The sequence below is a fragment of the Rahnella sp. RFA10(1/100) genome (assembly GCF_004195115.1).
In the GTDB taxonomy this organism is placed as follows: Bacteria; Pseudomonadota; Gammaproteobacteria; order Enterobacterales; family Enterobacteriaceae; genus Rahnella; species Rahnella perminowiae.
On record NZ_SEWR01000004.1, the window covers coordinates 172,875 to 403,560 of the forward strand.

Genomic DNA, 230,686 nt, shown 5'->3' on the forward strand with positions numbered 1-230,686 from the left:
TCTGAAAGGCTGCACACTGGAACTGGCACAGCGAAACTCCCAGGCCAGTGTGCCGTTTATGCTTTCGAGTCTGGGGTATGGCATGTTGTGGAACAATCCGGCGATTGGTGAGGCGACATTCGGCAAAAATATTACCCGCTGGGAAGCGCAGATCACGGAGCAGATGGATTACTGGATCACCGCTGGCGATACGCCCGCTGAGATCATGCATCAGTATGGCCGTGCAACCGGCACCGCCCCGCAGATGCCGGAATATGCCACGGGTTTCTGGCAGTGCAAATTGCGTTACCGCACACAGCAGGAGGTGCTGGAAGTCGCGCGTGAATACAAGCGTCGCAACCTGCCTGTTTCGGTTATTGTCATCGACTTCTTCCACTGGCCGAATCAGGGCACCTGGTGTTTTGACCCGGTGGACTGGCCGGATCCGAAAGCGATGGTCGCTGAGCTGAAATCACTGGGTATCGAAACCATGGTGTCGGTCTGGCCGACGGTTGACAGCCGGACAGAAAATTATAAGGAGATGAAATCAAAAGGTTACCTGGTGAACACGGATCGTGGTGTATCGGTGAATCTTGATTTCCTTGGCAACTGCACCTTCTTTGACGCCACACATCCCGGCGCACGTCAGTTTGTCTGGGAGAAAGTAAAGCAAAACTATTACGATCTGGGGATCCGTACCTTCTGGCTGGATGAAGCTGAGCCGGAATACCGCGCCTATGATTTCGATAACTATCGCTATCATCTCGGGCCGGTGCTGGAAGTCGGCAACATTTATCCGCAGAAGTTCGCGCAGGGCTTTTACGAGGGGTTACAGCAGGAAGGCGAGCATGAGATCGTTAATCTGGTGCGCTGCGCCTGGGCGGGCAGTCAGCGATATGGTGTGCTGGCGTGGTCGGGCGATATCCATTCTTCTTTTCACGCGCTGCGTAATCAGATTGTCGCTGGCCTGAATATGGGGCTGGCGGGTATCCCGTGGTGGACGACGGATATCGGCGGGTTCCAGGGCGGGAATGTTAATGATCCGATATTTCAGGAGTTACTGATCCGCTGGTTCCAGTGGGGTGTGTTCTGCCCTGTTATGCGTCTGCATGGTTACCGTGAGCCACAAATTCAGCCGCCGGAACCGTGGCGTGACGGCATTGCGCAATGCAACAGCGGCGCACCAAATGAAGTCTGGAGCTACGGCGAAGAGAATTACACGCTGATGAAGAACGGGTTATTCCTGCGTGAGAAACTGCGTCCGTACATCAGCCATGTGATGCAGGAAGCGCATGAGAAGGGGGATCCTGTAATGCGCACGATGTTCTATCAGTATCCGGCTCAGGCTGAAAGCTGGCAGGTGGAAGATCAGTATATGCTTGGCGCCGATATTCTGGTCGCCCCGGTGTTGTACGCCGGTCAGCGCGAGCGGGAAGTGTGGTTACCGGCGGGAGAAACGTGGGTGGCGCTGAATGGAGAACGCTATGAAGGGGGGAGAGCGATTAGGGTCGCCGCCCCAATGAGTGAAATTCCTGTGTTTGTGCGGGAGGGGGCAGACCCGGCTGCACGGGCGATTTTGTAATCTGGTTGCAGATGGCCGCTGCAACGGGGCGGCTGCCTGGAACAGAAGGGTGACAGTTCCGGTTTTTCAATAGCGGTGATCGCACAACGCGCTGCGCCGAAACCGCCCAAGAGAGGGAAGTGCTTTCCCTCTCTTGGATCTCTCCCCGCTTTTCTACTTCGCGCTCCGCTCGCTGGCGCCGCACAGCGGTAATCTCCTACTTATCACAAAACCGTTAACTCTCCGCGAGGATTCCGTAATCCCTCCCCTTGTAGTCTGATGTCATCGACAGTAACCGCAACGGTGGCAACAATGATTAACAGACGTAATTTCCTGCTGGGCAGTGGTGCGGTCTCGGCCGCTGCGCTGATGGGGTTGGTCCCGTCACTGTTTTCCCGCAGCGCCGACGCACAGGCGAAAACTGCGAAATTCGACATCATGCTCACTGAGGCTCAGTGGCATCAGCGCCTCAGCGATGATCAATACCGCATTTTGCGTGAGGCGGGCACTGAACGGCCTTATTCCAGCCCGTTAAATGACGAACACCGGGTGGGTGAATTTGCCTGTGCAGGCTGCAATCTTGCTCTTTTCTCCTCGGCGACCAAATTCGACAGCCATACCGGCTGGCCAAGTTTCTGGAAACCTCTGGGCAACGCCGCGCAAATCAGCCGGGATACCTCGCTCGGTATGGTTCGCGATGAAGTGCATTGTCGCCGGTGTGGCGGACATCTGGGGCATGTGTTTGATGACGGTCCGCAGCCGACCGGCCTGCGCTATTGCATGAACGGGCTGGCGATGACGTTCACTCCACAAGCTTAATCAGTCAGGAAATTACCCATGAAAATTGCATCGAAAAAAATGCGTCATTACAGTCTGATCGCCGGACTGGTGCTGGCGTCAGCGTTCGCGTTCCAAAATAATGCCTGGTCATGGGGCGGGGGCGCTGAACCGGCGGTGGTAATCCCCGCACCGGCAAAAGATGAACCTGCGGGTACGTCGCACAGCGAGACGGCATTGTTTGCCGGTGGCTGTTTCTGGGGAATTCAGGGCGTGTTTCAACACGTGAAAGGCGTGACCAGCGCGGTGTCCGGTTATGCGGGCGGCGACGCGCGAACGGCGAGTTATGAACAGGTGAGTACCGGCGATACCGGCCACGCAGAATCGGTCAAAATTACCTTTGATCCGTCGCAGGTGACGTATGGCGAACTGCTGCATATTTTCTTCTCGGTGGGGCATAACCCGACAGAGTTAAACCGTCAGGGTCCGGATACCGGCAGTCAGTATCGCTCGGCGGTTTTCCCGCTCAGTCAGGCTCAGGCAGAAGTGGCGAAAGCGTATATCGCTCAGCTCGATGCCAGCCACAGTTACAGCGAGCCGCTGGTGACAAAAGTGGAAAGCAGTGCACACTTTTATCCGGCAGAGGCTTATCACCAGAACTTTTTAAACGATAATCCGGATTATCCGTACATCGTGGTGAACGACCTGCCAAAAATTAACGAATTAAAACAGCATTTCCCGGCGGATTATCGCGAACAGCCGGTGCTGGTGAAGCAATAACGGGGCATGATCGGTTTATCACTCAGCCCGGCAGGCTTCTGGTCTGACCGCCTGATCCGGGCTGAATTCTCTTCAGATTGATGCAATCGGGTGAATTTACTTCGCCAGCAGTTCTTTCCGGACGATTTCTGCACCGGCACTTAACGCATCTAACTTGCCTCTTGCTACGCCACGCGGTAATGGGATCATGCCACAGTTGGTGCAAGGATAGAGCTTGTCGGCGTCAACATATTGCAGTGCTTTTCGAAGCGTAGCGGCGACTTCCTCGGGTGTTTCAATAGTATTGGTTGCCACATCGATAGCACCGACCATCACTTTTTTACCCCGGATCAGCTCCATCAGCTCCATCGGAACATGGGAGTGATGACATTCCAGTGAAATAATATCGATATTAGATTTTTGTAGTTTTGGGAAAATCTCTTCGTATTGTCTCCACTCTGTTCCCAGCGTTTTTTTCCAGTCTGTATTGGCTTTGATACCATAGCCGTAGCAGATGTGGACAGCCGTTTCACATTTCAGCCCTTCAATGGCTCTTTCTAATGTGGCAATACCCCAGTCGTTCACTTCATCGAAGAACACGTTGAATGCCGGTTCATCAAACTGGATAATATCGACACCCACAGCCTCTAATTCCCGGGCTTCTTCATTGAGAATTTTAGCGAATTCCCAGGCGAGTTTTTCGCGACTTTTATAGTGATTATCATAGAGCGTGTCGATCATGGTCATCGGCCCCGGAAGAGCCCATTTGATCGGCTGTGTTGTTTGCTGGCGCAAAAACTTCGCATCTTCGACAAAAACGGCCTTTTGACGACTGACCGGGCCAACAACAGTCGGCACACTGGCTTCATAACGGTTGCGAATCTTAACGATCTCGCGGTTCTCGAAATCAACGCCGTTGAGGTGCTCAATAAAGGTCGTGACGAAATGCTGGCGCGTTTGCTCGCCATCGCTGACGATATCAATACCTGCCTGTTGCTGATCTTCCAGACACAAACGCAGCGCATCTTTTTTGCCGTCGAGTAACTCCTGACCTTCAAGCTTCCAGGGTGACCAGAGTGTCTCCGGCTGCGCAATCCAGGAGGGCTTAGGTAAACTGCCCGCAGTCGATGTCGGTAATAATTTTTTCATCACAGGTGACCTTATATTTTTAGTAAATCAAAGAACGGAATGAGCAGACCATTGTTTAAGAACAGTTTGGTAAGGTTTAATAAAATGTTCCTCGGTAAATTTCCCCTGCTCAACAGCCAGCTGGCTACGTTCTTCCCGGTCATAAACAATCCGGGTTAATGAATAATCCTGGAAATTCAGGCTTGGCTGATACTGTTTCCCGGCCGCGGAGTTAGCATTGTAAATTTCAGGGCGGTATATCTTCTGGAAAGTCTCCATCGTGCTGATGGTACTGATCAGCTCAAGATTGGTGTAATCGCTGAGCAAATCGCCACTGAAGTAAAACGCCAAAGGCGCAACGCTGTTTTCAGGCATGAAGTATCGCGCCCGCAATCCCATCTTGGCGAAATATTCATCAGTCAGGGAAGGTTCGTCCTGCTGATATTCGATGCCTAATACAGGATGTTGATTGCCGGTACGGTAATAAGTGTTTTTACTTGAGACGCTCAGGCAAATAACGGGTGTTTTATTAAAGAATTCTTTGTAAATATCGGAGTTAATGAAACGCTTAAAGATATCACCGTGTAATACACCAAAATCATCCGGCAGGCTAAATCCGGATTTATTCTTATTATGCTCCGGCAGTAAAACGCTAAAATCATAATCCCGTACATAAGAAGAAAAATTATTACCTAAAATACCGTCAAAACGTTCATCGGTTTTTTTATCAACGATAGTGGTTTTTAATACTTCAATCACCGGGAAAACGTCGATCTTCCCTGCAATATTAATGTTTAACTGGGCTGTAATGATATCGAGTTCAACGGAGTAGCGGTCACCCACAGGGTTGTCCCAATGCGCCAGTGAATTGAAACGATTGTCAATCATCACTAAGGTGTTGCGCAGGTTTTCCTGGCGTTTTTCACCCCTTGCCAGATTGGCAAAGTTAGTCGTAATACGCGTATTTTCCGAGGGGTTATAATCTTCGTCAAAACGAAGGCTTTTAAGAGTGAATGTAATTTCTTTTTTCATTTTTATCAGGTGTCCTGGTTGCTGAAAAACCTAAATTATTTCAGTAGCCTTCATATTTTTAAGAGTGAATCGCGATGACTCTTTTATGCCTGAGTCATTGAGTGAAAAAAAGTGATTTAAATTCACTGAACATGAGAAAAATTCATGATCCAGCTTGCGCGTCACCGACATACTTCGGCGCTGACCGAAGCATCCCCTTTTAGCCGGTAATAAGCTGAGCGAAATTCATGAGGGAGCAGAAAGATGATCGCAGTACTTTTTGAGGCAGACGCAGTAGCCGAATCAGACGCTTGTTTTTCGATGCGTCAGAAATATCCCCAAAAAAGGCCCAAGCCTGTCACGAACATCCGCAATAAAAAACGGGTTAAACACAGTGTCTGCAATGAACGAATCGACATATTTTACCCTTCAGCGTTATTAAACAGTTTCATACGCGATGAAGTATAAGCAGGATTTTTTCATCCGGGATGACAGGAATGTTAAAACTCAGGGTGTGGTTTTCAGAGTTGCCGCCCCTCCTTAACGCCTGAAGGGTATTAAGGAGGGGCTGTGGTGAGGTGTAGCCATCAGATTGTTTTATATTACAACTTTCTCAATTTGCCGCTTTCGCACGCTGCTTCAGGGCGTAGAAAAGCACCACGGCGAAGCATACCATCGGCAGCGCGTAGGAAATCGCGGTGTTGTAATGGTCAGCAATCGCACCCATCAGGTATGGCATCACCGCGCCACCCACAATCGCCATGATCATCACAGAGCTGGCGCGTTTGGTCTGTTTGCCCATATTCTTGACACCCATTGCAAAAATGGTCGGGAACATGATCGACATGAAGAAGAAAATCGCCACCAGTGCAATCACCGACACGTTATCAATCCCCGCGACCACCACGCCGCACAGCACAATATTAATGATGGCGTAAACTACCAGCAGCGTGGCCGGACGGACAAAGCCCATCAGCCAGGTACTGAAGAAACGGCCAACCATAAAACTTACCATACCGACGGAAAGCAGGTAAGACGCATTCTGATTCGACAGCGTGTGCCAGTGTTCGGTGGTGTAGTTAATGAAGAACGCGCCGACACCTACCTGGGCCGCGACGTAGAAGAATTGTGCAATCACACCACCGGTGAAATGGGCATGCTGCCATAATCCTTTTCCGCCACCCTGATCCCCGGCCGCGCTTTGCTCACGAATATCCGGCAATTTGGTGCGCCCGAACAGGAAGGCAATCAGAAGCACTAACACGGCGATGGCGACGTAGGTAGTTTTTACAGATGACAAGCCGTCTGCCGTGGTGCCCTGCGTGGCAGAGAAGAACAGCGAACCGCCGATAATCGGGCCGATAAACTGTCCTAAGCCATTGAATGACTGAGAAAGGTTCAGGCGACGTTCTGCTCCGGCCGGATCGCCCAGCACGGTAGCGAACGGGTTAGCGGCGGTTTCGAGACAGCCCAGACCGAGGGCGATCACGAACAGCGCGAACAGGAACATAGCGAAACTGCCTGCGGAGGCGGCAGGCACAAACAACAGCGCGCCCAGTGCATAGAGACATAATCCGACCAGGATCCCGGCTTTATAGCCAAACCTGTCCATGAAGAAACCGGCAGGCAGGGCGATGATAAAATATGCCCCGAAATAGGCGGCCTGTAACAGGCCAGACTGGGCTTTATTAACGTGTAAGACTTCCTGGAAATGTTTATTCAGGACATCCAGCAACCCGTAGGATAAACCCCACAGGAAAAACAGCGTGGTGACCAAAATGAACGCCAGGCGGAAACCGGACGTCGTTTTGCGCTGCGCATAAGCGGGCGCGGCAGTTTTATCGGCGAGCATAGTGTATTCCTCAGTATCTGGTAACGCATGTAGGGGGTCAGCTCAGGTGGCTGATTTTTTATGTCAGATAACGTGAAAAACGTGATGAACTCCCTGAGAGTAGGGAGAGCTTTTGCTCCTCCCACATTCACAGGGTTGAGCGGGTTTTGCTTTGCTCCTCCCCTTCGCAGGGGAGGGAGCCGACCGGGTTTTACTTAATCTGTTCAGCAAGCGAAAAAATCTTCTCCATTTCTACCCACTTTTTACCGGCGGGTGTCCACGGCGTGGGGCGCTGATATTTCCACATCAGGGCTTCCCACTCACACATTTTCGGATCCTCCAGACTGCGGCGTTCGAACAGCCCGCTGTCAAACTCTTCCGTGGTTTCCATCACCATCATCAGCCGGTTGCCCAGCCGGTAAATTTCCATCTCTGCGATGCCATAACGGCGCAGATGCGCGGTAATTTCCGGCCAGATTTTGCGGTGATGACGCTGATATTCTTCGATAAGCGCCGGATCTTCCGCCAGATCCAGTGCCTGACAATAGCGGCGCTTCATGTCAGCGCCCGGTCGAGATGCATATAACCACCGTCCACGGTCAGCCACTGGCCGGTGGTGTGAGACGCGCGGGAAGAGAGCAGGAATACCACGGTGTTGGCGATTTCCTGCGGCGTGGTCATCCGCTGTCCCAGCGGAATATGCGAGGTGATTTGTTGCAACTTTTCGTCGGGATGATCGAAGCTTTTGATCCAGCGTTCGTACAGTGGCGTCATGACTTCTGCCGGGATCACCGCGTTCACGCGGATGCCGTCGCCGAGCAGTGCCGCCGCCCATTCACGGGTCAGCGCCAGAATGCCGCCTTTGGCTGAAGCGTAACCGCTGGTGTTGCCTTGTCCGGTTAAGGCGGTTTTCGAGCTGATATTAACGATCGCCCCGTGGCTTGCGCGCAGGGCTTCCAGGCTCAGGTGTGCCATCAGGTAATAGTGGATCAGGTTTTGTTCTAACGATTGCACAAAGGCTTCCCGACCGGCGTCCAGTCCGACGCTGTCGTTGGCTCCGGCATTGTTCACCAGCCCGTCGATACTGCCGTAGCGGGTAAGCACCTCCTGTACCGCCGCCGTGCAACTGGCTTCGTCGCGCAGTTCGGTCAGCACAAAACTGGCCTGCGGAGAAAGCTGTTGCAGTTTATGCATCAGTTGATTGGCAGGTTCGGTATTGCTGATGATCACCGGAATGGCACCTTCTTCCGCCAGCGTCAGCGAAATCGCCGCGCCAATACCGGACCCGCCGCCGGTGACGATCACCACTTTATTTTGCAGATGCAGATTCATCAGTCATTTCCTGTAATCGGTAAAGGCTGTAATCGGTAAACCGTGCAGGCATTGCCGCCATATATGGCAGCCTGCTCGTCAGAACTGAGTGAGGCCGTGGCCTGTTCACATAAATCCCATGGATTCTCATCGCCGCCAGCCAGTAAGCACACCGGCCAGTCGGAGCCAAACATCAGGCGTCCGGGCCCGAAAACCTCCAGTGCGGCATCGAAATAGGGCAACAGGTCGCGGGCAGACATCCCCGCCGGGCGCGGCTCAGTCAGTAGCCCGGAAAGCTTACAACTGACGTGTTGTAACGCCGCCAGCGGGGCGATTTGTTTCTTCCAGTACGCAGCGCCCAGGCTGAGATCCGGCTTGCCGAGGTGATCGAGCACCAGAAAATGCCCGTCATGCCTTATGGCAAACTGTACGGCTTCGGCAAGATGGCGGTGCGTCACCAGAATTTCATAAACATATTCCTGCTGCTGAAGCTGGCGAATACCGGCATTGATGGCCGGATCTGCCAGCCATTGTGCAGGCGAAGGTTCATCCTGAACCTGATGACGAAAGCCGCGCAGCAGCGGGTGTGAGAGAGCATCCAGCTCCCGTTGCAGCGCGGACGACGACAGATCGACCCAGCCGGTCACGGCGCACACAAAGTCAGTTTTTCCGGCGATATCCAGCAGCCATCGGGTTTCACGGGTGCATGAGCATGCCTGAACCAGTACCGTGCTCTGAATGTTGTGACGTTGTAACGTTGACGTCAGTGTTTCCGGCAAGAAATTCTGTTTCAGCACCGTCATTTCATCGCTTATCCAGCGGTAGTCCTGCGGGGTGTAGCGCCAGAAATGCTGATGGCTGTCGATTCGCATCATCGGCCTCCTCCTTGCTGCTTTTTCGATCATTAAGGTCAGGCGTGATGGCGGTATTTTTCGACCGACGCCTGATGCATCTCGACAGAGAATCCCGGTGCCTGTGGGGGCATATAAGCTGCGCCGCGAATATCGCACGGGTGTACAAAATGCTCGTGAAGATGGTCAACGTATTCAATGACCCGACCGTCGTGCGTACCTGAAATGCACAGGTAATCAATCATGGACAGATGTTGGACGTATTCGCATAACCCGACGCCACCCGCGTGCGGGCACACCGGCAGATTGTATTTGGCGGCCATCAGCATCACGGCCAGCACCTCATTGACGCCGCCCATGCGACAGGCATCAATCTGCACCACGTCGATGGCTTCGCGCATAATGAACTGCTTAAACATGATGCGGTTCTGGCACATTTCGCCGGTGGCGACCTTAACCGGCGCAACGCCCTGACGGATTTTGCGGTGACCTTCGATGTCGTCCGGGCTGGTCGGTTCTTCGATAAACCAGGGTTTGGCAAAGGCGAGGGCATTGACCCACGGGATCGCCTCGTCGGTTTCCCACACCTGGTTGGCGTCGATCATCAGTTTGCGATCCGGGCCGATGACTTCGCGGGCAATGCGCACGCGGCGGATGTCGTCTTCGAGGTCGCGCCCGACTTTGAGTTTCAGATAATCGAAACCGGCGTCGACCGCTTCCTGGCATAAACGGCGCAGTTTGTCATCGGGATAGCCCAGCCAGCCTGCTGACGTGGTGTAGCACGGGTAGCCTTCTGCCAGCAGTTTCTCTCTGCGTTGGGCCTTGTTGTCAGCGCGTTGCCGCAATAAGGTCAGTGCCTCGTGTGGCGTAATGCAGTCGGTGATGTAGCGAAAATCGATGCAGCGCACCAGCTCTTCCGGTGACATGTCGGCCACCAGTTGCCACAGGGGTTTACCGGCGGCTTTGCTCCACAAATCCCACACCGCGTTAACTACCGCGCCGGTCGCCAGATGGATTGCGCCCTTATCCGGACCAATCCAGCGCAACTGACTGTCGCTGGTAAAATCGCGCCAGAATTTACCCATATCGGCGGTGATGTCTGCCAGTTCGCGCCCCACAATCAGGTGTTCCAGCGCCTTGATCGCTACGCAGCAGATTTCGTTGCCGCGCCCGATGGTAAAGGTCAGTCCGTGGCCTTTCAGCGCCGGATTGTCAGTGTCTAAAATCACATAGGCAGCGGAATAATCCGGATCCGGGTTCATGGCATCCGAGCCATCGAGCGCCAGCGAGGTCGGGAAGCGCACATCTTCAACACGTAAAGCCGTAATCGTTGTCATCGCAAAATTCCTTTAGCGTAAAGGGGCTATGCCTGCACTGTCTTCTGACGCTGTTCACCCAAACCTTCAATGCCAAGCCGCATGACCTGACCGGCTTTCAGGTATACCGGTGGTTTTTGCCCCAGTCCGACCCCCGGCGGTGTGCCGGTAGAAATGATGTCGCCGGGTTGCAGGCTCATGAAACGGCTGAGATAACTGATGATTTCGGGGATGCGGAAAATCATGGTGCGCGTATTGCCGTTCTGATAGCGTTTGCCGTCCACTTCCAGCCACAAATTCAGCTGGTGCGGGTCAGGAATTTCATCCGCCGTCACCAGCCACGGGCCGGTCGGACCAAAGGTGTCGCAGCCTTTGCCTTTGTCCCAGGTACCGCCGCGTTCAATCTGAAATTCGCGCTCAGATACATCGTTGATCACGCAGTAACCGGCGATGTGTGACATCGCATCGGTTTCGCTGATATAGCGCCCGCCGGTGCCGATCACGACACCAAGCTCTACTTCCCAGTCGGTTTTAACCGAATCCCGGGGGATCTCTACGTCATCGTTTGGTCCGACAATCGCACTGGTCCATTTGCTAAAAACTACCGGTTCTTGCGGGATTTCTGCGCCGGTTTCGGCCGCATGATCGGCGTAGTTCAGCCCGATACAGATGAATTTCCCCACACTACCCACACAGGCACCCAGACGGGGTTCGCCGCTGACCCGTGGCAGGCTGTGCGGATCGAGCTGGCGCAGCTTATCCAGCGTTTCGGGCTGTAAAAATTCGCCACGGATATCGGCGATATGTGCGCTGAGATCGCGTAACTGGCCGTTGTCATCCACCAGGCCCGGGCGCTCAGAACCCGGATTGCCGTAACGTAATAATTTCATGTGTCAGTATCCTTCTGTGAAAGTCAGATGTTGTTAGCCGCGGTCGACTCAGTTGCTCCAGCCGCCGTCAATAATTTGCACCGTGCCGGTGGTATAAGAACTGGCGTCGGAGGCCAGATACAGTGCCAGCCGGGCGATTTCTTCGGTTTTACCGATGCGCCCGATCGGCTGGCGGGCAACGAACGCGGCGTACACCTCAGCTTCGCTGCGGCCTTCGGCCTGCGCCTGTGCGGCAATACGCTGGCGCAGGGACGGAGATTCCACCGTGCCCGGACAAATCGCGTTACAGCGAATGCCTCGGGTGACGTAATCCGCAGCAACAGAGCGGGTCAGGCCAATCACAGCCGCTTTTGAGGCGCTGTATGCAAAGCGGTTCGGCACACCTTTGATGCTCGAGGCAACGGATGACATGTTGATCACTGAACCGCTGCCGCGCTCAAGCATGGCGGGCAGAAAAGCGCGGATCATGTGAAACATCGCAGTGACATTGAGATCGAGCGCAAACTGCCATTCGTTTTCTGTACAGGCGAGGATATCGCCGCTGTGGACCACCCCGGCGCAGTTGAACAGCACATCGAGCGGGCCGGTTTCTTCTGCCAAAGCAGCAATCGCCCGCGGGTCTGTCACATCAAGTAAGCGCGGGGTAATCCCCGGAATATCCTGTAACGCACCGATATTGATGTCGGTGGCAATTACCTCGGCACCCTCCAGGGCAAAAAGCGTGGCGGTGTTGAAGCCAATACCTTGTCCGGCGGCGGTGATCAGAACTTTTTTCCCTGCCAGGTTCATAACAATTCCCCATCAAATATTGCTTTATAGGTCTAATGGTCAGGCCATTGAAGGTGAAAAAAACGCGTTAAAAGCAGTGCTTTTTGCTAAGATGTCCGGCAAGCTTCTGCTTAAAACGCCATTCCCGTTAACCAATTTTTTACATGCATAAAACAAATCAGCAAGATTTTTGTCCGAAAAATGCTAGCTGAATCACTTAATGAGAATTGACCTCAGGTGTGCGATGCCGATAAAAAAGTTAGAAAATCCCAGAATATACAGGCAGATAGCTGACCAGCTAAAAACGTTGATTGATAATAAAGAATTTCCACCCGGCAGTCGTCTTCCGGCTGAACGTGAACTGGCGAGTCAGTTACAGGTGAGCCGCGCCTCGGTGCGTGAAGCCCTGATTGCGCTGGAAGTGATCGGGCTGGTGGATGTGCGGGTGGGAAATGGTGTAATTGTCCGTCAGCCGCCTGTCGTTGCGGCTACGCCCTCGCTGGAGCCGGTGATGTCTCAGGCGGGACGCAACCAGTGGGCGGACGTGGACGATGAGCTGAATATCGAGCTGGATTTTACTGCTGAATTGCCTCCTTTTTCGCTGTTGCAAACCCGCCGTCTGATAGAACCTGAAACGGCCGCACTGGCGGCAAGAAACGCAACTGACGAGGAACTGGCGGCGATCAGGCAGGCATATGAGCAGAATTGTCGCGATAACCGGCATGGTTCAGCAACGCATCCCGGCGACCGTTTATTTCATATCCGCATCGCTCAGGCCAGCGGTAATCCGGCCTATGCATTTATCATCGCCCACCTGCTTGGCCACCGTTATGGCACCATGTTCCGTAGCCTGCAATTACATTACACCCCGCAGGACATGCCGCACCGTTCTGAGATTGAACACCTTGAGATCCTGACGGCGCTGGAGGCCAGAGACAGTCGCGCCGCCAGGAAGGCGATGAAGGAACATCTGGATGCGGTGATTAAGATTTTTGGGCAAGGGTAAGAAAAGCCGCTGCATGTCATCACTTATTTTTAATGCGATTTCATTCCGGCGGCTGTCATCATCATTCTGAATAAGAATGCCACCACAGCCAGCGATAATACACTTAATGTATAAATGATTATCAGCCAGACGACGCGCTTCCAGAATGGCTGCTTCCTATTGATTGTCTGATCCTGCATCAGGAACCTCCTGTGAAAACCGGGCGAAAATAATGCCGTCACGCCGCCCGGTAATATTCAGATCAATGATAACCCTCGTTTTCCTTGATTTTCCCGCGGAACACGTAATAACTCCAGAAGGTATAAATCAGGATAACGGGAATAATGACCATCGCGCCAACCAGCATAAATGCCAGACTTTTTGGAGACGACGCTGCATCCCAAATTGAGATGGACGGAGGAATAATATTCGGCCAGATACTGATCCCGAGCCCCGAAAATCCGAGGAAAACAAGCGCGAGAGTCAGCAGGAACGGCATATAGTGCGCGTGACTTTTTATCGCCCGCAAAATTCCCCAGGTACAGGCTAAGACCAGGATGGGTACAGGCAGAAATGCGATCAGATTTGGCATGCTGAACCAGCGATGCGCGATATCGGCATGCGTCAGCGGTGTCCAGATACTGATAATACCTATGATCGCCAGCAAGGTGATGACCAGGGGTCTGGCGAGTCTGCACATTTTCTGATGCAGGGAATTTTCGGTTTTCATGATAAGCCAGGTACAGCCGAGCAGCGCGTAGGCGACCACCAGGCCAACGCCACAGAAAAGGGGGAAGGGAGCCAGCCAGCTTAATGCCGGGCCGGTAAACGTCCTGCCCGTGACCTCAAAACCATTGAGCACGGTGCCGACGGCTATCCCCTGACTGAAGGTGGCCACGATCGAGCCTGCAATAAATGATTTGTCCCAGAACGGACGATGCTTCTCCGTGGCTTTGAAACGAAATTCAAACGCCACACCGCGGAATATCAGACCGAAAAGCATCAGGGTTAACGGGACGGAAAGTGCATCGGCGATAACCGAATAGGCCAGCGGGAAGGCACCGTATAAGGCTGCACCGCCCAGTACCAGCCAGGTTTCATTACCGTCCCAGACCGGCGCAACGGTGTTGACCATCATGTCGCGTTCGGTTTTGTCTTTATTGAACGGGAATAAAATGCCAATACCCAGATCAAAGCCATCCATCACGATGTACATCAGGTTCGCAAATACGATAATGGCAAACCATATAACAGTATAATCAATCATGGTTTTTATTTCCCCCGGCGGTGTTCAACCCTTCATGTGCAGCAGACAGCGGACGTGCGGGTGTGCTTTTCTTACCGGGTCCGCCGTGCGAAACCTCATCGCCTTCACCGGTCACCGGCCCTTTCTTAATCAGGCGCATAAGATAGACGTATCCGATACCAAAGACGGATGAATAAACCAGCAGGAAAGCTAACAGGCTGAGGCTCATGTGCATTTCACCGTGTGCGGAAACAGCATCACGGGTGCGCTGAACGCCATAAACGACCCATGGCTGTCGGCCAATTTCAGTGGTAAACCAGCCTGCCAGCAGGGCAATCAGACCGGAAGGCCCCATCAGCAAGGTAAACCAAAGGAAAGGACGGGACTGATAAAGCCTCTTTTTATAACGCAGCCAGGCACCCAGCACACCGGCTGTGATCATCAGCAGACCGAGAGCCACCATCACCCGGAAAGACCAGAAAATGACCGGTGAGAAAGGGCGATCTTCTTTCGGGAAACTTTTCAGCGCGGGCACTTGTTTCTCCAAACTATGCGTGAGGATCAGGCTGCCCAGATAGGGGACCTCAAGCGCATATTTCGTCCGTTCCTGTTGCATATCCGGCATGCCGAACAGAATTAACGGCGTGGACTCTCCGGGCCGGTTTTCCCAGTGGCCTTCGATTGCTGCAATTTTCGCGGGTTGATGTTCCAGAGTATTCAGGCCGTGGGCATCGCCGACCATTGCCTGAATGGGGGCGACGAACAACGCCATCCACAACGCCATGGAAAACATTTTCCGAACCGCTGGCGTATCGTTGCCGCGAAGCAGGTGCCAGGCACCCGAGGCGCCGACAAAGAACGCACTGGCGAGGAATGCCGCGATGGACATATGGAACAGGCGATAAGGAAATGACGGATTAAAAATGATTTTAAACCAGTCCGTTGGCACTACGACGCCATTCACAATTTCATAGCCTTGCGGGGTATGCATCCAGCTGTTCGACGCCAGGATCCAAAAGGTAGAGATAAGGGTGCCCAGCGCCACCATGCAGGTAGCAAAGAAATGCAGGCCCGGTCCGACCCGGTTCCAGCCAAACAACATCACGCCCAGAAAACCCGCTTCCAGGAAGAAGGCGGTGAGTACTTCATAAGTCAGTAAAGGGCCGGTGATACTGCCGGCAAATTGCGAGAACCCGCTCCAGTTAGTGCCGAACTGGTACGCCATGACCAGCCCTGACACAACGCCCATACCAAAGTTAACAGCAAAAATTTTGGACCAGAAATGATAAAGATCCCGATAACTGCGATGGCCAGTTTTCAGCCACATTCCTTCAAGCACAGCCAGAAAACTTGCCAGCCCGATCGTAATGGCAGGAAATATGATGTGAAAAGAAACGGTGAAAGCGAATTGTATTCTTGCCAGGTGAAAAGCATCTAATCCAAACATTGCTTACATCCCCTATAGAGAAAATGGGACAAGTTAATTAAACGTAACATAAATTGTATACTTGCGATTTATACGGATTTTAGTCGAAACGATTGTGCACTGAGATTATTTTTAGAAGTAGATACAGTTTCGTGAAAAAGTACTATAACAGTTCAGGTGGTTTTATTTTTTATATTAATAATTCAATGGTTTGTTATCATGGTTGTTCACGGGTTCAAAATGATTTTATTTCCCGGCTACATTGTATGAAAATTGAAAACATTGTTGCTACCACAATATAATCTATTGATTAATAAGTTTTTATGTCTTATCCGTTTGTTTTACCTACGCCGGGAATAAAACGTACCTCTAAAACGCAGACTCAATTTTAATATAACTGTTATAGCCCTGACCTGTTCACGGAAATAAGCCGGAAACAGTTTTAACATGATGATAAATTGAGTATTTGAACACGATAGCAACAATGTTTGTGTGGAATTAATTTTAGTTATTTTTAGGAATTTACTGAAAGATTGTCAGCGTATTTCCTGACGCTATCCGTGCTGGAAGGACGCGCTTTCTGCACCGTCTCCGGACAGACCGACCCTGACGCACAAGGCAATGATCAGCGCGGCACTTAACATCACAATACCCGCGGTAATAAATACCCCGGAGATCCCCCCCAGTCCGAACATGACACCTCCCAGTGCCGCACCGGCCGCGATAGAAGATTGCACGGCAGCCACCACCATGCCTCCTGCGCTCTCAGCCTGATCGGGCACCGAGCGGGTTACCCAGTTTGACCAGGCGACGGGCACACCGCCGAATGCCAGCCCCCAGAGCAAAACCAGCAGAGTGAGCCCGGTTATCTGAACGGGCAGTAATATCATTCCCAATGCCGCGATGCCGACCAGGCAAGGCATCACAATGAGCGTCAGACGAAGGCTGTAAGTCATTACCCAGCCAGCCAGCAATGTACCTGCAAAATTGGCCACACCGAATCCGAGCAAGAGCAGGGCCAGTCCGCCCGCATCAATATGACTCACGCTTTCCAGAGAAGGGCGAATATACGTAAACAGGGCATACTGACCGGTATGTGCCAGCACGCAACCAAACATCCCCGTTGCAATGCCGGGACGGCGCAGTAAGGTTAAGACTGATTCTGTATGCGTAACCTGACGGGGAGCCATGCGCGGTAATGTGAACCACTGAAAAGCAAGCGTGACCCCTCCCACCAGAGCCGCGGCAATAAACGCGCTGCGCCAGCCATAGAGCTCACCGAGAAAACTTCCCAGCGGCACCGAAACGACGGTTCCTACGGCGATGCCACTGAAGATAACCGACAGGGCTCTCGGCACGAATTTCTCCGGAACCAGCCGCATCGCCACCGCTGCGGCCATACTCCAGAATCCGCCCAGCGCGACGCCAAGAAGGATCCGCATCACCAGCAACACGACAAGGCTTGAGGAAAGGGCGACCAGCAGGTTTGAGGCGATCATCAGCACGGTAAAACTTAACAGGACGGTTCTGCGGTCAAGCTTACGCGTCAGACCCGGAACCAGCAGCCCGGCAAACAGCGCGATAACAGCGGTGACCGTCACCGCCTGACCCGCTAAGGCTTCCGTCACCTGCAGGTCTGAGGCCATGGGCGTTAACAGGCTGGCTGGCAGGTATTCCGCCGTGAGCAAGCCGAACACGCCCATGGTGAGGGAGAAGACGGCCATCCACGCCGGCGGAGCCTGTTGCACATCTCGTTGGATCGCGGGCGCTGAGCCCTGCGTTTTATGATTCATTTCAAACATTCCTGAAAATTAACGTAGCGCAAATTCTAGGCAGGATGGTTGAGATGATCTATGATTCGTAATCCTTGTTTTTTGACTATTACTCCTGAAATGACACAGCACGATCCCTTTGCCCTTTCTTCTGACCTGATCAGTGAACTCCTGACAGGCATGCGTCTGCGCGGTGTGCAATATCGTCGCATCCAGACCGGCCCTGAGTTTGGCATGGCTTTCAAACCGAGGCCCGGCCATGCTTATTTTCACTATCTTGCCGTCGGTTCTGCTGTCCTTAAAACCGGGGATGGCGTGCTTCACCCCTTGTCTGCCGGTGATGTCGTTTTTCTGCCGCATGGAATGGCACATCAGCTTCTTTCTGAACCAGACAATACCGCTCAGGATATTGACGACTTCGATGTCGCGCCCCTGGGAGAAGCGGTGAGTGGTGTGGATACCTGCCCGAGTACGGACACGATACCGGGCGCGATTCTTTTTTATGGCTGCATGGAGTTTGATCTGGGCGGAATGCAAAGTCTGGGCAAACTGATGCCGGATACCATGGTGGCGGATGCCAAAGGCGAACGTTATCCCGGACTGTTGCCGGTAATTGACGCAATGAAACGTGAAATATGCTCCGGCCGCATCGGCTTTGCAGGCATTCTGGCCCGGCTTGCGGAAGTTGCCGCGGCAATGATTGTCCGGGGGTGGGTTGAATGCGGATGTGAAAATGCCTCGGGCATTGCCGCTGCATTGCGGGAGCCACGGCTGGCAAAGGCAATTCTGGCGCTGCACCGGCAGCCGGGCAGGAACTGGACAGTGGCGGAGCTGGCGGCAGAGTCGCACATCTCGCGCTCGGTTTTCGCCGCGCGTTTTCAAACCATGATTGGCGTATCGCCGTTGCGTTACGTGACAGAACTGCGGATGCAACTCGCCACGCAGTGGCTCGCAGACAGCAAGATCCCTATCGAGACCGTCGCGTTTCGTCTGGGTTATACCTCACAGGCCGCTTTTAGCCGGGCTTATAAGCGCATTTCCGGGCAATCGCCCGGTGCCAGCCGTTAATCAATCTGCGAATAACTCCCTTTCAGGCTGCTTCGGCATAATGTCGACGCAGCCTTTAAGCGTTATCAGAGTGAGCCGTGGCTCGCCAAAAATCCTTCCACGCATTTCATACAGGCTTCACGTTCCTCGACGTGTGGCATGTGGCTCGAATTTTCGAAAATCACCCATTCGGCGTCTTTGATGAAATCCGCGAACGGTTGCACCACTTCGGGGGCCGCTTCGTCGTAGCGACCGGAAATCAGCAATACCGGCACATTAATGGCGGGCAGACGGTCGATCACCGTCCAGTTTTTCATGCTGCCGATAACGTGGAATTCGGTCGGGCCGTTCATGGCGAGATACACGGTCGGATCCTGGTCCATTGCCGCAAAAGTGCGTTTTACTTCCTCCGGCCACGGATCGAGGCGGCAGACATGACGGGCATAAAACACCTGCGACGCGGCTTTGTATTCCGCGCTGTCGAGGGTTCCGGCGGCTTCATGTGCCAGTAAGGTTTCCTGAACGTCCGGCGGCAGTTCGCTGCGCAGGCGGGCGGCGGCCTGCAGCCAGAGTGCCATTGAGGCCGGAGAGTTGGCAATGACCAGCGCTTTCAGGCCCGGGGGTTGGGTAACAGCGTGTTCAGCACCGAGCATGCCGCCCCAGGACTGACCGAGCAGCGCGTAATCCTTTTCAATACCCAGATGGCGTAGCAGATTGTCCAGTTCCGCCAGAAAAAATGACGGCTGCCAGAAGTCAGCCGGTTTGTCAGGAAGGTGCGTCGAGCGGCCATTACCAATCTGATCATAATGGATCACCGCGCGGCCGGTTTCGGCGATATCGCGGAAAGCATCGACGTAATCATGGGTGCAGCCGGGGCCGCCGTGGGCAATGACCAGCGGCGTTTTGCCACTGTTTAAATCGCCACAGATGCGATACCAGGTCTGGTATTCCTGAAACGATGCATAGCCTTCAGTGATGTTGTACATTTTGTTTCCCCTGCCGGTGAATAATCTTTACAGGGTAAACATCGGGGCTGCGCTGAACAGCTAGTAAAAAAGATAGAAAACCGGGCAGATCAGCTGTCGAGCAAACGGTAATGCATCGCGCGCACTACCGCCTGCACACGGTTACTGGCACCCAGTTTACGGGTTGCGGTATTAAGATGCAGCGTGACCGTGGCAATTGACCGGCTGAGTTTGCGGGCAATCTCTTTGGCGGTTAACCCTTGCGCGGCCCACGTCAGACATTCGCGTTCGCGCTTGCTTAAATGCACATGGCGGCAGGTGAGAATGCTGCTGTCGAACAGGGGAAACACGCACTCCTGAAAGGTCAGCGCCAGCAGGCTCAGTTCGGCCAGTACATCATGAATATCCAGCTCATGCCCCGCACCGGTATGAATGCCCGTGACGGTCACAAAGCCACCGTTAGGTAAATGCAGTGGCACCGTTGCACCGCTCGGCATGTTGTTATCGCACATGTAATGGGTAACCGGTTTATTGAGCTCACTGAGTCGGTTTTGCAGCGAAGTATTGTCCGGGCGTTGATAAGACCAGACAAAGGGTGCGCAGCTTTCGAGGGCGTAATGCTGTACCGGATCGACCTGATAATACCCGCTCTCCAGCCATAATCTCTGCATATCGCCGGGCACATTGCACATCCTCAACAACGACGGCGTGATCAGCTCGCCCTGGAGCGTTCGCGGTACCGGCGTGTAATCGTAAATCAGGGCATCAAACCCCAGGCGCGAGGTCTGGGCGAAAAGCTGATCAAACGCACCATCAACGGTGGTTTCCCGTAAAGACACTGCACTCTCTTGCACCGCGAGCTTCATGAATTTATCTCCACATCATTTCTTTCCGGGCTAAATAGGCTGATCGGGCATCGATTTTGCTCAACCTCACTTGTTAAAGAAAAGTTATGCAATCGCGGTGCCACATCGCTGCGGGTGCAAACCTAGTATTTTTGCTAACTACCGGGGGAGTCTGGCTGCGGCTAACGTAAAGCCACAGGGGAAAAGACTCTCGCTCTGCACCAGAAACTGCCATTAAGAGGATTGTCATGCACCGTTACCGATTTTTGTTATGGCGACCGCTGCAACTGCTGCCGGTGTTGCTGGGGATAAGTATGCTGACTTTCGCGATGGTGCGTGCCATACCTGGCGATCCGGCGCGGATCCTGCTCGGGGTGCGCAGCACACCGGAAGCTATTGCCCGCATCCGTTTGCAGTACGGGCTGGATCTGCCGGTCTGGCAGCAATATCTCTATTTTCTGCGCAATCTGTTTCATGGCGAGATGGGCAAATCACTGATTTACCGCGTGGATACGCTGAAGCTTATCATGTCGCGTATTGAACCCACGCTGTATCTGGTGCTCGGCAGCGTGGTGCTGGCGATGCTGTTCACCGTGCCGCTGGCGGCCGGGGCGGCGCGACATCGCGGGCGGCTGGCGGATCAGGTGATCCGTTTACTTTCTACTATCGGCCTCGGATTACCGGCGTTCTGGCTGGCGATCATGATGATTTTGCTGTTCAGCCTGTCACTCGGCTGGTTTCCGGTGTCGGGCTATGGCAGCGACTTTGGTGAGCGGGTTCATCATCTGTTTCTGCCGTGCCTGACCGTTGCGCTGGCGCTGTCGGCGGTACTGACCCGTAACCTTCGCGCCAGTCTGCTGATGGAGTTACAGAATGATTACGTTACCGCCGCCCGTGCGCGGGGACAGAACGAAAACCGTATTTTCTGGCGACATGTGATGCCCAACTCGCTGGTGCCGACGGTCAATCTGCTGGCGGTGAATATCGGCTGGCTGATTGGCAGCACGGTGGTGATTGAAAGCGTATTTGCCATTCCCGGCATGGGGCAACTGCTGGTGAAAGCCATTATCAGCCGCGATTACATGGTGGTGCAGGGGGTGGTACTGGTGTTTGCGCTGGCGACGGTCGCAGTGAATTTGCTGGCGGACTTACTGACTGTGGCGCTGGATCCGAGGGTGAAGCTATGAGCATGGCCGAAAAGATTGCGACACAGCGAATGGGATATTTTCATCTGCGCTGGTTGCCGCGCCAGCAGGCGTTACGGCTGGGGATTGTGATGCTCAGTGTCTGGGTTCTGATTGCGCTGCTCAGCCCGTGGATCGCGCCGTTTGACCCGATAGCGCAGGATGCATCAGTGACACTGTCACCGCCATCGTTCACCCATCCTTTCGGCACCGATAACTTTGGCCGCGACATTCTTTCCCGTGTGATGTGGGGCGCACGGATTGATCTGCAAATCTGTCTGATTGGCGTCATTTTTCCGTTTATCTTCGGCACGCTGACCGGCGCGTTTGCGGGGTATCTCGGCGGTGCAGTGGACACCTTTTTCATGCGGGTGATAGACGTGGTGCTGGCGTTTCCTTTTCTGGTGCTGATGCTGTCGATTATTGCCATTCTCGGGCCGGGACTGGGCAGTTTTTATATCGCGATGGCCATGGTCGGCTGGGTGTCGTATGCCCGTCTGGTGCGCTCGCAGGTGCTGACGCTGAAATACCGGGATTTTATTCTGGCCGCGCGCAGCCTGGGCTACAGCCATCCGCGTATCTTACTTTTGCATTTGCTGCCCAATGCGCTGACCAGTTCGCTGGTGTTCTCAATGTCCGACTGCGTGCTGGTGTTACTCAGCGGCGCGTCGGTGAGTTATCTCGGCCTCGGCGTTCAGCCGCCGGTCGCAGAATGGGGTGTGATGGTCGCTGAAGGCCAGAGTTTTATTACCACGGCGTGGTGGATAACAACCTTCCCCGGCCTGGCGATTGTGGTGCTGGCGATGAGTTTCAGCCTGCTGGCGGACGGACTGGGTGACAAACTGGGGGAGCGACCATGACGTTAATGCAGGTTTCCGGCCTGACCATTGAAGACCGGCAGGGTGTGGCGCTGGTAGACAGGCTTTCGCTGACGCTGAATGCGGGGGATATTCTCGGACTGGTTGGCGAAAGCGGTTCCGGTAAAACGCTGAGTTGCCGTGCCATGATGCGCCTGCTGCCGGGCGAAGGGCTGCATATCCGCACCGGCGAAATCCGCCTGAACGGTACCGATTTACTGACCCTGAGCGATAAACGCATGACGGCCATTCGCGGGCGCGAAATTGGCATGATTTTCCAGAATCCGGCCAGTCATCTGAATCCGGTGATGACCATCGGCCAGCAGATTGCCGAAAGCCGCCGTCTGCATTTTGGGGCCAGCCGCCGTGAGGCACAGGGACAGGCAGTGGAACTGCTGCGTCAGGTCGGTATTCCGGACCCACAGCGACGGGCAGATAACTACCCGCATGAGTTTTCCGGCGGCATGCGTCAGCGGGCAATGATCGCCGTGGCGCTGGCCTGCGAACCAAAAATGCTGATTGCCGACGAACCGACCACGGCGCTGGATGTCACCGTACAGATGCAGATTTTGCATCTGCTCCGCGATCTGCGTGACCGGCTGGGTATCGCCATCATTCTGATTACTCATGATCTGGGCGTGGTGGCACAAACCTGTGACCGCATCGCGGTGATGTACGGCGGACGTTTGTGTGAAACCGGTGAAAAACGCCCGGTACTGGCACAGGCACTGCATCCGTACACCCGTGGCCTGATTGACTGCCAGCCGGTCAGCGAAGGTGGCGCCGGACGGCTGATCACGTTACCCGGTCAGCCGCCGGTAGCGGCACGATTCCCGTCCGGTTGCCGTTTTCATCCGCGCTGTGCGCAGGCGACGGCGTTGTGCCGGGACAGCCAGCCCGCGATGCAAACGGGCAGCCACGCCACCGCCTGTCATCATCCGCTGATCCACGGGAGGGGAAATGAATCATTTGCCTGATCTCACTGTGCAACCTTACCCGCTACTCGAAGTGGAAGATCTTTGCGTGACGTTTCCGGTTTCCGGTTTTGGTTTTAAAAAGCGCCACGTTCAGGCTGTGAATGGCGTATCACTGCACATCCGTGCAGGCGAAACGCTGGGGCTGGTTGGTGAATCAGGCAGCGGAAAAAGTACCCTTGGCCGGGCGATGTTGCAGCTGGAAAACACCAGCGCCGGACGGGTTCGCTTTAACGGGCAACTGATTACCGAAGGTATGAAACCCGACATTGCCCGTCTGCGCCGGCAAACCGCCATGATCTTTCAGGATCCGTTTTCCTCACTCAATCCGCGCCAGACGATTGGCGAAAGTATCGGCGAGGTGCTGCGGGTACACAGGAAAGTGACGAAAGCGGAGATTCCCGCGCGGATTAATACGCTGCTGACCCTGGTCGGGCTAAGCCCGGAACATGCCACACGCCGTCCGCAGGCATTGAGCGGCGGGCAATGTCAGCGCGCCGGTATTGCCCGTGCGCTGGCTATCGAACCGCGCCTGATCGTCGCCGATGAATGTGTTGCGGCGCTGGATGTGTCGATTCAGGCGCAGATTATCAATCTGCTGATGGATCTGCGTGAAAGTATGGGTCTGGCGATCCTGTTTATCGCCCATGATCTGGCGATTGTGCGCCGCCTGTGTGACCGCGTAGCGGTGATGTACCTCGGGCGTATTGTCGAAAGCGGGCCGACGCAAACGGTGTTTAGCGCGCCGCGACATCCGTATACCGCCGCGCTGGTGGCGGCCATTCCTGAAATCGACCCCGACCGGCCGCTGCCGGAGCATCCGTTACAGGGTGAACCACCCAGCCCGGTTTCGCTGCCTGCGGGCTGCGCTTTCCATCCACGCTGTGCCTTTGCGCTGCCTGAGTGCAGACAGGGTGCGGCACCCGAAACCCGGCACATTGCCGACCATGCCTTCGCCTGTGTTCTTGAAAACCACAAAAGCGACGGAATTAATCCGATGACTGAAGGAATGTTATATGAAACAAAAGCATTTTAACGTTGTGGCCGCCGGAGTGCTGCTGGCGCTGAGTCTGGTCAGCGAAATGGCGCAAGCGGCGGGGGTGCTGACCATTGGTCGTCGTGAAGACAGCACTACATTTGATCCGATCAGGTCAGCGCAAAACGCCGATAACTGGGTGTTCTCCAATGTCTTTGATCCGCTGGTGCGTGTTGATAACACCGGCACCAAACTGCTGCCGGGTCTGGCGGAAAGCTGGACGATTTCGCCGGACGGCAAAACCTATACGCTGAAAATGCGTGAGGCGAAATTCTCTGATGGCACGCCGGTGACCGCTTCCGATGCGGTGTTCAGCCTGACGCGTATCCGTGATGATGCCGGATCGCTGTGGAAGGATTCGTACAGTATTATCGATACGCTGAAAGCCCCCGACGCTCATACGTTGATCATTACCCTGAAAACACCGTCGGCGGCGTTTCTGTCGCAGCTGGCGCTGCCGAATGCCTCGGTGATTTCGCAACAGGCGCTGACCAAACAGGGTGCGGATGACTTTGCGGAACATCCGGTCGGTTCCGGCGCGTTCAGCGTGAAAGAGTGGACACGCGGCGAGAAAGTTGAACTGGTGAAAAACCCGTATTACTGGGATGCCGCGAAAGTGAAACTCGATGGTGTCGAGTGGCTGACGCTGCCGGATGACAATACCCGCATGCTGAAAGTGCAGGCCGGAGAAATTGACGCGGCGCTGTCGATCCCGTTCTCACGCATTTCATCGCTGCAAAAAGATCCGAAACTGGCGGTCGAACTGGATACCTCTACCCGTGAGGATCACCTGCTGATCAACCATTCCCACGGGGATTTGGGCAAAGTGGAAGTGCGTCAGGCGCTGGATTTCGCCATCGATAAAAAAGCCATTATCGATACCGTGACGTTCGGTTACGGCAAAATCGCCAACTCCTACATTCCTGACGGGGCGCTGTATCATTACGCCGGTAACCTGCAACGCCCGTATGATCCGGAAAAAGCCAAACAACTGCTGGCGGCGGCCGGGGTGAAAAACCTGACCCTGAAATATCTGGTGAATGCCGGTGATGAGGTGGATGAACAGATTGCCGTACTGCTGCAACAGCAACTGGCAAAAGCCGGGATCACTGCCAACTTACAGAAAGTGGATCCGAGCCAGAGCTGGGACATGTTAGTGGCGGGAGATTATGACATTTCGGTGATGTACTGGACTAACGACATTCTCGACCCGGATCAGAAAACCACCTTTACGCTGGGCCACGACTCGAACATGAATTACATGACGCGTTATCACAATGACAAAGTGAAAGCGCTGGTGGCTGCCGCCCGGGTGGAAATGGATCCGAAGAAGCGTGAGCAGATGTACATCGATTTGCAGAAAATGGCGAAAGCCGACGTGAACTGGATTGACCTGTATTACAGCCCGTATCGCAACGTGACGCGTAAAAATATCAAAGATTTCCACCAGAATCCGTTAGGGCGTTTCACGCTTGAGGAGACGGTGAAAGAATAAGAAATCCTGCACCAGGGAGATAATAAGAAAGTTGAGACAAAAGTCTGTTTTGTTGTTTTTAGCCCGCTTCCGAGCGGGCTTTTTGTTGCCGAAATCTGCCATTTCCGGGTTTTGTCCGGCTGCTGCCGGAGAAATAAAAAGGGAGAAGGCAGAGCAGTGTCGTCTGCTAAACCCCCTCCGACTTTCTGCACTTAATGACTTCTCATTCCCGCCGCAAACATCAGCAGATGAAACACCGATGCCACAACAAATAACGCCAGCACGCTGCCGCCCCAGATGACGGCCATCCAGCCGACACGTTTTAAAAACGGGGCTTTAGTAATGTTATTGCCATCCATTTTTCTGATGAGATTCATAATGCGATTCCTCAGTGATAACCCTGATCCGGCGTGACTTTCCCGCGGAACACGTAGTAGCTCCAGAAGGTGTACACCAAAATAATCGGGATGATGAACAGGGCGCCGACCAGGATAAAGCCCTGACTTTGTGGCGGTGAAGCGGCCTCCCAGATAGAAATGGACGGCGGGATGATGTTCGGCCAGATGCTGATCCCCAGGCCGGTATAGCCCAGGAACACCAGCGCCAGTGTCAGCAGGAAGGGCGCATGATGCGCATTTTTACTGATGGCACGGAACATCCACACCGAGACCAGCACCACCAGCACCGGTACCGGCAGGAACCCATAAAGGTTAGGGCGCGAGAACCAGCGGGTGGCGATATCAGTGTGCGTCAGCGGCGTCCACAGGCTGACGGCCAGCGTCACCAGCAGGAATACCACCAGCAGCGGTTTGGCGATTTTGTGCATCGCTTCCTGCAATTCGCCCTGGGTTTTCATGATAAGCCAGGTGCAGCCGAGCAGGGCATAAGCCACCACCAGCGCAAAACCACAGAACAGCGTAAACGGTGTCAGCCAGTCCAGTGCGCCACCAGCGTAAGTGCGATTCACTACCGGAATGCCGTTGATCACAGCACCCAGCACCACGCCCTGACAGAAGGTGGCGATCACCGATCCGCAGATGAAGGATTTATCCCACACGTGACGTTTGGCCGGGCTGGCTTTGAAACGAAATTCAAATGCCACACCACGGAAGATCAGACCAAACAGCATCAGGGTCAGCGGAATAGTCAGTGCATCCAGAATCACCGAGTAGGCCAGCGGGAATGCACCATAAAGCGCCGCACCGCCGAGCACCAGCCAGGTTTCGTTACCATCCCATACCGGCGCAACGGTGTTCATCATTACGTCACGGTCGTGCTCTTTTTTGACCAGCGGGAACAGCAGACCGATGCCCAGGTCGAAGCCGTCCATCACGATATACATCATCACGCCGAAGATGATGATCAAAAACCAGATCAGCGGTAAGTCGATACCCATTATCAAGCTTCCTTATTTTCGTCGGTCAGTGATTCGGAAATAGCAGACAGCGGACGTGCGGGCGTGCGGTGCTGGCCGGGACCTCCGTGATCAACAGCTTCTCCTTCATGCGCCTGCGGACCCTTGCGGATCAGACGCATCATATAGCCGTAACCGACACCAAACACCGAGCAATAGATGACGATGAACAGGATCAGACTGACGCTCATTTGCAGCACATTATGGTTAGAGACCGCATCTTTAGTACGCAGCAGGCCGTAAACCACCCACGGCTGACGCCCCATTTCCGTGGTGATCCACCCCGCCAGTAACGCCAGCAGACCGGAAGGCCCCATCAGGAAAGCAAAGCGCAGGAACGCTTTAGAGGTATACATTTTGCCGCCACGGCGCAGGATCAGGCTCAGTACACCCAGCAAAATCATCAGCATGCCGAGACCGGCCATGATGCGGAAGGTGTAGAAGATAACCGAAGAGTTCGGGCGGTCTTCTTTCGGGAAGGATTTCAGCGCCGGGATCTGATGCGTCAGGCTGTGCGTCAGGATCAGACTGCCCAGATACGGGATTTCAATCGCGTAACGGGTTTCTTCACGGTTCATATCCGGATAACCAATCAGCACCAGCGGGGACGGTTTGTTGTCTTTATTTTCCCAGTGACCTTCAATGGCCGCGATTTTGGCGGGCTGATATTTCAGGGTATTCAGACCGTGGGCATCGCCGAGGAATGCCTGAATGGGCGAGACGATCAGCGCCATCCACATCGCCATCGATAACATGGTGCGGATGGCTGGCGTATCGCGACCGCGCAACAAATGCCAGGCCGCAGCAGACCCGACGAAGAATGCAGAGGCGAGGAACGCGGCAGTGGTCATATGCATTAAGCGGAACGGGAAGGACGGGTTGAAGATAATCTTCATCCAGCTGACCGGAACCACCAGATTATTAACAATTTCATAGCCCTGTGGGGTCTGCATCCAGCTGTTGGAGGCGAGGATCCAGAATGTCGACATCAATGTGCCGAGCGCTACCATACAGGTCGAGAAGAAGTGCAGGCCAGGTCCGACGCGGTTCCAGCCGAACAGCATCACGCCGAGGAAACCGGCTTCCAGGAAGAACGCGGTTAACACCTCGTACGTCAGCAGCGGGCCGGTAATACTGCCCGCAAAGGAGGAGAACATGCTCCAGTTGGTACCAAACTGGTAAGCCATCACCAGACCGGAGACCACGCCCATACCGAAGTTAACGGCAAAGATTTTCGACCAGAAATGATACAGGTCGCGATAAGCCTCTTTCTTTGTTTTCAGCCACATGCCTTCCAGGACAGCCAGAAAACTGGCAAGCCCGATAGTAATAGCGGGAAAAATGATATGAAAAGAGACGGTGAAGGCGAACTGGATACGGGCCAGTTCTAGCGCATCAAGACCAAACATAACAACCTCTTTTTGTGTGTCAGGTTACCCTTCCAAACAGTAATACCGGTACGGGAACCGGCGATGTCTGACATTCGCAGGTGAAGTCTAGAATGAAAGGGGGGACTGCCGGGGTTTCGCGAGAAGCCGATTTAAGCACAGCGTGTGAGGGGATTAACAGGGACGGTTCCGCAGGGAAATTAGTCGTTGAAACACTTTCAGCGCGGTTAAAACGCAAGAGTGGAAAAACTAATTTTGCGGGAAAGCGGCAGCAGGGGAATTAACCCCAAAAACTAAGGGGCCAAGTTGTTGCATTGATCTGGATCAAAAAGTTTTGATGTTTTTCAAATGTAATTTCTCTGCATCGGGTAATGGCTTGTTGTGTGCAAAATTGGTAACAAGAAAGTTAAATCAGCAGTGGCGACAGCGCATTCCTATTTTTAATGCAATGTAAATTTATGTCATCGATTTTGCCCAAAAAAGCAGCCGTAAGGTAATGCTTGTAGCATTTTTTTACATTTGAGCCGCAAGGCGGAATGAATAAAAACAGCAGTGCTCCATGCTTTCGTCCGGAATTAACCGGACGGGTATATAAGAGGTAAGCCGCTGCGGGCGTCAGGGCCGGGCTGGTTTCCGCGCCACCTGTTAGGCCCGGCCCCGGTAAAAAAACGGCCTGAATATCAGCAGCCTGTCTTCACCGTGCAGCTACCGGTAAGGTCTCGATAAGTAAGGCGTACCGGTTCAGTAACTGCGTAAACTGATTGTCGAGTTGCAGTATCAGCTGTGGCGGGATAGCCGTATTCTGTTGCCGCATATCGGCGAGTTTTCTCAGTGATTCCTCAACCGGCGGGGCACTGTTCAGCGCCTGCTGGATAGCGAATACCGACGATTTGAGCTGCGAAACGGTCATGTATTTACCGCGTTGTTCATCCAGCCCGTTGAGTTTGTCCGCCAGTTGCTGCAACTGAGCATTCGCCTGTTGCCAGCCGTTGAGACTTTCCGGCGGCACGGCGCTGGCATTCAGTTGCTGTGTCCAGTTTTTTGCCAGTGCGGCGGTGGCGGGATTATCAGGCCACAGTATCAGTGCCTGGCTGACCAGATGTGACCCGGTATCCTGCGCCCAGTGCGGCGACAAGGCTGCCAGCTGGCGCGTTTGCTGCTGCGCGGCAGCCAGAAACGCCGGTGCTTCACGATGCAACATTTCAGCCTGCTGGTTTTTCATTGTTTCCAGTGTCTGGGCATTCAGGGGCTGTGGTATTACCGGCAGCGTCGCCATCAGTTGCTCACCGGATAGCGGATGATAAAACGCCGTGATAGCTGTGCAGACTCCGCCACCAGCCAGCAACGTTGCCATGATGCCGGCGAGAAAACCTTTCCACTGAACCGGGTGTTTAATCGTCACGTGCGGGGCAACTTTCTCCTGCAGTTCTGCGGGCTCAGTCTGTGCGACATAAACCCACTGCTCGCGGGCTTGCGTAGCCCATTTTTTTTCTGTGTTCTCTGGTGCCGCCGCAGGCAATACGATTGTCGTATCACTGGCCGCGTGCATATTTTCCAGCCTCACGGCAGCCCCGTGCAGAAAACTGCTCAGTGCTTCCAGCTGGCTGATGTGTTTAAGTTCAAGGCGCTGCAAAACATCACACAATGCAGTGATCAGTTTCTCCGCCTCATAAATAGCTGATAAATCATGATATTCCAGCGTCATGCTGCGCAATATCTGCTGCAGGCGCTGGCTCAGACCCGAGAGTATTTCCATCCGCGCGTGAGCCGGATGCGGCCACAATCCCGTCCACTGACGGGAGAGTAATGCCTCGAGGATCGCGAGCCCTTCATTTAATCCTGACATACCCGCTGACCGCGTTCTGGCCTGTGTGTACCACGACGCCGTTTGCAGTTCGATGCCATTTTGCTGGAACAGGTTCAGGCATAACTGCTCCACTTTTTGCCAGTGCACATCCGGGCGTGCCGGATGGGTTAACTTGCTCATTTCTTCGCGTAAAACGGCGTAATCAGCCAGCGCACGCGGGTCACCCCCGGTGCGCAGCTGGCGTTCAATCGACATAATCGTTTTCCTTAACTGACGTAATTCTGCTGTTTCATATGGCGCATCAGCACACGGCCTTCCGGCATAAATTCCGTACCGAAACGCACTAAGCCAAGCTCTTTCAGCTCGGCGTCAATGGCATATTCAAGATGCCCTGGTCTGGATTGTGGCAATAAAATCACGTGCAGCTTTTTGATGCGCGGCTCGTATTTCAGCAGGGTTTCTGACAAGACATCCAGCAGTGAATGTGCCGTGCCGGGCATTCCGTGCAGGATTTTACTCATATCCGGCAGGCCGTAATCCGGCAGATGGCTGAGCGTTCCGGCGCGACAGTTGAGAATGCGCTGCATGTTGTCGAGCACGGAGAGGATCACCTGATTTTCTTCGCTGACGTTGTGCAGATCGAGGCCACCGGCAAAGTTGCCGAGCAGCATTTCGTAGAGTGAGGGTTGTGACATATCACTTGTCCTTCAGCGGCAGCAAACTCATTCCCTGGTTATTGAGTTCAATCTGGCGCGCCTTATCCGGATCCAGATCGTCTCGGCTCAGCACGATACGCCAGGTATTGTTCTTCATATCTGGCGACAGGAACATGCCTGCGACTGCCACATACTGCGCTTTTTCATCCAACGGCGTGTCGATAGTGACAGCCGAACCCGGACGGATCCGAATGTCCTTTCCTGCCAGCAGATCGGCGTTAATTGCCTGACTGTCTTGTGCAAAAAGCGACGGATAATCAGTATCATCAAACACTTTGCGATCTTTTAACTGATAGATGCGCACTACGGTGGAGAGCGGAGCACCGCTGGTATTGTTGTTGATGGCGTCGCGCGCCTTAATATCCAGGTGCAGCGTTTTCACCTGCTTGTAAAAAATGGATTTGGTCATGGCGACGGTGCCGTTGCTGACTTTTTGGGTCAGTCCGCATCCGCCCAGTGTGGATACCATTGCCAGCATCAGTAATGTAAAACGGGTTTTACCAGCGATAGTCGCCATATTCATCAGTCTCCCTTCGATGAAGATTTTCCTGAGCGCGCTGATAGCGGCCCAGATTAATAGTGATCACTTCAGTTTTATTTTGGGCCGCAGATGTAATCCTTAACCTGCGCATCACTGCGGTTCTTCCCAGCAGCACACCGGATTTTTCCGGCTGGCAGGAAAGTTTTGCATCGGGCAGCAGCGCGCGTGACACCGACAGTTGTAAACGGACGTGCAACCGGGAGCCAAGATACACCTGCAACAACGCCAGCAAATCGGTGTAAAGCTGGCCACCCGGAAGCCATTCACGGGCTTCATCCGGATTTTCAGTGGTCAGTTTCAGCAGAACCTGACAGTTCACATCGACGGTCTGGCGCCCCATCACCGGGCTGCTGCTCATACTGACCGGCGCGCTGGCACTCATGGTCAATTGCTTGCGCAGGGGAATAATGCAGCGGTCATGCGCCAGTATCTGCGCCTGTGTATCCGGTGCCAGCAACTGAACCAATGCGATAATGCCTTCGCTGGTGCGTGTCGGCAGCCGCATCATACTGGTGAGCGCCAGAAAGCGGGAAGCCGGCGTGGCAATCTCTTGCGCACATCCTTCTATGCCCAGCCCGCAAAGACTCAGCAGATATTTCGAGGTTTTATCTGTCCCGCCGGGTGTAAAAGTGGCGGGATATGAGTATTTGCGCCAGATTCGGTAATACTGGGTGATCAGCCGGTGGTTGAAAATATCGAGAAAGTCGCTGACCGCTTCGTAACCGTCGCGACGCTGGGTAATGTCGTCGATATACGCGGTTGGCAGCGGTGATTCCACACCATACAGCCCCATAAATGTGGTACGGATAGTCGGCGGAAGATGCGGATGTTCCGGCATTTCCACCCGTTTAAACTCGCTGGCCGGAAATCCCATCCCCGGATGCGGTCGAAAACGCACCGGGTCGTGTCTGACCTGCCACTGGCTGCCCAGCGCCGGGGCATCTGGCTGGCTTTGTTCCAGCAACTGACAAAAACGATAAAACTGGGTATAGGGCAGTTTATCTTGAAGTTGCTCGATCAGCCGGGCAGGCGCTGATTGTGATTCTCTTTCCATCGGATACATTTCCCGGCAGGCTGAACGATAAGGGTTAACTGATTGAATAAATGGATATCAGCATAAAGCGCAAAGAAGCGGTTGAGCATTTCCCCGAACAGATGAATATCGCCTTCACCGGTAAAGCCGTTGCCATCCAGCGTGACTTCGATATCAATGCCGCGCAGCAAAAAACCTTTCTCAAAACGTTGGATCTGGTGGTGTTGTACCCGCTGAATAGCATCCAGGCGGCGGTTGTTCAGCTCATCGCTCTGCCAGTTGTAAAGCTCCAGCGTGCCGCGCAACACTTTCGCGCTGCTCATCAGATTAAGGTAACTGGAGCCCAGGTGGCTGAGCACCCGCCACTGGAAGTGATCTTCCGCCGGAGGATAGGAGGGCAGCGTCGGTTTGCTGAGATTTCGGACTTTCAGTGGTATCTGTAATACGGCTTCACAACGGTCAAGCAAAGTGCTTTGCAACGCTTTGCGTGGCAACTGACCGTTAGTGCCGGTAATTTTCAGGGAGACGGGCTCGCGGGTGAATTCGCGATCGACTTCCCATTGCTGTCCGCCGAGGATCAACCATGTATCATGCAGCCCGGTCACGCCGCGTTTTACGCGAGTGTGGAAATAACGCTCCGGCGCATGGCGTCTTTGCATGCCGCCGCGATGACGGAAGCTGGTGAAGGGCACGTAGGTTGCGTCCGACGTTCGCTGTGAGCCTGTTACAGAATCGACAGAATAAATTTCGGTATGACCGTCCTGTAACCGGCGCGGCCGCAGCAGATATTCATTTTCCATTCCGTTAATAATCAGCGGATCGGCTTCCAGTGTGAACAGGTTGATCACCGGCACACAATGCAGCGCCATGGCTTCATCGGTGACAGGCAGGTCGCTTTGCCACTGACTGTTGAAAACCACCTCCAGATCCAAGTGAGCGATCCCGGCGGGCAAGGTCACTGATTCCAGTCCGTTAAGATGCACGAACATGAATTTTTCGCGGAAGGTGAAATACTCCAGCAGCAACTGATAGCCACTGAACGCACTTTCACCTTTTGGCCACAACAGATCTTCATCCGAAAATCCGCCGGGCGAGAACCAGCCATCCAGTTTGATACGGTCAGCCTGATTAGGCAGGCGTATATACAGCGCCGCCTGACGGCGGGTGAGGGCCAGATGCAGCGCACTGCTGACGGGAGCTTCTCCGGGCAGATAAAAACACAGACGATGTAAATCGACCTGCGACCAGTCAGTCTGCGTGCTGCAGGTTAGTCTTACTCGCAGCACCGAACGCCCGTCCGGCTCGGTCGCCATGACCACTTTCGAAACGGCCAACGGGTTAAGCGTCATGTCGCGCGTAGTGCGGTACTGACAGACGGTATTTTTAGGACCGACAGGGCGGGAATAGATTTCCAAACCTGCGGGCACTGTTTCGGCCATCTTCATCAATGGTACGTCCGGGCTCAGCGACACAATGGAAAGCGACGGTATGGTACGCAGATAGTGCGGCCATAACATGCTCACCAGCCCTTCAGTAAATTCCGGCAGGTCATCATCAATTTTTTCACGCAGCCGTCCCATCGAGAAGGCAAAGCCCTCAAACAGGCGTTCAACATAAGGATCAGGTGTACCGGATTTATCGAGATCAAGCATCGCGGCGCGATCAGGATGAGTTTGTGCAAACTCTTTTGCCGCATCACGCAAATAGCGTAATTCGGCGTCGTAATAATGCAGGGTTTGGTCTTTCATTTTATTCTCTGTGAAAACGTCAATGATGTTTGCTAATTATTGTGAAAAAAACCAGCACCAAATAGAACAATAAATACCATTTGAGACAGTATATTCTGGTCAATGAAGCTCCATAGTTATGATGCATTCATGAAAAATAGACATTGTAATTTCTGAATTAAATATTGCCCAACCACAATCTTTACTAATTAGGTTTTTCTTAGGTTGATAATTATTTCTAAAAAGTTTTTTAAAACTTAACATTTTGCATGCCCAGCATGTCGACATATTTTCTGGAAATTTTGCGTTGATTTTATTTGCGAAGGAAGATAAATCGCTATCAACTTCAGTAATAAAAATAACATCACCTTCTCCGACCATTTGTTACAAGATATGAAAAATATGTGAATCCACCTCCAGAGGTTTAATAAAACTATATCTGAATTCGTTATAATAGCGGGTGTTACCTATTATAATAAATGCGCCTGCTTTTTTAAGGAAATAGTCACTATTGGGTCGCCCGCGTGACTATGGGCAAAACTCTTACCGTAAAGCAGTTCTGATTTCAGCCTTGTGGCAAGCATTTCTTTTTCTGATTTAGATTCTGGGGCGTATATAACGAGGTACTTATACCCTTTAATCCGTTGAGTCATTTTGTTCATCCCTGTTAATTCATCCGTTGCTGCTCTGAATCGCTGATTATTACGTGAAATTACACTGCACCCACAAACCGCCAGTCAACGTGCTGCTCCTGATGGAACAGTTGGTCACTGAGCGGCCAGGGGCGTGAGCGGCAAAACTCCACCCGGTCAGTGGGCATAATCTCGCCTTCCCTGAGTGCAAGAATGGCGTTCTGGCTGAGTCCTTCGCGCGGCAGCCACGCAATCTGCCAGTATCCGCTTTTCGGACAAGGTTCACCGGTTTTACACAGCAGACTTAGTGAGGCACTTTTATCAAAATCCGGTGACGTCGGCAGCGGCCTGCCGGTTTCAGGGTTGAGCTGTTTGTCTTTCGCCAGCTTCTCTATCAGGGCTTCGCTGGGTTTGGTCGGCGGAATGTTCGCTTTGCGATCTTCCAGCCATTTTATCTTGCCATCCCAGGCAGGGAGTGGGGCCGGTGGAAGGGGGACGATATCGTTGATTTCAGGGACGCTGGGGTTAGCATAGGAATAATTACCCAGCATTTCGCCAATTTTCTCATAACGCCGGGCACGTTCAGGATCTTTTTTCTGGTCAAGATAGTACATACTTGTAGATTCAGGCTCACCAAATCCTTTTTGCAGGGCATAAGCTGATATTTCATCACCAGCAGCAATTCCCAACTGAAATGCCTCAAGTGATTCCAGATATAGAGCTCTATTTTTTTGGTTGATTCCTAGGGCTTTTGCTGCTTCCCCCTCTCCCTGTTCGGCAGCACAACGACACATTTGCCGGGAAATATTAGGAGCCATATCTGCCGGGAATAGTTTCTTACCTACATAGGCCTGTGCCTGAGGATTCCCTTCATCAGCGGCTTTACGGTAGTAGCGCAGAGCCAGTTCCTGATCCTCCTTTAAACCGGCTGCGCCGTGCTGCAAGTAGATGGCGGTAAAGTAGTAACCGCTGGCAACTTTAGCGTTTATCAACTGCTGGCTAAGGCGAAAACGCTCATCTGGTGTGAGAGTGAACTGCCCACGGAACGAACCATTTTGCAGGTTAATATTTGCTTTGTAATGACCATTCTCGGCAGCGATGCGATATAAACGTTCAGTTTCAGCATCCACCGTTTTGTCTTGTTTCAGCAGATTATTTTTCTGTAGCCAGCGGGCGTATTTGAATAATATTTCGCTATCGGCAGAAGCTGCTGGAATGATTTCGTGTTTGCAGGTAAAGGCCAGCTTGGCATTAATATTTGAAAGTAAATCCATGGGAACATCCTTTTTTACAGCTTTTATAGCGGTCAGGGCATTGCTCTGGTCACAGGCTGTCAGCAATAGACAGAATGAAAATAATAATTTGCGCATCAGTCCTGATCCTTCAGTGTTACTTTGCTATAAAGAAACTTAATCAGTGACGCTTTGGGGGCATCCTTTTTTGTTCCCTGAAGATCTTCATTATCACCAAGAAGATACCCCCAATCTCTGAAAGCATCAGTAGGATCGTCCTGCATTCCTATTCCATTTGTATGCAACTTCCACAGCCGCTGCCGCAGTGCTTTAGTCACGCTGGCCCAGTCATGAGCAATATTCATTTCGCTGTCGACCTGCATACTACGGGTGTTGATATTGGCGGAACCATGGGTCGTGAATACATCGTTGATGATCATCAGCTTGGAATGCACATAGACTGGCATCCAGTTACCTTCGGGTGAATCGGGTGCGACAAGAGAACAGATATGCACCTTCAGGCCGGGAATGTTGACCTGCAAAATTTCTCTGTTTCTTATTTTTTGAATTTCTTTTTCATATTCGTCCAGTTTTTCCTGCGCTGCCGGGTCGCGCGGATCATAATAAGCCGGGCGCGGGTCATTAACCTCCTCAACCTGCATTTCTTTTGTCACATTAGGGATGGTATCTGCACGCCCAAGGCTTTCGAGCATACGCTGTGTGTTGACGGTTCCGGCTCCGATGCCTTCGTCCGTTACATTAGTAATAACAAAGAGATACAAAGAGCCGTCTTTTTCAGGGACACGGCCCGCTTTAATCTGGGCGGAAATATTATTCTTTATCGCTTCAGCGAGCGGTGGCCAGCGAAAATATTGATTCTCTATATAGATAAACTGTGTCGCGTTATTCACTGTCTTCAGGTAAAGCTTTTCGATATCCCGTTTGCCTTCCTGCGCCTGAGTGCGCAGGAGTTGGGCCATCAGCGGGGTGCCAAAACCAGTTCGCGGCTTAAGTTTCTTAGCGACTTCTTTGGCATTGCGGTGCTTTATCAGGTCTTCCCCGGTCTCTTTACACCATGCGGTGGCGAAATTTTCATGAAGATGTTCAAGAATAGGACCTGTCACCCGGCTGGAAATATCCTGTCGGGGCAGAAACCCGCGCGGGCCTTCGTATGGTTCCCAATGGTCCTGGGCGGAAGGGCGGTGCATAGACGAATGTTTATCAGTATCCCAGTATTCATCAAGCATGTTATGCCCCATGACAAAACCGACAGCATGTTCTGGTAATTCGTAGTCAATCAGCACGGTCTTTTGGTGATGCGTTGCGGCCATGGTTAATGCGAAAACTGTGCCGCCGCTGACACTTTTATCGAGAGCCTGCCGGGAAGCCTGATAGGCGATTTCGGCGCGCTCATTGGCATCAAATCCACGGCCGACGAATATTGGAAACGAATCCTCAGCATTTTTACCAGAGCGAAGTGCCTGAGCAGCCATCCCGCCTGAGTACCAGTGTTTCGAGAACCACTTTTTGTCATAAGCATATTGGTCATCAGAAGAAGTTTGCCCGGCCCGATTTTTTAAATTGATGAGGCCATATCCGGGTAAATTGGCCTCTCCGCCGAGACCTGTTGCATTTAAAAACATCTCCCAGCCTAAAATACGAACCTGAACTTTGTTCTCTTGCGCCAAATTGATGAGTAGCTCACCAATACAAGGTGCCTGACCATCCCGAATAAAATACATGGATGGTTGAAACCCCCAGCAGATGATATCGACGGTCTTCTTGGCATTGGCGATGGCTTCATGAACCGCGCGGAAAGCTTCTTCGCCGTTGACCAAAGGCTTGTAGGTTGCGGGAGCAGGCGGGAATTCAGTGCCTTCCACAAACCAGGGCGGAATGATGGTGCACTGACTGGTATCAACAACAGAGACGGGAGAAACAATATCATTTTGACTCATCAGTACTCTTCCTTATCACCGGCGCCATCCAGGAGTTCTTTATAAAGACTGCGGTGCTCGGTGTGTGAGACTGTGGCTGTGGCAGTCGTGAATACCCATACCCTTTAATACGTTGAGTCATTTTGTTCATCCCTGTTAATTCATCCGTTGCTGCTCTGAATCGCTGATTATTACGTGAAATTACACTGCACCCACAAACCGCCAGTCAACGTGCTGCTCCTGATGGAACAGTTGGTCACTGAGCGGCCAGGGGCGTGAGCGGCAAAACTCCACCCGGTCAGTGGGCATAATCTCGCCTTCCCTGAGTGCAAGAATGGCGTTCTGGCTGAGTCCTTCGCGCGGCAGCCACGCAATCTGCCAGTATCCGCTTTTCGGACAAGGTTCACCGGTTTTACACAGCAGACTTAGTGAGGCACTTTTATCAAAATCCGGTGACGTCGGCAGCGGCCTGCCGGTTTCAGGGTTGAGCTGTTTGTCTTTCGCCAGCTTCTCAATCAGGGCTTCGCTGGGTTTGGTCGGCGGAATGTTCGCTTTGCGATCTTCCAGCCATTTTATCTTGCCATCCCAGGCAGGCAGCGGGGCCGGTGGGAGGGGGACGATATCGTTGATTTCTGGGACGGTGGGTTGAGCATACGAGTAGTTGGCAAGAATTCTCCAGATTGCTTCATATCGTCTGGCGCGCTCAGGGTCTTTCGGCAAGGCTAGGTAATCAAGTTTATTAGAAGGTTCAGGACCATTGAATCCACTTTCTAAAAAGCTGGCAGATGTTGAATCACCAGCCATCACCCCTAACTGGAATGCCTTGACAGCCTCTTGATAAAGACCTTTTACTGCCAGTGCATTACCTAGGTCATTAGCCGCTCCACCATCTCCCTGTTCGGCGGCACAATGGAGCATTTGTCTGGATACATCCGGTGCCATTTGTGCCGGAGATAATTTGTCACCAACATAAGCTTGGGCTTGTTGATTCCCCTCATCGGCAGCTTTGCGGTAGTAACGCAATGCCATTTCAGGATCTTGCTGTAGCCCTGCAGCGCCTCGTTCAAGATAAATAGCAATAAAATAGTAACCAGTCGCTATCTTGGCATCGATCAATTGTTGGCTCATGCGCAGCTGCTCATCACTATTTAGTGAAAACTGTCCACGCATCGCGCTGTTTTGTAGGTTGATGCTAGCTTTATAGTGACCATTGGCTGCTGCAATCCGGTAAAGCCGCTCGGTTTCCACATCCACTGTTTTATCTTGTTTAAGCTGGTTGTTGACCTGTAACCAGCGGGCGTATTTATACAATATATCGGGTTCAGCGGGAGCGTCGGGGATAGCTTCGAGTTTGCAGGTAAAGGCCAGTTTGGCATTAACGTTAGTGAGCGGGTCCATAGCAAAATCCTTTTTTACAGAAGTCGTGTTTTTACCGCCGTCACAGGCCGTTAAAAGAAGACAAGATAACAATAATAATCTGCGCATTAGTCCAGATCCTTCAGAGTAGACTCGTTGTAGCGAAACTTTATCAATGGCGCTGCAGGATTATCTACCCCTGTATCCTGAAGCTTTTTATTTCTATCAAGAAGTTTTTCCCAAGCTTCAAATGCTTTGTCAGGATCATCCTGCGCACCTTGCTTATTCGTATGCAGGTTCCAAAGCTTTTGTCGTAGCGCTTTTGTCACGCTTTTCATCTCATGAGCAATATTCATTTCGCTGTCTACTTGCATACTGCGGGTGTTGATATTGGCGGAGCCATGAGTAGTGAAAACATCATTTATGATCATGAGCTTGGAGTGAATATAAACAGGCATCCATTTCTCTGCAGGTGAATCTTTCGCTACCAGTGAGCAAATATGAACTTTCAGACCGGGAACCGTTTCAGGTTTAATTGTGCTGTCCTGAATTTCCTGAGCCTGTTTTTCAAATTCTGCTGTTTTTCTTAGCAAGTCCTGATACCTTTTATTCGCATCGGCAGGATCGAGATATATAGCAGGCGCCGTGGTGAAAACTTCTTCGCTGGCTTTGCCAATCCTGGTCAATTTTGTCACATTCGGAATTGTGTCGGCGCGGCCGAGAACTTCCAACATGCGTTGGGTATTCACCGTGCCAGCACCAATACCCTGATCAGTAACGTTGGTGACAACGAATAAATGTAATGAACCCTGTTCACCGGGATCCCTGCCCGCTTTGCTTTGAACTTCTGCTGCTTTTTTGATGGCTTCTGCTAATGGAGGCCAGCGAAAATATTGATTCTCTATATATATAAACTGCGTCGCATTATTAACTGTTTTCAAATAGAGTTTTTCTATATCTCGTTTGCCTTCCTGCGCCTGAGTGCGCAAAAGTTGCGCCATGATCGGAGTGCCAAATTCTGAACGCTGTTGAAGCTTTTTAGCGACTTCTCTAGCATTACGCATAATGAGTAAATCTTGTCCCGTTTCCCTCAGCCACGCGGTGGCAAAGTTTTTATGCAAATGTTCCAGAATTGGCCCGGTTACCTGACTGGATATATCTTGTCTTGGCAGATCTCCGCGTGGTCCTGTGTTAGGTCCAACTTTATCTTTGGCAAGACGATTCATGGAAGTGTGAGAGTCCGTGTCCCAATATTCGTCAAGCATGTTATGCCCCATAACGAAACCGATGGCATGCTCAGGTAATTCAAAGTCAATCAGCACAGTTTTTTGATGGTGAGTTACCGTGCCTGCCATTGTCAGCACTGTGTAAGCGCTCAGATTCTTATCAATGCTTTGATATGTTGATCTGTAGGCCAGTTCTGCACGATCTTTCGGATTGAATCCACGACCGGCGAATACCGGAGTTTCAGTAAGAATTTTGTTAATATTGTCTTTATCATGCTTAACTTTAGTAAAGCCAACATTCATTCCCGCCGCACTTACCGCTTGGAGTTTGCTTTCGTATGAGTGTTGTCTAAACCATTCGCCATCATAAGCGTATTGTTCCACAGTTGAGGTTTGTCCTGCTCGTGCCTTAATGCTGATAGGACCTTTATTAGGTAAATTCGCTTCGCCAGCAACTCCAGCTGAATTAAAAGGCATTTCCCAGCCAAGGACACGAACCTGCACCTTATTTTTAAGTGCTATTTGGTTGAGTAACTCACCAATACAAGGTGCCTGACCATCCCGAATAAAATACATGGATGGTTGAAATCCCCAGCAGATGATATCGACGGTCTTCTTGGCATTGGCGATGGCTTCATGCACTGCGCGGAAAGCTTCTTCGCCGTTGACCAAAGGCTTATAGGTCGCGGGAGCAGGCGGGAATTCAGTGCCTTCCACAAACCAGGGCGGAATGATGGTGCACTGATTGGTATCAACAACAGAGACGGGAGAAACAATATCATTTTGACTCATCAGTACTCTTCCTTATCACCGGCGCCATCCAGGAGTTCTTTATAAAGATTGCGGTGCTCGGTGTGTGAGGCTGGCGGGTTAATATCAGCGTCAGGCTGAGAGGTATGATGATGAAAACCCCGGTTCGCCAGTTCGCCTTGTTCCTGATTGCGATAAGCACTCACTACCGGGATCTGATAGTGAATGCCATTCGCCATTTCCAGCCGGTAACTTTGGGTTTGCGGCTTGTGCTCGATGTCGACTTTTCCGCTTTTATCCAGCACGCCTTTTTTCACTTCTGTATCATCGGCATACAGCGTGTACGGCATGCCTGCCCAGCTGGTATCCAGAGCATTAGGTGCCTGCGGTACGTTAATTCGCAAAGTCTGCGGAGGAATTTCGGCCTCTTCTTTATCTGATGGCATTTCAGTGTCAGCACTCGGGAAGCGGGGAAAGAGTTTATTCAAACTTGCCGGTCCCATCTTTTGCCAGTTGGTCGATTTAAACAGGATGTTTTGCGGATCGGCGATTTCAATGTTGCCGTCACCGAGTTTGATGTAGCCGCCGCCGCAGGTCAGGATCAGCTCTCTGGCGGCGGTGATAGTGACGGTGCTTTCCGTGCTGGTCACGGTGATGTCGTTTTTGGCCAGCGCCGATAATTCGTCACCCTGTGCCTGAATGTCGACTTTCCCTTTTCCGGCGAAGAGCTTTATGCCGGATTTTTGAGCAAACAAACTGATGCTTTCGCCTGCGGCGGCGGTAAAGGATTTGCCGCTGCTGATGTCGGTATTGCTACCCGACATAATTCCGACGCTTTGGCTGCCGGAGGCAAGGCGCACCGCAGACGGGCTGACGATACCAATGCCATGTGGTGCGGACATCAGGATGCCCGCGGCTTTCAGCTTTACCAGTGAAGCATTGAGCGCTTTCTGGCTCCCGGTATCGCCCGGTGTGGCTTTGGCGATTTCCGCCATCTTCGCCAGACTGCGTGCCAGCGTCAGCGCCTGTTCAAGCTGGACAATGGCTTCGTCCATCTCCAGTTGTTTACCACTTGCAGCAGGTTGTTCATCGGCGCTGATGAATATCCCTTTTCCGGCCCGAATTGCGCCCCATTCATCGGTGCGCAGTTCGAAGCCTTCACCGCGCAGCGCACGGCTGGCATCGACGCTATGCCCGAGGTTGAGCTGTGTCTTGCTGCCGTATTCCGTGCTGAGCTTGATATGTTCTTCGCCACGTTTGTCTTCCATCCGCAGCTTATTGTTGGCTGGCGTTCGGATGACGTTACGGGTGTTGTTGTGCTCCGTGACGTGGTCGGTGTGGCGTGAGTCATGCAACGCATGCGCGATATACGGCCTGTCCGGATCGCCGTCGTGGAAGGCAATCGCCACTTCCGTGCCCTGTATCAGCGGGAAGTGGATACCATACTCGTCACCGCCATAAGGTCTGGCGAAGCGCACCGGCATACTTTCCTGACCCTGCGCTTTACCATCCTGGTCGGCATCGAATCTGACCCGATACAGCCCTGATGTATCCTGCCAGGCATAAATATCATTGGCTTTGGCGCTGGTGACACGCGCCATCAGGGTGCCGCTGACCACGGGACGGAGCAGCAGAGCAGGGCGCCAGCACAGGGTTTCATTGTAAGGTACCGCGTTGAGCCTGACTTTCAGGGCATTCTGCCGGCTGCCGCTGAAGTGGGTGTGGATCAATACGACCGCGGATGACAGCAATTCCGGCAGCGTTGAAGGGATCGCACTGTCGGTAATCGTCAGCACCTGCGCGGGTTGCAATGTGGCATCGTTACTAAAAAAGGAAAGGATTGTTTGTTGTGACAAAAAGCGTTCGTGGTCGAGGCGTGCCATAAAATTGGCGGTTTCAGCCGCAGGGTCGGTTTTGTCGCCCGTTTCCGGATGGCGCGGTTTGTAGTGATACACCTCTCCGTAAGTGATGCTTTCGCCCGCTCCGCGGGTCATGTCTGCTCTGGCAGACTGTAAAACCCGCTGCGCCTCACGGTAGTTGTAATCTTTACTGGTGACGGATGCCTGAACTACGCTGTGCTGAATATTTACGCCCCAGACGGAGTCCGCACCGCTGTCGCTCATCCCGGACGGACTGTTCAGCGGCAGAGTTTTACCGAAATAGTAAGCACTTTGCTTATCGGCAAAGTGGATGATTTCAGTCTGCGCATCAGGTTGCAGGGTGAAGAAATAAAATATCCCCAGTTCAGAAAGCAGGCGCTCGATAAAGGCCAGATCGCTTTCCTGAAACTGGTTTATCTGTTCGCGCTTCGGGTATACCTGTTTCAGCGAAAATTCATACTCCCAGCCTTTGAGGCCGTGTTCGGTCAGCACCTGTTCAATAACGTCAGGAACGGATTTGTTCACAAAGAAGCGGTGTGTACGAAACTGATTTGCAAGCAGTGCCAGAAAGGGCTCAAGCGTTACCTGATATTGCACCTGATCCGCTGAGCCTGATATCCGGCTAAAATCCGTGATCACACCATGTACGATTTTTTGTGCAGACAGGCTTTCCAGCGGACCTGTGCCCATGGTGAACGTCGCCGGCTGGCGGAGTAGCTGGCGGGGATCGATATCTTTTTCCGTACTGGTAAAGGTGAGGGTGTAGCGATAAAGCTGGCTCATGCCTTCGTTGCCGGTGAAACTCTCCATATCCAGCAAGGCCTGACAGGAAGGTACTGTCAGGCGATAACGGTTCAGGGTGGTTTTCGAGAGCGACAGCAGGTTTTGTGCAATATCCATCATGCGGGTATCTCCTTATATTTATTAGCCACACAACACCGCAGCACGTGCAGGATCAATAGCAATTAACCCCACCAGCAGATTCTCCATTTCAGCATGCAGCCGCGATTTGTCGGTGTCTGCTCGCCCGGATTTCATGCGCAGCAGTTTCAGGCGTCTGGCTTTCACTTCAAACAGCAGTTCAGGTTCCCATTGCGTGAGGGTGAGCGTGGAGCCATTGCTGTCCAGTTCCCCCAGCAGATGCAGCGCCATGTCATTTTTGCCGTATTGCTCGGCAACGCGGGCCATCAGCAGACGTACCAACCATTGATGGCGGGGCGTGCGGGCACCGGGGCGGTTTTGCAGCCAGTTCAGGGCGGCTTCTACGCCGCTACTGTCAGCCTGTGCCAGCGCTTCCGGTTCAAGTTGCAGAATATCGTCATTGCCTGCTGTGGACGCCGATGCAGAGGGTTCGTTACCCCAGCTTTCCTGAGATGTCATGACCTGTTGGTTGATCCAATTCAGTGTGACTTCATCGGCGAACGGGCTGCCATCATCAAATGCCAGCCCTTCGAGACCGGGTAAGCGGGTGAGCATTCCGTTTAAATCCTGCTTAATGATGTCAGCCCAGGCTTCATAGGGTGCGCCCGCTTTGATCAGCGCCTGATGGAGATACCATTGCAAATCCAGCCAGAGATGATTCACGCCCTGAGCGAACAGGCTGTCTGTCTGCTCCAGCAACTCCAGCCAGCTTTGCTGCAGATAAAGTCGCTTGAGCAACGCGCGGTGTTCCGGTTTCGGAGGCGCCAGACGGGTCCGGCCATCAGCGGCAAGGGGAGGCAGTTCATGCACTGTATCCAGGCGGATGCTTTTAATCAGATGATGACCTGAGAGCCAGCCGGATGGCTGATCACGCAGGTATTGCGCCAGCAATCTGGCCTGTTCTAAGAGTTCACGCCCGGAGGTGACCGGCTTCAGTACCGGGGATTCTCCGGTTGCAGCTGAATGCTGAATGCTTGTAGTTCTGCTGTTTTGCGGAATGACAGCGTCAAAACCGCCGGACTGTGCAAGGCGGTTTTCCAGCGCGGCATAGAGTGCCCCAAACTGCGGTCGGGAGGATTGCTCCCACGTACTTAATCCTTGCTCAATTAAAGCCAGTGCGCCCACGATGCGGGAAAAATCAGCCTTATCCACTTCCGGGAACAGCGAGAGACTGTCGAGCATGCGTGAACCCGACAGCCATTCCATCGAGGCTTTCCTGCTGGCTGGCCGCAACGGATGCAGGGTTTCACCAAAGCGTGAGATCAACCCGGCCAGCAGGGAAAGGCCATCGGCCAGCCCGGCTTCACCGTCGCGATGCAAGCGCGCCCAGATGTAATAGGTGGCAACGCGGACGTCCTTGCAGTGCGTGATGAGCAGATTTTCCGCCAGTTCGCAGGTCAGAGAAGTATCCGCGCCGGAAAGTTTGTTTACCTCTTCACGCATCTGCTGGAAGCTATCGTCATAACCCGGGTCTTCGCCAGTTGGCGCTTCTGCGGTTACCGGATGGAGCCAGTTATCCCAAAGCAAGGCTTGCTGTTGTGCCTGTGCTAACAGAGACGAAGTTTCAGCAGAACATGCATTCTGTAGGGTAATTAATGTGGACATTACGGCTCCTCAGCGACAGCGTCGGGATCAAAAGGTTTTTCTACAGAGGCAACCCGTGCCGCCTTAACCTGGAAAATCTGCGCGGGGAGAGTGAAGTTTCGCAATCTCAGCAACGCCAGCGGACCTTCACCCGCCTCCGTGCGCAGGGTGTAATTCAGCCGTCTGCCATCTGGTGCTTTCCAGGTGATGTTAAAGCTGCTGCTCACGCCCTGATACGGCGCAACGGCGGCTTTATCGAGCAGACGTATTAACCCCCAGGCACCCGGCAGATCGGCGAACTGACGTGTGCCTGCCTGTGTGCTTATCCAGCTCAGGCTTGCGCCGGGCGCTTCGGTATCATTCGGCCAGGTGAAGCGTTTCCACGTCGGAAGCTGGTTGTAATAGCTGAGTTTCTGACTGTCGATCACCAGATCTGTCTGCATGACATCTTTGGCTGTCCCCGGACGCAGTTCAAAATGCACACCCGCTTCGCCGTTGGTGAAAACCACGTCAGACAGGTAGCTCAGGGTATCCAGAGCTTTCAGGAAGACAGGACTGAAGGTCAGTCCTTGTGCATTGATACTGTCCGGCACCCAGTGGCTGCCTTCTTTGTGCAGTACGCCGTTCAGACGGGTTTGCAGGAAGCGGGCGATGCGACCGCTGTCGCTGTTGAGATAGCGGGCCATCAGCGGCAGTGACACTTCGCTGCTGGTATTTTTTAACGGATAACGACCACCGAATGCGCTGTTCCAGTCATTGACGATGGCTGTCTGCCATTGCGCGTTCAGACTTTCTGCCGCCGGGGTCAGAACTTGCTGCCATGCCTGCTCCATCGGCCGGACAAATATTGTCTGTCCGAATCCGCTCCATTCCTGACCCAGACTCGCGGCCACCAGACTGCCGTAATCGCGGGTTTCTGTCAGATCAACCGCTTTGCCCTGAAATACTGTCTGTGCCAGTGTTTGCGTCATTGCCTGCGGATCGGCGGCATTCACAACTTGCTGAAGTTTAAGACGCACCTGCGTAACCCGCGTCAGGAAGGTTTGCAGACTGAGACTGGCATTGCCTTGCCCACTGGCTTTCTTGTCCATCAATGTCAGTATCGGACCAAACGTCGCATTCAGCGGACCTTGTGCACCGGCCTGCTGATCTATGGCCGGTTGTTCATCACGGTTTAAGAGATTTTTTGCAGATTTCACCAGCGAGTCAGATAAAGCTTCGCCGCTTTGACCGGTTTTGCCTTGTATGTTAAGGGTATTCATCAGTGCCACCAGTGGCGACTGACGCACGTCCGCCATCAGGGTCAACTGATCGATAGCATCTGACAGTGTTTGTGCCTGTTGCCAGTGCAGACTGTTCAAGAAATCCAGCCAGCTTGCGGAGAAGTCTGCGAAATAGCGTTCTTTCAGGCGTGCCTGAAGTGCTTCAGGTGAATCCTGCTGCAACACGGCGGTTTTGTTGTCACTCAGCACCCAGTCCATTTCTTCACGTCGTCCATTGACCACTTTATCAATCGCCGGTTTGACGGACTCCTCCCAGGCTTTACGGGTGAACATGCCCGGCACCACGGCATCCGTGGTCAATATCTTTTCAGCATCCGTATCGCCAGCCATATCAGCCAGCGTCATATCTGCATACTGGTGAGCGACCTGTAGAAGCATTTTCTGATAAAGCGAGGATTCACTGTTACGGGCACCCATCATGCGAACCAGTAAGGTGCGAACCTGACCGATAAGATTTTCATCTGCAGAAAGTTGCCATTCCGGATGACGGGAAAGGTTACGGCCATAAAAATCCAGAAGGAGAGGACCTTCTCCCTGCCATACACCATCCGGTGCTCCTTTGCGTTGCGGCCAGTCGCTTAATAGCGTTTTGCTGAACCATGCCGCATCCATTTTTTCAGGGCGTGACAGCATCAGGTAGAGCTTTAACTGGTCGTAAGCGGGCTTCACCAATGCATCCCGGCGCAGATCATCCGGTGGAAGACCGGTGAATGTGGTGAGCTTGTCTTCAAGGTACTGAGCGGCGGCGTCACGTAACAGAGGTATCGCACTGGCGGCATACTGTGGCCAAAGTGCAGCCAGCAGAGGATCATTCTGATTCAGTCCGAACCGGCTAAACCAGGGTGCATGCTGCTGGCGGTATTGAAGCCTGTCGAGCGTGTTTTGCAGTTCGCGCTGGGCTTTGAGTCGCGGTGGTAGCGCCTGCTTCACATCCGCAGCCTGTTTCACCTGCGCTTCGCTGGTATTAATCGTCTGGCGGTTAACGATAAAGGACATCACCATTCCCGCGCCCCATAACACCATCATACCTGCTGCAATCATGCCGCACGTTTTACCCCACGCGAACCCGAGCTTTTTGACCGCCAGCCCTGCGGGTAATGACGACAGTGAGCCGAGCAAAACATCCCAACGGTTATCCTTGCCCCAGTGATGTTTTACCGTGCGCTGTGCATTGACAGATGCCGGGCTGAACATGATGCCTGCAAGGGGAGAAGGGCGGTAAGGGTTGAGCAACGCGGCCACAGGTTCAGCAATAAAGTCCGGTTTATGTGCGAGTTGATCAGCAAGCTGCAACAAAAACAGATTCTGCCTGCTGACGCCGATTTGCTGCATGCCTTGTTCGATCAACGTCGGCACCAGCGCGGTAAGTTGTTTTCTCAGTTCATCCGGTTTGCAGGCGGCAGGCAGCAGGCAGCCCACAGGTTGCGTGATACGGGCTTTATTTTGATTTCCCGCTGAATGCAGTGACCACACGTACAACGGCAGTCGCCATCCCAGCAGATCAAAGCGAACTGAAAACGCTTTCGCGGCGCTATCCATCATGTCGGCAGAGAGAGGTGTTTGCGTCTGCAACTGACCATTCTCCGTATGCTGCGCCAGTGCAGATGTCACCCAAACCAGGCCATCCAGCGGGCGGCGGCGCAAATGGCGCAGTGCAACAAGCCATGCGCTGTCGGCCTGCGCGGCCAGATCGCCACCCCACAACAACACGGTGCCGCTGTCTTCCTGCCAGTATTGCGATGTCAGGCCGGGAGTCAGACGCTCAACATCGGCAGCGCTGCCGGTAAGCAGCAAAATACGGACTTTGTGTGACCAGAAGCGGCCGTAAGTCTGGCGCAGGGCTTCGCGGATTTCGGTTACCGTGACGTGGCGCGGCGGTGTTTGCAGCAGACGTTCTTCACTTCCCGGCAGGACGTTCTGCTTTTTTTCTTCTTCGCGGTGCATGAGTTGTTGCACCAGTCGCAGCAGCGCAGGGCCAAAACGCAGCACTGCTCCTAGCAAGCAGATCATCAGGAAGGCTGCGGCTTTTTTGCCGGTAGTATCGAGACCGAGTCGTTCCCCGTGATGCCAGACAGCCCATCCAATGAGGCTGAATACAGCCAGCAGCAGAACCGTCAGGCCCCCAAAACGCCATAGCCTACTTAATACGCTCATCCCCACTCCCTGTTGCGATGGTGTAAACAAAATTTTCTGCTCCTGTTGTGGATAACGCTAACCAAGATTGTTGTCCGATATGAACAAAATCAGCCCCCAGCGCGAGGGTAAACCAGGGAGAGTAAGGTCCCTGAATGCCGCAATATGTTTCGACTGTCAGAATATTTTCTGCCTGCCATCGGGTGCCAACTGCATTTCCGATGGTGATAACTGCGGCGGAGGACGCGGTCCATTTTTGGTGATCACCCAGGACGCTAGTAGTCTGGCAAGCCTGCGTTTGTGTTGTAAGAAGCAATGTCAGCTCTTCGTTGAGATTATCCACATGCAGCGGCATAGGACGCAGTACACGGACGATGTGTGGCAGAGCATATTTTTGCGCGACATCATCACTGGTGAACAACAATGCGGCCAGACCGTCGGAATAACGTGTATCCCCGTGCATCTGCTTCACCAAAATCAACTGCACCGTAGATTCCGGTTGCCCGAGTCTTTCATCAAGTGACCGGAATGAAAGCTGATCGGTGATGTTCAGCGATGCAGGACGAAGGTTTTCAGGCGCACGGGTCTGCCAGCACTCATCAAACAGGGCGAATAATTTCTGCCTGCCTGATTCGGGTTCATCGGTTAATACCGTGACCTGAAGTGCTAACTCAGGGGGGAGTATCTGCAGGGCACTCTGAATACCTTCCAGCAACGTATTAATTACCGACTTGTTATCTTTCAAATAATCAATGTGGCGAACCAACCCCTGTTGCTGCGGTAAACCTCTCAGATTTTGTTGTAACAGTGCTGCTGAAATACTGTCCGGTAGCATCACGCAACTTGCGGATATTGCGATATAACGTTCTGCCCACGCGGTCCATTGTTGCTGAGCGTGTTCAGCCTCACGCTGGAAGAACTGGAAACGCTCCATTTCGCGGCCATAAAGATAACCACAGGTACTGAAAGTCAGTATCCAGAGCACGACGGGAATCAGCGCGAATAACCAGATATTGATCGGTTTCAGCACGCTTAGTGATCCGGAAGCATGTAAAACGAATAGCAACACACTGGCAATCACCGCCAGCACACCACTGATTAACCAGCCGCCGGAAGAAGGAGGTGAGGGTTGTTCAGTCGTAAAGGGTTTTTGACGTTCCCAGCCCATGACTTATCCTATTGCGCAATCCGGAGCACTGGAGATGACCTGACAACCGCAAAGGCATTTACAGCCATCCACCACAATGGCTTTACCGTCTGAGGACCATTCGGGTGAACCTTCTACAATAGGGTTAACACCGTGAAAGGGAACAGGGCAACTGACTTTGTCACCTATTAAGGCGACAGGTTTTCCGTTTACAATCATGGTTGAAGAGGCTGAAATAACAGAGCCACCGTGTGTGGTTTTATCGCCGAGTAATACGAAACCTTTTGGCATGAGAATTCCTTTTATTTGAGGTTTAAGTAATATTGATGAAATAACGTTAAAGGTAATTTAAATATGCGAATTTTAAATTTTGTCTTAATTTTTTTTGTCGGGAGAAATTACGTAATTCTGTTTAATGTTATTGGAGTTTGTTTTTTCGTAAAATATCCATGGCGGTGTTAATCAATATGGTATCCATAAATCCTACCTCTCATTCATACATTTATGAGAAATATATCAGACCTCAAGTGGAAAGGGTTTTTGATTTCCTTTTCTACCCATTGACTATCAGAGGGTGGAGACAGTGTTTTATCCGTTGCTCTGGTGCAACTGCTTAAAATAAGTACTGAATAAGTAATGTTATACCTACCCATGTAATAACTATCTAAAGTAACGGAATGTGTTGGGAGGCTTGCATTGTTTTTAGATATAGCACAGCGTTCACCATACTTTTCTAAGCAGAAATCACCCATTTCGAAAGTGCCGCCTATGACATAAACCATATTTTTTATGGTTTCTTTAAGGAATTGTTCTTTCTGTTCACAACCAGCAATAAGAAATAAACTCAGAGGGATTATTATTATTTTCTGTAGGACATAAGGCGCATTCCTTCGCATTAATTGTTAGCGATACTTTTCTGGTAAGGATTGGGCGTTAATTACGCAGCGGAAGGTAATGTTAGGGAAAAATCCTTGCTCGGCTACTTTGTAAGGATCTATTTTTGGTTCCGATTCAGACGCTTTACGAATATCCCCATTATATTTTATAAGGACATCTACTGGAAAAATTCTTAACAACGGTTCTTTTCCCGTTCTGAACATAGTTGTTGCCGTCGGTGTTGCATCATCTTTACGGCTATCTCCTAGCGGCATTCCCCTCAATACTTTTTCAATACCTAATTGTGGGCCAGTAGGATTATGCGCGGGACTATTTTGATAAAATGTATCGCTGAACCAGTCAAACATCCATTCTTGTCCATTTCCTGCCATATCAAATATTCCTAAGGGCGACGCTGGAAATTTCCCTACTGGGTATAAGCCGGCATAATAACCTGAGTATCCTTTTTCTTGTTCATATGAGGGAACATTAATACCAACTCTAAAATGCCCATCGTTAGTGCCATACTGAGTATCTTGACCGCGATTCCGAGCAGCGTATTCCCATTGAGCTTCTGTTGGTAAGTTAAATGGTAGGCTAGTTTTTTTTGCTAACCACTGACAATAGTCCATACTCAACTGCCAGTTAGCGGTAGCTGGGTAATCATCACCTCGTAACGAAGGGTATTTTTTTAACCATGTTTGATCAATCTTTAGCTTAGGGAGTGATTGGTCATTTGTAAAATGATCATATTCACTGTAAGTGACCTTATACTTAGCCATGTAAAAACTATCAAGTGTTACCGAGTGGACTGGCAGACTTGCATTATTATTGGAAAGAGCACAGTGTGTTCCATATTCTTTGACGCAAAAATCACCCATTTCGAAAGTGCCGCCTTTGACATAAACCATATTTTTCATGGTCTCTTTAAGGAATTGTTTTTTCTGTTCACAACCAGCAATATGAAATAAAATCAGGGGGATGATGATTATTTTTCTGTAGGGCATAAGGCGCATTCCTTCGCATTAATTGTTAGCGATATTTTTCTGGTAAGGATTGGACATTAATTACGCAACGGAAAGTGATTTTCGGAACGAATCCGCGTTCAGCAATCTTATAAGGATCAGTTTCGGTGTCTGCCTCAGTTGCCTTTTCAATATCGCCATTAAATTTATCCCATAAGTCGGGTGGTAAATCTTTTAATAATGGATCTTTGCCAGTTCTAAACATCGTTGTCGCGGTTGGTGTTGCGTCATCATCAACACTATCACCTGCAGGAAAGCCCCTCAGTGATTTTTCATTGCCACTAACAGGACCAACGGGATTTTGTGCAGAGCTATTTTGATAGTAAGTCTTGCTATACCAATCCAGCATCCACTCTTGCCCATTGCCTGCCATATCATATAGCCCTAATGGAGTCGCTGAAAATTGTCCTACTGGGTACAAACCAGCTGCAAAACCAGCATATTGTTTTCTCTGTTCATAGCCAGGAACTGTTTTACCTTGAATAAGGTGTCCGTCTACGGTTCCATATATTATATCTTGTCCGCGATTGCGTGCCGCATACTCCCATTGTGCTTCTGTAGGAAGGCTAAACGGAAGGTTTGTTTTATTGGCTAGCCATTGGCAATAATCACTACTTAGCTGCCAATTTGCAGTCGCTGGATAGTCCGCATTTCTCAAATTAGGATAACGCTTAAGAAAACCTTCTGAGATTTTCAGTTTTGGTATCTTGTTGGCACTTGTATAAAAATCATAATCCCTATACGTGACTTTATACTTTGCCATATAAAATCCATCTAGCGTCACGTCATGAACTGGTAAGCTGGCATTATCGTTATGAATAACACATCTTTGCCCGTATTTTTTAAGGCATACATCTCCCATTTCAAAGGTTCCGCCCTGGACAAATACCATGTTTTGTAATGTTTTCGTAATAAATTCATCACTCCTATCACATCCTATTAAGCTCAAAATTAAGGCTGCAAGTATTGGTGGTTTAAAGTTTCGCATTTCTAAAATCTCCATTTCTATGTTAAAGCTTCATTTTTATAGTAAAGTCTACAAATCATATTTACTGCCAATTTATAATCGTATGTATCATTTGCCATTATTTCATAACCTGCCATTGGCGTGGTGCTAAGTCTCTGATAGATTGATTCAAACGATTCTCCGAAACCATCGCTTATCAAGGTTATAGTACCAAACTCTACTTTTGATCTATCGCCAAAATACATACGACTTGCCAGGCGAGTTTGCTTTTTTTTCCAGTCTGGGTATTTTTTTTCACCTAGTACCAGTGAACAATGCTGAATGACATTTTCGTATTCTGATTTTGATTGAACCCAGCGAAATATATTGATGACTCCCTGTTTAAACTTAGCATTGTTTTCATTCCACATATCTTGTAGGGCATCTACAAAGTCTTCTTCCGTTAACATTGCAAGCATATTGCCTTTTACTTCAGGAGTTGAATATTTGCATAGATTTTTGTCAGGCGATATTTTTTCAATAAAAGCAATCCTTTCGTCTTTTGTCTCTAAATAATTATTAATGGCAGCATCAATGTCTGAAGCGGATTTATATAGTTTTTTAACATTTTCGCTATTATTGATCAGGGTTAATAAATTTATTTTAGCTAAATAGTCAAATGCATCTTTTTTAATTACGACTGCCAATTTCTGATAATCAGCATCTCGTAATAAATAATAAACATATTTTAAAAAATCAAAAAGCATTTCGCCATCTACTTCAAAATCAATGCCACCGCTTGCACCTACACCCCAACATAATCCAGCATGGCAGGCGATATAAAGTTTTCCATCTGATAACTTAATTTCGAACGTCGCTTCAAAACCTGCACCATTAAGGTACGATACGCTTTCACTGATCTTAGCAATCGCTTTATAATCCTCTTCTTTTGTCGAGGACATCTTTTCAGGCTCTTTCCACATAACAGCACCTGAAACCTCGCCTTTTGCTTCGATGCCGGCAAAAGCACGAATACCGCCTCTGACTTCTGAGTTTTCATTAACTTTGGTTAAACTGATTTTTCTTTCGCCAGGTGGCAGAGTGGGTTGGTAGTCTGAACCGCTGCCTCTTATACCAGCCGTTTTGTCTCCATCAGGTTTTTTATTTATTGTGATGCCTAGTTCCGCAGTTAAGGACGCCCCCACACTGCTGGTAGCTACCACTTCCAGATCCAGTCGAAAATATCCCAGTAGACAATCACCTCCGCCACGCTTCGGCACTGAAGGTAACCAGCCTAAACGGTGGGGGAACATCACTTTAAAATTTGCTTTCGCTTCCCAGATGGCGAATTCGGCACTGCCACTTACTTTGGCCTGTGCCTCCATATTGACAGGGTCGAATTCCAGATTAGCGCCGACACCGGCGGTATACCGTAAAAGCTGAGCACCGGCGGAAGCATCGAAATGATCTGATCCTGACTGATCTTTCTCATCATGCAGTTGAAATTTAGCCGCTTTGTTCCATTTATCCGACCAGGCGAATAATGAACCTGTGTGGTCGGCAGGATCGACGATATCCCAGTCTTTTTTAATTTTAACGCTGACGTCTTTAAGCTGATTATGCAGTTCTTCCTTATCAATTTTCCCATCTTTGATAAAGCTGCCTTTTCCGCTTTCTGCCTGTTCCGGAATGTAAGGTTCCCATCTTTTACTGTTCAGGCTCGGGCGAACATAAATAACTTTTCCTTTACCACCAGATTTGCGTATTGGCAGCACCTCGATTAATTTTTCAGTGTTATTGCCAATTTCACTTAGTGAGTGAGGTTTATCTTCAGTATCGTCAGCAGCCTGCATGGGTTCGAGGAAGTTCAGGCCACGTTTCAGATTTTTATTGGCATCAAACAGAGTCTGTTCAAGCTGACTGTATTTCGAACTAAGCGCCGGGTCTTTTGGCGAAGCCAGGCATTGTCCCTGAATATCGGCAAAGGCTTTTGCTGCACTGATTTGTTTCTCAACGAGTCCTTGCAGGCGGTTGTTTTCATCTTCAATGGAAGTGGCTGTTTCACCGTCCACGACATAATAGTATCCGGTTGAAAGCTCGAAATAGACGACACCTTTATCTTTGGACTTGATATGCGCGTCTGTGCCCGTTCCCAGTGCTTTGGTCTGAGCTTCGGCAATGGGTTTGCTTGAATCCGTCATGTTAACTCCCTGTTATTCATCTTCCGTGTAGAGCCTGATACTGCCAGGTGTTGCGCCGTATACCGCTGTTGTCTTCCCTTCAGCATCCGTTCTGCCGTGTATCTCTTCGCCTTCGGCGGTGATTAATTTATACAGATAGTTCGGACGGGGTTTACCGGTGTTTTGATCTCTAATAACAAAAAACTCATTGAAACCTTTGGGAAACTCAACTGGTTGTGAGTGTAAACTTGCGGCCCCTAATTTTTGTACATTTGCAGCTTTGAGCAGGATATTCCCTGGAGCACCCAGTTCAATATTACCGCCGCTGATTTTGATATACGCACCGGCGCAGGTCAGTACGAGTTCGGAAGAGGCTGTAACGGTAACTTTCCCTTCCGCACTGGTCAGCTGAACATCTTTTTTCGCCAGTGCTTCAAGGTTGTCGTCCTGCGCCTGTATTTCCACTTTCCCTTTAGCCGCAAACATTTTCATGCCCTGTTTAGCGGCAAACAGGCTGACATTTTCACCCGCAGAGACAGTGAAGTTCTTCATCGCGCTGATATCGGTATTTTGCTGCGAAATGATGCCCACGCTGGCATCTCCCGATGCCAGTCGCACCGCTTTCGGGCTACTTACGCTGATGCCTTGCGGAGCATTGAGTAAAATACCGGGCTGAACCAGGTTGCTGAGCGACCTGGTCAGCATCTCTTGTGAATCGGTGTCTGAGGGGGTAGCAGTAGCAATCTCAGCTGCAGTTGACATACTTTTCGCCAGCGAAAGGGCATTTTCAAGTTGAGCAATGGCAGCGTCCATGTCCAGCATCTGAGTACTGACACCGGCCTGATCCGCCGTGATAAATAAACCTTTCCCGCCGCGTATCGCTCCCCATTTATCCGTTCTCAGCTCAAACCCTTCACCGCGCTGTCCGCGTTTAGCATCCACATTATGCCCAAGGTTCAGCTGGGTTTTACCCCCATATTCGGTGCTGAGTTTGATGTGTTCTTCGCCGCGCTTATCTTCCATGCGCAGTTTGTTATTTGCAGGCGTGCGGATGACGTTGCGGGTGTTGTTTTTCTCGGTGACGTGATCGGTATGACGTGAATCATGAAGCGCGTGCGCGATATACGGGCGATCAGGGTCACCGTCGTGGAACGCGATCGCCACTTCAGTGCCCTGGATCAGCGGGAAGTGAATACCATAGACATCGCCGCCATAAGGTTTGGCGAGGCGGACGGGCATGCTTTCCTGACCCTGCGCCTTTTCATCCTGATCAGCATCGAATTTGACGCGATATAACCCCGCAGCATCCTGCCAGGCATAGATGTCGTTGGCTTTTGCGCTTGTGATGCGTGCCATCATCGTACCGCTGACTTTAGGACGCGGTTTAAGAGCAGGGCGCCAGCACAGGGTTTCGCTGTAGGGGGCAGCGGTAAAGTTCACCGATAATGAAGTCGCCCTGCTTCCGGCAAAACGTAAACCAGTGATGACGACGGGCGATTGCCAGACTGCCGGAAGGGTAGGTGGCAGAGTGCTTTCCTGGACAGTGAGCACTTGTAGCAGGACCAACGTCGCATCCGTGCTACTTCCACTCAGTTGGGTTTGTGCTGCTAAAAAACGCTCATGCTCAAGACGTGCCCAAAAGTTGCCGCTTTCCGGTGCGGGTGTCATTGCGTCACCGCGAACTAAATGGCGGGGCTGGTACTGGTAGACATCCCCATAAGTGATGCCATCACCGTCACCCCGGCTCATATCTGCCCGTGCGGAAACCAGTGAAAGCTGGGCTTCCCGATGGTTATAATCTTTAGCCAGTACCGACGCCTCGACAACCTGATGGCGCAGTGCCAGACCCCATACCGCTTCGACGCCGTTATCATTCATCCCGGCCGGATTACCCAATGGCAATGTCTTACCAAACTGGTAGCAACTTTGTTTATCGCCAAATACCACTATCTCGGTTTGTGTGTCTTCCTGAAGCGTGAAGGTATAGAAAATCCCTACTTCGGCCAATAAACGCTCGATAAACGCCCGATCACTTTCATCAAATTGGTTAATTTGTTCACGCTTCGGATAGCTCAGCTTTAAATTGAACTGAAACTCCCATCCTTTGAAGTTGTGTTCGCGCAGAATCTGTTCAACAACCTCAGGGATGGATTTTTGGAGAAAGAATCGATGTGAGCGCTTCTGATTACCTAAAAGTGCGAAGAAGGGTTCAACGGTAATCTGGTAATGGGCTTCATCCGCTGAGCCTGTCAGACGGGTGAAATGAGTCACCACGCCATGTACGACTTTTTGCACGTGCGGCATCGTCATACCTGGAACCAAAGCCCCTGCGGTTTGCATCGTCAGCGTTGTGCTACGCCTTAACATCGTTTTCGCATCAATATCTTTATTGGCGCAGGTGAAATCGATTTTGTAACGATACCCGTAACTTATTTCTTCCTGTCCCGTAAAAGACTCCACGTCGAGATACACATCACAGCTCTGAACATCGAGTCGGTAACGATTCAGGCTTCCGGAGAGCGAATTAGCTGTATCGGTTAATGTATCGATAATATTCATTTTGCATCCTTCTGCATTACCCTGAGTCAGCAAATCATGCTCCGGTAATATGTGTCCTTTGAATGAGTAAATTGGCAGGAACTATTTAGCTATAAACGTAGCCGCAAACACTTCTCTACTTCCGTTTTGGGTGTCAATGACTGAAAAGCTCACGTTATATTCATTATTAGCGATAAATGCATAGCCCATTAAAGGTAAGCAGCTATTTCTGGCATATATTTTTTCAGTGAAATTGACAATAAACTCATTCGATTCCCCTGTTTTTTGTATTTTCATCCGTTCGAAGACCGCGTTTTCACCTGTCTCCGAGGAATATACGCACACTTGTCCGTCAGACTGTTCTACTTCAGCGATATCCCAAGGGATCCTGTCACCCAGGCATCCGGTGAGCAGAAAAACAAGCATTAATATTGTTATCTTCATAGTGCCTCCGGTGACTGAAATGAACCCAGAATGCTCTCATACATGCGTATAAGATCGACATCAGCATAATAACTGTCTTTATTAATAAAGTTATTGCCCCACAGTCCTTGCCAGGTGCTATATCCCATATCCCGCAACACATAATAATCTGAGACAATAGAGGCTTGTTGTTCCATGGAATAGTCAGACAGACGGTTTTTAGTTAAATCATAATGATAATTTGCAGCCCAACTGAATAGTCCGCGAAGTTTAACCAGCATGCCATGCTGATACTGCCAGACGTGGCAGAGTTCATGTAAAAAAACATGCCTGCTGTCTATGCTTATTCTGTCTGATGAAAAGTCAGCGTAATAATAGCCTTCCCGCAAATAAACCTCTCCGTTTGGCGTCATGGCGACATTCTTCGCCTGTAAACCGAACGGAAGGTAGCTGCCGCAATGGATCCAGACTGTTGAGTAGTTGATCTGTTCGCCGTAAAGCGTTTGCGCTAATCTGACTTCCCCCGGAGCCATTCTCCTGAGCTGTCCTTCTCCGCCTGACATATACGTTTCCTTTAAAGTGAAAATCATAATACGTATTGGAGTGAAAGCGTTTCCTGGTCGTCAAATTCCAGCGTAATCCCGTCTTCCTCATCCCAGCCCAGTGCCAGCGCGGTGGTGCGCTGTTGCCCGGCTATGCGTTGCAGTAATTGCTGGCTGAGCACCGGCAGGACCTGCTGATTAAGCAGGCTGTCGATGTTGCGCGCACCGGTATCAGGCAGCAGGCAGGCACCGACCAGCGTGTCGTACAGGCTTTCTTCGATGGTGCAGCGCAGGCCGTAATATTTGCTCAGACGTCTGGCGACTTGCGCCAGTTTCATCTCGACGATAGTGCGCATGGCCGCAGCGTTCAGCGGTTTATAAATCAGCGTCTGGAAGCGGGCGAGCAGCGCGGGCTGGAAATGATCGCGCAGGATCGGGCGCAGCAATTCCTGCAAATCGCTGTCGGTCGCTTCCGGCTGTTCATCCAGGAGTTGCATCAGGTGGTCGCTGCCGAGGTTGGCGGTCATCAGGATCACGGTGTTACGGAAGTCGATTTCGCGTCCTTCACCGTCGCGCATAAAACCGCGGTCGAACACCTGATAGAACAGATTGATGACGTCACGGTGCGCTTTTTCCACTTCATCGAGCAGGACGACGCTGTAAGGACGTTTGCGTACGGCTTCCGTTAAAATGCCACCCTGCCCGTAACCGACGTAGCCCGGAGGTGAGCCTTTTAGCTGGGAAACGGTATGTGCTTCCTGATATTCACTGAGGTTGATGGTGATCAGCGATTTTTCGCCGCCGAACAGGCAGTCGGCAAGCGAGAGAGCTGTTTCTGTTTTACCTACGCCGCTCGGGCCGACCAGCAGGAATACGCCCAGCGGGCCGTCCTCAGACGTCAGGCCGGTTTTGGCGGCACGCAGACGTTGTGCCATGCCGGCCAGCGCATGATCCTGGCCTACGACGCGCTTATTGAGATTTTTTTCCAGCTGCAGCAAATCGGTTTGTTCGTCTTTCAGCAGGCTGGTCAGCGGTACGCCGGTCCAGTCTGCAATCACTGTCGCAACGGTACGCACATCAACATCCGGCGATAGCAGCGGGATGTTGCACTGTAAATCAGTGAGTTGCTTTTGCAGGCTGGCAATTTCTTCCTGACGGCTGATGTCCTGACGGGTCTCCAGCAGTTGCTGTGTGAGGTCCTTTTCCGCGTGGTACTGAGCGGTCAGTATATTAAGTTGTTCGTCTAAGCTGTCGGTCTGTTGTTCAATTTGTTCCAGACGTTCACCGTGGGTTTTACTGCCCAGTACGATGTCTTCCAGCAATGCCTGTTCTTCCATTTCCAGCGCGGTGATCTGTGCCTTCAGGCGGGTCAGGTCTTCCGGCAGGGTATCCAGGCTCATGCGCACCCGGGCGGAGGCGGTGTCGAGCAGATCGACGGCTTTGTCGGGTAACTGGCGGCCGGTGATGTAGCGGCGGGATAGACTGACGGCGGCTTTCACCGCGTCGTCAGTAATATGGACACCATGATGTTGGGCGTAACGGGATTTCAGACCGCGCAGCATCAGGCATGCCATCTCGTCATCCGGTTCATCGACTTTGACTATCTGGAAGCGGCGCTCAAGAGCCGCATCACGCTCAAAATACTGCTTATATTCAGACCATGTGGTAGCGGCAATGGTACGCAGTTCGCCGCGGGCGAGGGCAGGTTTAAGCAGATTAGCGGCATCCGCACCACCGGCCTGATTACCTGCTCCGATAATGGTGTGCGCTTCATCGATAAACAACAGTACCGGCGACGGCGACTGTTGCACGGCATTGATGACGTTTTTCAGGCGCTGCTCAAACTCGCCTTTCACACCGGCTCCCGCCTGCAACAGACCCAAATCCAGCGTACGCAGACAGACGGTTTTGAGGCTCTCCGGCACTTTGCCTTCCGCAATGCGTAGGGCCAGGCCTTCGACCAGTGCGGTTTTCCCTACGCCCGGTTCGCCGACCAGAATCGGATTGTTTTTACGGCGGCGGGACAGAATATCCACCATCTGACGAATTTCATTGTCGCGACCAAATACCGGGTCAATCTGACCGGCTTTGGCTTTTGCGGTGACATCCAGCGTAAATTTATCCAGTGCGGCCTGCAGCGCTTCGCTTAATGACTGACCACGCATACCCGCATCATGTTGCGAAATAGCAGCATGATCGGAGAGCGATGACGGCGTACGGTTCAGGCTTTCCTGCTGCTGTAGCGCCGGGCGCTCTTCGGACAAAGTATCCAGCACCGGTTTCAGGCGACGGATATGTTCTTCGCTCAGGCTGAACAGCGGCCATAATCCTTCACAACGCAGCAGGCGCGGCTGCGCCATCAGTGCCTCCAGCAGATGTACACTGCGGATGTTCTCATTGTCATCTTGTAGTGATGCAGCCAGCCAGCCCGCTTTCATCAGCATTTGCAGATCCGGAGAAAGTTGCGGGCGGGAATGTACAGAGCGTGGCAGCGCATCGAGATGTGCCAGCAGGCTTTGCCACAAGGCGTCCATATCCCACTCGTAGCGGCGGGCCAGTACGGTAATGTCACCTTCGCCCAGTTCCAGCAATTTGAGCAGCCAGTGCTCGACAGTGATTTCACTGTGGGCTCGGGTCTGGCAGAGCGTTGCGGCGCCCTCCAGCGCTTTGGCACAATATGGGTTTAAGCGGCGAAGTAATACGGCTGACTGATGTTCCATGCTGAGTTCCTTTTTTGGGTACGCTACCGCCCTTAGCCATTTCCGTTGCAGGAAACCCAGGCCAATAAGGTCGATGTCCGTTTCTGTTTTTGTTTGCTTCATCCTCAGGCAGCGGTTCAGCAAACAAAAACAGCAGACGGTGAACCGTCTGCTGTAAGGTCTTACGCGGTAGTACGTTCGTTCCACGAATCGGAATGAATGATGTTGCCGTCTTTGTAGGTCCAGGTGATTTTTTCGTAACGCAGCTCAATAGCTTCGAGGTGGTTGTGTTTCTCTTTAGCCGGATCTTTTATGTCGTGCATTTTTGGCGCGACTTTCACCAGCTTGACGTTTTCCAGTTTGGTGTTGAAATACTCAACTTCCTGCCCTGCGTCGTTGATGCGATACCACTTGAACTCAGCAGATTTCAGGGTCTGACCGGTGGTCACGGCTTTGTACAGGTAGGGGCTGGAGGAATCGATTTCTTTGGTAAACAGGAACGGGGTGTGAATACGGGTACCTGTCAGTTTGCCGGTGTTGTTATCGGTCGGGATATACAGGTTGTGATCCTGTGCAACGACTTCGATGCTGCCTTCGCGATCTCTTACGTCTACGGAACCTTTAATGTCCGCACCGCCATCATCTTTCAGCCACAGATAAACAGGAATTGCCATGGGTAGTTCTCCTTTCAAGGTTAAGCATTCATCAATCATTTGATGAATGTGGGGTTGCTGTTGCCTGACAGGCATCTGCCTGTGGCACCAGACTGATTTCGACACGGCGATTAGCCGCACGGCCTTCCGGGGTGTCGTTTGTTGCAATCGGGCGGGTTGCGCCGTAGCCCTGTACGGCAAAACAACTTTCCGGAATGTCGCCGGTCTCTCGCATCCAGTTGCGTACTGACTCTGCACGCCGGTACGAGAGGAGTTGGTTGGATTTTTCATCCCCCGTAATATCGGTATGACCCGCTACCACGATCAGCCAACCCGGCTTAGCTTTGATTCCAACCAGCGCGTTGATCAACACTTTGGTGGAACCCGTTTTGAGCTCAGATTTACCTACGTCAAATAGCGACAGGGAATCTAACAGGATAGTTTTCGGTCCCTGCACAATTTGCGTAAGCACTTGCGGTGGTGGCGGAGGTGGTGACCAGCTATTAATCGCGGCTTCAAGCGGCGTAATCAGCCGCATACCCTGATATAAACCCACTGACATGCGCATCGGCGCTCCGCTGCGTAACCATTCATCCAGCAAACTGGCGTCAGCACGGAGTTGCTGCTGTGCAACTGTTTTAGGTGATGGAGGAGTGCCACTGAGGCGGTTATACAGGGCAAGGTGATCGCCCACGCTTTGTACCAGACGCTGGTTATTAACAAACGATGCGAGAAGCGCAAACAGGAGGAAAACACCACACAGCAAACCTGCTAACTGCCAGACCTGCATAAGACGAGAGACGCCATGACGGCGTGGCAGATAAGGCAATAACACTTCCGGCAATGGCAGACATTCCTTCACCTCGTGAACGTGAGGTGTGAGTGTGGTAATGCCACCTATATGACCCTGCCACAGATTGTCCGGGCTACCGGTGACGATGGTAAAACAAGCTCCCCAGACGCAGGGGATCAGGGCAGGGACATCGCCTTGTCGCTGAGTGAGGATGTTGCCTACGTGAGTTTCAAGCCACGGCAACAGGCTCTCCATCCAGAAGACAGCGCTTAACTTTACCTGACTGTTTCGTGCATCTGAGCGCTGGCTCCATTCCACAAGTGATATAACACCGGCGCCGGCTTCCTGGACCTGAACATCTTTAAAGTCAGGCGTGATGGTGAACCAGCGTTCAGTTTCAGTGGCGGATGCCGAGGGAGGCGAGAGCCATGTGCTGACCCAAACGGGAGGAACTCCTGCCAGCCAGCTTTTACATTGCACAATAGCCCGGTGCCAGACATGTAGCCTCTGTGTTAAATCATCCTTTTCCTGATGTTGTTCAGGCAAAATGGCAAGCAACACAGAAACCTGAGCAATAAGCGCCGGACGCTCCGCTGCCAGATGTTTCGCCAGTAACGGCAGATCTCCCGGCAATGCGACCGGCAGATACCACCCCTGACGCGTTTCACGGAAAGGGATGGATACGGAGAACAGCGGCATACTGTCGCCACAAACCAGCACCACAGCGCCTTGAAAACCTTCAGGCGGGAGAATGGCATCTGCGATTTTTACTTGAGCAATTTCATCGCGGTTGTACCCGCGCCACTGAAAATAACCCATGGTGAGGCTAATGATCGACACAAGCATGCTTAGTGCAATACGGCTGACGATACCGAGCGGCCAAAAACCCAGAATGAGCCACAGGGACAAACAGGCAGCCAAAGGCAGCAATGTTAACTGTGTTAATCCGCGCATCCGTCAGTGGTTCCCTGTCAGTTTAGAAACCATGTGCGTCAGCTGTGTGTTTAATACAAACCAGAGTGCAATCAGTATCACGATGCCCGCGACCCATGAGAACCAGTAGCTTTTGCGCCCTGAACGAAGGCGTAGTGAACGCGAAACGATCGGCGTTTCTTGTGCCGAGGCAAAAGGCGGTACTAACTGATTCAGTTTGCGCACAACGTCTTCCCTGCGCTCATCTCCTTGGTCCCGATAACGGCCAGCGAAGCCGAGCATCAGCGCCCGGTAAAAACAGGTTAGCACCGCGATATCCGGTGCTGGTTCCTGGAGTACCTTACGGATGCGTTCCCAAAACTCTTCCCCCGCATTGAACGTATTGAAATAACGTGCCTGCAACGGGTCTTTAATCCACTTCGTGTGGCCGCTGTCCTTTTTCTGACGATTGAGAATACTTTCATCAAGTAAAGCACACTGGGTATACAGCATATGGTCACAGCTGGTTTCGCTAAAACCGGCAGCTGACAGCGTCTCGTGCGCAGTGTCAATCCATTCACAGGCACGACGATAGAGGGCCTCTCCGTCATTAATTTCCTGCCCGTTACGCAACTGGCTGACCATTAGCCAGCAGGGATAAAATACTTCATCAATGAAAGACGTATTTTTTTTGCTCATGAGCGCAGCACCGCAAACAGTTCGAGTTTGATTTCGCCCAGCGAGCCGGGGGTATAAAAGGCACAGTTGCCCGAGTCCAGCATGGTCCGTGCAGCCGGGCTGTTCAGATCCAGGGCAAAATACTGGTTCTCTAGACGCAGCGGGATAGCCGCCGGGACGTGAGACAGCGCCTTCATTACCACTCCGTTCAGCGCCACATTGACTACGTCAGAAACATCCTCAAAGCTGCCTGCTTTACAAAGCAGGGGGAACTGGGTTTGCAACAGGTGGTTAGGAATGGAGGAGCGTACGGAAAGGTAGAAATCTGCACCGTCTCGCAGACGGGCATCGTGCAAGGAACCAGTCCAGAACTGAGCTTCATGTGTCAGCTCAATCGCGACCATACGGGATGGCAAGCTGGCTTCGAGCAAGGCATCCAGCAGGCTGAATAGCGGAGGGAAAACTTTCTCCGGCACATCATGCTGATACATAGGAATATCTTCAGCTTTATGCTCGAGAGAAAACGTTAGCAGACTGCCCGCCAGTCGCACCAGTTCACGATAGAACAGTTCGGGATGGCGGTCCGGAGACTGATAAAGCTCCATCAGAACTGGTTCCGCGCTGTTAAACGCATTCAGCAACCAGAATAAGGACACATCAGCCACTGCAAAGTCAGCCATCCGTTCATTGCTTTCACGGCGCATTTCCATCAGACGGCGACGGCGGATCTGCAGGCGATGGATCAAATCACCCAGTTCGGTCAACACTGTCGGACTGGAAGATAACGAAAGCATCGGCGGGATGAAATTCGCATCCTGCATCCACTGACCCTGCGCATTACGTACAAGACGTACGACAGGGCAGGTCAGATATGCACTGTTTTCCTGATACGCAAAACGCAGCGTGATCGCATGACGCTGGATCGCCAGTTCTGTCCGTTCATGCCCTGATAATTCTTGCACCGTCACCCATTCCTGCTGCCAGCGACGCGGCCGCTCACTGTCCTGACCATCATCAAGATTGCCGCCGTTGGCAGAAAGCAGCGGTAACGCCAGCACCACCTCTACCTGATCACGGTCAGCAATTGCTGACAAATCACACGCAGGGGGGAGATTATCAGCCAGTTCAGTATCCACCAGCGTGCCGTCGGGAAAGCGAACCGCCAGACGAAGGGCATTCAGGCGATACAGCGCCAACGAGCCAGTGTCGAAAGTCGCTTCAATAACACCCCAGGGATGGGCCAGTGTCATATGCGCAACAGTATCGGCGACAAAAGCTTCCCAGCGGGCTTGTTGCTGGAACTGTTGCGGGGCCAGAAAGGCCCCGTCACTCCATAACGGACGATAAATTTTCATCGTTTCTCCGTTTATGCCTTAGCCTTTGGCATCTGAGAAACCAATGACAGGTTCACGTCCATACCTTCCACCTGGAAGTGCGGTACGGCGTAAAGTTTTACGCGGAAGAAGCCCGGGTTGTCCTCGATATCTTCTACGGTCACTTTGGCATCACGCAGCGGGTGAGAAGCCTGCAGATCGTCGCCCGGATCGGTCATTTCAGTCACCAGTGTGCGGACCCAGGTATTCAGCTCCAGTTCCAGCAGACGGCGGTCTTTGGTGGTACCGATATTTTCGCGTTGAATCAGTTTCAGATAGTGCGCAATGCGGGACAGCAGGAAGATATACGGCAGACGGGCATTGATGCGGCTGTTTGCCGTGGCATCCGCAGTGTCATAGAGCGCCGGTTTTTGTGCCGAATTGGCAGAGAAGAAGCAGGAATAATCGCGGTTTTTATAGTAGGACAGCGGGATAAAGCCCAGATTAGCAAATTCAAACTCGCGTGTTTCCGGGATCATTACTTCAGACGGAATTTTCACCTGATTGCCGGTGCCCAGATCGTACAGGTGGATCGGCAGATCAGTCACTGCACCGCCTGCCTGTGGACCACGGATTTGTACACACCAGCCGTTTTTAATGAAGCTTTTCACCATATTGGCGGCAAACGCGAATGCCGCGTTGGTCCAGAGATATTTCTCATGGTCCGGGCCTTTCACTTCTTCAACATAGTTGAAACTGCGTACCGGTACGGTATCCGGACCATAAGGCAGGCGACCCAGCACGCGCGGCATGGTCAGACCGATATAGCGGGAATCATCGGAATCACGGAAGGATTTCCACTTGATGTATTCCGCCCGGTCAAAATAGTTGCCGATATCTTTAATTGCGGCGACTTCTTCCATGGAATCTTTCAGGAAGAATTTAGGGCCGACTGCGCCCACGAACGGCATATGCGCCGCCGCAGAGACTTTAGAAATATTACGCAGCAATGCGACATCTTGAGCTGACGCGTCAAACTCGTAATTGGAAATCACAGAACCGATAGGCTCGCCGCCCGGAGTGTCATATTCCTGAATGTAGGCATGGCGATACAGGCCGCTCTGAATGATTTCAGGGCAATCTTCGAAATCCTGACGCAGGTCGTCTTTGGAAACGTCCAGCAGTTCAATTTTGACGTTTTGGCGGAAATCGGTACGGTCCACCAGGAATTTCAGCCCACGCCAGCCGGATTCAATCTGCTGGAATTCCGGATGATGCATGACCACGTCTAACTGACGACTGATCTGGCTGTCGAGTTCGGCGATGTGATGGTCGAGCAGGGTTTTGTCCAGGCGTTCAACATTCTGGCCGGACAGCTTGAGGCGTTCCAAAAATACCTGTACAGCGGCTGTGACACGCTGATCGGCGGTAACATCGGCCAGTGCAGACGTGTCCTGAAAATCGTTCAGGTCACCCAGTGACGACACAGGCGTCAGGTTAATTTTGTCAAACAGGGAAGCGTATACAGTGCCCGCTTCAGGGCGATCCAGAACGGTTGTCTGGCTGGAAGAAGAATTTTCAGTATTGACTGACATAAGCATTATCTCGCATTAATCCATTAAGTGGAGGCAATTACGCCTTTGGTGCCAGGGCATTCAGCTCACTGCGCAGCTCGTTGCTCAGCGCAGGATCTTTGAGAATGGTTTCGAGCTCTTTTCGGAAGGTGGCGTTGTCAAGCAGATTGGATTTGAGGTCACGTAATAAATTACGCATTGCCAGCATCGCGCGCAGTTGGGGGATCTGACGGGCCACTTGTTCCGGTTCGAAATCTTTCATTTCGTTGAAATTGAGAGAGATATTTTCTTCGCCGTGGTCATCTGCCAGCGTATTTTCTACGGTCAGGTTCAGTGAGGGGCTGAATTCAGCCAATACGCTGTTAAAGTTATTCTTATTAATGTTAACTTTTTCGCGCTCAGATAACGGACGGTTCTCTTTTCCGTTACTGTAATCACCCATTACCATTAATTTTAACGGTAATTCGACTTTCTTCTGCGCGCCACCCGTGTGTAAATCCAGCTTTATGTTAACGCGTGCTTTCGGAATTTCATTTTGGAAACTATTAGACATGCTTATCCCTTACTTATAGAGTGATAAACGCTGCCAATGATTCTTAAAATATAATGTTGGCAACCCTGCCAAAACTGCATCCTTTTCCGAAAATAGATCGGAATAAATCAGGGCCACAAGCGATCAAAATATCCATGAGAAACATTTCGCAGTGTGTTTTGAATTTTTATGAAAAAGTTAAATCGCAGATAAATACCTGTGGCGATATTTTAGATAAATAATGCACAGCATTGACATGCAAATGGTGTAACTGAATGTTTCTGCTATCAAGGCGTGACATTGATGCTAATGCCTTTTTATATATACAAATTTTCCCCGCATTACCGTGCAGCCCTTGCAGGGTGAGGGTTTCACTAAGTCAAATTTTATATAATTTTTTGGTTGCTGCGAAAAGTGACAAAAAAATAAATAATCTAATTTTTTAAAATATTTATCTGAAATGCCAAAGCTTAAATGAGCATCATATTTAATCTATAGGAATAAAGTTATAAAAACTCTAATAATATTCACTCAAATAATGTTTGAGGTGCTTTTTATAAAAATTCTTGTGGAAAACACTTCATTTTCCATTTGAAAATATCTTGTGCTAATGGTGACAGGGATTGAGTGCGTCACCTCTAATCAGTGCTATATATTATTTAAAATAACTGAAATAGATGATTTTTAAGAAAGCCGCTGATTATTTTGAGATGTTTTGGCGGCAGGAAAAGCCTTTTAAGCACGTCCGGAAATTTCTACTATGATCGATCATCTTGCCAATAATTGCAGATAGGGCGCGGGAAATATTAAACATTTGGGCAGAAATGCCGATAAACAGACTCCTGCTTCGTTTTGAGAATCTCCCGATGTCGCTTAAAAAGTCGTCCTTGCTCGTTCTTATGGTTCTTTTCGCCCTCTTTTTCACCAGTATATTGTCGAATGTTTGGCTGCTCACCCAGAGTAACCATTCACTGGATGATGTGAACAAGGAGATCCGTGTAGTGCTTTCTATTATTGACCCCATTAACCACAGCCGGACCTCACGCGTTCGCGTAATGGAATATATGAAAGAAATTGAAAATGGCGACGGCCAGCAGTCAAACTCTGCTCTGGACGGGGTCACTGAAGTTATCGGTAAAGCCGATGCGGCCTTTCAGGCGTATCTTGACGCACCAAAATTGTCTGGTGAAAGCAGGCTTGCCGATGAATACCGCAGCACTTACCAAAATTATCGCCAGAATGGTATCCAGCCATTAATTGATGCGGCTAAGGCCGGTGATCAGGTAGCGTTTAAAGCCCACATCCCGGCTGTAGTGAAACTCGATAGTCAGTATGAAATCGTACTGGATAAAGTATTGGCCCTGCATGAACAGTACGCCAAAAATCTTAACAGCGATGCACAAAGTCATTTCAAATTTGGTATCGGGCTGACGATCGGTTTTGGTTTACTATTTCTGATCATCATTATCAGTGTACTGGTGTTACTGAAGCGTTTTGTTTTGGTGCCACTGCTAAGTTCCCGCGATCACTGCCGTCAGATTGCCGAAGGTCATCTCGATACGCCGGTACCTGTCAAAGCACAATCCCGCAGTGAAATTGAAGAACTGATGCAGTCGATAGAGTATATGCGTCAGTCACTGACCCGGATTATCGGACAGGTCCGTGACACCAGCCATACCGTGGCGCATGCATCCCAGGAAATCTCTGCAGGTAATATTGATCTGGCTTCCCGTACGGAACAACAGGCCGCCGCACTGACACAAACAGCCGCAAGCATGGAAGAACTTGGCGCGACGGTAAAACAAAATACCGAAAATGTCTCCCGTGCAAGCAGTCTGACACGTGAAGCGGTTCAAAATGCACGTGCGGGCGAGAAAGTTGCCCAGGACGTAATTGGTACGATGGGGCGTATTAACAGCAGCTCGAAAAAAATCGAAGATATCACCGGGGTGATCAACAGTATTGCTTTCCAGACGAATATTCTGGCGCTTAATGCCGCAGTTGAAGCAGCGCGTGCGGGTGAGCAGGGCCGCGGATTTGCCGTGGTGGCCAGCGAAGTGCGCAGCCTGGCACAGCGCAGTGCCGTGGCAGCAAAAGAAATCGAAAGCCTGATTTCTGAATCAGTGGTAAATATCCGTGAAGGCTCGGATCAGGTCTCACGTACCGGTGACTCCATCTCTGCGATCATTTCCTCTGTCACTCAGATTAATGTATTGATGGAACATATTTCGACAGCTTCAGATGAACAAAGCCGTGGCATCAGCCAGATTGAACAGGCGGTGACAGAAATCGATGGCGTGACACAACAAAATGCGGCTCTGGTTCAGGAATCAGCGGCAGCAGCGGCCTCGCTGGAAGAACAGGTTCTTCATCTGACCCGCTCAGTCGCCACATTCAGACTGGCAACGGTGTAGCCCTACCGTTGTAATGACATAAGTGATTAAGATAAAGGCGGTGATTAGCCGCCTGTATTTGATCACACGGGGAGTGCGGACTTTATGCGCCCTTTTTGTAGGTTTTATGAACAACGCAGATCTGTATATGTTCACCATAAATCCCTTCACAGACTCATTATTTTTCTTTATTCATCATCTTAATGACTCCAGACTTAATAGGTCTGGAGTCACAAATCTTTTGCCTGCGATCCTCAGACTTGATATAACTCCGGCCTGTGATTTTTAAGGTGATTTAGTGCAGATGAGTAAGATCAAATCCGTGGCTTCAGTTGAAAGAGATTTTGCTGCTGAAAATGTCGGCCAGCATGTTTTGGCTTATCTGCAAAATGTAAAAATGACACCGCTTGCAAAACTGGATGATTTTGATGAAGAGGGCAATGCGACGGTCAGACAGGTGATTAATGTTTGGATCCGGCTTTCGCTGATCCTGACGCGACGTCGGCCAGAAATTGCGGTTTCATCCCTCATGAAACACGTACTGCCGGTGATCGGTGAAGTACCTTTGAATAAAATCACCCGTTTACGACTGAATCGTTTGTTTAATGTCTTGTTGGCGGACGGGAAAATTTCGGAAGCAAAGCGTGTATTCGCCCTCTGTAAGCAATTTTTTGGCTGGGCTGAAACGCAGGGATATCTGGTTCATTCACCGCTAAGTTCCATGAAACGGCGTGATGTTGGCGGCCGCAATACCCCGCCACGTGAGCGGACGTTAACCGATGCCGAAATCTGGATTTTCTGGCATAGTCTGGATTTATGTGACATTTCTGAACAATGTCGCTGGGCATTGAGGTTTTGCCTGCTGACAGCACGGCGGCCAGATGAAGTGGTGCGTGCCAGGAAAGACGAGTTCCATTTGCAAATTGGTATCTGGCGACAGGGTACGCGCAATAAATCGGCTCGTGACCATAGTCTGCCGCTGACGCCATTAATGATCACCTGCATCAATGCTCTTTTGTCGTCCAGTCCGGAAGGCAGTCCCTGGCTGGTGCCATCGCCGCTTGATGCGCAAAAGCCCTTATCACGCGGCGCAGTGACACAGGTGATACGCCGTCTGTTGCGCGCGGAACGTGGCCTGGGAATAGAAGCTTTTACCACCCGTGATTTGCGCCGGACGGCGCGTTCCAAATTATCGTCCCTGAATGTCCCGAACGATGTTGCGCGTAAAATCATGAATCATTCACTGGAGGGTATCGACCGTGTTTATGACACGCACGATTATCTGCCACAGATGAAGCAGGCGCTGGAAGCATTTTCTGACAATATTCAGGGCATCATTGACGCACCCGATTACTATAATTTACGGCATAATTTTGAGGGCGAATCACTGCATGTTTGTGAAAGTTCGCTGCTGTTTATGGAGAGATAGCAAGCGTCGGCCCGATTTAAAGGTTATGTTGATAGCTGACGATGAAGAATATAAACCGGTAAGAACCAGGCCGGGATAAGCCAGAGATGTGACCTGCTACAATTGGTATTGACTTGGCAACCCAAGAAGACAGAGGACTAAGAATGCTTTCCAAACAAAACAAGGCTATCGGGCTGCCAGAACCGACGCAGACAATTTTATTGAGCACCGGTACAGCGGAAGAAAAACGGCAGGAAATACGTGAATATTTTCTTCGCACCTGGGAGTTGTACGAGAGCCTGTTTGATTGCCTCGCTGATGAGCGAGCATATTTCAGTAAGGCTATTTCGCTTCGTCATCCGCTGATCTTTTATTTTGGTCATACCGCGACTTTCTATATCAATAAATTGATGGCTGCCGGGCTGATCCCTCAACGTATTGACTCCCATATCGAAGCTATGCTCGCGATTGGCGTAGATGAAATGAGTTGGGATGATCTTGATGATCAAAACTACAACTGGCCATCGGTCGCCAATTTGCGCCAATATCGCGACAAAGTACGGGAAGAAGTGCTCGGTATAATTGACACTATGGCGCTGAGTTTACCCATCGGCTGGGACAGTCCTGCCTGGGTGATCCTGATGGGTATCGAACATGAACGTATTCATCTTGAAACGTCCAGCGTACTGATCCGTCAGTTACCGGTGCAATGGGTTAAGCCTCAACCTCACTGGCCCGTGTGCGAAATCGCCCGCCATGACCGCAACACTGTACCCGTGAATACAATGCTGGCCGTTAAAGGTGACATTGTCACTTTGGGTAAGCGTGATGATACCTACGGATGGGATAACGAATACGGCACATCTGAACAGAAGATTCAGGCATTTAGGGCCAGTCGGATGCTGGTCAGTAACGCGGAATTTTATACCTTTGTACAGGCCGGTGGCTATGGCGATGCACAGTGGTGGGACGAAGAAGGGGCAGGCTGGCGAAATTTCACACGGGCGGAAATGCCCACTTTTTGGGTGGGTTCGCCTCTTGAACCGGAGCAACTGAAATTACGTCTGATGACGGAAGAAGTGCCGATGCCGTGGGACTGGCCGGCGGAAGTGAATCAACTCGAAGCCGCGGCATTTTGTCGCTGGAAAGCTGTCCAAACCGGCGAATCAGTTCAGTTACCGAGCGAAGCTGAATGGATGATTCTGCGCAATCAGGTGGAAGGCGATCAGCCCGGGTGGAAAACAGCGCCAGGAAATATTAATCTCGCAGGGTGGGCATCATCCTGTCCGGTGGATCATTTTGCTCAGGGTGATTTTTATGATGTGGTAGGCAATGTCTGGCAATGGTCGTCCACGCCGATCAGTGGTTTTGATGGTTTCCGTGTACACCCTTTATATGATGATTTTTCGACGCCAACATTCGATGGTAAACATTCCATGATCAAAGGCGGAAGCTGGATTTCAACCGGCAATGAGGCGCTGAAATCTTCACGTTATGCTTTCCGTCGTCACTTTTTCCAGCATGCTGGTTTCCGCTATGTCATTTCCAGCCATCAGGAAGTGGTGAAAGTAAATCCGTACGAAACTGACGGACTGGTGGCACAGTACCTTGATTTTCAATATGGTCCGCGTCATTTTGATGTAATGAATTATGCTGAGCAACTGGCTGATATTGCGGTTAAAAATACTGTTAACCATGGCAGGGCGTTAGATATAGGGTGTGCTACGGGTCGTGCGAGTTTCGAACTGGCGCGTTATTTCGACTCTGTGGTCGGGATGGATTATTCAGCACGTTTTATTGATGTTGCTCTGTCACTGGCACGTGGTGAAACCCGTCGGTATGTCATGCCGGAGGAGGGCGAACTGGTGGAATATTGTCAGGCTTCGCTCGCCGATGTGAATCTGTCAGCAGAGCTTACGCAGCGGGTGACTTTTGTACAGGGTGATGCCTGTAACCTGAAGCCACAGACGGAGTTATACGATCTCGTTTTGGCTGCTAATTTGCTTGATCGTTTGCGTGAGCCAGCACGTTTTCTGACCGGTATTACACCGATGATCCGTTCTGGTGGTCTGCTCATGCTTTCTTCACCTTATACCTGGCTTGAAGAGTTCACCCCGAAAGAGCACTGGCTGGGCGGGTTCCGCGAAAATGGTGAAGCCGTTACGACCCATCAGGCACTGAAACGTTTACTGGCGCGCGAGTTTGAAGAGGTTCGGACACCAACAGATGTTCCGTTTGTGATCCGTGAAACGGCAAGGAAATTCCAGCATACTGTGGCGGAACTGACGCTGTGGCGTAAGCGGTAAATAGGAATTTCTGCAAACGATTAACGGTCGCTCCGGCGGCCGTTTTTTTTATCTTCTGATTGCGTGTGAAGACGCTTTTTTCTGCCTGAATGCGATAAACACTGAGGTTTAAGTTATCGTTGTTTAAGTTATTTCAAGCAAATGTATGTTGTAACTAAAATGAATGCCATTGTATTTTAAAATGACAGTAACAAAAGGGGAGTGCCGTTAAAGACCACGAATACCCATGACAGATGCCGGACACGAAGGTCCGGCATGGCAAAGCTGAAAACTTATTTCTCTGCAGGGCCACAACCACCGATCATTTTAGAAATTGAAATGGCAGGGTGCAGTAAATAAGTATAATCACAGTTTTTTTCTTTGTTAAAAACACTACCCGTACAGCCGGAAAGCGTTGCAACCACCGCAGCAAGAAGTGTCAATTTAAATAAATTTTTCATATAAATTCCTTTTTAAAATAGATAATTATGTGTATAAGCCGTCATTTGAAATTCAGGCAAGCGCGAATATACGCTTAACCACCGCAACAGGCAAATAAATACCAGTGATTTTACGTGAGGTAATATTTAATTTTCGATCCTCTCCGAAGCATTCATTATTAATATGTTTATAAATTTAATGATATTAATAATTTTATAAGGATTTAATATTCATCACATATATAATTAATATCCCTTATGAACTTTTTCAAAATGCCCTGAACTCAAAAGACTTTTTTCACGGGTCATTTAATGACAAACTGTCCTTACTTAGCCGCCGGAATGAACGTTCTTTGATGAAAGCTTCTCTTTGTCTCTGCCCGCTTGTACTGTTCACCGCCACTGTTTTATCTGCTCCTGACAAAAGCCTCATTCAGGCACAGTGCGTCGCCTTAAAAAATGTGCATATCAGTGCAGCTGCAATCGGACTTCCGACAAGAGGAGCGCGGGTTACCACCGTGGCGATGGCAGGCCATCCGGGTAATCAGCATTGCAAAGTTGAAGGGCAGATAGAGCCTGTCAATACTGATGCTCCCGATATTAATTTTGAGCTTTATCTGCCGCTTGACTGGAACGGTAAAGCCCTGCAATTGGGGGGGAGTGGTTTTGACGGCGCGATTAAAGACGCTGACACAGCACGCCTTGCCCCGGCAGCCACACCCGGAGCAATAAAACAAGGTTATGCCACGTTTGCCAGTGATTCCGGCCATCAGGGCGGGGTGTCCGATGCTTCCTTTACCCTTAATCAGGAAGCCTGGGATAACTTTGCCGGTGCGCAAATCAAGAAAACACACGACGTGGCCGTGGCCTTAATCCGACAAGCTTATGGTCGTAAGCCGGATCGCATGTACTTCCAGGGTAATTCACAAGGTGGCCACGAAGCGCTTGCCGCGATCCAACGCTTCCCGCTCGACTACGACGGTGCGATTGCCATTCATCCCGTTTATAACGTCGTTGAACTGCATCTGGCCGGGATCAGCATCGGAAAGGCAATCTACAACACGCCGGGCGCATGGATTTCGCCAGCAAAAGCCGCGCTGATTGCCAATGCCGTTACCGGCGCTTGCGACAAACTCGATGGTCTGGCTGATGGTGTGGTCGCGGATCCGGATGCCTGCAGTACCACCTTTAAACTGGCACATCTGCGCTGCCCGGAAGGAAAAGATGTGGGTGCCAGCTGTCTTTCAGACCCGCAAATCGCGCTGGTCCGGATGCTTGATAAACCGGTTCCTTTAGGTGTCAGTCTGCTGACGGGTGATCATTTCGCCCCATGGCCCATTTTGCGCGGTGCAGATGCATCCGCATTGGTCAGTGTTTTTGGCTCCGGTGCCAACAGGCCAAAACCAGAAGCCAGCAATATCATTATTTCCTTTCCTTATATGATGGGTGATCAGGCCGTACGCTACGAAGTGATGCGTGATGCCAGTTACGATTCTCTCCGCTTTGATCCCGCAGCTCACGAGACACGGCTGAAAGAACTGGCAGTACAAATCGATAATGATAGTGCCGACATTCACGCTTTTGTGCAGCACGGAGGAAAACTGTTACTGATGCATGGCACGGCGGATATGGCCGTTCCGCCGGGAAACACCGTGGCATATTACGAAAAACTGAAAGCTGAATTTGGTGAGCAAGAACTTCACCGGTTTGCCCGCTTTTACCTGGCCCCCGGTTTCACCCACAGCAGCGGCACTTATCGGGTAAGCTGGGATTCTCTGGGGACACTGGATAAATGGGTCGTACATGGGATCGATCCGGGCCAGCAAGTGATGACTGATACAAACAAAGCGACTGCAGGACGCGAAATGCCTTTATGTGATTATCCGTTGTTTCCGCGATACAACGGGAAGGGTGATCCGAAAGTGGCCTCCAGTTTTACCTGTGCCAGCCGATAATACTCCCCGTCCTAAGTTTTTCCCGATTCGGCGGGTACACATTTACATGAGATTGCAAGGCATTTACCTATATGAATTCACAGGTGAATGAACGTTCTCAAAAAATCTTGAACATCCGTTCAAGTCTTGGCATTATCCTCCTCTGTTTATCCTGCTCCGGATTTTTAGTGGCATATCTTTGTAAAGAAGCACGCAGAACCACCCTTCTGTAAGCCGCCGCCCGAATTGCCCGTCGTGAAGGTCTGGCTGCGACAACCGTCCGTCGGGTCGCACAGGAAGCCGGCGTTGCAACAGGTCAGGTACATCATCATTTTTCCAGTGCGGCTGAACTACGTGCGCAGGCTTATACGCAGGTGATGAAAGTCCTTAAAGACCAGTTACTGGAAAAATCAATCACGCTCACTGCCCGTGAGCAGCTCAATCTTCTATTGGTTGGCCCGCATGGCGACGCGTTGCTCAACGCGATCCCGCTCTGGCACGAAGCGATGCTCCTGACTGAACAGGAGCCGCGGATGAAAGCGGCATTTGCCGTGTCAGTTGCTGACTGGCATGAACTGGTTTCCAACGCTATCACCCTGGGCAGGCAAAAAGGGCAGTTTGTTGAAGGAGAATCTCCTGAGCACATCTCCTGGCGACTGATTGGCCTGAGCAGCAGCATGGATGCCATGTCACGTCTCGAAACCCTCGGGCTAACCGCAGACTGTGCCGAATACAATTTGAACCGTGCCATCGAAAATGAGCTGTATGCCCGGGAACCCGACCGTAAGGAAACGTCTGATGTTTAAAACACGTTAGCCACAGCGCGGATGTTCTCGTCGTAATAAAGGTGATTTCAAAATCTGTCGCGCATTGATAATGATGCGACTTTATAGCAGCACAGGGAGTTCATTTTGCAGAGCGAACAAAAACCTGATTTTCATGATGATTTGATCAAAGAGCTACTCTACTGGATCGAAGTCAACTTAAGTGATCGTCTGACCATGGAAAAAGCCTCGAAAAAAACCGGCTATTCACCGTGGTATCTTCAGCGTTTGTTTAAAAGTAAAACGGGTTACGCACTGGGTAAATACATCCGTGACCGTCGTCTGACGATGGCCGCTATCGCGTTGCGTCTGACTAATATGCCCATCCTCGATATTTCGTTGTATTACTCTTACGATTCGCAGCAAACCTTCACGCGTTCATTCAAAAAGAACTTCGCCGAAACTCCCGGTACGTATCGCCGCAACGCATCATGGACCATGAACGGGATCACCGCGCCGCTGACTGTCGATGAGTTTCCGCAACCGGAATATGAAATCGTTGAACTGCCGGAGATGGCGTTTGAAGGGGAAACAGTCTCACATTCTTACCCTATTGAGGCCTTATTCAACAGTAAGAATCACGTTCACCGCGCGCAGTTGTTGCGTTATCTGGAAACACCGGAATCACTGCTGGCGCCGGTCTGGGGGTTGTCGGACTGCCGGCCTGATACAAATGATGAAGTGGCGAATGCGTTGCAGATGGATTATACCGTGGCGCATCAGGTGCAACCCCGTGACAGCCATAACATCCTGGTTCCGGCCAGTCGTTATCTGAAGATCAACTATCCGTACGATCTTAACCGGCTGAATGATTTTATTCTGTATCTGTATTCCGTTTTTCTGCCAACTCTGGGTCTGGAATTTATTATGCAGCCGGACCTGGAAAAATACTCGCGTGAGTCTGCTCTCAAAGGCGTAACCTGCGAATATTATATTCCGCTGGCCAGGCATTGAACGGCCAGCAAACAGAAACAAAAAGGCCTCTCATCAGGAGAGGCCTGACAGACAGAAAAGCAGATCAGTTAAACACCATACCGCCATCAATCAGCAGCGCCTGACCGGTCATATAATCGGAATCTGGCCCGGCGAGGTAAGCAACGCAAGCCGCAACATCTTCCGGCTCAGAAAGGCGTTTCAGTGTAATATTCTTAGCGAATTCCTGGGTACCATAGCCCACCGGTTTTCCAGCTGCTGCAGACACCTGACGATCTATTTCTTCCCACATCGGTGTTTTCACAATCCCCGGGCAGAAGGCATTGACAGTAATACCCAGCGAGGCCAGATCGCGTGCTGCCGTTTGTGTCAGCCCGCGAACCGCAAATTTACTCGAACTGTAGACGGCAAGTTCAGGGTTACCCACATGCCCGGCTTGTGATGACGCATTAATAATTTTGCCGCCATGTCCGAGTGATTTGAATGCTTTAACCGCGGCCTGAATACCCCAGATGACACCTTTCACATTGATATTATAAACTTTATCAACAATTTCAGGCGTGATGTCTTCAATCAGTGTTGTCGGCGCAATACCGGCATTATTCACAATGACGTCAAACCCACCGAGTTGTTTGGTGGCTGCTTCTACGGCAGCAAAAACCTGTTCCCGGTCAGACACATCCGCCAGCTGTGCAATCGCTTTACCACCGGCATGATTAATTTCTTCAGCGACTTTTTGTGCAGTCTCCCCGTTGAAATCCACCACAGCCACAGCAAAGCCATCCTTCGCCAGACGCAGTGCAATCGCGCGGCCGATCCCCTGACCGCCACCTGTAACTAAAGCCACTTTTCCATTTTTAGACATACGACTATCCTCTATGTATTCGGTATCTTCTTCAGGTGCTGCGCGTAAGACACGGTCTACCCGACCCGGTGCCGTTACGTGAGCTATCCACTGGTTTACGCCTGCGACGCTCAATGTGCAATTGTTAGCCACGGTCATTAACTTTTTCTCACTCACGAGGAAAGGGCGGATGATAAGACTGCAGCTGGGCACAAGCAGTTGCAGGGATATTGTATTATTCCGGCTTTCTATCTCACTTTGCGGCTGTTAAAGTGGCCGTCTGGTTAACCTTTTAAAATCTGCAGAGAGTTTCCCCGGTTATTCATTATGCTGAAGCTATTCACAAGATACTCATCGGTGGGTGTGATTAATACGCTGATACATTGGCTGGTGTTTGCAGGTTTGTACGCCTGCGGAACCCGGCAATCGCTGGCTAATATTCTGGCTTTCGCAGTTGCAGTGACCTTCTCATTTTTTGTTAATGCACGATGGACATTCAAAGCTGAAGCGACAACCCGGCGTTATATGTTTTATGTTTTGTTTATGGGCACTGTGGCGGCTCTTATCGGCTGGACAGCCGATAAGACGCATACAAGCCCGGTCGTAACGCTGATTGTATTTTCCCTCGTCAGTTTGATCTCTGGTTTTATCTACTCACATTATATTGTTTTCAGGGTTAAAAAGTGAAAATCTCATTGGTTGTTCCCGTCTTCAATGAAGAAGAAGCAATTCCCATTTTTTATCATGCCGTAAAGACGACGCTATCTGAATATAATCTCGAAATTATCTTTATTAATGACGGCAGTACAGACGCCACCGAGCACGTTATTCATTCTCTGTCCGTTACGGATCCGTCAGTCAAAGCGATCAGTTTTATCCGCAATTTTGGTAAAGAACCCGCTCTGCTGGCAGGGCTGGAACATGCGACGGGTGACGCGGTTATTCCGATAGACGTTGATCTGCAGGATCCTATTGAAGTTATCCCGCTGATGATTAATAAATGGCGTGAAGGCTCGCAGGTGGTATTAGCTAAACGCAGAGACAGAAGTACCGACAGTCAGTTCAAACGCAAAACAGCAGCATGTTTTTACAGTCTCCACAATAAAATCAGCTCGCCTAAAATAGAAGAAAACGTAGGAGATTTCAGACTCCTTTCGCGCGAAACAGTCGAAAACCTGAAGCTCCTGCAAGAAAGAAACCTTTTTATGAAAGGTATTCTTAGCTGGGTCAGTGGTGAAGTTGCTGTAGTGGAGTACACCCGTCCGGTACGTGCGGCAGGCAAAACGAAGTTCAATGGCTGGAAGCTATGGAATCTGGCTCTCGAAGGTGTGACGAGTTTCTCAACCGTCCCTTTACGGATCTGGACATACATTGGATTTTTTGTGGCCATGCTGTCTTTTTTGTACGGGGTATGGATGATTGTCGATAAACTTATCTGGGGAAATCCTGTTGCAGGTTATCCTTCAATATTAGTATCGATACTCTTCCTTGGAGGGATTCAGTTAATTGGAATTGGTGTGCTGGGTGAGTATATAGGCAGGATTTATATCGAATCCAAAAGAAGACCACGGTACATTATTAAATCAGATTAATCATAAAAATGCTTCACTCTTGACCGCTGAAGTAGAGATAACCCCAGGCTAAACTCACTTAACCTGGGGTGATTTTATATGTTTACTGACAGCGTGTCCGGTTAAAATCAATAACAACTACGCTGTCTTCTTTCCACATTTTATAATCCTGGTTGCTGGCATAAGGATTTGTCTGACAGACATAATGTGCAATGTTGACATTCACTCCCGTTGCAGGCGAAGCCCAGCGTTGTTGCAATCCGTTCATCGTCATATTCCCCACAGGCCAATACCAGTTACTGAAATAATCAGGTACCAGTACCGCCAGCACAGGATAATTGCTCAGTGAGTTTTCATAAACAGGAGAATGCGGAGGCGTTCCGCTGTAAATAAAATATACAGAGTTATAATCCATCTCATGAGTATCCGATTTTATCCGCTGCACGAGATTATCATTAAATTTAGCCTGCTCGCGCAAGGCATTACCATAAGCATAAAAAAACACCAGTGATTGAATTACCGGTATCATTAATAGCCAGGTCAGTGGCTTAAGCCGCTTTGGCAATGCCATCGTCAATAACCAGGCACTCAGCAGCATAAATCCACTTAAACCGACCAGGGAACGTGGAGTCAGTAAGGCATTTTGCAATAGCAGCAAACTGCCGGGGATCATGAAAACTGCAATAAATGGCGCAACAACCGCCGCGAAGCAAAGTAACAATGTCACCGCCCCATGATGTTGACGCAGATAGCGAACAGTAATTGTTAGACCCGCAATAACCGCAACGGCGAGGATCAGCATCAGGAAACGCATACCGCCCTGATGTTTCACCAACGTATCATTGATAAATTGGCTGTAACTGTGCAGGTTATTAATAATTGTCGTGAGAAGATTGTCTGTCGCCAATACAGGATGATTGACTTCACTTTTACCTGAAAATGTTGAGGGCAAAATCAGCTTCAGGTAGATAATTGTACCGGCCATCAGTTCACCGAACCGACGACATAAGGTTATCAGGATCAACCCAGGTGAGAGTTGTCTCTCCATCTGGCGGAAGAACGCCGCAATAACCATGATGACTAAAATGTTAATTACCGTCTGATAGAGACAATAAATCGCCACTATGATCGCGGTGCCGGTGACAAAGCGAATCCATGTTTTACCGTAATCTGTCCAGCAACAGTAAAGCAGGCTGAGACCCAGTGCGGCGCTTAAGGTCAGCACATCAAAGCGATAGGAAAAAATTTCCGCCAGATAGGGATTGCAGAAAAAGGTTAACGTGACCAGTAAAATTGTACTGAGTGGGCGATCAGGTAAAAAATGGCGCGCAAATTGTGTGAGGCTTGCGCTGATGATGAGAACACCCAGGATCAGTGGCAGCGGGAAGATGTCCGATATATGAGCACTGAGGAACAATGCTTTTATCATGATATCGGCCAGCGGCCTGCCATCAGGGCCCCAGTTGGTGTAACCCAAAGCAGCGCGACCATTATCATCAATATAATAAATATTGGCTAGCAACAAAGGCAGAACAAACAGAACAGTACAAACGAGCAGAGAGCGAAAAGAAGACTTCATTTATTTAGCCGAGTTTTTGCGGAATATTGAAAGTCTACCTGCTCTGGTTTCCAAGTAAAAGTTTGAATTGAAATACATTGGAATCATCGGGCTTGATACCACATTCTCGGTTTTACCTTCACGCAACTCCCCATGAAGATCAGGAATATGAAAGATAAAAAAATGTCAGATACAAACCCCGGCGTTTTCCGTGAACACCTGACCACATTGGTACGTTCATTACAGATTGCACCTGACGTGGCCGAAAATCAGGTCCTGGACCGGATGGCGCTCAGCTTTCGTAAACTACTGAATTTTTTCGCAGAAAATAACGAACTGACCCAACAGGTATTTTTGCTGCCGCCCCTGGCACAGGAAACACAGCGTTTACTGGTCAGCCTGATGTCTGAAAATCTCGCCCATAACCAGCAGAGCAAACTTTTTCGCAGTGATATTCCTGCTTGCGTGCTGGCGCAGTGTTTTACGGGCATGCTGGTGCAACTGGCGCAAGATCCGGCTGAACCGGCGCTGCGTCATCAAAATAGTCAGGCATGCGCGAGGTTGTTCTGTGAGGGAGTGTGGTTACGGGAGTCATAGTTCAAAACTTCATATAGAAAGCAAAAATGGTTGGTTCAGTTTGCGATCCATAAAAGGTTAACTGAGTTCATTCCCGGGGCAGACATTGTATGCCCTGTTTTTGAAACCAACGTTAAAGAAGGCTTTGATTTGAAAGCTGCGATTAACCGGAGGCCTGTATGTCAACGACTGTACACACTGCTGAGCACCGTTCGCTATGGCAACGCATCACGCGCCGCAAAGTCAGTAATCCACCAGAGGAAAGGACACATGATACCTACCGCTTGCTGGAAAGCTTTCACGCCACAGGGTGTCTGTACGGTATTGATGTGGGGAACAGTGATCCGACCTGGTTTCGCCGCTCCTGACCGGTATATCCGTTTATTACGGTTCAGCTATTGGAACGAGCTGTGCAATTAGCAAAACCTTCTCCTGATTGTATGTGCTGTACCCTGCATAACCGGTGTTTCCGTTGCGGAAAATGCAACCGTGGCATCTGTTATGTAGGTTGTTGTGGAAAATCTCTCTGACCTCGTCGTAGAAATTTTAGTTCTCTCTCACTTGTTGAGCCCATAACTTTCGCCAGTTATGGGTTTTTTTATGCAAAAAAAACCCCGCAGTCAGGCGGGGCAATATAATAACGCCGTTAACCGGGGCAGAACGGCGATCAAAAACAAATATAAGTAAAACCAAGGAAGGGTAAAAATAAAGCTGCAGTGATGATGCCACAGCTCTGGAAAATAAAGTACCACAAACAACAAGACATTTATAAATATAAATTTCATATGAATTACATTATTATATTCATGGTATATATTAATTACCCCTCCAGAAATAACTAGCAATAAATAATAAAATTAAAAATGATAATTTACCTACTGACCCGCGGAACTCTGTAGGTAATATTAATACGAGTCTGACTCATTGATAATACATATATAATAATTTAAAACATCCAATCAAATGATAAAGGAATGACATCATGAAATTAAAAGCATTGGCACTTATTATCCCGGCATTACTGGTTGCAGGCGCAGCGCATTCTGCTGAGGTCTATAATAAAGACGGCAATAAATTGGATCTGTACGGCAAAGTGGATGGTTTGCATTATTTCTCTGATGATGCAGGCAAAGATGGCGATCAGACCTATGCGCGTGTGGGTTTTAAAGGCGAAACTCAGATTGCTGACCAACTGACCGGATATGGTCAGTGGGAATACAATATTCAGGCTAACAATACAGAGAGCAGCGGTACATCTGGCAACGCAACCCGTCTGGGCTTTGCAGGTCTGAAATTCGGTGATTTCGGCTCATTCGACTACGGCCGTAACTACGGTGTTGTGTATGATATTGAAGCATGGACCGATATGTTGCCAGAGTTCGGTGGTGATACTTACACCACGCCTGATAACTTTATGGTTGGCCGTACCAACGGGGTTGCCACTTACCGCAACACTGACTTCTTCGGCGAAGTAAAAGGCTGGAATTTCGCACTGCAATACCAGGGTGCAAATGATGGCGATAATAACAGCGAAGATTTCCAGTTTGGTGAAGGCACTAACAATGGTCGTGACGTGCGTCATCAGAACGGTGATGGTTTCGGTATTTCTACCACTTATGATTTCGGCATGGGTATTACGGCCGGGGCTGCCTATGCATCTTCTGATCGTACGAATGATCAAATTGCCTATACAAACGCTGATGGCGATAAAGCTGATGTGTGGACAGTGGGCGCGAAATACGATGCAAACAATGTCTATCTGGCTACCATGTATTCTGAAACCCGCAACATGACCCTTTATGGCAGTGACGGCGTGGCAAATAAAACTCAGAACTTTGAAATTACCGCACAATACCAATTCGATTTTGGTCTGCGTCCTGAAGTTTCTTACCTGCAATCCAAAGGTAAGAATCTGAATGAAGATACCAGCCGTACCGATAACGATCATGACTTAGTTAAATATGTTTCTGTGGGTACCAGCTATTACTTCAACAAAAACATGTCTACCTACGTTGATTACAAAATCAACCTGCTTGACAATGATGATGACTTCTATAAAACCAACAATATTTCTACCGATGATATCGTAGCGGTTGGTCTGGTTTATCAGTTCTAATTTCTGAAACTTCTTATTGAATGTTCTGAGTACAAAACCCGTCTTAGGATGGGTTTTTTTGTGCCCAAAAACGTGATTATCTGTGCCTTTGGGAGGTGTCTGCCTTCAATAATGCAACAGTGTTTGTTATATTATTGACCAGATCACGTACGGGGCAATTCCTCTGTGATACGGTGCTTTACCTAAGACTTGGTTTCTCAGGACAATGACATGTTAGATTATCGCTTTCCGACAGCTATGCAGATGGTGTTTTGTATCGCTCAGTCCCAAAAGGCTGGCCAGCGCTGCACCAGTGCGATTTTAGCAACGGGTCTGGAAGCCAACTCCAGTTTTATCCGCAAACTGATGGTGCCGCTGACGCAGCATGGCATCATCGTTTCCACTCTCGGCCGTACCGGTTCGATCACGCTTGGCCGCCCGGCGGAAGAAATCACGCTTCGTGACATTTATTGCGCAGTGATTGAAGATAAACGTCTGTGGGCAGCCCGCCCGGACGTACCCGCCCGCTGCGTTGTCAGTGCCAACGCGTGCACGTATTTCAAAAATATCGTCAGCGAAGCTGAAGAAGCATCATTTCAGGTATTGGCCCGTCATACGGTCGCTGATGCGCTGGCTGAGTTCGAACGCGGTGGCAAGTACAAATGTACCAAAGACCTGGCTTCGCAATACGCCGAAGATTCTCTCTGCTCAAAATAGAGTGCTATAAGCCAGTCCGCGCACATCGCGCTTAAAAAAAACCTGTAAAAAAGCCGGGATATTCTCCCGGCTTTTTGCATTGTGGTTATCTGAAGAGCGTTATGCTACTTGCGTTTCCAGCACCGCTTTCTTACGCGTCACCAGCTTACGCAGCGCGACATAAAATACAGGCGTCAGGAACAGACCGAACAACGTCACTCCCAACATGCCGGAAAATACGGTGATTCCGGTAACGCCTCGCACTTCAGCACCCGCACCGTGACCGAGGATCAACGGGACAGTCCCGGCGATAAACGCAATCGAGGTCATCACGATAGGGCGCAGACGCAGACGACATGCCTCAAGCGCGGATTCGATAATCCCTTTACCTTGCAATTCAAGCTCACGGGCGAACTCAACAATCAGAATCGCATTCTTACATGCCAGCCCCATCAGCACTACCAGGCCGACCTGAACAAACACATTGTTATCGCCCCCCGTCAGCCACACACCGAACAAGGCCGATAGCATGGTCATTGGCACAATCAGGATCACCGCCAGCGGCAGCGTCCAGCTTTCATACAGTGCAGCAAGTACCAGGAACGCCAGTAATACGGACATCGGGAATACAATCAACGCCGCATTACCTTGTGTTGACTGCTGATAGCTCAGATCAGTCCATTCGATATTCATACCATTCGGTAACAGGTTTTTCGACATTGCGGTCAGCTCCGTCATTGCCTGCGTCGAAGAAAGCACACGCGGATCGGCATCACCGATTAAATCTGCTGCCGGATAACCATTATAGCGGATTACCGGGTCAGGGCCGTAAGTGGTGGTAATGTTCAGCATACTGCCGATGGGTACCATTTCACCTTTATCGTTACGGGTACGCAGATTGGCAATGTCTTCCACGGTGTCACGGAACTGTCCATCCGCCTGCGCCATTACTTTCCATGTACGACCGAATCGGTTGAAATCATTGATATAAGACGAGCCGAGATAGACCTGCAACGTGCTGAACAGTTCATCAAGTGATACGCCCTGAGCCTTAGCTTTGTCACGGTCAATATGTGCGTCGAGCTGCGGCACGTTAGCCTGATAGGAGGAAATCGGATACCCCATTCCCGGCGTCTGCATAATAGCGCCCGACATGGTGTTAATCGCGGTTTGCAATGCACCATAACCCAGCCCCGCGCGATCCTGCACATACAGGGAATAACCTGAACCCTGACCTAACCCGAGGATCGGCGGCGGCATAATGGAAAACGCGAACCCTTCCTGAATCTGCGAAATTTTGGCGTTTATTTCCGCATTAATTTCCGCCGCCGTACGGGTACGTTCACTCAGCGGTTTCAACGCAAAGAACACCGTGCCGGTATTCGGCGTATTGGTGAACTGCAGCGCGTTCAACCCGGGGAATGCCACCGCATCAATGACGCCATCGGTACTTAAACCCATTGCGCTGATTTTGCGGATCACCGCATCAGTGCGGGATAATGACGCACCTTCCGGCATTTTCACACCTGCAATCAGGTACAGTTTATCCTGCGTCGGAATAAAGCCCCCCGGCACAGCTTTGAACATAAATGCAGCCGCGCATAACAACAGTACGTAGACCACAAATACCGCGCCACGACGTCCCAACGTTTTAGACACAGCATTCTGATAACGATGTGAACTGGCATTAAAGAACCGGTTGAACGGTCGGAAAATCCAGCCAAAAAGTCGGTCGATGAGCCGCGAGGGCATGTCTTTCGGCGTACCGTGCGATTTCAGCAACAATGCCGCAAGAGCAGGGGACAATGTCAGCGAGTTGATGGCCGAAATCACAGTTGAAATAGCGATAGTCACCGCAAACTGCTTGTAGAACTGACCGGTTACCCCCGACAGAAACGCCATCGGCACAAATACCGCGCACAGCACCAGTGCGATAGCCACGATCGGCCCGGACACCTCCCGCATCGCCTGATGCGCAGCATCCCTTGGCGCAAGTCCTTCCTCAATGTTTCGCTCGACGTTTTCCACCACAACAATGGCGTCATCGACGACTATCCCTATCGCCAGCACCAGTCCGAACAGGCTGAGCGTATTGAGTGAAAATCCGAGCAAATACAGGATGCTGAATGTCCCTATCACTGAGATCGGTACCGCCAGCAGAGGAATGATCGACGCACGCCAGGTTTGGAGGAACAGGATAACAACCAGCACGACCAGCACGACGGCTTCCAGCAATGTGTGAACCACCGCACTGATGGAATCCCGGACAAACACCGTCGGGTCATACGGCGCACGCCAGGTCATGCCTTCCGGGAAACGGGTTGCCAGTTCAGTCATTTTGGCTCGTACCGCATCTGACAAATCAATCGCATTCGCTCCGGGAGACTGGAAGATACCAATCCCGACTGCGTCTTTATTATTAAGCTGCGATCGCAGGGCATAGCTACCGGACCCCATTTCAATACGCGCCACATCACGCAGACGGACAATTTCGCCATTATCACCGCTTTTCAGGATAATTTTGCCGAACTCATCTTCATCTTTCAGACGCCCCTGTGCATTGATGGAAAGCAGATAGTCACTGTCCTTCGGCATCGGTTCAGCGCCCAACTGACCGGCAGAGACCTGCACATTCTGTTCCTGCATGGCTTTCACAATGTCAGAAGCCGTCAGACCTCGGGCCGCAACTTTGTTCGGATCCAGCCACACGCGCATGGCATATTCGCCTGCACCGAAAATCTGAATCTGCCCGACACCCGGCAAACGCGCCAGTTCATCTTTCACCTTCAGCGTGGCGTAGTTACTCAGATACAGCGAATCATACTTGCCGGAAGGTGATACCAGATGCACCACCAGCGTTAACGTTGGCGACTGCTTCTGTGTGGTCACACCCTGACGGCGGACATCTTCCGGCAGACGTGCTTCAGCCTGCGCGACCCGGTTTTGCACCTGAACCTGAGCCTGATCCGGATCGGTACCCGGACGGAAAGTGACCGTTGTCACCAGAACGCCGTCAGAACCGGCGACGGATTTCATGTACACCATATTTTCGACGCCGTTAATCGCTTCTTCCAGCGGCGTCGCAACGGTTTCTGCAATCACTTTCGGGTTGGCGCCCGGATATTCAGCACGAACCTGAACGCTTGGCGGTACCACGTTAGGGTATTCACTGACAGGCAGCAAGGGGATAGCAATTGCCCCGGTAACTAAAATCAGAATCGACAAAACGGCCGCAAAAATCGGCCTGTCGATGAAAAAGCGGGAAAAGTCCATGAGTCAGGATTCTCTTTTATTGAACGGCAGGGGCGGCCGGCGTGACAGTGTTAGCCACCATGCTGACGGTTTTGGCGTTGACCGGCATGCCCGGCATAAACACTTTCTGTACGCCGTCGATGATCACACGGTCACCGGCTTCCAGGCCTTTCTGTATGATACGTAAGCCTGCATATGTGCGGCCAATTTCCACATCACGGCGCTGTGCCTTGCCATCTTTATCAACCACATAAACGAATTTACGATCCTGGTCGGTAAGGATGGCTTTATCGTCCACCAGCATGGCATTGAACTGTGCGCTGCCCGGCATTTGAACCCGGGCAAACAATCCCGGCGTAAAGGTACGGTCACGGTTATCCAACAGAGCACGCATGCGGATGGTGCCGGTGCCGGAGTTGAGCTGGTTGTCAGTAAAATCAACCACACCCTGATGCGGATAACCGTTTTCACCGACCAACCCGACATGCACCGGCAAGCGATTTTGCGGGCTGTCGTTCAATTTCCCTTCGCGGGCCAGCGCCTGATAACGCAGGAAAGTCCCTTCATCAACGTCGAAATATACATAGACTGTGTCGAGTGACACCAGCGTGGTCAGTACGCTCGCGCTGTCACCTGCTGTCACCAAATTACCGGTCGTGATCATCGCACGGCTGGCACGGCCATCAATCGGGGAGGTAACACGGGTGAAATCAAGATTAAGTTGGGCCATGTCCAGCTGTGCCTGTGCAGCCAGGACATCAGATTGTGCCTGCGACGCTGCCGAACGACGTTGCTCCGCGACTTCTTTCGACACGGCCAGCGTCCCGATCAGCGCTTCTGTTCGTGCAGATTCACTTCGTGCCAGACTGGCCTGATTGCGCGCACGCACCAGTTCAGCCTGCGCCTGTTCCTGTGCAGCCCGGTAAGTACGATCATCAATGGTGAACAGTACCTGACCCTTTTTCACTTCCTGGCCTTCCTGATAATTCACTTTATCGATATAACCGGACACGCGCGGCCGCAGTTGTACACTTTGTACCGCTTCCACACGCCCGTTAAAGGCATCCCACTGACTGATTGGCTTAATTAACACATCTGCCACGCTGACCTGCGGAGCAGGCGGTGCGGCATTTTGCGCCACGCTGTTGTCACACCCGGCGAGCAGGGCAACCATCAGCGCAACCCCTGAAAGGCGCAACATTAAAGGCGTACCAATGACGTGGTCGCGTACAACAACCTGTGATTTTTGCAGGTTCATCATTATTTTTTATTTCCAGTGTGTAAGTGCTGCCAGGCAATACACCGGCCTGTCCGCCGGGTAACGTCCTTTGCCTGAACCGACTTTTTTGGGACTTGTGCCGTTCATCAGCACAATAATGTATCAAATACTGATACAATTTATTCGTGAGGATTGTAGAGATGCGCTTACTAAACTGCAAGAATTACTGTTACACTTTATGTGCTATTTTACAGAACGTTTACCTGGGGAAATGAGACTATCCTGTAACCGTCAATTAAATGCAATAGTAAAACTTGCATTTAACCAAAAACTGGGTCAACGTATAAAAAGACGAGTCGCCCTCGGGGGGCGCAAACAAAAAAAAAGCAGGAGACTGGCCATGAGAACCGAGGATTTCATTCACGACCTGATCGAGTGGATCGATCACAATCTGGAAGAACGACTGGATATTAAAACGGTCGCCAAGCGGGCTGGTTATTCCCGCTGGTATCTGCAGCGGATGTTTAAAGAGCACACCGGCCTGCCGATGGGGGAATACATTCGTGAGAAAAAACTGAAGAAATCTGCCGATATGCTGGCCAGCAGCGGCGAGCCTATCGTCAGCGTTGCGATTTCGCTGGGCTTCGACTCACAACAGTCCTTCACCCGCAGTTTCAAACGACAGTTTGGTCAGACTCCGGGCGACTGGCGTCGCGGGCTTAATCTGGCAACTGAATGCCAGGGCTGCCTGCACTAACTCTTATCTCTGCTTACGCTGCGTTTATCTCGTGAGCGTGTAGGGGGCCCACTGGGAAAACTGAAATATCCTACGTTTAGCCTGGTTTTATACAGACTTTTATCCACTGAGCGTAACGAACAGTATTTCCCAGCCCCTCTGCTTAAAACGGGTACGCCATACGTAATCTCCGCTCAGGTTGATATGTTCACACCCCAACGGGGAGACATGAGAAACCCATTATTTATTAAATAAATAGCTTTCTCTTCAGTGAATCAATCGCTTTTTCTTATATACCACATTCCATAACAAGATCGCCTCAATCGGCACCATCAGCCGACTGACACAATAGCGCCGCTTCTCCAGTCCGCAATCTCTAATTTCTCTCAACCGGGGCATGAAGACCTGTCGTACAAGAGCATTTCAGTCCTCGTCGTTATTCAATCCGGCCTGTACACATCGACGCAGGAAAAGACTGAAGTCACCGGACACCCATATCACTTTCTGTAATCACCGGAGAACTTTGGGACCATTTGCTGCTGACAGAGTCTGATTTAGGTTAAGGTATGATGGACTGGATTTAACCTTTCAGATTAAAGGGACTTTCTTATGGCAAAAGACGAGAAAACAGCGCCGGGCGACACCGGCTATCACCGGTATGAAATTATCGGGGACAACACGCACCGTACCGATGTTCTGTGCAGTGAAAAAGTTATCCAGTGCAGGAGGGTGCCGGTCAGGGGGATTACGCTGACAGTGGGGGTGTTCTTTGACGGTACGGGCAACAACCGAAATAATTCAAGCGACCTGCGACTGGCCTACGCGAACTGCGCAAACCTGGTGGATGAGGCGCGGGCAAAGGCGTGTGCGAAGTATGAAGAGCACGCACAAGCGGGGCTGGCTAACACGAGCTGGCTGGGTGGCCCCACCAATATTTCCCGACTGTTCGATCTTTACCAGCGGAGTGATGAACTCAAAGACAGCGAGACTGAGGCACAGGTAAAAGCCTACGTTACCGGTATTGGTACGGCCGATGGAAAAAGTGATGCTCTGTTCGGGATGGCACTGGGCAGCAGTCTGATCAAGCAGTTTGAGGGGGTGGTGACGAAGACGGATGAGGTATTGGATACCATAAGCGCCGAGCTGGCCCGCTTTATCAAACTAAACCGTGACCAGATAGCGATAGTGAAAGTGCAGTTTGACGTGTTCGGGTTCAGCCGGGGCGCGGCGGCGGCGCGCCACTTTGCCAACAGGGTGATGAAGCAGGATACGGCGGTAGCGGCGGCGATAGACAAAGGACTGGATCTGGCAGGACACCACGGAAAAGCTGCCGGAGAGGTGCGCTTTCTGGGGCTGTTTGACACGGTGGCCGCTATCGGCAGCCTGCTGAACTTTTACAACGTCAACGGACACAGCAATCCCGGCGTTAACCTTGAGCTGCGGCCGTCCGTGGCGCAGAAGGTGTTCCAGATACGCGCGATGCACGAGTGCCGGCACAATTTCAGCCTGAACAGCATCAAAGGGATGTGGCCGGAGCTGGCACTGCCTGGCGTGCACTCGGATATCGGAGGCGGGTACAACGCGGGGGAGAATGAGGACTCGCTACTGACCATGCCGGATTTTGAAGTGGTGCGCGATGATGTGGAAGAGCTTCATACCGAGATTTACCGGAAGACGGAAGCGATGCGGGAGAAGCTATATGTTCTGCCGGCGCTGAAATACCTGTTGCCGCACGGTGACGTTAAAACGCGGATGATTTCGTGGCCGCTGGTGAACCGGGATAAAGCGCGGGCGCATATTTTTGAGAAAAAGGCCGGGGCGGCGGTGTTTCTGACCCGGCAAGCCATCCCGAACGACTGGGAGAAGGTGAGCATGCGGGTGATGCTGGATGCGGCGCAGGACGCAGGTGTTATTTTCTCTCCGATACTCAGCAATGATAAGGAGCTGTCGTTGCCTGCGGAACTGCTTCCCCTGTGCGATAAAGCGATAGCGCAGGGCCGCGCCGTACGACAGGGCGGTGAGCCTGTGAGTTTTACCGCCAATGAAATGCATATCATCGGGCGTTACCTGCACTGCTCGGCGAACTGGAATATTGATTCCGACCGCAGTCTGTGGGTAAACCCGTCTACGGGGGAAGTTTTCCTGCGCAATAACTATGCGCCGACGGATGAGCGGTCATTTGTCTGGCCTAACGCACCGGGCGAAGGGTGGGTGCGGACGGTATGGATGATGGACGACCAGCAGCAGTGGGAAGAACAGCAAAAAGCCCATGTGGACGCACTGGATAGGGTGTTCGGATGAGGACATTACATATTGCGATCGGGGTACTGCTGTTACTGACGGGGTGCCGCGACAGGCGAGCCGACGTGACCACCCCGCTAGGGGACGGCGTAGAGCAGTGGGGCAAAAAGCTGCCTTACGATCACTGGCAGTTTAATTTTTTTCACCCTAAAAATCTGCCCGCCCTGGTGACGCAGGTGTATCTGGAGGACGGGGATATTCGGGAAAGCATCTTCAGGCGGCTTGACCCGACAGAACCCAGCCAGAGCAGCGTGGACACATGGAGTCGTGTTGTTGGCAGTTTTTCTGCCAACTTTAATATCAGTAAGGCGCTGCCGGTAAGGATGTCAGTGTGCTGGGACTCGGTGATTGATAAAAAATCGTATGAGACGGAGATCTGGTTTGATCGGGGAACATGGCGGCAAATGACAACGGCTTATCCTGATAATTACAAACCGGGACAGGTTTATTACCGGGATAATATGATTATTGGTCTGGCTCCCGGAGGTACGGTGCGGATCTGGCTTGAGGACAACGGTAATCATGTTGTCCCCCAACACCCGGCCAGAGAGTTCACATTGACGGGAGATAATATGTTGATATGTAAGAACGTTCCCAGCAGGATTGATTTTAATTACACCGAGCGTAACGGCTACGACCCGTTTATCCGGGACTTTATCAAAGGGAAAACCTATCCATACGGTGATTGGTAGGGTTTAACGATCTGCAAAATTAAAAGGATCTTCTTGAGATCCTTTTTTACGACCAAATTTCTGGGGTAAGAATTTTGTTTAAAAAATCCTTTTTATAGAAGAGATTACGTTTTCCAAATGGATCTCGCGTACCGCTGGCCCGGCATCCCCGCCGGGCAGTGAATGGTCCATCCGAACAAAAACCCATTTTATTCCTCTCTGTCCTCCGGATGATTTATTTCTTCAGGGGCTTTGCCCTGCATCCTTTCTTCTTGTCTGCGCCCTGTTTTTGACATTTACCTGACACTACTCATCAGGACGTGATCAACCCAACAAAAAACGACACCAAAGTTCACATAAATTGAAATGATGTTTCAATTTCTTGAGTCGGACGAATTTTATCGCTAAACTCCTCTTTATTATTTCGGCGCCGGGCACAGCCCGACAACCCATCGTCCTACGGAAAAGCAGATTTGCTTCCGTTTATGCATAAAGGAACCATCATGATTCTGGATAATTTCTCGCTTCAGGGAAAAGTCGCGGTAGTGACCGGATGCGATACCGGTTTGGGTCAGGGTATGGCAATCGGCCTCGCTGAGGCCGGCTGTGATATTGTAGGGATCAACATTGTCGAACCCGCAGAAACCATCGAGCGCATCGGCGCGACAGGCCGCCGTTTCCTGAGCCTGACCGCTGATCTGAGCGACACGAAAGTTATTCCGGCGCTGCTGGAACGTGCTGTCGCTGAAATGGGACATCTGGATATTCTGGTCAATAACGCCGGAATCATCCGCCGTGAAGACGCCATCGAGTTCAGCGAAAAGAACTGGGATGATGTGATGAATCTGAACATCAAATCCGTCTTCTTCATGTCGCAGGCTGTGGCGAAACAATTCATCGCTCAGGGTACCGGCGGCAAAATCATTAATATCGCGTCGATGCTTTCCTATCAGGGCGGTATCCGCGTACCTTCTTATACCGCATCAAAAAGCGCCGTCATGGGAGTGACCCGCCTGCTGGCCAACGAATGGGCGAAGCACAATATCAATGTGAACGCGATTGCGCCGGGCTATATGGCGACCAACAACACCCAGCAACTTCGCGCTGATGAAGCACGCAGCGAAGAAATTTTGGGGCGTATTCCTGCCGGCCGCTGGGGTTTGCCGTCTGATCTGATGGGGCCGGTCGTATTCCTGTCTTCACCGGCTTCCGACTATATCAACGGTTACACCATTGCGGTTGACGGGGGCTGGCTGGCCCGTTAATCACGCCAGTTATTGATAAACATTCACCGACAGCAGCGGCTCAAACCGCTGCCCAAAGAGGAAATCTCATGAAAATTGCATTGATGATGGAAAACAGTCAGGCCGCTAAAAACGCGATCATCCTGAAAGAACTTAACGCCGTAGCTTCGGAAAAAGAGTATCCGGTCTTCAACGTGGGCATGTCTGATGAACAGGATCACCATCTGACTTACATCCATCTGGGCATCATGGCCAGTATCCTGCTTAATTCAAAAGCGGTGGATTTTGTGGTTGCAGGCTGCGGTACCGGCCAGGGCGCACTGATGTCTCTGAATATTCATCCGGGCGTTAACTGCGGTTATTGTATTGATCCGGCTGATGCCTTCCTGTTTGCGCAAATCAACAACGGCAACGCATTATCGCTGCCATTTGCTAAAGGCTTCGGCTGGGGTGCAGAGCTGAACGTACGCTTCATCTTCGAAAAGGCCTTTACCGGCGTGAAAGGCGAAGGCTATCCGGCTGACCGCAAAGAACCTCAGGTACGCAACGCCGGTATTCTTAATCAGGTGAAAGCCGCAGTGGTAAAAGAAAACTATCTGGATACCCTGCGTGCCATCGATCCGGAACTGGTGAAAACCGCCGTGACAGGCGAACGTTTCCAGAAATGTTTCTTCGAAAACTGCCAGAACAAAGAGATCGAAACCTTCGTGCGTGAAATCCTCGCGTAAGATTACGTGTTTTGTGGTGTCAAAAAAACCGGTGCTCATGGCACCGGTTTTTTATGGTCTGAAAGAATTATAAAAAATCTTGTCGTTGCGGCGTAAACGTGTCGAGCAACACACCTTTCTCCAGACACACGCAGCCGTGCATGATGTACGGTTTTTTATACAGCGTATCGCCTGCACTTACTTCACGGGTTTCTTCACCGATAGTGAATTTGAAACGGCCGGATAACACATAGGTCAGTTGTTCATGCACATGGTTATGCATCGGACCGACGGCGCCTTCTTCAAAGTATACTTCAACGGCCATCATGGTGCCGTCATGCGCCAGAACACGACGGCTCACACCGTCCCCCAGATCCTGTAAAGGAATATCTTTTTTAAAGGTAAACATTGGTTAATCCTTGCGTAATGAACTGAGCAGGGCATCCGGAATTTCCGCCAGATACAGCGCCGGTAAGCCTTCATAATCGGTGGTGAAAAGCACATGACGATCGTCGGGTGAGAAAGAAGGGTGCGGATGCGTCACCTGACGGTCGCCGTCCAGCACCTGCCAGGAGCTGTTATGCGCGGCCAGCGGTGCATACCGGCGGGTCCGGGTGTCGAAAATATACAACCACGGATCGTTTTCAATCGTATGACTTGCGGTGTCTTTCACATCAACCGGCGTACCGGAGCCATCACCGACCAGCAGTGTACCGTTGTCATTACTCATCAGATGCGAGCAGGCTGGCATAGTCATCAGACAGATATCTTCGCCGGTTTGCGGGTCGAAACGGCGGATATGGCGGTCATGTTGGCCTTTCAGATAAGACACATAAATAAGTGCAGAGCCGTCCGGTACCCAGAATTCGTGCGTACAGCTTTCTCCCGGTGCATGTTCTTTTACCTTGCGGACATCACTGCCGTCTTCATTCACCAGCCACATACGTGCATCAACCAGGTCATGCGGGCCTTCGTGACAGAAAGCGACGGTGTGGTCATCAAACGGGCGATAAATCGGGTGTCCGAGCCATTCATTTTTCTCGTGGATCACGCGGGATTTTCCGTTGAGTAAATCGACACATAACAGTCTGCAGTGCGGATTACTGTGATAGAAATCCTGGAAGATTTTCCAGTCTGACAGTGGCGTCCAGTCCTCACGACTGATTTCGATACCCACCAGACGGGTGCATTCGCTGTTGGCCACCCAGGTGCCATAGCCAACCCATTCTTCCGGCACCTGATACACCGTATGTTCACTAAAATCAGCCAGTTTTACGCGCTGCAGACTGCGTTCGTTTTTGACGTAGTAAAGATACTGATCATCCGGGGAGAGGAAACCGCCAAAGGTGTTATCGCCTTTGCCTTCAGTCAGCTGAGCCGCTTTCTGCGTTTGCAAGTCCAGCAGATAATAGTTGCGGTTGCCATCAAACTCACCGGCGAACAACAGTTTATTACCCTCGCGGGTAAAGCATTTCTGATAGAAATAGTTGCGATGACACAACACATCAGGCGGTGTTAAACGCGTCACCCGGGCACCGGTCTGAGGATCCTGAACGGTGTGGAAACTAAATTGAATCTGAGAACCTTTTGCCATGATTCACCCCATAAGTAGCATGAAATTAGCCGTTGTTCCGGCGTCCCTTTCATTAATCAAAATGCAGTTTCATTAATTTGAAAACACATTACCACTTTGTGAGTCAAAACAACGGCGGGTGAAAACAAAAGTGCAATGGTGATCACAAAACGGTTGGCTTTTGCTACAGCGTAAAACCATCCTATAATGATATAGCTTGCTCAAATATTATTGATACTCTTGATGATTAAAGAGTACGAACAAAATATCTCACGCTTACACGGTGGAGTATTTTAGAAAAGGGATGTGAAAGATGAGATTACGAAAGAAACGTGTTCAACCCATGCATATCAACGACATTACGATCATTGATGACACTAAACTGAAAAAAGCTATTACCGCCGCAGCCCTGGGTAATGCGATGGAATGGTTTGATTTCGGTGTGTATGGTTTTGTGGCATTTGCATTAGGGCAGGTGTTTTTCCCGGGGGCAGACCCGGGTATTCAGATGATTGCCGCGCTGGCAACCTTCTCCGTACCGTTCCTCGTCAGGCCTCTGGGCGGACTGTTTTTCGGCGCACTTGGCGACAAATTTGGGCGCCAGAAAGTCCTTTCCGTCACCATCATCATCATGTCCGTCAGCACCTTCTGTATCGGGCTGATACCCGGTTATGACTCCATCGGTATCTGGGCACCGATTTTGCTGTTACTGGCAAAACTGGCACAGGGTTTCTCGGTTGGTGGCGAGTATACCGGTGCAGCGATTTTCGTTGCAGAATATTCTCCTGACAGAAAACGCGGCTTCCTCGGCAGCTGGCTGGATTTTGGTTCCATCGCCGGTTTTATTCTCGGTGCAGGTGTGGTGGTGCTGATTTCCAGTATCGTGGGTGAAACGAACTTCCTCGAATGGGGCTGGCGTATTCCGTTTTTCATTGCCGCTCCGCTGGGCCTGATCGGGATCTATCTGCGTCATGCACTGGAAGAAACCCCGACCTTCCAGCAACACGTCGATAAAATCGACAGCGATTCGCGTAAAGATATTGCTGAACCGCCAAGAGTCTCGTTCCGTGAAATCCTGACCAAACAATGGCGTCCGCTGATTATCTGTGTGGGCATGGTGATAGCCACAAACGTCACCTACTACATGCTGCTGACATACATGCCGAGCTATTTGTCCCACAGCCTGCATTATTCTGAAGACCACGGTGTGCTGATCATCATTGCCATCATGGTCGGCATGTTGTTCGTACAGCCGTTCATGGGGATGCTGAGTGACCGCTTCGGCCGTAAACCTTTTGTGATCATCGGCAGTATCGGCCTGTTTATACTGGCTATTCCGTGCTTCATTCTGATAAACAGTGATGTGATAGGCCTGATTTTCTTAGGTCTGCTGATCCTTGCGGTGTTGCTGAACTGCTTTATCGGTGTGATGGCGTCAACGTTACCGGCAATGTTCCCGACGCATATCCGTTACAGCGCGCTGGCAATTGCTTTCAATGTTTCGGTACTGATTGCGGGGCTTACCCCGACGATCGCCGCGTGGCTGGTGGAAGCCACCAATAATCTCTATATGCCAGCCTATTACCTGATGGTTGTGGCGATGATTGGTCTGGTGACCGGCATTTTCATGAAAGAAACCGCTAACCGCCCGCTCAAGGGCGCGACACCGGCGGCTTCAGACCGTGCAGAAGCGCGTGAAATCCTCCAGGAACATCACGACAATATCGAACAGAAAATTGAAGATATTGATGCGCAGATTGTTGAGCTTGAAGCAAAAAGAAAAAATCTGATTGCCCAGCACCCGGATATCAACTGATTCCGTTCTCAGGCAGTCTCAACGCCGGTCACTTTGCTGACCGGCTTTTTTTTGCCTTTAGTCACATTTTTTGCGTTCCTGCTCCATACTTCACTTCCTGGTCATCTGAATGGAAAGTCTGTATGCAGAATCCTACGTTGTTTCAGTTCTTTCACTGGTATTACCCGGATGGTGGGAAGCTCTGGCCGGAAGTGGCCGAAAAAGCCGCCTGGCTGGCTGAGATTGGCATTACCGCCGCCTGGCTTCCGCCTGCCTGTAAAGGCGAATCGGGTGGGTATTCGGTTGGCTATGACACTTATGATTTGTTTGATCTGGGTGAGTTTGAGCAGAAAGGTTCCCGTGCGACCAAATATGGCGACAAAGAGGGGCTGCTCGCAGCCATCAGCGCGCTGAAACAGCATAAGCTGGGCGTCATTCTTGACGTGGTGCTCAATCATAAAATGGGAGCGGATGAGAAAGAACGCGTGCAGGTTAACCGCGTTAACATGGATAACCGCGAAGAAATCAGTGATGACATTATTGAAGCTGAGGCCTGGACGCGTTTCATTTTTGCCGCCCGTAACGGCCAGTATTCAAAATTCATCTGGGATTTTCACTGCTTCAGCGGTGTTGACCACATTGAAAACCCGGACGAGCAAGGCATTTTCAAAATCATTAACGATTATACCGGCGGCGGCTGGAACGATCAGGTCGATGACGAATTCGGTAATTACGATTACCTGATGGGTGCCAATGTCGATTTCCGCAATAACGCAGTCAGCGAAGAGCTCAAATACTGGGGCCGCTGGATCATGGAACAAACGCACTGTACAGGGTTTCGTCTTGATGCGGTGAAACATATTCCGGCCTGGTTCTATAAAGAGTGGATTGACCATATTCAGGCACAATCGGAACAACCGATGTACCTGGTCGCAGAATACTGGTCATTCGACGTCCCGACACTGCAAAATTACATCCGTCAGGTGGAAGGCAAAACCATGCTGTTCGATGCGCCGCTACAGCTGAATTTCCACCATGCCTCGAAACAGGGTGCGGATTACGATCTGACCACCATTTTTGATAACACACTGGTCGCTGCTGATGCTGCGCATGCGGTGACGCTGGTTGCCAACCACGACACACAGCCGTTGCAGTCTCTTGAGGCACCGGTTGAGCCGTGGTTTAAACCGCTGGCCTATGCGTTAACGTTGTTGCGCGAGCATGGCGTGCCCATCGTCTTTTATCCGGATTTATTCGGTGCAAGTTACGAAGATGAAGGAGAGGACGGAAATAATTACACCGTAAATCTGCCAGTGATCCCCCATCTGGAAGCGCTGATCAGAGCCCGTCAGGGGTACGCATGGGGTGCACAAACCGATTATTTCGATCACCCGAACTGCATTGCCTTTTCCCGCAGCGGCACCGCAGAGCAACCGGGATGCGTGGTAGTGATGTCTAACGGAGAAGCCGGCGAGAAAACGATTGAGCTGGGCGACAACTTTGCCGGTAAGCAATGGCGGGACATGCTGGAAAACCGCGGGGAAGTCATTACAACCGACGAAAAAGGCAGCGCACAATTCTTTTGCGCAGCAGGGAGCGTCAGCGTCTGGATTATGACGGAGTGAAACAGGTGCGGGCGGGATTAACCGCCCGCAACGTCAACGGAATCCGAAAGCAATCAACAATGAATACATCACCAGTAATACCACAAAGGCCACGATGCCGGCCACACCCGAAGCTTTTTTCATCAACTCCCACGGGAAAATCACCATAATAATCATCGCGTTCAATGGCACGCTGTACCATTTCCATTGTTTTGGCGCCATCATCCAGAGGACGCAAAAACTACTGGCGCTCAGTACCCCGTAATTGGTGAAAGCCATCACCATATTTCCGGTTTCAGGCTTAAACATGGTGAAGAAACCCAGCATTATTTTTACCATAATGCCGGTTGCCAGTATCGACAACACGCATTCTGTTGCGCACAACATGCGCGGGCGGTAACGTAATTTCCGCTCCAGATAACTGTAACCATGCATATATAATGCAATGAATGCTATGAGTAAAATGCGTGAGCGCCACGGTTCAGGATGTTCACGCGTCGCCAGCATGATCAGCAAAAGCCAGAAACCGGTCAGGAACACCGTTCCCCAACGCAGTGCCAGCCGGTTCTCAGCCAGGGTTTTCAGCAGTACTGAATTAATACGCGGCAACAAAGCAGGATAATACGCCCTGATTTCCCTGAGTTTATCGTGCAGGGATAGCATAAAGTCGGGTACCAGTTTCGCCCACCAGGGCACAACCGCACCTTCCTCCGTCAGCAAACGCAAACGCAGTCGATTCAGCATGGACCCCTGATATTCGCGCGCCATAACAGACGCGTAGTAGTTCGCGCCGGTATGTTCTATCTGTGCCTGAAGCGCCTGCAGCCGTTGCGGGGAAATCCCCACCGGTTGGTAATGGTCTATTTCCCACCCCATAATGGCAGAGACTTTGAGCAGTAATGCCGAATATAATCCTTCGCGTTCACTCAATTGTGCGGCCATTTCCTGGCTAAACATCTCCCGCAATTCGAGATTTTGCAGAGAATCACTCTGCAAATAATCTGCCAGCCGTTTTATCCCCACCGTTTCGTCATCCATCATAGCGTCAATAACAGAGGGGATTTCTGCAAAAATCTGACCGCGTAACAGAGAGACGTCGTCAGATTCCTGTACGGGAGCTTTCACCGTCTCATACCGGACAGACAAAGGCGAGACGGGCGCGGCAGAAAGGTTCACAGGGGGCTTAGCAGTAGTGACAACGTCACTTAAAATGTCATCATAACCCTGACGCTTTGCCGCTTCAAAGGCTTCGCGCAGTCGCTGATACCCTTGCGGATCACTGTCAGGACGGGTGTTTTTCAGCTTTCGGGCATAAGCCCGTTTAATCACGCCCAGATCCTGAGTCGGCTCAATGCCTAAAACTGACCAAATTCCCTGTCCGCTCATTCCACCGCCCACGTAATTAACCATGAATATACAAATAACATCAGTGCGCACGCCACAACCCGTCTGACCCGGCCGGGCTTTCTGGCTTGTTCCCACGGCAACGTGAGTAAAGAAACTACACTGTTACAGACCAGATTATACCAGCGCCAGGATTTCGGGCAGATGGCCCAGGTGCAGAACAGCACAGTTATCAGCAACATAAAGAACAACGCCGGCCCGCGTCCGGGGTCATCCTGAAGATAAAGGAAGGTCGCATAAAATCCACTGAAAACCAGCCCCGACAGTGCAATGACCAACACCGACATCAGGGTTTCCGCTACGGCATGCAGGCGGGGATACGGATGTAATAATATCCCCATGCCTTTATAACCGAAGATGCATCCCAGCACGGTAATCGCGCTCAGCAGTGTATCGCGCAGCCAGTGCGGAGAATGGCGGGCTCCGTAAATCGCCAGCACACACCAAAAGACGGTCAGAAAAGTGGCTTCACCGCTGAGAGCAAAACGGCAACGCTTAAGGTCATTCCTCAGCCGGGAATTGACCCGCGGCAGCAGCACCGGATGATACATGGCTATCTCGTGCAAATGTGCCCTGAGACGGCCCACAAAGCCGGGAACGCATTTCATACCGAATGTCAGGTTTTTGCCTTCGACACTGAGATAATCAAATACCTTACGGCCAAAACCCGAAGCCTGAAGTTGCGTCCGCAAGGCATCCCAGTAGTGACGCCCGGCGGTACTCTCAATTTGCTGATGCAGCGCATCCAGCTGATAAACTGAAATACCGACGGGCTGATAATGGTCAATTTCCCATTCCATCAGCGCGGCAACGTTCGCCAGCAATGAGAAGGTCAGCCCTTCATGCTCCGCCAGATCCCACGCCAGCTGCTGACTGAACATTTCACGCAACTGAAGGTTTTGCAGTAAAGTTTCTGACAGACAGACCTGCAGCTTTTCCAGGCCTGCCTGCTCATTTTCCAGCAGCAGGCTGACGATTTCTGATACCCGATGGTGAACCTGCGTCTGATTGATTAACGAATCGTCAGTAAGCGACGCAGGATGAGAAGGGTAAGTGACGTTGTCACCTGTAGTCCAAAAATATTCGCCGCGCCTGGCTGATTCAAACGCCTCCCGCAGGCGCTGATACGCTTGCGGATCCTGATCAGGCCGCGTGCTTTTTAGCTGATGCGCATAGGCCCGTTTGATGGCAGCGATGTCCTGCGTAGGTTCTATCCCGAGAACTGACCAGATCCCCATCGGACTATTCCCACCCGCTGCGCAGATGCACCAGCAGTGCCTCAAATTCCTTGCGTGCTGCCGCAATCTGACGCGCATCTTGCGTGTCGAGCACATGTTCAAAGCGATACAACTGGTCGGCAATGAACTGCCGCTGGTCGCCAAGGCTTTGTTCATAATAAGCGTTGGCTTCTGCTACCAGTTGGCGGTTTACCAATTGTTCGCGCGGATGCTGCTTAATGTTTTCAAGTTTGAGCAAGCTTTCGGTAATTTGTGCCGGCGTCAGGCTGCCTGGCGCTTTCTCGATCACCAGTTTTTCCACCTGTCCGGTGCTGGTGATTTTACATTCCACTTCCAGAATACCGTCGAGTGTGTAAGTAAAACGCACATCGGCGGTCATTTCACCTGCCGGGCGCGGAGGCACGTCAACGTTCAGCGAACCGAGCAGAATATTATCGGCTACCCGCCGCGCTTCCCCCTGATAAATGGACAGATTCAGGTACTTTTGCTGATCTGAAATGGTGACAATCGTTTCCACGCGACTCACCGGCACAAAGCTGTTGCGCTCGATCAGAGGCAGAAAATGACCGTCTTCATAGCCGTCGCCTTTAGGGCGGGAGATCCCGATACCCAGCGTAAACGGCATGACATCGGTCAGCACGATGTCATCGAGCGCCTGATCCTGCAAGGCCAGTCCGGCCTGAATACCGGCACCCAGCGCCACGGCTTCGTCCGGTTGCAAATCACTGCGCGGAAAGCGGCCGAACAGACGAGCCACCGCCTGACGTACCAATGGCATTCGCGTTGCGCCGCCTACCAGCACCACATGATCCACTTCATCGGCGGAGAATTTGGCATCGCGCAGTGCCTGTATCACCGGTTTTTTCATCCGCTCCAGCGTACTCTCACAGCATTGCGCCAGAGTCTCACTGGTCAGCGTCCAGCTCAGTGAACTTTCTTTCCACTGGTACCGGAGCGTCGTACTGTCTTGTGTGGTCAGCTGGCACTTAGCTTTTTCCGCCAGCGTAATCAGCTGACCAAAAAGGGCATTATCCTCTTTGTCCAGTTGCGGATACTGCGCCAGCATCCAGCTGGTAAGGCTGCGGGTGAAGTCATCACCGCCGAGGAACACATCGCCGCTGCTGGCGCGGACTTCAATTACGCCTTCAAACATATCGATGATTGAAACGTCAAACGTGCCGCCCCCCAGATCGAACACCAGGAATTTCTGTTCCTGCTGATTCACCAGCCCGTAGGCCAGCGACGCTGCCGTCGGTTCATTGAGCAGACGTTCTACCTGCAGGCCGGCCATTTCACCGGCGGCTTTCACCGCCTTGCGCTGAATATCATTAAAATAAGCAGGGACGGTAATAATGGCGCGCTTCACCTCACAGCCACAATATTGTTCAGCATCGGCTTTCAGGCTGCGCAATAAAAGAGCGGAGAGTTCCTCCGCGCGAAAGTGCTGGTGACCGAGCCGGAACTGATGATCGGTCCCCATGAAGCGTTTAAAACTGGAAAGGGTGAGGTCAGGGTGGGTAAATAAACGCGCCTGAGCAGGCGCACCGACCAGAACGTGACCGTTATCATCGAGGCCGATCACCGAGGGCGTCAGATTTTTTCCATAGACATTAGGAACCAGAACGGAATGTCCGTCTTGCCAGATGGCAACAGCGCAGTTTGACGTGCCTAAATCTATTCCTATCAACATCCGTATCACTCCAGAAGCATAAACCGAAAACAACCGAAAGAATTTATATCGGCCGAATTTACAGAAAGTTGAGGAGATTTTGTAGGTTGCGCGATATAAATCTTGTCAGAAAACTTACATTTATCGCGGATGAAGGTCGGAGGAGATAATTTATTCCATAACCACTAGACGACTGGTCTAATTCAATGTATTGTTAACTCATGAACACGACAAAAGCACCTGACGCAGGCAAAACAGATTATCCGTCAGACGGATTAATCTGATACGTAACAAATGACACCCCGCGCTGAGGTGTTTTTTTGAAAGTTATCACAAGACGACTGGTCTACTATAAAGACAGTTAAACAACGTTAACAACCGGGATAAACAACATGAAAATTCTGATGGTTCTGACTTCGCACGACACACTGGGCAACACCGGCCGTAAAACAGGTTTCTGGCTGGAAGAGCTGGCGGCACCTTATTATGCGTTTCAAGATGCAGGCGCAGAAATCGTGCTGGCTTCGCCGGCCGGGGGGCAGCCACCGCTGGATCCAAAAAGTAACGAGCCGGATTTCCGCACGGAGCAAACCCGCCGCTTCGAAGCTGATGAGCAGGCGACTGCTCAACTGGCCTCTACCGTTCGTCTGGACAGTATTTCTCAGGCTGATTTCGACGCTGTCTTTTATCCGGGCGGCCATGGCCCGTTGTGGGATCTGGCCGAAGATACCACCTCCATTGAGCTGATCCAGTCATTCCAGGCCGCTGGTAAACACGTCGCGCTGGTGTGTCATGCGCCGGGTGTCTTACGTCATGTGAAAGATGCGCAGGGTAATCCGCTGGTACAGGGCAAAAAAGTCACCGGTTTCACCAATAGCGAAGAAGCGGCGGTTGGCCTGACCGACGTGGTGCCATTCCTGGTGGAAGATGAGCTGAAATCTCTGGGAGGTGTGTATTCGAAAGGTGCTGACTGGGGATCTTATGTGGTGCAGGACGGTCTGCTGATCACCGGCCAGAATCCGGGTTCTTCCGAAGAAGCTGCAGTACTGCTGGTTGAGCAACTGAGCAAATAAACAGATGCCATAAAAATGACCGGAAGCCCAATCTTCCGGCCATTTTTTATTGTAAGCCTCAGGCGATAGTGACTTTCTTGTCTAAGTACACATCCTGAACGGCGTTAATCAAACTCACACCGTCTTTCATCGATTTCTTAAAGGCTTTTCGTCCCAGAATCAATCCCATCCCGCCAGCACGTTTATTGATAACCGCCGTGCGCACAGATTCCTGAATATCATTTTCGCCTGCCGCACCACCGGAGTTAATCAATCCGGCGCGTCCCATATAGCAGTTCGCCAGTTGATAACGCACCAGATCAATCGGGTGAGCCGTCGTCAGTTTGGAGTAAACCCGTTCATCGGTATAGCCGAATTTAACCGCTTTGTAACCGCCGTTATTTTCCGCCATTTTCTGTTTCACGATATCTGCGCCAATGGTCGCAGCGAGATGGTTCGCCTGGCCGGTTAAGTCGGCGCTGGAGTGATAATCCATGCCGTCCTTCACAAATGCGGGATTGCGCAGATACGCCCATAAAACTGTCACCATACCCAGTTCATGCGCGCGCTCAAAGGCTGCTGAAATTTCTTCTATCTGGCGACGAGATGCTTCTGAGCCAAAATAAATGGTCGCCCCCACAGCCTGCGCACCAAGATTAAACGCCTGTTCCACACTGGCATACAGCGTCTGGTCATATTGCGTTGGATAACTCAGGGTTTCATTGTGATTGAGTTTGACCAGGAACGGGATTTTATGCGCGTAGCGGCGCGAAACGGAGGCCAGTACACCGTAAGTCGACGCCACACAGTTACATCCTGCTTCGATCGCCAACTCAACAATATTTTTAGGATCGAAATACAGCGGATTCGCAGCAAACGAGGCACCGGCGGAGTGTTCTACACCCTGATCAACCGGGAGAATCGACAGATAACCGGTACCGGCTAACCGCCCGGTGTTATACAAATTTTGCATCGCAGCCAGTACGCGCGGAGAACGGTTATTGTCGATCATCACACGGTCAACAAAATCGGCACCCGGCAGGCACAGCTGGTCTGAAGTGATGGTGGAACATTGATGCTGAAGAAGTGAATCGGCTTCTTTGCCTAACAACGCAGTGATATCAGTCATAATGGACTCCGTTTCTGCTCTGTGCGGGACACAAAGCGGTGAATGATATTTCTTTACCCCACTATGTATAGACGGATTATGACCAATTTGTGTGACTCACGCTGCGGTTATGCCTCTGTTTTAGTCCATGCGATACCCGTAAAAAAAACCGGAACAGCATTTTTGCCGTTCCGGTTATTTCTCTCAGCAGTTGGCTGCCAGGGTTCTGAGCAATCGCTCCAGACCTTTACGCTGCTGCGCCGGGATCTCCCCGCCTGCGGCATAACCGGCGTTTCGCATGATGCTTTCCTGCAGGCCCACCAGCCAGTCGTAGATGTAAAATGCTGTGGTATTGGTCGGCGTGGCCGAAAGTTTTGTCAGACGCCGGGATGACTTCCAGCTGGCAACACTTTTCTTTGGCTTGGCAAAAATCTTATTGCCTTTATTGATACGGCTTTCCGGGCGTTCGGCTTCCGCTTGTTTCTCAAAGCCCAGCCAGGCCACAAAATCACCCAATACCGTCAGGGCACGTGAAACCTGACGATCTGCATGATGTTCATGTTCCCGTGCCCCCGCTGATAACGCACCGCCGAGTGAACGCACCAGCGCCTCGCCCATGTTCAGACGGAAACTGGCGGTAATCAGCTCCTCCATCAGCAACTCGACGGTCGGTTTAGCCACGCCAAGCAGGGCGATCAGCGGTTCGTTTTCCGGCAAGCTACGCAGATGGTTAATCCAGTAACGCTGTACAAGGCGCGCAAACGCCGTGCCGTCGTCCGGTTTTTCCTGCCAGATCTGCACATCCTGCGGCTCGGCAAATAAATCGATATCAATACCGATACCAAAACTTTCCGCGCCAGACTCATCCTGCTCACCCGTTTCAGTTGGCAGACCGGCATGCTCATGATAAATACGGTGCAGTTCATCGCGGCCGGGCAGCAGTTTTTCCAGCAACTCACCGTGAACGCCCGTGCGGGTTTGCAGCGCCTTAATGACGGTCTGAACTGTACGTTGTTTTTGCGCCGGATCAGCCGCATCACCCGCCTGATACCAGCGTCCAAGCAGATTATCCGCCAGTTCACGGCGCAGCTCATCACGCATTTCGTTCAGGCGGTTCAGCCGGATTTCCGGGCGAATTTCTGCCACAAGATAGTCGGCCATACGTTGCAGACCACGATCATCCATGGCCAGCAGTGCGCCCCAGGCATCACCCGGATTGCCCACATGGCGCTGAACGGCCTCGTCGAAATGCGCTGATCCGCTCACGCGGCGATCGAAGGGGGTTAATACCCACACCAGCCCCGGTTTACGTCGGCCACGCACCTGCGTGTTTTCACCGTGCATTTCCTTAACCCAATGTTCCAGTGTGCGGCCCACGGCTGCCACATCATCACGTACGTCAGCAGCCGTGCAGACCATCAGCATGTTCATTTCGTGACGATCGGTATAGCGCTCCGGCAGGTAAGAAATTTTTGCGCGGAACAGGGCGGAATTTTCATCATCACCGCTTTCATCCGTCAGAGCGCCATGACCGGGCAGATCCAGTAAATCGATCTGTTCGAACAGCACTTCGCGCGGAGGTGAAAGCAGGGGAATTTGCACTTCAGAGGCGAGCATGGTCAGTTCACCCAGTGACAACGTCACAGAAGGAGCGCTGTCATCACCGAACTGCGGGCAAACCGGGATCTGAATATCCCAACCCGGCGACTGGCTGAATATGCCTTCCGCCGGTTGCATGGCCTCATCAACCAGAATACTCAGCGGCGCCAGCAAGCTTTCCGCACCGCTCAGATGTTGCAGCGTGTGGGCGTAATGGCGGTAGGCCGCCGTCAGCGCCGGTTGATTACCCCACAACAGGGAGAACAGACGGGCACGATCATCGATGTTCAGATAAGGCGCGAGCTTGACTGCCACCGGCCAGTAATGCGCATTCAGATGGCGGAAGCGGCGCGGATCAAGGCGAATCATAGAATCCCATAATCCCATCATCTGTTCGCAGGTAAAACCGTCTACCGGCTCCGGCTGGCGATGCATCATCAGTTTACTGAGATGTTCAGTGATTTGTTGCGTGTCCGCCACGTGATAATGGCTGTCAGGGCGGAAAGCACGGATCACGATGCGGGCAAGATCGGCTTCATTAATCAGCAGCACACGTACCGGAAATGCGCGATCCCGGACGTCGGCCTGGCGGGTAAACCGGGTGGCGAAACGTGCCACGCGGTTCCCGGGATTAATCTGCGTCAGATAATCGAGCGTGACGCCTCCGAGACGGGTTTCCAGCCGCCCGTAGTTACCGGCGGCCAGCGAACAAATCAGATACGATTTCCCGGCCTGAGAGTGCCCGTAAAAACCCAGCGCCGGCGGTAACTCACAGGCCAGCGCCAGACGTTGGGCTTTCTCGCGGCAGCGTATCAGCTGCAAATTCAGCCGGTCGGCTTCCAGATCCAGACGCGGGGCCTGGGCGCGGGTGGCATCGACCCAATCCAGTGCCTCGCCGATGGTGTCAGAGACCGCCGCAAACTGACGTTGCAACACGTTGGTGGTCAGACCGGCATATGTTTCTGTCGTGCTTGTTGTCATGAGACGAATACGCTCCCACTGTCGATCCAATAATGGCTCTCGCCCAGTGTATTTAGCCGCAGGCGCAGGTGATGGGCAGGCACTTTGGTGCCGTTATCCAGCACCGCGCTGGCAATATCAAAAAATTCCGGCGTCGGGTGGTCTTCCCCTTTTTTTACCGCCAGTTTTACCCGCAGCACACTGTCTCCGGCTACTTTCCGCGCCAGTTCAGGCTCGGCGACTGACAGGGTATACAGCGGCGAGGCGGGCCAGCGGTCATTTTCCAACTGACGGAACCCCAGACAAATGGCACCGCGAATACGGAAACTGGCCGCGCTGTCGAGCTTGTAATCGTGGGCATCCAGATCAATATCGCTGTAACAAACGTTATCTTCGGACAGCACCTGGTTGCCGTCGAGCATACCGAGATAGCGTACAGTCGAATACGGCTGGAAATCACCGGCTTTGAAATAGAAGCCAGGCAGACGCAAATCCAGCGCCAGCAGGCACAGCATGGCGCCAACGGCTGCGGTGGATTTCGGGTTGTCGATACGCCCGAGCTTGTTAAACGGATACCAGCCACTGGTGTGATAACCATCAAGCGACAGCATGCGGTTGATCGGCAACGGTTGCAGATGGCGGAACAGCGCCTGAATGCCAGGGAAGCGTGAAGGGCGGCCGGTCAGCAACAACACGTCGCAATCATGCAACGACACCACTTCGCACAGCGACCGCAGATTCTGCGTAATGCTCATGCGGTTGGATAAAAACTCGCTGTGCAGTCTGCTCAGTTTCAGTACCAGCGGCACCTGTAAAATGTCGAACACCGCCGAACCGGCAGGCAGAACACGCTGGATTTCGGTATGCAGATAATCCAGCATTTTCAGCGTCGGTGCCTGCTCCAGCAGTTCACCGAAGGGCGCATCAATTTCTGCATGTGTATCCAGCGGATCAAAGCGTTCATAAAATTCCAGCACTGACCGCGCCAGCGGAATAAAGATTTGCAGCGTACTTTGCTGACGCAAGGTGGCATGGCCATCCATGCGACCCTCGCTGCCAAACAGGCGCGTCATCAGACCATCAGGATTGGCCAGACCGGCTTTTTTCAGCGCCGCATGTAAGGCAGGTAATATATAGAGCTGAATGATATCCAGCAGAATATCGTCACCTGCCACTTTAAAACCTTCGCGAAACAGCAGACGCGGGGTAATTTTGACGTTATTGCCCATCCCGTCGTCGAGCCAGTATTGCGTGATGGCCAGATCGGTCGTCCCGCCGCCGATATCAATCGAAGCAATACGCAGCGTTTTGCCCTCGGGCTCATCGTCGGCCAGTTCGCGGTCAGGGCGCGCCATGCTGGCAAAAAACTCGCCGGTATGACCACCGAAATTCACCTGTGTTTCGTTGTAGAGATACACCATTTGCCCGCAGGTCGCTTCGTCCCATTCCATCTGGACGTCCGGCACCGGCATGCTGCTTTTGGCTTTGTCAGTCTGGCTTTTAAACGCGTCGTCAGACGGGTGCCAGCCCATAGATTTCCACACCAACCCGATGGCTTCCTGCATACGGCGGCGGAAAATTTCACGCTCCGGTTTCGGCATCGCCGAGGGCAATGTCAGAATAATATTGCGCAACTGACGCGGCGCGGAAGAACGCAACATACGGGTGCGCTGAGCCGGGCTATTGATTTGCATCAGCGCCTGCGCCAGCAGTTCAGACAACATCAGCGTCATCACCGAGCTTCGGCTGTAATGCGCGGAAAATACCGGCAGGCGATCTTCTGCTGGCAAATCAGACAGCGGCTGACCGTCGTCATTGATCAGGAATGTCAGTGGCATGGCCGCCGCGACCGGCTCGGTCACCGCACCGTGGCCACCCTGACTGAAACGCCAGCCCGGCGTATAGCTGTCTTCATCCCATAAATAGCGGCGCGGACTGGAAATCCCGGTCGATCCTTCCGTGCCTTCGCGCAGCAGTGCCAGACGACTGGCTTCCCGTCCGGCGCGTAAAATTGACGGCCAGATAAAAGCATCATCGCGGCCGCTTTCGACGGAGAAGTTCGGTTTACCAAAGCGCGCATGGGCAAATTCGACCCGGCTTTCGAACAGCTCGTTATAGAGAAAATGCGGTTCTGAGAGGTCGCGCAGTTGCAGTTCGCTGGTCTGCTTCAGGCCATCGGTTTCACCCACATGGTCTTCCACCAGAATGCCGCAGGTATGCGAATTACCGACATCCAGAATCAGATCGACGTTGATCGCCGGTTCCTGCAAGGTCGCGCCGTTGATCTTGAGCTCAGGAATGCTGAGCTGAGTGCCGAGCATTTCCAGCAGATTCAGGTAATGCGCCTGATATTCGAATTCACGCAGGGCGACTTTAATATTGCGCGCTTCCCGCTCTTCACGCACAGCCGACTGCTCGGTGAATACTTCCCGTAACCAGCCGTCCACCCAGGTCTGATCGAGGAAATCAGGCAGTTCTTCGTTATGCCACGCCAGCGCAAAACTGATGCCGTTTTTCACATCATCCGGCGTCGGTGCCAGCTGAGTTTGTTCGCTATCGCCTTCCGCCACGCGGGTATCAAAGGCAATCACCACGCGGTGTGTGCTGCCATCGGCTTCCGGTGTATCAAGCTCACGGATTTGCACCCGCGCCCAGTTATCCGGGCCAGCCATAAAAGTGCGCGGCGGATTGAAGCGCAGAAACGGCAATGGCAGCCAGATCTGGTCGAGCAATTTGAGCGACTGTTCCAGTGGAAAACTGAACTCAGGACGCACCACTTCCGGCGCGCCGCCCTCCAGCCCCGGTAAAAAGTGACGACCGTTTTGCGGATTATAATCCAGGCGCAATAACGGGCCGTTGGCGCTCTTGCGCACAAATTTAGCAGGCAGGCCGTCATCCCATACCGGCTTCAGCGCGAAGTCGAGAAACTGAATGCCGCTGTCCCGGATCAGGGTAATCTTTTGCTTAAAATCTGTAATGGTTGCCAGCATGCTGTTATTTACCTTCGCGCTTGATGGTCATTGGGTAAACCGTGTCGCCGGTATAACGGCCCTGACACACGGCAGCGCCAGTCGCGCCCTGAGTACAACTGATTTCCGGCATCTGATAACGGGAGCCGTCGCTGCATTTCGCTCTGTAGCGGCTGTTAATCACCAGATTCCCTGATTGCATCAGCCCGGCATTCACCGCCGCGCGGCAGGTCACGCCTGCACCGTAAGTAATTTTCACTGTACCCTGACCCTGTTTGAACTGATAACGCAGCACCGGCGGCTTACCGGTAACCGGATCTTTGATATCGACCACCACATTCCAGTTACCGTTGAGGAATTTGGTCGAGCCGATTTTTACCGCGTCGGGCGGCATCACCAGAGCATTTTTGCTGACCGGCACAGGCGCTGCGGGTTCAGCGGCAACCGGCGTTTTTTCCACTTCCGCAACCGGCGCAGGGGAAGGCACCACCACCGCAGCCGGAGCAACCGGAAGCGACGACGGTGCCGGCGCTTTCACTTCAGGCGCTTTCACTGACTCAGTCACCGGCGGCGGGGCGATCACCGCAGGTTCCGCAGCCGCCGGTTCCGGCACTTCGTTCTTCACGGTTTCAACTTTTGGTGCAGGCGCGCGGGAATATACCCAGCCTGCGGCAGAAGCGGCAACAACCAGCGCAGCGACCGGCAGTGCCCAGATAAGTGGCGATTTTTTACGGCGCGGCGCGGCGACCGGCTCCGGCGTCGTACTTTCCTGCTCAGCCGCACGGGCTTCAATAGTTTTGATCACCCGAACGGGTTCAGGCTTTTCAACCACCGGTTCCGGCGCTTTGATTTTTTCTGCTGCCAGCGACAGCGTCGGCAGAGGTTCATCAGCTTTCAGCGTATTACGCAATGCGGCGAAAGCATCAGGGTTACTGGTGCTCTCGAGGCTAACGAAGCCCCAGAATGTCAGCACCGGCTGGCCGCCGACCAGGTACACATGGTTTTGATCCGGAAAACGAAAGGCTTTTTCCAGTAACGCGCCAAAAAACTGTGTGGCTGATTTTTCGGAAGATTTTGCTGCTTTGCTGATTTGTGACACGCTGTCGAGACAGTTTTCCAGCTGGCGCAACGCCGACGCACGCGCGGCATCGGTGGCTGCGGCCCAGGAAACAACTTTGCCTTCACGGGGGGAGTACCAGTCGAGGCGGTCACCGGCCTCGTTAAGCTGCGGGATCGCCAGACAGTCAGCAATGACAGGTTGTTTACGCAGACGTAAGGTTTCGCGTAATTGCAGAGCTGATGCGTAAACCGGTTGTCCGTTTTCGCCCAGCGCAAGGATGTCATTGAGACTGCCACTGCGTAAAAATGATTTTGCCACGCCTGAATAGCCTTTATGGGTTTTGCCCTGCATCAGCGCACGGGCAGAAAAGGTTCATGATGCTGACACCATAAGCGATTTAAGCGAAATCAAACGGGGGAATAAGCGACAAAAAGCGTGGCTGTTTATGGCGTGGGGACGGGAAAAGGAAATGACGGCGGGAGGGGCCCCCGCCATCCGGATCAGGCGCGCAAATCCAGCTGTTCAAGAACAGTGGCCAGATGTTGCCGGTCATCACCGGCCAGAGACTGCAGCGGTAACGGCAGGCAGGGTGCGGCAACAATACCCAGAATTTCCGCTGCGGCAGCGACAACGCGCAGGCTGCCGTGCTGGCGGAATAATGCCCAGAGTGGTTCCAGCTGTGCCGACAATGCCTGTGCCGTCCGGGCATCGCCTTTTTGCGCCGCACGGGTGATCGCCAGCGGAATTTCCGGGAACAATCCGGCAATCACGGAATACCAGACATCACCGCCTTGCGTCAGTACAGTAGCTGCCGCCAGATCGCCTGCGGCACCAAGCGTCACATGAGAAGGAACAAGCGGACGCAGTTGTTCGAGGCGTTGGCGCGTGGTGAGCGGATCGGCTGAAAGTCCGGGAATCTTGATGCTGGCAACATGCGGTAATTGCGCGATGCGCGCATACAGCTCGTCGGTGAAATCGAAATTCGTCGTTCCCGGATTATCATAAACACACAATGGCACCGAAAGATGGCGGGTGACAGTCTCATACAAGGTAAATACTTCGTCGCTGGTGAGTTTCTGATACGACACCGGCGCCAGTAGCACCGCGCTGACGCCGGCCCGCTGGGCATCTTCTGCCAGATGCAGCACATCAGAAGTGCGCACTGAACCGATACTGACCATCACAGGAATACCCCCGGCGTGTTCCACCGCCAGCCGCGCAACACGGTCGCGCTCACTGTGCTTCAGATAGGCATAACTGCCCGTCGAGCCGAGCGCACCGATCGAATCCACACCGGCGGCAACCAGGCGCTCCATCAGCCTGACAAAGGATTTCTCATCAATACCTTTTTCAGTCAGCGGTGTAAGAGGAAAAGCACTTAATCCTGTGAACATCGGTTTCTCCCAAAGGGGGTAATTAACACACGTTATCATAGAGCAACGGTTCATTTTTTGCCTGAAACGGATGAACCCGCGTCAGGTTTAAGCCGCAGCATATCCAGCCAGCCAATCAGCGTCAGCACGGCAATAACCACAAAGGAAATTTTAAAACTCATGCCCGGAATATCGTCCCAGTGCATCAGACCGGTCAGTTGCTCACCCAGACGTGTGCCCAGCGCCCCGGCGGTGATCCCAAGCCCGACAGACAGTTGCAGCACCGTGCTGAACAGGGTGTTGGCATCAGCCATTTGTTTCGCTGGCACATCGGAAAACGCCAGCGTGCTGATGCCGGTAAACTGCATCGAACGGCTCAGGCCGCCGAGAAATAACAATAACATCACCAGCCAGTCCGGTGTACCCGGCGTCAGGAACGCACAGAACAACAGGGAGAAAACGCTCAGCAGGCCATTAATCACCAGCACCGGCCGGAAGCCAAAACGACGGATCAGCGGCGTAGTGGCCGGTTTCATCGCCAGATTACCGGCAAATACCGCCAGCACCAGCAAACCAGCATGGAAGGGGTCCATGCCAAACCCGACCTGCAACATCAGCGGCAGCAGGAAAGGCACGGCGCTGATGGTCACACGAAACAGCGAACCGCCCCCCATACAGATACGAAACGTCGGAATGACTATCGCCCCGAGGTGAACCATCGGCGCGGGGGCGCGGTAAAGATGCCGGATAGCCAGCACCGAAAGCACCACACCCGCCGCCAGCAACAGTATGGCAACAGTCCATAAAATGTGGTCCTGACTGATCAGCTCCAGACCAGTCACCAGCGAAAGCATCGCCAGCCCGGTCAGCACAAACCCCGACTTGTCGAAATGCTTCGGCTCAGCGGAAGGCGCCTGCGGGAACAGACGCCACGCCAGCATCATCGCGATAATCCCAAGCGGCACATTGATATAGAAAATCCAGTGCCATGAGGCGTAATGAGTGATAAATCCGCCAAGCGGCGGCCCGAGGATCGGTGCCACCAGCGCAGGCCAGGTCAGGGTAGCGATAGCTTTAATAAGCTGCGGTTTCGGCGTCGTTTTCAGCACCGTAAGACGCCCGACAGGCACCATCAGCGCACCGCCGATCCCCTGAATAATACGCAGAATGATGAATTCACTGACGCTGCTTGCCATGGCACAAAACAGCGAGGCCAGCGTAAAGACGGCGAGGGCAAACGTGAAAACATTGCGGGCGCCAAAACGTTCCGCCGCCCAGCCGCTGGCGGGGATCAGCACTGCCAGCGTGAGCATATAGGCACTCATCCCGGCGTTGAGATCAACAGCAGACACCCCGAAGGAAATCGCCATTTGCGGCAGTGCCGTGGCAATCACCGTACCGTCGATAAACTCCATGAAAAAGGCGGCGGCAACCAATAAAGCAATAACGGAGATCCCGGAATTAACGCCGGACGCTTCCTGCGGATGCTCTGACACATCCGGTTTACTGTGGCTCATTATGTTCTGTCCCGGAAAAAAACCACTCGCTGCAAGGCACAGCAAAAGATAGATGATAAGTATTAAACCTATCACACACCTTTAGCTGGGTTATAGATCAACGGAGGATCAAAAAGAGCGATTTTTACGCTTAGCTGACCGCAGTAAAAAACTCCCCCTGTAACTGACAGGCGAAATCACTGACATCTTCCTGCAGACACAGCGTGACATCGGCAGAAAAACCTCGTCGTATGAGTTCACGTGCGGAGCCGCAATTAGCAAGTTCTTCCAGCGTGAGGTTTTGATAAACCGCCTTTGCCGCGCGGGCTTCTGCTGACCACCGGCGATTTTGTAAACGTGAAATCAATCCCCCTGCAGCGACCAGATCTTCAAGCGCCGGACGAAGACTGTTGTCCGGCCATTTTTCACCGGCGGGGATCACCAGAATGCGCTGATATTTTTCGCAGGCACGCGCAGTCGCGTTGAGATTGCGCAGGCAGGCGGTGAAAATCGCCGCATTGTGTATTTTGGCTTTAAACGTCAGCGCCGATCCGTTCGGCGAGGGTAATACCAGCCGCGTTCCGGTAGCCATCTCCTGAAGGGAGCAGGGCGAAAGGGTAAAACCCGGCCCCTGAAAACGCCGGTCAAACTGCGCACACTGTGCATTTCGCTCAGCAGCATATTGCTGCGCGCTGGCGTCCTTCCATGGATAGGGGAATATCACACCACCGCGTTCATTCGCTACACTCACGCAAGTAGAAAACGACATCACATCAATAATCACAATACAATCGGCCTTAGCCGCCAGATGCTCCACCGCCTGCGCCCCCCATTCCAGACGCACGTCAAAATCAGCTTGTAAGAAATCCGTCATCAGGAATTATCCTCAGGTGTGCTTTTTCCCCTCCAGATATCACTATCATTTCATTCCCTGTGGTGACGTTAGTTTTTTAACGGCATTCACTGGCAAGTTTCCTGAATAACAAAGCAAGAAAAAGAGGGTTTTTCGGGCTGAACATTCACTACACTGATTAACACGTTTTAGTTGTTCGCCTGCATCAATAAAACAAGACATCAGACAATATTCAATAGGGGATGTGAATGAAAAGTGGGGATTATTGCCGACTGCTACTGCTGGCGGCGATCTGGGGTGGCAGTTTTCTGTTTATGCGGGTGGCGGCCCCGGCGTTCGGCGCCATCAATACGGCGTTTCTGCGGGTACTGTTCGGGTTTGTCGGGCTGGTAGTGATCCTGGCGGTCATGAGAACGCCGCGTAATTATCAGCATAAATTTGGCCGCTCGCTGCTGCTCGGAGTGATCAACTCCGGTCTGCCTTTTCTGATGTATTGTCTGGCAGCACGTTGGTTACCCGCAGGGTATTCCGCCATTCTCAACGCCACCACGCCGCTGATGGGTGTCGTGCTTGGCGGTTTATTCTTTCATGAAACCGTGACGCTCAAAAAAGCGTTCGGCGTGCTGACTGGCCTGTTCGGCATTACCTTGCTGACCACCACCGGCAGCGCGGAATCGGTGCCGCAATTACTGGCGGGCGTCATCGCCTGCCTGGTGGCGACCGGCTGTTATGCGGTGGCTGGTTTCCTGACACGCCGCTGGATCACCGAACGTGGCGGGCTGGATCCCAAACTGGTGGCGACCGGTAGTCAGCTCGGCGCGACGCTGTTCCTGTTACCTTTTTTCCTCTATACCTCAGCAACCGAAGCGCCGGTCAGCTGGGCGCAGCCACTGGTCTGGCTCTGTGTGCTGGCGGTCGGTTTTATCTGCACGGCATGGGCGTACATCTTGTATTTCCGTCTGATAGCCGATATCGGCCCGCTGCGCAGCATGACGGTGACTTTTCTGATCCCACCGTTCGGTATTCTGTGGGGTTATCTGCTGCTTAATGAAAAGCTATCGGAAGGTTTTTTCGCGGGCGGCATTCTGATTTGCGTGGCGGTGTGGCTGGTCCTCAGCCCCGGAAAGTCAGTGACGGGAAAAACAAAAACGCCCGCGCCTGAAACCCGATAAGTTCCGGCGCGGGCAGGGGATCAACCGAGGTATTCGATAATGGATAATCCGCCGTTATAGTCGGTGCTGTAGATAATCCCCTGCGCATCGACAAACACGTCGCAGGACTGAATCACCTGCGGCCTGCCAGGCCGTTTATCCATCATGGTGGCGGGCGCAGCAGGCACCAGCGCACCGGTTTCTTTCGGCTGGTACGGATTGCTGATGTCGTACGCACGTACACCCGCATTCTGGTAGGTCGCGAAAATCAGCGTTGAACTGATAAAGCTGCCCGGCCGGTTTTCATGCAGATTATGCGGTCCGAAATGCGCGCCTTTGCTGACATAATCCCGTTCCCCGGGCTGCGGGAAGGTCGAAATACTCACCGGATTCGACGGCTCGCGCACGTCAAACAGCCAGATCAGCTTTTCGCCATCTTCCTGATTATCCAGCACCGCTTCGTCGAGTACGACCAGCAAATCCCGGTCCGGCAACGGCAGCGCGGTATGCGTGCCGCCGCCAAAGGGCGGGCTCCAGTTGCGATGCGAAATCAGCTGCGGCGCGCTGCGGTCTTTGATATCCAGCAACGTCAGACCACCGTCACGCCAGCTGGCGTAGGCTGTATCTCCGCTGATAATGGCATGGTGCAGCGCATAACGTTTACCTTCCGGCCAGTCAGGCGTTTCACCGCCTGCGGTATGCATGCCCGGCAACCACCAGCGTCCGGCGACCTGCGGATTACGCGGGTCAGCCAGATCGATAGTCAGGAAGATGTAATCACTGTAGCCATCAATCAGGGCTGAAACGTACGCCCAGCGCCCGCCGACATACCAGATGCGGTGTACACCGATGCCATCCAGACCGAGAAAGCTGATTTCTTTTGGCTGATCGGGCACCGAAATATCAAAGATACGCACACCGGCACTCCAGCCACGCTGTTGCGTACCCTGAACCGTTTCGCTGACGGAACGTGTGTAATAAACCTTTTCATCGGCAAAGCGGACATCCGCGAACAAATCGCGGGCATTGATCACCAGCAGCAAATCGTCATGTGCCTGTAAATGCACATTCCAGGTGCCCGGCGGCGCAGGGACAAAACCGGCGGAGCGCGGTTTTTTCGGGTCCCGCACATCCACAATGGAGAAACCCTGCGAGACCATGTGGCCGATATAGGCGTAACCGCGATGAACCATTACCTGGACGCCATCGGGTTTTCCACCCTGATCGCTGTGGCCGATCAGCCGCATATTACGACTGTATTCCGGCGTCGGGAGAGATTGCATTGTCATCATCCGGCCTTATTTTTTGTGCTGCGCTTCAAGAGTGGCGAACCACGGTGCGATGAAATCATCAGATTTGCCCCATCCCGGGATCACTTTCGCCAGCGATGCCACGTTCACGGCATCAGGGTTGCTTGTCAGCAATGCCTGCGGGATAGCCGCCGCTTTGAATTCATACGTCTCAGGGGTTTTCTCACCGGCAATCTTGTTGGCAACCAGACGCAGGTTTATCGCGCCGATCAGTTTCGGATCCACCGCCACGCTCAGTTTCCACGGGCTGTTGGCCGCGCGCATCAGGCCGATATCCTGATTGGAAATATCGATACTGTAGAGTTTGATTTCAGTGCGGCCATTCTCCTGTAAGGCTTTATATGCGCCCTGACTAAAGGCATCCCAGGTTCCCCAGATCGCGTCGATTTTCCCTTTCGGGTATTTCGCCAGCAGCGCGCCGATTTTATTGGCGGTATCGCCCTGAACATCCGACGACACAGCACCGACAGATTCCAGCTCATGAATGCCAGGATGGGCGGCTAATACTTTTTTATAGGCATCCTGACGACGTTCCATCGGCGGGAAACCGGCCACCCACAGTTTGACGATATTGGCTTTGCCGTTGGAATCTTTCACCAGTTGCCCGACAGAAAGATCGGTGAGCGAGGCGTCATCCTGTTGGGTCACGGTCACACCGGGAATATTACCGTTCACGGCGGTATCAAACACGGATACCGCGATGCCGCTGGCCGTAATGCGTTTCAGCAAATCGGTGGAATACGGGTCGCGCCCCTGTGACAAAATAATGCCGTCGTATTTCTGACTGATGGCCTGATTCACGAAGTCCTGAAATTTCGCATCGTCACCATTACTGAGGAAAGTACTGACCTGGAAGCCCAGCTTGCGGCCTTCCTGAATAACACCGGACAAAAACTGCGTAGTGTTATCGTCAGACCCTAAATTGCGGATCACGGCAATGCGCACCGGCCCCTGGTGATCGGCGATAGCTTTCGGTACCGGCGCGGTTTCTGCCGCAAAAGAAGGAAAAACGGAGAACAGACTTAACGCCAGTAACGACGCGGAGAACAGTTTCATGGTTATTACCCTGTGTGGTTAATCATCATTTAAACGGGAGGACAATTCATGACAGCCCTTATTCAGGCTTTTATAGTGAGTTAATGAATTGATTGCCCGAGTTTTAATGACCCGGGAATGAATGGCAACGAACGAAAAGGCATAAGTTAATGCCAAAGAGTATTAGCCATCCGGATGGCCGGGCGTAGGATGTTAACAGCCTCTAAATTAAGGATTTCCCATGAGTGATACTGATATTCGCGTGGTGCCCGGCCCCGCCAACTACTTTTCTTTCCCCGGAGCCATAGACCGACTGGCGCAGTTTTATTCGCCGGAACAACTGGACAAGGCACTGTGGATTTACGGTGAGCGCGCCTTAACCGCCGCTCAGGATTTCCTGCCGGAAGCCTTTACCGCCTCACAGGCGAAACACGTGTTGTTCAAGGCGCATTGCAGCGAAACCGAAGTACAGCGTATTGCGGATACCGGCGGCAATGACCGTCAGGTGGTGATCGGCATCGGCGGCGGCGCAGTACTGGATACCGCCAAAGTTGTGGCGCGCCGGCTCGGCTTGCCGGTGGTGGCGATCCCGACGATTGCAGCGACCTGTGCGGCATGGACGCCGTTGTCAGTGTGGTATAACGATGAAGGTCAGGCGCTGCGTTACGAAATTTTCAATGATGCCAACCATCTGGTGCTGGTCGAGCCGCGTATCATTTTGCGGGCGCCGAAAGAATATCTGCTGGCTGGGATAGGCGATACGCTGGCGAAATGGTATGAAGCGGTGGTGCTCAGTCCGCAGCCGGAAAAACTGCCGTTAACCGTACAGCTTGGTCTGAATACCGCGCTGACTATCCGCGACGTGTTGCTTAATGAAAGCGAAGCGGCTTTACAGGCACAAGACGATAGCCAACTGACGCCACCGTTCCTCAATGTGCTCGATGCCATCATTGCGGGTGGCGGATTGGTGGGCGGACTGGGCGACCGCTATACGCGCATCGCAGCAGCGCATTCGGTACATAACGGCCTGACTGCGTTGCCACAAACTGACGCGTTTCTGCACGGCACTAAAGTCGCTTACGGCATCCTGGTACAAAGCGCGCTACTCAACCAACCGGAAGTGGTGCAGCAGTTAACCGCGCTGTACAAGATATTAGATCTGCCGGTCAGTCTGGCGCAATTGCAGGTGGATATTCATGATGAGAAACAGCTTTCCCGTCTGATTGAACGCACCCTCCAGCCCGGAGAATCCATTCATCTGCTGCCGGGAAACCCCAACGCCGAACAACTGCGTCTGGCGTTTGAGTTTGTTGAGAATAAATAAGGCATCGGGGTCTTTAATTCCCTGAACAGAAAAACCCGGCATCAGCCGGGTTTACTTTATATTTTTACGTTTAACGACCTTAATGCCTGCCTTCACAATTGTCTCAATCATAACCATTATCAACAAGGTTGGGATTAATCCTGTGACGGAGAGCAACACGACAAAAATATCATCCTGCAGTCCAGGCCATGGGGGGGCTCCGTAATCTGGTTTCATCAGTTGATCAAAATAATCCGCGATGGCTATCGATTTGATGTATTCATAATCAATCAGCCAGCCGGGGAAGGGCGACAGCAGGTAGTAATCTATAAAAATAAAAAGCGCCAGCCGCACCGCTATCTTACAGAATAAGGCATGGCGCATTCATATCCCCCGTAACTTCGATTTCTCCATATGCCTTAAGATGTATGATTGGGATGTCTCTAGTGTGCGAATTCAACAACGCGCTTCTGAGCGTGTCAAAATCCGCATGATACATGAATGTTAAACACCCATCTGATACGCCGGTACCATCCGGACGCAATGGATGCAAACGGAAACTTTTGCGCAAGGTCTCGCCGATATAAGTTGAATCATCAATCAAACCATCTTGGCGATACAGAGCAAACCAAGATGAGTAATCATTACCTGTGCGAATATGCTTTTCGTACTCCTTTAATCTCGACCTCACTCCCCCTCTGGGGCGGTCAACAATCCAGTATTTACCCGTCGGAATTGGCCCATTTTCATTACCTCCACAACCTATTCTGTTTGTATGCGGGAATAAGCCTGAAAATACAGGGAAGATCCCCACACCAGCACAATAAAGTTTTGCAATTTTTCCGCCCTCATAAAGACGATTAAAATCCACTTTGCATGAAATCATCCCTGTCCCCGTTTATGCGTAAATGCTGGAGTTCCACTGATCGGTAAAACTGATATGTCCGTCTAGGTACAACCATGTAATTTTCTGATACCCAAGGCCAATGGACTCCGTGGGCATACTGGCCTGTCCGTCAGCGTGTTTGAAATTGTGCATATGAGGATTGATGTTAAGTATACGCACGCCTTCCATTGTCATATTCAAAAACTCTTCCTCCATACCAGCCGCATTAATGCGATACCATTTAATCACCGCCTTTTGCAGCTTTTCGCTGGTGGCGACGGCACGGTATAGGTAGGGAGTAGATTTATCGAACTCTTTTACAAGTCCCATGGTTTGATGAATACGGGTAGATGTCAGCCGACCGGTATTGCCATCGAAGGGTACGGAAAGACCATGCGTGAAGCTTTGGATCTCGATCGCGCCTTCACGGCTTAAAACCTCAGAACCGCCATAAAAGTAGTGCGCCATTTGCATCGTATAGCCAGAGATATGCGGGGTTAGCCATAATGAAACTCCTTTTTAAAATGAGGAGTGACGTTATGCCTGCGAAGGGGAGTTAACAATTAGTGACCGTTGCAAAAAAGCAATTTTCAGAAATTTAGTATCAATGAGAAATGTGGCATTACAGACTCCCCGACTTTTACGAAGACCAGGCCGGGGAGGCCAGCAATATTTACGGATGCTGTTTCGCAAACTCTTCTTTGGCTTTTTGCAACTGTTGCTGGAAAGCCGAATTCGTATGCAAGGTAGCGACCACAGCGGAGCCCACGATACGGGCCGCATCGACATCACTTTGCCAGTGGTAGCCACAAATCACACGGCTTTGTCCTAAATCGAAACCACGTTGCAGGATTTGATCCTGGCGCTGCGGGTTAATTTCTGTGAGTACCAGCGCCGTAGCCCAGCCAATAGAAGTGTGCCCGGAAGGATACGAACCGTTTTTAGACAGCTTATCCTGCTCAGTGGTATTACAGGTCGGCACACCATAGAAGGCAAACGGGCGGATGCGCATGTACTTTTCTTTAGCAGAACGTGTCGCAAGGTCACCTGCATCTTCAATCATATTGGTCAGCAGTTTGTGCAATTCCGGTGTGTCTTTAGCGGTGATCGGCGAACCGAATGCGCCCGAGAAAGCGTTCGCGACGCCACCGGCACTCAGGTTGGCATCTTCGGCAGCCAGTTTGCCACGTTCAGTTGAGCGCAGCAGACGTCCCTGTTCATACATGGCCTGATCGTTTAGGAAAGCGATACTGCCCACCGCAGGTGGTGGCGGCAGCAGCGCCAGGCTGTTAATCGCCTGATCATTTTTTAAGTAGTAAAGGTCTGGTTTGGTGGTTGCATCATTGCCGGTCAGGGCAAACGAGCTGACAGAAAAAAAGCTGGCGAGGCAAAAAGTAGTAATAATTTTCATCAAAGTTTCCTTACACGAACCGCTGAATGTTTATTACGAATTCATTTTCGTAACATTTACCCACATCTCTGAGTAAAACAAAAACGGGTTCACAATGCCTGCGCGAGGTCTCAAAACCGAAAACTCATCATTCATATGAATGATTATTCAACGCTTAACTCAGCCGCAAAGTCTTTCTGAGCGGAAAATGTGCTGCAAACAGGGAGGATGATCTTCGAATGAAGAGGCAGAAGGGATAATGTCAGGATAATGTAAACGACAGTTAAACAACCTGCACTTATTGCTACTACCTCGCTTCTCTTTAAAACCGCGTTGTAAAGGTGTTTAAAAACCCGGTGATACCGTGATTATTTCAGGCATCGGAAATAGATCATGGAACACATTCCTCTCAATGAAACCGAATCCCACAGCGAAACGTTTCCCGTTGAACCATCCTTAAAAAAAACCAGCGGACTCAGTTTGTTTATCGATCTTCTGAGCGGGGCGTGCGTACCGGACAACCTGTGGCGCGACCGGATGTTCCGGGTCAAGTACGCCGTGCGCACCTTGCTGCATCCGCTCGATACCCTGAAAGTGCTGAACAAAATGGCGGCGGAAGCAGTCTGGCAGGAAGCCTTTTCTGTGCAGACCAAACTCCCGAGTAAAATTCACAAACCGTACCTGCATCTCGGTTTACATTCTGCCGGGCGTGCTGACGCACTGGTTGACCACTACGAATTCGTCAAAAGCCTGGAAAACACCCGCCTGCGCAAGATCTTTCTGAGTGCGGGTGGCAATACCATCACCCGGTTCACGGGCAAAGACGGCGAAGCTTTCCGTGTGGTACTCGGTTCCATCGGCAAATCTGAGCGCGAAGGCGAAGCCAATATGTTCCTTTATATGGAGGACATCCTGCTTGCGGCCCTGACGTTCAGCATTGTGCAACGCCCGGAAGGGGCGACATTGATTATCGGCGGATTTCAGGGGGCGCATCGTTCTACGGCGCATGAAGTGATTAAACAGGCGACCAAATCCTGTTACGGATTGTTCCCGAAGCGACTGCTTCTGGAAAGCCTGCAACGTGTCGCCGCCGAAACCGGTGTACAGCGTATCCTTGCGGTCAGCGACACCGGCCATGTGTTCCGCAGTCTGCGCTACCGTCACCGCAAGAAAAATGTGTTCGTCGCCAGTTATAACGAATTCTGGGATTCCATCAGCGCCACGCCCGCATCTTCAGCTTTATATCAGGTACCGCTGGAACTGCCGCGCAAGCCCATGGAAGAGATTGCCAGTAAGAAACGTTCTGAGTACCGCAAGCGTTATACCTTGCTCGATGAATTACATGAGAGCACAGCGTCGTTACTGAAAGCCTGACCTCAGACTTCACGGTAAATTACCCGCTGTAGCAAGCTCCGGGGCCAGGGACCGGCCTTTTCCTCCGTATTTCCAGCGTTTATGCATCACCTTCACTGAAAATTTCACCCCTGATGTCACATTACCGCAGAAGTTAAGTGTCAGTTTCATAAAGTAATAGTCAGTTAATTATTTTGTTTAAAACTAATGCACTTCGAAGTATCTCGCCAATTGTGTATTTTTGATGGCGAGGAATGTTACACGTATCGCAAAATCTTATCGCCAACTGCCCCCTGCTGATTTAAATGTGATGTTATTCACATCTATTCATTCATCCCGCCTATATAAAACGTCATCTCTATAAAAACGAAACAACGGTTCATTTTATAAAAACCTCTCTGGGCGGATAACGTATGAACACAGAAAAACCTATTTTATTTAAACATCAGCTGGCGTACGGCGGTGGAAATCTGTTGGGCAGCGGCGCACTGGCCATCGCCGGGATCTGGCTGCTGTATTTCTACACCACGTTTTGCGGCCTGACGCTGTTACAGGCTTCGGCGATCTTCTCCGTCGCCAGCATCATTGACGCCATCAGTAACCCGCTGATGGGCTATCTCTCGGATAACTTTGGCAAAACGCGGCTTGGTAAACGCTTTGGCCGCCGCCGCTTCTTCATTTTACTGGGCGTGCCGCTGATGATGTTCTATCCGCTGCTGTGGGTAGAAGGCTTCGGATTCTGGTATTACCTGTCCACTTACGTCATGTTCGAGCTGATCTACACCTCGGTGATGGTGCCGTATGAAACGCTCGCGACAGAAATGACCACCGATTTCTCTGCCCGCTCAAAACTGACTGGCTATAAAGCTATTTTCGGTAAAGTCGCTAACTTCCTTGCGGCCTTCATCCCTGGTCAGTTCATCCTGATTTACGGTAAGGACTCCGCGCAGCCCTTCTTTTTCACCGCCCTGACGTATGGGGTGATCCTGTTTATCGCCATCGGCATGTTGTATCTCTCCTCCTGGGAACGCCCGACAGAAGAGACCACCCCCGTCGATGAGAAGAAAATGACCCTTGGCAAAACCATGCTGACGCTGGTGCGCGACATGAAGTCAACATTCCACCTGCGCGTGTTCCGCAAGCATCTGGGCATGTATCTGTGTGGTTTCGGGGCAGAATGGCTGTTCGCTTCCGTCTTCACCTACTTCATCATCTTCGTGCTGCAGTATGACCCGGCGATGGTTGCCGGTCTGAGCAGTCTGAACTCACTGCTGCAACTGTTCTCTACGGCAATATTTATTGGTATCTGTGTGAAACACGGGTTCAGCAAGCCTTATATCCTGGCGCTGGGCATCGTGATTTTCTCAGTAACTTGCTACAGCCTGCTTCACTTCCTGCATTTGCCGCAGCAGTACGCGACAGCCGCCATGCTGACAATCACCGTGATCTTCGGTATCGGTACCGGCGGCGTATATTACATTCCGTGGACGGTTTACACCTTCCTGGCGGATATAGATGAAGCCTTTACCGGCCGTCGCCGCGAGGGGATTTACGCCGGTGCCATGACTTTCTCCGGCAAGCTGATGCGCTCAGTGATTGTTTTCGTGATGGGCGCCATTCTGAGCTTCTACGGGTTCCAGTCTAAATCTCACACCCAACCTGAAAGTGCGGTGATGGCAATTGCGCTGGTGTTCTGTATCGGTGTTATTGCGCTGGCGCTGATGGCTATCGTGTTCAGTAATCAGATGAAACTGAACCGCAAAACCCATCTTGTGGTGCTGGGCGAAGTCGCACGTATTAAAGCGGGCGGGCAGATCAGCGAGGTACAACCGGAAGTGCGGGCAGTGATGGAAGAACTGATCGGTTATCCGTATGAACAGTGCTGGGGCAACAGTGTGGTTTGCCGCAAAATTTTCGATACACCCGCCGTTGACCTCACTGAGCCCAAACCGATGGTGAGCACCACGCAACAACCTTAGCTCCTGATTTAAATCTACTTTTTTCTTTCCCGACTGGCCGGGTCACCGGCCAGCGACCCCTTTCGTTTTGAGGATAAGAACGATTATGTGGGCATCAAAATTTGTTGTTACCGCGCTCGCCCTCGGGATAAGCGCACAAAGTCTGGCTGCCGCACTGCCAGACAGCGGTAAACTGGTCTGGCACAGCACGACTTTTGGCCAGTCAACTGACGTCAATTTCGCTACCAACGTTCTGCCGGAGAAAATCGGCATGAATGAAACTTTACTGGCAGACGGTAAACCTGTGCCGGCGACAGGCACTCTGCTCAGTACGCCTTTCACCCTTGAAAGCCGTGGCGGCAAAGTCGGTAACAGCCACGACGGTTTAACCTATTTCTATACCCGATTGCCGGCGGACGTGAATTTTCAGCTTGAAGCGGAAATCACGCTCAATCAGTTCGGACCGGAAAATGGCGCAAAACCGGCCGGACAGGAAGGGGCAGGATTACTGGTACGCGATATTCTGGGTAATCCGCGTGAACCGGTGACTAAACCAGGTATTGAAGAGCTGCCGGCAGCGTCAAATATGGTGATGAACAGCATAATGGCCACTGGCGATAAACCGCCGGTACTGGCACTGATTGCCCGGCAGGGTGTACAGCAACCCTGGGGAAATACCGGCATCGGCATCGTGCGAGAAAGTTATCATCCGCTGAGTACACCTGCCCGTTTCTCGCTGCGACTGACCCGCACGGACAACGGTTTCATTGTCGCTTATGCGCCACAGGGCAGCGATCAGTGGGTCAGCAAATCCGTGCAGCATGCAGACAGCGTGACACAACTGGACAAAGCCGGATATTACGTCGGTTTCTTCGCCTCGCGGAATGCGAAAATTACGGTAGAGCATGCCCGACTCACGCTCAGCGAGGCGCATATACAGCCCTCTGCACCATATGTGACGCCGTCACTGAATGCGCGTATTGAGGTAATGTCATCGCCGCTCATTGCCCGCCGCGACAGTGTGTTCCAGTTACGCACTAACGGCGACGGACGGGTTAAGATTGAACAGAATGACAAACCGTTGTTGCCGCAAAAAGCGGTGCGCGGTGGTGAAGTGGTGACGGTTCCGCTACATGCTGAACAACCGGTAACGATGCTCAAGATCACCTACATACCGGCGGACGGTAAACAAGTGACACAGGAATTCCCGGTGCGTATGGCGCTGGTCAGCAATCCTGACGAGTTGTATGTTTCTCCGGCTGGTACGGCAGATAATGACGGTTCGGCTGAACATCCGCTGGATTTTGACAGTGCGGTAAATCTTTTAGCACCGGGCGGCACGCTCTGGCTGAGTGAGGGTGACTACCCGGCAAGCGTGATCCCGGCCACCGCCAGCGGCACCGACACCCACCGGAAAACGCTGCGTACGCAAGGCGACAACGTGGTGTTTAATGGCCTGAAACTGAATGCCAGCTACTGGAATATTCAGGGGATTACCGTCACGCAAAAAAGTTTTCATGTTGCCGGAAGCTATAACCATCTCGACCGCATTAAGGCGCATCATGCCGATGATACCGGCATCTGGGTGGCATCGCCGGACGGCATCGGGCGGGCTCTGTGGGCCAGCCACAATCTCATCAGCAATTCTGAATCCTGGGGAAATCAGGATCCGGGGCGCAAAAACGCCGACGGATTTGCCGTCAAAATGCGCGTGGGCGAGGGCAACCGTCTGATCAATTGTTATTCCCACGACAACATCGACGACGGTTTCGACCTGTTCAACAAAATCGAAGACGGCCCGAACGGCAGTGTGACGATTGAGAACAGCTTGTCGGTGAACAATGGCAGCAATGGTTTCAAACTGGGTGGCGAAGGGTTACCGGTCGGCCATGTGGTGCGCCACAACGTTGCGGTTGGCAACGGTATGGACGGTTTTACCGACAACTTCAATCCGGGCGCGCTGGTTATCGGACATAACCGCGCTGTCGATAACAAACGCTTCAATTTCCTGTTCCGGCCATCACCGTACACCACGGCTGACAAGCAGGGCACCTTCAGGGACAACATTTCGCTGCGAACCACGGCAGGGAAGTATGACGATGCCGTCACCGGCAATGTGGATGACAGTAATTATTTTTACACTGATCATAAAACGGTGAATATAAAACATCAGGAAATTATACCGGGAGATTATATTTCCCTGCGGCTACCGGATCCGATAACCCGTCTTTCTGACGGTGGATTTAATTACGCTGACTTTTTGAAAAACAAATAAAGCAGCGTCATTAAGAGTGAACCTTTAACTTAAAATAACACTACTCAATATCTCTGGGATTTATAAAAATGAAAAATAGCAGACTGATGATCTGCGGCTTACTGCTGGCCAGTGCCAGCAGCCAGGCCGTCACTATTGACCTTCGTCATGAATGGCTCGATGACAGTAAACAACATAAAGACAGGGCGATGGTTTCGCACCGCTTCGCCAACGGGTTCGGGTTCTCGCTGGAAGCCAAATGGAAATCAGGCGGGGATAATGAAAATAAACCCTTTAATAATCTGGTTGATAACGGCACGGAAAGCACCATCAGCTATCAGTACAAAGTCACGCCGGCCGTGTTTATTCAACCCGGATTTACGCTGGAATCCAGTTCTGACAGCAGTATTTATAAACCCTTCTTAACCGCCGGATATACATTTGACAGCGGCGTTTATTTCAATGCGCGTTACCGCTACGAGTATACCCGTTATACCAAAGAAAACACCGAAGATCGCAAAACAAACCGCGGTGAAATCTGGCTGGGTTATAAAATTGCCGACTGGCGGTTTGAATATAACTATATTTATAAACACAGTGATCAGATCCTGTATGATAATGATAAGTGGGATTATGAGCAGGATTTGAAAGTGGCTTATAATATAAATAAACAATGGACACCTTACGTACAGGTTGGTGATGTTTCCGTGCGTAAAACGACGGATGAACGTCAGACCCGTTTCCGCATTGGTGTGCAATATAATTTCTGATCACCGCCGTTCTGCATATGATTGACTATCACCGGTCCGCAGATGCTGACCGGTGTGACAGCCCGCGCAGCGGGTGACAGACAATAACGGCAGCCGATAACAGGGATGTTGCCGGGCTACCTGGAAGACGGAAATTATTCTATACAAAGAGACTTTTTCTGCGCAGTACCTGCCGTCTTAGAACAACCTGTACTGTTAAATCCCCGGGTCAATATCTGATATTTATATATTAAATCATAGCGATGCACAGAACATCTGCATAAATAAGCATAATTCTTGCGTATTTTCGTGATTACTCTACGCTTATATATAGATTTAATTAACCCGCACTTTAATAATTCTTTTTCAGGTCGTCTAACACCGGTAACTCTTTTACAGAAAATATAATTAACCACCCCGTTTATTAAACTGTAACATAACTACTCAATTGATATTAAAGGGATAGTCAGGTTGTTTTAGAGTCTGATGCCGCGTTAAAAACGCTGAACCCGATAAATCATAATAGTTTCTCAGGTGATAGAGATACAAAACAATAATATCAGGTTTCATTGATTAGAACGGATACTTTATGCTGTGAGGAGTTGAACTGATGAATGCGGAAACGTCAACGCCGGGAAAAAGCCGGAATATTTTAATTACGGGTGGTTCCAGCGGTATTGGTGCTGCAACAGTCCGGGCCTTCGCCAGCAGAGGTGATCAGGTGTGGTTTACTTATCATCGGGGTGAGGATCGGGCGCTTGAACTTATTAACGCCTTGTCTTCCCTTGTTTCTATTCCCCCCCAAGCTTTACCTTACGATCAGGGCAGCTGGGAAAGCCTTTTGCAGCTTGTTGACGCTATTCCCGCAGAAATCGACATCCTTGTAAACAACGCGGCTTTAGGAACCAAAACCGTAGAGCTTGCTGGCATAGAAGAACGGCATCAGCAGGACGCATTATTCACGCAAGTCAACTGTCTGGGGCCACTTTGGCTCACCAGGCAGTTTCTCCCAGGGATGTTGAAACGCGGCTACGGGAAAATCCTCATGCTCTCAAGCGTTGATGGTGGAATAGCAGCCTTTCCGGGGTTTAGGGATACAGACGGCATGACCAAAGCGGCAATCGCCTTCCTGACAAGGCAATGGGCGGCGGAACTTGTTCATGATCCCGTCGAGGTATTTTGTGTTTGTCCCGGGGCTGTTGACACGCCGATGTTCCGTCAAAGCACGCTGGATCCTCTATCGTCTGCATCAGCGGATGAACTTATTGCTCAACTCCCGAAGGGGCGGCTCATACGCCCCGATGAAATCGCCGATATTCTGTGGTGGCTGACGACAGATGCCGCTGTCATCATGCATGGCGCCGTTATTGACGCCTCAATGGGACTCGGTGTGCATCCGGGATGCATTACGATGCGCAACCCGCGTACGACGTTGAAAGAGGGCGTAGCATGATGCACAAGGAGGGATACCACGGCTGGCGGGCAGGTGAGTTCGCTGATGCCGTACTCGCAGTGGCCAAAGTGCTGGACGACTATGTCCAGGACTCCCAGCAGGGTGAAGTAACCGTATTAAAACAAACTCCACCGCAGAAGCTGATTAATGACTTGAACATGCGCACGTCCATTAAAGCTGGCGGAATGACGGACAGCACATTAGCCGCATTCATTAAGGCGTATCTGGATCAGGGAACGCGGCTCCACCATCCCGGTTATATGTCTCACCAATGCGCGGTTCCCGATATCGGTTCCGCCATTGCCGACCTGGTGCATGGCGTAAGCAACAATGCCATGTCTTTATTCGAGATGGGCGCCGCCGGGGTAGCGGCCGAACTGGTGGTCACCGAGTGGATGCTCGGAAAAGTGGGCTGGTCCCCCGAAGACTCCGGCGCGATCCTTGTTCATGGCGGTTCGCTGGCGAACCTCACAGCCCTTCTGGTGGCCCGTCATCATATTTTTCCCGATGTATGGCAGCATGGAATGCCGCAAAATGTGATTATTCTCGCGCCGGCAAACGCCCATGTCTCCGTCTCACGGGCGGCTGCCATTCTTGGCCTTGGCAGTCGCGCAGTACACGCACTGCCTTGTGATCGCTTTGGACGCGTTGCCGGTGCGCAGGTTAGCGAGAGCATCAAGGCGCATCATCGTGCTGGCCGCACAGTGATGGCCGTTGTCGCCAATGCCTGCGCAGCACCAACCGGCTTATTCGACCCCCTGGAAGAAATCGCCAGCGCCTGCCATCACGAAGGTATCTGGCTGCATGTCGACGCGGCTCATGGAGGATCTGCCTTACTCGTTCCCGAGTTACGCCACCACCTGCAGGGTATCGCTCAGGCAGATTCAATCACCTGGGATGCGCATAAAATGCTGCGGACCTCAACACTTGCCGCTGCCGTGCTTGTTCGCGCCCGTGCAGACTTAAGCCAGGCATTCCAGCACAATGCCGATTACCTGTTTTTCGACGAACACCGTCCCGGTCCGGATCTGATGCACTACACCATCGAAGGGTCTAAGGCAGAACTTGGTCTTAAGGTCTTTCTTAATCTGGCGCACAGAGGAGAAGCGGGCCTGGCAGAGTATGTCCATAGCCGCCATCGGGCAGCACGCAGGTTCTGGCAAATGATCCTGGCACGAAAAGAGTTTGAGGGACTTTGTGAGCCGGAAAGCAATCTTGTCTGCTTCCGATATGCCGATACACCAGGTCCGGACAGTGACCGGTTACACATCGCTGTGCGCAACGAGCTGATGCAGCAAGGAATCTTTCATCTGGCATCTTCATTTGTTGATAACCGCCGTTGGTGGCGCGCGACTATCATGGCACCTTCAACAGATGCCCCGACGTTTGCCCGTTTGCTGGATACACTTGTGCATACCTATAGAAAACTTTCCCAGACTGCGTTCTGAAATCACTATCCACGATCCGGCTCTGCACTTTGCGGTGTAAAGATCCCTGACATAATGTATTGAGAAAGATTTGGAGGAATATTTCCGATGACCCGAATTGAAATAGTTTATCGTGGACGTACCCATATAATTCACCATCAGGAGTCGATTAAACTCTCTGCGCAGCTCTGTTTTGCAGATAACGCTGTCAATCTTTATGGCATTGCACCGGCTTATGAAGCTCCCTTAAAATATGAGAATAGTCAGGCCAGAGTAACTTCCGGCGGTGCCTGTAACGCTTCGCTTATTAGTTTCGTTCCACATTGTCACGGCACCCATACTGAATGCATCGGTCATATTTTGCCTGAAATACATAACGTAGCTGATCTCAGCATGCCTCTTTTTATGGCTGCCACTTTGATTCACGTTTCGTTAGAACGGGTATCAAAAATGAAAGACCGCTACAACACCCACGCTGAAGATAATGACTGGATTATTACTGAAGAGGCAATTAACCATGCGCTGACCCCGCTAGGTTCAGATTATCTTCAGGCGCTGGTTATTACAACGGATGATAAATCCTGGCTGCCTGACGGCAATGGTGCTCCCTATTTTAGCCATCAGGCAATGGAGAGGGTACTTCAGCTTGGCGTACAACATTTATTTGTGGATATACCTTCTATTGATAAACTGCACGACGGAGGACTGATGGATAACCACCGCTGTTTCTGGGGAATGGCAGACCCCTGCAACCCTATTACTGAACGCAGGCAGGCTTCTGTGACAGAGTTAATTCAATTACCTGAAGGTATATTTCCGGGGCATTATTTTATTTCTCTACAGTTACCGGATTTAACCGGGGATGCGCTGCCCAGCAAACCTCTGCTCTTTCCCTTTTCCTGATTAGCAATAAAACCATGTCTGTATCAGACTATATTAACCCATGATACTGATAAATATTAACCCTTAATCAATGGGTGAATGCTGAAAGATTGCTTTGACGACTGGCGGGATGACCAAAACAGGTAAACGCGTGGCTCATAAATCCTAAATCATGGTTTGGGCTTAAAACTCGCGGGTAATAAGGTGTGGACGGTGAATGGCATTCAATCCGCAGTCATCAGACGGCAGAAAATCCGGACATAAACCTGCGACTTATCTGCAAGAATCAGACCGTTTGAAGTTATCGCAAGCGGGAAGTATTCATATAATTTATTATGGACTATTCAAGTTATCTTAAATTACATGAGTTATTATCTCTGCAACAACCAAAATCACCTCACAGCGAACAGCGCAATGAGAACCTTTTCATTATTACGCATCAAACCTATGAATTATGGTTTAAGCAATTAATTAATGAAATTCATCATGTCATTAATTTAATCAAAAAAGGAGAAATACCTGAGTCAATCAGCAGCATGATTCGCATAAATACCATCACCCGAACGATGGTAAATCAAATAGCTGTCATCGACACGCTGAAGTTCCATGAGTTTCAGCAATTTCGCGGTTATCTGGGCGGCGCAAGCGGTTTCCAGTCATATCAGTTTGATGCAATTGAAGCGCTTTTAGGAAAGGCAAACAGCAAAAAACTTCAACAATATGAACATGACGATGTGATACAAGAAAGATTAGCGGCAATTCTTCTGCCAGCCTCATTATGGGAAGTTGTACGTACACAACTCCTCGGCTCAGGCGAGTTAAACAAAGAAGAGAAGGATATCTTCCGGGATATTTTAGAGCAGTATTCTTGCGAAGCCCTGTTACTAAACCAGCTGTTAGACCTGGATTCGCTGCTACAAGAATGGCGCTATCGTCATGCGAAACTCGTTGAACGCACTATAGGTCAGTCGCAAGGTACAGGCGGTTCCGCAGGTTTAAACTATTTAAAATCCACGCTCTTCACACCTATATTTGCACAGCTTTGGGCAGCCATTAACTCACCTTAATTACGGCAATGACGGCACTGCTGAGGATATAACGCCGGCAAACTGGCCGCGGGCAGACAGGATAAAAACTAACCGCAACCGTTTAGAAAGCAATCAATATTCAACCTGTTCTCTTTTATCGTTAAAACCTGCCAGCAGGGTGTAGATTAATCTGATTTTTCCTGCGCTTACCTGACGAAGAGTTATATTTATCTACTGGAAAATTACTTCAGAGGTGTTCAGTGCATTGACGCGCTGTGTCGTAACTTGCAAACAGGAGAGCTATTTTGACCACAGAAATTCAGGAAAATCACACCGAAACACCGCTTCTTCCGATATTGGACAGTCGTCAATACGCCTACTTTTTCGACGTCGATGGCACCCTCGCCGAGATATGTGATGAGCCTGATGCCGTCACGATCCCCGCTGATGTTCGTGCCCACCTGCAAACGCTGTTTGCGGCATCTTCAGGTGCGCTGGCACTGGTGTCGGGACGTCCGGTGGAGCAGCTTGATCAGCTGGTCAGTCCTCTGGAACTTCCCGCAGCGGGTGTTCACGGCGCAGAAATGCGCGACGGCAGCGGCAGGATGCACCGCGTCACCTTACCCCGCCACGTGGCAGAAGAGGTGCAACAAACTCTTGAAGCGGGAATGAACGCGCTGCCGGGTACGTTACTCGAAATCAAAGGCATGGCTTTTGCATTGCATTATCGTCAGGCAATGCTGCATCAGCAGCAGGTATTAGCCCTGGCGGAATCCGTCGTAGCAAAATTCCCTGAGCTGGTACTTCAGCCCGGTAAATGCGTTCTTGAGATTAAACCTCGCGGAAAAGATAAGGGCGCTGCGATTTATACGTTCATGCAACAGACACCCTTTTCCGGACGCATTCCGGTATTCGTAGGCGATGATCTGACCGATGAAAAAGGGTTCGAAGTGGTTAACGCCATGCGGGGGATCACGGTGAAAGTTGGCGAAGGTTCAAGTCTCGCGCAGTATCGTGTCAAAACCGTTCACGACGTTTACCGGTGGATTGAGGCGTTACAACGTCACACATTAACATTCAAGAAGGAGTCCGAATTATGAGTCGCCTGGTTGTTGTCTCTAACCGAATTGCCATTCCTGACGGTTCAAAATCCGCTGGCGGGCTGGCCGTGGGCATTCTGGATGCGCTGAAAAATACTTCAGGTCTCTGGTTTGGCTGGAATGGTGAGATAAGTGAAATATCGGGCGAAGAAGAGGATGACCTGCATCTGATGGAAGATAACGGCATTACTTACGCTTCGGTTCCGCTTAATCAAAACGATTACGATCTGTATTACTGTCAGTTTTCAAATGCCGTACTTTGGCCGGCGCTTCACTATCGTATCGATCTGGTGGATTTCCAGCGTGAGGCGTGGGACGGTTACTGCCGGGTCAATAATATGCTGGCGAAAAGATTGCAGCCGCTCATCAAAGCGGATGATATCTTGTGGATCCATGATTATCATTTACTGCCGTTCGCTGCCGCGCTGCGTAAACTCGGCGTAAAAAACCGTATTGGTTTCTTCCTGCACATTCCGTTCCCGACCCCGGAAATCTTTAATGCCGTGCCAACACACGATGAATTGCTCGAAATGATGTGCGAGTATGATTTGCTGGGCTTCCAGACCGAAGGTGACCGTATGGCGTTTCTGGATAATCTCAAATCGCTGGCTGATATTGAAGATTGCGATACACATCAGCACCGGGCGTTTGGCAAAACCTTTGCTACCGGCGTATATCCGATCAGCATTGCACCGGAAAGCATAAAGGAAATGGCCGAGGGCCCGCTGCCACCCAAAATGGCGGCGATGGAACGCGAACTACGCGAATCGAAAAATATTATTTCCTGTGAGCGTCTCGATTACACCAAAGGGTTGCCGGAGCGCTTTCTCGCCTTTGAGGCATTGCTGGAAAAATTCCCGCAGCATCGCGGTAAAGTGCGCTATTCGCAAATTGCCCCGACCTCGCGCGGTGACGTGCAAGCCTATCAGGAACTGCGTCATCAGCTGGAAACCGAAGTGGGGCGCATCAACGGTAAATATGGTGGTATCAACCAGACGCCGCTGTTTTACCTCAACCAGCATTTCCAGCGCAGCCTGCTCATGAAATTGTTCCGCCTGACGGATGTCGGGCTGGTGACGCCGCTGCGAGATGGCATGAATCTGGTGGCAAAAGAGTATGTCGCCGCGCAGGATCCAAAAGACCCGGGCGTTCTTGTTTTGTCACAATTTGCCGGTGCAGCAAATGAACTTACATCGGCACTGATCGTCAACCCTTATGACCGGGATGATGTGGCAGCGGCGCTGGATAAAGCACTGACCATGCCGCTGGAAGAACGGCTTGAACGCTATAACGACATGATGGCGGTGTTGCGTAAGAATGACATTGCGAACTGGGGCGAAAGCTATTTACGCGATTTATACGCCATCACACCGCATAGTGAAAAACACAGCGCCGTCGTGTGAATTTTATAAGCAAGAGGCTTGCAGCATATGCAAAATGCAAATTACCAGACGAACCAAAACGCAATGTTTGACAGCGAAAATGCTGAGAGCGAAGAGACTCGTCTGACCGAGCTCGAGCCGATTGAACTGATCCTTGACCGGATGATGGATGCAGAACCGGAACCAGAGATGATCGAAGGCTTGCCGCCTTCCGATGCCTTAACGCCTGCTGACCGTTATCTGGAATTGTTTACCAGCGTGCAATCTTCAGGGCTTTTCGAGGACAGCAAAACCTTCCCGGACTGCCCGCCGAAGATGGATCCGCTGGACATTTTGCTGCGTTATCGCCGGGTAAAGAATCATCCCGGCTTTAACCTGAAACGCTTTGTTGACGCACATTTCTGGCTGCCGGAACACCGCGATGATGAATACGTCTCCGATCCCGGCGATTCGCTGAAAGAACACATCGATAAACTTTGGCCGGTGCTGACGCGCCAGCCGGAAGATCATGTGCCATGGTCTTCACTGATGCCTTTGCCTCAGGCCTATGTGGTTCCCGGCGGACGTTTCAGTGAGACCTATTACTGGGATTCTTACTTTTCGATGTTAGGTCTGGCGGAAAGTGGCCGTAATGATCTCCTGCGCACCATGGCGGACAATTTCGCCTGGATTATTGAGATATACGGCCATATTCCTAACGGTAACCGCACGTATTATCTGAGCCGTTCACAGCCACCGGTGTTCGCGCTGATGGTTGAACTGTTCGAGGAAGACGGTGTACGTGGCGCACGGCGGTATCTCGATCATCTGAAAATGGAATATGAATTCTGGATGGATGGTGCGGACTCTCTCGCGCCGAATCAGGCGTACCGCCATGCAGTTTGCCTGCCGGACGGTACACTGCTTAACCGTTACTGGGATGACAGGGACACCCCGCGCGATGAATCGTGGCGTGAAGACGTCGAAACCGCTAAACATTCAGGCCGGCCAGCCAACGAAGTTTACCGCGATTTGCGTGCGGGGGCGGAATCTGGCTGGGATTATTCATCGCGCTGGTTGCGTGACGGCCACCGTCTCGCCAGTATCCGTACCACGCAATTTATCCCGGTAGATCTGAATGCGTTTATGCATAAACTCGAAAGCGCTATCGCCAATATTTCCGGTTTGAAGGGAGATAAAGTCACCGAAATTTTATTCCGCCGTAAAGCAGAAAACCGGCGTGACGCCATAAACCGTTATCTGTGGGATGACAACGAAGGTTGTTTTCGCGATTACGACTGGCACCGTCAGCAAATGGCGTTGTTCTCCGCTGCCAGCGTCGTGCCGTTGTATGTGGGGCTTGCCAGTCATTACCAGGCTGAACGGCTTTCAGAGGCTGTACGTAAACGTTTATTCACGCCCGGCGGCATCATGGCGACGGAATATGAAACCGGTGAACAATGGGATAAACCCAACGGCTGGGCTCCTCTGCAATGGATGGCAATTCAGGGTTTCAAGCAATACGGCAATGATGCGCTGGGTGATGAAATTGCCCGTAACTGGCTGAAAACGGTGAATCAGTATTACCAGCAACATCATAAACTGATCGAGAAATACCACATCTCAGGGGGCATCCCTCGTGAAGGTGGCGGCGGGGAATATCCGCTGCAGGATGGCTTCGGCTGGACCAATGGTGTCGTGCGGCGGCTCATTGGTCTGTATGGTGAGAATTACGACTGATCCGGTTTTCTTATCACCACTCTGACCCTGTTCCATCAGCCAACGTTCAAACGCCTGGTGTAGCGCGGCCTTCAGCACGCCTGCCGGTATCAGGGCATGCTGAAGGCAGGGATGTTTATTGGCAAAAAATTTGTTATTAACATGTCAGAGACAGACTTCAGCTGCCTGGTCGACATCCTGTTATTTCAGACAGGGATCTCATTATTCTGGAACTCAGCGAAAGGACATTAACGGATGAGTACACACCCGATCCGCCAGATTATCGAAGCTTGTGACAAAGCCATATCAGACAGAGATTTCGACTCGCTGATGGCGCATTACGCCGTGGATGCGGCACTGGTGATTAAACCGGGCATGATTGCCCGCGGCAAAAACGATATCCGCAAAGCCTTTATCGCCATCTCGGATTATTTCCAGGATCAACTGGTGGTGGAACAGGGTGAGATGCAGGTGATTGAGGGGGCGCAGGATGCGCTGGTGATCATGGAAACGGTGCTGCACTTCCCCGACGGACAGGGCGGCACAGTGACCACTACCCGTCGTGCCACTTATGTTTTCCGCCATGAACCGGACGGGCGCTGGGTATGTACCATCGATAATTCTTACGGCACCTCGCTGCTGGATCATAAATAAGGCTCCGCAAGGAGCCTTATTTGCATCATCAACCCAGTGTTATCAGCTTCACGTCAGTTTTAACACCTGGCATCAGTTGTTCCAGTCCGTTAATCAGCATATCACCTGCGTCATGGAGTGCCTGCAAAGGCATGGCGGGCAGGCTTTCGAGGATGAACCACATGTTGTGTGCCTCGCTGTCGAGCCGGGTTCTGATACCCTGACGCCAGTTCCAGCGCCGGCAGGTCACCCCCGTATCATCACGCCAGATAACTTCTCCGGCATCGGGGAATTCAATCACCGGTTCGCCGGCTTTCATGGTGTCAAAAGGCTCGCTGCCATCGGCAAATGTCAGCCTCGGATGGCCGGAATAAGCAGAAATATTTTCGCCACCGACCGGAATGGCATACTGAATGCTCACCGCATTGTAGAGATCGACCACCGGATCGATGGCCGGCATCGTGCCGTCTTTCAGCACGCGTTTTCTGAGGGCATCGGCTGAGCAGGCAGTACGTTTAGGTTTCGCCCCAAAGGCTTTGAAAACCCCGGTCCAGGCGTTCAGATGTTCATCCGCCCAGGGAAAATCATTCTCAACGATAAAACGGCAGGCCCTTTGTAAAGCGGCTTCCGCAATGGCAGGGTTAGTTATCGGCGCGGCCTGCGCCGACACGCTTAATACCCGAAAACCGGGGGCGATTCGCGCAAGTGACGGATCGACTGACGGAGTAACGACGATCATGGAACGGTCCTGTTGTAAAAATCAGACATTTACTATGCCATCCGTCGGCCTGAAACGAAATTAGCGTTTTGGGATCCCCGGTAATTCCTCTGAGAAACGCGCCGTCATGGCATCTCGTTCATAGCCCCGCTTATCCCTCAAAAATTCACGCCTGGCTAAACCGCCCCCTGCACATAGGCTGTAAACATGTCCGCCAGCGCATCAGCATAAATTTTGATTTCAGCGGCAGTACGCGGGGTGGCAGAAAAGTCCCGGCCAAAAGCACTGAGTGTGGTGGAAAGCAGATCGCCCGCCAGCTGGCGCTTTTCTCCGGCGACATCCGGCATTACCTCATGCATAAAACGATGAAACACTTCCTCTCCCGCCTCCCGAGCTTCCTGCGCCTCCGGGGCGTCACGATAAAACGGTGCGGCGTCACTGAGCGCGCCACGCATCTGCGCTTCCTCACATTCGGAACGGATAAATTCATGCACCAGAATACGTAAGCGCACGGCAGGGGTCTTTTCTGCGTCCTGAAGAATGCTGCGCAGCATATCACGGGTTCGCCGCCACTCGTCGCTTTGCAGACGAAACAAAATCGCCGCTTTATTGGGAAAGTACTGATACAGCGAACCGATGCTGATTCCGGCTCTTTCAGCGACGCGACCGGTAGTAAAACGGGCGGCGCCTTCCTTCGCTAAAACCTGAGCAGCGGCTTCAAGAATGGTCGCCACCAGCCCGGCTGAGCGGGATTGTTTTGGCTCTTTACGTGAGGAAACCTGCGGGATGCGGCGGTGGGTCATGACGGGCTGAGTCCTCAAAAAAGAATGCGAATAGTGGAGGCAACGAAAACATCGCATAATTTTAAACGCGATGAATCACTCGCATTCTAGTCAGTTATGACACGTTGCTCAATGTTAAACAGGATAATCCCATGACCACAGAAAACACTCTGACCTGCGCACCGATGGCGCCATTACTCGACCGTCTTTTCAATGAAGCCAGCGCTGCAGCCCGTTTCGATTTCACGCAGATACCGGAAGAAGAAACTACGCGCATGATGCACAGCAAAACAGAGTATCTGAATTTATATAGTCTGCTGAAACACATGTGGCTGCCGGTATCACGCGAGACAGGCAAACTGCTGTATATGCTGGCGCGAAGTACTAAGGCAACATCGGTGGTGGAATTTGGCATGTCGTTCGGGCTGTCCACGTTGTATCTGGCGGCGGCGTTGCGCGATAACGGCGGCGGTAAGGTCATCACCAGCGAGTTTGAGCCGACAAAAGTGGCAAAGGCACGGGAACATTTTGTGCAGGCTGGCGTGAGCGATTTAGTCGAAATTCGTGTCGGTGACGCGCTGAACACACTGGCCGTTGATCTGCCAGAGACCATCGATTTACTGATTCTCGATGGCGCAAAAGTACTTTATGACGATATTCTGCATTTGCTGGAAAGCCGTTTTCATCCGGGCACGATGATCATCGCCGACAATGCGAGCTACAACCAGAACTATCTTACCCATGTGCGTTCGGCGGAGAACGGTTATCTTTCTGTACCATTCAGTGATGATGTCGAGCTTTCAGTCAGGCTGCGCTGATCAGACACCCGGGCAGAGCGATCCAGGCTCCGCACTATAAAAAACAGGCCGGATGATGTATCCTTCACTGATCATTGGTATACTGGATATAATTACAGTATAAGGAGCGAATTATGGCTGTTGAAACAAAATTTGTTGTTGTCAGAAAAGGTGAAGAGAAAATGACTTTTGCCAATAAGAAAGAAGCAGATGCATACGACAAAATGCTGGACATGGCAGATGCTTTTACTGAATGGCTGTCACAAAGCAATCTCGACCTGGATGAAACACTCGCGGAAAATATTGCGCTTCACCTTGCTGAACACAAAGATACCGTCCAGCATATTTTGCGCACCAGCAAACTGCCCGAAGAGGGGACAGCGCAGCAGCCCGTCGCACCAGCCGATACCACCGCTGAAGACCGGGCTGTCGCTGAACCTGCCGCGACCAAAAAAGTACGCGCGGTCAAAGCAGCCTGATAGAGAACGTCCACATAATGCGGGAACACATCCCGCATTCTTTTATCCTGTCCCCATCTTTATCCTGCCTGATATCGCTGAAGCAAGGTGTCCTGACATTGCTGTTGTGTCCTGATTTTTTCGCGATCGGTTTTGCTGAGCGATGTCCATGTTTCAATCACCTTATCCGCTTCATCCTCATTAAACTCTGGCTTATTGATCGACGACGGAGACTGAGATTGCGTCGAAATATCTTTGATCTGCTCACGGAAATAATCCGCAGTACCATCAGGTTTATTAAGCGCGGAGCTACAGAGGATATTGATATAGGTCGCGGGAGTATGTTGCGAAGTCGTGTCTTCGGCGACAGCAGAACCCGCGATCAACAGGGTGAGTAACAATGCGATTCGTCTCATAGCGTCTCCTTATGTTGAACACCTTAAGGGTAGAAGACTCCACAACCCGGAAGGGCTGCATGCAGGACAGAATAGTCTGAAATGCATAAGAAACCTCAGAGACATGCATTTCCAACCACTGATCCGTTCACGGATAAAACCTGATTAACATTTTGTTACTTATTAAAACTCATCCACATCGCGACATGGTTAACGTTAATAATTACTATTTACATTCTCATTTAGACTGTTCATGTAAAACAATAATAGAAACAGTCTTACACCTATAAAATTTTCCACGGGAATGTGTTATGTCTTTGAATGGCAGGGCGATTTATGCACACCAGTGTGCCGCAGACGCAGGGAGAACTTTTGCGGTTTCATCACTGGCACTGGCGATATTTGTTCTGGTAAATCCGGTACTGGCGGCTGAAAACCTCAGCGGGATAAAAAGCACTGCCAGTACGGATACATTTGGTCAGCAGCAAGATATGGTGATCGAAGGCACGGCGACGCCAACCGGCAGCGACGCACAGGATTACGCCGTCCGCACCACCACCGCAGGCACCAAAATGAACCTGACGCCGCGAGATATTCCGCAATCAGTGAGCGTTATCACTCAACAGCGTATGCAGGATCAGAACCTCCAGTCGGTCGGCGACGTGCTGAATAATACCACCGGCATCTCAACGGAGGTTATTGACAGCGAACGCGTGTCTTATTTTTCCCGCGGTTTTTACATCAACAGTTACACCTACGACGACATTCCGACCTCCGTCAGCGATACCTGGAATTTTGGTGATGCAGCCGAAGACACCGCGATTTATGACCGCATCGAAGTGGTGCGGGGTGCAACCGGCCTGATGACCGGAACGGGTAATCCATCCGCTTCTGTCAACATGGTGCGTAAACACGCCGACAGCAAAGAATTCACCGGTGAGATTAGCGCCGGTTACGGCAGCTGGAACAAACAGCGTTACGTCCTGGACGCTTCCGGTCCGCTGAATCAGGAAGGCTCGGTGCGCGGACGCGTGGTCGCCGGTTATCAGGATCAGGACAGCTGGCTGGATCGCTATCACAAGCGCAAAAAATTCTTCTACGGCGTGGTGGATGCAGATGTGACCGATAACACCACCGTGTCGCTCGGTTACGATTATCAGGAAAATAATACCGCTAACCCGACGTGGGGCGGCCTGCCAACCTGGTATACCGACGGTTCGCGCACCCATTATGACCGCAGCACGAATACTTCCGCAGACTGGACGAATTACGCCATCCAGTCGCGCAAAGTATTTGCTAACGTGAAGCATGACTTTGATAACGGCTGGACATTGCGCGTTAATGGCACACACGGCGAGCAAACGTTTAACGATAAATTGCTCTATCTCATGAATTTCCCGGATCACACTACAGGCACCGGCCTCAGTGGTTTTGGCAGCAAAGACCGTGGCACCCGCAAAGTGGACTCCATCGACACTTATGCCACCGGGCCGTTTGAATGGTTTGGCCGTCAGCATCAGATGGTGGCGGGTATCAGCTACAGCCGGCAGCATAACCAGACTTACAGCGCAGACGGTTCCCTCGATAGTGACACCATTGGCAGTTTCGGCAACAGCTGGGACGGGCGTGTCAGCGAACCGGAGTGGGGAGACTGGTATCTGAATGCGGACGATGTGATTCGCCAAAAAGCGGGTTACTTCGCAACGCGCTTCTCACTGGCGGATCCGCTTTCGTTGATCGTCGGCGCGCGCTATACCCGGTGGAGCACCAACGGCAGCAGCGGCAGTATGAACAAAAACAACATCACCCCGTATGGCGGGCTGGTGTATGACATTAACGATACCTGGTCGGCGTATGCCAGTTACACGTCCATCTTCCAGCCGCAGACTGACCGCGATATTAACGGTCATTACCTGTCACCAACGACCGGGAAAAACTACGAAACCGGGCTTAAATCTGCGTGGATAGACGGTCGTCTGACCGCCACGATGGCAGTATTCCGTATCGAACAGGATAACGTGGCGCAGGAAGACGGCAGCAGATACGTTAACGGTTCGAGCGAACAGGCTTATGTTGCGGTCAATGGCACCGTCAGCAAAGGTGCTGAATTTGAGCTAAACGGCGCGGTGACCGACAACCTGCAAATGACCTTCGGTGCGACGCGTTATGTGGCGAAAGACGAAACCGGCAGCCGTCTCAACAGCAATATGCCGCAGACCCAGCTGAAATTATTCAGCCGCTACCAGGTGCCGGCGATGCCGGATCTGACTGTCGGCGGTGGTGTAAACTGGCAAAACCGCACTTTCCAGAATGCAACCGGACCGGACGGCGAAACCCGTCGCGTATCACAGGGCAGTACGGCGCGGGTGGATCTGTTCACGCGTTATCAGGTAACAAAACAGCTGTCCGTACAGGCCAACATCAACAACCTGTTTGACCGCACATATTATTCATGGCTCAGCGATTACGCCGTTTACGGTGAACCGCGCAATCTTTCGGTCAGCGCAAATTACACGTTCTGAAGTGAAGATTTAATGCACAACACAGCAAAGCCCCGTCTGTATTTTCAGGCGGGGCTTTGCTTTTATAATCTATATCTGGCCATGGGTGGCTAAAGGGTACATATATTATTAAGTATTCCTCCAGTACGCTTTGTTTATACTGATATCCGATTGACGCAGCACGAATTTAATTGACTCATCAAATATAGAGAGGAATTAAAAGCACTATGCGCTTCATAGAAAAAATCCGGCTGGCAGGGCACACCTAACCCTTAGACTGGTTGAAACCCGGGAAACGACACCGGAATATGACAATAACGCCATGAATTTTTCCCTACTCACAGACAAAAATGAAGATGTTGCAGCAGGTCGCTGCGTAGTACTAAGTGAACCGGGAAGTCGTGATTATTTATATATCTCGGCAATATATGTTGAAGGAAATACCAACAAACCTACGAAATCCCACCCCAACAGATTTGTCGGGCTGGGTCAGCTTCTCTTATTTTCAGCCATAAGATACGGGATGGAGCAGAATATCGAAAACGCCTCATTATTACCGGTAGATGACAGCCAGGGATTTTATTTAAAAATGGGTTTTCATCCGACTATATATCACGGATACAGTGAACAGGATGGTGGTCACCGGGGTGCCGCTCAGTTCGGGTCATGGGAAATTAAATGCAAAATGGCGCGACCATTTCTACAATGCCTCCTTCCTGAACCCGGATTTTCGCGGCCCCAACTGGTCAGGAAATATTCGCAATATTCACTTAAATTTACGGCATAGAATCATGACTAACTGGACCATTGTCGGGTAACCGAGGTTACGTAAGCACGATAAATGGATGCCATGGTCAATTTATTAGCTCCACGGCATATCTTTATAAGGCAACCACACAACAGGCAGCGTTATTTCAGCTTCCCCAGCGGCTTTTCAGGTAACGCACCGCATCCTGCGTCTGCGGCTGGTTGAGGTAGCTTTCACGGAATAAAATCGTGCCGCTAATTTGTGGTACGGATTCATTCATATCGAGTTGTTTTTTCAGTTCCGGTACGCCACCACTTACCATCCAGTCCGGTTCATTTTTTGACGGTTCGCCCACTTTATACAGCGCCACACCAATATAGAGACGCGTATGAGTGGGCTTTACCACATTAGCCCACCAGTTTGCCAGCACGTCATAACGCGCCGCCTTGCGGGAAAACGGCCAGTACAGTTGCGGCGCAATGTAATCGAGCAAACCCTGCTGCACCCACAAGCGGGTATCCGCATAAGCCTCATCGTAAGCCGCTGCGCCGGAAGTTTGTGAACCCGCCGGATCATGCGACACGTTGCGCCAGACACCTGCCGGACTGACGCCAAATTCCACAGCCGGTTTCAGCTGTTTTATGGTGCGCGAAACCTGCTCAATCAGCATCTGTGTATTGTGACGCCGCCAGTCTGCTTTTGAAGCATAACCCTGACCGTATTTCCGGAACGTCAGGCTATCATCCAGGGCAGAACCCGGTGATTCTGAATAAAAATAGTCATCAAACTGAACGCCATCAACGGGATAACGCGCGACCACTTCCGCCACGATGCTGGTTATCCAGTCGCGTGCATCAGGAATACCCGGGTCAACCACAAAACGATCGCCGGCAGTTCGGATCCAGTCGCGGTGCAACACGAATACGCTGGCAGGGTGCAGCGACAATGTCTGATTCAGTTCCGCCACAGTCGAAGGTTTAGTATTTACAGACACGCGATAAGGATTAAACCAGGCATGGACTTTCATCCCGCGTTTGTGCGCTTCATCGAGCATAAATTGCAGCGGATCATATCCAGGATCCTGACCAATTTTGCCCGTCAGCATATCTGACCATGGCAAAATTTTTGATGGCCAGAACGCCGTGCCGTCAGGCTTCACCTGAAAGAACACCGTATTGATGCCCAGACTTTTGAGCTTATCGAGCTTGGTAATCAGCGCCTGTTGCTGCTGGCTGATGCGCAATGATGCACTGCCGGCATTCACCGAATTAACCGGTGGCCAGTCGAGGCGGGAAACCGTCGCCAGCCAGACGCCACGCACGGGTTCATGGCCCGATACCGGTTTGTCGGGAAGAGGGTGCCGGGCAACTGGCGGAAGTGGCGTCACCAGGGATTTTGGTGGTGTTGAAGAACAACTGGCCAGTAACAATGCAAGCGTCACAACGGCAGCCGGGTGTTTCAAGGCAGTAATAAACGGAAAATGACGGGAAGAGGCGATAATAAACTCCGGTGGTATCTGGTAGCCGCGCGAAAGGAAACATTTTCTTATTATTGAAGTTAAAGTCAATCACTTAGCGCTGATGCCTGCGTGATAGCAAGAAACGCCGCAAACCACCTTATCGTTACAGACGAGTTAGTATACAGGGAGCGCCTCAGCACGATTGAGTGACAGGGCTAACTGTTGCAATATTAACTCACTATTTTCCTGGGGTTAAACCTTACAGGGTGTATTAAATGAAAATGCCGAAATTTATTGTGGCAGAAACGGAAGATCCGCTTGAATTTAATTATCACCTGTTAGCATAAATATTTTTTATTTGCTTTGTACTGCGAAAAATACAGAGTTAAAATTAGCATATGTTTTATAATGAGACTGCAGCCGGTTAATAAAATAATTAATTCAGGAGATAAACATATACATGTTAATCATTTCTGAAATATATGTCTCGTGTAAGAAAATATCAAACTGGACTTTTGAAGGATAATATCCGAGAGAATTTTCACTGTTGCTACTGCTGATTTCATTAATGGAAGGCAGAAAATATGTTTTAACATCATTCATTGCGATTTTTGCAACACCTGAGTCACTGCATCAGGCCTGTATAACCTGCATTTCGATATACTTCCGTATCGCAATGCCACTACTGGAGATAGCTATGTCTTTTTCATTAGCCAACTGGACGACCAACTGGCAGAAAGACGGACGTTTCAGCAAAAACTATACATCAGTTCTGATAGAGAAAGCCTGCAGGCTGGACAGTCAGTTGAACAATGCCTACTGCAGAGGAACCCTGAAAGTCATTGCCGGGCCTCACCGGAAGGCAGGTCCGGGTGAGGGTGGCGATGCAAGGTGGCATATGACGCTACAACCTTCGGCCAACAGTAGCTGCTGGCATATCATTCTGGATAACAGCGTGACCCGGCCCGTGAAAATTAACAAACGGGAACTCACGGGGCACGGTTTTTAGTTTTAGGGCGGTTCAGGTTCGGCATCCGGACCTGACCAGCGACTCATTATTCTTTGACAACTGATATCCCAGCCATTGGGATGGTGTTACAGATAAGTTATTAAAATTCACGCGTATTGACGGAGTTTTACTCAGAGGACTTTAGGATAAGGACATACTGTGAAGTAAGAGGAGAAATGCATGAAACCAAGGTTAAGTTTTGCCGTACTTTTTATCTTCATCACCTTCGGTGCAATGGCAAAAGATATGACCCTTATAAAATCAGCCCCGGTTCATCGGGGTGGTTTTAACAGTCATAATGGCTTTGCGGATACTGCCGAAACGCCGGATGAACACATACGGGAAGACCATCACCGCACGCTTCGCAGTACATCCTGAGAGGTGAATCCAGACCCCGATCCGTCCCCGTCCGGATAGCCCAGGCAGGCAACTCACGGCACACGGCAAACACAGACCTTTATTCCAGATAAATCACCCTGTCTGCCGATGCTATCGTTGTCTCGCGGTGCGCAATGATAACCCTTGTGATGTCCAGTGCTTTGATCGCGAGATTCACCATCGCCTCGCTTTCCTTGTCCAGCGCGCTGGTCGCTTCATCTAAGAACAAGACGGCAGGCTTCTTGTAAATCGCGCGGGCAAGGAACAGTCGTTGTTTTTGCCCCCCCGACAGTCCCTCTCCTAATTCACCGATCAGGGTTTCATAGCCCATGGGCATTTGCTTAATGACGGTATCCAGGTAGCTGGCGCGGACACATTCCTGCATCCAGGCTTCATCCACTTCGTCCGCAAAGCCGCAGATATTTTCCCGGATGGAGCCGGAAAATAGCTTGTCATCCTGCATTACGCAGGCGATCATTTTATGATAGTTATTGATACCCAACTGCTGAATATCGATACCGTTCACCTCGACCCTGCCGTTATCAGGATAAAACAGCCCGCACAATACCTTCATCAAGGTGGTTTTTCCTGAGCCGGACGGCCCAACAATAGCCACACTTTCTCCGGGCGCGATAGTGATGTCTAACCCGTTAAAAATGGGTGGAGACTGACGGTCATAACGGTAACTCAATGCATGTGTTGCCAGCGAAACGGGTTGTAAACGAGCCTCATAAGGGATGTCCGGCTTACGATTTTCCTGCGGATGCAGGGCAATATCGGCAATGCGTTCATTGTGCAAGCTCATCATACGCAATTGCAGCAGGAAATTGGTCAGTGAGCCAATTCTGTCGGAAAACTGCCCGCGAAAAGCGCCGAATGCAACGAACATACCGATAGTCATCTGGTTGTCTATTACCAGACTGGTACCCAGCCACAGGATCACCACCTGATCACAGGCTGAGACAAAGGTGTTGATGCCGCCAAACAGCATGTCCATCTTCGTAACGCGGATCCCGGTATTGATGGTATCGATTTCGAGGTTGAGCCAGTGGGCACTGCGTCTTTCTGCTATCCCCTGCATTTTTACTGTGGCGATGCCGTACAGCGTCTCCATGAAATAGGAACCGGCACGGGCATTTCTGACCAAAGACTCCTCTGAAAGCTGCCGGTAATAACCGTAGGTCAGCAGACGGAGAAGTACATACACGGCGGTGAAGGCCATGACGACCCACGTTAACCAACCTCCGTACAAAATCATCATCACGAGCACGCCGGCCACCATAATCATGTCCATGATGGCGCCGACAATACTGGCGGTGAAGGTGCTGCGCAATGCATCCAGCGATCCGAAACGTGACTGGATATCCCCCAGTTTGCGACGTTCAAAATAGCCCAGAGGTAACCTCAATAAGTGGTTAAACAACCCGGATTGCCACTGGACATTGATGAGCGTCGTCATGACCAGTGCAGACCAGGCGCGTACCATGCTGACTGCGGCCCGCAACAGAATAAAGAATAACAGCCCCGCGCAGATTAACGTCAGCAGTCCGCGATCGCCTGCAGGGATCGCATGATCCATCACCAGTTGTGTACCAACCGGCATCACAAGGTTGATGGTTTCAATCACCAGTGACAGGCAAAAAATTTTGCCTAGCGTACCTTTAAGGCCATATACGCTGCCCATCAGCGTACTCAGACTGAGCCGTTTCCGCACGGTATGTGCTTTGAATGCAGCGCCTGGCCAGGCTTCAAGTGCTACGCCGGTAAAACTGTGCGCCACCTCTGCCATGTTGATGATTCTGCGGCCCCGGGCGGGGTCATGTATGACCACGTGATTACGCCTGACGCTCACCAGAACGACAAAATGGTTAAACTCCCAGTGCAGTATGCATGGCAATTTTAGCGCACCGAGATCTTCCATATCCAGTGACAAAGGGCGTGACGACAAGCCCAGTTGTTCGGCCATACCGGTTAAACCGGACAACGTAGTACCACGCGCCGAGAGGTTGAACTGCTGGCGCAGTGCGATCAGATCAATATTCATACCATAGTGGCCGCAAAGCATCGCCAGGCAAGCGAGGCCGCACTCAGAAGATTCCGTTTGATGGACTAGCGGCACGCGTTGCCGCAATCGTATATCAAGCTGGCCGAGCAGTTTCTTGACAGAGAGTCTATTCATTGACCGGCCCCGACGCGCTGTGTTTCATGTCGTAGAACGGTGACAACATCCACTGATATATCTTCCTTTTTTCCAAAAATAGTGTGCTCTCCGCCTTCATACCATTTTCCAGGTTCAGACGTTTACCACGGTACATGATGGTCTGTTTTTCGGGTCTGACGATCACTTTGTAGTAAGGGACTGCCGAGGTCAAAGCAGCTTTCGGGGCTCCCTGATAGGTCAGCATTTCCTGAGATGAAGCCGGTGCTTTCGAAATCACTGACACCGTGCCGGCAAACTGCCCAAACTTTTGCGCCGGAAAAGCTTCATAACGAATGTTGACCCGGTCGCCTGTGGAAATATAGGGAATAGCATCATTAGGTACCCAAAGTATCAGGGAGTAATGATCAATATTGGGTGGGATGACTTGCAGCAAACTGTCGCCGACGTTGACCATCTGTCCTACCGTGACGCTAAGAGAGTCTACGCGACCGTCAACCAGTGCGCGGACGATGATTGCCCCGCCGGCATCGATATTGAGCAGTTCTTTTTGCAGTTCGTAGCGCTGGAGTTCCATCTGATAAATTTGGTTATCAAACTCAGCGGCCTGAGTGTGGATTTGGCTTTCAAGAGCAGTGATCTGCAGGGCGTTTTGCTCGTTCTGCCCGGTGAGGCCCAACAGATTGTTTTGTTGCTGGTAATAGAGCGCCACCTGATTGGTGAGTTGATCCTTATTGATAAGCCCCTTTGTCTGATATTGCCGGTAGTTCTCCATATTCTCTTTCATAATACGGAGTCCTTCCTCAGCACGCCGGAGTATGTCGTTGGAGCGCTGGAAAGCGGCGATATATTGGGCCTTTTGTTTCTCCAGCATCCCGACAGTGTCTTGTTTACTGCTGTCCAGCCGGCTGATGATTTGTGAAATGCGTTCAAGCTGATTATTGATGTCCCGGCGTTGGTTATCGCTGACCACGCCGCTGCGGGTACTTTTACTCACATCTATCTGATAGATAGGAGTGCCAGCCTTGATTATCTGTCCTTCCGTGACAAATTCTTTGACTACCACGCCCTGAACGGCGGAATAGACGTTAGCCACGCGCGGGTAGGTGCTGATCTCGCCGGTCACGTTCACTCTGCGGGTGTAATTTGCGGCGATGACAAAGGTGAGGAAGATTGTAATAAACAAAAGACATAATAACGCAGTGACCCAGAACGGAATTCCAGGGAGGAGCAGCGCCCGGCCACGCCATTTCATTTTCTGATTATCAATCGCTTCCTGGCGAAACACGGTCTGTCCTTCGTTAGCGTGCGGGGAGGTGAGTAGTCACCTTTATTATGCCACGCCCTGGTCCTGCTCCGGCAAGCGTTTGTTTTAGCATACCGCTGGTTTGTATTATCTACATTTCGCTTAGTGAAGAAGAAAAAACCTTTAAAAACAAAGGATTACATGAAATTAAATGTATTTTTTAAAGCATAAAAAGAAGGAGAAAAAATGAAGATAAAGCAATAAATAGTTAACAAAGTGAAATCAAATGTAACTAAAAGTAATAAAATTGACAAAAAGCTTACCTTTGAGCGTATAACTGTTTTGTACCTTTCACTGCGAAGTCGATGTGCGGCTGAAGAAAATATTTGTCCTCATATTGTTGGTTGGCTTCTATTTCATTTCCCGGGTGGAGTAGTCATATATAGGGATAGTGGGAATTCTAAAGTTTCACTGCTTCTGCAAGTGTCAGTATCCCTGCTAATTGTTTTTCTGGTGGAGACCAAATCAATAGCAGAAAAAAATAACCGTTACGAGGGTAAAAAATGATAAAGGAACTTTCTCAATCTGAATTAGCTTTAGTTGCAGGCGGAAACGCTAACTCTAATTATGAGGGCGGCAGCAGCAGAAATACCCAGCACAACCAATCATCCTGGAGTCATATGGCTCAGAATGCGCCTACGCATATATACGGAGGCCCGGGAACTGTTGACTGCGCTAATGGTGTTTTTGGTGCACTCGCCAAAGGCTTTCCAAACCCGGGGAAAATGGCGGTCGGTGTGGCTAAAAATGCCGGAAAATGCCTTTCTGATAATGGCGGCCGTGGCGGCGCTTTTGGTGGCGACTCAAATGCTAACAGCGTCAACGGGCAATGCCACTGGTAATAACTAGTTAAAATTATTTTAAGCTACCCTGAGGTAATAATGACGCCAGGGTAGCTATGCCCATGATTCAGCATAACGATGATTGAAGCATCAAATCCGATGACGAAGAAACTTGTCAGTATATAAGGGGACAGGGTAAAGATAAGATAAAGGATGATGATGGCTAAAATTTCAGCACTGGTTTTTTTATATTCCCGACAAAAGCATCTTCCATTATTTAAAAACCCTGTTGTATAAAATGGATTGCGTCGCAGCATTTAAAAGAAAAGTTATACCTTAAGCATAGCGTAAGTGTAAATCATCAAAGCCAATGAGGAATGTACTTCATCACAAATCAGACAATTGAAAACATTTCTGCCATTAAAGATCATGAAGACTTATTGAAAAAGGGGGCGGTCAAAGCAATCATTCCGCTGAATGCACCGCAATTTAACATAATCATGATTATGCGCACTGGAATCGTAAGCTCATTGTAAATCAATGCATCCTGAAAATCTAAAAATAAGGCCGGTCATCATCCCGGCCTTATTGGTTCTTATCAGTATTCGAAAATCACATCATCCGCGATCAGGCATGCGTTACGGTTTTTTGCTCTGTCTTCGATCCGGTATTTTCCAGCATTCTTCGCACCGGAATAATGAGGATGAACAGCACCGCAGCGCAGATCAGCAACGCAATGGAACAACGTGCGAAGAGATCAGGCAGCATATCCAGTTGATCGGCTTTTACATGCCCGCCAATCAAACCGGCCGCCAGATTCCCCAGCGCGCTGGCGCAAAACCACAGGCCCATCATCTGACCGCGCATTCTTTCCGGTGCCAGCAGCGTCATCGTCGCCAGTCCAATCGGGCTCAGGCACAGCTCGCCGAGCGTCAGCATCAAAATGCTTCCCACCAGCCATAAGGGTGATACGCCTGCTCCGCCGCTGTTCAGGACGTTCTGGGCAGCCATCATCATGATCCCGAAGCCCGCTGCCGCACACAAAATACCAATGATAAACTTGGTGATGCTACTCGGGCGCACATTTTTACGCGCCAGCAACGGCCATGCCCAGCTGAATACCGGCGCCAGCAGGATAATGAACAGTGCATTAATAGACTGGAACCAGACGGCAGGAATTTCGAAATCGCCGAGCATCCGATTGGTATAGTCGTTAGCGAACAGGTTAAATGAAGTCGGTTTCTGTTCAAACGCAGACCAGAAGAAGGCTGCCGAAACTAACAAAATGAAACACACCAGCAGTCTGGCGCGCTCTTTGCGGTTAAGTCCGGCGAACAGGAACAGATAGATAAAATAGAGGGCAACTGACGCCGCTATTACGTACACCAGCACGCTGGCGACGGCAACCGGGTTAATGACGATCACCCCCTGCGAGATCAGCGCAACGATGGCTGCCACAGCCGCAGCCAGTACCAGCAGCCAGGCACCCACGCCGTTTTTCTTAGCAACCGGACTGTTCCAGGTCGAATCCAGACCTACTTCGCTGTCGTAACGTTTCATGGAAGGCACGGCATACAGGCGGAAGATAATCAGCGCCACCAGCATACCGATTCCCCCGATACCAAAGCCCCAGTGCCAGCCATGCGTTTTTATCAGCCAGCCGGAGATCAGCGGCGCGATAAACGACCCCATATTAATACCCATGTAAAACAATGAGAAACCGCCGTCACGACGCGCATCACCTTTTTTATACAGTGTGCCCACCATAACCGAGATGCATGTTTTGAACAGGCCTGAGCCGAGAACAATGAACATCAGGCCGATGAAAAACAGGCTGTCGCCCATGAAAGCGGAAAGCGCGATCGACAGATGGCCGAGCGCAATCAGAATCGATCCGTACCAGACCGCCCTCTGCTGCCCGAGCCAGTTATCTGCCAGCCAGCCCCCCGGCAGTGCCGCCAGATACATACAGCCAGCAAATATACCGACGATAGCCGAGGCGTTTTCGCGTGCAAGCCCCATGCCGCCGTCGTAAACCGTCGCCGCCATAAACAGGATAAGTAAGGGACGGATGCCATAAAACGAGAACCGCTCCCACATTTCAGTGAAGAACAATGAGCCGAGCGGATAAGGATGGCCGAAGAAAGTCCGGCTTTCGTTTTTATTAACAGAGGAATGCATAAATTCTCCAGAGAAAGTCTGTCGTAATCGTTGTGAATACCCTTGCCCGGCGGCTGTCTTGCAGCCGCTCTTAAGCATTCAGCGGTTATTATTTGATTGCTGAATACCGGTATTGTCTGGCATTAACCGCAGAAGTTTTAGAGGAAAAGTCGACTAATGTCCACTTTTACAGATTTTATAGCGGCAAAAAAAACGGACATGGCAGGTCAATTTACGAAAAAATCCGCATGAGAGAAATGCATTCTCTTTCACAGGCTACCGTGAGCAAAATAGGTGCCGCTATAAGGTATGGGCAGATAATCGTGAAAGAGTTGTTTTAACGTCTGTTCAGGTTCGATATCCGCAAACAGTTCAGGATAAAGGGCTTTTGCCATAAACTCGGTGGCGGCAACATGCCACGGGCTGAGGTAGAAATTTTGCCATATCATCCCGGTGTGGCCGTTATGCAGCGCTTTAAGTTCCCGCAATCCGTTCTGTCTGGCGGTGAGTTCCCGCAGACTTTGCTGGGCTATTTCCGGTGTGATTTCAGGCCCCAGTTTCAAATCATTCTGATCTTCAGCGGAACCGGCCCCTGTGGCGAAATAAACCTCAGGTTGCGCCATGATGACCGTTTCCTCATTCAGCCGGCCAAAGACCCCTTGCACTGTTTTTCCGGCGATATTATCCCCTCCGGCAAAATTGAGCAGTTCACCCAGGCTACCTTTCACAGCAGTCACACAGCATTCATTGCGGCGTCCAAGATGTAACTGAAGCAACACCGTCGGTTTATGGCCGGAATAAGTGGCCAGCCGATCATGAATGACCTGCATATGCGCATCATAAAAATGATTAAACGCCTGAGCCCGTGCAGTCTGGTTAAGCACTTCGCCCAGAATATTCACACTGCGCTGAGTATTTTTCAGCAGATGGACACGAAGATCGATTTTCACTACCGGAATATGCGCCGCGTTGAGCATCTCTTTAAGACGCAAATCTGCATCGTCATAGCGCGCAAGACTGGGCAGGATCACCAGATCCGGTTTGAGCGCCAGCACCTTTTCAGGGTTCATATCATTTGTTCCGCCCAACCCCAGCGACGGAATCGCCAACATCTGCGGAAAACGCCGGGCAAAAATATTCCAGGTCTGGCGGTCATATTTCTTCAAATCGAGTGGCCAGCCGACAACCCGTTTCACAGGGTCACCGGTTTCCAGCAGGGCCAGCGTATAAAGCATCCGGCTTTCGCCAAGCACGATACGTTGCGGATTATCGGGAATGTTCACCGGGTTACCGTCGATATCGATGACGGTGCGTGCCTGCACACCGACGCCCGTCAGTGCCAGCAGCATAAAAACCATCGTCATGACACTGTATTTGCGCATCAGATGCGCGCGCGGCAAAAACCGCCGATCAGAATTCAACACTTGCCTGCACCATAAGATTACGGGTTTCACCTTCACGTACGCGCAGGTTACCGCCGCTGGACGTGTAATAATGTTTGTTAAACAGATTATTCAGGTTGAGTTTAAGCTGTGTCTTCTCCCCGAACAGACGGTTATTCCATGCAACAAAGCTGTCAGCCACAATATAATCAGGCAGCGTGAAACTGTTTTCAGGGTCTCCCGCCCGGCTCCCCACATAACGCGCACCGCCACCGATACGGAAATCTCCCGGCAGGCCGTTAATCACCAGATTATGGCTCAGATAGAGCGCACCCGAATGACGCGGCGCATTTTGTAAGCGGTTGCCGTTATTCGCTGAATTTTCACCATCATCCACAATTTTGGCCTGGTCATAGCTGTAACTGGCACTGACTTCCCAGTCAGGAAAGATTTCACCATTCAGTTCAAACTCTGCTCCGCTGGAACGCGCTTTATCAATGGCGCGTGTTTCGCCGTTAATGCTCAGTGACATGTCACGTTCATCGATGCGGTAAAGCGCCACGCTGGCAAACATGCGTGGCGTAATCTGCCATTTACTGCCCACTTCCCAGGTGGTGCCCTGTTCAGGCTTTCCGACATTGCCATCATCATCGACATCCGTTGAGGGGGTAAAGGATTTACTGACGCTGCTGTATAAAGACACATCGGGCGTGACTTTATAAATCAGACCGGCCTGTGGCAAAAACTTATTCCCTTCGGAATCCAGTGTCTGAACAACCGGATCAAAGCCTTTTGAAGCACGTTGCTCATAGTGCTGATAGCGGCCACCCACGACCGCAATCCAGTCTGATGTCAGTGAAATGCTGTCTTTTGCATAAACCGACCGGCTGTGGATCCGGTTCAGGTTATTGCCATTAGCCGTATTCTCAGTGGTGCTGTTGGCGACCGGGGAGAGAATGTCATATTGCGGATCAAAATAGTTAAAGCTGCTGTTGGCTTTTCCCTGGTATTGATGTGCACGATACGTCTGGTTCATCTCATAGTCTGTACCCAGCACAAGATCATGATTCATGCCCAGAATGTCCTGCGTACCCAGCAGATCCCAGGAAACGTATTTGGTCTTATGGTTAAAACCGCGGTTGGCATCCGCCCTGCGCGTCACGGCGCCGGTGGTGGTGTTCACCGCCGTCACCCTGACCTCGTCATTATTGTAGCGGCGCTGGTTCCAGCCAAGCGTCAGACGAGTACTCCAGTCATCGCTGAACTGCCAGTCATAGTGAGCGTTGAGCGTTTTATTATGGCCCCAGGCACGGTTTGATTTATCATCCAGCCGGTTTTTATAGCCGATATCGATAGGCTTACCGTTAATAAAAGCGGTTCCGCGATCATAAGGTATATCGTAGCGGTAATCTGAATAGCTGATCAGAAAACTGGCCTTTTCGCCATACCATTGCAGCGAAGGCGAAATCAGCGTGTGCTTATCGCTGCCAAAATTACGCCAGTAATCCTGATCTTGTTTTTCCGCAATCATGCGCACGGCAAAACCATTGCCAAGCGGACCGGTGACATCGACTGTCCCTGCCCCGCCGCCTTCACTGGCGTAACGTCCGCTGACTTTTGTGTGCCAGTCATACTGCGGCTTTTTACTGACAAGGTTAATGACACCGCCGGGATTTTGGATCCCGTAGAGCAATGATGCTGAACCTTTTAACACTTCAACACGTTCGGTAGTGGCATCAAAATTGAGACCCTGGCTGCTGCGCACGCCGTCGCGATAAACGGAGCCATCAGAGTTGGAACCAAATCCACGGCGGACAAATCCATCTTCCGTACCTGCGAGAGTATTCCCCTCACTGACACCACTGACAAAATGCATCGCATCAGCCAGGTTTGTGGCCTGATAGTCGTCCAGTTGTTGCCGGGTTACCACACTGACTGACTGTGCCTCGTTAAGACGTGAGGTGGGCGTTTTACTGGCAACAGAACTGGTTCCGGCGCTATATGATTGATCGTCAACTCCCGGCCCGGTGATCGTTAACGTATCGCTTTCCCCCGCTGAATATCCTGTAACAGGTGTCAGCATCACGACACCATAAATCGCAGCTAAAATGGCTGGGTGGTCTTTTCTTTTAAAATCAAACAGCGTGTTATTCTTCATTTCAATGAACCCGGTGTTAAAAATGACGTCTTTTTCCGTAAAGAAATTCCGGACAAACCAGTAACGACAGACACACAGTGTGTCCGGTTAACGCTCCTGACCTGTCCGGTTAATGTTGTTATTCTGATCCGGCAAAGGAAAACTGCCGTAATGCAATTGATAATCATTCCAACATGCGGAGATGTAGTAGTAAATGATATGTTTCAGAATTTTGCTACATCAAAAAACGCCACACCCTGTCATCAGCAACAGAATTACCCTTTATAAATCATTGTTTAATAAAAAATTTAAATATAAATCATTTAATATCGCCCACAAAACATTGCTCAGGGGCATAAGAATGTGAATATTTTTATTCATAAAACACTACATTGTGAATATGATAAAACCGGGCAAAGGGTAAAAACGACAAGGATCGGTAAAAACAAATGGCGGCGACTCCGGTAAAAAAACGTATTGATGTCTTCGGTGAACGTTACCGTGCACGTATCTCCTCACTTTCCCCCGGCTTACAAACCGTTGCGTCTTATATATACAACCATCGTGAATCGGTGCTGGAAGCAACAGCAATGGATATTGCAACCGCGACAGAGGTTTCAGATGCCACTGTAGTCCGCGCCGTTCAGGCGCTCGGTTTTGCGGGTTTACGCGATATGAAGAAAACGCTGGAAGCCTGGTTTGGCACAGCGGTTAATTCAGAAGAGAAAATGATTACCACGGTCAGTGAGCTGGCCAGTGATATCAATTCGGGCATCGACTTCGTTCTTGACGGGCATAAGCGTGCCTGTGACACCCTGGCGCAGCCAGCTAACCGTCAGGCTATTTCTGAGGCTATCGCCTTGCTGATTAATGCACGTCAGGTGGCGGTGTTTGGTCTTAACGCTTCCGGTATTTTAGCGGACTACAGCGCCAGGCTCTTTACCCGAATCGGCATTCCCGCAGTGTCACTTAACCGCTCAGGCATTGCGCTGGCGGAACAACTGATCAATCTGCAGCGGGGTGATGTCCTGATTATGATGGCGCAGAAGAGTGCTCATCGCGAGGGCAGAACGGCAATACAGGAAGCAAAGCGTCTGAGTATCCCCCTCATTTTACTGACCAACGCCAGTGATTCTTTTTTTGCGAAACAGGCTGACATTGTCATCACTATTCCGCGCGGGGGTGAGAATGGCAGAATGCCACTCCATGGTACGGTACTGGTGTGTCTGGAAATGCTGATTTTATCCGTTGCCTCGGCCACCGCATCGCGAACCATGAAAACCATGAAACGCATCCAGGATCTCAATCAGTCTCTGAAGTCAGCCAATAAAATAAGAAAATTGCAGGACGGGGGGACATAAACAATCAGCATGAAGAAGCGGGAGATGAATAACACGGCCCCCCCGCTTACTGTCGCTGTCCGTGCGGCGTTTCTAGAGAAGTATCTGCCGGTTAAGCGGTTTGAACCGGCAGATATCGTAATCATACAATTTACCGGGTTCAGTAGGAAAGGTGTCATAGGAACCGCTGATATACATGCCTTCCCTGAAAATAACGACCTCATCTACAGGCACGGGATGCTGACATGCGGCGCAAACCAGAGAATGTACGGTTTCTGCCAGGGGCGTATTCACTGCGGCGACGAAACGATCTGATCCGCATTGCTCGCAAACAATATTAATATCCGGCATGTGATGCGCTCTGCACAAAAGGAAAGTGAATCCTTCAAATATAGCATAATTGGAATAATCTTATTGCTAATTATGAACTCATTCTCTATCAAAACATTGCAGGCAAAAAAAAGCCCGCAGGCAAACAGCGGGCAATCACACAGACAGGAATAATAAAAAGCAGTGGTTATCTGTAGCGAGGTACAGATGCATTAATCATAGCCAGCTTTATCTTCTTCGCGAGCCTGCAGCCCTTGCCTTTTAAAAATAGGAATACTCCGCATTTACTCCGCCTTGCTGACACGCCAGATGCTGTTACCTGCATCGTCGGCGATCAGCACTCCGCCCTGTTTATCCATTGCCAGTCCGACCGGTAAACCGCGAACATGTTTCTGATCATCGGTGAGGAATCCGGTCACCACCGGCTGTGGCAGCCCGACGGGTTTACCATTTTCAAATTTTACCCACATCACCTGATAACCGTTCAGCGGTTTGCGGTTCCAGCTGCCGTGTTCACTCACAAACGCGCCACCGCGATATTGCGCCATATTGTCGCCGGTATAGAACAGCAACCCGAGCGGGGCAACATGTGAACTGATGGCATAATCCGGTTTGATGGCTTTTTCGACCAGATCCGGACGCGGTGGTTTGACGCGCTCATCCACATGTTGTCCGTAGTAGCTGTAAGGCCAGCCATAGAAACCGTGCTCTTGCACAGAGGTCATGTAATCGGGCACCAGGTCGGAGCCGATTTCGTCGCGTTCATTAACCACTGCCCACAGCTTGCCGCTTTGTGGCTCCCATTGCAGACCGGTCGGATTGCGCAATCCGCTGGCGTAAATACGGCTGGCACCGGTTGCGGCATCCACTTCCAGAATGGCCGCGCGCCGGTCTTCTGCACCGATACCGTTTTCAGTGATATTGCTGTTGGAACCGACCCCGACGTACAATTTGCTGCCGTCCGGACTCGCCAGCAGGGATTTAGTCCAGTGATGGTTGATAGGCCCGCCTGGCAACGCTGTCACCACCTCACCCGGTGCGGTGATCTGCGTTTCACCTTCCTGATAAGGGTATTTAATCAGGCTGTCCGCGCTGGCGACCCATAACGTATTACCGGTCAGTTGAATACCGAACGGTGAATTTACACGGGCAATAAACGGATGTTTCTCCCATTTACCGCCGGTATAGCGCAGCAACGTAATACGGTTACCCCCTTCGCCGCCTTTACCGGAGGATTTCTGCACCATCCCCATAATTAACTCTTTCGGCCTGAAGATGAGTTTTTTCGCCGAACCATTAGATTCCGCAACCAGCACATCGTTATTCGGCAACACATACACCTGACGCGGGTGCTTAAGCCCTTCCGCGATTTTTTCGATCTTTAGCCCGTCCGCCACTTTCGGCATTTCACCGGTTTTCCACGGTATGCCTTGTGGCACTTTCATGGGTGGCAGCAGGAAGTTTTGCGCTTTCGGCAGTTCAGGATCCGCACCGGTTTGTTTCTTCGGGTCGATTTGTGAACTGTCATCACAACTGCTCAGTAATGCGACGAGCGTCAGTGCGAGTAACGCGCGTTGGTGATTTTTCATGGTCTTATCTCCTTATACTGTGCGTGCACGTAACGCGAGCTGGACATTTCCCACCAGCAGCAACACCACCACCAGCGAAGAAAGCGTGACTCCCATTGGTACAACCGCATAAGCATCACGGCTGTGAATAAAGGCATTGAAAATAGCCAGCACCACGGCCACCAGATTCAGCCAGAAATGGGTTTTTAACGGCGAACCGGCAGGCGTTTTGCGCCCTGCCCATACCTGCACCACGTTGATCAGCCGGGGAATAATGGCAATGATCAGCCCGAGCACAATCAGCCAGCTGGCAGCGTCAGTCCACATCGTGATGAAAGTCTTCATATAGAGGATGTCGAAGATCCAGGCTGCGACAAAGAAACCAAGAGGAATGGGATTTAACAATTCGTACAGCGCCGTTGCGACACCCCGGCGCGCTGAAATCGGCTGCGTTTGCATGTTCTTCTCCTTAACTTATCCATAGCTGACCGCGTTAAAAGCGCGGCCCCCCTCAGGCGTACCTGTAAAAGATTAGTAAAGATGAAGAGTTATGACGAATTCATTAGCAGCGTAATGATGTATGACGGGGCAATACCTGCAGCACTGGCAGATGTTTGCCTGAATGAAAAAAGCCCGTCATATGACGGGCTTTGGCGTTTCCGACCGGTAATCAGACCGTGCCGGTACCGCCATCAGAACACCAGACCTGCCCTGAGGCATAACTGTTTTCATTTGAGGCCAGCGTCACGTACAACGGGGCGATTTCCGCAGGCTGCCCCGGACGTTTCAGCGGTGCCTGTTGACCAAAGGATTCGATTTTTTCCTGAGGCTGTCCGCCGGAAATTTGTAACGGCGTCCAGTACGGCCCCGGCGCAACACCGTTCACCCGAATTCCGTCATTCGCCAGCTGTTTGGCCAGCGCTTTGGTGAAAGCCATGATCGAGGCTTTGGTGGAGGAGTAATCGAGCAAATTATCACTCGGTGAAAACGCCTGAACCGAAGTCGTGTTGATGATCGCACCGCCGCGCGGTATGAATTCCAGCGCCGCTTTAGTTATCCAGAACATGGCGTACACGTTAGTTTTGAACGTGGCGTCAAATGCCTCGGTGGTCAGATCCTTAATCGAATCACAGAACTGCTGACGACCGGCATTATTGACGAGCAGATCCAGCCCGCCGAGCTTTTCTTGCGCTTCCTTCACCAGTTGCTGACAGAATTTTTCATCGCGGATATCCCCCGGAATGGCGACCACTTTCCGCCCTTCTGCCCACAGCAGATCGACCACCTCTTTGGCATCGGCCTCTTCGTCGGGCAGGTAATTGATGGCGACCTGCGCACCTTCGCGGGCGAACGCGATCGCCACCGCACGGCCAATTCCGGAATCACCGCCGGTGATTAGCGCCTTACGACCCTCCAGCCGGGCACTGCCTTTGTAGGTTTTTTCGCCGTGATCGGGGACAGGATTCATTTTGCTGGCCAGCCCGGGGAAGGGTTGTTTCTGATGCTCAAACGGGGGGGTCGGATACGCATCAACATGAGGTTCATTGAGGGATGTTGGGATTGTTTTATTGTTCATAAACACTCCTTATTTTAGAAATGAAGGAACCTTAAAAATAGACCATCCTGGGCAGCCTGTGGGCATCATCAGACTGTTCTGAATATCCCGCATTCCGGAGTCAAAACTATCTTGCAGGTAATGCATACGCCACCAGCGCATCACCGGACGTCGTCCCCAGCCCGCCGTGTCCGCCGGCGGCAATCACCACAAACTGTCGTCCATCATCGCCGGTATATGTCATCGGTGTCGCCTGCCCCCCCGCCGGAAGTCGCGCACGCCAGAGTTCGTTACCCGTCGTTTCGTCGAATGCGCGGAAATAGTTGTCTGCCGTGGCTCCGGTGAAAATCAGCCCGCTTTGAGTAATAACATTACCGCCCATCATGAAAATGCCTGTTGGCAATGGCACATTAGTATGTGTGCCGAAAATGTTCATGTCTCTGGTGGTTCCCGCCGGTCTTTCCCAGGCAATTTTTCGGGTGGTCAGATCAACCGCAACCAGTTTTCCCCACGGTGGCGCATTACACGGTGCCTGCAGAAAGCCCAGCCACGGTTTGACGATGGCCGCCCACGGCGTGCCATATTGCGGGCCAACGGAGAACTCTTTGGGTTTGGGATAAGGCTGATTACTGTTCCATCCGGCCCATTTGTGCATCAGCCCTTCCTTGATCGCATCGGCTGATTTTTTCACTTCCATTGTGAACGGGATGTAACTGGTGTTGGCAATCAGCACATGGCGGATCGGATCTACCGAAGCACCGTACCAGTCCATCACACCGTCGAAGGCCGGATAAGCAATGGATTTACCCTCCGCTGGCGGGGTGAACTGTCCCTGATAGCGCGCACTTTTGAACTGGATCCGGCAATACAACTGATCAATGGGTGTTGCGCCCCACGCGTCAGTTTCTTTCAAATCTGGCGGAGAAAGATTGGGCATGCCGGCAGAATCCGGCTGCGTTGGCGAAAGATGTTCGCCCGGCAAAGAGGGAGAGGTGTGCACCGGTTTTTCGTTTACCTGCGCCAGCGGTTTTCCGGTACGCCGGTCGAGCAGGAACAGCTGTCCCATTTTGGTGGTCTGCACCAGCGCCGGCACCGTCGTCCCGTCCGGCGAGGGCAAGTCCACCAGCGTCGGTCCGATCGGTACATCAAAGTCCCAGACATCGTGATGCACCGTCTGGAAATGCCAGCGTTCCTCACCGGTCTGAATATCCAGCGCGACAACAGAACTCGAATATTTTTCGTCAAACGGGCGGCGTCCGGCACCGTAATAATCCGGCGTCGCATTGCCGAGCGGAATATAAACCAGACCCAATTTCGGATCGCCGGTATAGGTTCCCCAGCCGTTGGGCGTACCACGGGTATAAACCTCACCCGGTTTGAGCGGTGCATTCTGCGGATCCCGGCCCATATCCCATGCCCATGCAAGCTGGCCGGTATTTGCATCGTAAGCCCGGACGACGCCGGAAGGTTCACCGGTAGACTGGTTGTCATAAATCCAGCCGCCCAGCACAATGTGTCCGTCCATCACCATCGGCTGCGAAGTAATGAAATGGAAGCCCGGTGGCACATCGCCCATATGGTCAGTCAGGCTGACAAAACCGTTATCGCCAAAGGAGGAACACGGCTGACCGGTTTGCGCATTCAGTGCTACCATCCGTGCCGCACTGGTGGTCGCGATGATTTTTTCCGGACATATTTTATCATCGGCTGACTGGCTGTATGCCACGCCACGACACGCCAGGTACTCATTGGCTGAGGTGTCAGTTTTAGGATCGAATTTCCATCGCTGAGTGCCCGTCGTGGCGTTGAGTGCAATCACTTCGCGGTGCGGCGTACAGATAAACAGCGTATTCCCGACTTTAATGGGGGTCACTTCGAAATTAAATTCGCGTCCGGCTTTATCCTCACCCTTCCTCATCACATCACCGGTGTGAAACTCCCAGGCAGGTTTAAGCTGGCTGACATTAGCGGGGGTAATCTGCGTCAGCGGTGAATAACGCTGCCCGGCTTCTGTCCGGCCATAAAAGCGCCAGTCGTTACTTTCCGGTGAGGTGGTCTGTGCTGCGCCTGTCTGTGCGGGAACGGGCTGATAATGCACAAAACGTGACCCGGTCACCTGCCAGCCAGTATAAAAAATGCCCGCAATCGCCACCACGTACACCAGCCCGGCCAGTGTGCCGGCGTGGTGATTGCCCCGTGTTGCCATCACCTGACGGGTGATCAAGGGCAGGCTGCACCAGATGCCTAACAATGCCATCACAAACAAACGCGGCATCAGTTGCCAGCCATCCAGGCCGACTTCCCATACCGACCAGATGCAACAAACCAGAAATGTCAGCAAATACAGCCAGATCCCGCTGCCATGACGGCGCGCGATAAAAATGCCGCTGATCAGATAGCCGGTGCCAAAAACCACATACCAGGGTGAGCCGCCGATAGCCGCCAGCCAGACGCCCAGCAGCAGATACGCCAGCCCGATGACACCCACCACAAGCCCGGTCATGAACGACCAGGTAATAATCCGTTCATTGCGCATAGTGATTTCTTTTGCAGGAAAAGGTTATTAAAGGATATCTGGCATTAAACTGAAGTGGCGGAACCGGGGAAGGATAAATCAGCAAGAGGCCGCTAATACTTTTATTTTCAAGAGGAAAGCGACAGAGATAATGTGTCTCAAAAGTTTACAGAGATGAAAATAATTCAGTACAAAATCAGCGGGTTTAGTAAATACTCAACCTGATTTGCATTTCGACACAAAAAAATTCCCCAGCCTGCGCTCACTTTCTCGTTATTATCCTGTCCTACAGAAAAAGCACAGGCTTCGGCTTTACCGCTCATAAAACGGACTGGCGGCAGATCATCGAGGCTGGCATTAAGTTGATGGTTTTAACGGGATAATCTATGCGTCATTCTAAAATTGTTATGTTATCAGCCCTGGTTGTTTCATCGTTGTTACCCCTGGCTAACCCGGCATTTGCAGCATCAAACTCCCATGAGATCAAATCGTTCTACGATGATTCCAAATTGTATTCTATCGGCGATCAGGTCCCTGCACTCTACCGCACCAAACCGTATGAAATCGTCGGCTGGCAGGAACGTCACCTGCCTGCTCCGGATGCAGGCAGCCACTGGACTTACATCGGCGGAAGTTATGCGCTGATCACCGACACCGACGGGAAGATCCTCAAAGCCGAAAACGGCGATATTTATTTCCAGTAAGAAGAAAGCCGGATAATGAACATGAGGCCTGAAGAGATTCAGGCCTTTTTTATTCAGATGTCCGCTGCGCTAATCTCACTTTCGAAAGTAATAAATAGCGGAAATATCAGTCAAATAAACATATCATTATGCGTGAACAGGGTGGGTTCATGCAGTGTTCAATGCCATATTGCCGGATGAACAACGCGAACTATCAAAATCAACAATGAGCATTTGGCTCTACTCTCTCCGGGGCTCCCATGAGCGACTCGCAGCAACGCCATTCCGTGCGCAAGCACCCCATGAAACTCAGCACGTCAGTCAGCCTGATGATAAGCGCCGTGATTGCGTCCGTGTTGCTGGTTGTCCATATGCTTTATTTTGTGCAGGTAAGCGACACCACCCGTGATGGCGTGAAAGATAAAGCTCTGGCCGTCGCCAGAACCATGGCTGATTTGCCCGAAACAAAACGCGCCCTCTTGCTGCCCCCTGACAGTAATATTATTCAGCCTATCGCCAGTGCGGTGCAAAAACGCAATGACCTGCTGTTTATCGTGGTCACTGACATGGACGGCATCCGTTACTCGCATCCGAATGCGGATGTGATCAGTCATCATTTTATCGGCGATGACATCAATCCGGCGCTGCTCGGCAACGAAAATGTCTCAATTAACAAAGGTACGCTGGACAAAGCATTGCGCGTATTCACGCCGGTTTATGATGATCACCATAAGCAAATCGGCGTGGTCGCCATTGGAATTTCACTGGTCAAAGTCACGGAGCAAATCAATAAAAGCCGCTGGAGTATTCTGTGGACAGTACTTTTTGGCCTGATAGTGGGTGCACTGGGCACTTACTGTCTGGTGAAATTGCTTAAACGCATTTTGTTCGGGCTTGAACCTTATGAAATTTCGACATTGTTTGAACAGCGTCAGGCGATGTTGCAGTCGATCAAAGAAGGCGTGATCGCCGTCGACGATCAGGCGCATGTCACGCTGATTAACCAGACGGCCCGGCAAACTTTCCGCGAAACCGCCATCGACGTGGAACCGGATGCGGATTCCCTGCCCCTTATCGCCAACCTGCGCGGTGTTCTCAATACCGGCGTGCCGCGCCGTGACGAAGAAATCAATTTCAAGGGACGTCTGCTGCTGAGCAATACCGTACCGGTACGCAACAACGGCGTGATTATTGGCGCGATCTGTACGTTCAGGGATAAAACAGAAGTCAGCCAGTTGATGCAGCGTCTGAGCGGCATGGTAAACTATGCAGATTCGTTGCGTGAGCGTTCGCATGAATTCATGAACAAGTTGCATGTGATCCTCGGATTACTGCATATGAAAAGCTATGCTCAGCTTGAAGATTACATTCTCAAAACCGCCAATAACTATCAGGCGGAAATCGGTTCGCTGCTGCTGAAAATCAAGTCTCCGGTGATTGCCGGTTTCCTGCTCAGCAAGATTAACCGCGCATCGGACACACGGCATTTGTTAACGCTCAGCGATGACAGTTTACTGCCGGACAATAATAACGAAGATCAGGTGGCGGCACTGATTACCGTGCTGGGCAATCTGATTGAAAATGCGCTGGATGCGCTTGGCGATCAGTCTGATGGTGAAGTCAGCGTCTTGCTGCACTATCAGAATGGCTCGCTGGCCTGCATCGTCAGCGATGACGGGCCGGGCATTCAGCCGGAAAATATTGACGCAATATTCGAAAAGGGTGTGTCGTCGAAAGGCGAACAGCGGGGCATGGGGCTTTTTCTCGCTAAACAGCAAGTGGAAAGCCTTGGCGGAACGGTGACTGTAGAATCGGAACCCGATGTTTATACCCAATTTTTTGTACAACTTCCCTGGGATGGCAAGAGGACAAGTACTTGATCAATGTACTGATAGTTGATGATGATGCCATGGTGGCAGAGCTGAACCGGTGTTATGTCGGCCAGATTGACGGTTTCACATGCTGCGGCACTGCGTCGACCCTGCAACAGGCGAAAGATCTGGTGCTTAATTCAGCACTGCCTATCGACCTGATTTTGCTCGACGTCTATATGCAGCAGGATAACGGGCTGGATTTACTGCCTGAACTGCGTAACGCCCGCCGGCCTGTCGATGTGATTGTCATTTCTTCCGCTGCGGATGCAGAAACCATCAAAAAATCGCTTAATTATGGCGTGGTCGATTATCTGATTAAGCCGTTCCAGTTTTCCCGTTTTGAGGAAGCACTGACCGGCTGGCAGCAAAAGAAAACGCTGATGGATAATCAGCAGTATTACGAACAGTCAGACGTTGACCGGCTCATCCATGGCAGCAATCCTGCAGCGGCGGACACCAAAAAGCTGCCGAAAGGCTTAACGCTGCAAACATTACGGACGTTATGCCAGTGGATTGACGCCCATCCGACGATGGAATTCTCTACGGATGAACTGGCAACGTCAGTGAATATTTCGCGCGTGTCTTGCCGTAAATACCTGATCTGGCTTGCCCAGATGAACATTTTGTTCACCAGCATTCATTACGGCGTCACCGGCAGGCCGGTATATCGCTACCGTCTGCAGGCCGATCATTATTCGTTGCTGAAACAGTACTGTCAGTAATAATCAGCGGTCAGTAAGCGATGATACGGTAACTGTCATCCAGCGGCGTGAAGGTAAACTGCCGCTGCGATGGCAAAATAATCTGACCGTCACGGGTCACAAAAATCGCCTCGATGTGTGGGATTTTTGTCAGAGAAGCCAGGCTTTTCTCCACCCCCATTCCGTACAGCAATGTCGTCCAGATATCCCCGTCGATTGAGTCCTCAGAAATAATGGTGACGCTGAGCAGCTCGTTATCCAGCGGATAACCGGTTTTGGGATCAAGAATATGGTGATAACAGTGGCCGTCCAGTTCGAAATAACGCTCATAAACACCGGATGTCACCACCGATTTACCGATGACATTGATCACGCCAATCAGGGCATCCGGATCGGAAAAAGGTTTTTTCAGCCCAATCGCCCAGGCGCCTTCCGTACCGTCACCCAAGGTTTGCACATTCCCCCCCAGATTGATTAAGGCATTATCAACCTGTTGTTCCCGCAGGTAATCCCGCACGACATCCGCGATATAACCTTTAGCAATTGCGCCGAGGTCGATCTCCATGCCGGTTTTTTGCAGGAAGACCGAACGGGTCTGTTCATCAAGGATCACGTCTTCAGGATCGGTCAGCGACAGCAGGGTCTGTAAATCATGCGCGGCCGGGATACTGTGACCGCTGAAACCGATTTTCCAGCATTTAACCAGCGGGCCGATGGTTAAATTGAAACTGCTGTCCGGCAGGCAACTGATGGTTTTAGCGCGACGGATTAATTCAAAAACAGGCGCGCTGACCGTGACAGGGTCACGTCCTGCGGCATGGTTAATCGCCATAATATCGGAGTGCGGACGGTTCACCGTGAAGATGTTTTCCTGCTGTTTAATCAGCCGGAAAACGCCAGACGCCAGAGTTTCGTCATGTTCAAACAGCTTGAGAAGAATGGGCGAACCCATCAAAACAGCGGAATAAGCATAGATACGATCGTTTGGCGTCATTGAAAATCCCTGGGTGATAATCGGTTACCGCATTGCGAATTTCGCGGCATTTTGCCCTGCAAGAATACCGAAGATAATGATATCTGCAACGGCATTCCCGCCGATACGGTTGCCACCATGGATACCGCCGACCACTTCGCCCGCCGCAAATGCACCACCGATCGGCTGTTGTTGCGCATCAAGCACGCAAGTGTCAGTGTTGATGGTCACGCCCCCCATAGTGTGATGGACGCCCGGTGCGATACGGATAGCGTAGAACGGCCCCTGATTGATCGGGTGGCGCAGCGCGGTTTTACGGCCAAACTCTGCGTCGTCCTGTTTATCTACGGCGACGTTGTAGCTTTCCAGCGTTGCCAGGAAGGCATCTGAATTCATTTCCAGTTTCGCCGCCAACTGGCGTGGTGACCCGGCGCTGATAACAAAACCCTTCGCGATGTATTCATCTGCCGCTTTGTTATTCATACGAATTTGCTCATCAAACACCACGTACGCGTATTTTTCCGGCAAGGCGATAATATTGGCTGAGACTTTGTCGCGGGTTTCCATCTCATTAAAGAAGCGTTTGCCCGCCTGGCTGACCAGAATCGCACCGCCACCACGAATGGCTTCTGAAATCAGATAAGAAGTGGTTTGTTCCACTGTCGGGTGGATCTGAATTTCGCCCATATCAACCGTTCCTGCGCCAATATTTTGCAGGATGGCAATACCGCTGCCGGTCGCCCCTTTATGATTGGTGGTCACGAAACCGTCCAGCTCAGGACGATATTTCACCACCATTTCGCGGTTAGCACTAAAACCACCGGTCGCGACGATCACGCTTTTGGCATGAATCGTCAGCGCTTCGTTGTCATCATTGAGCAATTCAACACCTTGCACCGTGCCGTTGCTGTACTGTATTTCGGTAACAGAGGTATCAAGCATCACGTCGATATTGCGTTTATTCAGATTTTTCACCAGCCCGCTGATCAGGAAGCCACCCACGGCACTGCGGTCCGCCGGACGGTGCGTACGGTCGATGCTCATACCACCGGTAATCGTGATATCGCTCAGCTCAATGTGGTGATCGGCCAGCCATTCCAACGCCAGCGGTGCATGTTCGATGAACTCTTTCAGCAGCACGGTATTGTTTTTGAACTGGCCGCCTTTCAGGGTTTCCTGATAGAACAGCTCTTTGCTGTCTTCGATGCCTTTCAGACGCTGATAGCGGGTTTCGGCGGCGTTCATGCCCACCGAGGCTTTGATGGTGTTGCCGCCAATGGTCGACATTTTCTCAACGATCAGCACTTTCGCGCCTTCGTCACACGCCTGGATCGCTGCGGCCAGACCGGCACCGCCGCTGCCGACCACCACGACATCATAAGTTTGCGGCCCCGACACATCGCCGCCCTCTTCCAGCAGCTGTGCTTTGCAGGATTTAGCGATCGCTTTGGAAACCGCTTTTTTCACCGCTTCGCTCTGCTCGGTCGCCCCCGTGACGGCATCCACATGCGGGCTGTTGGCATCGAGAATACGGGTACGGATGATTTCAAAGCTGGTGGTAAATTCCACATCCGGGTCGGTGCCTGCTTCCAGCAAGATATCAGCAATACGATCAGTTTCCAGACTGACACTGACCGCCAGTTCATGAGCCGGATCCTGTACCTTTTCACGGAACACACCGGCTTTGAATTTCTTAGAGGACATGCTCATGTCGCGGATCATCGCGTCTACCAGAGAGAAACGCCATAACGGTTCCGGAATGGTGAGTGCTTCGCGTTGTGTGCTGTCGATGAACAAGTCCATTTTCTGATCGGCGGTAATACGGTCGGTCCAGTCCGGATACGCAATGCACGCTTTACCGATAGCGATCATGTCATAGCCATGTGCCAGCGCCAGATCAGCGTCGGATTTGTTGACGATCCCGCCGACACCCATCACCGGAATTTGTGCAAGCCGGTCTGATCGCATCGCGATATATTTATCGATCAATGGCGTCGCATCAGTGGTATCCACAATAGAAGGACGTAGCGAGTAACCGAGTGAGAAATGCAGGTAATCCAGCCCACGCGCGGCCAGCTGTTCCAGCAGATACAGGGTGTCAGCAAAACGGATCCCTGGTTCTTCCAGCTCTTCTGGTGAGAAACGGTAGCCGATGATAAATGAAGAACTGGCGTATTTCTTCGCCATCGCATGAGTGATATCCAGCACCGCCAGCGGGAAGCGGGCGCGGTTTTCGCGGCTGCCACCCCATTTGTCGTCACGCTGGTTGGAGTTCGGCGAGAAGAATTGCTGGATCAGGTAAGTGTTCGCCCCGTGAATTTCCACACCATCAAAACCGGCTTCTATCGCACGACGCACACCTTCACCGAATTTAGTGATCATCTCGTCTACTTCATCTGCCGTCAGTGCCACCGGCGTGGCAGCGCCGTCACGCGGTGCCGCCAGCGCACTTGGCGCGACCGGTTGCTGACCACCAATCAGTTTGGGCTCGCTCATGCGTCCACCATGATAGATCTGCAAAAGCGCTTTCGAGCCCTGAGATTTCACCGCTGCGGCAATTTTTGCCAGGCCGTCAATCTTGCTGTCATTGTCTATACCGATAGCACCGGGGAATGCCAGGCCCTTATCATCGATAAAACAGCATTCGACAATCACAGTGCCAATACTGCCGGCGCGGGCCCGGTAGTATTCAACCAGTTCGCTGGTAACGGTGCCGTCATAAAAACCTGTGCAGGTGGTCATGGGAGCCATCAGAATACGGTTTTTCAACTCAGTACCATTGGGCAGGGTGAACGGGCTCAATAACAGATCGTTGGTGCTCATAATAATTACTCCAAACTTTAAGGTTTTAAATTCTGAATGGGTTGTCGGCGCGCTATTTGGGTTAAGCACAATGAAGTATCGATTTATTATTGATTGTTTTTCTTCAATGCCGGAGTCATCGCTTTAATATAAGTTTATTTTTACTTTCAAAACTTATTACATTAGTTAATTAACTATTTATGCATTAAGTTAATACCCGTTATATTAAAAATATGTTAACTGCTAAATTAAATAATTACATTAATGCAAACTATGATCTTATTTGTATTTAACTGCAGGGATTAATATTACATCTGCCGGGCTTTTTCTCTGCCACAGTAAAGCATTCGCCCGCAGCCAGGCGGCTGATGGTCGCACATTGAGGAGTATCCCGCTGTGAATGACTCTCATTTTGCTCTACCCCTTTTTTGCTTATCGCCCCCGCAAAAGATACTCCCGTCACACATTGTCCTGTAATTCATCAGGCAACGTCTGCACATTTGTTTTATGTCATTTAAAAAAGAATTCAGCACCGTATTTTGTTGATCAAGATCAACAGTTAAAAATAGGGAAAACGCATTATATAAACACTCCCTCCCTCTTAGGGGGAATATGAAACACCCGACAACAATAACAATAACAGGGCAATTAACACGCCAACTTTTAATAACTAGAAAAAATATTAAGTAAGTAAAAAAACCAGACAGAATCTTACCTATGCATCATCACAATATTCCTAACTACCTAAGATAAATATTATGAGCGAAATATCAAAAACTGCGGTGAAAGAGCCAGCGAAAAAAGCCGGGTCAGGCAAAAAAAATCGCTGGATCTTCTTGGCACTTCCCGTGCTGGTGTCCGTGCTCTTGCTGCTGGTTCCGGTGCCTGCCGGGCTTGAACCGTATGCGTGGCATTTCTTCGCCATCTTCGTGGGTGTCATTGTTGGTCTGATTTTCGAGCCATTACCGGGCGCCGTCATCGGTCTGACCGGTGTGGTGGTCATTGCCCTCTTCAGCCAGTGGTTACTTTTCAGCCCGGCTGAGCTGGCGGATCCTAAATTCAAAACCGCAGCACAGTCCTTCAAATGGGCAGTCAGTGGTTTTGGTAACTCCACCGTATGGTTAATCTTTGGCGCGTTCATGTTTGCCGCCGGTTACGATAAGACCCAGTTCGGCCGCCGTCTGGCGCTGATTCTGGTAAAATATCTTGGCCGCCGGAGCCTGACGCTGGGTTATGCCATCACGTTTGCTGACCTGTTACTGGCACCGTTTACACCCTCCAATACCGCGCGCAGCGGCGGCACGATCTACCCGATCATTGCTAACCTGCCGCCGTTGTATGGCTCGAAACCGAATGACCCGAGTGCGCGAAAAATCGGTTCTTATCTGATGTGGGTGGCGATCACCGCCGCGTGTATCACCAGTTCGATGTTCCTCTCCGCACTGGCACCTAACTTGCTGGCGCTGGGTATTGTGAATAGCGTGACCGGTATCAACATTTCCTGGGGCACCTGGTTCATTGCTTTCCTGCCGGTCGGTTTGCTGCTGCTGCTGACCATGCCGCTGCTGGCATACTGGTTCTACCCACCGGAAGTGAAAATCAATGATGAAGTGCCGCGCTGGGCAACCGCTGAGCTGGCAAAACTGGGCAGAATGTCCCGCCATGAAATTCTGTTGCTGGTGTTCGTCTGCTGCGCGCTGGCGATGTGGATTTTCGCGGCGAGCTTTATCGAACCCGCCATGGCTGCGCTGCTGGTCGTGGTACTGATGCTGTGGACCGGCGTGCTGAACTGGAACGACATTACCAGCAACAAACCCGCCTGGAATACCTTCGCCTGGTTCGCCACGTTGGTTGCACTGGCTGACGGTTTATCCCGCACCGGTTTTATCGCCTGGCTGGGCAAAGAAGGCGCGGCGCTGATGGGGGGGATTTCCCCGGGCGCAGCAACCATCGCCTTGTTGCTGGCGTTCTATCTGCTGCATTACCTTTTCGCCAGCACCACCGCGCACACCACCGCACTGTTACCCGCCATGCTGACCATCGGCGCGGCAATCCCTGGCATTAACATGCAGGTGTTCTGTTTGCTGATGGTGACATCTTTGGGCGTTATGGGGATCATCACGCCGTACGGTACGGGTCCAAGCCCTATTTATTACGGCAGCGGTTATCTGCCAACCAAAGATTACTGGCGCCTCGGGACTATCTTTGGTGCCATCTTCCTGATCGCTTTACTGGTAATCGGCTATCCGTGGATGGTGATGATGTTCTGATTGTGGCGATAAAATCACCCACAAAGCATTAACAGAGCATTTACTGAAAGAAAACATATAAACCTCGTTGCCAGCCTGTGTATTTGGCTGGCAACATACAGAACGAATATAAACGTCGCCCGGAACACCTCTGCTATACCGCGTCAACAGTCCCACCCCTGGCGGCAAAAACGGAAAAAGTGAGAAAACAATGTCGAACAAACCGTTCTATTATCAAAATCCCTTCCCCGTTTCCAAAGATGACACCGAATACTATCTGCTGACCAAAGACCATGTCTCTGTCAGCAACTTCGATGGTGAAGAAGTGCTTAAAGTCGAACCACAGGCGCTCACGCTGCTGGCTCAGCAGGCGTTCCATGACGCCTCATTTATGCTCAGACCTGCGCATCAGCAACAAGTGGCTTCCATTCTTCATGACCCGGAATCCAGCGAAAACGACAAATACGTGGCGCTGCAATTCCTGAGAAACTCTGAAATCGCTGCCAAAGGCATTTTGCCGACCTGCCAGGACACCGGCACGGCGATCATCATGGGTAAAAAGGGTCAGCGCGTCTGGACCGGCGGCGGTGATGAAGCCAGCCTGTCTCAGGGGGTGTATAACACTTTTATCGAAGATAACCTGCGCTATTCACAAAATGCGGCGCTGGATATGTACAAAGAAGTGAACACCGGTACTAACCTGCCCGCGCAAATCGACCTTTACAGTGTTGACGGTGACGAATACAAATTCCTCTGCATCGCCAAAGGCGGCGGTTCTGCGAATAAAACTTATCTGTACCAGGAAACCAAAGCGCTGATCACCCCGGCTAAGCTGAAAAATTATCTGGTGGATAAAATGCGCACCCTCGGTACCGCAGCCTGCCCGCCGTACCACATCGCGTTTGTCATTGGTGGTACTTCTGCAGAAGCGACGCTGAAAACCGTCAAGCTGGCCTCAACGCATTATTACGATGGTCTGCCGACGGAAGGTAATGAACACGGTCAGGCATTCCGCGACGTGAACCTCGAACAGGAACTGCTGGCCGAAGCCAACAACCTGGGCCTCGGAGCACAGTTCGGTGGCAAATACTTTGCCCACGACATCCGCGTTGTGCGTCTGCCACGTCATGGCGCATCCTGCCCGGTCGGAATGGGCGTGTCTTGTTCCGCAGACCGTAATATCAAAGCCAAAATCAACCGCGACGGTATCTGGATCGAAAAACTGGAAGACAATCCGGGTCAGTACATTCCTGAAGCATTGCGTGAGCAAGGCGAAGCCGGTGTGGTGAAAGTCGATCTGAATCGTCCGATGCCTGAAATCCTGGCGCAGCTTTCTGAATATCCGGTGTCTACCCGTTTGTCCCTGAGCGGTACGATTATCGTCGGTCGTGATATTGCACATGCCAAACTGAAAGAACGTCTGGATAATGGCGAAGGTTTGCCGCAATACATCAAAGATCATCCGATCTACTACGCCGGCCCGGCGAAAACCCCGGAAGGTTATGCCTCCGGTTCCCTCGGCCCGACCACCGCTGGCCGCATGGATTCTTACGTGGATCTTCTGCAATCCCATGGCGGCAGCATGATCATGCTGGCAAAAGGCAACCGCAGCCAGCAGGTGACCGATGCGTGCCATAAACATGGCGGCTTCTATCTGGGCAGCATCGGCGGCCCGGCAGCGGTTCTGGCGCAGCAAAGCATCAAAAGCCTGGAGTGCGTTGAATATCCTGAACTGGGTATGGAAGCTATCTGGAAAATCGAAGTCGAAAACTTCCCGGCGTTCATTCTGGTGGATGACAAAGGCAACGATTTCTTCCAGCAAATCCATGCAAGTACGTGTGCGAAATGTGTGAAGTAACTGCCTCCTGAAAGACACAAGGCCCGCCAGCAATGGCGGGCCTTTTTTATGGATAACGCTTCGGGCCATCAGCGTATTACGACATCATGTAAATTATTATCCCTTCCGTCACAATCCCCAGCGCGGTGCCGGCAAGTATTGAGGAGGACGCAGATTCCACATACGTATCGCTGCGCACAGCGAACATACCGGCGGCAATAGCAGACGGCGTTGCGCCGATGATCACCACCTGCTGCATCAGCGTATGGCTCAACCCAAATGCCAGGCCGGCAACCGCCATAATCGCCGGCTGGATCAGGTTTTTCAGGCCGACATTGGTGAACGTATGAATATTCAGCTTCGGACGCTCGCCGAAGAAGAGTAATCCCAGCGCAAACAGCGAAATTCCGCCAGCGGTTTTCCCCATCATTTCAACGGAGGAAGACAGTAACTCCGGGAGTTTAATGCCCGCCAGACTCATCACGACACCCAACACGGGGATCCAGACAATCGGATTGCGCAATGCCTTGAATAAATTATTGAGAATCATTTTGCCGAGGCTGCCCTGTTCGGCCAGATCACTGTTTTTGTCCCCCATGCGGATCAGCACAATCGTCAGCGGGATCATCAGTACGCTGGTGATCAGATTCCCGACCAGTACCCCCAGAAAACCTTCCGGCCCGATAAGTACAGCCAGCACAGGCGCGCCAAAGTAAGCCATATCCGGGAATGCGCATACCAGCGACTGAATGGCGCTGGTTTTGATGTCATGACGGAAAAACCAGTGCGAGATGCACAGCGTCAGAAGATAGGATCCCATCAGGCCGATGACTAATACTGCCATAAACGACAAATTCTGTATTTTGGCAGGATCCGTATGTAATGCACCGATAAAAAGATGTAATGGCAGTGCAAAACGGATCACGACCGTGGCTAATACTGTAGCATCGTCACGTTTCATATAACCCAGCTTGCCGCTGAGCCAGCCTAATACCATAACAAACACTAAAGGAAATAATGAGGATAAGAGTAACGTCGGCATAATATGACCTTTTTTCTTTATTATTGTTGATGTGATAACTTCATGATGAAAATAGCGGTTAGTTATATTATTTACAGCCAGTCACTATTGTGACCCGCATCACACCCGTCTCGCGAGCGGCAATAACAATAATTAATTAACCATAAAAACATTAAAATACAACGACTTAACTAAAAATAAATAATTTAACTTAAATAATAAAAAAATATTCAGGCATTTAGAACCATCCGGAAATATTTAAAAACATTATGCAGGAATTAATAAATAAGAAAGTATTAAAACACTTTTGTAAATTAAGTAACCGGAATCAAAATCCTTGTCATGTTATAAAAAATAAAACAATAATTATTTATCCGCATCAGGCAGCTATGGCCATTACCTTTTTAATATTTATGCTGGTTTTGCTGGTTATAAGATTTTACTGTGAGGGGATCCGGCAACAGAAAATAACATGCCGGGAATTAACTGAGTTCAAATGTTCTAAGGCTTAAAAATGTTAAAAAAACGCCCGCTCTACACCCACTACACAGGTTCATTGTTACTCGAAAATCCGCTGCTCAACAAAGGTTCCGCCTTCAGCCGTGATGAACGTCTGGCACTTAATCTCAACGGGCTGTTGCCCAATCAGGTCGAAACCATCAGCGAACAGACCGACCGGGCATATTCCCAGTTTTGTGATTTTAAACGCGATATTTCCAGGCACGTTTATCTGCGTAATATCCAGGATACTAATGAGACATTGTTCTACAACCTGGTGAATTCACATCTGGAAGAAATGCTGCCGATTATCTACACCCCGACGGTCGGCGAAGCCTGTGAGCACTTTTCAGATATCTACCGCCGCGCGCGGGGTCTGTTCATCTCTTACCCTGACCGCGCTCATATCGACGAAATGCTGCAAAATTTCTCCAAAAACGACATCCGGGTGATCGTCGTCACTGACGGTGAGCGTATCCTTGGACTGGGCGATCAGGGGATTGGCGGTATGGGGATCCCTATCGGCAAGCTTTCGCTTTACACTTCCTGTGGGGGCATCAACCCGGCCAATACACTGCCAATCATGCTTGATGTCGGGACCAATAACGCCCGGCGACTCGATGACCCGCTGTACATGGGCTGGCGCCATCCGCGTATTACCGACGGCGAATATAATGAATTTATAGATATGTTCATTCAGGCGATAAAGACCCGTTGGCCGGATGTGCTCCTCCAGTTCGAAGACTTCGCACAGACCAATGCCATGCCACTTCTGGAGCGCTACCGTGAGGAGTTGTGCTGTTTCAATGATGATATTCAAGGTACCGCCGCGGTCACGCTGGGCTGTCTGATTGCTGCCAGTCATGCCGCAGGCACCCAACTGCGTGATCACCGTGTGACCTTCCTTGGCGCAGGCTCTGCCGGTTGCGGTATCGCTGAGAAAATCATCGCACAGATGGTGGCAGAGGGGGCGACAGAAGACGAAGCGCGTAGCCAGGTTTTCATGGTGGATCGCTTTGGCCTGCTGACAGATGACATGCCGAATTTGCTCGATTTTCAGCGCAAACTGGTGACAGATAAAGATAAAATCACTCACTGGAATGTGGATAGCCAGAATATCTCGTTGCAGGACGTGGTGCACCATTCCAAACCGACCATTCTGATTGGCGTGTCCGGGCAACCGGGATTATTTACCGAAGAGATTATCCGTGAGATGCACCACAACTGCCCTCACCCTATCATCATGCCGCTCTCGAACCCGACTTCCCGCGCAGAAGCACGGCCACAGGATGTCATCGCCTGGACTGAAGGTGCCGCGCTGATGGCGACAGGCAGTCCGTTCGCACCGGTACATTATCAGGATCACACTTACCCGATCCCGCAATGCAACAACGCTTACATTTTCCCGGGGCTGGGATTAGGCATTCTGGCTTGTGGAGCACGCCGTGTGACCGATGGCATGTTGCTGGCCGCCAGTCAGGCTCTGGCCAGCCTTTCTCCGCTGGCGACGACAGGCAAAGGCTCATTATTACCGGCTATTGCCGATATTCAGCATGTGTCTAAAGTCATTGCCGCAGAAGTTGCCCGCGTCGCACAACAGGAAGGCGTGGCGGCGAACGTTACAGAGGAGGAATTACAAAGCCGTCTTAATGCCGAGTTCTGGAAACCGGAATACCGGTCTTATAAGCATTCGTCATTCTGATGTATGTGTGGCCGGTATCTCCATGCCGGCCTGTTTCGTAATGACACCGTTAAAGTTCCGCTTTTCCCGGATTATCGAAACCTACACGCCCGACAAACGGCAAACGCAGTGCCGGATCCTTCACATCAATACCTAAATTCAATCCTAACACATTGATTTCAAGTCCCTCTTCCACACCGAGCGTCACGCCCAATACCCCCAGTAAAGAGACCTGCACGCCGCGCCCCGATGGCGGTAAACCGATCGGATTCGTGATCCCGCGGTAATCTTTGCCGATCGCATTGGAAGGAAGATCAAGCGCCAGCTCCGGCACTACGCGCCCGATGTGCGCCATAAAGGTATTGCTGTTTGGGCCCGGCCACGCATGATAGGTATGCGGATACGGATAGCTTTTGATTGCCGCTTCTATTTTTGGGATCATCATTTGCGCCTGCGCACCACGGTGATCAACCAGTATGCGTGGCTGCGAGCCAAACCAATATCCGTCTGCAATCGCGTAATTTCGGCGCACTACGTCAGTGCTGCCCCAGCTGATTACGTCATAGCGGGTAAATTCCGTCTCCCCTTCACGTTTATAAATTATCCACGGATGAACCGCCACCAGCCCGCGCCAGCCATAGGTCGGTGCGGCATAAACCTGGATAATGGCGATGTTTTTGAGTCTGGCGGGATCCGGTGCAATACCGGCCGAAGTGCGTCGTGCCGTTGACCAGCTCTGGCCGGCGGGTTCTGCCCGGGTTTGTGTCGCTTTGGCGTAGCTGTATCCGAAAGATAGCAATAAAACCAAGACAAACCCGAAACTTACCCATTTTATGGCGATCATACTTTTATTCACCTTTGACATGAGTTCGGAAGTTCACAACTACACAACTGATTTACAGGACAACTTATATGTCCGAAGACACGCCGTAGCTGAAAGAATTATTTGTACCTCATTAATTCCCCCCTGTCGTGCTGTCATTCGTTGTAAAGGCATCGGTTTAAGCCAGACTCCGGCAAGGCGTGACAAATTTATCCATTAAGCCACGTTATGTAATCCGGGCAAAATCAGACTCCAGCCCATTGTTGCACCCGCTATGCTGGCTCATACTGCCTGCAATACTGAAGAGATTTCGCGCATTAAATGGAAACAATAAATTCACATTAACGCATTGATTATTAAAGGATGAATATGACTGACTCTAAGAAGGCATTAATCATCGGCGCATCACGCGGTATCGGTCTGGGTGTGGTCGAGGTCCTCGCAAAACGCGGCTGGCAGGTGACCGCCACCACGCGTGATGCCGTTCCGGCCAAAACCCCGGCGTCTGTTGAATGGGTAAAACTGGATATTAATAAATCCGAAGCACGACAGGCGGTGAAAGACGCACTTTCAGACAGCCATTTTGATTTGATTTTTGTGAATGCAGGCATCTTTGGTCCGGATCATCAGCATATTCATCAGGCCAGCGATGAAGAAATTATTCAGCTGTTTTTGACTAATGCTATTTCCCCGGTCCGTTGCGCCGGTGAATTACTGCCTTTCCTGAACCACCGCACCGGTGTTCTGGCGCTGATGACCTCTGAACTGTCGAGCCTCAATGAAAATGAAGCGGCGACTTATCCGCTTTATTCCGCCAGTAAAGCCGCACTGAATATGCTGACCCGCGGGTTGTATCAACAGATCGAAAAACAAGAACTGACTCTGCTTTCCGTTCATCCGGGCTGGGTACAGACCGATATGGGCGGTGAAAATGCCACACTGACCATCACTGAAAGTGCCACCGGCATTGTCGATCAGTTCGAAGCCTGGCGCGGCAAAGGCGGCCATCATTTTGTTGAGTATTCAGGCCGTGAATTGCGCTGGTAAAAAGGGTTTGAGCTGACAAACGGCTTGATCGGTTTTTGTGTTAATGCCACCATTAGGAAATAAACGCTTCCTAATGGTGGTTTTTTTATGACATCTTCCTGCCCGAAGGATCGCGGTCGTCCGCGTGAATTTGATACTGAACTTGCACTGGATAACGCCATGACGGTGTTTCGTGAAAAAGGCTTTCATGCGGCATCCATCAGTGATCTGAGTCAGGCCATGAATCTCACTGCAGGCAGCATTTACAAAGCCTTCAGCGATAAGCGCACCCTGTTTCTCACTGTATTTGAACGCTACACCTCGCTGCGCAATACACAGTTACGCCAGCAAATTGAGCGTGTCGCCACCGGCCGTGAATGCATTGCCGAGGTGCTGCGCTTTTACCTGCGTTCTTCCCATGAAATTGAAGGCCGTCGCGGATGTCTGGTTGTCGGCAGTACCGTCGGATTACTCACGCTGGATGAAGAACTCGCCACACTGGTGCGTCAGGCCATTATGCGCAACAAATTGTTCCTGGCCTCCCTCATTGAACGGGGCCAGCAGGACGGTTCTGTCCCGCCGGGCATTGATGCGCAGGCCGCCTCGTCCCTGATGTTATGGATCGTTTTAGGCATGCGTGTCGCCGGTAAAGTTGAAAACAATGAAGCCAGCGAAGCTACGCTGAAACTGGCACTAAAAATCCTCGATTAAAAATTTTTTCCCATTTAGGAATCAATCATTTCCTAATTATATTTTTAATCCACTGACGTTAAGGAAACTTATTATGACTGATATCGTCCCGTCCGCGGTGATAACTGCCGCGCCTTTTGCTGCCGCTGACCCTACCCTTTCCGGTTTTACGCATCGTTACGCCACCGTCGACGGTGTACGGCTGCATTATGTCAGCGGCGGAAATCCGGAAGGCAAAGTATTGTTGCTCCTGGCGGGTTTTCCACAAACCTGGTACGCGTGGCGCAATGTGATGAAATCGCTCGCAAAAGATTACTGGCTGGTGGCACCGGACCTGCCCGGACAGGGCGATTCGGACCGGCCGCAAACCGGTTACGACACACGCAGCCTGGCGCAGAAAACCCACGGATTAATGCAGCTTCTCGGTCACAAGCATTATTCGCTGGCAGCACATGATGTCGGTGCGTGGGTGGCGTATCCCTATGCCGCGATGTATGGCGGGGAAGTACAGTGGCTTGCACTGCTGGACGCAGGGATCCCCGGGATCACCTTGCCGGACGCGCTGCCCGTCACACCTGACAAATCGTGGAAAACCTGGCATTTTGCTTTCCACACATTGCCTGATCTGCCTGAAGCGCTGATCGCCGGTAATGAACGGGTGTATCTCGACTGGTTTTTACGCCGTAAAACTGCCGCGCCGGATGCTTTTACTGACGACGATATCAGCGAATATCTGCGCACGTTCCTGAAAAGTGGCGGCCTGCGTGCCGGACTGGCGTATTACCGGTCAGTCACAGAATCGGCTGAACAGAACCGCGAACTGAACCGTCACGGAAAATTAAAAATGCCGGTACTGGCGGTCAGCGCCGACCAGGGGTCAATCCCGGACATGGCGATTCCCCTGCGCGCTTTCGCCGAAAATGTAACCGGCATCATCATCCCTCACAGCGGCCATTTCATTGCAGAAGAACAGCCGGGAGTTTTAGCGCGCGAATTGCATAGTTTCTTCACAATGTGAGATGAAGATTTGCTGAATTTTTTGTGATAAATATACAACTCAGATTGTTTGTTAATTATTTGTTCATAAAATAATTGCCGGGCTAACGAGTCGTTACCGACCGCAGACACGGCATCTTTCATATTCAGGGATTTGTCATGTCTGCTTCTTCCGTTAATTCGGATTCGCTGTTACAGCACCGTTCATTTGTGGCTTTCTGGATTGCCCGTGCCGCATCCAGCTTTGGTTTTCAGATGCTCTCCATTGTGGTGAGCTGGCAGATTTACTCGATCACCGGCCGCGCATTTGATCTCGGGCTGATCGGACTGGTGCAATTTTTACCCTCCGTTGCGCTGGCGCTGGTCGCCGGTCACGTGGCTGATCAGTTTGACCGCCGCCGCGTGGTGCTGCTCGGGCAAATCGCCGAATGGGTAGCGATTGGTGCACTGGCCTATCTGACACTGACGCATCATGTCAATGAAGTGATCGTGCTCAGCCTGATTTTTGTGATTTCCACCGCTAAAGCCATGGAAGCTCCGTCCTTGCAGTCGATGTTACCCGCACTGGTGCCACCGAATTTGCTGGCCCGCGCCATGGCCGCCACCAGCGTTTCCGGACAAGCTGCGTCGATGGTCGGCCCGGCGCTCGGCGGCTTTTTGTATGTTGCGGGAGCGGGCGTGGCCTATAGCGTATGCGCCTGCCTGTATCTGCTATCTATCATGATGGTCAGCCGTTTACGCTATGAACAGGCTCCGCCGCGCCGTGTTCCGGCAACCTTCAAAACGTTGTTTGCGGGCATTGGCTTTATCCGCGCCCGACCGGATGTGCTGGGTGTGATTTCGCTCGATCTGTTCGCCGTTTTACTCGGTGGCGCAACAGCCCTGCTGCCAATTTTCGCTCACGACATTCTGCATACCGGTCCGTGGGGATTAGGCCTATTGCGCGGCGCACCGGCGGTCGGCGGTTTGATCGTCGGGTTCTGGCTAAGCCACCGCGCACTCAACCGTAATGTCGGGAAGATTATGTTCGCTGCGGTTGCAGGGTTTGGTGCCGCCACGCTGGTCTTTGCGTTTTCCACCTCGCTCTGGTTATCAATGCTTGCACTGTTCGCTCTCGGCGGTTTCGACATGATCAGCATGGTGATCCGCGGTGCCCTGGTGCAGCTCGACACACCGGACGACATGCGCGGGCGCGTCAGTGCGGTGAATTCCATCTTCATCAATACCTCAAATCAACTCGGTGAATTTGAATCCGGTCTGCTGGCTGCCTGGGCAGGCGCGGTTCCCGCCGCAGCCATTGGCGGTATCGGCACGCTGATCGTGGTCGGATTGTGGATGACGTGGTTCCCGGGCCTGCGTCAACGGCAGAAACTGGAAAATGAGGTGCTCACACCGTAAACGCGGTGCGGGATTGTCAAAACTGGAATAATTCAATAATTCTCAATATAATCAGCTTATTCATTCATCAACGTTATATAAGGAGGATTGCCATGCTGACCCGTGAAGTTTTTTTAATTTCACTCGTTCTTAGCGATCGTCATTGCTCAGGCATTTCCGGCACCTTGCTGCGATAACCGGCTTGAGCGAAGCTAACTGACACCCTGAGTACTTCCCTCCGGCTTACCGGTTATCGTCCGCTTTTTTGACGATAGGCACTTTTGCGCCTGAAAACCTGAGTAAGCATCATGACAACTTTATTATCTGCACAATCTTTATCTTTCGATAATGCCTTTGGCCCGTTGCTGGCTGACATTTCCTTTGGCCTGAAAAAAGGCGACCGCATAGGTCTCATCGGCCATAACGGCTGCGGTAAAAGCACCCTACTGAAAATTCTCAGCGGCGAACTGGCGGCCTCCTCCGGCACTTCGACGCTGGCGAATCATTGCCTGATGGCGCGCGTCGAACAACAACTTCCTGCCGGACTCAATGACTGCACCCTGCTGGAATCGGTGCTTGATCATCTCCCCGGCGGCTTGCATCAGCCTGAAGTCTGGCAGGCGCAGGTGCTGCTTTCGAATCTTGGTTTTGACGAGAAGGCCTGGGAACTGACGGCGGGCACGCTCAGCGGCGGCCAGCATACCCGACTGTTGCTGGCGAGGGCACTGATCCGCCAGCCAGATTTACTGCTGCTCGATGAACCGAGTAATCATCTGGATTTGCCGACATTACTGTGGCTGGAACAGTTTCTGAAAAACTGGACGGGCAGCTTCGTTCTGGTCTCCCATGACCGCAGCCTGCTGGACAGCGTAACCAACGCCACCTGGATCCTGCGCGATAAAACGCTGCAATTTATCCGCATGCCCTGTACTAAGGCACGACAGGCGCTGGAAGAAAAAGACATGGCAGACGCGCTGCGCCGCAAGGCCGAACAAAAGGAAATTGACCGTGTGACGCTCAGCGCCAAACGTCTGGCTATATGGGGCAGCGTTTACGACAACGAAGGGCTGGCGCGTAAAGCCAAGCAAATGGAAAAACATGTGGTGCGCATGAAGGAAGATCAGACCGATGTCACCGCAGGCAGTCAGTGGAAACTGCGACTGACCGGAGAGGTGCTGGCGGCGGATCGCGTGCTGGCACTCTCTGACTTGCTGGTGCGGCCGGCAGCTGATGCACCCGTGCTGTTTACTCTTGACGAAATGCGGGTAAAAAGTGGCGACCGCATCGCGCTGGTCGGGCGTAACGGCTGCGGTAAATCATCCCTTCTGCACAGCGTATGGCAGGCTTTTATTCACCCGGAAACCGCGGTCAGTGGTGTGGTTTTCCACCCGCGTGTACGGATAGGGTATTACGATCAAAACCAGCATCAGTTGCAGGATAACGATTCGCTTTCTGCTGCACTGGCACGTTTCGCGCCGCTGACCGAAGAACAGCGAAAAATGGCGCTGATCGGGGCGGGATTTCCGTATATCCGTCATCAGCAAAAAGTGAGCACACTTAGCGGTGGCGAACGGTCACGTCTGCTATTTATCGGCCTGACGCTGGCAAACTATTCCCTTTTGTTACTTGATGAGCCGACCAATCATCTCGATCTGGAAGGCAAAGAGGAACTGGCAGAAACGCTGAAAACCTTCAGCGGTGCAGTGCTGATGGTTTCCCATGACAGGACGTTGATCGAGCAAAGTTGTAACCGCTTCTGGCTGATAGATCAGCAGCGTCTGGAAGAATGGCATTCACCCGCACCGGTGTATGCCATCCTGGCGGGCAGCGCTCCGCCTGCCCACACGCCGGTGTCTGAAGTTATGCGGGCAGACGTGGCGATTCAGGATGCAGAAGAGGAACAACTGCTGACGCGACTGACGGATCTGGAAAATAAACTGGAAAATGACCTGGCGCGAAAGCCAAAGCACCAGAAACCGGAACTGCAACGCCAGTGGCAACAACAGATTGCTGAACTGAATGCGTTGCTGGATCTGCTTTAAAGACCTATGTTAAGCAACAGAATATTTATTTTTACTGACACAACGCATACCTGTTCCTGCCGGAGATATTATGTTTAACGTTTTACGTGCTGAACCTAAAACCACTTTCGAATACGGTCCGTTCCGCATCCGCCGTATGCGTCCCGGGAAAATAGTGCCAGAAAATAGCGATGAGGCGTTCGGGCCGCTAAGTGTTATCGATCATGCCAATCTGGAACTGGGTACGCTGGTGAAAATGCATGAGCATACCAACGATGAAATTTTCAGCTATATGTGGCGCGGGTCGATGGTACATGAAGATTCTGCCGGTCATCGTGTCTCGCTTTCGCCGAAAAAACTGATGATGATGAATGCCGGAGAAAGCTTCTGGCATGAGGAATCCACGCCGCTGGTACCGGCTGAAATGTTGCAGATTTTTATTCGTCCGCGCAAGGCAGACCTCGAAGGCCGCGTGCAGTTTATGGAGCGCCCGGACGGCGTTAAGCAAAACGAATGGACGCTGCTGGCCGCGCCGGAAGGGATTGAATCTCCGCTTGAAATCCGACAGGCGGTCTATATTTATGATATCCGTATGGATGAAAACAGTACCACGGAGATTCCGGCACATGCGGGATTTGCACAATGGTTGTATGTCATGGATGGCGAAATCAGCATTGCGGACGTCAGTCTGTCAAAAGGTGATGCGATCAGCGATGAGGAAAGTGCGTTGCCTGCCGCCTCGGCAAAACGAGAGACTACCCTGGTCTGTTTCCTCGTTTGTCTGGGTGCGGAAGCCATTCTGGAAGGGGCAATCAGCGGGAAGTAAAGAAATCTGATACTTAAAATGTAAAAGCCCCAGTCGTTAAACCGGGGCTTTTAAGGTACTACCAAATTAATATTTAACATTCATCAACTTAATTGCATATTACAACTTCTAAAGATGCACATATTTTCACAGGATATATTTTGAAGCCAGGTAACGCTATCCTCCTATAATTTTGTGGAATAACATCGATATCCTGTTCATTTCATCCATACCGGTTTTCAGTCGGGATAAATGAGTACATCACCCTCGCGATATATACTCTTTGATGCGTGACCTTACTTTCGTCGCGACATTCTCGATTTCAGACTTAACGTACCCAAATCGCGAACATTACTCTGACTAACAAGGCGTTACATCATCGCGTTTTCTTCCACATCATGCGATCGTACAGCTGTACTGCGTGGCCTTAAAGCATCATCTCACGGATTTTAATTAAATCCGGTATTGAATCACCCAAACTAAAATACTTCGTGGCCTTTATCGCATCTCGTTACTGGCAAGTTTATCAACTTGCTAAATGCACCGCGAAATAAAATTTTCATTCCATTTCTCTCTGGTGCTGAGTTCTAATTTACTCGCTAAAAATCGTCTGTCAACCCTGTATTTACGAACAGGTTTTTTAAGACGTGCCATATAAGAAAACATAATGCAATCTGTGACCTATACCAAAGATTTTGATGAGGCATGCAACCAAAAAGTCGAATTTAAATAATCTCGTGTAAACATCTACCGCCCTCCCCGGCATGCTGACCGCCATATCATCCACCTTGTATCAGTAAACTAGTTCAACAGTGTACTTCTCCCTGTAAATCCACTATATTGCTGCGCTCAGGGCCTTAATCGCAGCACAAATGCGCGATATCCGGTCACTTTTCATACCACATCTTTTACAGCAATTCATTTGACGAATCGTGATAAAAGCCACGCGAGGATACGCACTATGGCGACGCTTTCCGTGACCACCCCGCAACATTCTGTATGGGGCGGCGCAATGATTATCGGTGGAACTATCATCGGTGCAGGGATGTTTTCTTTGCCGGTGGTGATGTCCGGGGCCTGGTTTTTCTGGTCAGTGGCTGCACTGATTGTTACCTGGTTCTGTATGCTGCACTCCGGCCTGATGATCCTCGAAGCGAATCTTAACTATCCGACAGGTTCGAGTTTTCATACTGTCACCGGCGATTTGCTGGGGAAAAACTGGAACCGGCTGAATGGCATCACTATCGCTTTCGTGCTGTATATTCTGACTTACGCGTATATTTCTGCCAGCGGCTCAGTGATTCAGCATACGTTGCGGGAGATGTCAGTGAGCTTTTCGCCCCGTCTTGGCGGACTGCTGACCGCGCTGGCGGTTGCCTTCATTGTCTGGATCAGCACCCGTGCGGTGAGCCGCATGACCGCCATTGTGCTGGGCGCCAAAATCATTGCTTTCTTCCTGACATTTGGCAGCCTGCTGTGGCACATCAAACCGGTAAATTTGCTAAACAGCGTTGAGCTGAACCCAAGTTACGCGCCATATGTGCTGGCGACGCTGCCGTTTTGCCTGGCCTCGTTTGGCTATCACGGCAACGTACCGAGTCTGATGAAGTATTACGGTAAAAACCCGCATATCATCAAAAAATGCCTGTTGCTGGGCACGCTGATGGCGCTTGGGTTATATGTCATCTGGATGCTGGGCACGATGGGTAACATTCCGCGCCCGGCATTTACTGATATAACCGAACGTGGTGGCAATATTGATGTACTGGTGCAATCGCTGAGTCAGATCCTCAACAGCGCAGGGCTGGATTTGCTGCTGACGATTTTTTCCAACTTCGCCGTAGCCTGTTCATTCCTGGGCGTTACACTGGGATTATTTGACTATCTGGCTGACCTTTTCAAATTCGACGACAGCCGTACCGGCCGTTTTAAAACCGCGCTGGTCACCTTTGTGCCGCCGGTCATTGGCGGCGTGATCTACCCGGATGGTTTCATTTACGCGATTGGTTTTGCCGGTCTCGCCGCCACAGTCTGGGCAGTGATTGTTCCGGCCCTGATGGCGCGGGCATCACGGCAGCGTTTCGGCAGCCCGCTCTACCGCGTGTGGGGCGGCAATAAAATGATTGTGCTCGTGCTGCTGTTCGGCATGATAAATGCGGTGGTGCATATATTATCGAGTGTAAATATGCTGCCGGTGTATCGTTAAGGCGGTCTGAATTTGCGGACTTACCGGCCCCTGAACAGCACGCTAACCGCTAAAGTAATCAGGATTCCGCAGTGAAATGGTGGTGACAAATAACGTCTGTCAGGCTGAATACGGGTGTGCTGACGGCATTTTGACTGCGAATTGCAAATAAAAATGGCGCTCCCCGAAGGTGGCGCCATTCACTAAAGCAATCCTTCTGCTATTTCAGGTCAGGCCAGTAGTCTTTATTGGCTGCGATCAGATCATCGAGAATGGCTTTGGCTACGGACGCACTTGGCACGGTTTTCGACAGCGTGATCGCCTGCCACAGTTTCAGGTAGGATTTTTCAACCCACGCTTCAACCACCAGTTTTTCGACAGCCACCTGCTGGCTCATCAGACCCTGCTGGAACAACGGGATTTTACCGACCGTCAGCGGTTCCGGACCGTTGCTGCCGACCAGGCACGGAATTTCCACCATCGCTTCCGGGTCAATATTGTTGATAGCTCCCTGATTCGGCACAATCAGCAACATTCTTTCCTGCGTATTGAAGGCGATGGCCGTCGCCAGATCAACGATGTAAGAAGCATGTTCGTCAATTTCAAGTTCACCAGCGGAGGACTCACCCGCTTTGGTAATGGCGGCACAAGAGCTGAACACGTGTTTTTCACGATGCTCCATCACCTCATTAGCACGGGTGTGTTCAGGATTGGAATGTGCTACCACGTAATCAGGGAACAGGTAATATTTCAGGTACGTATTCGGGAAAGTGGAAGGATCCAGCGCCCAGACATCTTTCGCTTTGGCAAAAGTATCATTCCAGCTGGCTTCTACGCCCGGTTCATCGGCAGAGGGCACATAGCCGTATTTTGCCACATGTTCGCGGATTTTAGGCATCAGATCGTTGCCATGTGCGTCTTCAACCAATGTCCACCAGCCGAAGTGATTCAGACCGTAATAACGTACACGCATCTCTTTGCGGGATTTAAGCCCTGCAATCTGCGCCATGCGCCCTTCAATGCCGATTGGCATATCGCAAATGTTAAGGATCTTAGCGTGCGGACGTAATCTGCGCGTCGCTTCCGCCACGATGGCCGCCGGATTCGAATAATTGAGCATCCACGCGTCCGGCGAGTATTTCTCCATATAATCGACGATTTCCAGCACACCGCCGATAGAGCGCATACCATAGGCAATCCCGCCCGGCCCGCAGGTTTCCTGCCCCACAACACCATGGCGAAGGGGGATTTTTTCGTCCTTTTCACGCATCGGATATTTACCGACCCGGATATGTGCCATGACGAAATCCACATCGGTAAATGCCGTTTTCGGGTCAGTGGTATAGCTGAATTCTATCTCCGGAGCCTGCTCCCTGAGGATCACTTTGCACGCTTCGGCGATAGTCTCCTGACGTGCGCCGTCGTTGTCATAAAACTTGATGGCCCGCAGCGGGAAGCGTTCCTGATGCTGCAATAACATCAACACAATACCCGGCGTAAATGTGCTGCCACCGCCTGCCACAACCACTGAAAATTTCTTCATCATACTGCCTCCGTAATGGATGTTTCTGTCGGGGAACGCGCCCCGGATAAGGATGATTTTGCGAGAGCCTCCTGGCTCATCAGCGTTTCTATCTGGTCCCGCACCTGCGGAACGTGCAGACCCACGATGATCTGAATGGCGTTGCCGCGCCGCACTACACCGTGTGCACCGAGGGCTTTGAAGATGTCATCACTTTGCGTCAGCGCCATATCTTCGAGAGTGATACGCAACCGTGTCGCGCAATTGTTGAGGTCAAGAATGTTGCTGTTGCCGCCGAGGGCCTGCAGATAACCTGCAGCCTGGCCTTGTAGGGAAGACGGCACCGGCGGCTCGCCTGCCGGATTTTTCTTTGCCTGATAATCGGCTTTGCTGTAGAGCTTGATTTCGCTGTCTTCACGTCCCGGCGTTTTCAGGTTTAAACGCAGGATCAGCGTGCGGAACACCAGGAACCAGACACCGGTGAACACCAGACCGATACCGATCTGGGTGAACATCATCGAGGCATGATTGTGATACATCGGGATCCAGTTTTGCGGCAGGAACTGATCCAGCAGACCACCGCCCATATTGCCGACAACGCCCGCCATGAACATCAGCGTGGCAACGGTGGCGGCAAGGAGCGCGTGAACGGCAAACAGCAGCGGTGAGATAAACAGAAAGGTGAATTCCAGTGGCTCGGTAATACCGACCAGCACTGCGGTCAGCGCCGCCGGGATCAGCAGCCCCGCGACCTTGACGCGATTTTCCGGCGCGGCTGTGGCATAGATCGCCATCGCAATACCCACCGAGCCAAAAACTTTAGAGTTACCATGCAGCGCAAAACCGCCTTGCGGGAATAACGTTTTCAGCGGCTCAGTGCTCTGGCTGAATGCCTGCAGATGCTCTGCCCAGTAAACCTGGATCCCACCCTCGACCGCTGCCGGACCGAAAACAAACGGACCGTAGACGAAGTGATGCAAGCCGGTCGGGATCAGAATACGTTCAAGGAAGGTATAAACCCATACGCCGAGCGAACCGGACACCAGCATAAAATGTTGCATCGAGAGAATACCTGTCTGCACTTTTGGCCATACCAGCAGGGTCAGCCATGCGCAGGGTATCATTAGCAGAAAGCCGACAATGACCACGAATGAACTGCCCTGAAAAATACCGAGAAAGACAGGAAGTTGTTTATCAAAAAAATGATTGTGCAGCGAAGTGACAATCCCGGAAATAACTATCGCCCCAATAATACTGGTATCAAGGGTTTTAATTCCGGCAATCATCGCCAGACCACTTTGCCCCCCGGGCTCAAGATTAAAATTAACACCGAAATAATTTCCCCAGGTTAATCCCATAGCATTAATTAAATAATTCCAGGTCATAAAACTGACCAGTGCCGCCAGGCAGGCGCGGCCTTGTGCATGTTTCGCCAGCCCGATAGGCAGACCGGCTGCGAAGATCAGCGGCATGTTGCGGAATACTGTCCATCCTCCTTCTTCAATAATATGAATAATTTGTGCAAAGAGATTATCCGGTGCGGTGAGCGTTTCGCCGACGAACATCGGATTCTGAAGCATAATCGCGATACCCACGACCATTCCTGCGAATGGAAACAATAAGACAGGTGTAAACATCGCACCGCCAAAACGTTGAATTTGACTGAGCATATATATTCCTTATATTACTTCGGGATCAGAGTTTATTATTGGAACACTTTCAGACATGTTTTTATTTTCTGATCAGAGAGTAGGAATAATGAAAAATAACTTCGCAGAGTGATTAATCATTTCGTGATCGCATTCATGCTTTTTCTGCCGATCAAGTGGTCTACTTTTGAGGCAATTTCCAGACACGCCAAATGACGGGGCAAGGACAATCTGAGCCCGGGGCATAAGAAACCGAGAATTTACAGGGCAGTAACCGGTTTTACGGACGCAGTTATAAGGATTCACTCATCGATAAAGAGGTCTGCCAGTGATCTACAAAATGCTCGCTGAACGTCTGAGAATTCGCATCAATTCTGTCGATTTTAATATCGGCGACGCATTACCCAGTGAAAAAAAGCTGGCCGCCGAATTGGGTGTCTCGCGAATGACACTGCGAAAAGCGGTGGATTTGCTGATCGAATGGAAACTGGTACGTCGTTGTCATGGCAGCGGAACCTTCGTCGCACAGAAAGATGTCCAGCATGAAACCCGTGGGCTGATGGGTTTCTCAGAGCTGATGAAACAACTGGGTCGTCCGACGGTGAGTGAGGTATTGGAGTTTAAGATCATGGGCGCGCCACCGGCCATCGCCAGCCAGCTGCGGATGAAAACTGACGAACGTATTTATTATTCACGCCGCCTGCGCTCGGTCGGGGGAAAACCGCTGGTACTCGAAGACAGCTACATGCCAGGCCGGTTATTTAGCAATCTTTCAGTGGCACATCTGGAAGGCTCAAAATTTTCGTATATTGAAGATGAATGCCATATCTGTATCGCGGGGAATTACGAAAGCTTCAGCCCGGTTCTTGCGGACAGCACTGTCGCCACCTTATTACACGTCGCCGAAGGCACGCCGTTGCTGCGCCTGACATCGCTGTCCTACAGCGACACCGGTGATTACATCAACTACTCTGTGATGATCAGAAACGCCAACGAATACCATGTGGATTACCATTTGCAGCGTAATAAATAGCGCTCAGAACGGGCACGGCTGGCATAAAACATCGCCACATTTTTCGGCTCAGAACCAAAAATATCTGCCGGCCCGTTCAGTTCGAAATCTCCGGCTTCGCCGTGCCCATCCTTAAGTTTTTAACTTTTACTTCAAATCAGTCTTCGCGTTCAGCGGTTCACCGGTGGCGTAGAACTGACCACCGGCAATGTAATGCAGGCTGCGCAGGGAAGACCCGGCATCTTCGAAATGCCAGTGGCCGTCTTTGAAGACCCGGGTATCGGCCCATGCACCGACAATCTCGCCGATGAATAAATCATGTGCCTGCTGGTTGTGCGGTTCAGGGATTACCCGGCAGGCCAGCCACGCGGTGCACCCCGCGACAAACGGTAAATCGCCGTGATCTTCCATGCGGAATAACCGGGTACCGCAATGTTGCAGTTTATCCGGATCAGTTCTCAATGTGCGATTACCCAGATCGTAAGTCATCTGCAACTGCGCGACGGTTGGTACCTGAATCACAAAATAGCCGCTTTCTTCGATAAGCTCGCGTGTGCGCGCAATTTTGTCGATCACCACCATCAGTTTCGCCGGTTTGAAATCCAGCCCGCATACCCAGGAGGCAGACATGACGTTATCCACACCCTCATGATGGGCAGAAACCAGCGCGGTCGCACCGTGGTTGATCAGGCGGTAAGCTTTTTCCAGTTCGACAGGGGCAAATTGAGGTGTCATCAGAATCTCTCAAAAAAGGAATGTGGCGTGCAGCATGGCAAACCTGCCGGAACGCGACTATGCATTCGGTGCGGCCTGACGCGGTTTTATCGATTTATGCAATAAATTCACCGACAGCGCCAGCAGGAAAATCATCGCCTGCGCCAGCACGATCGTCGGGCCGGTCGCTGCATCAATATAGAAACTGATAAAGGTGCCTGAGATCGCCGCCATAAGTGACACTGTCACAGAAACCATCAGCATTTTTGATAACGTCTTACACAGCATAAACGCCGTAATACCTGGGGTGATCAGCATTGCCACCACCAGCACGACGCCGACGGCCTGCAACGCCGCAACGATGGTCAGTGCCAGCATACACAACAGCGCGTAATGATAAACACGCACCGGTAACCCGATGACTTTCGCCTGAACGGGATCAAAGCAAAACAGCATCAGATCTTTAAATTTGAGAATAATCGCCAGCGTGACGACAGCGGCGATGATCAGGGTTTGCAGCATTTCACTGTCGGTTACACCCAGCACATTGCCGAACAAAATATGGCTGAGATGCTGTTCAGTATTCACCCGTGAGAACAGCACCAGACCGGCAGCAAACATGCCGGAAAAGACAATCCCCATGACTGAATCTTCTTTTACCCGACAATGTTCTTTAATAAAACCCGTCGCTACGGCGCAAAACAGACCGGAACCGAATGCGCCGAACACCAGCGGAATTCCTGCAAGATACGCCAGCACCACACCGGGAAGCACTGCATGAGAAATGGCATCCCCCATCAGAGACCAACCTTTGAGCACCAGAAAACAGGAAAATATCGCGCAGACGATACTGGTGGCCGCAGCCGTCAGCAGCGCGCGTTGCATAAAATCAAAGCTCAGCGGTTCCGTCAACACATCAAACCAGGACATCATGCGCGGCTCCGGTTTTTAATACGAAAATGGTTAATCAGCCAGCCGTGTTTCGGCGCAAACAAGAACGCCAGCAAAAAAACAGTCGTTTGCAGGCAGACAATTACCCCGCCGGTGGCGCCATCGAGGAAATAACTCAGCCATGCCCCGGCGGCACTGGTCACCGCACCGATAAATACAGAAATAATCAGCAGATGTGAGAAACGATCCGACAGCAGATAGGCCGTTGCGCCTGGCGTGATCACCATGGCGATCACTAAAATCGCACCGACGGTTTGCAACGCTGCCACGCTGCACGCACTGAATAGGGTGAAGAAAATCACTTTCAGCCACAGCGGTGAAAGGCCGATAGAAACAGCATGCGCCTCATCGAAAAACACCGCCAGCAAGTCGCGCCAGATAACACACAGCACCAGCAGCGAAACGCCAACAATAATCTGTACCTGCAAAATATCGGTGTCATCAATCCCTAAGATATTGCCGAACAGAATCGACTGCACGTTGACGGCTGTCGGGTTAAGCGAGACCAGTAACAGGCCGAGGGCAAAAAACGTGGAGAACACGAAACCGATGATGGCGTCTTCCCGCAGTTTGGTGAAATGGCGCAGCAGAGTCATGGAAAGCGCGGCCAGAATGCCGGTGCCGAACGCGCCGATGGCATAGGGAAAGCCCAGCGCATAAGCACCCGCGACACCGGGTACCACCGAATGTGATAGTGCATCGCCCATCAGCGACCAACCTTTGAGCATCAGATATGCCGATAAAAATGCACATACCGCGCCGACACCTGCACTCACCCAGATAGCTTTTACCATGTAGTTATACTGAAACGGCTCAAGCAGCAGTTCGGTCATACCACCCGCCTCACCGGTTCCTGTGGCACTAAATAGCCAATATTGCGCAATGCGCCGCCAAAGGTATTTTCGAGATTCTGATGAGTAAAGGTGGTTTCCAGAGGACCGGAAGCCATTACCGTGCGGTTAATGAGTACCACACGGTCGCAGAAATCCGGCACGCTGGCGATATTATGCGTCGACACCAGGATCAGATGCCCTTCCTCACGCAGTTGTCGCAGTAATTCGATGATGGCGTTTTCAGTTTTGATATCCACGCCGGTAAACGGCTCATCAAGCAACATCACCCGCCCCTGTTGCGCCAGTGCACGCGCCAGAAAAACGCGTTTTTTCTGGCCGCCGGAAAGTTCGCCAATCTGGCGATGCGCAAGTTCCGTCAGCCCGACACGCGCCAGTGCGGAAGCGGCCTGTTTTTTATCTTCCTGTGAGGGAATACGCAAAAATGACATTTTGCCATAGCGTCCCATCATCACCACATCCCGCACCAGCACCGGAAAATTCCAGTCCACGTCTTCGGACTGCGGCACATACGCGATCAGGTTTTGTTTCAGCGCTGTAGCCACACTGAGACCATCAAGCGTTACCCGTCCGTGCGTGGGGCGGATAATCCCCATGATGGTTTTAAACAGCGTGGATTTACCGCTACCATTCACGCCCAGCAGCGCACAAACAGATCCGCCGCGCAGCGTGAACGAGGCATTTTCAATCGCGGTATGCCCGTTATTGTAGGTCACCGAAATATCATCAACATGAAGATGCAGCGCGTCGTCAGTCATTGTCCGAACCCTTTTGCGATGGTGCCTGCCGTGACTTTCAGCAAATCAATGTAGGTCGGCACCGGGCCCCCAGCGGCAGACAGGGAATCGACATACAACACGCCGCCATATTTGGCTCCCGTTTCTTTGCTGACCTGCCGGGCCGGTTTGTCCGAGATGGTACTTTCACTGAAGACCACCGGAATATTTTGCTGACGCACCAGATCGATGATTTTTTTCACCTGCTGCGGCGTACCCTGCTCATCGGCGTTAATCGGCCACAGATAAGCCTCGTTCAATTCATAATCTTTTGCCAGATAACTGAACGCGCCTTCACTGGTCACCAGCCAGCGCTGACCGGCCGGGATTTTCGCCAGACGTTCGCGCAGCGGTGAATCGAGCAGGCTGATTTTTTCGGCGTAATTTTTGGCATTGCGGTTATAAACGGCGGCGTTATCCGGGTCATATTTCACCAGCGCTGCGCGGATATTTTCGATATAAATCAGTGCATTTTTCGCGGACATCCAGGCATGAGGGTTTGGATTTCCGACATACGGCCCTTCCTGAATAGGCAGCGGTGCGATACCGTCCGTGACAGTCACCGAAGGTACATTTTTGATATTCGCGAAGAAACGACCGAACCAGCGTTCGAGATTAAAGCCGTTCCACAGAATCAGATCCGCAGACTGTGTTTTCACAATGTCGCGTGGCGTTGGCTGATAGTCATGGATTTCCGCACCAGATTTGGTGATTGATTCTACCGTGGCGGCATCACCGGCAACATTCTGTGCAATATCCTGAATCACCGTGAAGGTGGTAACGACGGTAAACTTCTTTTTATCTTTTCCGGCCGCCTGCACATTCCCGGTAATCAGCGCCACAATCATACCAACCAGCATGAGCCGCAAACGAAACGGTGAATAGCTGAATAATTTTAAGATGCGTCGTCCTTTTTCCATGAAATTTCCCCTGTCGCTCTGCGCATTAATCGCCGGTTTATTATTCAGGTATAGCACAGGCTATACTCCATAGCCAAGGCAAAGTTTTCAGAAATTGGTAGATGTGTGCACTTGGTTTACAATGCGGGAGTTGTCGTGATGTCCGCGGCGGCGGTAAAAACCGTTGAGCAAGAAAGAGGCAGGCGTAGTGAAAGAAAAAAAAATAAATCCATTACTGGATGTGGAAGAACACGCTCAGGGTTTTTTACAGGTGCGCGAGGCGCATCGCCGGGAATTAATGGACGATTACGTTGAGCTGATTTCAGACTTAATTCGTGAATTTGGCGAAGCACGTCAGGTCGATTTGGCCGCGCGTCTGGGGGTTTCACAGCCCACCGTTGCAAAAACGCTCAAACGACTGGCCAATGCCGGACTGGTCCATCAGTTGCCCTATCGCGGTACCTTCCTGACGCCTGAAGGTGAGCGGCTGGCAGCAGAAAACCGTGAGCGTCATAACGTCGTAGAGGCATTTTTTATCGCACTTGGAATCAGCCACGAAACCGCCCGCCTCGATGCAGAAGGCGTTGAGCATCACGTCAGCGATGAAACGCTTGAAGCGTTCAGACGTTTTACTGCCGGAAAAAAAATCTGATCTCACCGTACATCCTATCCGCCGCCAGGTTCGTTTTTTGACCGGATCTGGTGGTTTTCCCCCGTATTCCCGCGCCTCCTGGTTTAATCGTAAAGCAATCTTTCCATAGGAATTTTTTGTACACAATTGCTGGCGTTACCTTGTCAGAATCCCCCTGATCTCCCGCCAACCTTTTCCCTCAGCTCAGCGTACCTTTATCCTCAGGAGTGATGGCATTTATGCCCCTCCCTGCATCCGATCCTTGCGCTTCGAGGTTTTTATGAAAAGGCTCTTATTGCTGATGTTGACTGCCGGCACCCTGATGTCTGCCAGTTTCGCATCGTTTGCCTACGGCTACTACGGGCATGGGTATTATCACGGTGGGTATGGAGGCCCGCGTATTATTGTCGGTATCCCCTGGGGACCGCCCCCTCCGGTGTATTACGGGCCGCCGCCGGTGGTCTACGTCACGCCTGCACAACCGCAGACGTATGTTGAGAAAACCCCTGACTATGCCTATTACTGCCAGAATCCTGCGGGCTACTATCCGCACGTGCAGCGCTGCCCGCGCGGCTGGATGAAAGTCGTTGTAGGTGATTCCGCACCGCGTTAACAGGTGATAATTTCATGAACAGGTTCACTCCGCTGGCGGTTATTACCCTGGCTGCAGCGCTTTCAGGCTGCGTATCTTCTCCCACCCGGCCCGGTGTGATGGTGTTACCCGGTACCGGCAAAGATTATCAACAGTTCCGTATGGATGAAATGGCCTGCCGGAGTGACGCCTACAGCAGTGTTAACGGCGGCGCGCAAACGGCTAATAATAACGCGGTCAATACTGCCGCAGCGGGCACCGTTGTGGGTGCTGCGGCAGGGGCTCTGTTAGGCGCAGCGTCTCATCAGGCCGGAGCGGGCGCGCTGGTTGGCGCAGGCAGCGGTTTACTGCTCGGCAGTGCCATGGGCAGTAACGGCGCAGGCGTCAGCAGTGGCAATTTGCAGGACCAGTACGATACGGTGTACACCCAATGTATGTACGCCAAAGGCAATAAAGTGCCGGTCGATGCCCGCTATGATTATGGTTTGCAATCTCACACGCAGCCAGAGGTGCCACCGGACTACTATCCGGCACAGACAGGCAGCAACGACGTTCCGCCGGATTATGTACCTTAAGTTAATCAGAAAGGCTGCCCGCTGCATGGCAGCCTTTTGTTCCCTTTCCAGCCGTTCAGGCAAACGGCGCACGGCCATTAAGTACATCATCGATAACTTTCAGCACACCTTCTTCGCTGTTTGATGGTGCCGTGTATTTTGCGGCCGCTTTGGCCGGTGCAGAGGCGTTTTCCATTGCAAAACCAAATCCGCAATAGCTGAGCATTTCGAGATCATTACCGCTGTCGCCGAAAGCCAGCACTTCCTCATCGCGGATGCCATAGATTCTCTGGATTTTTTGCAGGCCGCAGGCTTTGTGATTGCCGCTGATGATAAGATCCACCGAGCCGTGTCCGCTGGTAACCGGTGCAACAATATTGCCCAAATGGCGGGTAATTTCGCCCATCAGCGGATAAACGTCATCCTCCCTATAGCTCAGCGCGAATTTGAAAATTGTGTCGCTGATTTCGGCATAATCGCTCACATTGCTCAGACGGTGATAGTAACGACGCATCCGGCGGATAAAGGCTTCGTCGGTGCCGTTCAGCACATACGCGCCATTTCTGCCACAGACGATAGTGTTAATGCCGGGTGTCCGGCTGATCCAGTGTAAAACGTCAGCGACCTGTTCAGGTTCGAGTTTGCCGCAGTAAATTTCTTCTTTTTTGTCGACGACATACCCCCCGCCTTCCGCCACGTAGGCAATCTGTTCATCGATATCATCAAAGAAAGATTTCAGCTGGTAATACTGATTGCCGCTGGCTACCACAAACTTGATTTCGCGTGCCAGCAGTTGCTGATATTGCTCGCGAAAACGGGTTTTATTATATTCGTGTTGCGGGTTCAGAAAGGTGCCATCCATATCTACGGCAATAAGTTTTACGGGCATTGCAGTTCCTTACAGGGTCGGATGTTTATCAGTCAAAGTAAAAGATGGCTGGCGGGGTTCAGGCGCCAGCTGGCAAATTTGCCACTCAGTTCTAAATCTTCAGTCTTAAAAAATAATCAATATTTCAGTTTGTATGCGCCGAACGTAATGATAAGGAACGCAGCCGCCACGGCTGAAAATGCCACATACAGACTGGATAAATGCGCGATAAAACCAATCAGCGCCGGCCCGCCCAGCACGCCGAGATACCCGAGCGTCGCGACCATCGCCACAGACATATTTACCGGCATCACTTTCTCCTGACCGGCGAGCGTAATCAGCACCGGAACGATATTTGCCGCCCCGATACCGACCAGCGCAAAACCGCATAATGGCAGGATCCAGCCCGGTAACAGTACCACCATCAGGTAACCTGCGATCCCCAGAATACCGCCTGCCACCAGTATACGTTTACGCCCCAATGCGCTGACAATCACATCGCCGGTCAGGCGCATCAGCGACATCGCGACAGCAAACACCGCAAAACCCCAGCCCGCATGTTCCAGCGCCAGCCCGCGTTCACGGGTCAGAAACACGCCGCCCCAGTCGAGCACCGCGCCTTCGGCCATAAAGCAAATCATCGCCATCACGGCCATCAGCACGAGACGAAAATTCGGCCTCGCTTTGGGTTTGCCCTCAGCCCCTTCTTCCTCATGCGCACCAAACGGTAACATGCCGCGAAAAGACCAGGCGGTCACGATGACAACCAGCGCCACGGCAAAAAACGTGCTGCCGAGCGGCGTGATGCCCGCACTGAGCAATAACGCGCCGCCACCGGCTCCGGCGATCCCGCCGACGCTCCACAGGCAGTGAAAGCCGGACATCAGCGGTTTATCCGCGGCCTGTTCGACCAGCGTTCCCTGCACATTGACCGCGACATCCGCCAGGCCAATACCCATACCGAAAATAAACAGGCTCAGCGCCAGCAGCCAGATATCACTAAAAACCGCCAGCACCGGTAACATCAGGCAATACAACACCACAGCGGCTACAATGACCGCACGGCAGCCGAACCGGCCAATAATCCGCCCGGAACCGAGCATCGACAACAGTGATCCGGCGCCCAGGCACAGCAGCAGTAAGCCGAGATCACCCGCTTCGGAATGCGTACGCAGTTGCGCATAAGGCACCAGCGCTGCCCACAACCCCATCGCCATACCGGTAACAAAAAAAATCGCCCGCGTAGCGATGCGTCGGGCAGGGCTTCCGGCATGCGAGTTCAGACTTTCTATTTCAGATGACAGTGACATCAGATTCTCCCGGCAAGAAATTAGTTATTAAAAGTCTTTTAATAACTACTCAGTATAGAGATGCCTGCAAAACAAAGTCAATGCGGATCACTCGCCGAAAGCGACGTGCAAATTATAATTATGCAAGGTCAGTTCAGTGATGCCTCGCAGATAATCCTGACGCATGGAAGGCCGGTAAATCAGCTCAGGCATATGTTGAACAGGAATATACTGCCGGCAAAGTTCAGCCAGCTGCGGCATCAGCGCGGTGCTGATTTTAGGGCCGGATAGCGCAATGGTAGCCGGGTTGATAATTGCCGTCAGTGACACAATCACTTTGGCCATTTCCTCCGCGACCGGCAGCGTGTTCATGTGTTCAAACGGCAGATTGGAGACCTCACCGGCAAACTGGCTCGCGCCCTGCAATACCTGGCCATTAATCACCATTCCACATCCGAGACACGGGACATCCGGTTTAAAAACGTAGGCCACCGGCGCGGTAACGCCCGCACAACTGCTGCGGTAGAATCCCCAGGCGGTGTAGTTCATGTCATTATCGACCTGCACGTACAGACCAAGCCGCTCACGCAACTGTTGCTCAATGGCAACGCCAGCAAACGCAGTGATATCACAGGTTGCAACGGTGCCTTTCACCACTACACCCGGCAATCCTACGCCCAGCGCTTTGATATTCGGGTAATCTGCCAGCAGGGATTCGATCTGCTGATAAAACCTTGCCAGCGTCAGCGGCAAAAAGCGTACCTCGCCCTGAGCCAGGCTTTCACCTGTGGCTGAATTTACCGACCAGATAATCTGCGCTGCCGCATCACTGCCCTGCGCGTACAGGCTCAGTACGGAAAAGAAATCCGGGTTATATGCATAGCGCTGCGCCGGACGCCCGCCACGTGAAACCTCCATTTCCAGCGCCATGACTTCATGACGCAGACTCAGTTCATTAAGCACCGCGCCACATGTCGCAATACTCAGTCCGGTGGCAACCGCCAAATCCGCTTTTGTCGCCGAGCCCAGTGATTTCAATGCATTAGTGACCATCACCACATTATTGATCTTCATTTCACGGGTAGTACGGTTGAGCGGAGTAAACATATTGCCTCGGGGATACGGGTAAGAATGAAGGGTAATTTAGCACAAAGTGGAGGCGGCCTTACTGGCAACGTCACGTCAGGCTGTAGACCGGATCTATGCATACGCGATTGCCCATGGCGCAACGGACGAAGGGGCACCGGGTTTACGCCCGCATTACCATGCGGATTATTATGGCGCGTATTTCCGCGATGCCGATGGCAATAAACTGTGTATTTACAGTCATGAACCCCAGGTCTGAATACCCTCCCCACTTTATCTGACGTTTTGCACAAGTCTGACGAGTTCTGTCTCGGCTTCCCCTTCGTCATGTCCGTCAGTAAAGCAGGCGCCGCTCACCGGTTCGCTGAGATCGGGGAAATGATAGACCGCATTGACACACGACGGGCCGCCGCCGGAGTGACCGGCTGAGCGCCCGGCCTTTCCCATAGCGCCCTTCATCAATCCGAGCGCGTAGCCGCATGCCGTCCACGGCCGGCCCTCAAGAGCGCCCCCGAGCGGATATGTCACCCGCATTTCGGCAAGCCATGCGGCGCTGAGGAGTTTTCCGGTGAATAAGCCGTGCAATAATCGGGCGGCGTCCCGCACATTCCCTGCCAGACAGCCATGATACACCCAGCCCGGATGGTACTTTCCGGCAGCCTCACAGTGTAGTTGGGCAAATTGTTCGCGTGTGGTGACAAGAGAAATGCTGTTAAGCCCGAGTGGTGTTGAGATAATCTCTGCGACAAGTTGCGCAAGATCCAGGCCAGACGCGGCTTCAATCTGCTCACATACCAGCATGTAACCTACATTGGAATAGGACCAGCCTTCGCCGGGTGCAAACAGCATACCCTGAGCCAGGGCGGCACTGAGCAATGTTTGACGATCCCAGGGTTGCTCACCGGCGGCGACGGCGTCGTGATAGGCTTTCAGCGTGCCGTAATCCGGCAATCCGGCTGTGTGGTTAAGCAGTTGCCGCAGCGTATACGCTGCACCGTCGACAGGGCTGTCAGGTTGCAAGATACCGCGTTCACAAAGCTTCAGTGCGCAAATCGCTATCGCGGTTTTGGTGAAACTCCAGTAAGGGAAGCGGGCGTCAAAATTTCCTTCCCCCCTTTCTTCCCCCGAGGCTGAAATACAATAAGAATGGAATTTATGCATGACTAACCTCATCACAAGAAAGAAAGCAGGCAGGCACCCGGTGAAAATTAATGCCTTCGGCGTAACTGTTATTTTATGCTCTTGATTTACATGAAAATACCCAATTCAACGAAGCGCTTCAACCGAAAGTTCTCCTTCAGGTGACCTCTGTAAGGTCTTTTCCAATGGCTTTTACTGTCTGGCGGGGCAAAATTCAGCATACCGGTTATGATGAGGGCGGGCGAAGTTAACCGCGTTGGGCGGAGATGATCAGTGATTTCGTCAGTAAAACGGATAACGGACTCCTCTGAGTTCCCGGCATGCACATTCATCTCTGACCGCAGATCGGGTATATTGATACGCAGATCACAAAAATCCCTTAAAGGAAGACGTCGCATTATGAGTTATCGTTTCACCCTGGTTGCCGTGGCAGCTGTTTTAACCCTGACAGGATGTGCAAAATCGAAAACCGCCGATCAGGCACCGGCTTTCGATTTTGGCTCCACACGGGTGACCGTAACGCACATCCCGACGAAAACCGATGATGGTACCAAACTGTATGTGACCATTGATGGTAAAGATGCCGGTGCTCTTGGAATTGGTGAGAGCATGGAAGTACAACTTCCTGAGGGTAAACATAAAGTTGGCGGTTATGCGCGTTCACTGATTGGCCGCGTGACCATTTCACCTGTCGACGTTGCAACATCCCGGGATGCGATAAGCCACGTGACCTATTCTGTTGCAAACCTTAAACCCACCTTCCTCGTCCGTGCCTCAACACCGGTTCCTAAGCCTAAATCAGAATCGATTCCGGCAGAACCCGTTCCGAGCATGCCGAAACAAATTGAAGATCCTGTCACAGCAGAACAGACGCAAGCCGCAACGCCTGCTGCGCCGGTAACCCCTCAGCAAACGCAAGCCGCAACACCTGCTGCACCGGTAACAACTCAGCAAACGCAAGCGGCAACGCCTGCCGCGCCGGTGACAACTCAGCAAACGCAAGCCGCAACGCCTGCCGCGCCGGTGACAACTCAGCAAACGCAAGCCGCAACGCCTGCTGCGCCGGTGACAACTCAGCAAACGCAAGCGGCAACGCCTGCTGCACCGGTGACAACTCAGCAAACCCAAACGCCGCAAGTTACCGAACTGACACCGACCACTCAGTCGCAGACATCACAAGCGACGCAAGGTTCTGCAACGCCTGTCATCACTGATCTTACTTCTACTCCTCAAGCTTAACCCGGTTTCTACTGCCGGTGCCTGATGCACCGGTGGTGACTTTCCTCAGAATTTCACTACCGCACCCAGTTCAATCACCCGGTTTGGCGGAATATGATAATGTTCCGGCGCGCGTAGTGAGTTTCGCTGCAATACCTGGAACAGTTTTCCGCGCGCCTTCAGGTACCACGGACGCGGTTCACCAAGAATAAACGTGTCACGCGACATGAAAAATGAGGTTTCATTCATGTTGCTTTTAAGCCCTTCCAGTCCGCAGCGATAAAGGATATCTGTCACATTCGGCTTCTCCCTCCAGCCATAACGGGCAATAACCCGCCAGAATGCCGGTGAAAGTTGCTCGATAATGACCCGCTGGACGTTATGCACATAGGGTACATCTTCCGTCACGATGGTCAGCAGCACCACGCGCTCATGCAGAATCTTGTTATGTTTGAGGTTGTGCAGCAACACCAGCGGCACTTCATATTGCCCGCGCGACATGACTACAGCCGTTCCCGGCACCCGTTGTGGCGGCGATTTTTCAAGTGAGGTAATCAGCGCCTCCAGCGCTTCCGGATCCTGACGCAGGCGGCGCAACAACCGCGAACGTTCCGTTTTCCAGGTCAGCATAATCACCAGAATAGCCACACCAATTGTTACCGGCAGCCAGCCCCCCGAGAAAAGTTTGCTCAGGTTGGCAGCAAACAACGGCACATCAATCAGCAGCATCGCCATAATCACCAGGCCACCTGCCCAACGTTTCCATCCCCAATTTTTGATCATCACAATGCCGATCAACACAGACGTGATCACCATCGTACCGGTGACTACAATGCCATACGCCGAGGCGAGGTTGCTGGAATGCCGGAAGCTGACGATCGCAATCAGTACGGCGAAATACAGCAGCCAGTTGACAACCGGAATGTAGATCTGACCGGACTCCACATCCGAGGTGTAAATAATGCGCATAGGAGGCAAATAGCCCATGCGCACAGCCTGACGCGTCAGGGAGAACACCCCCGAAATCACCGCCTGTGAGGCAATAACGGTCGCCAGCGTGGCCAGCACTAATAGCGGAACGAGCGCCCAGTCAGGTGCCAGCAGGAAAAACGGATTCTTAATGGTCTCAGGCTCGCTGAGTAATAACGCACCCTGCCCGAAATAATTCATCACCAGCGAGGGCCCGACCAGTATAAACCAGGCGATGCGGATGGGTTTCTTACCAAAATGCCCCATATCTGCATAAAGCGCTTCGCCGCCGGTAACTGAAAGCACCACCATACCGAGCGCGAAAAAAGAGACTGTTTTAAATTCCACAAAGAAATGCATCGCCCAGTAAGGATTGAGTGCCTGCAATACTTGCGGATTATGCACGATCCCGCTGATACCCAGCGCCCCGAGGGTGAGAAACCATATAACCATCACCGGAGCGAAAATTTTCCCTACGCTGCCGGTACCATTTTTCTGAATAAAAAACAGCAGCGTCAGGACGGCAATGGAAAATGGAATGATAAAGCGGTCTAATGACGGCTCAATAATTTCCAGCCCTTCAATAGCCGAAAGCACCGAGATGGCGGGCGTGATAACACCATCACCATAGAAAAAACTGCCGCCAACCAACCCGATAAACATAATGAAGGGGATCCAACGCGGATTGAGATTGCGGATCGCCAGCGCCATCAGGGTCAGGATCCCGCCCTCACCGCCATTGTCGGCGCGCATCACAAAACTGATGTATTTGACGGAAACCACCAGCATCAGCAGCCAGAAAATTAAGGACAAAAAACCGAAGAGAGAGCTTTGTGTCATGGTAATGCCCGCCTGTCCGGTCAGGCATTCACGTAGGGTATACAACGGGCTGGTACCAATATCGCCATACACGACACCGATACAAGCCACTGTTACAGTCAGCAGCGATGATTTATTTTTTGTTTGCTTCATGAGTGGCTTCACAATTTCCGGGGACGACGTTGGTCGTCCCACCAAAAGAGTATAGCTGCTTCGCGGGAGGATCTCAGGCCCAATATGAAACGGTTACATTCATTATTGTCTTATATATCAGGTATTCACTTACAAACATGGCCTACATGTCTACAGACTACCAGGACTCTATCTGCGTGCGGGGTTTTGGATAATATCTCGGTATAAACCTTTCACAGGTTCAGTTAATAACTTATTAATTGATGAGGTCCCCAGAGCGGCTTCTTTTTTCATAAGGGATGCGTAAGCGCGCAGATCAGCGTTCGAAGCAAGATCCCGTCTCATACATTTGAGAATAATGGTGTTGGATTGCCGGGTCATTTCATAGCCGAAACTGAGCAACCCTAATATTTCTCTGGCTGTTACGATATGGTAAGCGCATTCATAATTCCACAAATTCCCGGGCGATAGATAAGACATAAGATGAAAATCAGCATATCTGTGTATTCCCCCCCAACACCCAGGCATCATTAACAGTGGCGACCCACTTATCCATGACCAAAACATTTCCCCGGGTATGTTTAGCCCATAAATTATCACCTTTAGCTATACAATACTTTGCCAAAATCTCAGGTTTCCATAAATCACTGGCTCTGCCAATACGCATTGAACCGTAGGTGAATTTTGATTTTTTATATACCTGCCAGCAGTACCCGGCTAATTTATTAAAGTTGTTATCCTTACCCATCCCATAAGGATAAGATGCTTTCAGATGCGGATGAACTTCAGCATTTTCCTCCCATGAAAACATATTCTCCTTGCTTTTAAGACCAAGACTTTCAAGGTCCCGCATAATCGTTACCTGATTAAATATTTTCAATAAACTTGACCTTATTTCATTAATAATATTCGTAACGTATATGACATAATCATTCCCTAACAGATAAGCAGCATTCAGCAAATCTATCGTCCGGGGTATTAATACCCCGTCCAGATCAGCAGGGAAAACATCAGAAATATTCCAACTTTTTATTTTTAACCAAACTACAGATCAAATCACTATATGCCCACCAATAACACGTAAAGCATGAGATTTTCCTGGGGGTTCAGGGCTGTAGCTTTAACGTACCCGATCGTATCTTCTCCGGACTCATACAACTCTTCTGCAAGATCAAAGTGTTCTGGTGATAAATTCGCCATCTTTCTTTTAATCTTATCCACCGAATGGATCAGTTTTTTCACTGTGGCAGAACTATCTTCATTCAATAATTCTTTTAAGATTTTTTGGGGCCATCTGATAATTTACTTCGTCCCAGTGCCTTGTGAGCAACATTAATCTGCTGTTTAGCATTGTTAATAATAAAGGGTAAAAGTGTTTTCAATCTTTCTTCAGCTGGATGCATCATCATATCCTTATTGATAGCATTGTAAGACAAACTTCTGGTTTAACTGGCGTAGTGGCATGGCATTGCTTATAAAGTTACCCTTGGAAAAAATAACTTGTTACCTGTTTTCCGTGAAAAATAATGCGCAGGGAAGTAAATAAAAAAATGTCAATACTCAGGCCATTATTTAACTCCGAAACGGTACGCATTCAATGCATCAACTCTTTGTGTAAATTGTTTTAACAAGGCCGGATTCACTTCCCGATGATTTTCCTTATCCTGCCCGATCGTCCACAATAGTGTTTCCGCGCTGGTACCATTGCGTTGCAAATCCTGACGAATTTGATATACCGCCGTTTTCAACTCCGACACAGTCATATATTGACTGTGCTTCTTTTCAGCATTCAGCAGCCGGGCTTCAAGTTCATCAAGATGTTTGTTAGCCAGCACATAACCATCGAGCGCCGGAATATCACCTGCTTTTTCCTGTAAAGTACGACGCCATTGCGCGCTGTATTCATTATCCGGATACACCTTTTCCAGATGGTCGGATAATATCTCGCCCTGACGCAGCAGCATATCTGCGGGTTGCTCACTGATCCACGACAGAACCGGTGCGGCATGGGCTAACACCGCCTCTTTTTGTGCATTCAGGTCAGATGCAGGAGCATTCTCCCAGGCATCATTCAACTGACGTTCACTATGTTGTAACGCCATTAAGGGCAAACTCAGCTTTTCACTCAAGCTTAGTGTTTGTGATGAAGACCAGAGCGCTACTGCCACGACACAAACCGCTATACCCGCCGCCATTCCCCCCGATGCCCACAATAACGGACGCGGACGCGGTTCAGGAGCCAGTTGTATTTCTGGTGGTTCGGCAGCGGATATCATGTCGGCCACCGCCTGCGTTGCTTTCTTCTCATTGACGGGTTGCGGTGTATTTTCCTCCGCAACCGGCAAGATTTTCGCCACTTTGGGTGGAACAGGATACGGCACGGAACGGCAGCGGACTTGCAGGAAATAATGCAGATTATTGAGTGAATCATGGCTGCGTGACTGCAGGTTTTTTGACTGACTGCACAAAACACCAATGCTTCTCTCTACCTGACGCATCTCACCACTGTTTTCCGGCCCGTACTCCAGCGTATAGATATGTGTCGCCACATTGGCATTGAACCAGTCGATCAGTTGCTGACGCTGTTGAACGGCAGTCACCGGCGGCCAGCAACGCTGGCTGTTGTGAGTAAACGCCGTTGACAGCAGTTCGAGCGCCAGCGCCAGTCCTTTCCAGCTTTTAAGCCGCAGACTGATGAGACAAAACCACATGCCGCTTTGCAGATCATAACCATATTCATGAAAAAGCTGAAAACAACGCTCTTCCAGCAGATGCCAGTCCAGTTTTGCCGGCAGATTTCCGCTCAGATGGCTCAGCTCACTGCTCAGCAACAGAAACGATTTGCTGAGTCGCGGATCATGGCCGTTAATTTTTAACGCGCGTAAATTCACCCTGTTTTTCATGATTATCCTCTTCCTGCCGTTCAGACAGGTTGTTTAGCCACTGAATTTTTCGCGGCAGGCTGTCTGGACAATGTGAGCTGACCTTTACTGACGCCGAGTTGCAGGCGGATATCGGCTTTACTCTCAACCGCCAGTAAACGGTCGGTGAGGAGTGGCAGCAACTCCCGGTTCAGCACGGCATCAATTTCGCGGGCCCCGCTTTGCTCGACCTGGCAACGGCTGGCGATGAAATCCACCACTTTTTCGCTGTAGCTCAGGGAGGAGTTACCTTCACCCGCACGGCTGAAACGTTTACACACTTTATCGATTTTGAGACGGATGATTTTTGCCAGTGTTTCACCCACGACAGGCAGATAAGGGATCAGTTGCAGGCGTCCCATCAGTGCAGGACGGAAATATTGATCGAATTCAGGCCGCAGGAGTGCCGTCAGTGCTTTCTGATCGTTGTTTCCGGCAGCGCAGGCAGCCATCACCCGATCGCTTGCCAGATTACTGGTCAGAATAATCAAGGTATTACGGAAATTGATCAGTTGGCCTTCGGCGTCTTCCATCACACCTTTATCAAATACCTGATAGAAAATTTCCATCACATCCGGATGGGCTTTCTCCACCTCATCGAGCAGGACTACACTGTACGGCCGACGACGTACCGCCTCGGTCAGCACTCCGCCCTGTCCATAACCCACATACCCGGGCGGGGAACCTTTCAGGCCAGACACTGAATGAGCTTCCTGATATTCAGACATATTGATGGTAATTAAACTTTGTTCACCGCCGAAAAGCAGTTCCGACAAGGCCAGCGCCGTTTCTGTTTTGCCGACGCCGGAAGGCCCGGCCAGCATAAAGACGCCGGTGGGCTTAACCGGATCCGCAAGATTGGCGCGACCGATGCGGATTTGCTGCGCAATGTCCGCTAATGCATGGGATTGCCCGATCACCCGGCTCTCCAGACGTGCGACCAGATCGCCGAGTTGTTGCTGTTCTTTTTCCATCATCCGGCCCAGCGGGATGCCGGTCCATCCGGCAATCACATCTGCGACACAGGTCGCATCCACACAGTCATACACCAGCGCCTGATCTTTATGCATCTCAGCGAGTTGTGCGCGCAATGCGGCAATCTGCGTCACATCCTCAATACGATTAATCTGCGCCACGATGTGTTGTTGCTGATGCCAGACCGGCAGCAATGCCTCCAGATTTTGCGTCAGTTCGCTTTCCCGCTGATCCAGCCATTTTATCCGCGGGTGGTTATCGCCCTCTTTCAGCAGACTTTCCCGTTCAGTGTGAATGTTGCTGATCATCGCATTGAGATCTTCGATCTCTTTGGGCTCATGGCACTGAGAAATCGCCACACGGGCGCAGGCAGTATCCAGCAGGCTTATGGATTTGTCCGGCAACTGGCGGCCAGAAATATAACGGCTGGAGAGACGAACAGCAGCCACCAGCGCGCTTTCGAGGATCTGTACGCCATGATGTTTGCTGAGTGCCGGTTTCAGCGACCGCAGCATAGCGGTGGCGGTCTCTTCATCAGGTTCCGCCACTTTGATCACCTGAAAACGACGCGCCAGCGCGGCATCCTTCTCAAAGTATTTTTTGTATTCAGCCCAGGTGGTAGCTGCCACCACGCGCATTTCCCCGCGCGCCAGCGCCGGTTTAAGCAGGTTTGCGGCATCATTTTGCCCTGCCTGACCGCCAGCGCCAATCAGCGTATGCGCCTCATCAATAAACAGAATAACCGCAGACGGGTACTCTTTTACTTCACGCAGCAAGGTTTGCAGACGGTTTTCAAATTCGCCTTTTACGCTGGCACCGGCCTGCAGCAATCCCATATCCAGCGACAAAATTTCCATTTCCCTCAACGCTTGCGGTACGGTGCCGTCCACAATCCGTTGCGCCAGTCCTTCAACCAGAGCTGTTTTTCCCACGCCCGGTTCACCCGTCAGCACAGGATTGTTCTGACGGCGGCGTAACAGCACGTCGATCAATTGACGAATTTCCTGCTCTCGCCCCAGCGCAGGGTCCAGCGCCGAATGACGCGCCTCTTCAGTCAGGTTTCGGGTGAATTTCATCACCGCTGAATCAGCGGTGTGACGGGGTGCAGCAGGATGATTCGTGGCCTGTTCCGGTCTGCAGGCATCATGCAACAACCGGTCAGCACGTTCAGCCTGACACAGTAGTGCCTGTTGTAAGGCGGGTGACAGGGGGTTCTGATTGTCTTTTTCACTGGTAATCAGGCTACCCAGTAAGGCCTGTACCGGCAGTTCTGTTTGCTGCCAACAGGCACTGGCATGCAGCCAGGACTTCTCCAGATGTTCGACCAGCAATTCTGACAATACCGGGCTACGGGTATTGCCGCTACGCAGATGATTGAGGCTGATTTTCAGCGCATCAATCAGCGTATCGCCACGCAAGCCCGCATCCAGGCAGAGTTGCTCAATCAGCGCAGGATTACGGGTCACCAATGCAAGCAGTAAATGCTCAATGTCTACCTCGTGATGCGTACGGCTGACGGCAAGGCTGATCGCAGCGTCAAGGCACTCACGGGCTTCGACATTCATTTTCTCAACAATCTTCTTCAGGTAATTACCCATAAATAATCCCGTTTAATTTTTACAATCGTGCCCTGAATCAGGCATTCAGTGACATTCGGTGATACGGACAGGCAGTTGTGAGAACGCGCTCTTCAATGCCGTTGGTCGTTTTTTTTCCGCTTTTCTGCTGCTGGCCTCCTGCTGAGCCTGGGCATTAACATTCAGCGCCTGACTGAGTGCCTGCCACTGTTGCCAGCGTTCCTGGAGGGCGTTCTGTGGACCGGACTGATAACGCACCATGACTTCCCTGATGCCCAGAACTGCCAGTTGCGCGGATTCATCAGGAAAATCCTCTGCTTTAAAGCGGCGTTGCCCGTCTGAAATATCGTGCAGAAAATCCGGCCAGGCGGCGTCTCCGAAATATTCATAAGTCAGGTCAAAACCGGGGAAATTGATCATCAGTGTGGCGCGGCTACAGTGACCAGGACGCCAGCGAAATGTCGCCTGCTCGCTGAAGTTCATGCTGTTTAGCTTCCACTGCTGCTCATCACAAAACAGCGTCAGGCGGGTGCCCACCGGCATCAGTCGTGCTCCGCCCGGAATGGTGGCTGGCAGGCTTTTGAGGGTCAGTTCCAGCGGTTTAGCTTCCAGTTCCGCCATCTGTGACTCCAGATCGGTTTGTTCATCTTTCAGCGAGGCCAGTGCATCGTCATTGCGGGTATTTTCACGTTCAGGCATCGCCAGCACATCATCCGGACGCAGAACATGATTGACCATTCGCAGAAATTCCGGCGTCAGTCCCGGCGTCTGTCCGTTGAACTCGCCTGCTTTTGGCCCGTTGTCTTCAACCACCAGCACACTTTTTGCCGGCCCGCGGATAAAATCAGACAGGTATTGCCATGCCAGATCCTGTTGCTCCTCATATTCCAGACGGCTGGCGTTATTTTCCATCGGCCATAGCACCCGGCTTTTCCACTGTTGCTCAAGCCAGCAGGCAGAACGCTGCATAGCATGTGCAACCAGCCAGTGTGCATCGTTCTGATAGAGCGTCCAGACCGCGTTGGTGGCAAAATCGTCCCGTTCCGCAGATAAGCTTTTACGCAGCACGTTGAAACGGCTGTCCAGCAGTTGTAAAGGATTGCTGTCTCCCGCCGCACCGGTCTGGAACAACCCGCGGGTCAGGCGATCGCTGCTTTTCGGAGTGGCAAATACATCCGAAACCGCCGCATTCAGGCTGGTTTTCCAGGCACTCCAGTTTTTCACATTGAGATCGGAAAGCACCGGTGTCAGCGTTTTGCTGTCGGTTTTCAGCAACACTGAAATTTTCTTCTGAATGAATTGCTGGATTTTGCTGATATGTGGAACCCGCGCGCCCTGTGCCGACATGGTTTGTAACTGATTCAACCGGCGTAGCTCGCGCAACCACTGCGCGGCATCCTGAGTGCTGATATCCCCGAGTTGTTCATTCACATAACGGGCAAATTTCATCGACGGGCTGTTACCCTGGTCGATTGCAATCAACGCGGTTTGCCACTGTTCACTGGTCAGCACAGGGGCGGCTTGCCGGTTCATCGCCAGCATCAACGTCATCCATTGCGTCTGACGCAGGTCAGGCCAGCGCTGTTCAAAGGCTGCCAGTTCAGGCATCGGAACCTGCTCACCCCCTGCACGGCGGATATCCTCCAGCCAGCCCTGAATTTGCGCAGTGCCCTGCAGGGTCCACAGACCGCTGACCTGCGTTATGTCCTCAGAGGAGGGCAGGAAATCCGTCACACTCACCGGCATCAGATCGTCTGAAGGGGCTATCAGCCATGCCATCTGTGGATCACTGTTGACCAGACGGCCCAGCAATTCACGCAATACCGTCAGTTGCTGGCCCCCTTCCGGCAGCTGTAGCAGCGCCCGTTGCAGCACCACGTCCTGCTGATGTGATAAAGGCACCGTCGCCCCCGTCATGCTGAGCGCCGCCGGAACCGGTGCCTGTTTTATCAGCTCACTGACGGGCTGTTTTTCCCACATGGCCTGTTTGGTGATAAGCGTCCTTGCCAGGTCCAGAATCATTACGCGTTTTTGCTGTGGAACGGCATCTGTAAACTGCCGCTGGTAATTATCGGCTATCTCATTCAGATTCACTTTATCGCGTACAGATGCAGCAAGAATGCTGGCCTCAAGCTGCGCATGACGATGGTTGAGAACGGGGACAAAAGGAAAATATTTCAGCGGATGCGTATGCCAGTTTTCGATGTTCTCAAGCTGCTGAACCTGCGCCGCGACATCCATTTGTGCCGGCGTACCCTCAGTAAGGCAACGGGTGAAATAACCACCAATCAGCAGATAAGTGATCGCCAGCGCACTGAATGTCATCGCGCCCCATTTGTGCAGATAACGACGGCCAAAACCGACAGGTTCAATTTCACGCTGACGGCTGAGTGCTGGCAATAACCGCGTCATCAGGTCATGGATAAAGAAAGCCTGACGTGAAGCACTGTTTTTGCTGACGGGTTCGGTGGCAGTAAACCAGATGCCACCCAGCGCCGCGGGTTGAAAATAAACGTCCGGCTCACACAAGGCGGCCAGGTAACGTTGCAGTGCGGGTTGCAATTGGGGCAGTTGCTCCGGAAAGTCCATCAGCGCCAACGTGTCGCCATCCGGTTCACCGCCGGAAAGCATGCTGACACGGACTTTATCCAGCCCGTCTTTCACACAGGTAAACAGCGGGTCCAGCAAGGCCGGATCTTTCCCATCGACGATAGGGGAATAGCGCCAGTAGTAACCGAGCGGTTGCTCCCGCTGTGCGGCGGAAAGTTTATGGGCCCAGTTGCTGAAACCCGGTACCCGATCACAGCAGGTGATAAACAGGTATACCGGCAGGCGGCGTCTGACTTTACTGACCAGAGGTTCAATCTGCGTACGGATATGCCGCGCATGCAGATGCAGTTCGGCGTCATCTTTTTCGAGCAACTCACTGACCGACACACACACCACGATGCCAGCTGGCGCCGGCAGGCGGGCACACCAGTTCACCAGACGTAACCAGCCTCGCTCGAAGGCTGGCGTTTTACTCAGAAAATGGCTGGAGAGATCGAGAAAACCCACAGAGCGAAAAAACCACCAGCGTAAGGTCCGTGTCGGTACCACCAGGGAGCTTTCAGGCTCATTGGAAAACAGCGGCAATCCTGCACCGGCCATCAGCGTCGTTTTACCGCTTCGTCCACCAGTCAGTACAAACCAGGGGAGCGGTTGTTTGCGTCTTCTGATGCGCTTAATGACTGCGGCACCGGTTTTCCAGTGTTCGAATAAAACATATTCCAGCCGGGTGAGTTTAAATTTTGACTTCAGGGAGGAAATATATTTTATCTGGGCAATACCGGAAACCGAACCCCAGATAAACCGGGAAAATAAAACGACGAGGATCAATATCAGCCAGAGTAGTAATGCATGCAAAAGAGTCTGTCCCAAAGCAACAGACATTACGACGCAAACAATAAATAACAGGCACAGAAATAGTGTCCATGCGACAAAGGAAAGTAATTTTTTAAACATAGTGGTTTACCTGGAAAATATTCCTAAGCCGGTGGACAAAATCACTAAATAGGTGATCACAGGCAGTGTGAGCAACAATCCTTTACGCTGGCGGAGCTTTTTCACTATCGTTTTATTTTTATCATCGCCGCCAGCCTCCTGTTCAACCAGCAAGGCATCGTTCGGCCACTGTCGCCAGGCTTGCGGCAAGCACTGCCGCTCATCTTCGATGCGTTGCTGCAAAAGCTGTGCATCCTGCGCGGTATATTTTCCGTGGAAGCCCATCAGCAGACAAAACAGATACACCATTCTCAGTGGAATATTGTTTTTATCCGTTCCATCCAGCCTTTCGAAAAATGCTTCGCCCCCCACAGAAATATCAAAATAATATTTCTGCAGCAGATTACTTCGCCATTCTTTCACCCAGTCCGCGCGGGATCTTAGTACCCGCTCATCCACCCAAAGCACCACCGCGAAATAAGCATCCTGACATTCTCCGGATTCATGATGACGTTCTGACTCAAGCAGCGCCTGTTGTAATAAGGAAATGCTTTTTTCGCGAAATGCACTGTAATCCGGATATTCCTGCGGATGAATAAAAAATGCCGTCACATAACGAAACAACGGTAAATAACAATTCAGCAAACTCATCATGAGGGCACCACAAATATAATCTGTACCTGAAGATCTTCCGGCATATCAGGCCAGTAGAAGGAAATTTTGCTGTGCTGGCGGGCTTTGTTCCACAATTCACTGTCCTGCTCGACCAGGAAATAATGTGAATCGCTGCGGTTTGGCACACCACGCGGAGGCTGTGGACAATGTATTACCGGAATGCCCGGAAGAGCATGCTGGATCAGCAGTTCAATCATTTTTGGCGAGGCCAGTTTGATACCGCCCGGATTTTTGATCTGACGATTTTCCATCGGCATATTGGCAGAACGTAACAGCAGCAGTACTGATTCGGCATTTTTACTCTGCGCACTGTCAAAGCTGCCGGTGAACACGCCCTGAAGATCGTTTTCCAGCGTGATGTACGTGTTATCTTCAAGTACCAGACTGTTCAGCAGGGTGATCAGCGTCTTACGGGCACTCTCGAAACAATCCAGCAATTGATGATGATTGTAGGTTTGCAGCGAATTTTCGCCGTCATGCCACTCTCCCAGAAAGGAGCAGCTGTCATTGAATGAGGAAAGTTCGCCGACAAGCTGGCATAACATATTGTAGATATGCCACGGATGAACCTGACGCGCCTGACAGAAATTTTTCAGTTGCGGTAGCACCCGGTTAAGGGAGCGCATAGCTAACAATTGTGTTACCTGATCGCCACGGTCGGCATCGCTGACCAGCCGCTCTGAGCGTTTGTATTCTTCAAGCTTTCTGGCCCGCGCACTCAGTTCAAAATAAATAGTGTCTATCAGCTTGCCGAGGCTGAATGATCCAAAAAGCGTCACGGAGGGTGGCGAGAATGTCGGATCGAGGGACACCTTTTCGTTTTCATAACGCAGCCGGGTGAGAGGAATGCATTCGCAATCAACAGCATCATCTTTTTCAACGTCCGTCAGCAATCTGACGTTGTAGCACAGGCGGGCCACTGCAGCGTCCGGCGCATGATCATAGACGTCTTTCATCACCCGCTCTTCGCTGGTATTGATCCAACGCGTGACAGCACGATCATGCTCTCTTTCCAATGTGGTGACATTGCTGTGCAGCGGATCGAAACGGCGCAAAGCCAGCCATAGGGTCAGAGGCTGATCGCGCTGTTTCCAGAAATCACGGAAGTTACGTTGTTCAACGCGGCTATTACCGGGCTGTGACAGCAAGGTACCACCGGGCAAAATACAACGGAACTGCTCGACACTGATGACATAATCGCTCAGTGCTGCTTCATTGATGCTGACCTCAATCAGCCCGTAATTATAAGGCTGCGCCAGACGCAAATGCTCCGCGAGGTTCCATTCATAATGCAGGTCAATTGACTGAAAATGCTGCGGTTGCAGATAAAGCCCGGAATGCCAGTAGATCTGCTGTTGTTCTGGATACATTATTTTTTCTCTCCGGCAACGGGGATATCTGAACTGACAATGCTTTCACTGCCTAAGGTGACGGAGAGCGTGACCGGCGCTAAATGCGCATGCCAGACGGGTTCCCACCAGCCTGTGCTTTCCACATCCACCGGCACCTCTGTGCTGACCATGTGTTTCTTCACCGGAAACGGATAATAGCCCGCAACCAGCGCCACATTGCGGGTATCCCGGGCGCGATCGATATGCAACGTGTTGGTTTGTCCCGGCATCATGACGTAACGATCCACCTGCAAAACATCGCCTTCACTGCCTGCACCGGCAAACAAACTTTTCAGTATTGCAGGGTTATCCAGCATCTTATCCAGCGTCGGTTTATCCTTAGCTTGTAGCAGTAATACCGTACAGCTGTTGGCCATATCATTCAGGCTGTTCAGCCCGGGTTCAGCCCGCAGTTGCAGGGTAATAGCGCCGCTGGCGAAAGGCGCAGCCACTTCGCTGATCGCCTTCTGTTGGCTTTGCCCATCATCTGATGTACAACCTGCCAGCAGCATGACGCCGAGCACCAGCCCGGTCAGTCTCATTTTCCCCCTCATTCTCTGCCGTGCCCTTTCAGTACGTTGTTGATATCACGCATGCTGCTGTCATCCTGCAACATCTCTTCCAGCCATTCGGTCAACGTCATGGCAGCCCAACGCGCCGCTCGCTCCATCAGGAAAGGGACGGGGCTTGACGGTTCGGTCTGACGAAAAAAATGGGCAATGGTCAGCATCTGACTGATGGCCAGATCCCGTGACATCGTTTGTTTCTGAGTGTTATTCATGAGTGAACTGACGCCAGTATTCTGTTCATCTTCTTCCGGCGTTAATACGTTAAGAGTCATCACATCGTCATAAGCCGGTGCTGCACGGTCAAACAGACGTTTCAGATACTCCTGAATTTCAGCGGTTGCGCTGCGCAACTGCCCCATCGCCAGAGAATCTGCCTGCGGATTCAGCTGACCATAGAGGACCTCAAACGTATCCAGCGTGGTCACCAGTCGGGCTAATACCTCGTTTTGCGCGGCGACTTTCTGCGGATCCAGTGTCGCGGCCCAGCGGTTGAAGGTATCCATAGAGAAATCATCGTCACCGCCCCGTTCGGCAGCGCTGTCTGGTTTCATCGTCACCCGGTGTTCATAGGCGAGCACCTTACGCCAGTGATCGAGCGTGCTTTCCGGCTGCCCAAACAGAGGATGACAATGCAGCATCTGCGCCAGCTGACGGTCCACACGATTGAGCATGCCATGACGGATCATCACGCCGTCTTCATCCAGCTCCGGCCAGCCCTTTTGCCAGTAAGTTTGCATAAACGCTATCAGGAAACCGATACCGTCCAGCAAGCCGCTGATCCCATGTTGCTGTCCAAGACCTTCGGTCAGCCAGCAGGCGACCTGCAAATCCTTGCTTTCTTTCTGTAACACTTGCGAGCTTAAGCGGATGACTTTGCTCCAGTCGGCTTTACGCAATTGAGTAGCCCATTCTCCCTGCGGCAAATAATCAGGATCGCTTTCCCGCGCCTCACGGATTTCGTTATAGATCGGCTCATATTCCATATTGCGGCCAACGGGCTGTTCGTCACTGACCGGGGCGAGCAATGGCTCAAAATTCATTATCATGTCAATACGCTCTAAGAAATCAGGACGGTCGGACAACCCGCAGTAATGGTTCCGCCATGCGCGGTACTGTCACCCATACGCGCTGCAGGTTTATTGCCAATCAGCACTTTCGTGCTGCCCATCACTACCGAATCCGGTGGACCGACGCAGACCGCCATCGATCCCAGGATCGCGGCGGGCATGCCTCCGATAAACACCGTTGGCGTACCGGGTGTGGACACCGGCCCGCCAACGTGTTGGATCGGGGGGAGGCCGGGGGTCACCATCGGGCAAAAATGCATATCACCAACGCGGGCAGCGGGCTTTCCCATCAGTCACCTCCCCGGGTAGCGTGCCACTCAGAAAGTAGATTCTGAGCGCCCTTCAGGGGGGCGTCTTCTCCCGCTATCCCCACACTGAGCAATTTCAGCGCACAATGGAGCATCAGGTGAGATAAATGAGATTCGGGGTACACCGCCTCGAACTCTGCCGGGGTCATGCTGCCTTGCATCCAGAACACGGATAAGCCGAGCGCACCAACCGGGGTATCAAAACCGAGCAGCTCTGCCTGCTGGAAAATACGGAAACGCCGGTCATCCTCAGGCTCTGCCAGCCACTGATGGATTTCACTGGCGCATTGCCGCACCGCAGGTTCCTGAGATTCAGGGCGACTCAGCGCTTGTTGCAGCGTCCACGCCAGCAGTTTCTTCTGTGCAACATCAGCAACCACGCTTGCCAGCGCATCTTCCCAACGGCCTGCCATCATCAGCTGCGCGGCATTTTCTGCGCCGTTTTGCAGCGGGTTGTAAGCAGCAAGCGCTTCCGGCGTGAGCAATTTTTCTTTCATGTTATTCATTTCCTCAGCCAATCTTCGTCACGCCGCCCTTGATCTGGGTCATACCACTCCCCTGAACAGTGACCATGGCGCCTTTAAGTTCTGCCGTCCCCTTCCCTTCAATGTTGATCGTGGTGCCGCTCAGCGTAATGCCGGAAGGAGAAAGGGTGATTTTGCTGCTACCGACTTTTAATTCGATAGACTGGGTGGATTCAATGACGCAAGCCTTGTCCGCTTTGACCGTACTGCCACCGCCACTGATTTTTAGCTGATGGTTACCACTGGTCAGGCTTTCCTGCAGATTGCCTTTAATGTCCAGGGCATAATCACCCTGTTTAAGCGTCAGGCTTTCATTACCTTTGGTTAACTCGGTCGTACGGTTCTCACCAATGGTTTTGGTGACGTTTTTGGTAATACGCGTGGTGACGTCGTTTTTCACCGTCAGCAGCAAATCTTTTTGTGAGGTCATGATCAGACGCTCTTCGCCTTTTTTATCGTCGAAACGCAATTCATGCCCTTCTTCAACATTACCGTTGAGGGAACTGCGTGAAACGAATCCGGCATGATTTTTCTCCTCAGGCAGGCTCAGCGGGGGTTTATTCTGTCCGTTGTATACTGAGCCGGTCACCAGGGGATAATCAGGGTTGCCATGCACAAAGCTGACGGTAACCTCACTGTTGACGCGAGGCAGGAACATGGCACCAAATCGCCCGCCTGCCCACGGCTGTGAAACCCGCACCCAGCAGGAACTGCCATCGTCATGTTTGTTTTCACGATCCCACGGGAACTGAATTTTAATGCGGCCATATTCATCCGTGTGAACCTCTTCTGATTCAGGCCCGACCACGATGGCAGTCAGAATGCCGGCGATTTCAGGTTTTCTGGTGAGGCACGGCGGACGCCAGGAAAGGTTGTCCTTCAGTACCGTGAGCGTGTAGCCAAAATCAGGTTGCCCGTCATCAATGTTGCTCGATGCATGCATATGAACCGATTTGATAAGGTAGTGTCCCTGACAAGAAGGATGTCCGCTCAGAAGGAATTTATCGCCGCAACTTAACCACCACACGCTGGCCTCGGCGTGGAATTGTTGGTTATCTGCCTCGAGTTGCTCCATCTTCAGCCGGGCTTCTGATTGCAGTAATTCGCGTTTTTCATGACCATGTGCATCAACATAGCTGACACCCGGCACGGAATATTCCGCCGCCGTGGCTTTCGATTCACCTTCAACACGGGTCGCCTGCACCATGTTAAAACCATTGAGCATCACGGAAGAGGCCGCCAGTGAAGAACATGCCACCCAGTTCAGGATACCCACGCCATTGCCTCGCCCTTGCAGTGGCATAAAGGGCAATTCTGCCGTTTTGCCCGACTGATGGCTGGACGGATGATCCGCCAGTACCAGGGTGTGCTGCCCTGCATCATGCTGGAAGAAGTAATAGATGCCTTCCTGTTCGAGAAGACGGCTGATGAAGTCGAAATCGGATTCTCGATATTGGATGCAGTATTCGCGCGGCTGGTAAGTCTCCCGCAGGCGTAAATCAATGTGGCTGATGTTGTGCTGGCGCAGCAGTTTGCAGACTAAATCCGGTACGGTAATATTCTGGAAAACTGCCAGATTACGCCCGAGACGCAGTAACGCCATACGCGGTTCCAGCGTACCGATGAAGGTGCTGATGCCATCAACATTATTGTCTTCTTTAATCTGTGTCAGCACACCGTGCACGTAGCGCTTTTGGTTACCACGGCCAATCTCACAGGCCATTTCATGCCCCAAAAAACGTCCCATCTGCGGGGTGATTAACGACGTGCGAAACTGAATCTGATAACTGAAGGTCTCGGAGAACTGTTCATCACCTTCGATATGCATCAGAGCCAGTGAACTGGCGGTATCGCCAATGAAACGGATAAACCGGTTGTCTTGCCCTAGTGTTTTCGACATTTTTATTTTCCTTCCCGGAAGACGGGTAAACGAATTTTATGCTGGTCTGTGTCCCCGGAAGGCCCGAGACAAATATCCAGCCCGAGTTGCCCGTTTCCCAGCAGGGTAGCGACGTTCGTTGTATTTTCGATCAGCAGCTCAATATCAAAATCCAGACCTTGGCCCACGTATTCACGCAAATGTGACCACAGATTTTGATAGTGCTTTCCCTTAGGCAAAAAAAGGCCGGCGTTCTTCATCGGCACCGGTCCGAGCGTCACCGTAAAATGTGATTGCCGGTCCCAATACACGCTGCCGATCATAGGGGCAACGGCCAGCGTTTGTGACGGTTCTCCCAGCCGGCAACACAGGCTGGGATCCATAACCTGCCATCCGCCGGTGAAAGGCGTGACTTTCGCCGCCACGGAAAAACGGTGTTTTAACCAGGTTTCAACGTTGAGCATTGAGCGCACTGAATGTGCAAATAAATCAGCAAACTGCTCCTGTTGCAGGGAAGGTGTGCTGTTTGCCACGCCCGATAATGCACGGATGGCCTGACTCAGTGGCCGTGTTGCACTGAATTCCGCCATGGCGTAATAATGATATTTCTGCCAGGCGAGGTAGCGCAGGCTGTGCAGCCGGTGGTTAAAAATGTCCAGAAAAGCTTTGGCCGTTTTGTCCCCATGGCGGTAATAGCGGTCAATCATCCACTCGGTGTAAACCGTCGGTAACGCGCCCAGTGCCCCCGTCAGCCCGTGAGCCGCCACTTCCACTTGCCAGCGCTGCTGCTCAAGCGGGGTGACTGACGTAATATCGCCTTTCGGCGCATCCAGCGAGAGCGGGGAAATGAAATAAATCTGCTCTTCCAGAACCCGTTTGCTGTCTTCTCCCTGTGCTCTGGTCAGCTTGCGTAACAACAGACGCACCTGTTGGAAAAAGTTATGTGGACTGAGGATATTGCTTAGATCCATGACAGCCTTCCTGCACGCACAGGCCATGTCCGTGCAATGTCCCCCGGTGAGTCAATGCAGGTGACTACCCGGGTGAAACTGTTGACCGGTGCATACAACGCCAGAAAACAATCGATAAAGCGACACAGGAGAAAATACTCAACTTCTTCGGCCGCTTCGCTGGCAAAGGTAATACGGATCTCTATTCCCCGTGCCATGGAACGGGGATCCGAAGGCGCCAGCCGGGTAATGACCGGGGTAGTCTCAACATGCAGGATCAGGTTGATCAGGCGGGTAATGCCCGGATTATCGACAAAGTTGTACAGCGCCAGTGATTCCCTGAGTACACGGGCACCTTCGGGTCCACTGATCAGCATATGGTTGAGTGAAAGCTGAGAAATCAAACGCCAGCGCGTAGCTTGTTTCGCCGGCGGCCTGACCGGCAGCGTCGGGCGTGTCAGCGCAATAATTTTCATGCCTGCAATCGGCAGTTCTGATTTGAAATCCCCCTCAGGATCGCCGTTGCGCATGGCACCGGGAATATCGCGATTGGTGCAGGTCAGGTTCATGCTGACAATGTCGCAGCCGGGCGCTAACGGACGTTCTCCCCGGTCAGAAAAAGCGATAAATAGCGAGGTCGTGACGCCATCATTGTGCATGGTTTCACGTCGCATACATTGCCAGAACAAGCCGGTTTCACCGTCACTGGCTGAATGGTCTAAACCAAACAATGGATAGATGGGCCGGGACTGTGTTTCATTACCCTGCTTGCGCATTGCCGACACGCTGTCTACAGACCAGACTTCCATCGCATCCTGATGACGAATATCAGGGATAACCGGATATTCTGCCGTTTCGTGATCGGGCGAAATCGGCTCGGCCCGGTGGGCGAAAAGATTGACAACAGGCGTACAGTTGAGCAGAAACAGGCTTTCATTCACCGCACCGGCTATTTTTTCCAGCTGGCGCGCTATCATGCAGCGGTTAAATTTCACCACCAGTGAAAGCTCGCTCTGACTGCCCGCCACCATGCCAGCGGGCAACGGCATATCAATAAAATGAAATTTTTGCGGGAAGAAAAAATAGTCCTGTAACAGGCTGTGAGTGGGTGAAACCCGTGAATCGCCTGCAAGCAGACCTTCATTTTCACCGAAACCCACGGCACGAATAGCGTGCGGTGACAGCGTATAACTCTCCCCCTGCTGGAAAAGTGTCAGTGACTCAACTTCACTGCACAACAAGGTATAAAGGATATTTACGATTCGGCTGGCACCACTGAGATGTAACCTCAGAGAATCTGCCGACACTGTGGCACCCGGCCAGACTGACAACTGAATTTTCAGACCCCAGCTCATGTCATCGGCATCCAGATGCAGACTGACTTTATGCAGGCTGACAGGCTGAAGGGTAACCGGATACGTGGTGCGGAAATGGCAAACTTGCCCGTTCACCGGACGGGAATATAATGTCGTTCCGGCATCGATGCGGTTACTGGCTGTCAGCGCGCTGATTTTACTGTCCGGCTGCATCTGTACAACGCAAACCGAGGGAAAAGGACGCAGAAATTGCGGAGCCAATACCGTCAGTAACGCATCAGTTACTTCCGGCATATCCTCATCGAGACGTTGCTGAATCTGTGCGGTGACCAGCGCAAAGGACTCAATAATTCGTTCAATATGCGGATCTTCTGATGTGCCTTCTGACATTCCTAAGCGCCTGGCGACTTTTGGAAAATGACGGGCGAACGCCTTTCCCTGCGTTTTGAGGTAAGCGAGTTCATTCTGATAATAAGAAATTAATTTTTTCGCCAACATTATGAATACTCGTTAATCACGCAGAGAGAATTGACTGATGACATCGTCCCACACCAGACGATAGCGAACCTCACCATTGAATGTTTCAGCATCAATAATGAATGAACAAAGACTTCCCTTTTCTTCCCCAGGTGTCACGCAGACATTTTTCAATCTTGGTTCAAAGCGCCGTAATGCCATTTCGATACGTGATTGCATAATGGCATTACGCTCAAGACGGGGCGTATCACTGGAAAAAGCGTCATTGACTCCATAATTAAGGATCGATTCATTAATCAGTGGAGTATTATCAATGTGATAACATCGGGGGCGCGAAGATAAAAGCAACAATATCTCATCAATGAGTACGCTGTTTTTGTCTTCTGCCTCAGTCAGGTCATTATGATCTTTTGGGTTATTGTCAGATAATAGCTGTAATAAGCTTTTCATCAATAAGCCTTAATCCAGTGCACGCCTGCGGTGTGCACTGTTGTTTTAAAAATTACAGTTTGGTATTTTCAATCACGCTCCAACCCATAGGACCTTGTTTGCTGGTTTTGCCATCTGGCTCAACCATATTGGTTTCAAATGACATCGCACCAAACACAAAGCTCAGATTTTCACACGGTATATCCCCGGCTGAATAAGCATTGAAATTGTAGCTACTCAGTACACAGTTTTTATAGATCAGTTTGGCAGCTTCAACCGGCTTAGAACCCTGCATGGATACCTTAACCAGGGTAATTTCACTGATATTTCTGCCTTCCGCCACCATAACGGTTAACTGAGTAGACGTCGAATCCATTACTTTTGAAAATAAGATTGAATCAAAACGCGCACCAGCGCCGTTTACCTGCTCGCTGGCATTATCAATATTAGGCGTACTGGAAACACCGAAAGTCATATTTTCAATGGAGATCCAACCTTCATAACCTTTATTACTTACTGTGCCTTTGATACCTTCAATTTTCATAAAAAGCGATTCAGTAGCCATTATATATCCTTATTTTTACGATTAAGTATTTATGCACCCGTTGATGCAGGAAGTTCCGCTACCAGACGCAGCGACATGCTGAGCCCTTCAAGCTGGAAATGCGGTTTTAAATACGCCACGGCGCGATAACTGCCCGGAGAACCTGGTACATCAACAACTTCGACCACAGCCTCACGTAACGGATGGCTTGCTTTAATCGTTGGTCCCACATTATCTGAACCCACAACATATTGGTTGATCCAGTTTTGCAGGAAATTCTGGCATTCAGATTTGGACATAAAGCTGCCCACTTTATCGCGCACGATGGATTTTAAATAATGAGCAAAACGCGACGTTGTCATAATATATTGCAACTGACTTGACAATTTGGCGTTGGCATTCGCCAGTTCAGAATCATATTTACGCGGTTTATTAGCGGATTGCACAGCGAAGAACGCCGCATAATCTGTACCTTTGCAATAAATGAGGGGAATAAAACCCAGCTCAGCTAATTCTTTTTCGCGGCGGTCAGAAATCGCCACTTCTGTCGGGCATTGCATGATTTTTTCGCCGGTCTGCGAAATATAGTTATAAGCTGGCAGTGATTTCACCAAACCGCCGCCTTCAACACCGCGGATTGCAGCACACCAGCCGTATTCTTCAAATGCCTCGACCATACGGCCGGCCAAATCATAAGCCGCGTTTACCCACAAATAGCTGGCGCCATCATTATTTTCGTCAATTTTTTCTTCAAAATTAAACGCATCTATGGATACAGTTTTTGCCCCATAAGGCAGACGACCAATGACGCGTGGCAGCGTTAAGCCAACATAACGTGAATCGTCACTCTGGCGGAAGGATTTCCAGCGGGCATAGTCAGAGGTTTCGAACAATTTACTCAGGTCACGCGGACGCGGCATTTCCGAGAAGGAACCCATAGCAAACATGCCAGGATTCGCGGCACTGAGGAATGGTGCGTGAGCAGCAGCAGCCACATGCGAAATCTGCTCCAACAGCTGGACATCTTCCGGCATGCAGTCGAATTCAAAATCGCCCACAAACGCTGAATAAGGATCACCGCCAAAGGTACCGTATTCGCTTTCATAAATACTTTTGAATAATGAGGACTGATCGAAGTCGGAAGCAGATTTAAAATCACGCAGTAACTCTTTCTTCGTGCAGTTAAAGACCCGCACTTTGGTATTTTCCGTGACACTGCTTTGCACAAGTTTATGCAGCCCACGCCAGGAAGATTCCATACGTTGGAATTCAGGAGCCTGAATAATTTTACTGACCTGGGAAGACAGCAATTCATCGATGGCGGCAATACGGGCTTCGATGCTACCGACCAAATCATTGGAAACAATGACCGCCCCTGATGCCACCTCTGTAAGAAGATTATCCAGCTGACTTTTTACTTTATTCCGATCGGATTCCCGGCGGATAGCCTGAGTATTATCGATAATCTGATCAAGATAATCACCGGACTGCTCAGCCTGAGCTGTGGCATTCATGACCTGGATATCACTCATTCTGCATCTCCTTTAACAGGTTCTGCGTCTTTCGCCATCCCCTCTAATAACTCCACCAACTGTTCTTTCAGGCGATCATTGCTGGCAGTTCTGTTGCGCAAATCACTCAGTTGCTCACGCAATTCAAGAAGTTTGCGCAACGGTTCAACCTGCATCACCACGTTTTCAGGAGAGAAGTCATCCATAGAGTTGAATTCCAGCGCAATAGCCATCTGGCCTTCTTTTTCGGGTAAAGTACTTTCAACCAGCATTTCCACCGCCGGTTTCATTCCTTCCATAACATTATTAAAGTTGTCTTTATCAATGTGCGTGAAACGGCGGTCGCGCAGAGGCATGTCATCATTAGCAAAATTCCCGATAACCCCCATGACCAGAGGTAATTCTTTTTTCGCTTCAGCACCGCCAACTTCCACGTCGTACGTAATTTGAACGCGAGGGGGACGCGCCTTGCTCAGTTTATATTGTGTATTGCTCACGGATAAATCACCATAATGTTGAAAGAGAGAGTTAATATGGGCGTGATAATAAACAGTAATTATTGGATTTCACATGGCCGATTGCTTACTAATACATTCACTTTTGCTAAAGCTTTTTATTTTCACTTTAAAAAACAAACAAATACAGCATAGCATTCATTATTTTCATAAGGGTAATAAAAGAGTTTCACGGTATTTTATTTTGGTAAATATAAAAATGAATACACGTTTTTTTTATAAAAACAAAAAAAATCGTCAAATATTAAATGATAATCATTGTTACATTTCATTTTTTTACATTGCCTGTTAAAAATACATTCTTAAACAAAGCGTATGTAGGATGAACTGTAGAGATAATTGATTTCAATCCATACGAGGGATCCGA

At 51.3% G+C, this 230,686-nt stretch carries 185 protein-coding genes and 2 pseudogenes (1 of these 187 running past the window's edge); 70 read left to right on the forward strand and 117 right to left on the reverse strand.

Features of this window, described 5'->3' with window-relative positions; all coding sequences use genetic code 11:
* From ETV65_RS14245 to msrA, 3 genes are all read left to right on the forward strand, one after another.
* A protein-coding gene (locus tag ETV65_RS14245) for a glycoside hydrolase family 31 protein (protein WP_129953476.1) crosses the window boundary here: on the forward strand, window positions 1-1,561 show its 3' portion. It extends 479 nt beyond the left edge of the window; 1,561 of the gene's 2,040 nt are visible here — the last part of the coding sequence; the start codon falls outside the window, past its left edge; its stop codon occupies window positions 1,559-1,561.
* A gap of 291 nt (window positions 1,562-1,852) precedes the next feature.
* A complete protein-coding gene (gene msrB / locus ETV65_RS14250; RefSeq protein ID WP_129953477.1) occupies window positions 1,853-2,359 on the forward strand; it encodes a peptide-methionine (R)-S-oxide reductase MsrB in 507 nt (168 codons plus the stop codon).
* A gap of 18 nt (window positions 2,360-2,377) precedes the next feature.
* Window positions 2,378-3,097, forward strand: coding sequence for a peptide-methionine (S)-S-oxide reductase MsrA (msrA, locus tag ETV65_RS14255; RefSeq protein ID WP_129953478.1), 720 nt, complete (start codon window positions 2,378-2,380; stop codon window positions 3,095-3,097).
* A gap of 96 nt (window positions 3,098-3,193) precedes the next feature.
* On the opposite strand, the gene ETV65_RS14260 is transcribed toward msrA, so the two are convergent.
* The 10 genes and pseudogenes from ETV65_RS14260 to ETV65_RS14305 all read right to left on the reverse strand — a co-directional run bounded on the left by ETV65_RS14260 (window position 3,194) and on the right by ETV65_RS14305 (window position 12,203).
* Complete coding sequence (locus ETV65_RS14260; protein ID WP_129953479.1) at window positions 3,194-4,225, reverse strand: methionine synthase; 1,032 nt, start codon at window positions 4,223-4,225, stop codon at window positions 3,194-3,196.
* A gap of 27 nt (window positions 4,226-4,252) precedes the next feature.
* Complete coding sequence (locus ETV65_RS14265; protein WP_129953480.1) at window positions 4,253-5,236, reverse strand: DUF1852 domain-containing protein; 984 nt, start codon at window positions 5,234-5,236, stop codon at window positions 4,253-4,255.
* A 281-nt stretch (window positions 5,237-5,517) separates the two neighbouring features.
* Window positions 5,518-5,634 (reverse strand): annotated as a pseudogene (locus ETV65_RS25375) (MFS transporter); the annotation flags it as partial.
* Window positions 5,635-5,828: 194 nt separating this feature from the next.
* The gene (fucP, locus tag ETV65_RS14275) at window positions 5,829-7,067 is read right to left on the reverse strand and encodes an L-fucose:H+ symporter permease (protein ID WP_129953481.1); all 1,239 of its coding nucleotides are present in this window, start codon (window positions 7,065-7,067) and stop codon (window positions 5,829-5,831) included.
* Between the two features lie 190 nt (window positions 7,068-7,257).
* Complete coding sequence (locus ETV65_RS14280; protein WP_129953482.1) at window positions 7,258-7,605, reverse strand: L-rhamnose mutarotase; 348 nt, start codon at window positions 7,603-7,605, stop codon at window positions 7,258-7,260.
* Window positions 7,602-8,378: an SDR family oxidoreductase gene (locus ETV65_RS14285; RefSeq protein ID WP_129953483.1), complete on the reverse strand. Its 777-nt coding sequence runs from the start codon at window positions 8,376-8,378 to the stop codon at window positions 7,602-7,604. Before ETV65_RS14285 ends, ETV65_RS14280 begins: the two co-directional genes overlap by 4 nt.
* Entirely contained in the window at window positions 8,378-9,232 is an 855-nt protein-coding gene (locus ETV65_RS14290; RefSeq protein ID WP_129953484.1) for an amidohydrolase family protein, read from the reverse strand. The genes ETV65_RS14285 and ETV65_RS14290 overlap by 1 nt, the downstream gene beginning before the upstream one ends.
* Before the next feature lie 35 nt (window positions 9,233-9,267).
* Window positions 9,268-10,545, reverse strand: coding sequence for an L-fuconate dehydratase (locus tag ETV65_RS14295; RefSeq protein WP_129953485.1), 1,278 nt, complete (start codon window positions 10,543-10,545; stop codon window positions 9,268-9,270).
* Between the two features lie 26 nt (window positions 10,546-10,571).
* Entirely contained in the window at window positions 10,572-11,414 is an 843-nt protein-coding gene (locus ETV65_RS14300; RefSeq protein WP_129953486.1) for a fumarylacetoacetate hydrolase family protein, read from the reverse strand.
* 48 nt (window positions 11,415-11,462) lie between these two features.
* Window positions 11,463-12,203, reverse strand: a complete 741-nt coding sequence (locus ETV65_RS14305; protein ID WP_129953487.1) for an SDR family oxidoreductase — start codon at window positions 12,201-12,203, stop codon at window positions 11,463-11,465.
* A gap of 223 nt (window positions 12,204-12,426) precedes the next feature.
* Between ETV65_RS14305 and ETV65_RS14310 the strand changes: the two genes are divergently transcribed.
* On the forward strand, window positions 12,427-13,188 hold the full coding sequence (locus ETV65_RS14310) for a FadR/GntR family transcriptional regulator (RefSeq protein WP_129953488.1): 762 nt from the start codon (window positions 12,427-12,429) through the stop codon (window positions 13,186-13,188).
* Between the two features lie 29 nt (window positions 13,189-13,217).
* On the opposite strand, the gene ETV65_RS14315 is transcribed toward ETV65_RS14310, so the two are convergent.
* The 4 genes from ETV65_RS14315 to ETV65_RS14330 all read right to left on the reverse strand — a co-directional run bounded on the left by ETV65_RS14315 (window position 13,218) and on the right by ETV65_RS14330 (window position 17,632).
* Window positions 13,218-13,367: a DUF2474 domain-containing protein gene (locus ETV65_RS14315; protein WP_129953489.1), complete on the reverse strand. Its 150-nt coding sequence runs from the start codon at window positions 13,365-13,367 to the stop codon at window positions 13,218-13,220.
* Window positions 13,368-13,429: 62 nt separating this feature from the next.
* On the reverse strand, window positions 13,430-14,434 hold the full coding sequence (cydB, locus tag ETV65_RS14320; RefSeq protein ID WP_129953490.1) for a cytochrome d ubiquinol oxidase subunit II: 1,005 nt from the start codon (window positions 14,432-14,434) through the stop codon (window positions 13,430-13,432).
* Window positions 14,427-15,860: a cytochrome ubiquinol oxidase subunit I gene (locus ETV65_RS14325; RefSeq protein ID WP_129953491.1), complete on the reverse strand. Its 1,434-nt coding sequence runs from the start codon at window positions 15,858-15,860 to the stop codon at window positions 14,427-14,429. Before ETV65_RS14325 ends, cydB (ETV65_RS14320) begins: the two co-directional genes overlap by 8 nt.
* Before the next feature lie 533 nt (window positions 15,861-16,393).
* Window positions 16,394-17,632: an MFS transporter gene (locus tag ETV65_RS14330; protein ID WP_129953492.1), complete on the reverse strand. Its 1,239-nt coding sequence runs from the start codon at window positions 17,630-17,632 to the stop codon at window positions 16,394-16,396.
* Window positions 17,633-17,692: 60 nt separating this feature from the next.
* Here ETV65_RS14330 and ETV65_RS14335 point away from each other — a divergent pair, with 60 nt between their 5' ends.
* Window positions 17,693-18,679 (forward strand): AraC family transcriptional regulator, encoded by a 987-nt coding sequence (locus tag ETV65_RS14335; protein ID WP_129953493.1) that lies wholly within the window; start codon window positions 17,693-17,695, stop codon window positions 18,677-18,679.
* A gap of 65 nt (window positions 18,680-18,744) precedes the next feature.
* On the opposite strand, the gene ETV65_RS14340 is transcribed toward ETV65_RS14335, so the two are convergent.
* Together ETV65_RS14340 and ETV65_RS14345 are read right to left on the reverse strand one after the other, a co-directional pair.
* On the reverse strand, window positions 18,745-19,644 hold the full coding sequence (locus tag ETV65_RS14340; RefSeq protein WP_129953494.1) for a proline iminopeptidase-family hydrolase: 900 nt from the start codon (window positions 19,642-19,644) through the stop codon (window positions 18,745-18,747).
* A gap of 89 nt (window positions 19,645-19,733) precedes the next feature.
* Window positions 19,734-20,489: a LuxR family transcriptional regulator gene (locus tag ETV65_RS14345; protein WP_129953495.1), complete on the reverse strand. Its 756-nt coding sequence runs from the start codon at window positions 20,487-20,489 to the stop codon at window positions 19,734-19,736.
* A gap of 227 nt (window positions 20,490-20,716) precedes the next feature.
* Between ETV65_RS14345 and ETV65_RS14350 the strand changes: the two genes are divergently transcribed.
* From ETV65_RS14350 to ETV65_RS14370, 5 genes are read left to right on the forward strand one after another with little or no spacing between them, the layout of a single operon-like run.
* Complete coding sequence (locus ETV65_RS14350) at window positions 20,717-21,655, forward strand: ABC transporter permease (RefSeq protein ID WP_129953496.1); 939 nt, start codon at window positions 20,717-20,719, stop codon at window positions 21,653-21,655.
* Window positions 21,652-22,512 (forward strand): ABC transporter permease, encoded by an 861-nt coding sequence (locus ETV65_RS14355; RefSeq protein ID WP_129953497.1) that lies wholly within the window; start codon window positions 21,652-21,654, stop codon window positions 22,510-22,512. The genes ETV65_RS14350 and ETV65_RS14355 overlap by 4 nt, the downstream gene beginning before the upstream one ends.
* Window positions 22,509-23,486, forward strand: a complete 978-nt coding sequence (locus tag ETV65_RS14360; RefSeq protein WP_129953498.1) for an ABC transporter ATP-binding protein — start codon at window positions 22,509-22,511, stop codon at window positions 23,484-23,486. Before ETV65_RS14355 ends, ETV65_RS14360 begins: the two co-directional genes overlap by 4 nt.
* Window positions 23,470-24,519: an oligopeptide/dipeptide ABC transporter ATP-binding protein gene (locus ETV65_RS14365; RefSeq protein WP_129953499.1), complete on the forward strand. Its 1,050-nt coding sequence runs from the start codon at window positions 23,470-23,472 to the stop codon at window positions 24,517-24,519. Before ETV65_RS14360 ends, ETV65_RS14365 begins: the two co-directional genes overlap by 17 nt.
* Window positions 24,500-26,014 (forward strand): ABC transporter substrate-binding protein, encoded by a 1,515-nt coding sequence (locus tag ETV65_RS14370; protein WP_129953500.1) that lies wholly within the window; start codon window positions 24,500-24,502, stop codon window positions 26,012-26,014. Before ETV65_RS14365 ends, ETV65_RS14370 begins: the two co-directional genes overlap by 20 nt.
* 191 nt (window positions 26,015-26,205) lie before the next feature.
* On the opposite strand, the gene ETV65_RS14375 is transcribed toward ETV65_RS14370, so the two are convergent.
* The 31 genes from ETV65_RS14375 to tssB (ETV65_RS14525) all read right to left on the reverse strand — a co-directional run bounded on the left by ETV65_RS14375 (window position 26,206) and on the right by tssB (ETV65_RS14525) (window position 68,405).
* On the reverse strand, window positions 26,206-26,370 hold the full coding sequence (locus ETV65_RS14375; protein ID WP_129953501.1) for a DUF2474 domain-containing protein: 165 nt from the start codon (window positions 26,368-26,370) through the stop codon (window positions 26,206-26,208).
* An 11-nt stretch (window positions 26,371-26,381) separates the two neighbouring features.
* A complete protein-coding gene (cydB, locus tag ETV65_RS14380) occupies window positions 26,382-27,389 on the reverse strand; it encodes a cytochrome d ubiquinol oxidase subunit II (protein ID WP_129953502.1) in 1,008 nt (335 codons plus the stop codon).
* Between the two features lie 2 nt (window positions 27,390-27,391).
* A complete protein-coding gene (locus tag ETV65_RS14385) occupies window positions 27,392-28,816 on the reverse strand; it encodes a cytochrome ubiquinol oxidase subunit I (protein ID WP_129953503.1) in 1,425 nt (474 codons plus the stop codon).
* A gap of 673 nt (window positions 28,817-29,489) precedes the next feature.
* Window positions 29,490-30,857: a VasL domain-containing protein gene (locus ETV65_RS14390; RefSeq protein ID WP_129953504.1), complete on the reverse strand. Its 1,368-nt coding sequence runs from the start codon at window positions 30,855-30,857 to the stop codon at window positions 29,490-29,492.
* An 11-nt stretch (window positions 30,858-30,868) separates the two neighbouring features.
* Entirely contained in the window at window positions 30,869-31,297 is a 429-nt protein-coding gene (gene tssE / locus ETV65_RS14395; protein WP_129953505.1) for a type VI secretion system baseplate subunit TssE, read from the reverse strand.
* Between the two features lies 1 nt (window position 31,298).
* The gene (gene tssJ / locus ETV65_RS14400; RefSeq protein WP_129953739.1) at window positions 31,299-31,796 is read right to left on the reverse strand and encodes a type VI secretion system lipoprotein TssJ; all 498 of its coding nucleotides are present in this window, start codon (window positions 31,794-31,796) and stop codon (window positions 31,299-31,301) included.
* Window positions 31,797-31,815: 19 nt separating this feature from the next.
* Window positions 31,816-32,913 (reverse strand): type VI secretion system baseplate subunit TssG, encoded by a 1,098-nt coding sequence (gene tssG, locus ETV65_RS14405; RefSeq protein ID WP_129953506.1) that lies wholly within the window; start codon window positions 32,911-32,913, stop codon window positions 31,816-31,818.
* Window positions 32,877-34,640 (reverse strand): type VI secretion system baseplate subunit TssF, encoded by a 1,764-nt coding sequence (tssF, locus tag ETV65_RS14410; protein ID WP_129953507.1) that lies wholly within the window; start codon window positions 34,638-34,640, stop codon window positions 32,877-32,879. Before tssF (ETV65_RS14410) ends, tssG (ETV65_RS14405) begins: the two co-directional genes overlap by 37 nt.
* A 449-nt stretch (window positions 34,641-35,089) precedes the next feature.
* Window positions 35,090-35,272 carry a hypothetical protein gene (locus ETV65_RS14415; RefSeq protein ID WP_129953508.1) on the reverse strand — a complete coding sequence of 61 codons (183 nt, stop codon included), beginning with the start codon at window positions 35,270-35,272 and terminating at the stop codon, window positions 35,090-35,092.
* Between the two features lie 59 nt (window positions 35,273-35,331).
* The gene (locus ETV65_RS14420) at window positions 35,332-36,621 is read right to left on the reverse strand and encodes a DUF6396 domain-containing protein (protein ID WP_129953509.1); all 1,290 of its coding nucleotides are present in this window, start codon (window positions 36,619-36,621) and stop codon (window positions 35,332-35,334) included.
* Window positions 36,621-38,441, reverse strand: coding sequence for a phospholipase D-like domain-containing protein (locus tag ETV65_RS14425; protein WP_129953510.1), 1,821 nt, complete (start codon window positions 38,439-38,441; stop codon window positions 36,621-36,623). The genes ETV65_RS14420 and ETV65_RS14425 overlap by 1 nt, the downstream gene beginning before the upstream one ends.
* A 180-nt stretch (window positions 38,442-38,621) precedes the next feature.
* Window positions 38,622-39,905, reverse strand: a complete 1,284-nt coding sequence (locus tag ETV65_RS14430) for a DUF6396 domain-containing protein (RefSeq protein WP_129953511.1) — start codon at window positions 39,903-39,905, stop codon at window positions 38,622-38,624.
* Entirely contained in the window at window positions 39,905-41,794 is a 1,890-nt protein-coding gene (locus ETV65_RS14435) for a phospholipase D-like domain-containing protein (RefSeq protein WP_129953512.1), read from the reverse strand. Before ETV65_RS14435 ends, ETV65_RS14430 begins: the two co-directional genes overlap by 1 nt.
* Complete coding sequence (gene vgrG, locus ETV65_RS14440) at window positions 41,794-44,532, reverse strand: type VI secretion system tip protein VgrG (RefSeq protein ID WP_129953740.1); 2,739 nt, start codon at window positions 44,530-44,532, stop codon at window positions 41,794-41,796. Before vgrG (ETV65_RS14440) ends, ETV65_RS14435 begins: the two co-directional genes overlap by 1 nt.
* Window positions 44,533-44,556: 24 nt before the next feature.
* On the reverse strand, window positions 44,557-46,158 hold the full coding sequence (tssA, locus tag ETV65_RS14445) for a type VI secretion system protein TssA (protein WP_129953513.1): 1,602 nt from the start codon (window positions 46,156-46,158) through the stop codon (window positions 44,557-44,559).
* Window positions 46,158-49,574 (reverse strand): ImcF-related family protein, encoded by a 3,417-nt coding sequence (locus ETV65_RS14450; RefSeq protein ID WP_129953514.1) that lies wholly within the window; start codon window positions 49,572-49,574, stop codon window positions 46,158-46,160. Before ETV65_RS14450 ends, tssA (ETV65_RS14445) begins: the two co-directional genes overlap by 1 nt.
* Window positions 49,558-50,721 (reverse strand): type VI secretion protein, encoded by a 1,164-nt coding sequence (locus tag ETV65_RS14455; RefSeq protein WP_129953515.1) that lies wholly within the window; start codon window positions 50,719-50,721, stop codon window positions 49,558-49,560. The genes ETV65_RS14450 and ETV65_RS14455 overlap by 17 nt, the downstream gene beginning before the upstream one ends.
* Window positions 50,722-50,724: 3 nt before the next feature.
* Window positions 50,725-50,991: a PAAR domain-containing protein gene (locus tag ETV65_RS14460; RefSeq protein WP_129953516.1), complete on the reverse strand. Its 267-nt coding sequence runs from the start codon at window positions 50,989-50,991 to the stop codon at window positions 50,725-50,727.
* A gap of 611 nt (window positions 50,992-51,602) precedes the next feature.
* Complete coding sequence (locus tag ETV65_RS14465) at window positions 51,603-52,583, reverse strand: SUMF1/EgtB/PvdO family nonheme iron enzyme (protein WP_165383742.1); 981 nt, start codon at window positions 52,581-52,583, stop codon at window positions 51,603-51,605.
* Between the two features lie 25 nt (window positions 52,584-52,608).
* Complete coding sequence (locus ETV65_RS14470) at window positions 52,609-53,589, reverse strand: SUMF1/EgtB/PvdO family nonheme iron enzyme (protein ID WP_165383743.1); 981 nt, start codon at window positions 53,587-53,589, stop codon at window positions 52,609-52,611.
* 17 nt (window positions 53,590-53,606) lie between these two features.
* Entirely contained in the window at window positions 53,607-55,748 is a 2,142-nt protein-coding gene (locus ETV65_RS14475) for a hypothetical protein (RefSeq protein ID WP_129953519.1), read from the reverse strand.
* Between the two features lie 12 nt (window positions 55,749-55,760).
* A complete protein-coding gene (gene vgrG / locus ETV65_RS14480) occupies window positions 55,761-58,286 on the reverse strand; it encodes a type VI secretion system tip protein VgrG (RefSeq protein WP_129953520.1) in 2,526 nt (841 codons plus the stop codon).
* A gap of 81 nt (window positions 58,287-58,367) precedes the next feature.
* On the reverse strand, window positions 58,368-58,709 hold the full coding sequence (locus ETV65_RS14485) for a putative T6SS immunity periplasmic lipoprotein (RefSeq protein ID WP_129953521.1): 342 nt from the start codon (window positions 58,707-58,709) through the stop codon (window positions 58,368-58,370).
* Window positions 58,706-59,251 (reverse strand): type IV secretion protein Rhs, encoded by a 546-nt coding sequence (locus ETV65_RS14490; protein ID WP_129953522.1) that lies wholly within the window; start codon window positions 59,249-59,251, stop codon window positions 58,706-58,708. The genes ETV65_RS14485 and ETV65_RS14490 overlap by 4 nt, the downstream gene beginning before the upstream one ends.
* A gap of 23 nt (window positions 59,252-59,274) precedes the next feature.
* Window positions 59,275-61,950, reverse strand: coding sequence for a type VI secretion system ATPase TssH (tssH, locus tag ETV65_RS14495; protein ID WP_129953523.1), 2,676 nt, complete (start codon window positions 61,948-61,950; stop codon window positions 59,275-59,277).
* Window positions 61,951-62,111: 161 nt separating this feature from the next.
* Window positions 62,112-62,603: a type VI secretion system effector Hcp gene (hcp, locus tag ETV65_RS14500; protein ID WP_129953524.1), complete on the reverse strand. Its 492-nt coding sequence runs from the start codon at window positions 62,601-62,603 to the stop codon at window positions 62,112-62,114.
* A 31-nt stretch (window positions 62,604-62,634) separates the two neighbouring features.
* Window positions 62,635-64,329, reverse strand: a complete 1,695-nt coding sequence (locus tag ETV65_RS14505; RefSeq protein ID WP_129953525.1) for an OmpA family protein — start codon at window positions 64,327-64,329, stop codon at window positions 62,635-62,637.
* Between the two features lie 3 nt (window positions 64,330-64,332).
* Window positions 64,333-64,986: a type VI secretion system protein TssL, short form gene (tssL, locus tag ETV65_RS14510; protein WP_129953526.1), complete on the reverse strand. Its 654-nt coding sequence runs from the start codon at window positions 64,984-64,986 to the stop codon at window positions 64,333-64,335.
* Window positions 64,983-66,320 (reverse strand): type VI secretion system baseplate subunit TssK, encoded by a 1,338-nt coding sequence (gene tssK / locus ETV65_RS14515; protein ID WP_129953527.1) that lies wholly within the window; start codon window positions 66,318-66,320, stop codon window positions 64,983-64,985. Before tssK (ETV65_RS14515) ends, tssL begins: the two co-directional genes overlap by 4 nt.
* Window positions 66,321-66,331: 11 nt before the next feature.
* Window positions 66,332-67,879, reverse strand: a complete 1,548-nt coding sequence (gene tssC / locus ETV65_RS14520; protein WP_129953528.1) for a type VI secretion system contractile sheath large subunit — start codon at window positions 67,877-67,879, stop codon at window positions 66,332-66,334.
* A gap of 31 nt (window positions 67,880-67,910) precedes the next feature.
* Complete coding sequence (gene tssB, locus ETV65_RS14525) at window positions 67,911-68,405, reverse strand: type VI secretion system contractile sheath small subunit (RefSeq protein ID WP_129953529.1); 495 nt, start codon at window positions 68,403-68,405, stop codon at window positions 67,911-67,913.
* 845 nt (window positions 68,406-69,250) lie between these two features.
* On the opposite strand from tssB (ETV65_RS14525), the gene ETV65_RS14530 reads away from it, so the two are divergent.
* The 3 genes from ETV65_RS14530 to ovoA all read left to right on the forward strand — a co-directional run bounded on the left by ETV65_RS14530 (window position 69,251) and on the right by ovoA (window position 74,491).
* The gene (locus ETV65_RS14530) at window positions 69,251-70,798 is read left to right on the forward strand and encodes a methyl-accepting chemotaxis protein (RefSeq protein WP_129953530.1); all 1,548 of its coding nucleotides are present in this window, start codon (window positions 69,251-69,253) and stop codon (window positions 70,796-70,798) included.
* Between the two features lie 283 nt (window positions 70,799-71,081).
* Window positions 71,082-72,206 (forward strand): site-specific integrase, encoded by a 1,125-nt coding sequence (locus ETV65_RS14535; protein ID WP_129953531.1) that lies wholly within the window; start codon window positions 71,082-71,084, stop codon window positions 72,204-72,206.
* A 143-nt stretch (window positions 72,207-72,349) separates the two neighbouring features.
* On the forward strand, window positions 72,350-74,491 hold the full coding sequence (gene ovoA, locus ETV65_RS14540) for a 5-histidylcysteine sulfoxide synthase (RefSeq protein ID WP_129953532.1): 2,142 nt from the start codon (window positions 72,350-72,352) through the stop codon (window positions 74,489-74,491).
* A gap of 272 nt (window positions 74,492-74,763) precedes the next feature.
* On the opposite strand, the gene ETV65_RS14545 is transcribed toward ovoA, so the two are convergent.
* Complete coding sequence (locus tag ETV65_RS14545) at window positions 74,764-74,931, reverse strand: YhfL family protein (protein WP_129953533.1); 168 nt, start codon at window positions 74,929-74,931, stop codon at window positions 74,764-74,766.
* 503 nt (window positions 74,932-75,434) lie between these two features.
* Here ETV65_RS14545 and ETV65_RS14550 point away from each other — a divergent pair.
* From ETV65_RS14550 to ETV65_RS14560, 3 genes are all read left to right on the forward strand, one after another.
* A complete protein-coding gene (locus ETV65_RS14550; RefSeq protein WP_240782854.1) occupies window positions 75,435-76,865 on the forward strand; it encodes a tannase/feruloyl esterase family alpha/beta hydrolase in 1,431 nt (476 codons plus the stop codon).
* 224 nt (window positions 76,866-77,089) lie between these two features.
* Complete coding sequence (locus ETV65_RS14555) at window positions 77,090-77,650, forward strand: TetR family transcriptional regulator (protein ID WP_129953535.1); 561 nt, start codon at window positions 77,090-77,092, stop codon at window positions 77,648-77,650.
* Window positions 77,651-77,755: 105 nt separating this feature from the next.
* Window positions 77,756-78,622 carry a helix-turn-helix domain-containing protein gene (locus ETV65_RS14560; protein WP_129953536.1) on the forward strand — a complete coding sequence of 289 codons (867 nt, stop codon included), beginning with the start codon at window positions 77,756-77,758 and terminating at the stop codon, window positions 78,620-78,622.
* A 64-nt stretch (window positions 78,623-78,686) separates the two neighbouring features.
* On the opposite strand, the gene ETV65_RS14565 is transcribed toward ETV65_RS14560, so the two are convergent.
* On the reverse strand, window positions 78,687-79,466 hold the full coding sequence (locus ETV65_RS14565; protein ID WP_129953537.1) for a (S)-acetoin forming diacetyl reductase: 780 nt from the start codon (window positions 79,464-79,466) through the stop codon (window positions 78,687-78,689).
* A 306-nt stretch (window positions 79,467-79,772) separates the two neighbouring features.
* On the opposite strand from ETV65_RS14565, the gene ETV65_RS14570 reads away from it, so the two are divergent.
* Window positions 79,773-80,132, forward strand: a complete 360-nt coding sequence (locus ETV65_RS14570; protein ID WP_129953538.1) for a GtrA family protein — start codon at window positions 79,773-79,775, stop codon at window positions 80,130-80,132.
* Window positions 80,129-81,037, forward strand: coding sequence for a glycosyltransferase family 2 protein (locus ETV65_RS14575; protein ID WP_129953539.1), 909 nt, complete (start codon window positions 80,129-80,131; stop codon window positions 81,035-81,037). Before ETV65_RS14570 ends, ETV65_RS14575 begins: the two co-directional genes overlap by 4 nt.
* An 82-nt stretch (window positions 81,038-81,119) precedes the next feature.
* Here ETV65_RS14575 and ETV65_RS14580 read toward each other — a convergent pair whose 3' ends face one another.
* On the reverse strand, window positions 81,120-82,595 hold the full coding sequence (locus tag ETV65_RS14580) for a glucosyltransferase domain-containing protein (protein WP_129953540.1): 1,476 nt from the start codon (window positions 82,593-82,595) through the stop codon (window positions 81,120-81,122).
* Between the two features lie 162 nt (window positions 82,596-82,757).
* On the opposite strand from ETV65_RS14580, the gene ETV65_RS14585 reads away from it, so the two are divergent.
* From ETV65_RS14585 to ETV65_RS14600, 4 genes are all read left to right on the forward strand, one after another.
* Window positions 82,758-83,171: a hypothetical protein gene (locus tag ETV65_RS14585; protein WP_129953541.1), complete on the forward strand. Its 414-nt coding sequence runs from the start codon at window positions 82,758-82,760 to the stop codon at window positions 83,169-83,171.
* Window positions 83,172-83,329: 158 nt separating this feature from the next.
* Entirely contained in the window at window positions 83,330-83,518 is a 189-nt protein-coding gene (locus tag ETV65_RS14590; RefSeq protein WP_129953542.1) for a hypothetical protein, read from the forward strand.
* A gap of 614 nt (window positions 83,519-84,132) precedes the next feature.
* Window positions 84,133-85,266, forward strand: coding sequence for a porin OmpC (ompC, locus tag ETV65_RS14595; protein WP_129953543.1), 1,134 nt, complete (start codon window positions 84,133-84,135; stop codon window positions 85,264-85,266).
* A gap of 210 nt (window positions 85,267-85,476) precedes the next feature.
* On the forward strand, window positions 85,477-85,962 hold the full coding sequence (locus ETV65_RS14600) for an Rrf2 family transcriptional regulator (RefSeq protein WP_129953544.1): 486 nt from the start codon (window positions 85,477-85,479) through the stop codon (window positions 85,960-85,962).
* 99 nt (window positions 85,963-86,061) lie between these two features.
* On the opposite strand, the gene ETV65_RS14605 is transcribed toward ETV65_RS14600, so the two are convergent.
* Both ETV65_RS14605 and ETV65_RS14610 read right to left on the reverse strand, forming a co-directional pair.
* Window positions 86,062-89,214 (reverse strand): efflux RND transporter permease subunit, encoded by a 3,153-nt coding sequence (locus tag ETV65_RS14605; RefSeq protein WP_129953545.1) that lies wholly within the window; start codon window positions 89,212-89,214, stop codon window positions 86,062-86,064.
* Window positions 89,215-89,230: 16 nt separating this feature from the next.
* Window positions 89,231-90,394 carry an efflux RND transporter periplasmic adaptor subunit gene (locus tag ETV65_RS14610; protein WP_129953741.1) on the reverse strand — a complete coding sequence of 388 codons (1,164 nt, stop codon included), beginning with the start codon at window positions 90,392-90,394 and terminating at the stop codon, window positions 89,231-89,233.
* A gap of 418 nt (window positions 90,395-90,812) precedes the next feature.
* On the opposite strand from ETV65_RS14610, the gene ETV65_RS14615 reads away from it, so the two are divergent.
* The 5 genes from ETV65_RS14615 (at window position 90,813) to ETV65_RS14635 (ending at window position 96,092) form a co-directional block, all read left to right on the forward strand.
* Window positions 90,813-91,169, forward strand: coding sequence for a helix-turn-helix domain-containing protein (locus ETV65_RS14615; RefSeq protein ID WP_013577757.1), 357 nt, complete (start codon window positions 90,813-90,815; stop codon window positions 91,167-91,169).
* A gap of 588 nt (window positions 91,170-91,757) precedes the next feature.
* The gene (locus tag ETV65_RS14620; RefSeq protein WP_129953546.1) at window positions 91,758-93,449 is read left to right on the forward strand and encodes a DUF2235 domain-containing protein; all 1,692 of its coding nucleotides are present in this window, start codon (window positions 91,758-91,760) and stop codon (window positions 93,447-93,449) included.
* A 65-nt stretch (window positions 93,450-93,514) separates the two neighbouring features.
* Complete coding sequence (locus tag ETV65_RS14625) at window positions 93,515-94,141, forward strand: DUF2931 family protein (protein WP_240782849.1); 627 nt, start codon at window positions 93,515-93,517, stop codon at window positions 94,139-94,141.
* 482 nt (window positions 94,142-94,623) lie between these two features.
* Window positions 94,624-95,385, forward strand: coding sequence for a 2-dehydro-3-deoxy-D-gluconate 5-dehydrogenase KduD (gene kduD, locus ETV65_RS14630; RefSeq protein ID WP_129953548.1), 762 nt, complete (start codon window positions 94,624-94,626; stop codon window positions 95,383-95,385).
* A 68-nt stretch (window positions 95,386-95,453) separates the two neighbouring features.
* Entirely contained in the window at window positions 95,454-96,092 is a 639-nt protein-coding gene (locus ETV65_RS14635; RefSeq protein ID WP_129953549.1) for an RpiB/LacA/LacB family sugar-phosphate isomerase, read from the forward strand.
* A 67-nt stretch (window positions 96,093-96,159) separates the two neighbouring features.
* Here the strand turns inward: ETV65_RS14635 and ETV65_RS14640 are convergent, their stop codons facing one another.
* Both ETV65_RS14640 and ETV65_RS14645 read right to left on the reverse strand, forming a co-directional pair.
* Window positions 96,160-96,480, reverse strand: coding sequence for a cupin domain-containing protein (locus ETV65_RS14640; protein WP_129953550.1), 321 nt, complete (start codon window positions 96,478-96,480; stop codon window positions 96,160-96,162).
* Between the two features lie 3 nt (window positions 96,481-96,483).
* Window positions 96,484-97,665: an oligogalacturonate lyase family protein gene (locus ETV65_RS14645; RefSeq protein WP_129953551.1), complete on the reverse strand. Its 1,182-nt coding sequence runs from the start codon at window positions 97,663-97,665 to the stop codon at window positions 96,484-96,486.
* Window positions 97,666-97,957: 292 nt separating this feature from the next.
* Between ETV65_RS14645 and proP the strand changes: the two genes are divergently transcribed.
* Both proP and amyA read left to right on the forward strand, forming a co-directional pair.
* Window positions 97,958-99,460 carry a glycine betaine/L-proline transporter ProP gene (proP, locus tag ETV65_RS14650; protein ID WP_129953552.1) on the forward strand — a complete coding sequence of 501 codons (1,503 nt, stop codon included), beginning with the start codon at window positions 97,958-97,960 and terminating at the stop codon, window positions 99,458-99,460.
* Between the two features lie 122 nt (window positions 99,461-99,582).
* Window positions 99,583-101,064, forward strand: a complete 1,482-nt coding sequence (gene amyA / locus ETV65_RS14655; protein ID WP_129953553.1) for an alpha-amylase — start codon at window positions 99,583-99,585, stop codon at window positions 101,062-101,064.
* 33 nt (window positions 101,065-101,097) lie between these two features.
* Here amyA and ETV65_RS14660 read toward each other — a convergent pair whose 3' ends face one another.
* From ETV65_RS14660 to ETV65_RS14670, 3 genes are read right to left on the reverse strand one after another with little or no spacing between them, the layout of a single operon-like run.
* On the reverse strand, window positions 101,098-102,429 hold the full coding sequence (locus tag ETV65_RS14660; RefSeq protein ID WP_235174565.1) for a J domain-containing protein: 1,332 nt from the start codon (window positions 102,427-102,429) through the stop codon (window positions 101,098-101,100).
* Window positions 102,426-103,685 carry a hypothetical protein gene (locus ETV65_RS25205; RefSeq protein WP_240782850.1) on the reverse strand — a complete coding sequence of 420 codons (1,260 nt, stop codon included), beginning with the start codon at window positions 103,683-103,685 and terminating at the stop codon, window positions 102,426-102,428. Before ETV65_RS25205 ends, ETV65_RS14660 begins: the two co-directional genes overlap by 4 nt.
* A 4-nt stretch (window positions 103,686-103,689) precedes the next feature.
* On the reverse strand, window positions 103,690-105,375 hold the full coding sequence (locus ETV65_RS14670; RefSeq protein WP_129953555.1) for a molecular chaperone HscC: 1,686 nt from the start codon (window positions 105,373-105,375) through the stop codon (window positions 103,690-103,692).
* 371 nt (window positions 105,376-105,746) lie between these two features.
* Here ETV65_RS14670 and ETV65_RS14675 point away from each other — a divergent pair, with 371 nt between their 5' ends.
* Window positions 105,747-106,427: a type 1 glutamine amidotransferase domain-containing protein gene (locus ETV65_RS14675; protein ID WP_129953556.1), complete on the forward strand. Its 681-nt coding sequence runs from the start codon at window positions 105,747-105,749 to the stop codon at window positions 106,425-106,427.
* Window positions 106,428-106,485: 58 nt separating this feature from the next.
* Here ETV65_RS14675 and fbaB read toward each other — a convergent pair whose 3' ends face one another.
* From fbaB to ETV65_RS14710, 7 genes are all read right to left on the reverse strand, one after another.
* Window positions 106,486-107,535 (reverse strand): class I fructose-bisphosphate aldolase, encoded by a 1,050-nt coding sequence (fbaB, locus tag ETV65_RS14680; protein ID WP_129953557.1) that lies wholly within the window; start codon window positions 107,533-107,535, stop codon window positions 106,486-106,488.
* Window positions 107,536-107,718: 183 nt separating this feature from the next.
* Window positions 107,719-110,094 carry a virulence factor SrfC family protein gene (locus ETV65_RS14685; RefSeq protein WP_129953558.1) on the reverse strand — a complete coding sequence of 792 codons (2,376 nt, stop codon included), beginning with the start codon at window positions 110,092-110,094 and terminating at the stop codon, window positions 107,719-107,721.
* The gene (locus ETV65_RS14690; protein ID WP_129953559.1) at window positions 110,091-113,063 is read right to left on the reverse strand and encodes a virulence factor SrfB; all 2,973 of its coding nucleotides are present in this window, start codon (window positions 113,061-113,063) and stop codon (window positions 110,091-110,093) included. Before ETV65_RS14690 ends, ETV65_RS14685 begins: the two co-directional genes overlap by 4 nt.
* A 4-nt stretch (window positions 113,064-113,067) precedes the next feature.
* On the reverse strand, window positions 113,068-114,420 hold the full coding sequence (locus tag ETV65_RS14695) for an SrfA family protein (protein WP_129953560.1): 1,353 nt from the start codon (window positions 114,418-114,420) through the stop codon (window positions 113,068-113,070).
* 182 nt (window positions 114,421-114,602) lie between these two features.
* Window positions 114,603-115,496 (reverse strand): dihydrodipicolinate synthase family protein, encoded by an 894-nt coding sequence (locus ETV65_RS14700; RefSeq protein WP_129953561.1) that lies wholly within the window; start codon window positions 115,494-115,496, stop codon window positions 114,603-114,605.
* Between the two features lie 50 nt (window positions 115,497-115,546).
* Window positions 115,547-116,992, reverse strand: a complete 1,446-nt coding sequence (locus tag ETV65_RS14705) for an MFS transporter (protein WP_205951591.1) — start codon at window positions 116,990-116,992, stop codon at window positions 115,547-115,549.
* A 130-nt stretch (window positions 116,993-117,122) separates the two neighbouring features.
* Window positions 117,123-117,845, reverse strand: coding sequence for a 2-phosphosulfolactate phosphatase (locus ETV65_RS14710; RefSeq protein WP_129953562.1), 723 nt, complete (start codon window positions 117,843-117,845; stop codon window positions 117,123-117,125).
* Between the two features lie 227 nt (window positions 117,846-118,072).
* On the opposite strand from ETV65_RS14710, the gene ETV65_RS14715 reads away from it, so the two are divergent.
* Window positions 118,073-118,996, forward strand: a complete 924-nt coding sequence (locus ETV65_RS14715; protein ID WP_129953563.1) for a DMT family transporter — start codon at window positions 118,073-118,075, stop codon at window positions 118,994-118,996.
* Window positions 118,997-119,016: 20 nt separating this feature from the next.
* Here the strand turns inward: ETV65_RS14715 and ETV65_RS14720 are convergent, their stop codons facing one another.
* Both ETV65_RS14720 and ETV65_RS14725 read right to left on the reverse strand, forming a co-directional pair.
* Window positions 119,017-120,264, reverse strand: coding sequence for an LVIVD repeat-containing protein (locus ETV65_RS14720; RefSeq protein WP_129953743.1), 1,248 nt, complete (start codon window positions 120,262-120,264; stop codon window positions 119,017-119,019).
* Window positions 120,265-120,273: 9 nt separating this feature from the next.
* Entirely contained in the window at window positions 120,274-121,341 is a 1,068-nt protein-coding gene (locus tag ETV65_RS14725; protein ID WP_129953564.1) for a sugar ABC transporter substrate-binding protein, read from the reverse strand.
* Between the two features lie 220 nt (window positions 121,342-121,561).
* On the opposite strand from ETV65_RS14725, the gene ETV65_RS14730 reads away from it, so the two are divergent.
* Window positions 121,562-122,644, forward strand: a complete 1,083-nt coding sequence (locus tag ETV65_RS14730; RefSeq protein ID WP_129953565.1) for an oxidoreductase — start codon at window positions 121,562-121,564, stop codon at window positions 122,642-122,644.
* Between the two features lie 51 nt (window positions 122,645-122,695).
* Here the strand turns inward: ETV65_RS14730 and ETV65_RS14735 are convergent, their stop codons facing one another.
* The 4 genes and pseudogenes from ETV65_RS14735 to phoC all read right to left on the reverse strand — a co-directional run bounded on the left by ETV65_RS14735 (window position 122,696) and on the right by phoC (window position 124,920).
* A complete protein-coding gene (locus ETV65_RS14735) occupies window positions 122,696-123,007 on the reverse strand; it encodes a hypothetical protein (protein WP_129953566.1) in 312 nt (103 codons plus the stop codon).
* Window positions 122,985-123,509: a DUF2778 domain-containing protein gene (locus ETV65_RS14740; RefSeq protein ID WP_129953567.1), complete on the reverse strand. Its 525-nt coding sequence runs from the start codon at window positions 123,507-123,509 to the stop codon at window positions 122,985-122,987. Before ETV65_RS14740 ends, ETV65_RS14735 begins: the two co-directional genes overlap by 23 nt.
* A 12-nt stretch (window positions 123,510-123,521) precedes the next feature.
* Window positions 123,522-124,014: pseudogene (gene tssD, locus ETV65_RS14745) on the reverse strand (type VI secretion system tube protein TssD).
* A 168-nt stretch (window positions 124,015-124,182) separates the two neighbouring features.
* Window positions 124,183-124,920: an acid phosphatase PhoC gene (gene phoC / locus ETV65_RS14750; RefSeq protein ID WP_129953568.1), complete on the reverse strand. Its 738-nt coding sequence runs from the start codon at window positions 124,918-124,920 to the stop codon at window positions 124,183-124,185.
* Window positions 124,921-125,292: 372 nt separating this feature from the next.
* On the opposite strand from phoC, the gene ETV65_RS14755 reads away from it, so the two are divergent.
* The 12 genes from ETV65_RS14755 (at window position 125,293) to ETV65_RS14815 (ending at window position 140,837) form a co-directional block, all read left to right on the forward strand.
* Window positions 125,293-126,273, forward strand: coding sequence for a VirK/YbjX family protein (locus ETV65_RS14755; RefSeq protein WP_129953569.1), 981 nt, complete (start codon window positions 125,293-125,295; stop codon window positions 126,271-126,273).
* A gap of 392 nt (window positions 126,274-126,665) precedes the next feature.
* Complete coding sequence (locus ETV65_RS14760) at window positions 126,666-128,231, forward strand: MFS transporter (RefSeq protein WP_129953570.1); 1,566 nt, start codon at window positions 126,666-126,668, stop codon at window positions 128,229-128,231.
* 85 nt (window positions 128,232-128,316) lie between these two features.
* On the forward strand, window positions 128,317-130,485 hold the full coding sequence (locus ETV65_RS14765) for a right-handed parallel beta-helix repeat-containing protein (protein WP_129953571.1): 2,169 nt from the start codon (window positions 128,317-128,319) through the stop codon (window positions 130,483-130,485).
* Window positions 130,486-130,553: 68 nt separating this feature from the next.
* Complete coding sequence (locus ETV65_RS14770) at window positions 130,554-131,234, forward strand: oligogalacturonate-specific porin KdgM family protein (RefSeq protein ID WP_129953572.1); 681 nt, start codon at window positions 130,554-130,556, stop codon at window positions 131,232-131,234.
* A gap of 589 nt (window positions 131,235-131,823) precedes the next feature.
* Window positions 131,824-132,666: an SDR family oxidoreductase gene (locus ETV65_RS14775; RefSeq protein WP_129953573.1), complete on the forward strand. Its 843-nt coding sequence runs from the start codon at window positions 131,824-131,826 to the stop codon at window positions 132,664-132,666.
* 158 nt (window positions 132,667-132,824) lie between these two features.
* Complete coding sequence (locus ETV65_RS14780; RefSeq protein WP_205951592.1) at window positions 132,825-134,114, forward strand: pyridoxal-dependent decarboxylase; 1,290 nt, start codon at window positions 132,825-132,827, stop codon at window positions 134,112-134,114.
* Between the two features lie 87 nt (window positions 134,115-134,201).
* On the forward strand, window positions 134,202-134,996 hold the full coding sequence (locus ETV65_RS14785; RefSeq protein ID WP_129953574.1) for a cyclase family protein: 795 nt from the start codon (window positions 134,202-134,204) through the stop codon (window positions 134,994-134,996).
* Between the two features lie 314 nt (window positions 134,997-135,310).
* Window positions 135,311-136,042: a tryptophan 2,3-dioxygenase family protein gene (locus tag ETV65_RS14790; RefSeq protein WP_129953575.1), complete on the forward strand. Its 732-nt coding sequence runs from the start codon at window positions 135,311-135,313 to the stop codon at window positions 136,040-136,042.
* Between the two features lie 278 nt (window positions 136,043-136,320).
* The gene (gene otsB / locus ETV65_RS14795) at window positions 136,321-137,103 is read left to right on the forward strand and encodes a trehalose-phosphatase (protein ID WP_129953745.1); all 783 of its coding nucleotides are present in this window, start codon (window positions 136,321-136,323) and stop codon (window positions 137,101-137,103) included.
* Window positions 137,100-138,506, forward strand: coding sequence for an alpha,alpha-trehalose-phosphate synthase (gene otsA / locus ETV65_RS14800; RefSeq protein ID WP_129953576.1), 1,407 nt, complete (start codon window positions 137,100-137,102; stop codon window positions 138,504-138,506). Before otsB ends, otsA begins: the two co-directional genes overlap by 4 nt.
* Before the next feature lie 63 nt (window positions 138,507-138,569).
* Window positions 138,570-140,204: an alpha,alpha-trehalase TreF gene (gene treF, locus ETV65_RS14805; protein ID WP_129953746.1), complete on the forward strand. Its 1,635-nt coding sequence runs from the start codon at window positions 138,570-138,572 to the stop codon at window positions 140,202-140,204.
* 234 nt (window positions 140,205-140,438) lie between these two features.
* Entirely contained in the window at window positions 140,439-140,837 is a 399-nt protein-coding gene (locus tag ETV65_RS14815) for a nuclear transport factor 2 family protein (RefSeq protein WP_129953577.1), read from the forward strand.
* A gap of 28 nt (window positions 140,838-140,865) precedes the next feature.
* Here ETV65_RS14815 and ETV65_RS14820 read toward each other — a convergent pair whose 3' ends face one another.
* Together ETV65_RS14820 and ETV65_RS14825 are read right to left on the reverse strand one after the other, a co-directional pair.
* Entirely contained in the window at window positions 140,866-141,555 is a 690-nt protein-coding gene (locus ETV65_RS14820) for a B3/4 domain-containing protein (RefSeq protein ID WP_129953578.1), read from the reverse strand.
* 155 nt (window positions 141,556-141,710) lie between these two features.
* Window positions 141,711-142,337, reverse strand: coding sequence for a TetR family transcriptional regulator (locus tag ETV65_RS14825; protein WP_129953579.1), 627 nt, complete (start codon window positions 142,335-142,337; stop codon window positions 141,711-141,713).
* 131 nt (window positions 142,338-142,468) lie between these two features.
* On the opposite strand from ETV65_RS14825, the gene ETV65_RS14830 reads away from it, so the two are divergent.
* Window positions 142,469-143,134 (forward strand): class I SAM-dependent methyltransferase, encoded by a 666-nt coding sequence (locus tag ETV65_RS14830; RefSeq protein WP_129953580.1) that lies wholly within the window; start codon window positions 142,469-142,471, stop codon window positions 143,132-143,134.
* A 113-nt stretch (window positions 143,135-143,247) separates the two neighbouring features.
* Entirely contained in the window at window positions 143,248-143,592 is a 345-nt protein-coding gene (locus tag ETV65_RS14835) for a YebG family protein (protein ID WP_129953581.1), read from the forward strand.
* 59 nt (window positions 143,593-143,651) lie between these two features.
* On the opposite strand, the gene ETV65_RS14840 is transcribed toward ETV65_RS14835, so the two are convergent.
* The gene (locus ETV65_RS14840) at window positions 143,652-143,987 is read right to left on the reverse strand and encodes a hypothetical protein (RefSeq protein ID WP_129953582.1); all 336 of its coding nucleotides are present in this window, start codon (window positions 143,985-143,987) and stop codon (window positions 143,652-143,654) included.
* A gap of 290 nt (window positions 143,988-144,277) precedes the next feature.
* On the opposite strand from ETV65_RS14840, the gene fhuE reads away from it, so the two are divergent.
* Window positions 144,278-146,488 (forward strand): ferric-rhodotorulic acid/ferric-coprogen receptor FhuE, encoded by a 2,211-nt coding sequence (gene fhuE, locus ETV65_RS14845; RefSeq protein ID WP_129953583.1) that lies wholly within the window; start codon window positions 144,278-144,280, stop codon window positions 146,486-146,488.
* An 893-nt stretch (window positions 146,489-147,381) separates the two neighbouring features.
* Here fhuE and ETV65_RS14850 read toward each other — a convergent pair.
* Window positions 147,382-148,677 carry a glycoside hydrolase family 10 protein gene (locus ETV65_RS14850; protein WP_129953747.1) on the reverse strand — a complete coding sequence of 432 codons (1,296 nt, stop codon included), beginning with the start codon at window positions 148,675-148,677 and terminating at the stop codon, window positions 147,382-147,384.
* Window positions 148,678-149,371: 694 nt separating this feature from the next.
* Between ETV65_RS14850 and ETV65_RS14855 the strand changes: the two genes are divergently transcribed.
* Together ETV65_RS14855 and ETV65_RS14860 are read left to right on the forward strand one after the other, a co-directional pair.
* On the forward strand, window positions 149,372-149,683 hold the full coding sequence (locus ETV65_RS14855) for a hypothetical protein (RefSeq protein WP_129953584.1): 312 nt from the start codon (window positions 149,372-149,374) through the stop codon (window positions 149,681-149,683).
* Between the two features lie 180 nt (window positions 149,684-149,863).
* Window positions 149,864-150,061: a hypothetical protein gene (locus tag ETV65_RS14860; protein ID WP_129953585.1), complete on the forward strand. Its 198-nt coding sequence runs from the start codon at window positions 149,864-149,866 to the stop codon at window positions 150,059-150,061.
* Window positions 150,062-150,140: 79 nt separating this feature from the next.
* Here ETV65_RS14860 and ETV65_RS14865 read toward each other — a convergent pair whose 3' ends face one another.
* A complete protein-coding gene (locus ETV65_RS14865; protein ID WP_129953586.1) occupies window positions 150,141-152,240 on the reverse strand; it encodes a peptidase domain-containing ABC transporter in 2,100 nt (699 codons plus the stop codon).
* Window positions 152,233-153,507: an HlyD family secretion protein gene (locus ETV65_RS14870; protein ID WP_129953587.1), complete on the reverse strand. Its 1,275-nt coding sequence runs from the start codon at window positions 153,505-153,507 to the stop codon at window positions 152,233-152,235. Before ETV65_RS14870 ends, ETV65_RS14865 begins: the two co-directional genes overlap by 8 nt.
* Window positions 153,508-154,028: 521 nt before the next feature.
* Here ETV65_RS14870 and ETV65_RS14875 point away from each other — a divergent pair.
* Complete coding sequence (locus ETV65_RS14875; protein ID WP_129953588.1) at window positions 154,029-154,367, forward strand: hypothetical protein; 339 nt, start codon at window positions 154,029-154,031, stop codon at window positions 154,365-154,367.
* Window positions 154,368-154,934: 567 nt separating this feature from the next.
* On the opposite strand, the gene ETV65_RS14885 is transcribed toward ETV65_RS14875, so the two are convergent.
* The 3 genes from ETV65_RS14885 to ETV65_RS14895 form a co-directional block, all read right to left on the reverse strand.
* Window positions 154,935-156,488: a peptide MFS transporter gene (locus tag ETV65_RS14885; RefSeq protein WP_129953589.1), complete on the reverse strand. Its 1,554-nt coding sequence runs from the start codon at window positions 156,486-156,488 to the stop codon at window positions 154,935-154,937.
* Between the two features lie 248 nt (window positions 156,489-156,736).
* Window positions 156,737-157,831, reverse strand: a complete 1,095-nt coding sequence (locus tag ETV65_RS14890) for an ABC transporter substrate-binding protein (RefSeq protein ID WP_129953748.1) — start codon at window positions 157,829-157,831, stop codon at window positions 156,737-156,739.
* 46 nt (window positions 157,832-157,877) lie between these two features.
* Window positions 157,878-160,007 carry a TonB-dependent siderophore receptor gene (locus ETV65_RS14895; protein ID WP_129953590.1) on the reverse strand — a complete coding sequence of 710 codons (2,130 nt, stop codon included), beginning with the start codon at window positions 160,005-160,007 and terminating at the stop codon, window positions 157,878-157,880.
* 428 nt (window positions 160,008-160,435) lie between these two features.
* On the opposite strand from ETV65_RS14895, the gene ETV65_RS14900 reads away from it, so the two are divergent.
* Window positions 160,436-161,347: a MurR/RpiR family transcriptional regulator gene (locus ETV65_RS14900; protein WP_129953591.1), complete on the forward strand. Its 912-nt coding sequence runs from the start codon at window positions 160,436-160,438 to the stop codon at window positions 161,345-161,347.
* 72 nt (window positions 161,348-161,419) lie between these two features.
* On the opposite strand, the gene ETV65_RS14905 is transcribed toward ETV65_RS14900, so the two are convergent.
* The 5 genes from ETV65_RS14905 to ETV65_RS14925 form a co-directional block, all read right to left on the reverse strand.
* Complete coding sequence (locus ETV65_RS14905; RefSeq protein ID WP_129953592.1) at window positions 161,420-161,677, reverse strand: hypothetical protein; 258 nt, start codon at window positions 161,675-161,677, stop codon at window positions 161,420-161,422.
* Between the two features lie 263 nt (window positions 161,678-161,940).
* Window positions 161,941-163,245: a sorbosone dehydrogenase family protein gene (locus ETV65_RS14910; protein WP_129953593.1), complete on the reverse strand. Its 1,305-nt coding sequence runs from the start codon at window positions 163,243-163,245 to the stop codon at window positions 161,941-161,943.
* Window positions 163,246-163,257: 12 nt separating this feature from the next.
* Window positions 163,258-163,683, reverse strand: a complete 426-nt coding sequence (locus tag ETV65_RS14915) for a DUF2231 domain-containing protein (RefSeq protein WP_129953594.1) — start codon at window positions 163,681-163,683, stop codon at window positions 163,258-163,260.
* Between the two features lie 211 nt (window positions 163,684-163,894).
* Entirely contained in the window at window positions 163,895-164,800 is a 906-nt protein-coding gene (locus tag ETV65_RS14920; protein WP_129953595.1) for an SDR family oxidoreductase, read from the reverse strand.
* 106 nt (window positions 164,801-164,906) lie between these two features.
* On the reverse strand, window positions 164,907-167,315 hold the full coding sequence (locus tag ETV65_RS14925) for a membrane-bound PQQ-dependent dehydrogenase, glucose/quinate/shikimate family (protein WP_129953596.1): 2,409 nt from the start codon (window positions 167,313-167,315) through the stop codon (window positions 164,907-164,909).
* A gap of 365 nt (window positions 167,316-167,680) precedes the next feature.
* On the opposite strand from ETV65_RS14925, the gene ETV65_RS14930 reads away from it, so the two are divergent.
* The 3 genes from ETV65_RS14930 (at window position 167,681) to dcuR (ending at window position 170,573) form a co-directional block, all read left to right on the forward strand.
* On the forward strand, window positions 167,681-167,998 hold the full coding sequence (locus tag ETV65_RS14930; protein ID WP_129953597.1) for an RcnB family protein: 318 nt from the start codon (window positions 167,681-167,683) through the stop codon (window positions 167,996-167,998).
* Window positions 167,999-168,237: 239 nt separating this feature from the next.
* Entirely contained in the window at window positions 168,238-169,857 is a 1,620-nt protein-coding gene (locus ETV65_RS14935; protein WP_129953598.1) for a sensor histidine kinase, read from the forward strand.
* Window positions 169,854-170,573, forward strand: coding sequence for a two-component system response regulator DcuR (gene dcuR / locus ETV65_RS14940; protein WP_129953599.1), 720 nt, complete (start codon window positions 169,854-169,856; stop codon window positions 170,571-170,573). The genes ETV65_RS14935 and dcuR overlap by 4 nt, the downstream gene beginning before the upstream one ends.
* A gap of 10 nt (window positions 170,574-170,583) precedes the next feature.
* Here the strand turns inward: dcuR and ETV65_RS14945 are convergent, their stop codons facing one another.
* Window positions 170,584-171,546: an FAD:protein FMN transferase gene (locus ETV65_RS14945; protein WP_129953600.1), complete on the reverse strand. Its 963-nt coding sequence runs from the start codon at window positions 171,544-171,546 to the stop codon at window positions 170,584-170,586.
* A gap of 24 nt (window positions 171,547-171,570) precedes the next feature.
* Window positions 171,571-174,348, reverse strand: coding sequence for a flavocytochrome c (locus ETV65_RS14950; protein ID WP_129953601.1), 2,778 nt, complete (start codon window positions 174,346-174,348; stop codon window positions 171,571-171,573).
* 737 nt (window positions 174,349-175,085) lie between these two features.
* Between ETV65_RS14950 and ETV65_RS14955 the strand changes: the two genes are divergently transcribed.
* Both ETV65_RS14955 and fumA read left to right on the forward strand, forming a co-directional pair.
* Window positions 175,086-176,597, forward strand: a complete 1,512-nt coding sequence (locus tag ETV65_RS14955) for an anion permease (protein WP_129953602.1) — start codon at window positions 175,086-175,088, stop codon at window positions 176,595-176,597.
* Between the two features lie 190 nt (window positions 176,598-176,787).
* Window positions 176,788-178,434 (forward strand): class I fumarate hydratase FumA, encoded by a 1,647-nt coding sequence (fumA, locus tag ETV65_RS14960; RefSeq protein ID WP_129953603.1) that lies wholly within the window; start codon window positions 176,788-176,790, stop codon window positions 178,432-178,434.
* Window positions 178,435-178,510: 76 nt separating this feature from the next.
* Here the strand turns inward: fumA and ETV65_RS14965 are convergent, their stop codons facing one another.
* Window positions 178,511-179,455 carry an AEC family transporter gene (locus ETV65_RS14965; RefSeq protein WP_129953604.1) on the reverse strand — a complete coding sequence of 315 codons (945 nt, stop codon included), beginning with the start codon at window positions 179,453-179,455 and terminating at the stop codon, window positions 178,511-178,513.
* A 493-nt stretch (window positions 179,456-179,948) separates the two neighbouring features.
* Between ETV65_RS14965 and ETV65_RS14970 the strand changes: the two genes are divergently transcribed.
* Window positions 179,949-181,634 carry an NAD-dependent malic enzyme gene (locus ETV65_RS14970; protein ID WP_129953605.1) on the forward strand — a complete coding sequence of 562 codons (1,686 nt, stop codon included), beginning with the start codon at window positions 179,949-179,951 and terminating at the stop codon, window positions 181,632-181,634.
* A 49-nt stretch (window positions 181,635-181,683) separates the two neighbouring features.
* On the opposite strand, the gene ETV65_RS14975 is transcribed toward ETV65_RS14970, so the two are convergent.
* Window positions 181,684-182,457 (reverse strand): DUF3750 domain-containing protein, encoded by a 774-nt coding sequence (locus tag ETV65_RS14975; protein ID WP_129953606.1) that lies wholly within the window; start codon window positions 182,455-182,457, stop codon window positions 181,684-181,686.
* A gap of 348 nt (window positions 182,458-182,805) precedes the next feature.
* On the opposite strand from ETV65_RS14975, the gene ETV65_RS14980 reads away from it, so the two are divergent.
* The 7 genes from ETV65_RS14980 to mtr all read left to right on the forward strand — a co-directional run bounded on the left by ETV65_RS14980 (window position 182,806) and on the right by mtr (window position 191,557).
* The gene (locus ETV65_RS14980) at window positions 182,806-183,483 is read left to right on the forward strand and encodes an SDR family oxidoreductase (RefSeq protein WP_129953607.1); all 678 of its coding nucleotides are present in this window, start codon (window positions 182,806-182,808) and stop codon (window positions 183,481-183,483) included.
* A gap of 87 nt (window positions 183,484-183,570) precedes the next feature.
* A complete protein-coding gene (locus ETV65_RS14985; RefSeq protein ID WP_129953608.1) occupies window positions 183,571-184,173 on the forward strand; it encodes a TetR/AcrR family transcriptional regulator in 603 nt (200 codons plus the stop codon).
* Between the two features lie 73 nt (window positions 184,174-184,246).
* Complete coding sequence (locus tag ETV65_RS14990; protein WP_129953609.1) at window positions 184,247-185,170, forward strand: alpha/beta hydrolase; 924 nt, start codon at window positions 184,247-184,249, stop codon at window positions 185,168-185,170.
* Window positions 185,171-185,307: 137 nt separating this feature from the next.
* Complete coding sequence (locus ETV65_RS14995) at window positions 185,308-186,546, forward strand: MFS transporter (protein ID WP_129953610.1); 1,239 nt, start codon at window positions 185,308-185,310, stop codon at window positions 186,544-186,546.
* 287 nt (window positions 186,547-186,833) lie between these two features.
* Entirely contained in the window at window positions 186,834-188,567 is a 1,734-nt protein-coding gene (locus ETV65_RS15000) for an ABC-F family ATP-binding cassette domain-containing protein (RefSeq protein ID WP_129953611.1), read from the forward strand.
* Window positions 188,568-188,637: 70 nt separating this feature from the next.
* Entirely contained in the window at window positions 188,638-189,372 is a 735-nt protein-coding gene (locus ETV65_RS15005) for a pirin family protein (protein WP_129953612.1), read from the forward strand.
* Window positions 189,373-190,312: 940 nt separating this feature from the next.
* Window positions 190,313-191,557, forward strand: coding sequence for a tryptophan permease (mtr, locus tag ETV65_RS15010; RefSeq protein ID WP_129953613.1), 1,245 nt, complete (start codon window positions 190,313-190,315; stop codon window positions 191,555-191,557).
* Window positions 191,558-191,756: 199 nt separating this feature from the next.
* Here mtr and ETV65_RS15015 read toward each other — a convergent pair whose 3' ends face one another.
* Both ETV65_RS15015 and ETV65_RS15020 read right to left on the reverse strand, forming a co-directional pair.
* Window positions 191,757-193,079: a 6-phospho-alpha-glucosidase gene (locus ETV65_RS15015; protein ID WP_129953749.1), complete on the reverse strand. Its 1,323-nt coding sequence runs from the start codon at window positions 193,077-193,079 to the stop codon at window positions 191,757-191,759.
* A complete protein-coding gene (locus tag ETV65_RS15020; RefSeq protein WP_129953614.1) occupies window positions 193,079-194,728 on the reverse strand; it encodes an alpha-glucoside-specific PTS transporter subunit IIBC in 1,650 nt (549 codons plus the stop codon). The genes ETV65_RS15015 and ETV65_RS15020 overlap by 1 nt, the downstream gene beginning before the upstream one ends.
* Before the next feature lie 307 nt (window positions 194,729-195,035).
* Here ETV65_RS15020 and ETV65_RS15025 point away from each other — a divergent pair, with 307 nt between their 5' ends.
* Window positions 195,036-195,740 (forward strand): GntR family transcriptional regulator, encoded by a 705-nt coding sequence (locus tag ETV65_RS15025; RefSeq protein WP_129953615.1) that lies wholly within the window; start codon window positions 195,036-195,038, stop codon window positions 195,738-195,740.
* A gap of 126 nt (window positions 195,741-195,866) precedes the next feature.
* Here the strand turns inward: ETV65_RS15025 and ETV65_RS15030 are convergent, their stop codons facing one another.
* The 5 genes from ETV65_RS15030 to ETV65_RS15050 are packed head-to-tail and all read right to left on the reverse strand — an operon-like array spanning window position 195,867 to window position 199,871.
* On the reverse strand, window positions 195,867-196,454 hold the full coding sequence (locus tag ETV65_RS15030; protein WP_129953616.1) for a flavin reductase family protein: 588 nt from the start codon (window positions 196,452-196,454) through the stop codon (window positions 195,867-195,869).
* A gap of 57 nt (window positions 196,455-196,511) precedes the next feature.
* Window positions 196,512-197,366 (reverse strand): metal ABC transporter permease, encoded by an 855-nt coding sequence (locus tag ETV65_RS15035; protein WP_129953617.1) that lies wholly within the window; start codon window positions 197,364-197,366, stop codon window positions 196,512-196,514.
* Entirely contained in the window at window positions 197,363-198,217 is an 855-nt protein-coding gene (locus tag ETV65_RS15040) for a metal ABC transporter permease (protein ID WP_129953618.1), read from the reverse strand. The genes ETV65_RS15035 and ETV65_RS15040 overlap by 4 nt, the downstream gene beginning before the upstream one ends.
* Window positions 198,214-198,993 carry an ATP-binding cassette domain-containing protein gene (locus tag ETV65_RS15045; RefSeq protein ID WP_129953619.1) on the reverse strand — a complete coding sequence of 260 codons (780 nt, stop codon included), beginning with the start codon at window positions 198,991-198,993 and terminating at the stop codon, window positions 198,214-198,216. Before ETV65_RS15045 ends, ETV65_RS15040 begins: the two co-directional genes overlap by 4 nt.
* Window positions 198,990-199,871 (reverse strand): metal ABC transporter substrate-binding protein, encoded by an 882-nt coding sequence (locus ETV65_RS15050; protein WP_129953750.1) that lies wholly within the window; start codon window positions 199,869-199,871, stop codon window positions 198,990-198,992. The genes ETV65_RS15045 and ETV65_RS15050 overlap by 4 nt, the downstream gene beginning before the upstream one ends.
* Window positions 199,872-200,118: 247 nt before the next feature.
* Here ETV65_RS15050 and mntR point away from each other — a divergent pair, with 247 nt between their 5' ends.
* From mntR to ETV65_RS15065, 3 genes are all read left to right on the forward strand, one after another.
* The gene (gene mntR / locus ETV65_RS15055) at window positions 200,119-200,562 is read left to right on the forward strand and encodes a manganese-binding transcriptional regulator MntR (RefSeq protein WP_129953751.1); all 444 of its coding nucleotides are present in this window, start codon (window positions 200,119-200,121) and stop codon (window positions 200,560-200,562) included.
* 259 nt (window positions 200,563-200,821) lie between these two features.
* The gene (locus tag ETV65_RS15060; protein ID WP_129953620.1) at window positions 200,822-201,154 is read left to right on the forward strand and encodes a hypothetical protein; all 333 of its coding nucleotides are present in this window, start codon (window positions 200,822-200,824) and stop codon (window positions 201,152-201,154) included.
* Window positions 201,155-201,168: 14 nt separating this feature from the next.
* Window positions 201,169-201,708: a glycine zipper family protein gene (locus tag ETV65_RS15065; RefSeq protein ID WP_129953621.1), complete on the forward strand. Its 540-nt coding sequence runs from the start codon at window positions 201,169-201,171 to the stop codon at window positions 201,706-201,708.
* Between the two features lie 55 nt (window positions 201,709-201,763).
* Here the strand turns inward: ETV65_RS15065 and ETV65_RS15070 are convergent, their stop codons facing one another.
* The 3 genes from ETV65_RS15070 to ETV65_RS15080 all read right to left on the reverse strand — a co-directional run bounded on the left by ETV65_RS15070 (window position 201,764) and on the right by ETV65_RS15080 (window position 204,951).
* Window positions 201,764-202,576 carry a Cof-type HAD-IIB family hydrolase gene (locus tag ETV65_RS15070; protein WP_129953622.1) on the reverse strand — a complete coding sequence of 271 codons (813 nt, stop codon included), beginning with the start codon at window positions 202,574-202,576 and terminating at the stop codon, window positions 201,764-201,766.
* 116 nt (window positions 202,577-202,692) lie between these two features.
* Window positions 202,693-203,865 carry an MFS transporter gene (locus ETV65_RS15075; RefSeq protein ID WP_129953623.1) on the reverse strand — a complete coding sequence of 391 codons (1,173 nt, stop codon included), beginning with the start codon at window positions 203,863-203,865 and terminating at the stop codon, window positions 202,693-202,695.
* 87 nt (window positions 203,866-203,952) lie between these two features.
* A complete protein-coding gene (locus ETV65_RS15080) occupies window positions 203,953-204,951 on the reverse strand; it encodes an ROK family protein (RefSeq protein ID WP_129953624.1) in 999 nt (332 codons plus the stop codon).
* 46 nt (window positions 204,952-204,997) lie between these two features.
* Between ETV65_RS15080 and ETV65_RS15085 the strand changes: the two genes are divergently transcribed.
* Window positions 204,998-205,189: a hypothetical protein gene (locus ETV65_RS15085; RefSeq protein ID WP_129953625.1), complete on the forward strand. Its 192-nt coding sequence runs from the start codon at window positions 204,998-205,000 to the stop codon at window positions 205,187-205,189.
* Between the two features lie 14 nt (window positions 205,190-205,203).
* Here the strand turns inward: ETV65_RS15085 and ETV65_RS15090 are convergent, their stop codons facing one another.
* On the reverse strand, window positions 205,204-206,091 hold the full coding sequence (locus ETV65_RS15090) for a serine hydrolase domain-containing protein (protein ID WP_129953626.1): 888 nt from the start codon (window positions 206,089-206,091) through the stop codon (window positions 205,204-205,206).
* Window positions 206,092-206,469: 378 nt separating this feature from the next.
* On the opposite strand from ETV65_RS15090, the gene ETV65_RS15095 reads away from it, so the two are divergent.
* Window positions 206,470-207,309 (forward strand): hypothetical protein, encoded by an 840-nt coding sequence (locus ETV65_RS15095; RefSeq protein ID WP_129953627.1) that lies wholly within the window; start codon window positions 206,470-206,472, stop codon window positions 207,307-207,309.
* 45 nt (window positions 207,310-207,354) lie between these two features.
* Here the strand turns inward: ETV65_RS15095 and kup are convergent, their stop codons facing one another.
* The 18 genes from kup to tssB (ETV65_RS15185) form a co-directional block, all read right to left on the reverse strand.
* On the reverse strand, window positions 207,355-209,229 hold the full coding sequence (kup, locus tag ETV65_RS15100) for a low affinity potassium transporter Kup (protein WP_129953628.1): 1,875 nt from the start codon (window positions 209,227-209,229) through the stop codon (window positions 207,355-207,357).
* Between the two features lie 469 nt (window positions 209,230-209,698).
* Window positions 209,699-210,169, reverse strand: coding sequence for a hypothetical protein (locus ETV65_RS15105; protein WP_129953629.1), 471 nt, complete (start codon window positions 210,167-210,169; stop codon window positions 209,699-209,701).
* A gap of 607 nt (window positions 210,170-210,776) precedes the next feature.
* Window positions 210,777-212,111: a VasL domain-containing protein gene (locus tag ETV65_RS15110; RefSeq protein WP_129953630.1), complete on the reverse strand. Its 1,335-nt coding sequence runs from the start codon at window positions 212,109-212,111 to the stop codon at window positions 210,777-210,779.
* A gap of 20 nt (window positions 212,112-212,131) precedes the next feature.
* Window positions 212,132-214,702 (reverse strand): type VI secretion system ATPase TssH, encoded by a 2,571-nt coding sequence (gene tssH / locus ETV65_RS15115; RefSeq protein WP_129953631.1) that lies wholly within the window; start codon window positions 214,700-214,702, stop codon window positions 212,132-212,134.
* 45 nt (window positions 214,703-214,747) lie between these two features.
* Window positions 214,748-218,185, reverse strand: coding sequence for a type VI secretion system protein (locus ETV65_RS15120; protein ID WP_129953632.1), 3,438 nt, complete (start codon window positions 218,183-218,185; stop codon window positions 214,748-214,750).
* A 6-nt stretch (window positions 218,186-218,191) separates the two neighbouring features.
* Window positions 218,192-218,818, reverse strand: coding sequence for a DotU family type IV/VI secretion system protein (locus ETV65_RS15125; RefSeq protein ID WP_129953633.1), 627 nt, complete (start codon window positions 218,816-218,818; stop codon window positions 218,192-218,194).
* Window positions 218,815-220,209, reverse strand: a complete 1,395-nt coding sequence (gene tssK, locus ETV65_RS15130; protein ID WP_129953634.1) for a type VI secretion system baseplate subunit TssK — start codon at window positions 220,207-220,209, stop codon at window positions 218,815-218,817. Before tssK (ETV65_RS15130) ends, ETV65_RS15125 begins: the two co-directional genes overlap by 4 nt.
* Complete coding sequence (locus ETV65_RS15135) at window positions 220,209-220,772, reverse strand: type VI secretion lipoprotein TssJ (protein ID WP_240782851.1); 564 nt, start codon at window positions 220,770-220,772, stop codon at window positions 220,209-220,211. Before ETV65_RS15135 ends, tssK (ETV65_RS15130) begins: the two co-directional genes overlap by 1 nt.
* An 8-nt stretch (window positions 220,773-220,780) precedes the next feature.
* Entirely contained in the window at window positions 220,781-221,845 is a 1,065-nt protein-coding gene (gene tssA / locus ETV65_RS15140; RefSeq protein ID WP_129953636.1) for a type VI secretion system protein TssA, read from the reverse strand.
* Between the two features lie 11 nt (window positions 221,846-221,856).
* Window positions 221,857-222,156: a PAAR domain-containing protein gene (locus tag ETV65_RS15145; RefSeq protein ID WP_129953637.1), complete on the reverse strand. Its 300-nt coding sequence runs from the start codon at window positions 222,154-222,156 to the stop codon at window positions 221,857-221,859.
* On the reverse strand, window positions 222,156-222,671 hold the full coding sequence (locus ETV65_RS15150; RefSeq protein WP_129953638.1) for a hypothetical protein: 516 nt from the start codon (window positions 222,669-222,671) through the stop codon (window positions 222,156-222,158). Before ETV65_RS15150 ends, ETV65_RS15145 begins: the two co-directional genes overlap by 1 nt.
* A gap of 13 nt (window positions 222,672-222,684) precedes the next feature.
* The gene (gene tssI / locus ETV65_RS15155; protein WP_129953639.1) at window positions 222,685-224,598 is read right to left on the reverse strand and encodes a type VI secretion system tip protein TssI/VgrG; all 1,914 of its coding nucleotides are present in this window, start codon (window positions 224,596-224,598) and stop codon (window positions 222,685-222,687) included.
* Between the two features lie 2 nt (window positions 224,599-224,600).
* Window positions 224,601-225,548 carry a type VI secretion system baseplate subunit TssG gene (tssG, locus tag ETV65_RS15160; protein WP_129953640.1) on the reverse strand — a complete coding sequence of 316 codons (948 nt, stop codon included), beginning with the start codon at window positions 225,546-225,548 and terminating at the stop codon, window positions 224,601-224,603.
* Window positions 225,539-227,341, reverse strand: a complete 1,803-nt coding sequence (gene tssF, locus ETV65_RS15165) for a type VI secretion system baseplate subunit TssF (protein ID WP_129953641.1) — start codon at window positions 227,339-227,341, stop codon at window positions 225,539-225,541. The genes tssG (ETV65_RS15160) and tssF (ETV65_RS15165) overlap by 10 nt, the downstream gene beginning before the upstream one ends.
* A gap of 12 nt (window positions 227,342-227,353) precedes the next feature.
* Window positions 227,354-227,770, reverse strand: a complete 417-nt coding sequence (locus tag ETV65_RS15170; protein ID WP_129953642.1) for a GPW/gp25 family protein — start codon at window positions 227,768-227,770, stop codon at window positions 227,354-227,356.
* Between the two features lie 52 nt (window positions 227,771-227,822).
* Window positions 227,823-228,314 (reverse strand): type VI secretion system tube protein Hcp, encoded by a 492-nt coding sequence (locus tag ETV65_RS15175; RefSeq protein WP_129953643.1) that lies wholly within the window; start codon window positions 228,312-228,314, stop codon window positions 227,823-227,825.
* Window positions 228,315-228,343: 29 nt separating this feature from the next.
* Window positions 228,344-229,825: a type VI secretion system contractile sheath large subunit gene (gene tssC, locus ETV65_RS15180; protein ID WP_129953644.1), complete on the reverse strand. Its 1,482-nt coding sequence runs from the start codon at window positions 229,823-229,825 to the stop codon at window positions 228,344-228,346.
* Window positions 229,822-230,301, reverse strand: coding sequence for a type VI secretion system contractile sheath small subunit (tssB, locus tag ETV65_RS15185; protein ID WP_129953645.1), 480 nt, complete (start codon window positions 230,299-230,301; stop codon window positions 229,822-229,824). Before tssB (ETV65_RS15185) ends, tssC (ETV65_RS15180) begins: the two co-directional genes overlap by 4 nt.
* Window positions 230,302-230,686 lie beyond the last annotated feature (385 nt).

Excerpts from the sequence above, each read along its gene's own strand:
- ETV65_RS15110 (WP_129953630.1), bottom strand. The coding sequence starts at position 212,111 with ATGAAAAACAGGGTGAATTTACGCGCGTTAAAAATTAACGGCCATGAT.
- ETV65_RS14860 (WP_129953585.1), top strand. The coding sequence starts at position 149,864 with ATGAAACCAAGGTTAAGTTTTGCCGTACTTTTTATCTTCATCACCTTC.
- ETV65_RS14335 (WP_129953493.1), top strand. The coding sequence starts at position 17,693 with ATGATTCGTAATCCTTGTTTTTTGACTATTACTCCTGAAATGACACAG.
- ETV65_RS14345 (WP_129953495.1), bottom strand. The coding sequence starts at position 20,489 with ATGAAGCTCGCGGTGCAAGAGAGTGCAGTGTCTTTACGGGAAACCACC.
- kup (WP_129953628.1), bottom strand. The coding sequence starts at position 209,229 with ATGAAGCAAACAAAAAATAAATCATCGCTGCTGACTGTAACAGTGGCT.
- ETV65_RS15095 (WP_129953627.1), top strand. The coding sequence starts at position 206,470 with ATGAGTTATCGTTTCACCCTGGTTGCCGTGGCAGCTGTTTTAACCCTG.
- ETV65_RS14585 (WP_129953541.1), top strand. The coding sequence starts at position 82,758 with ATGTCAGATACAAACCCCGGCGTTTTCCGTGAACACCTGACCACATTG.
- ETV65_RS14875 (WP_129953588.1), top strand. The coding sequence starts at position 154,029 with ATGATAAAGGAACTTTCTCAATCTGAATTAGCTTTAGTTGCAGGCGGA.
- amyA (WP_129953553.1), top strand. The coding sequence starts at position 99,583 with ATGCAGAATCCTACGTTGTTTCAGTTCTTTCACTGGTATTACCCGGAT.
- ETV65_RS14310 (WP_129953488.1), top strand. The coding sequence starts at position 12,427 with ATGCCGATAAAAAAGTTAGAAAATCCCAGAATATACAGGCAGATAGCT.
- ETV65_RS14815 (WP_129953577.1), top strand. The coding sequence starts at position 140,439 with ATGAGTACACACCCGATCCGCCAGATTATCGAAGCTTGTGACAAAGCC.
- ETV65_RS14470 (WP_165383743.1), bottom strand. The coding sequence starts at position 53,589 with ATGCGAAACTTTAAACCACCAATACTTGCAGCCTTAATTTTGAGCTTA.
- ETV65_RS14505 (WP_129953525.1), bottom strand. The coding sequence starts at position 64,329 with ATGCGCGGATTAACACAGTTAACATTGCTGCCTTTGGCTGCCTGTTTG.
- tssH (WP_129953523.1), bottom strand. The coding sequence starts at position 61,950 with ATGGAACATCAGTCAGCCGTATTACTTCGCCGCTTAAACCCATATTGT.
- ETV65_RS14955 (WP_129953602.1), top strand. The coding sequence starts at position 175,086 with ATGAGCGAAATATCAAAAACTGCGGTGAAAGAGCCAGCGAAAAAAGCC.
- ETV65_RS15075 (WP_129953623.1), bottom strand. The coding sequence starts at position 203,865 with ATGTCACTGTCATCTGAAATAGAAAGTCTGAACTCGCATGCCGGAAGC.
- tssK (WP_129953527.1), bottom strand. The coding sequence starts at position 66,320 with ATGAAAATTTATCGTCCGTTATGGAGTGACGGGGCCTTTCTGGCCCCG.
- ETV65_RS15070 (WP_129953622.1), bottom strand. The coding sequence starts at position 202,576 with ATGCCCGTAAAACTTATTGCCGTAGATATGGATGGCACCTTTCTGAAC.
- ETV65_RS14590 (WP_129953542.1), top strand. The coding sequence starts at position 83,330 with ATGTCAACGACTGTACACACTGCTGAGCACCGTTCGCTATGGCAACGC.
- ETV65_RS14455 (WP_129953515.1), bottom strand. The coding sequence starts at position 50,721 with ATGGGCTGGGAACGTCAAAAACCCTTTACGACTGAACAACCCTCACCT.
- ETV65_RS15045 (WP_129953619.1), bottom strand. The coding sequence starts at position 198,993 with ATGACTGACGACGCGCTGCATCTTCATGTTGATGATATTTCGGTGACC.
- tssL (WP_129953526.1), bottom strand. The coding sequence starts at position 64,986 with ATGAGCAAAAAAAATACGTCTTTCATTGATGAAGTATTTTATCCCTGC.
- tssC (WP_129953528.1), bottom strand. The coding sequence starts at position 67,879 with ATGCTTATGTCAGTCAATACTGAAAATTCTTCTTCCAGCCAGACAACC.
- vgrG (WP_129953740.1), bottom strand. The coding sequence starts at position 44,532 with ATGGATATTGCACAAAACCTGCTGTCGCTCTCGAAAACCACCCTGAAC.
- ETV65_RS14995 (WP_129953610.1), top strand. The coding sequence starts at position 185,308 with ATGTCTGCTTCTTCCGTTAATTCGGATTCGCTGTTACAGCACCGTTCA.
- phoC (WP_129953568.1), bottom strand. The coding sequence starts at position 124,920 with ATGAAAATTATTACTACTTTTTGCCTCGCCAGCTTTTTTTCTGTCAGC.
- ETV65_RS14330 (WP_129953492.1), bottom strand. The coding sequence starts at position 17,632 with ATGAATCATAAAACGCAGGGCTCAGCGCCCGCGATCCAACGAGATGTG.
- ETV65_RS14765 (WP_129953571.1), top strand. The coding sequence starts at position 128,317 with ATGTGGGCATCAAAATTTGTTGTTACCGCGCTCGCCCTCGGGATAAGC.
- tssI (WP_129953639.1), bottom strand. The coding sequence starts at position 224,598 with ATGTCGAAAACACTAGGGCAAGACAACCGGTTTATCCGTTTCATTGGC.
- ETV65_RS14780 (WP_205951592.1), top strand. The coding sequence starts at position 132,825 with ATGCGCACGTCCATTAAAGCTGGCGGAATGACGGACAGCACATTAGCC.
- ETV65_RS14550 (WP_240782854.1), top strand. The coding sequence starts at position 75,435 with ATGGCAGGCCATCCGGGTAATCAGCATTGCAAAGTTGAAGGGCAGATA.
- ETV65_RS14770 (WP_129953572.1), top strand. The coding sequence starts at position 130,554 with ATGAAAAATAGCAGACTGATGATCTGCGGCTTACTGCTGGCCAGTGCC.
- ETV65_RS14715 (WP_129953563.1), top strand. The coding sequence starts at position 118,073 with ATGAAAAGTGGGGATTATTGCCGACTGCTACTGCTGGCGGCGATCTGG.
- tssH (WP_129953631.1), bottom strand. The coding sequence starts at position 214,702 with ATGGGTAATTACCTGAAGAAGATTGTTGAGAAAATGAATGTCGAAGCC.
- tssF (WP_129953641.1), bottom strand. The coding sequence starts at position 227,341 with ATGTTGGCGAAAAAATTAATTTCTTATTATCAGAATGAACTCGCTTAC.
- ETV65_RS14925 (WP_129953596.1), bottom strand. The coding sequence starts at position 167,315 with ATGCGCAATGAACGGATTATTACCTGGTCGTTCATGACCGGGCTTGTG.
- ETV65_RS14705 (WP_205951591.1), bottom strand. The coding sequence starts at position 116,992 with ATGAGCCACAGTAAACCGGATGTGTCAGAGCATCCGCAGGAAGCGTCC.
- ETV65_RS14645 (WP_129953551.1), bottom strand. The coding sequence starts at position 97,665 with ATGGCAAAAGGTTCTCAGATTCAATTTAGTTTCCACACCGTTCAGGAT.
- ETV65_RS15090 (WP_129953626.1), bottom strand. The coding sequence starts at position 206,091 with ATGCATAAATTCCATTCTTATTGTATTTCAGCCTCGGGGGAAGAAAGG.
- ETV65_RS15170 (WP_129953642.1), bottom strand. The coding sequence starts at position 227,770 with ATGAAAAGCTTATTACAGCTATTATCTGACAATAACCCAAAAGATCAT.
- ETV65_RS14430 (WP_129953511.1), bottom strand. The coding sequence starts at position 39,905 with ATGCGCAGATTATTATTGTTATCTTGTCTTCTTTTAACGGCCTGTGAC.
- ETV65_RS14640 (WP_129953550.1), bottom strand. The coding sequence starts at position 96,480 with ATGTTTACCTTTAAAAAAGATATTCCTTTACAGGATCTGGGGGACGGT.
- vgrG (WP_129953520.1), bottom strand. The coding sequence starts at position 58,286 with ATGAATATTATCGATACATTAACCGATACAGCTAATTCGCTCTCCGGA.
- ETV65_RS14600 (WP_129953544.1), top strand. The coding sequence starts at position 85,477 with ATGTTAGATTATCGCTTTCCGACAGCTATGCAGATGGTGTTTTGTATC.
- ETV65_RS14280 (WP_129953482.1), bottom strand. The coding sequence starts at position 7,605 with ATGAAGCGCCGCTATTGTCAGGCACTGGATCTGGCGGAAGATCCGGCG.
- tssJ (WP_129953739.1), bottom strand. The coding sequence starts at position 31,796 with ATGCTGGCAATGGTATCCACACTGGGCGGATGCGGACTGACCCAAAAA.
- ETV65_RS14545 (WP_129953533.1), bottom strand. The coding sequence starts at position 74,931 with ATGAAAAATTTATTTAAATTGACACTTCTTGCTGCGGTGGTTGCAACG.
- ETV65_RS15175 (WP_129953643.1), bottom strand. The coding sequence starts at position 228,314 with ATGGCTACTGAATCGCTTTTTATGAAAATTGAAGGTATCAAAGGCACA.
- kduD (WP_129953548.1), top strand. The coding sequence starts at position 94,624 with ATGATTCTGGATAATTTCTCGCTTCAGGGAAAAGTCGCGGTAGTGACC.
- ETV65_RS14930 (WP_129953597.1), top strand. The coding sequence starts at position 167,681 with ATGCGTCATTCTAAAATTGTTATGTTATCAGCCCTGGTTGTTTCATCG.
- ETV65_RS14760 (WP_129953570.1), top strand. The coding sequence starts at position 126,666 with ATGAACACAGAAAAACCTATTTTATTTAAACATCAGCTGGCGTACGGC.
- ETV65_RS14420 (WP_129953509.1), bottom strand. The coding sequence starts at position 36,621 with ATGCGCAAATTATTATTTTCATTCTGTCTATTGCTGACAGCCTGTGAC.
- fumA (WP_129953603.1), top strand. The coding sequence starts at position 176,788 with ATGTCGAACAAACCGTTCTATTATCAAAATCCCTTCCCCGTTTCCAAA.
- ETV65_RS15000 (WP_129953611.1), top strand. The coding sequence starts at position 186,834 with ATGACAACTTTATTATCTGCACAATCTTTATCTTTCGATAATGCCTTT.
- ETV65_RS14300 (WP_129953486.1), bottom strand. The coding sequence starts at position 11,414 with ATGAAATTATTACGTTACGGCAATCCGGGTTCTGAGCGCCCGGGCCTG.
- ETV65_RS14840 (WP_129953582.1), bottom strand. The coding sequence starts at position 143,987 with ATGAGACGAATCGCATTGTTACTCACCCTGTTGATCGCGGGTTCTGCT.
- ETV65_RS14580 (WP_129953540.1), bottom strand. The coding sequence starts at position 82,595 with ATGAAGTCTTCTTTTCGCTCTCTGCTCGTTTGTACTGTTCTGTTTGTT.
- ETV65_RS14295 (WP_129953485.1), bottom strand. The coding sequence starts at position 10,545 with ATGACAACGATTACGGCTTTACGTGTTGAAGATGTGCGCTTCCCGACC.
- msrA (WP_129953478.1), top strand. The coding sequence starts at position 2,378 with ATGAAAATTGCATCGAAAAAAATGCGTCATTACAGTCTGATCGCCGGA.
- ETV65_RS14635 (WP_129953549.1), top strand. The coding sequence starts at position 95,454 with ATGAAAATTGCATTGATGATGGAAAACAGTCAGGCCGCTAAAAACGCG.
- ETV65_RS14390 (WP_129953504.1), bottom strand. The coding sequence starts at position 30,857 with ATGTCGATTGAACGCCAGCTGCGCACCGGGGGTGACCCGCGTGCGCTG.
- ovoA (WP_129953532.1), top strand. The coding sequence starts at position 72,350 with ATGCTTTCCAAACAAAACAAGGCTATCGGGCTGCCAGAACCGACGCAG.
- ETV65_RS14490 (WP_129953522.1), bottom strand. The coding sequence starts at position 59,251 with ATGTCAGGCGGAGAAGGACAGCTCAGGAGAATGGCTCCGGGGGAAGTC.
- ETV65_RS14460 (WP_129953516.1), bottom strand. The coding sequence starts at position 50,991 with ATGCCAAAAGGTTTCGTATTACTCGGCGATAAAACCACACACGGTGGC.
- otsA (WP_129953576.1), top strand. The coding sequence starts at position 137,100 with ATGAGTCGCCTGGTTGTTGTCTCTAACCGAATTGCCATTCCTGACGGT.
- ETV65_RS14435 (WP_129953512.1), bottom strand. The coding sequence starts at position 41,794 with ATGAGTCAAAATGATATTGTTTCTCCCGTCTCTGTTGTTGATACCAAT.
- ETV65_RS14315 (WP_129953489.1), bottom strand. The coding sequence starts at position 13,367 with ATGCAGGATCAGACAATCAATAGGAAGCAGCCATTCTGGAAGCGCGTC.
- ETV65_RS14570 (WP_129953538.1), top strand. The coding sequence starts at position 79,773 with ATGCTGAAGCTATTCACAAGATACTCATCGGTGGGTGTGATTAATACG.
- ETV65_RS14530 (WP_129953530.1), top strand. The coding sequence starts at position 69,251 with ATGTCGCTTAAAAAGTCGTCCTTGCTCGTTCTTATGGTTCTTTTCGCC.
- ETV65_RS14855 (WP_129953584.1), top strand. The coding sequence starts at position 149,372 with ATGTCTTTTTCATTAGCCAACTGGACGACCAACTGGCAGAAAGACGGA.
- msrB (WP_129953477.1), top strand. The coding sequence starts at position 1,853 with ATGATTAACAGACGTAATTTCCTGCTGGGCAGTGGTGCGGTCTCGGCC.
- ETV65_RS14740 (WP_129953567.1), bottom strand. The coding sequence starts at position 123,509 with ATGATTTCATGCAAAGTGGATTTTAATCGTCTTTATGAGGGCGGAAAA.
- ETV65_RS14350 (WP_129953496.1), top strand. The coding sequence starts at position 20,717 with ATGCACCGTTACCGATTTTTGTTATGGCGACCGCTGCAACTGCTGCCG.
- ETV65_RS14360 (WP_129953498.1), top strand. The coding sequence starts at position 22,509 with ATGACGTTAATGCAGGTTTCCGGCCTGACCATTGAAGACCGGCAGGGT.
- ETV65_RS15120 (WP_129953632.1), bottom strand. The coding sequence starts at position 218,185 with ATGTTTAAAAAATTACTTTCCTTTGTCGCATGGACACTATTTCTGTGC.
- ETV65_RS15015 (WP_129953749.1), bottom strand. The coding sequence starts at position 193,079 with ATGAAGAAATTTTCAGTGGTTGTGGCAGGCGGTGGCAGCACATTTACG.
- ETV65_RS14305 (WP_129953487.1), bottom strand. The coding sequence starts at position 12,203 with ATGAACCTGGCAGGGAAAAAAGTTCTGATCACCGCCGCCGGACAAGGT.
- ETV65_RS14290 (WP_129953484.1), bottom strand. The coding sequence starts at position 9,232 with ATGATGCGAATCGACAGCCATCAGCATTTCTGGCGCTACACCCCGCAG.
- ETV65_RS14825 (WP_129953579.1), bottom strand. The coding sequence starts at position 142,337 with ATGACCCACCGCCGCATCCCGCAGGTTTCCTCACGTAAAGAGCCAAAA.
- ETV65_RS25205 (WP_240782850.1), bottom strand. The coding sequence starts at position 103,685 with ATGGGGATCTGGTCAGTTCTCGGGATAGAACCTACGCAGGACATCGCT.
- ETV65_RS14260 (WP_129953479.1), bottom strand. The coding sequence starts at position 4,225 with ATGAAAAAATTATTACCGACATCGACTGCGGGCAGTTTACCTAAGCCC.
- ETV65_RS14985 (WP_129953608.1), top strand. The coding sequence starts at position 183,571 with ATGACATCTTCCTGCCCGAAGGATCGCGGTCGTCCGCGTGAATTTGAT.
- ETV65_RS15135 (WP_240782851.1), bottom strand. The coding sequence starts at position 220,772 with ATGAGACTGACCGGGCTGGTGCTCGGCGTCATGCTGCTGGCAGGTTGT.
- ETV65_RS14415 (WP_129953508.1), bottom strand. The coding sequence starts at position 35,272 with ATGACTCAACGGATTAAAGGGTATAAGTACCTCGTTATATACGCCCCA.
- ETV65_RS14660 (WP_235174565.1), bottom strand. The coding sequence starts at position 102,429 with ATGAGCGGACAGGGAATTTGGTCAGTTTTAGGCATTGAGCCGACTCAG.
- ETV65_RS15040 (WP_129953618.1), bottom strand. The coding sequence starts at position 198,217 with ATGACCGAACTGCTGCTTGAGCCGTTTCAGTATAACTACATGGTAAAA.
- ETV65_RS15020 (WP_129953614.1), bottom strand. The coding sequence starts at position 194,728 with ATGCTCAGTCAAATTCAACGTTTTGGCGGTGCGATGTTTACACCTGTC.
- ETV65_RS14895 (WP_129953590.1), bottom strand. The coding sequence starts at position 160,007 with ATGAAGAATAACACGCTGTTTGATTTTAAAAGAAAAGACCACCCAGCC.
- ETV65_RS14790 (WP_129953575.1), top strand. The coding sequence starts at position 135,311 with ATGGACTATTCAAGTTATCTTAAATTACATGAGTTATTATCTCTGCAA.
- ETV65_RS14945 (WP_129953600.1), bottom strand. The coding sequence starts at position 171,546 with ATGACGCCAAACGATCGTATCTATGCTTATTCCGCTGTTTTGATGGGT.
- ETV65_RS14865 (WP_129953586.1), bottom strand. The coding sequence starts at position 152,240 with ATGAATAGACTCTCTGTCAAGAAACTGCTCGGCCAGCTTGATATACGA.
- ETV65_RS14340 (WP_129953494.1), bottom strand. The coding sequence starts at position 19,644 with ATGTACAACATCACTGAAGGCTATGCATCGTTTCAGGAATACCAGACC.
- ETV65_RS14920 (WP_129953595.1), bottom strand. The coding sequence starts at position 164,800 with ATGAACAATAAAACAATCCCAACATCCCTCAATGAACCTCATGTTGAT.
- ETV65_RS14285 (WP_129953483.1), bottom strand. The coding sequence starts at position 8,378 with ATGAATCTGCATCTGCAAAATAAAGTGGTGATCGTCACCGGCGGCGGG.
- ompC (WP_129953543.1), top strand. The coding sequence starts at position 84,133 with ATGAAATTAAAAGCATTGGCACTTATTATCCCGGCATTACTGGTTGCA.
- ETV65_RS14970 (WP_129953605.1), top strand. The coding sequence starts at position 179,949 with ATGTTAAAAAAACGCCCGCTCTACACCCACTACACAGGTTCATTGTTA.
- ETV65_RS14835 (WP_129953581.1), top strand. The coding sequence starts at position 143,248 with ATGGCTGTTGAAACAAAATTTGTTGTTGTCAGAAAAGGTGAAGAGAAA.
- ETV65_RS15150 (WP_129953638.1), bottom strand. The coding sequence starts at position 222,671 with ATGAAAGAAAAATTGCTCACGCCGGAAGCGCTTGCTGCTTACAACCCG.
- ETV65_RS14900 (WP_129953591.1), top strand. The coding sequence starts at position 160,436 with ATGGCGGCGACTCCGGTAAAAAAACGTATTGATGTCTTCGGTGAACGT.
- ETV65_RS14700 (WP_129953561.1), bottom strand. The coding sequence starts at position 115,496 with ATGTTCACAGGATTAAGTGCTTTTCCTCTTACACCGCTGACTGAAAAA.
- ETV65_RS14915 (WP_129953594.1), bottom strand. The coding sequence starts at position 163,683 with ATGCAAACGCAGCCGATTTCAGCGCGCCGGGGTGTCGCAACGGCGCTG.
- tssF (WP_129953507.1), bottom strand. The coding sequence starts at position 34,640 with ATGAAAGACCAAACCCTGCATTATTACGACGCCGAATTACGCTATTTG.
- tssA (WP_129953636.1), bottom strand. The coding sequence starts at position 221,845 with ATGATAATGAATTTTGAGCCATTGCTCGCCCCGGTCAGTGACGAACAG.
- ETV65_RS15125 (WP_129953633.1), bottom strand. The coding sequence starts at position 218,818 with ATGATGAGTTTGCTGAATTGTTATTTACCGTTGTTTCGTTATGTGACG.
- ETV65_RS15035 (WP_129953617.1), bottom strand. The coding sequence starts at position 197,366 with ATGATGTCCTGGTTTGATGTGTTGACGGAACCGCTGAGCTTTGATTTT.
- ETV65_RS14755 (WP_129953569.1), top strand. The coding sequence starts at position 125,293 with ATGGAACACATTCCTCTCAATGAAACCGAATCCCACAGCGAAACGTTT.
- ETV65_RS14935 (WP_129953598.1), top strand. The coding sequence starts at position 168,238 with ATGAGCGACTCGCAGCAACGCCATTCCGTGCGCAAGCACCCCATGAAA.
- ETV65_RS14605 (WP_129953545.1), bottom strand. The coding sequence starts at position 89,214 with ATGGACTTTTCCCGCTTTTTCATCGACAGGCCGATTTTTGCGGCCGTT.
- ETV65_RS14365 (WP_129953499.1), top strand. The coding sequence starts at position 23,470 with ATGAATCATTTGCCTGATCTCACTGTGCAACCTTACCCGCTACTCGAA.
- ETV65_RS15060 (WP_129953620.1), top strand. The coding sequence starts at position 200,822 with ATGAAAAGGCTCTTATTGCTGATGTTGACTGCCGGCACCCTGATGTCT.
- ETV65_RS14485 (WP_129953521.1), bottom strand. The coding sequence starts at position 58,709 with ATGAAGATAACAATATTAATGCTTGTTTTTCTGCTCACCGGATGCCTG.
- ETV65_RS14690 (WP_129953559.1), bottom strand. The coding sequence starts at position 113,063 with ATGCTGGCAACCATTACAGATTTTAAGCAAAAGATTACCCTGATCCGG.
- tssK (WP_129953634.1), bottom strand. The coding sequence starts at position 220,209 with ATGTATCCAGAACAACAGCAGATCTACTGGCATTCCGGGCTTTATCTG.
- ETV65_RS15065 (WP_129953621.1), top strand. The coding sequence starts at position 201,169 with ATGAACAGGTTCACTCCGCTGGCGGTTATTACCCTGGCTGCAGCGCTT.
- ETV65_RS14670 (WP_129953555.1), bottom strand. The coding sequence starts at position 105,375 with ATGTTGATAGGAATAGATTTAGGCACGTCAAACTGCGCTGTTGCCATC.
- ETV65_RS14965 (WP_129953604.1), bottom strand. The coding sequence starts at position 179,455 with ATGCCGACGTTACTCTTATCCTCATTATTTCCTTTAGTGTTTGTTATG.
- tssG (WP_129953640.1), bottom strand. The coding sequence starts at position 225,548 with ATGGATCTAAGCAATATCCTCAGTCCACATAACTTTTTCCAACAGGTG.
- ETV65_RS14475 (WP_129953519.1), bottom strand. The coding sequence starts at position 55,748 with ATGACGGATTCAAGCAAACCCATTGCCGAAGCTCAGACCAAAGCACTG.
- fbaB (WP_129953557.1), bottom strand. The coding sequence starts at position 107,535 with ATGACTGATATCACTGCGTTGTTAGGCAAAGAAGCCGATTCACTTCTT.
- ETV65_RS14385 (WP_129953503.1), bottom strand. The coding sequence starts at position 28,816 with ATGTTTGGTCTTGATGCGCTAGAACTGGCCCGTATCCAGTTCGCCTTC.
- tssC (WP_129953644.1), bottom strand. The coding sequence starts at position 229,825 with ATGAGTGATATCCAGGTCATGAATGCCACAGCTCAGGCTGAGCAGTCC.
- ETV65_RS14355 (WP_129953497.1), top strand. The coding sequence starts at position 21,652 with ATGAGCATGGCCGAAAAGATTGCGACACAGCGAATGGGATATTTTCAT.
- ETV65_RS15145 (WP_129953637.1), bottom strand. The coding sequence starts at position 222,156 with ATGGGAAAGCCCGCTGCCCGCGTTGGTGATATGCATTTTTGCCCGATG.
- ETV65_RS14615 (WP_013577757.1), top strand. The coding sequence starts at position 90,813 with ATGAGAACCGAGGATTTCATTCACGACCTGATCGAGTGGATCGATCAC.
- ETV65_RS14685 (WP_129953558.1), bottom strand. The coding sequence starts at position 110,094 with ATGACAACAAGCACGACAGAAACATATGCCGGTCTGACCACCAACGTG.
- proP (WP_129953552.1), top strand. The coding sequence starts at position 97,958 with ATGAGATTACGAAAGAAACGTGTTCAACCCATGCATATCAACGACATT.
- ETV65_RS14950 (WP_129953601.1), bottom strand. The coding sequence starts at position 174,348 with ATGAGCACCAACGATCTGTTATTGAGCCCGTTCACCCTGCCCAATGGT.
- fucP (WP_129953481.1), bottom strand. The coding sequence starts at position 7,067 with ATGCTCGCCGATAAAACTGCCGCGCCCGCTTATGCGCAGCGCAAAACG.
- ETV65_RS14830 (WP_129953580.1), top strand. The coding sequence starts at position 142,469 with ATGACCACAGAAAACACTCTGACCTGCGCACCGATGGCGCCATTACTC.
- ETV65_RS14735 (WP_129953566.1), bottom strand. The coding sequence starts at position 123,007 with ATGCGCCATGCCTTATTCTGTAAGATAGCGGTGCGGCTGGCGCTTTTT.
- ETV65_RS14775 (WP_129953573.1), top strand. The coding sequence starts at position 131,824 with ATGAATGCGGAAACGTCAACGCCGGGAAAAAGCCGGAATATTTTAATT.
- ETV65_RS14610 (WP_129953741.1), bottom strand. The coding sequence starts at position 90,394 with ATGTTGCGCCTTTCAGGGGTTGCGCTGATGGTTGCCCTGCTCGCCGGG.
- ETV65_RS14265 (WP_129953480.1), bottom strand. The coding sequence starts at position 5,236 with ATGAAAAAAGAAATTACATTCACTCTTAAAAGCCTTCGTTTTGACGAA.
- ETV65_RS14975 (WP_129953606.1), bottom strand. The coding sequence starts at position 182,457 with ATGATCGCCATAAAATGGGTAAGTTTCGGGTTTGTCTTGGTTTTATTG.
- ETV65_RS14720 (WP_129953743.1), bottom strand. The coding sequence starts at position 120,264 with ATGACAATGCAATCTCTCCCGACGCCGGAATACAGTCGTAATATGCGG.
- ETV65_RS14620 (WP_129953546.1), top strand. The coding sequence starts at position 91,758 with ATGGCAAAAGACGAGAAAACAGCGCCGGGCGACACCGGCTATCACCGG.
- ETV65_RS14325 (WP_129953491.1), bottom strand. The coding sequence starts at position 15,860 with ATGTTTGGATTAGATGCTTTTCACCTGGCAAGAATACAATTCGCTTTC.
- treF (WP_129953746.1), top strand. The coding sequence starts at position 138,570 with ATGTTTGACAGCGAAAATGCTGAGAGCGAAGAGACTCGTCTGACCGAG.
- ETV65_RS14425 (WP_129953510.1), bottom strand. The coding sequence starts at position 38,441 with ATGAGTCAAAATGATATTGTTTCTCCCGTCTCTGTTGTTGATACCAGT.
- ETV65_RS14710 (WP_129953562.1), bottom strand. The coding sequence starts at position 117,845 with ATGACGGATTTCTTACAAGCTGATTTTGACGTGCGTCTGGAATGGGGG.
- hcp (WP_129953524.1), bottom strand. The coding sequence starts at position 62,603 with ATGGCAATTCCTGTTTATCTGTGGCTGAAAGATGATGGCGGTGCGGAC.
- ETV65_RS14980 (WP_129953607.1), top strand. The coding sequence starts at position 182,806 with ATGACTGACTCTAAGAAGGCATTAATCATCGGCGCATCACGCGGTATC.
- ETV65_RS14370 (WP_129953500.1), top strand. The coding sequence starts at position 24,500 with ATGAAACAAAAGCATTTTAACGTTGTGGCCGCCGGAGTGCTGCTGGCG.
- ETV65_RS14535 (WP_129953531.1), top strand. The coding sequence starts at position 71,082 with ATGAGTAAGATCAAATCCGTGGCTTCAGTTGAAAGAGATTTTGCTGCT.
- fhuE (WP_129953583.1), top strand. The coding sequence starts at position 144,278 with ATGTCTTTGAATGGCAGGGCGATTTATGCACACCAGTGTGCCGCAGAC.
- ETV65_RS15030 (WP_129953616.1), bottom strand. The coding sequence starts at position 196,454 with ATGACACCTCAATTTGCCCCTGTCGAACTGGAAAAAGCTTACCGCCTG.
- ETV65_RS14675 (WP_129953556.1), top strand. The coding sequence starts at position 105,747 with ATGAAAATTCTGATGGTTCTGACTTCGCACGACACACTGGGCAACACC.
- ETV65_RS14820 (WP_129953578.1), bottom strand. The coding sequence starts at position 141,555 with ATGATCGTCGTTACTCCGTCAGTCGATCCGTCACTTGCGCGAATCGCC.
- tssG (WP_129953506.1), bottom strand. The coding sequence starts at position 32,913 with ATGGAAAGAGAATCACAATCAGCGCCTGCCCGGCTGATCGAGCAACTT.
- tssA (WP_129953513.1), bottom strand. The coding sequence starts at position 46,158 with ATGTCCACATTAATTACCCTACAGAATGCATGTTCTGCTGAAACTTCG.
- ETV65_RS14375 (WP_129953501.1), bottom strand. The coding sequence starts at position 26,370 with ATGAATCTCATCAGAAAAATGGATGGCAATAACATTACTAAAGCCCCG.
- tssB (WP_129953529.1), bottom strand. The coding sequence starts at position 68,405 with ATGTCTAATAGTTTCCAAAATGAAATTCCGAAAGCACGCGTTAACATA.
- ETV65_RS14565 (WP_129953537.1), bottom strand. The coding sequence starts at position 79,466 with ATGTCTAAAAATGGAAAAGTGGCTTTAGTTACAGGTGGCGGTCAGGGG.
- ETV65_RS14910 (WP_129953593.1), bottom strand. The coding sequence starts at position 163,245 with ATGAAAAATCACCAACGCGCGTTACTCGCACTGACGCTCGTCGCATTA.
- ETV65_RS14905 (WP_129953592.1), bottom strand. The coding sequence starts at position 161,677 with ATGCCGGATATTAATATTGTTTGCGAGCAATGCGGATCAGATCGTTTC.
- cydB (WP_129953502.1), bottom strand. The coding sequence starts at position 27,389 with ATGGGTATCGACTTACCGCTGATCTGGTTTTTGATCATCATCTTCGGC.
- ETV65_RS14885 (WP_129953589.1), bottom strand. The coding sequence starts at position 156,488 with ATGCATTCCTCTGTTAATAAAAACGAAAGCCGGACTTTCTTCGGCCAT.
- ETV65_RS14725 (WP_129953564.1), bottom strand. The coding sequence starts at position 121,341 with ATGAAACTGTTCTCCGCGTCGTTACTGGCGTTAAGTCTGTTCTCCGTT.
- ETV65_RS15050 (WP_129953750.1), bottom strand. The coding sequence starts at position 199,871 with ATGCTGGTTGGTATGATTGTGGCGCTGATTACCGGGAATGTGCAGGCG.
- ETV65_RS15080 (WP_129953624.1), bottom strand. The coding sequence starts at position 204,951 with ATGTTTACTCCGCTCAACCGTACTACCCGTGAAATGAAGATCAATAAT.
- ETV65_RS14785 (WP_129953574.1), top strand. The coding sequence starts at position 134,202 with ATGACCCGAATTGAAATAGTTTATCGTGGACGTACCCATATAATTCAC.
- ETV65_RS14990 (WP_129953609.1), top strand. The coding sequence starts at position 184,247 with ATGACTGATATCGTCCCGTCCGCGGTGATAACTGCCGCGCCTTTTGCT.
- ETV65_RS14465 (WP_165383742.1), bottom strand. The coding sequence starts at position 52,583 with ATGCCCTACAGAAAAATAATCATCATCCCCCTGATTTTATTTCATATT.
- ETV65_RS14450 (WP_129953514.1), bottom strand. The coding sequence starts at position 49,574 with ATGAGCGTATTAAGTAGGCTATGGCGTTTTGGGGGCCTGACGGTTCTG.
- cydB (WP_129953490.1), bottom strand. The coding sequence starts at position 14,434 with ATGATTGATTATACTGTTATATGGTTTGCCATTATCGTATTTGCGAAC.
- ETV65_RS14890 (WP_129953748.1), bottom strand. The coding sequence starts at position 157,831 with ATGACGATGGTTTTTATGCTGCTGGCACTGACGGGCGTCGGTGTGCAG.
- tssE (WP_129953505.1), bottom strand. The coding sequence starts at position 31,297 with ATGTCACAACCCTCACTCTACGAAATGCTGCTCGGCAACTTTGCCGGT.
- ETV65_RS15005 (WP_129953612.1), top strand. The coding sequence starts at position 188,638 with ATGTTTAACGTTTTACGTGCTGAACCTAAAACCACTTTCGAATACGGT.
- ETV65_RS14730 (WP_129953565.1), top strand. The coding sequence starts at position 121,562 with ATGAGTGATACTGATATTCGCGTGGTGCCCGGCCCCGCCAACTACTTT.
- mtr (WP_129953613.1), top strand. The coding sequence starts at position 190,313 with ATGGCGACGCTTTCCGTGACCACCCCGCAACATTCTGTATGGGGCGGC.